Origin of the sequence: Rahnella sp. RFA10(1/100) (assembly GCF_004195115.1) — a bacterium.
Lineage (GTDB): Bacteria > Pseudomonadota > Gammaproteobacteria > Enterobacterales > Enterobacteriaceae > Rahnella > Rahnella perminowiae.
Genome location: NZ_SEWR01000001.1, coordinates 634,388 through 865,073 on the forward strand (window position 1 = coordinate 634,388; position 230,686 = coordinate 865,073).

General features: G+C 49.9%; 220 protein-coding genes, 2 tRNA genes, 1 other RNA gene, 3 pseudogenes and 1 other annotated feature (1 of these 227 only partly in view). Of the genes and pseudogenes, 90 read left to right on the plus strand and 136 right to left on the minus strand.

What is annotated here, in order from left to right; translation table 11 throughout:
* On the minus strand, positions 1-1,179 hold the 5' portion of the coding sequence (narH, locus tag ETV65_RS02695; protein WP_129951456.1) for a nitrate reductase subunit beta. It extends 357 nt beyond the left edge of the window; the window shows 1,179 of its 1,536 coding nt (coding positions 1-1,179); the start codon lies at positions 1,177-1,179; its stop codon lies beyond the left edge, outside the window.
* Entirely contained in the window at positions 1,176-4,940 is a 3,765-nt protein-coding gene (locus ETV65_RS02700; RefSeq protein WP_129951457.1) for a nitrate reductase subunit alpha, read from the minus strand. Before ETV65_RS02700 ends, narH begins: the two co-directional genes overlap by 4 nt.
* A 385-nt stretch (positions 4,941-5,325) precedes the next feature.
* On the opposite strand from ETV65_RS02700, the gene ETV65_RS02705 reads away from it, so the two are divergent.
* On the plus strand, positions 5,326-6,345 hold the full coding sequence (locus ETV65_RS02705) for a transporter (protein ID WP_129951458.1): 1,020 nt from the start codon (positions 5,326-5,328) through the stop codon (positions 6,343-6,345).
* 21 nt (positions 6,346-6,366) lie between these two features.
* On the opposite strand, the gene ETV65_RS02710 is transcribed toward ETV65_RS02705, so the two are convergent.
* Entirely contained in the window at positions 6,367-8,070 is a 1,704-nt protein-coding gene (locus ETV65_RS02710) for a chloride channel protein (RefSeq protein ID WP_129951459.1), read from the minus strand.
* 377 nt (positions 8,071-8,447) lie between these two features.
* Here ETV65_RS02710 and ETV65_RS02715 point away from each other — a divergent pair, with 377 nt between their 5' ends.
* Positions 8,448-8,732, plus strand: a complete 285-nt coding sequence (locus ETV65_RS02715) for a type II toxin-antitoxin system RelE/ParE family toxin (protein WP_129951460.1) — start codon at positions 8,448-8,450, stop codon at positions 8,730-8,732.
* Between the two features lie 83 nt (positions 8,733-8,815).
* Complete coding sequence (locus ETV65_RS02720) at positions 8,816-9,133, plus strand: HigA family addiction module antitoxin (RefSeq protein WP_129951461.1); 318 nt, start codon at positions 8,816-8,818, stop codon at positions 9,131-9,133.
* 107 nt (positions 9,134-9,240) lie between these two features.
* On the opposite strand, the gene ETV65_RS02725 is transcribed toward ETV65_RS02720, so the two are convergent.
* The 7 genes from ETV65_RS02725 to chaB all read right to left on the minus strand — a co-directional run bounded on the left by ETV65_RS02725 (position 9,241) and on the right by chaB (position 15,839).
* Positions 9,241-9,918, minus strand: a complete 678-nt coding sequence (locus tag ETV65_RS02725) for an ATP-binding cassette domain-containing protein (protein WP_129951462.1) — start codon at positions 9,916-9,918, stop codon at positions 9,241-9,243.
* Positions 9,911-10,795, minus strand: a complete 885-nt coding sequence (locus tag ETV65_RS02730) for an ABC transporter ATP-binding protein (RefSeq protein ID WP_129951463.1) — start codon at positions 10,793-10,795, stop codon at positions 9,911-9,913. Before ETV65_RS02730 ends, ETV65_RS02725 begins: the two co-directional genes overlap by 8 nt.
* Positions 10,785-11,663 carry an ABC transporter permease gene (locus tag ETV65_RS02735; RefSeq protein ID WP_129951464.1) on the minus strand — a complete coding sequence of 293 codons (879 nt, stop codon included), beginning with the start codon at positions 11,661-11,663 and terminating at the stop codon, positions 10,785-10,787. Before ETV65_RS02735 ends, ETV65_RS02730 begins: the two co-directional genes overlap by 11 nt.
* Positions 11,664-11,668: 5 nt before the next feature.
* Entirely contained in the window at positions 11,669-12,721 is a 1,053-nt protein-coding gene (locus ETV65_RS02740) for an ABC transporter permease (RefSeq protein ID WP_129951465.1), read from the minus strand.
* Positions 12,721-14,292, minus strand: coding sequence for an ABC transporter substrate-binding protein (locus tag ETV65_RS02745; RefSeq protein ID WP_129951466.1), 1,572 nt, complete (start codon positions 14,290-14,292; stop codon positions 12,721-12,723). Before ETV65_RS02745 ends, ETV65_RS02740 begins: the two co-directional genes overlap by 1 nt.
* Before the next feature lie 285 nt (positions 14,293-14,577).
* Positions 14,578-15,267: a gamma-glutamylcyclotransferase gene (locus ETV65_RS02750; protein ID WP_129951467.1), complete on the minus strand. Its 690-nt coding sequence runs from the start codon at positions 15,265-15,267 to the stop codon at positions 14,578-14,580.
* A 338-nt stretch (positions 15,268-15,605) separates the two neighbouring features.
* Complete coding sequence (gene chaB / locus ETV65_RS02755) at positions 15,606-15,839, minus strand: putative cation transport regulator ChaB (RefSeq protein WP_129951468.1); 234 nt, start codon at positions 15,837-15,839, stop codon at positions 15,606-15,608.
* 471 nt (positions 15,840-16,310) lie between these two features.
* Here chaB and chaA point away from each other — a divergent pair, with 471 nt between their 5' ends.
* Entirely contained in the window at positions 16,311-17,411 is a 1,101-nt protein-coding gene (gene chaA / locus ETV65_RS02760; protein WP_129951469.1) for a sodium-potassium/proton antiporter ChaA, read from the plus strand.
* Positions 17,412-17,490: 79 nt separating this feature from the next.
* Here chaA and phoH read toward each other — a convergent pair whose 3' ends face one another.
* From phoH to putP, 8 genes and pseudogenes are all read right to left on the minus strand, one after another.
* A complete protein-coding gene (phoH, locus tag ETV65_RS02765; protein ID WP_120131086.1) occupies positions 17,491-18,279 on the minus strand; it encodes a phosphate starvation-inducible protein PhoH in 789 nt (262 codons plus the stop codon).
* Positions 18,280-18,342: 63 nt separating this feature from the next.
* Entirely contained in the window at positions 18,343-18,744 is a 402-nt protein-coding gene (locus ETV65_RS02770) for a hypothetical protein (RefSeq protein ID WP_129951470.1), read from the minus strand.
* 183 nt (positions 18,745-18,927) lie between these two features.
* Entirely contained in the window at positions 18,928-19,761 is an 834-nt protein-coding gene (locus tag ETV65_RS02775) for an N-acetylmuramoyl-L-alanine amidase (protein ID WP_346654673.1), read from the minus strand.
* Positions 19,750-20,076, minus strand: a pseudogene (locus ETV65_RS25355) (AMIN domain-containing protein); the annotation flags it as partial. The pseudogene ETV65_RS25355 and the gene ETV65_RS02775, both read right to left, overlap by 12 nt.
* A gap of 184 nt (positions 20,077-20,260) precedes the next feature.
* Positions 20,261-21,556: an iron uptake transporter deferrochelatase/peroxidase subunit gene (efeB, locus tag ETV65_RS02780; protein WP_129951472.1), complete on the minus strand. Its 1,296-nt coding sequence runs from the start codon at positions 21,554-21,556 to the stop codon at positions 20,261-20,263.
* A 59-nt stretch (positions 21,557-21,615) separates the two neighbouring features.
* Positions 21,616-22,743 carry an iron uptake system protein EfeO gene (gene efeO, locus ETV65_RS02785; RefSeq protein ID WP_129951473.1) on the minus strand — a complete coding sequence of 376 codons (1,128 nt, stop codon included), beginning with the start codon at positions 22,741-22,743 and terminating at the stop codon, positions 21,616-21,618.
* A 46-nt stretch (positions 22,744-22,789) separates the two neighbouring features.
* Positions 22,790-23,641, minus strand: a complete 852-nt coding sequence (gene efeU / locus ETV65_RS02790) for an iron uptake transporter permease EfeU (RefSeq protein WP_129951474.1) — start codon at positions 23,639-23,641, stop codon at positions 22,790-22,792.
* A gap of 248 nt (positions 23,642-23,889) precedes the next feature.
* Positions 23,890-25,374 (minus strand): sodium/proline symporter PutP, encoded by a 1,485-nt coding sequence (gene putP, locus ETV65_RS02795; RefSeq protein ID WP_129951475.1) that lies wholly within the window; start codon positions 25,372-25,374, stop codon positions 23,890-23,892.
* A gap of 512 nt (positions 25,375-25,886) precedes the next feature.
* On the opposite strand from putP, the gene putA reads away from it, so the two are divergent.
* Entirely contained in the window at positions 25,887-29,861 is a 3,975-nt protein-coding gene (putA, locus tag ETV65_RS02800) for a trifunctional transcriptional regulator/proline dehydrogenase/L-glutamate gamma-semialdehyde dehydrogenase (RefSeq protein WP_129951476.1), read from the plus strand.
* Between the two features lie 61 nt (positions 29,862-29,922).
* Entirely contained in the window at positions 29,923-30,207 is a 285-nt protein-coding gene (locus ETV65_RS02805; protein ID WP_129951477.1) for a hypothetical protein, read from the plus strand.
* A 290-nt stretch (positions 30,208-30,497) separates the two neighbouring features.
* On the opposite strand, the gene tcyN is transcribed toward ETV65_RS02805, so the two are convergent.
* From tcyN to ETV65_RS02845, 8 genes are all read right to left on the minus strand, one after another.
* Complete coding sequence (tcyN, locus tag ETV65_RS02810) at positions 30,498-31,250, minus strand: L-cystine ABC transporter ATP-binding protein TcyN (protein WP_129951478.1); 753 nt, start codon at positions 31,248-31,250, stop codon at positions 30,498-30,500.
* Positions 31,247-31,915: a cystine ABC transporter permease gene (gene tcyL / locus ETV65_RS02815; protein WP_129951479.1), complete on the minus strand. Its 669-nt coding sequence runs from the start codon at positions 31,913-31,915 to the stop codon at positions 31,247-31,249. The genes tcyN and tcyL overlap by 4 nt, the downstream gene beginning before the upstream one ends.
* Before the next feature lie 165 nt (positions 31,916-32,080).
* Positions 32,081-32,881 (minus strand): cystine ABC transporter substrate-binding protein, encoded by an 801-nt coding sequence (gene tcyJ, locus ETV65_RS02820; protein ID WP_129951480.1) that lies wholly within the window; start codon positions 32,879-32,881, stop codon positions 32,081-32,083.
* A gap of 135 nt (positions 32,882-33,016) precedes the next feature.
* Entirely contained in the window at positions 33,017-34,027 is a 1,011-nt protein-coding gene (locus ETV65_RS02825) for a D-cysteine desulfhydrase (RefSeq protein ID WP_129951481.1), read from the minus strand.
* Between the two features lie 187 nt (positions 34,028-34,214).
* Positions 34,215-34,721: a flagella biosynthesis regulatory protein FliZ gene (gene fliZ, locus ETV65_RS02830; protein ID WP_129951482.1), complete on the minus strand. Its 507-nt coding sequence runs from the start codon at positions 34,719-34,721 to the stop codon at positions 34,215-34,217.
* Positions 34,722-34,775: 54 nt separating this feature from the next.
* A complete protein-coding gene (locus ETV65_RS02835; protein WP_129951483.1) occupies positions 34,776-35,498 on the minus strand; it encodes an RNA polymerase sigma factor FliA in 723 nt (240 codons plus the stop codon).
* Between the two features lie 273 nt (positions 35,499-35,771).
* Positions 35,772-36,977, minus strand: coding sequence for a flagellin lysine-N-methylase (fliB, locus tag ETV65_RS02840; protein WP_129951484.1), 1,206 nt, complete (start codon positions 36,975-36,977; stop codon positions 35,772-35,774).
* A gap of 117 nt (positions 36,978-37,094) precedes the next feature.
* Positions 37,095-38,396: a FliC/FljB family flagellin gene (locus ETV65_RS02845; protein WP_129951485.1), complete on the minus strand. Its 1,302-nt coding sequence runs from the start codon at positions 38,394-38,396 to the stop codon at positions 37,095-37,097.
* A 375-nt stretch (positions 38,397-38,771) separates the two neighbouring features.
* Here ETV65_RS02845 and fliD point away from each other — a divergent pair, with 375 nt between their 5' ends.
* The 5 genes from fliD to ETV65_RS02870 all read left to right on the plus strand — a co-directional run bounded on the left by fliD (position 38,772) and on the right by ETV65_RS02870 (position 42,353).
* Entirely contained in the window at positions 38,772-40,211 is a 1,440-nt protein-coding gene (gene fliD, locus ETV65_RS02850) for a flagellar filament capping protein FliD (protein WP_129951486.1), read from the plus strand.
* 2 nt (positions 40,212-40,213) lie between these two features.
* Positions 40,214-40,651, plus strand: a complete 438-nt coding sequence (fliS, locus tag ETV65_RS02855) for a flagellar export chaperone FliS (RefSeq protein WP_129951487.1) — start codon at positions 40,214-40,216, stop codon at positions 40,649-40,651.
* A complete protein-coding gene (fliT, locus tag ETV65_RS02860; protein ID WP_129951488.1) occupies positions 40,626-40,988 on the plus strand; it encodes a flagella biosynthesis regulatory protein FliT in 363 nt (120 codons plus the stop codon). The genes fliS and fliT overlap by 26 nt, the downstream gene beginning before the upstream one ends.
* A 215-nt stretch (positions 40,989-41,203) precedes the next feature.
* A complete protein-coding gene (locus ETV65_RS02865) occupies positions 41,204-42,058 on the plus strand; it encodes an AraC family transcriptional regulator (protein ID WP_129951489.1) in 855 nt (284 codons plus the stop codon).
* A 118-nt stretch (positions 42,059-42,176) separates the two neighbouring features.
* Positions 42,177-42,353 carry a GhoT/OrtT family toxin gene (locus tag ETV65_RS02870; RefSeq protein ID WP_013575783.1) on the plus strand — a complete coding sequence of 59 codons (177 nt, stop codon included), beginning with the start codon at positions 42,177-42,179 and terminating at the stop codon, positions 42,351-42,353.
* 76 nt (positions 42,354-42,429) lie between these two features.
* On the opposite strand, the gene ETV65_RS02875 is transcribed toward ETV65_RS02870, so the two are convergent.
* Both ETV65_RS02875 and ETV65_RS02880 read right to left on the minus strand, forming a co-directional pair.
* On the minus strand, positions 42,430-42,588 hold the full coding sequence (locus tag ETV65_RS02875) for a YqaE/Pmp3 family membrane protein (RefSeq protein ID WP_015690040.1): 159 nt from the start codon (positions 42,586-42,588) through the stop codon (positions 42,430-42,432).
* Positions 42,589-42,671: 83 nt separating this feature from the next.
* On the minus strand, positions 42,672-42,926 hold the full coding sequence (locus ETV65_RS02880) for a hypothetical protein (RefSeq protein ID WP_129951490.1): 255 nt from the start codon (positions 42,924-42,926) through the stop codon (positions 42,672-42,674).
* Positions 42,927-42,964: 38 nt separating this feature from the next.
* Here ETV65_RS02880 and ETV65_RS02885 point away from each other — a divergent pair, with 38 nt between their 5' ends.
* On the plus strand, positions 42,965-43,486 hold the full coding sequence (locus tag ETV65_RS02885) for a DUF4186 domain-containing protein (protein WP_129951491.1): 522 nt from the start codon (positions 42,965-42,967) through the stop codon (positions 43,484-43,486).
* Between the two features lie 238 nt (positions 43,487-43,724).
* Complete coding sequence (locus tag ETV65_RS02890; RefSeq protein WP_013575787.1) at positions 43,725-44,000, plus strand: hypothetical protein; 276 nt, start codon at positions 43,725-43,727, stop codon at positions 43,998-44,000.
* Between the two features lie 67 nt (positions 44,001-44,067).
* Here ETV65_RS02890 and ETV65_RS02895 read toward each other — a convergent pair whose 3' ends face one another.
* Entirely contained in the window at positions 44,068-44,337 is a 270-nt protein-coding gene (locus ETV65_RS02895) for a hypothetical protein (protein WP_129951492.1), read from the minus strand.
* Positions 44,338-44,495: 158 nt separating this feature from the next.
* Between ETV65_RS02895 and ETV65_RS02900 the strand changes: the two genes are divergently transcribed.
* A complete protein-coding gene (locus tag ETV65_RS02900) occupies positions 44,496-44,696 on the plus strand; it encodes a hypothetical protein (protein WP_129951493.1) in 201 nt (66 codons plus the stop codon).
* A 67-nt stretch (positions 44,697-44,763) separates the two neighbouring features.
* On the opposite strand, the gene ETV65_RS24850 is transcribed toward ETV65_RS02900, so the two are convergent.
* Positions 44,764-44,937, minus strand: a complete 174-nt coding sequence (locus ETV65_RS24850) for a hypothetical protein (RefSeq protein ID WP_165383685.1) — start codon at positions 44,935-44,937, stop codon at positions 44,764-44,766.
* A 330-nt stretch (positions 44,938-45,267) separates the two neighbouring features.
* On the opposite strand from ETV65_RS24850, the gene ETV65_RS02905 reads away from it, so the two are divergent.
* Positions 45,268-45,732, plus strand: coding sequence for a GNAT family N-acetyltransferase (locus ETV65_RS02905; RefSeq protein ID WP_129951494.1), 465 nt, complete (start codon positions 45,268-45,270; stop codon positions 45,730-45,732).
* 81 nt (positions 45,733-45,813) lie between these two features.
* Here the strand turns inward: ETV65_RS02905 and ETV65_RS02910 are convergent, their stop codons facing one another.
* The 3 genes from ETV65_RS02910 to fliE form a co-directional block, all read right to left on the minus strand.
* Positions 45,814-46,053 (minus strand): hypothetical protein, encoded by a 240-nt coding sequence (locus tag ETV65_RS02910; RefSeq protein WP_129951495.1) that lies wholly within the window; start codon positions 46,051-46,053, stop codon positions 45,814-45,816.
* A gap of 149 nt (positions 46,054-46,202) precedes the next feature.
* Complete coding sequence (locus ETV65_RS02915) at positions 46,203-47,108, minus strand: bestrophin family ion channel (protein ID WP_129951496.1); 906 nt, start codon at positions 47,106-47,108, stop codon at positions 46,203-46,205.
* Between the two features lie 122 nt (positions 47,109-47,230).
* Entirely contained in the window at positions 47,231-47,545 is a 315-nt protein-coding gene (fliE, locus tag ETV65_RS02920) for a flagellar hook-basal body complex protein FliE (RefSeq protein WP_013575795.1), read from the minus strand.
* 282 nt (positions 47,546-47,827) lie between these two features.
* On the opposite strand from fliE, the gene fliF reads away from it, so the two are divergent.
* The 13 genes from fliF to fliR all read left to right on the plus strand — a co-directional run bounded on the left by fliF (position 47,828) and on the right by fliR (position 59,098).
* Positions 47,828-49,537, plus strand: coding sequence for a flagellar basal-body MS-ring/collar protein FliF (gene fliF / locus ETV65_RS02925; protein ID WP_129951497.1), 1,710 nt, complete (start codon positions 47,828-47,830; stop codon positions 49,535-49,537).
* On the plus strand, positions 49,534-50,526 hold the full coding sequence (gene fliG / locus ETV65_RS02930; protein WP_101076815.1) for a flagellar motor switch protein FliG: 993 nt from the start codon (positions 49,534-49,536) through the stop codon (positions 50,524-50,526). Before fliF ends, fliG begins: the two co-directional genes overlap by 4 nt.
* Complete coding sequence (gene fliH, locus ETV65_RS02935; RefSeq protein WP_129951498.1) at positions 50,519-51,304, plus strand: flagellar assembly protein FliH; 786 nt, start codon at positions 50,519-50,521, stop codon at positions 51,302-51,304. The genes fliG and fliH overlap by 8 nt, the downstream gene beginning before the upstream one ends.
* Entirely contained in the window at positions 51,304-52,668 is a 1,365-nt protein-coding gene (fliI, locus tag ETV65_RS02940) for a flagellar protein export ATPase FliI (RefSeq protein ID WP_047610946.1), read from the plus strand. The genes fliH and fliI overlap by 1 nt, the downstream gene beginning before the upstream one ends.
* A gap of 22 nt (positions 52,669-52,690) precedes the next feature.
* Complete coding sequence (gene fliJ, locus ETV65_RS02945; RefSeq protein ID WP_129951499.1) at positions 52,691-53,137, plus strand: flagellar export protein FliJ; 447 nt, start codon at positions 52,691-52,693, stop codon at positions 53,135-53,137.
* Complete coding sequence (locus ETV65_RS02950) at positions 53,134-54,516, plus strand: flagellar hook-length control protein FliK (protein ID WP_129951500.1); 1,383 nt, start codon at positions 53,134-53,136, stop codon at positions 54,514-54,516. The genes fliJ and ETV65_RS02950 overlap by 4 nt, the downstream gene beginning before the upstream one ends.
* A 208-nt stretch (positions 54,517-54,724) precedes the next feature.
* Positions 54,725-55,225 (plus strand): flagellar basal body-associated protein FliL, encoded by a 501-nt coding sequence (gene fliL, locus ETV65_RS02955; RefSeq protein WP_129951501.1) that lies wholly within the window; start codon positions 54,725-54,727, stop codon positions 55,223-55,225.
* A gap of 7 nt (positions 55,226-55,232) precedes the next feature.
* Positions 55,233-56,249: a flagellar motor switch protein FliM gene (gene fliM, locus ETV65_RS02960; RefSeq protein ID WP_129951502.1), complete on the plus strand. Its 1,017-nt coding sequence runs from the start codon at positions 55,233-55,235 to the stop codon at positions 56,247-56,249.
* Positions 56,242-56,658: a flagellar motor switch protein FliN gene (fliN, locus tag ETV65_RS02965; RefSeq protein WP_013575804.1), complete on the plus strand. Its 417-nt coding sequence runs from the start codon at positions 56,242-56,244 to the stop codon at positions 56,656-56,658. Before fliM ends, fliN begins: the two co-directional genes overlap by 8 nt.
* Positions 56,658-57,095 carry a flagellar biosynthetic protein FliO gene (fliO, locus tag ETV65_RS02970; RefSeq protein ID WP_129951503.1) on the plus strand — a complete coding sequence of 146 codons (438 nt, stop codon included), beginning with the start codon at positions 56,658-56,660 and terminating at the stop codon, positions 57,093-57,095. The genes fliN and fliO overlap by 1 nt, the downstream gene beginning before the upstream one ends.
* On the plus strand, positions 57,092-57,874 hold the full coding sequence (gene fliP / locus ETV65_RS02975; protein WP_129951504.1) for a flagellar type III secretion system pore protein FliP: 783 nt from the start codon (positions 57,092-57,094) through the stop codon (positions 57,872-57,874). The genes fliO and fliP overlap by 4 nt, the downstream gene beginning before the upstream one ends.
* Positions 57,875-58,039: 165 nt before the next feature.
* Positions 58,040-58,309, plus strand: a complete 270-nt coding sequence (gene fliQ / locus ETV65_RS02980) for a flagellar biosynthesis protein FliQ (protein ID WP_015697566.1) — start codon at positions 58,040-58,042, stop codon at positions 58,307-58,309.
* A 3-nt stretch (positions 58,310-58,312) separates the two neighbouring features.
* Positions 58,313-59,098, plus strand: coding sequence for a flagellar biosynthetic protein FliR (gene fliR / locus ETV65_RS02985; RefSeq protein WP_129951505.1), 786 nt, complete (start codon positions 58,313-58,315; stop codon positions 59,096-59,098).
* Between the two features lie 4 nt (positions 59,099-59,102).
* Here the strand turns inward: fliR and rlmC are convergent, their stop codons facing one another.
* The 9 genes from rlmC to nfsA form a co-directional block, all read right to left on the minus strand.
* Positions 59,103-60,233 carry a 23S rRNA (uracil(747)-C(5))-methyltransferase RlmC gene (rlmC, locus tag ETV65_RS02990; protein ID WP_129951506.1) on the minus strand — a complete coding sequence of 377 codons (1,131 nt, stop codon included), beginning with the start codon at positions 60,231-60,233 and terminating at the stop codon, positions 59,103-59,105.
* A gap of 80 nt (positions 60,234-60,313) precedes the next feature.
* Entirely contained in the window at positions 60,314-60,760 is a 447-nt protein-coding gene (locus ETV65_RS02995) for a YbjO family protein (RefSeq protein WP_129951507.1), read from the minus strand.
* A 112-nt stretch (positions 60,761-60,872) separates the two neighbouring features.
* Entirely contained in the window at positions 60,873-61,718 is an 846-nt protein-coding gene (gene potI / locus ETV65_RS03000) for a putrescine ABC transporter permease PotI (RefSeq protein ID WP_129951508.1), read from the minus strand.
* Positions 61,715-62,668 (minus strand): putrescine ABC transporter permease PotH, encoded by a 954-nt coding sequence (potH, locus tag ETV65_RS03005; RefSeq protein ID WP_129951509.1) that lies wholly within the window; start codon positions 62,666-62,668, stop codon positions 61,715-61,717. Before potH ends, potI begins: the two co-directional genes overlap by 4 nt.
* Before the next feature lie 11 nt (positions 62,669-62,679).
* Positions 62,680-63,813 (minus strand): putrescine ABC transporter ATP-binding subunit PotG, encoded by a 1,134-nt coding sequence (gene potG / locus ETV65_RS03010; protein ID WP_129951510.1) that lies wholly within the window; start codon positions 63,811-63,813, stop codon positions 62,680-62,682.
* Between the two features lie 266 nt (positions 63,814-64,079).
* Positions 64,080-65,189, minus strand: a complete 1,110-nt coding sequence (gene potF / locus ETV65_RS03015; protein WP_129951511.1) for a spermidine/putrescine ABC transporter substrate-binding protein PotF — start codon at positions 65,187-65,189, stop codon at positions 64,080-64,082.
* A gap of 429 nt (positions 65,190-65,618) precedes the next feature.
* Entirely contained in the window at positions 65,619-66,101 is a 483-nt protein-coding gene (locus ETV65_RS03020; protein WP_129951512.1) for a YbjN domain-containing protein, read from the minus strand.
* A gap of 147 nt (positions 66,102-66,248) precedes the next feature.
* Positions 66,249-67,151, minus strand: a complete 903-nt coding sequence (gene rimK / locus ETV65_RS03025) for a 30S ribosomal protein S6--L-glutamate ligase (RefSeq protein ID WP_129951513.1) — start codon at positions 67,149-67,151, stop codon at positions 66,249-66,251.
* Between the two features lie 18 nt (positions 67,152-67,169).
* Positions 67,170-67,892 carry an oxygen-insensitive NADPH nitroreductase gene (nfsA, locus tag ETV65_RS03030; RefSeq protein ID WP_129951514.1) on the minus strand — a complete coding sequence of 241 codons (723 nt, stop codon included), beginning with the start codon at positions 67,890-67,892 and terminating at the stop codon, positions 67,170-67,172.
* Between the two features lie 285 nt (positions 67,893-68,177).
* Here nfsA and ETV65_RS03035 point away from each other — a divergent pair, with 285 nt between their 5' ends.
* Complete coding sequence (locus ETV65_RS03035) at positions 68,178-68,444, plus strand: GrxA family glutaredoxin (protein ID WP_013575818.1); 267 nt, start codon at positions 68,178-68,180, stop codon at positions 68,442-68,444.
* Between the two features lie 68 nt (positions 68,445-68,512).
* Here the strand turns inward: ETV65_RS03035 and ybjM are convergent, their stop codons facing one another.
* Complete coding sequence (gene ybjM / locus ETV65_RS03040; RefSeq protein ID WP_240782802.1) at positions 68,513-68,932, minus strand: inner membrane protein YbjM; 420 nt, start codon at positions 68,930-68,932, stop codon at positions 68,513-68,515.
* Between the two features lie 277 nt (positions 68,933-69,209).
* Between ybjM and ETV65_RS03045 the strand changes: the two genes are divergently transcribed.
* On the plus strand, positions 69,210-70,892 hold the full coding sequence (locus ETV65_RS03045) for an aspartate:alanine antiporter (RefSeq protein ID WP_129951515.1): 1,683 nt from the start codon (positions 69,210-69,212) through the stop codon (positions 70,890-70,892).
* Positions 70,893-71,107: 215 nt separating this feature from the next.
* Here ETV65_RS03045 and ETV65_RS03050 read toward each other — a convergent pair whose 3' ends face one another.
* The 3 genes from ETV65_RS03050 to ETV65_RS03060 all read right to left on the minus strand — a co-directional run bounded on the left by ETV65_RS03050 (position 71,108) and on the right by ETV65_RS03060 (position 72,469).
* Entirely contained in the window at positions 71,108-71,473 is a 366-nt protein-coding gene (locus tag ETV65_RS03050; protein WP_129952121.1) for a bleomycin resistance protein, read from the minus strand.
* A 200-nt stretch (positions 71,474-71,673) separates the two neighbouring features.
* Positions 71,674-71,961 (minus strand): hypothetical protein, encoded by a 288-nt coding sequence (locus ETV65_RS03055; protein ID WP_129951516.1) that lies wholly within the window; start codon positions 71,959-71,961, stop codon positions 71,674-71,676.
* A complete protein-coding gene (locus tag ETV65_RS03060; protein ID WP_129951517.1) occupies positions 71,954-72,469 on the minus strand; it encodes a GNAT family N-acetyltransferase in 516 nt (171 codons plus the stop codon). Before ETV65_RS03060 ends, ETV65_RS03055 begins: the two co-directional genes overlap by 8 nt.
* Before the next feature lie 270 nt (positions 72,470-72,739).
* On the opposite strand from ETV65_RS03060, the gene ybjG reads away from it, so the two are divergent.
* Positions 72,740-73,345: an undecaprenyl-diphosphate phosphatase gene (gene ybjG, locus ETV65_RS03065; protein WP_129951518.1), complete on the plus strand. Its 606-nt coding sequence runs from the start codon at positions 72,740-72,742 to the stop codon at positions 73,343-73,345.
* Between the two features lie 69 nt (positions 73,346-73,414).
* Here ybjG and ETV65_RS03070 read toward each other — a convergent pair whose 3' ends face one another.
* On the minus strand, positions 73,415-74,626 hold the full coding sequence (locus ETV65_RS03070) for a serine hydrolase (protein ID WP_129951519.1): 1,212 nt from the start codon (positions 74,624-74,626) through the stop codon (positions 73,415-73,417).
* A 307-nt stretch (positions 74,627-74,933) separates the two neighbouring features.
* Here ETV65_RS03070 and ETV65_RS03075 point away from each other — a divergent pair, with 307 nt between their 5' ends.
* The gene (locus ETV65_RS03075) at positions 74,934-75,275 is read left to right on the plus strand and encodes a GlpM family protein (RefSeq protein WP_129951520.1); all 342 of its coding nucleotides are present in this window, start codon (positions 74,934-74,936) and stop codon (positions 75,273-75,275) included.
* Between the two features lie 140 nt (positions 75,276-75,415).
* Here the strand turns inward: ETV65_RS03075 and ETV65_RS03080 are convergent, their stop codons facing one another.
* Positions 75,416-76,339: a LysR family transcriptional regulator gene (locus tag ETV65_RS03080; RefSeq protein ID WP_129951521.1), complete on the minus strand. Its 924-nt coding sequence runs from the start codon at positions 76,337-76,339 to the stop codon at positions 75,416-75,418.
* Positions 76,340-76,495: 156 nt separating this feature from the next.
* Between ETV65_RS03080 and ETV65_RS03085 the strand changes: the two genes are divergently transcribed.
* Both ETV65_RS03085 and ETV65_RS03090 read left to right on the plus strand, forming a co-directional pair.
* Entirely contained in the window at positions 76,496-77,917 is a 1,422-nt protein-coding gene (locus ETV65_RS03085) for a M20 family metallopeptidase (RefSeq protein ID WP_129951522.1), read from the plus strand.
* Positions 77,914-79,197 (plus strand): MFS transporter, encoded by a 1,284-nt coding sequence (locus ETV65_RS03090; protein WP_129951523.1) that lies wholly within the window; start codon positions 77,914-77,916, stop codon positions 79,195-79,197. The genes ETV65_RS03085 and ETV65_RS03090 overlap by 4 nt, the downstream gene beginning before the upstream one ends.
* A gap of 56 nt (positions 79,198-79,253) precedes the next feature.
* Here the strand turns inward: ETV65_RS03090 and ETV65_RS03095 are convergent, their stop codons facing one another.
* Positions 79,254-80,420 (minus strand): PQQ-dependent sugar dehydrogenase, encoded by a 1,167-nt coding sequence (locus ETV65_RS03095; RefSeq protein ID WP_129951524.1) that lies wholly within the window; start codon positions 80,418-80,420, stop codon positions 79,254-79,256.
* A 315-nt stretch (positions 80,421-80,735) separates the two neighbouring features.
* On the opposite strand from ETV65_RS03095, the gene ETV65_RS03100 reads away from it, so the two are divergent.
* The 3 genes from ETV65_RS03100 (at position 80,736) to yicI (ending at position 85,892) form a co-directional block, all read left to right on the plus strand.
* Complete coding sequence (locus tag ETV65_RS03100; protein ID WP_129951525.1) at positions 80,736-81,809, plus strand: sugar ABC transporter substrate-binding protein; 1,074 nt, start codon at positions 80,736-80,738, stop codon at positions 81,807-81,809.
* 214 nt (positions 81,810-82,023) lie between these two features.
* Positions 82,024-83,391 carry a glycoside-pentoside-hexuronide family transporter gene (locus ETV65_RS03105; protein WP_129951526.1) on the plus strand — a complete coding sequence of 456 codons (1,368 nt, stop codon included), beginning with the start codon at positions 82,024-82,026 and terminating at the stop codon, positions 83,389-83,391.
* A gap of 176 nt (positions 83,392-83,567) precedes the next feature.
* Positions 83,568-85,892, plus strand: coding sequence for an alpha-xylosidase (gene yicI, locus ETV65_RS03110; protein ID WP_129951527.1), 2,325 nt, complete (start codon positions 83,568-83,570; stop codon positions 85,890-85,892).
* A gap of 59 nt (positions 85,893-85,951) precedes the next feature.
* Here the strand turns inward: yicI and xylR are convergent, their stop codons facing one another.
* The 4 genes from xylR to xylF all read right to left on the minus strand — a co-directional run bounded on the left by xylR (position 85,952) and on the right by xylF (position 91,112).
* Entirely contained in the window at positions 85,952-87,139 is a 1,188-nt protein-coding gene (xylR, locus tag ETV65_RS03115; RefSeq protein WP_129951528.1) for a D-xylose utilization transcriptional activator XylR, read from the minus strand.
* A 181-nt stretch (positions 87,140-87,320) separates the two neighbouring features.
* Positions 87,321-88,520, minus strand: coding sequence for a xylose ABC transporter permease XylH (xylH, locus tag ETV65_RS03120; protein WP_129951529.1), 1,200 nt, complete (start codon positions 88,518-88,520; stop codon positions 87,321-87,323).
* Positions 88,513-90,054 (minus strand): xylose ABC transporter ATP-binding protein, encoded by a 1,542-nt coding sequence (locus ETV65_RS03125; RefSeq protein ID WP_129951530.1) that lies wholly within the window; start codon positions 90,052-90,054, stop codon positions 88,513-88,515. Before ETV65_RS03125 ends, xylH begins: the two co-directional genes overlap by 8 nt.
* A 65-nt stretch (positions 90,055-90,119) precedes the next feature.
* A complete protein-coding gene (xylF, locus tag ETV65_RS03130; RefSeq protein ID WP_129952122.1) occupies positions 90,120-91,112 on the minus strand; it encodes a D-xylose ABC transporter substrate-binding protein in 993 nt (330 codons plus the stop codon).
* Between the two features lie 382 nt (positions 91,113-91,494).
* Between xylF and xylA the strand changes: the two genes are divergently transcribed.
* Positions 91,495-92,814 carry a xylose isomerase gene (gene xylA / locus ETV65_RS03135; RefSeq protein WP_129951531.1) on the plus strand — a complete coding sequence of 440 codons (1,320 nt, stop codon included), beginning with the start codon at positions 91,495-91,497 and terminating at the stop codon, positions 92,812-92,814.
* Positions 92,815-92,905: 91 nt separating this feature from the next.
* A complete protein-coding gene (xylB, locus tag ETV65_RS03140; protein ID WP_129951532.1) occupies positions 92,906-94,357 on the plus strand; it encodes a xylulokinase in 1,452 nt (483 codons plus the stop codon).
* Between the two features lie 576 nt (positions 94,358-94,933).
* Here the strand turns inward: xylB and lsrG are convergent.
* The 6 genes from lsrG to lsrA are packed head-to-tail and all read right to left on the minus strand — an operon-like array spanning position 94,934 to position 100,822.
* Positions 94,934-95,224, minus strand: a complete 291-nt coding sequence (lsrG, locus tag ETV65_RS03145; RefSeq protein WP_129951533.1) for a (4S)-4-hydroxy-5-phosphonooxypentane-2,3-dione isomerase — start codon at positions 95,222-95,224, stop codon at positions 94,934-94,936.
* 3 nt (positions 95,225-95,227) lie between these two features.
* On the minus strand, positions 95,228-96,103 hold the full coding sequence (lsrF, locus tag ETV65_RS03150) for a 3-hydroxy-5-phosphonooxypentane-2,4-dione thiolase (protein WP_129951534.1): 876 nt from the start codon (positions 96,101-96,103) through the stop codon (positions 95,228-95,230).
* A 19-nt stretch (positions 96,104-96,122) separates the two neighbouring features.
* Positions 96,123-97,139, minus strand: a complete 1,017-nt coding sequence (gene lsrB / locus ETV65_RS03155; protein WP_129951535.1) for an autoinducer 2 ABC transporter substrate-binding protein LsrB — start codon at positions 97,137-97,139, stop codon at positions 96,123-96,125.
* A gap of 13 nt (positions 97,140-97,152) precedes the next feature.
* Positions 97,153-98,190, minus strand: a complete 1,038-nt coding sequence (gene lsrD / locus ETV65_RS03160; protein WP_129951536.1) for an autoinducer 2 ABC transporter permease LsrD — start codon at positions 98,188-98,190, stop codon at positions 97,153-97,155.
* Complete coding sequence (gene lsrC, locus ETV65_RS03165; RefSeq protein ID WP_129951537.1) at positions 98,190-99,266, minus strand: autoinducer 2 ABC transporter permease LsrC; 1,077 nt, start codon at positions 99,264-99,266, stop codon at positions 98,190-98,192. Before lsrC ends, lsrD begins: the two co-directional genes overlap by 1 nt.
* Positions 99,260-100,822 (minus strand): autoinducer 2 ABC transporter ATP-binding protein LsrA, encoded by a 1,563-nt coding sequence (lsrA, locus tag ETV65_RS03170; RefSeq protein WP_129951538.1) that lies wholly within the window; start codon positions 100,820-100,822, stop codon positions 99,260-99,262. Before lsrA ends, lsrC begins: the two co-directional genes overlap by 7 nt.
* Before the next feature lie 231 nt (positions 100,823-101,053).
* Here lsrA and lsrR point away from each other — a divergent pair, with 231 nt between their 5' ends.
* The gene (gene lsrR / locus ETV65_RS03175) at positions 101,054-102,028 is read left to right on the plus strand and encodes a transcriptional regulator LsrR (RefSeq protein ID WP_129951539.1); all 975 of its coding nucleotides are present in this window, start codon (positions 101,054-101,056) and stop codon (positions 102,026-102,028) included.
* Between the two features lie 70 nt (positions 102,029-102,098).
* Complete coding sequence (gene lsrK / locus ETV65_RS03180) at positions 102,099-103,691, plus strand: autoinducer-2 kinase (protein WP_129951540.1); 1,593 nt, start codon at positions 102,099-102,101, stop codon at positions 103,689-103,691.
* 57 nt (positions 103,692-103,748) lie between these two features.
* Here lsrK and kdgT read toward each other — a convergent pair whose 3' ends face one another.
* Both kdgT and fsa read right to left on the minus strand, forming a co-directional pair.
* Positions 103,749-104,747, minus strand: a complete 999-nt coding sequence (gene kdgT / locus ETV65_RS03185; RefSeq protein WP_129951541.1) for a 2-keto-3-deoxygluconate transporter — start codon at positions 104,745-104,747, stop codon at positions 103,749-103,751.
* Positions 104,748-105,005: 258 nt separating this feature from the next.
* Positions 105,006-105,671, minus strand: coding sequence for a fructose-6-phosphate aldolase (gene fsa, locus ETV65_RS03190; RefSeq protein ID WP_129951542.1), 666 nt, complete (start codon positions 105,669-105,671; stop codon positions 105,006-105,008).
* 145 nt (positions 105,672-105,816) lie between these two features.
* Here fsa and ETV65_RS03195 point away from each other — a divergent pair, with 145 nt between their 5' ends.
* The 3 genes from ETV65_RS03195 to ETV65_RS03205 are packed head-to-tail and all read left to right on the plus strand — an operon-like array spanning position 105,817 to position 109,958.
* Positions 105,817-106,716, plus strand: a complete 900-nt coding sequence (locus ETV65_RS03195; RefSeq protein ID WP_129951543.1) for a glycyl-radical enzyme activating protein — start codon at positions 105,817-105,819, stop codon at positions 106,714-106,716.
* Positions 106,717-106,721: 5 nt separating this feature from the next.
* A complete protein-coding gene (locus tag ETV65_RS03200) occupies positions 106,722-109,154 on the plus strand; it encodes a formate C-acetyltransferase/glycerol dehydratase family glycyl radical enzyme (protein ID WP_129951544.1) in 2,433 nt (810 codons plus the stop codon).
* A gap of 60 nt (positions 109,155-109,214) precedes the next feature.
* Positions 109,215-109,958 (plus strand): DNA-binding transcriptional regulator YciT, encoded by a 744-nt coding sequence (locus ETV65_RS03205; protein ID WP_129951545.1) that lies wholly within the window; start codon positions 109,215-109,217, stop codon positions 109,956-109,958.
* A gap of 18 nt (positions 109,959-109,976) precedes the next feature.
* Here ETV65_RS03205 and araD read toward each other — a convergent pair whose 3' ends face one another.
* Positions 109,977-110,672 carry an L-ribulose-5-phosphate 4-epimerase gene (gene araD / locus ETV65_RS03210; protein WP_129951546.1) on the minus strand — a complete coding sequence of 232 codons (696 nt, stop codon included), beginning with the start codon at positions 110,670-110,672 and terminating at the stop codon, positions 109,977-109,979.
* Between the two features lie 272 nt (positions 110,673-110,944).
* Here araD and osmB point away from each other — a divergent pair, with 272 nt between their 5' ends.
* Positions 110,945-111,163, plus strand: a complete 219-nt coding sequence (gene osmB / locus ETV65_RS03215; RefSeq protein WP_015697121.1) for an osmotically-inducible lipoprotein OsmB — start codon at positions 110,945-110,947, stop codon at positions 111,161-111,163.
* A gap of 228 nt (positions 111,164-111,391) precedes the next feature.
* On the opposite strand, the gene yciH is transcribed toward osmB, so the two are convergent.
* Together yciH and pyrF are read right to left on the minus strand one after the other, a co-directional pair.
* Positions 111,392-111,721 carry a stress response translation initiation inhibitor YciH gene (yciH, locus tag ETV65_RS03220; protein ID WP_129951547.1) on the minus strand — a complete coding sequence of 110 codons (330 nt, stop codon included), beginning with the start codon at positions 111,719-111,721 and terminating at the stop codon, positions 111,392-111,394.
* Positions 111,722-111,739: 18 nt separating this feature from the next.
* Entirely contained in the window at positions 111,740-112,468 is a 729-nt protein-coding gene (pyrF, locus tag ETV65_RS03225; protein WP_129951548.1) for an orotidine-5'-phosphate decarboxylase, read from the minus strand.
* A gap of 191 nt (positions 112,469-112,659) precedes the next feature.
* Here pyrF and ETV65_RS03230 point away from each other — a divergent pair, with 191 nt between their 5' ends.
* Positions 112,660-112,947 carry a hypothetical protein gene (locus tag ETV65_RS03230; protein WP_015697118.1) on the plus strand — a complete coding sequence of 96 codons (288 nt, stop codon included), beginning with the start codon at positions 112,660-112,662 and terminating at the stop codon, positions 112,945-112,947.
* 131 nt (positions 112,948-113,078) lie between these two features.
* On the opposite strand, the gene lapB is transcribed toward ETV65_RS03230, so the two are convergent.
* The 3 genes from lapB to pgpB form a co-directional block, all read right to left on the minus strand.
* Positions 113,079-114,248, minus strand: a complete 1,170-nt coding sequence (gene lapB / locus ETV65_RS03235) for a lipopolysaccharide assembly protein LapB (RefSeq protein ID WP_129951549.1) — start codon at positions 114,246-114,248, stop codon at positions 113,079-113,081.
* A 6-nt stretch (positions 114,249-114,254) separates the two neighbouring features.
* Positions 114,255-114,566 (minus strand): LapA family protein, encoded by a 312-nt coding sequence (locus ETV65_RS03240; RefSeq protein WP_129951550.1) that lies wholly within the window; start codon positions 114,564-114,566, stop codon positions 114,255-114,257.
* Positions 114,567-114,833: 267 nt separating this feature from the next.
* Complete coding sequence (pgpB, locus tag ETV65_RS03245) at positions 114,834-115,589, minus strand: phosphatidylglycerophosphatase B (protein WP_129951551.1); 756 nt, start codon at positions 115,587-115,589, stop codon at positions 114,834-114,836.
* A 288-nt stretch (positions 115,590-115,877) separates the two neighbouring features.
* Here pgpB and ribA point away from each other — a divergent pair, with 288 nt between their 5' ends.
* Positions 115,878-116,468 (plus strand): GTP cyclohydrolase II, encoded by a 591-nt coding sequence (gene ribA / locus ETV65_RS03250; protein WP_129951552.1) that lies wholly within the window; start codon positions 115,878-115,880, stop codon positions 116,466-116,468.
* Positions 116,469-116,544: 76 nt separating this feature from the next.
* Here ribA and acnA read toward each other — a convergent pair whose 3' ends face one another.
* The 3 genes from acnA to topA all read right to left on the minus strand — a co-directional run bounded on the left by acnA (position 116,545) and on the right by topA (position 123,450).
* Positions 116,545-119,217, minus strand: a complete 2,673-nt coding sequence (acnA, locus tag ETV65_RS03255; protein ID WP_129951553.1) for an aconitate hydratase AcnA — start codon at positions 119,215-119,217, stop codon at positions 116,545-116,547.
* A 187-nt stretch (positions 119,218-119,404) separates the two neighbouring features.
* A complete protein-coding gene (gene cysB, locus ETV65_RS03260; RefSeq protein ID WP_129951554.1) occupies positions 119,405-120,379 on the minus strand; it encodes an HTH-type transcriptional regulator CysB in 975 nt (324 codons plus the stop codon).
* 473 nt (positions 120,380-120,852) lie between these two features.
* Positions 120,853-123,450 (minus strand): type I DNA topoisomerase, encoded by a 2,598-nt coding sequence (gene topA, locus ETV65_RS03265; RefSeq protein WP_129951555.1) that lies wholly within the window; start codon positions 123,448-123,450, stop codon positions 120,853-120,855.
* A 462-nt stretch (positions 123,451-123,912) separates the two neighbouring features.
* Between topA and ETV65_RS03270 the strand changes: the two genes are divergently transcribed.
* Positions 123,913-124,164 carry a YciN family protein gene (locus ETV65_RS03270; RefSeq protein ID WP_129951556.1) on the plus strand — a complete coding sequence of 84 codons (252 nt, stop codon included), beginning with the start codon at positions 123,913-123,915 and terminating at the stop codon, positions 124,162-124,164.
* 112 nt (positions 124,165-124,276) lie between these two features.
* On the opposite strand, the gene sohB is transcribed toward ETV65_RS03270, so the two are convergent.
* A complete protein-coding gene (gene sohB, locus ETV65_RS03275) occupies positions 124,277-125,320 on the minus strand; it encodes a protease SohB (protein WP_129951557.1) in 1,044 nt (347 codons plus the stop codon).
* A 359-nt stretch (positions 125,321-125,679) separates the two neighbouring features.
* On the opposite strand from sohB, the gene ETV65_RS03280 reads away from it, so the two are divergent.
* Together ETV65_RS03280 and cobO are read left to right on the plus strand one after the other, a co-directional pair.
* The gene (locus ETV65_RS03280; RefSeq protein WP_129951558.1) at positions 125,680-126,441 is read left to right on the plus strand and encodes a YciK family oxidoreductase; all 762 of its coding nucleotides are present in this window, start codon (positions 125,680-125,682) and stop codon (positions 126,439-126,441) included.
* 14 nt (positions 126,442-126,455) lie between these two features.
* Positions 126,456-127,046, plus strand: coding sequence for a cob(I)yrinic acid a,c-diamide adenosyltransferase (gene cobO, locus ETV65_RS03285; RefSeq protein ID WP_129951559.1), 591 nt, complete (start codon positions 126,456-126,458; stop codon positions 127,044-127,046).
* A 16-nt stretch (positions 127,047-127,062) separates the two neighbouring features.
* Here the strand turns inward: cobO and cobT are convergent, their stop codons facing one another.
* The 7 genes from cobT to ETV65_RS03320 all read right to left on the minus strand — a co-directional run bounded on the left by cobT (position 127,063) and on the right by ETV65_RS03320 (position 133,286).
* Positions 127,063-128,106, minus strand: coding sequence for a nicotinate-nucleotide--dimethylbenzimidazole phosphoribosyltransferase (gene cobT, locus ETV65_RS03290; RefSeq protein WP_129951560.1), 1,044 nt, complete (start codon positions 128,104-128,106; stop codon positions 127,063-127,065).
* A 26-nt stretch (positions 128,107-128,132) separates the two neighbouring features.
* On the minus strand, positions 128,133-128,729 hold the full coding sequence (gene cobC, locus ETV65_RS03295) for an alpha-ribazole phosphatase (protein WP_129951561.1): 597 nt from the start codon (positions 128,727-128,729) through the stop codon (positions 128,133-128,135).
* A 16-nt stretch (positions 128,730-128,745) separates the two neighbouring features.
* Positions 128,746-129,498, minus strand: coding sequence for an adenosylcobinamide-GDP ribazoletransferase (gene cobS / locus ETV65_RS03300; protein ID WP_129951562.1), 753 nt, complete (start codon positions 129,496-129,498; stop codon positions 128,746-128,748).
* A gap of 25 nt (positions 129,499-129,523) precedes the next feature.
* Positions 129,524-130,078: a bifunctional adenosylcobinamide kinase/adenosylcobinamide-phosphate guanylyltransferase gene (gene cobU / locus ETV65_RS03305; RefSeq protein ID WP_129951563.1), complete on the minus strand. Its 555-nt coding sequence runs from the start codon at positions 130,076-130,078 to the stop codon at positions 129,524-129,526.
* A gap of 135 nt (positions 130,079-130,213) precedes the next feature.
* On the minus strand, positions 130,214-131,134 hold the full coding sequence (rluB, locus tag ETV65_RS03310) for a 23S rRNA pseudouridine(2605) synthase RluB (RefSeq protein WP_233432907.1): 921 nt from the start codon (positions 131,132-131,134) through the stop codon (positions 130,214-130,216).
* A gap of 573 nt (positions 131,135-131,707) precedes the next feature.
* A complete protein-coding gene (locus tag ETV65_RS03315; RefSeq protein ID WP_129951565.1) occupies positions 131,708-132,328 on the minus strand; it encodes an L-threonylcarbamoyladenylate synthase in 621 nt (206 codons plus the stop codon).
* 34 nt (positions 132,329-132,362) lie between these two features.
* Positions 132,363-133,286 (minus strand): PHP domain-containing protein, encoded by a 924-nt coding sequence (locus tag ETV65_RS03320; protein ID WP_129952123.1) that lies wholly within the window; start codon positions 133,284-133,286, stop codon positions 132,363-132,365.
* A gap of 328 nt (positions 133,287-133,614) precedes the next feature.
* Positions 133,615-133,717 (plus strand) — a sequence feature (Trp leader region).
* Positions 133,718-133,773: 56 nt separating this feature from the next.
* Here ETV65_RS03320 and ETV65_RS03325 point away from each other — a divergent pair.
* The 6 genes and pseudogenes from ETV65_RS03325 to ETV65_RS24855 all read left to right on the plus strand — a co-directional run bounded on the left by ETV65_RS03325 (position 133,774) and on the right by ETV65_RS24855 (position 140,720).
* Positions 133,774-135,336 (plus strand): anthranilate synthase component 1, encoded by a 1,563-nt coding sequence (locus ETV65_RS03325; RefSeq protein ID WP_129951566.1) that lies wholly within the window; start codon positions 133,774-133,776, stop codon positions 135,334-135,336.
* A 1-nt stretch (position 135,337) separates the two neighbouring features.
* A pseudogene (gene trpD, locus ETV65_RS25095) lies at positions 135,338-136,941 on the plus strand (bifunctional anthranilate synthase glutamate amidotransferase component TrpG/anthranilate phosphoribosyltransferase TrpD).
* Positions 136,942-136,944: 3 nt separating this feature from the next.
* Positions 136,945-138,309 (plus strand): bifunctional indole-3-glycerol-phosphate synthase TrpC/phosphoribosylanthranilate isomerase TrpF, encoded by a 1,365-nt coding sequence (trpCF, locus tag ETV65_RS03340; RefSeq protein ID WP_129951569.1) that lies wholly within the window; start codon positions 136,945-136,947, stop codon positions 138,307-138,309.
* 44 nt (positions 138,310-138,353) lie between these two features.
* The gene (gene trpB / locus ETV65_RS03345) at positions 138,354-139,544 is read left to right on the plus strand and encodes a tryptophan synthase subunit beta (RefSeq protein ID WP_129951570.1); all 1,191 of its coding nucleotides are present in this window, start codon (positions 138,354-138,356) and stop codon (positions 139,542-139,544) included.
* Positions 139,544-140,353 (plus strand): tryptophan synthase subunit alpha, encoded by an 810-nt coding sequence (gene trpA, locus ETV65_RS03350; RefSeq protein WP_129951571.1) that lies wholly within the window; start codon positions 139,544-139,546, stop codon positions 140,351-140,353. The genes trpB and trpA overlap by 1 nt, the downstream gene beginning before the upstream one ends.
* Before the next feature lie 214 nt (positions 140,354-140,567).
* The gene (locus ETV65_RS24855) at positions 140,568-140,720 is read left to right on the plus strand and encodes a hypothetical protein (protein ID WP_165383678.1); all 153 of its coding nucleotides are present in this window, start codon (positions 140,568-140,570) and stop codon (positions 140,718-140,720) included.
* Between the two features lie 354 nt (positions 140,721-141,074).
* Here the strand turns inward: ETV65_RS24855 and ETV65_RS25100 are convergent, their stop codons facing one another.
* The 6 genes from ETV65_RS25100 to ETV65_RS25105 all read right to left on the minus strand — a co-directional run bounded on the left by ETV65_RS25100 (position 141,075) and on the right by ETV65_RS25105 (position 143,924).
* Positions 141,075-141,434, minus strand: a complete 360-nt coding sequence (locus ETV65_RS25100) for a hypothetical protein (RefSeq protein ID WP_240782803.1) — start codon at positions 141,432-141,434, stop codon at positions 141,075-141,077.
* Between the two features lie 42 nt (positions 141,435-141,476).
* Positions 141,477-142,253, minus strand: a complete 777-nt coding sequence (locus ETV65_RS03360) for a hypothetical protein (protein WP_129951572.1) — start codon at positions 142,251-142,253, stop codon at positions 141,477-141,479.
* A 45-nt stretch (positions 142,254-142,298) separates the two neighbouring features.
* Positions 142,299-142,595 carry a hypothetical protein gene (locus ETV65_RS03365; RefSeq protein ID WP_129951573.1) on the minus strand — a complete coding sequence of 99 codons (297 nt, stop codon included), beginning with the start codon at positions 142,593-142,595 and terminating at the stop codon, positions 142,299-142,301.
* A complete protein-coding gene (locus tag ETV65_RS03370) occupies positions 142,592-142,909 on the minus strand; it encodes a hypothetical protein (RefSeq protein WP_129951574.1) in 318 nt (105 codons plus the stop codon). Before ETV65_RS03370 ends, ETV65_RS03365 begins: the two co-directional genes overlap by 4 nt.
* 1 nt (position 142,910) lies before the next feature.
* Complete coding sequence (locus ETV65_RS24860; protein WP_165383686.1) at positions 142,911-143,483, minus strand: hypothetical protein; 573 nt, start codon at positions 143,481-143,483, stop codon at positions 142,911-142,913.
* A gap of 246 nt (positions 143,484-143,729) precedes the next feature.
* Positions 143,730-143,924, minus strand: a complete 195-nt coding sequence (locus ETV65_RS25105) for a hypothetical protein (RefSeq protein ID WP_240782804.1) — start codon at positions 143,922-143,924, stop codon at positions 143,730-143,732.
* 38 nt (positions 143,925-143,962) lie between these two features.
* On the opposite strand from ETV65_RS25105, the gene ETV65_RS03385 reads away from it, so the two are divergent.
* Positions 143,963-144,409, plus strand: a complete 447-nt coding sequence (locus tag ETV65_RS03385) for a glycoside hydrolase family protein (protein WP_129951575.1) — start codon at positions 143,963-143,965, stop codon at positions 144,407-144,409.
* 24 nt (positions 144,410-144,433) lie between these two features.
* Here the strand turns inward: ETV65_RS03385 and ETV65_RS03390 are convergent, their stop codons facing one another.
* The 19 genes from ETV65_RS03390 to ETV65_RS03480 form a co-directional block, all read right to left on the minus strand.
* Positions 144,434-144,700 (minus strand): hypothetical protein, encoded by a 267-nt coding sequence (locus tag ETV65_RS03390; RefSeq protein WP_129951576.1) that lies wholly within the window; start codon positions 144,698-144,700, stop codon positions 144,434-144,436.
* A gap of 47 nt (positions 144,701-144,747) precedes the next feature.
* Complete coding sequence (locus ETV65_RS03395) at positions 144,748-145,395, minus strand: hypothetical protein (protein WP_240782805.1); 648 nt, start codon at positions 145,393-145,395, stop codon at positions 144,748-144,750.
* A gap of 9 nt (positions 145,396-145,404) precedes the next feature.
* A complete protein-coding gene (locus ETV65_RS03400) occupies positions 145,405-145,704 on the minus strand; it encodes a hypothetical protein (protein WP_129951578.1) in 300 nt (99 codons plus the stop codon).
* Between the two features lie 50 nt (positions 145,705-145,754).
* Complete coding sequence (locus ETV65_RS03405; RefSeq protein WP_129951579.1) at positions 145,755-148,955, minus strand: phage tail protein; 3,201 nt, start codon at positions 148,953-148,955, stop codon at positions 145,755-145,757.
* A gap of 1 nt (position 148,956) precedes the next feature.
* Positions 148,957-149,343 (minus strand): ornithine carbamoyltransferase, encoded by a 387-nt coding sequence (locus ETV65_RS03410; RefSeq protein ID WP_129951580.1) that lies wholly within the window; start codon positions 149,341-149,343, stop codon positions 148,957-148,959.
* A 1-nt stretch (position 149,344) separates the two neighbouring features.
* Positions 149,345-149,968, minus strand: coding sequence for a DUF2163 domain-containing protein (locus ETV65_RS03415; protein WP_129951581.1), 624 nt, complete (start codon positions 149,966-149,968; stop codon positions 149,345-149,347).
* Entirely contained in the window at positions 149,968-150,525 is a 558-nt protein-coding gene (locus ETV65_RS03420) for a hypothetical protein (protein ID WP_129951582.1), read from the minus strand. The genes ETV65_RS03415 and ETV65_RS03420 overlap by 1 nt, the downstream gene beginning before the upstream one ends.
* 61 nt (positions 150,526-150,586) lie before the next feature.
* A complete protein-coding gene (locus ETV65_RS03425; protein ID WP_129951583.1) occupies positions 150,587-152,800 on the minus strand; it encodes a hypothetical protein in 2,214 nt (737 codons plus the stop codon).
* Positions 152,790-153,086, minus strand: a complete 297-nt coding sequence (locus ETV65_RS03430; RefSeq protein WP_240782806.1) for a hypothetical protein — start codon at positions 153,084-153,086, stop codon at positions 152,790-152,792. The genes ETV65_RS03425 and ETV65_RS03430 overlap by 11 nt, the downstream gene beginning before the upstream one ends.
* 95 nt (positions 153,087-153,181) lie before the next feature.
* Entirely contained in the window at positions 153,182-153,481 is a 300-nt protein-coding gene (locus tag ETV65_RS03435; protein ID WP_129951584.1) for a hypothetical protein, read from the minus strand.
* A gap of 69 nt (positions 153,482-153,550) precedes the next feature.
* On the minus strand, positions 153,551-154,009 hold the full coding sequence (locus ETV65_RS03440) for a phage tail tube protein (protein ID WP_129951585.1): 459 nt from the start codon (positions 154,007-154,009) through the stop codon (positions 153,551-153,553).
* A gap of 54 nt (positions 154,010-154,063) precedes the next feature.
* Complete coding sequence (locus ETV65_RS03445) at positions 154,064-157,681, minus strand: pyocin knob domain-containing S74 family peptidase (protein ID WP_129951586.1); 3,618 nt, start codon at positions 157,679-157,681, stop codon at positions 154,064-154,066.
* A gap of 11 nt (positions 157,682-157,692) precedes the next feature.
* Positions 157,693-158,085: a hypothetical protein gene (locus ETV65_RS03450; RefSeq protein ID WP_129951587.1), complete on the minus strand. Its 393-nt coding sequence runs from the start codon at positions 158,083-158,085 to the stop codon at positions 157,693-157,695.
* Position 158,086: 1 nt separating this feature from the next.
* A complete protein-coding gene (locus ETV65_RS03455) occupies positions 158,087-158,410 on the minus strand; it encodes a hypothetical protein (protein ID WP_129951588.1) in 324 nt (107 codons plus the stop codon).
* Between the two features lie 12 nt (positions 158,411-158,422).
* Complete coding sequence (locus tag ETV65_RS03460; protein ID WP_129951589.1) at positions 158,423-160,339, minus strand: phage major capsid protein; 1,917 nt, start codon at positions 160,337-160,339, stop codon at positions 158,423-158,425.
* Positions 160,281-161,813, minus strand: a complete 1,533-nt coding sequence (locus ETV65_RS03465) for a phage portal protein (RefSeq protein WP_129951590.1) — start codon at positions 161,811-161,813, stop codon at positions 160,281-160,283. Before ETV65_RS03465 ends, ETV65_RS03460 begins: the two co-directional genes overlap by 59 nt.
* Complete coding sequence (locus ETV65_RS03470) at positions 161,813-162,355, minus strand: hypothetical protein (RefSeq protein WP_129951591.1); 543 nt, start codon at positions 162,353-162,355, stop codon at positions 161,813-161,815. The genes ETV65_RS03465 and ETV65_RS03470 overlap by 1 nt, the downstream gene beginning before the upstream one ends.
* Positions 162,356-162,365: 10 nt before the next feature.
* Complete coding sequence (locus ETV65_RS03475; RefSeq protein WP_129951592.1) at positions 162,366-164,279, minus strand: terminase gpA endonuclease subunit; 1,914 nt, start codon at positions 164,277-164,279, stop codon at positions 162,366-162,368.
* A complete protein-coding gene (locus tag ETV65_RS03480) occupies positions 164,194-164,745 on the minus strand; it encodes a terminase small subunit (RefSeq protein ID WP_240782807.1) in 552 nt (183 codons plus the stop codon). The genes ETV65_RS03475 and ETV65_RS03480 overlap by 86 nt, the downstream gene beginning before the upstream one ends.
* An 82-nt stretch (positions 164,746-164,827) precedes the next feature.
* Between ETV65_RS03480 and ETV65_RS03485 the strand changes: the two genes are divergently transcribed.
* Positions 164,828-165,388, plus strand: coding sequence for a hypothetical protein (locus ETV65_RS03485; protein WP_129951593.1), 561 nt, complete (start codon positions 164,828-164,830; stop codon positions 165,386-165,388).
* Between the two features lie 770 nt (positions 165,389-166,158).
* On the opposite strand, the gene ETV65_RS03490 is transcribed toward ETV65_RS03485, so the two are convergent.
* Entirely contained in the window at positions 166,159-166,737 is a 579-nt protein-coding gene (locus ETV65_RS03490) for a hypothetical protein (RefSeq protein WP_129951594.1), read from the minus strand.
* A gap of 1,086 nt (positions 166,738-167,823) precedes the next feature.
* On the opposite strand from ETV65_RS03490, the gene ETV65_RS03495 reads away from it, so the two are divergent.
* The 5 genes from ETV65_RS03495 (at position 167,824) to ETV65_RS03515 (ending at position 171,404) form a co-directional block, all read left to right on the plus strand.
* Positions 167,824-168,231: a hypothetical protein gene (locus tag ETV65_RS03495; RefSeq protein WP_129951595.1), complete on the plus strand. Its 408-nt coding sequence runs from the start codon at positions 167,824-167,826 to the stop codon at positions 168,229-168,231.
* An 83-nt stretch (positions 168,232-168,314) separates the two neighbouring features.
* On the plus strand, positions 168,315-169,088 hold the full coding sequence (locus ETV65_RS03500; protein WP_129951596.1) for a DUF2971 domain-containing protein: 774 nt from the start codon (positions 168,315-168,317) through the stop codon (positions 169,086-169,088).
* A 121-nt stretch (positions 169,089-169,209) separates the two neighbouring features.
* Positions 169,210-169,941, plus strand: a complete 732-nt coding sequence (locus ETV65_RS03505; RefSeq protein ID WP_129951597.1) for a hypothetical protein — start codon at positions 169,210-169,212, stop codon at positions 169,939-169,941.
* A gap of 130 nt (positions 169,942-170,071) precedes the next feature.
* Positions 170,072-170,593, plus strand: a complete 522-nt coding sequence (locus tag ETV65_RS03510) for a hypothetical protein (protein ID WP_129951598.1) — start codon at positions 170,072-170,074, stop codon at positions 170,591-170,593.
* Positions 170,594-170,720: 127 nt separating this feature from the next.
* A complete protein-coding gene (locus ETV65_RS03515; protein WP_129951599.1) occupies positions 170,721-171,404 on the plus strand; it encodes a hypothetical protein in 684 nt (227 codons plus the stop codon).
* A 300-nt stretch (positions 171,405-171,704) separates the two neighbouring features.
* Here the strand turns inward: ETV65_RS03515 and ETV65_RS03520 are convergent, their stop codons facing one another.
* The 6 genes from ETV65_RS03520 to ETV65_RS03540 all read right to left on the minus strand — a co-directional run bounded on the left by ETV65_RS03520 (position 171,705) and on the right by ETV65_RS03540 (position 176,537).
* Complete coding sequence (locus ETV65_RS03520; RefSeq protein WP_126125032.1) at positions 171,705-172,088, minus strand: hypothetical protein; 384 nt, start codon at positions 172,086-172,088, stop codon at positions 171,705-171,707.
* 84 nt (positions 172,089-172,172) lie between these two features.
* A complete protein-coding gene (locus ETV65_RS03525) occupies positions 172,173-172,562 on the minus strand; it encodes a hypothetical protein (RefSeq protein WP_126125033.1) in 390 nt (129 codons plus the stop codon).
* A 620-nt stretch (positions 172,563-173,182) separates the two neighbouring features.
* A complete protein-coding gene (locus tag ETV65_RS03530; RefSeq protein ID WP_129951600.1) occupies positions 173,183-173,641 on the minus strand; it encodes a hypothetical protein in 459 nt (152 codons plus the stop codon).
* Between the two features lie 60 nt (positions 173,642-173,701).
* Positions 173,702-174,268 carry an HNH endonuclease gene (locus ETV65_RS03535; protein WP_126125035.1) on the minus strand — a complete coding sequence of 189 codons (567 nt, stop codon included), beginning with the start codon at positions 174,266-174,268 and terminating at the stop codon, positions 173,702-173,704.
* Between the two features lie 48 nt (positions 174,269-174,316).
* Complete coding sequence (locus tag ETV65_RS24865) at positions 174,317-174,457, minus strand: hypothetical protein (protein ID WP_165383687.1); 141 nt, start codon at positions 174,455-174,457, stop codon at positions 174,317-174,319.
* A 466-nt stretch (positions 174,458-174,923) separates the two neighbouring features.
* Positions 174,924-176,537, minus strand: coding sequence for a recombinase zinc beta ribbon domain-containing protein (locus tag ETV65_RS03540; protein ID WP_129951601.1), 1,614 nt, complete (start codon positions 176,535-176,537; stop codon positions 174,924-174,926).
* Positions 176,538-176,557: 20 nt separating this feature from the next.
* On the opposite strand from ETV65_RS03540, the pseudogene ETV65_RS03545 reads away from it, so the two are divergent.
* Positions 176,558-176,773 (plus strand): annotated as a pseudogene (locus tag ETV65_RS03545) (BON domain-containing protein); the annotation flags it as partial.
* Between the two features lie 70 nt (positions 176,774-176,843).
* On the opposite strand, the gene ompW reads toward ETV65_RS03545, so the two are convergent.
* A complete protein-coding gene (gene ompW, locus ETV65_RS03550; protein ID WP_129951602.1) occupies positions 176,844-177,476 on the minus strand; it encodes an outer membrane protein OmpW in 633 nt (210 codons plus the stop codon).
* Positions 177,477-177,767: 291 nt separating this feature from the next.
* Between ompW and ETV65_RS03555 the strand changes: the two genes are divergently transcribed.
* The 4 genes from ETV65_RS03555 (at position 177,768) to yciA (ending at position 180,222) form a co-directional block, all read left to right on the plus strand.
* Complete coding sequence (locus ETV65_RS03555) at positions 177,768-178,169, plus strand: YkgJ family cysteine cluster protein (protein WP_129951603.1); 402 nt, start codon at positions 177,768-177,770, stop codon at positions 178,167-178,169.
* 89 nt (positions 178,170-178,258) lie between these two features.
* Positions 178,259-179,014, plus strand: coding sequence for a YciC family protein (locus tag ETV65_RS03560; RefSeq protein ID WP_129951604.1), 756 nt, complete (start codon positions 178,259-178,261; stop codon positions 179,012-179,014).
* A gap of 99 nt (positions 179,015-179,113) precedes the next feature.
* The gene (locus ETV65_RS03565; RefSeq protein WP_015697091.1) at positions 179,114-179,653 is read left to right on the plus strand and encodes a septation protein A; all 540 of its coding nucleotides are present in this window, start codon (positions 179,114-179,116) and stop codon (positions 179,651-179,653) included.
* Between the two features lie 128 nt (positions 179,654-179,781).
* Entirely contained in the window at positions 179,782-180,222 is a 441-nt protein-coding gene (gene yciA, locus ETV65_RS03570; RefSeq protein WP_095921650.1) for an acyl-CoA thioester hydrolase YciA, read from the plus strand.
* An 88-nt stretch (positions 180,223-180,310) separates the two neighbouring features.
* On the opposite strand, the gene ETV65_RS03575 is transcribed toward yciA, so the two are convergent.
* A complete protein-coding gene (locus tag ETV65_RS03575) occupies positions 180,311-181,042 on the minus strand; it encodes an energy transducer TonB (RefSeq protein ID WP_129951605.1) in 732 nt (243 codons plus the stop codon).
* A 213-nt stretch (positions 181,043-181,255) separates the two neighbouring features.
* On the opposite strand from ETV65_RS03575, the gene ETV65_RS03580 reads away from it, so the two are divergent.
* The 3 genes from ETV65_RS03580 to ETV65_RS25110 all read left to right on the plus strand — a co-directional run bounded on the left by ETV65_RS03580 (position 181,256) and on the right by ETV65_RS25110 (position 182,284).
* A complete protein-coding gene (locus ETV65_RS03580) occupies positions 181,256-181,552 on the plus strand; it encodes a YciI family protein (RefSeq protein WP_129951606.1) in 297 nt (98 codons plus the stop codon).
* A 163-nt stretch (positions 181,553-181,715) separates the two neighbouring features.
* A complete protein-coding gene (locus tag ETV65_RS03585) occupies positions 181,716-182,006 on the plus strand; it encodes a zf-TFIIB domain-containing protein (protein ID WP_129951607.1) in 291 nt (96 codons plus the stop codon).
* 116 nt (positions 182,007-182,122) lie between these two features.
* Positions 182,123-182,284, plus strand: coding sequence for a YnfU family zinc-binding protein (locus ETV65_RS25110; RefSeq protein ID WP_217138343.1), 162 nt, complete (start codon positions 182,123-182,125; stop codon positions 182,282-182,284).
* On the opposite strand, the gene ETV65_RS03590 is transcribed toward ETV65_RS25110, so the two are convergent.
* Positions 182,285-182,467 (minus strand): YciY family protein, encoded by a 183-nt coding sequence (locus tag ETV65_RS03590; RefSeq protein WP_129951608.1) that lies wholly within the window; start codon positions 182,465-182,467, stop codon positions 182,285-182,287. It lies immediately after the preceding gene.
* A 297-nt stretch (positions 182,468-182,764) separates the two neighbouring features.
* Between ETV65_RS03590 and cls the strand changes: the two genes are divergently transcribed.
* Both cls and ETV65_RS03600 read left to right on the plus strand, forming a co-directional pair.
* Positions 182,765-184,225: a cardiolipin synthase gene (gene cls, locus ETV65_RS03595; RefSeq protein WP_129951609.1), complete on the plus strand. Its 1,461-nt coding sequence runs from the start codon at positions 182,765-182,767 to the stop codon at positions 184,223-184,225.
* Positions 184,226-184,305: 80 nt separating this feature from the next.
* The gene (locus tag ETV65_RS03600) at positions 184,306-184,629 is read left to right on the plus strand and encodes an HI1450 family dsDNA-mimic protein (RefSeq protein ID WP_013575941.1); all 324 of its coding nucleotides are present in this window, start codon (positions 184,306-184,308) and stop codon (positions 184,627-184,629) included.
* 221 nt (positions 184,630-184,850) lie between these two features.
* Here ETV65_RS03600 and oppF read toward each other — a convergent pair whose 3' ends face one another.
* The 6 genes from oppF to ETV65_RS03630 all read right to left on the minus strand — a co-directional run bounded on the left by oppF (position 184,851) and on the right by ETV65_RS03630 (position 192,415).
* Positions 184,851-185,870 (minus strand): murein tripeptide/oligopeptide ABC transporter ATP binding protein OppF, encoded by a 1,020-nt coding sequence (oppF, locus tag ETV65_RS03605; protein WP_205951566.1) that lies wholly within the window; start codon positions 185,868-185,870, stop codon positions 184,851-184,853.
* A gap of 14 nt (positions 185,871-185,884) precedes the next feature.
* Complete coding sequence (locus tag ETV65_RS03610) at positions 185,885-186,910, minus strand: ABC transporter ATP-binding protein (RefSeq protein ID WP_235172940.1); 1,026 nt, start codon at positions 186,908-186,910, stop codon at positions 185,885-185,887.
* Positions 186,911-186,921: 11 nt separating this feature from the next.
* Complete coding sequence (gene oppC, locus ETV65_RS03615; protein ID WP_013575944.1) at positions 186,922-187,830, minus strand: oligopeptide ABC transporter permease OppC; 909 nt, start codon at positions 187,828-187,830, stop codon at positions 186,922-186,924.
* Positions 187,831-187,845: 15 nt separating this feature from the next.
* The gene (gene oppB / locus ETV65_RS03620) at positions 187,846-188,766 is read right to left on the minus strand and encodes an oligopeptide ABC transporter permease OppB (protein ID WP_013575945.1); all 921 of its coding nucleotides are present in this window, start codon (positions 188,764-188,766) and stop codon (positions 187,846-187,848) included.
* 187 nt (positions 188,767-188,953) lie between these two features.
* Complete coding sequence (gene oppA / locus ETV65_RS03625) at positions 188,954-190,594, minus strand: oligopeptide ABC transporter substrate-binding protein OppA (RefSeq protein ID WP_129951611.1); 1,641 nt, start codon at positions 190,592-190,594, stop codon at positions 188,954-188,956.
* A gap of 1,176 nt (positions 190,595-191,770) precedes the next feature.
* Positions 191,771-192,415 (minus strand): YchE family NAAT transporter, encoded by a 645-nt coding sequence (locus ETV65_RS03630; RefSeq protein WP_013575947.1) that lies wholly within the window; start codon positions 192,413-192,415, stop codon positions 191,771-191,773.
* Positions 192,416-192,948: 533 nt separating this feature from the next.
* On the opposite strand from ETV65_RS03630, the gene adhE reads away from it, so the two are divergent.
* A complete protein-coding gene (adhE, locus tag ETV65_RS03635; protein ID WP_129951612.1) occupies positions 192,949-195,618 on the plus strand; it encodes a bifunctional acetaldehyde-CoA/alcohol dehydrogenase in 2,670 nt (889 codons plus the stop codon).
* A gap of 112 nt (positions 195,619-195,730) precedes the next feature.
* Here adhE and ETV65_RS03640 read toward each other — a convergent pair whose 3' ends face one another.
* Entirely contained in the window at positions 195,731-196,339 is a 609-nt protein-coding gene (locus tag ETV65_RS03640; RefSeq protein ID WP_129951613.1) for a thymidine kinase, read from the minus strand.
* A 625-nt stretch (positions 196,340-196,964) separates the two neighbouring features.
* Between ETV65_RS03640 and hns the strand changes: the two genes are divergently transcribed.
* Entirely contained in the window at positions 196,965-197,372 is a 408-nt protein-coding gene (hns, locus tag ETV65_RS03645) for a histone-like nucleoid-structuring protein H-NS (protein ID WP_129951614.1), read from the plus strand.
* Positions 197,373-197,560: 188 nt separating this feature from the next.
* Here hns and ETV65_RS03650 read toward each other — a convergent pair whose 3' ends face one another.
* The 4 genes from ETV65_RS03650 to rssA all read right to left on the minus strand — a co-directional run bounded on the left by ETV65_RS03650 (position 197,561) and on the right by rssA (position 202,158).
* Positions 197,561-198,568: an NAD-dependent epimerase gene (locus tag ETV65_RS03650; protein WP_129951615.1), complete on the minus strand. Its 1,008-nt coding sequence runs from the start codon at positions 198,566-198,568 to the stop codon at positions 197,561-197,563.
* Positions 198,569-198,577: 9 nt separating this feature from the next.
* The gene (locus ETV65_RS03655) at positions 198,578-199,921 is read right to left on the minus strand and encodes a UDP-glucose/GDP-mannose dehydrogenase family protein (RefSeq protein ID WP_129951616.1); all 1,344 of its coding nucleotides are present in this window, start codon (positions 199,919-199,921) and stop codon (positions 198,578-198,580) included.
* Between the two features lie 215 nt (positions 199,922-200,136).
* Positions 200,137-201,150: a two-component system response regulator RssB gene (rssB, locus tag ETV65_RS03660; protein WP_129951617.1), complete on the minus strand. Its 1,014-nt coding sequence runs from the start codon at positions 201,148-201,150 to the stop codon at positions 200,137-200,139.
* Positions 201,151-201,246: 96 nt separating this feature from the next.
* Positions 201,247-202,158 (minus strand): patatin-like phospholipase RssA, encoded by a 912-nt coding sequence (gene rssA, locus ETV65_RS03665; RefSeq protein ID WP_129951618.1) that lies wholly within the window; start codon positions 202,156-202,158, stop codon positions 201,247-201,249.
* Positions 202,159-202,306: 148 nt separating this feature from the next.
* Here rssA and ETV65_RS03670 point away from each other — a divergent pair, with 148 nt between their 5' ends.
* From ETV65_RS03670 to ETV65_RS03685, 4 genes are all read left to right on the plus strand, one after another.
* Positions 202,307-202,771: a YchJ family protein gene (locus tag ETV65_RS03670; RefSeq protein ID WP_129951619.1), complete on the plus strand. Its 465-nt coding sequence runs from the start codon at positions 202,307-202,309 to the stop codon at positions 202,769-202,771.
* Between the two features lie 43 nt (positions 202,772-202,814).
* Positions 202,815-203,663 carry a formyltetrahydrofolate deformylase gene (gene purU, locus ETV65_RS03675; RefSeq protein ID WP_013575956.1) on the plus strand — a complete coding sequence of 283 codons (849 nt, stop codon included), beginning with the start codon at positions 202,815-202,817 and terminating at the stop codon, positions 203,661-203,663.
* A 213-nt stretch (positions 203,664-203,876) separates the two neighbouring features.
* A tRNA-Tyr gene (locus ETV65_RS03680) sits at positions 203,877-203,961 on the plus strand.
* A gap of 43 nt (positions 203,962-204,004) precedes the next feature.
* Positions 204,005-204,134, plus strand: a non-coding RNA gene (locus ETV65_RS03685) — RtT sRNA.
* Between the two features lie 45 nt (positions 204,135-204,179).
* Here the strand turns inward: ETV65_RS03685 and ETV65_RS03690 are convergent.
* From ETV65_RS03690 to ETV65_RS03700, 3 genes are read right to left on the minus strand one after another with little or no spacing between them, the layout of a single operon-like run.
* Complete coding sequence (locus ETV65_RS03690; protein ID WP_129951620.1) at positions 204,180-206,012, minus strand: ABC transporter ATP-binding protein; 1,833 nt, start codon at positions 206,010-206,012, stop codon at positions 204,180-204,182.
* Between the two features lies 1 nt (position 206,013).
* Complete coding sequence (locus tag ETV65_RS03695; RefSeq protein ID WP_129951621.1) at positions 206,014-207,447, minus strand: M81 family metallopeptidase; 1,434 nt, start codon at positions 207,445-207,447, stop codon at positions 206,014-206,016.
* 12 nt (positions 207,448-207,459) lie between these two features.
* A complete protein-coding gene (locus ETV65_RS03700; protein WP_129951622.1) occupies positions 207,460-208,599 on the minus strand; it encodes an ROK family transcriptional regulator in 1,140 nt (379 codons plus the stop codon).
* 235 nt (positions 208,600-208,834) lie between these two features.
* Between ETV65_RS03700 and ETV65_RS03705 the strand changes: the two genes are divergently transcribed.
* From ETV65_RS03705 to dapF, 5 genes are all read left to right on the plus strand, one after another.
* Positions 208,835-210,379 (plus strand): ABC transporter substrate-binding protein, encoded by a 1,545-nt coding sequence (locus ETV65_RS03705; RefSeq protein WP_129951623.1) that lies wholly within the window; start codon positions 208,835-208,837, stop codon positions 210,377-210,379.
* Between the two features lie 27 nt (positions 210,380-210,406).
* Positions 210,407-211,327, plus strand: coding sequence for an ABC transporter permease (locus ETV65_RS03710; protein WP_129951624.1), 921 nt, complete (start codon positions 210,407-210,409; stop codon positions 211,325-211,327).
* Positions 211,327-212,193, plus strand: a complete 867-nt coding sequence (locus tag ETV65_RS03715; protein ID WP_129951625.1) for an ABC transporter permease — start codon at positions 211,327-211,329, stop codon at positions 212,191-212,193. The genes ETV65_RS03710 and ETV65_RS03715 overlap by 1 nt, the downstream gene beginning before the upstream one ends.
* On the plus strand, positions 212,190-213,116 hold the full coding sequence (locus tag ETV65_RS03720; RefSeq protein ID WP_129951626.1) for an ROK family protein: 927 nt from the start codon (positions 212,190-212,192) through the stop codon (positions 213,114-213,116). The genes ETV65_RS03715 and ETV65_RS03720 overlap by 4 nt, the downstream gene beginning before the upstream one ends.
* Positions 213,117-213,763: 647 nt before the next feature.
* Complete coding sequence (dapF, locus tag ETV65_RS03725) at positions 213,764-214,603, plus strand: diaminopimelate epimerase (protein ID WP_129951627.1); 840 nt, start codon at positions 213,764-213,766, stop codon at positions 214,601-214,603.
* Positions 214,604-214,630: 27 nt separating this feature from the next.
* On the opposite strand, the gene ETV65_RS03730 is transcribed toward dapF, so the two are convergent.
* From ETV65_RS03730 to ETV65_RS03760, 7 genes are read right to left on the minus strand one after another with little or no spacing between them, the layout of a single operon-like run.
* Complete coding sequence (locus tag ETV65_RS03730; RefSeq protein ID WP_129951628.1) at positions 214,631-215,584, minus strand: ABC transporter ATP-binding protein; 954 nt, start codon at positions 215,582-215,584, stop codon at positions 214,631-214,633.
* A complete protein-coding gene (locus ETV65_RS03735; RefSeq protein WP_129951629.1) occupies positions 215,584-216,612 on the minus strand; it encodes an ABC transporter ATP-binding protein in 1,029 nt (342 codons plus the stop codon). The genes ETV65_RS03730 and ETV65_RS03735 overlap by 1 nt, the downstream gene beginning before the upstream one ends.
* 1 nt (position 216,613) lies before the next feature.
* Positions 216,614-217,525 (minus strand): D,D-dipeptide ABC transporter permease, encoded by a 912-nt coding sequence (ddpC, locus tag ETV65_RS03740; RefSeq protein WP_129951630.1) that lies wholly within the window; start codon positions 217,523-217,525, stop codon positions 216,614-216,616.
* A 4-nt stretch (positions 217,526-217,529) separates the two neighbouring features.
* Complete coding sequence (locus ETV65_RS03745) at positions 217,530-218,546, minus strand: ABC transporter permease (protein WP_129951631.1); 1,017 nt, start codon at positions 218,544-218,546, stop codon at positions 217,530-217,532.
* 59 nt (positions 218,547-218,605) lie between these two features.
* Complete coding sequence (locus ETV65_RS03750) at positions 218,606-220,186, minus strand: ABC transporter substrate-binding protein (protein ID WP_129951632.1); 1,581 nt, start codon at positions 220,184-220,186, stop codon at positions 218,606-218,608.
* A 47-nt stretch (positions 220,187-220,233) separates the two neighbouring features.
* On the minus strand, positions 220,234-220,821 hold the full coding sequence (ddpX, locus tag ETV65_RS03755) for a D-alanyl-D-alanine dipeptidase (protein ID WP_129951633.1): 588 nt from the start codon (positions 220,819-220,821) through the stop codon (positions 220,234-220,236).
* 36 nt (positions 220,822-220,857) lie between these two features.
* Positions 220,858-221,730, minus strand: coding sequence for a MurR/RpiR family transcriptional regulator (locus ETV65_RS03760; RefSeq protein WP_129951634.1), 873 nt, complete (start codon positions 221,728-221,730; stop codon positions 220,858-220,860).
* Positions 221,731-222,125: 395 nt separating this feature from the next.
* Between ETV65_RS03760 and ETV65_RS03765 the strand changes: the two genes are divergently transcribed.
* Positions 222,126-222,201 (plus strand) — tRNA-Asn (locus ETV65_RS03765).
* Positions 222,202-222,362: 161 nt separating this feature from the next.
* Positions 222,363-223,631, plus strand: coding sequence for an integrase arm-type DNA-binding domain-containing protein (locus ETV65_RS03770; RefSeq protein WP_129639816.1), 1,269 nt, complete (start codon positions 222,363-222,365; stop codon positions 223,629-223,631).
* A 246-nt stretch (positions 223,632-223,877) separates the two neighbouring features.
* Here ETV65_RS03770 and ETV65_RS03775 read toward each other — a convergent pair whose 3' ends face one another.
* Positions 223,878-224,672 (minus strand): helix-turn-helix transcriptional regulator, encoded by a 795-nt coding sequence (locus ETV65_RS03775; RefSeq protein WP_129639815.1) that lies wholly within the window; start codon positions 224,670-224,672, stop codon positions 223,878-223,880.
* Positions 224,673-224,759: 87 nt separating this feature from the next.
* Here ETV65_RS03775 and ETV65_RS03780 point away from each other — a divergent pair, with 87 nt between their 5' ends.
* Positions 224,760-225,950 carry an MFS transporter gene (locus ETV65_RS03780; RefSeq protein WP_129639814.1) on the plus strand — a complete coding sequence of 397 codons (1,191 nt, stop codon included), beginning with the start codon at positions 224,760-224,762 and terminating at the stop codon, positions 225,948-225,950.
* Positions 225,951-226,044: 94 nt separating this feature from the next.
* Here ETV65_RS03780 and ETV65_RS03785 read toward each other — a convergent pair whose 3' ends face one another.
* Positions 226,045-226,962 (minus strand): LysR family transcriptional regulator, encoded by a 918-nt coding sequence (locus ETV65_RS03785; protein WP_042569315.1) that lies wholly within the window; start codon positions 226,960-226,962, stop codon positions 226,045-226,047.
* Positions 226,963-227,092: 130 nt separating this feature from the next.
* Here ETV65_RS03785 and ETV65_RS03790 point away from each other — a divergent pair, with 130 nt between their 5' ends.
* The 3 genes from ETV65_RS03790 to ETV65_RS03800 are packed head-to-tail and all read left to right on the plus strand — an operon-like array spanning position 227,093 to position 229,896.
* Positions 227,093-228,490, plus strand: coding sequence for an amidohydrolase family protein (locus ETV65_RS03790; RefSeq protein ID WP_129639813.1), 1,398 nt, complete (start codon positions 227,093-227,095; stop codon positions 228,488-228,490).
* 14 nt (positions 228,491-228,504) lie between these two features.
* Positions 228,505-228,978 (plus strand): DMT family transporter, encoded by a 474-nt coding sequence (locus ETV65_RS03795; protein ID WP_004958554.1) that lies wholly within the window; start codon positions 228,505-228,507, stop codon positions 228,976-228,978.
* A gap of 57 nt (positions 228,979-229,035) precedes the next feature.
* Positions 229,036-229,896 carry an SMP-30/gluconolactonase/LRE family protein gene (locus ETV65_RS03800; RefSeq protein WP_129639812.1) on the plus strand — a complete coding sequence of 287 codons (861 nt, stop codon included), beginning with the start codon at positions 229,036-229,038 and terminating at the stop codon, positions 229,894-229,896.
* Positions 229,897-230,686 lie beyond the last annotated feature (790 nt).

A 230,686-nucleotide genomic window follows, 5' to 3' on the forward strand; every position in this document is an offset into this window, starting at 1 on the left:
CAGCAGGTTCGCCAGGTATTCCACCGGAATACGCAGGCTTTCGACATCCGGCAGCACACCGCTGTGCGGTAATGCACCGGCATCAGCAGCAGACTGGATCGGCGACAGTGGCGGCACGTACCAGACCATCGGCAGCGTGCGGTATTCAGGGTGCAGCGGCAGCGCCAGCTTCCATTCCATCGCCATTTTATAGACCGGCGACTGACGTGCGGCATCCATCACGGACAGCGGAATGCCGTCTTTTTCGGCCTGTTCAATCACATCAGGATCGTTCGGATCGAGGAAAATGCTCATCTGGCTTTCGTACAGGTCTTTCTCGTTTTCCACCGATGCGGCTTCACCGATACGGTCAGCGTCATACAACACTACGCCGAGATAACGGATACGACCGACACAGGTTTCGGAACACACCGTTGGCTGACCGGCTTCGATACGCGGATAACAGAAAATACATTTTTCTGACTTGCCGCTTTTCCAGTTGAAGTAGATTTTTTTGTACGGGCAGCCGGTCAGGCACATGCGCCAGCCACGGCATTTGTCCTGGTCGATCAGCACGATGCCGTCTTCGCCACGCTTGTAGATCGCACCGCTCGGACAGGTCGCCACACACGCCGGATTCAGGCAGTGTTCACACAAACGCGGCAGGTACGCCATAAAGGTATTTTCGAACTCGCCGTACATCTCTTTCTGCATATTGGCGAAGTTCTGATCGGCAGAACGTTTGCTGAACTCGGTCCCCAGATCGTCTTCCCAGTTCGGGCCGCCGGTAATTTTCTTCATGCGTTTGCCGGTTAACAACGAACGCGGACGGGCCACCGGCTGATGTTTGCCGTCTTTCGCGGTGTGCAGATGCTGATAATCAAAATCAAACGGCTCGTAATAATCATCGATTTCCGGCATATGCGGGTTGGCGAAGATTTTATGCAGCAGGTTGGCTTTATTACCCATGCGCGGCTGCAGTTTGCCATTGATTTTGCGGATCCAGCCGCCCTTCCATTTCTGCTGGTTTTCCCAGTCGTGCGGATAACCGAGCCCCGGTTTGGTTTCCACGTTGTTAAACCACGCGTATTCCATCCCTTCGCGGCTGGTCCAGACGTTTTTACAGGTCACGGAACAGGTGTGGCAGCCAATGCATTTGTCGAGATTCAGCACCATGCCGACTTGTGAACGAATTTTCATTGGGCTTTCTCCTGTTGCACGGCGTCCTGCACGTCGTCATTACCTTCGTCATCCAGCCAGTCGATGCGGTTCATTTTGCGCACAATCACGAATTCATCGCGGTTGGAGCCGACCGTGCCGTAATAGTTGAAACCGTACGCCAGTTGCGCGTAACCACCGATCATATGCGTCGGTTTCGGGCAAACACGGGTGACAGAGTTATGAATACCGCCACGCTGCTGGCTGATTTCTGAACCCGGAATATTCACAATGCGCTCCTGTGCGTGATACATCATGGTCATGCCTGCCGGTACGCGCTGGCTGACCACCGCACGGGCGCTCAGCGAGCCGTTGGCGTTGAAGGCCTCGATCCAGTCGTTATCTTCAATGCCTAACTGTTTCGCATCGTCTTCACTCAGCCAGACAATCGGGCCACCGCGACCTAAAGTCAGCATCAGCAGGTTGTCGCTGTAGGTAGAATGAATGCCCCATTTCTGGTGCGGCGTCAGGAAGTTCAGCGCCATTTCCGGGTTGCCGTTCGGTTTCGCGTTCAGCAACGGCTGCGCTGCGCGGGTGTCGATTGGCGGACGGTAAACCAGCAGGCTTTCACCGAAGGCGCGCATCCACGCATGATCCTGATAAATCTGCTGGCGGCCGGACAACGTGCGCCACGGAATAAGCTCGTGCACGTTGGTGTAACAGGCGTTGTAAGAAACATGTTCATCTTCCAGACCGGACCAGGTCGGGCTGGAGATAATTTTGCGCGGTTGCGCCTGAATATCGCGGAAGCGGATTTTCTCGTCTTCTTTATTCAGCGCCAGATGTGTGTGGTCGCGGCCGGTATTCTGGCTCAGCGCTGCCCAGGCTTTGACCGCCACCTGACCGTTGGTTTCCGGTGCCAGCGTCAGGATGACTTCCGCTGCATCAATCGCAGTGTTAATCACCGGCTGGCCTTTCGCCACGCCATCCGGTTTGGTGTAGTTCAGTTTTTTCAGCAAACCGACTTCGCTGTCAGTATTCCAGCTGATGCCTTTGCCGCCGTTACCGAGTTTTTCCAGCAACGGGCCGACCGAGGTAAAGCGCTCATAGGTGTTCGGATAATCACGTTCAACGACCATCAGATGCGGTGCAGTGCGCCCGGGGATCAGATCACATTCCCCTTTTTTCCAGTCTTCCACGCCAAACGGCTGTGCCAGTTCAGCGGCGGAATCGTGCTGAACCGGCAACGTCACCATGTCGGTTTCCACCCCAAGATGGCCGACGCATACCCGGGAAAACTCTTTGGCAATACCTTTATAGATTTCCCAGTCGCTTTTGGAATCCCAGGCCGGGTCAACAGCAGCAGACAGCGGATGAATAAACGGATGCATATCCGATGTATTCATGTCGTCTTTTTCATACCAGGTGGCGGTCGGCAGCACGATGTCAGAATAGAGACACGTGCTGGACATGCGGAAATCCAGTGTCACCACCAGATCCAGTTTGCCTTCGCCGCCCTGCGCCTGCCATTCGACTTCTTCCGGCATGACGCCGCCCTGAAGGCCGAGATCCTCTCCCTGAATACCGTGTTCGGTGCCCAGCAGATATTTCAGCATGTACTCGTGGCCTTTACCGGAAGACCCCAGCAGGTTAGAGCGCCAGACGAACAGGTTACGCGGGAAGTTCTGCGGATTATCCGGTTGTTCGGCAGCAAAACGCACGCTGCCGTCTTTCAGGGCTGCCACGGTGAAATCGGCCGGTGATAAACCTGCGGCTTTCGCCTGCCCGGCAATGTGCAGCGGGTTAACGTTGAGCTGCGGCGCAGACGGCAGCCAGCCCATACGCTCGGCGCGCACGTTGAAGTCAATCATACTGCCGGTAAATTTGGATTTATCCGCCAGCGGAGATAACAGCTCCTGTGGCGTGACGGTTTCGTAACGCCACTGATTTGAATGGTTGTAGAAGAATGAGGTGCTGTTCATCTGGCGCGGCGGACGCTGCCAGTCAAGGCCAAACGCCAGCGGTTGCCAGCCGGTTTGCGGACGCAGTTTTTCCTGCCCGACGTAGTGGGCCCAGCCGCCCCCGCTCTGCCCCACGCAACCGCAGAAGATCAGCATGTTGATCAGACCGCGGTAGTTCATATCAAGGTGATACCAGTGGTTCATCCCGGCACCGACGATGATCATCGAACGGCCATGGGTTTTGTTGGCGTTATCGGCAAATTCATGGGCGATACGCACGATGTTTTGCTGTGAAACCCCGGTGATTTTCTCGGCCCAGGCTGGCGTATAGGCTTTGATTTCATCATAGCCTTGTGCGCAGTTTTCATCGTTCAGGCCGCGTTCGATACCGTAGTTCGCCAGCGTCAGGTCGTAAACACTTGCCACCAGGCCGGTACTGCCATCCGCCAGTTGCAGGCGTTTGACCGGCAGTTTGTGCATCAGAATTTCATCCAGTGCCACACTGTTGAAATGTTCACTGACCGCGCCACCGAAGTACGGATAGCCCACATTCACAACGTCATCATGATCGCCGAGCAGGCTCAGCTTCAGGCTGACATCTTTGCCGTCTTTCCCTTCACGGGATTCCAGATTCCACTGGCCTTTTTCGCCCCAGCGGTAACCGATCGAACCTAACGGTGATACCAGTTCTCCGGTGTGTTCATCGAGGGCGATGGTTTTCCATTGCGGGTTATTTTCCTGACCAAGATTGCCCACCAGATCAGAGGCACGCAGCATACGGCCTGCGGCATATGATCCGTCTTCGCGCGGTTCCAGCATCACCAGCATCGGCATATCGGTATAGCGGCGCACGTAGTCGGTGAAGTACTGACTTGGATTATTGATGTGGAAGGATTTGAGGATCACATGACCCATGGCCAGCGCCAGTGCGCTATCGGTGCCTTGTTTCGGCGCCAGCCACTGGTCACAAATCTTGGCGATTTCCGCATAGTCTGGCGTGATAGCCACCGTTTTAGTGCCTTTATAGCGCACTTCGGTGAAGAAGTGCGCGTCCGGCGTACGGGTCTGCGGAACGTTGGAACCCCAGGCAATAATATACGAAGCGTTGTACCAGTCAGCCGATTCCGGCACGTCAGTCTGCTCGCCCCAGGTTTGCGGAGACGCCGGGGGCAAATCGCAATACCAGTCGTAGAAGCTCAGGCAAACACCGCCGATCAGCGACAGATAACGTGCGCCGGAAGCGTAAGACACCATCGACATCGCCGGAATGGGCGAAAAACCGATAATGCGATCCGGGCCGAAAGTTTTGGCGGTATACACGTTGGACGCGGCAATCAGTTCATTCACTTCCTGCCAGCTTGAACGGACAAATCCCCCACGACCGCGTGCCGCTTTATATTCTTTGGCTTTTTCCGGCTGACTGACAATCGAGCCCCAGGCATCGACCGGATCGCTGTAATTCAGTCTGGCTTCACGCCATAACTGGATCAGTTTCTTGCGCATCAGCGGATATTTCAGACGGTTTGCACTGTAGAGATACCAGGAATAGCTGGCACCGCGCGGGCAACCACGCGGCTCGTGGTTCGGCAGATCCGGACGGGTGCGCGGGTAGTCGGTCTGCTGGGTTTCCCAGGTCACCAGACCGTTTTTGACGTAAATCTTCCAGCTGCATGAACCGGTGCAGTTCACACCGTGCGTGGAACGGACCACGTTGTCATGCTGCCAGCGGCTGCGGTAACCGTCTTCCCAGTCGCGATTGGTATTCAGCGTCTGGCCGTGGCCGTCAGCAAAGGGTTCAGCTAGCTGTTTGAAATAGCGAAACCGGTCAAGAAACTTGCTCATCCGGGACTCTCCTGTGCAAAGGCTTCATTGCGCTTTGTCATTATGTGAATGGCGGGGAATACAACTTCATTGCTCGTTATGCCCTCAGGGTATGCAGCCCACACGCGCGCCCAATTGATTGCGATCAACGCCTTCGCGTCACGCATTCATTTATATAACGACAAATACCCCCAAAGAGGTATGAAGTTAAGTTGATATAATTGATTGATTTACTGTAATTAATTACACAAAGACAACAAAAAGGAGGGCATTAAGTCATCCGCAGGAAAATTGGAGGTAAGGCCGTTTGAATGTGACAGTATTGTGAAATCACGCGGGAGGTTATTGTATTTACGCCGATGTCTGGCGTAATAGAACAACCTGTTTTCACCACCAGAAACCTTTAATGCAGACAGAAAAACCCGCCGTACTCAATTTCAACGATGAAGTTACCGGGATGATATACGGTTTCGTTTTTCGTCCGGACCGCCCAGCCGAGCGCGTTTCCTCACAACAGGTTCAGGAAGCCTGGCAGCAGATTTGCCACGACAGAGGATTCGTCTGGATCCACGTCAATCTCAATCACGCTATGTCAGAAAAATGGCTGAAAAAGCATTTTGGCATCGGCGAGGTATTTTTCGAGGAAATCCGCGAAGGATCGCGCAGTACGCGCATTGAACGGCTTGATGACACGCTGCTGGCGGTGCTCAACGATGTGATTTTCCGTCCGGATGAAACCAGTGATGAAGCCTCGACGCTGTGGCTCAGTTGCCATCAGCAGCTGGTGATCACGGCGCGCCACAAACCGGTGAGGCTGATCGAACAGTTATTCAAACGACTGGAACATCTGGCCATCACCACGCCAACCGCGCTGCTGGTGCATCTTTTAGAGGAACAGGAAGATTTACTGGAACAGATTGTACGGCGAGCTAATCAGTACGTGGATACCATCGAAGAGCGGTTGCTGAGCCATCACGTGAAAAAGAACCGCGCCGATTTGGGGCGTCTGCGCCGTATGCTGCTGCGGTTTCAGCGTTTACTCGCACCGGAACCGACCGCCCTGTTTCGCCTGCTGAACCGTCCTCCCGCCTGGATAGCCCCTGCCGTGGTCCAGGATTTACGGCAGTTTGCCGAGGAATTTTCGGTGGTACTGAATGACCTTATCGCCCTGACCGAACGCATCAGGTTATTGCAGGAAGAAATCACCTCACGGCAGATGGAGCAAAGTAACCGCACGCTGTATGTGCTGACGGTAATCACCGTGCTGGCGCTGCCGATCAATATTGTCGCAGGTTTCTTTGGCATGAACGTCGGTGGCATTCCGCTCGCCAGCAATCACCACGGTTTTATTTTACTGGTGGTGATTGTCGGCGTGTTTACCCTGCTGGCGGGCTGGTATGCGTTAAGGCATCGCGACGACGGCTGATGACGGCTCTCCGCACAACAACTACAGGAAATCTTTGGCTTTATTCAGCAACGCAGCTTTAGTGATCACACCCAGCAAACGGCGTGATTGCGGATTTTCCAGCACCGGTAAACGTTCAAGTGGCGAATGACTGAACATCGCCCACGCCTGCTCGTAACTGGCCTGCTGAAAAATCGTCGTGAATTCCTGTTCGATAAACGGATCAATCGGACTGTCAGCTTTCACGCTGCCATCAATAAGCCCTGCCGCCACCACATTGGTCGGCACCACGCCCAGAAAACGTTCTTCCCTGTCTACCATGTATACATACCGTGTGCGCTGTTTTAACCCTTCGCTGACCACCTCTGACAGCGAAGCGTCGACGTACATTTTCGAACAAGGTGAAATCAGTGATGCCACCGTACTGTATTCAAACGCATTTTTCGCCGCAAACCGGGCATTATGCCGTGTCAGCACCGGGTACGTGCCGCCGACTTTCAGGCGAGACGCCACAACATAAGAAATCGCCGTCGCCAGCATCAGCGGGAACAGCAGCGAACTGTTGAGGGTCATTTCGAACGCCATCATGATCGACATCAGCGGTGCATGACTGGTGGCCGCCAGCAATGCGCTCATGCCGATCGCAGCATATAACCCGACCGGACCGGGATCGAATCCCAGCCATTGCAGGAAGGTACACACCAGCGCGCCGCCCGCCGCGCCAATCAGTAACGACGGCGTGAACAACCCGCCGACCGCACCGGAACCGATGGTGATCGCCGTGGCGACAATTTTCAGGATCAGCAGCACCCATAAAGAGGTCTGTAAATCCCCGTTGTTAAGGATTAAATCAATGACCTCAAAACCGTTACCGAGCACCAGCGGCGAAATCATCGCCACGAGGCCGACACCCAGCCCGCCAAGACCCAGACGCAGCGCCGGATGCGAAATGGGTTTCATCCACTGCCGCACTTTATCGATTGATGAGATGAATAACGGCCCGAGAATCCCCGTCGCCATGCCAATAATCAGCACGGTAAAAATCGCCCCTAAGGAGGGGCTGAATGAGGCGGAAGCATACAGATACAGCGGCGCATAACCGGTCAGCGACCGGACAGTAAGCACCGCGACCGACGCCGAGATAAACAGCGGGATCAGGCGCTGTACGGCGGTCACACCAAAAGCGATTTCCGCCACAAACAACGCGCCGGCAAACGGAGCGTGATACACCGCTGCCAGCCCGCCCGCGGCAGCCATGGCGATAACATCTGACTGATGTACGCCTTTAAAACGTGAAAACCGCCCGAGCAGGCTGCCGCTTAACGCGGATAACTGGACCATTGCCCCTTCGCGACCAATTGAACCGCCGCTGGCAATACTGGCAAGCGACGACAGCCCGCGCAGCACGGTACTGACCACCGGAATGCCCGGCAGACGCTGATCGATGACATCCAGATAATCCGGCATTTTGCCGTGCCTGCTTTCGTGACGCAGCGCCCACAGCAGGATGAAACCCGCAATCACGCCCCCTCCTGTGGTGATCAGCGGCCAGAGAAATTGAGGATATTCATTGAAAGCTTTGGTGATATCGCTGCCATCACTGAACATCAGGCCGTTGATACCCGAAATCGCCCCGCGAAAAGCGATTGTCACCAGCGCGGCAATAATCCCGGCAGGAATGGCGATCAGCAGGTTAATCAGATCACCTTTTTGCAGGGCATCAGGGTTGAAAGCTTTCAGGCTCATAAGATCTCAGTGGTCGGAAAAGTGGCTGGCAGAATACCGAAGGAAATCATTATCATGCTCATAAGCCCGGCGCAACCCGCGGCGTGGCTTAAAATCGAAAATTGTTGCTCCCGCGCGTTCCACCGCAGGCAGAAAAATTTTGCGCGCCTTGCCGCATTCATGCCGTACCCCTCTGCCGGGTGACGCACATTCTGTGGAAAACGTCCCGCAAAATCCTCAACAACCGCTTTCGCTAAACGCATCAGGCATTAAAGTCACGTCCGTTCCCGGGAGAACAATCCCTATACAACGGCAAAAGACTCTGTTAATTTATGCACCGAAGCACAGTGCAAGAAGGCTTCGGTACCCCACCTTAAAAATCAGGATGGGTTCATCTCATGAACGATATGCTCAGGATAAGCAGTTTCCGCGATCAATGGCTGGAAGACTTTTTTCACTTCGCCACTCCCCATCGCAAAATACCCTGGACGCTGGCAACCGCTCTGGAAAGGAAGCTGGATATGATCAATGCCGCAATGGATTATCGGGATTTACTCTGGCCTCCGGGCAATCGCTACGAAGATCTGGCAGCTCCGTTAAAGGGATTTTCATCGATCAGGGTGAATGAACAGTACCGTCTGATTTTTTACTGGCGGGAAGGCAAAGCACATGGCCTGTATTGAGATCCCCACGGTTACAGGCGTTACCGATAATTATGAGCATATTCGTTTCGATGTTAATGAAGACATACCAAAAGGAACGTCGTATGGCTGTGACCACACGTAAACCCGCTACCGTTGGTGATATTTTACTTTACGAATTTCTTGAGCCCACTGGCCTGCGGATCAACGATCTTGCCGACATGCTGAATGTTCACCGCAATACCATCAGCGCACTGGTGAATAACAACCGCAAGCTGACCGTTGATATCGCCTTCCGGCTGGCAAAGACATTTGAGACTTCTGTCGAATTCTGGTTAAACCTGCAAACCCATGTCGATATCTGGGAAGTGCGCAATAACCCGCGCCTGATGGATGACATCAACAAGGTCGTCCATCTGAAAGATTTTCTGAAAAAATCATAAAAATTCCCCGGCAGACAAGCTTCGATGGTGCGCTCAAAATACTGCTGAACGGAGAATCCCCGGGACCTTTGCCCGGGGACTGTGAGAAGGGATTATAAGGCGCACGGTCAGCTCAACACGTAACCCTTCGCCATATGCACTGCCCGATCACACATATGGTCAATCACATCGGCATCGTGACTGACCAGAATCATGGTCAGATCACTGCTGGCTTTCAGGTCATTGAGCAGATTAAGAATTTCTGCCTGTACGGACATATCAAGGGCTGATGTCGGTTCATCGAGCAGCAGCAGTTTCGGTTTAAGCAACAGCGCCCGGACAATCGCCACGCGCTGACGCTGACCGCCGGAAAGCTGGTGCGGATAACGGTTCATCAGCGCCGGATCCAGCCCGACCTGGCGAAAACCTTCGGCAATTTTCTGTTCGATATCCTGTTCTTTAAGGATTTTCAGCGGCTCGGCCAGCGTTCGCAGCAGCTTGTGTTTGGGGTGCAGCGAAGCATACGGATCCTGAAAAACCATCTGTACATCGCGGCGCAGGCTACCGGTGAAAGGCTTGCCGGGTTTCACTTGATGGTCAAGCAGCGTCAGGCTGCCGCCCCAGTGTCCGTTCAGACCAGCCAGCACCCACAGCAATGATGATTTGCCGCAACCGGACGGCCCGACCAGTCCGAAGCATTCGCCTTTACGGATGGTCAGATTGACGTTATGCACCACCGTGCGGGTTTCGTAACCCTGACGATGCGACACGCTAAGCTGACGCAATTCAGCAATAATTTCACTCATGGCGCGGATCCTGTTTTAAAGAAGCCAGCAGCGCGCGATCCAGCACCGGCAGGCGTTCACCGTGCGTAAATTTGCTCGGACGGCATGACCAGAGCGTATGCGTATAAGGATGGGTGGCGTTCGCCAACTGATCGGCTGCCAGTTCATCAAGCAGCTCGCCTTTGTACATCACCAGCACCCGTTCGCAATAACGGGCGACCTGTTGCAGGTCGTGACTGATCAGGATCAGTCCCATGTTTCGCTGTTCAACTAATCGCTCAATCAGCCCCAGAACCTGTTCGCGCATCTCGAAATCCAGCGCGGAAGTGGGTTCGTCGGCTATCAGCCACTGGGGATCATTGATCAGTGCAATCGCCAGCATCACGCGCTGCCCCATCCCGCCGGAAAGCTGATGCGGATACTGCTGTTGCAAGAAAGCCGGATTCGGCAGACCGACAGCATTCAGCATCTCGGTGACTTTTTCCTGACGCTCCTTGCGGCCAAGGCGTGTATGCAGGCGCAGCGGTTCTTCTACCTGCTTGCCGATTTTTTGTGTCGGATTGAGCGCATGTTTCGGATCCTGCATCACCATCGACACGCGGTTTCCGCGAAGCGTGCTCCACTCACGTTCTCTGAGCGTGGTCAGATCGTTGTCACCCAGCGTCAGCTGTGATGCACGCAATTTGCACGGATGCGGCAGTAACCCCATCAGCGCGCGGGCGGTCAGGGATTTTCCGGAGCCGGACTCGCCGACCAGCGCCACGCGTTCCTGCCCGACGCTGAATGACAGGGATTTCACCAGTTCCAGCGGACGTTCGCCCGGCAAATAAATGGTCAAATCCTTCGCGACCAGCTGATCGCCGGATGACTTGTCCTTATGTAAAAAGTCAGTTGCCATGTCGTGGATCCATTTTGTCGCGCAGGCCGTCGCCCAGCAGGTTGAAAGCCAGGCTGGCAAATAAAATCGCCCCGCCCGGTGCTGCGGCGACCCACCATTGATCGAAAATCACCTTGCTGCCTTCAGCAACCATTGACCCCCATTCAGCGGTCGGTGGCTGAATACCCATACCGAGGAAGCCCAGACCGGCAGAAGCCAGAATGATGCCGCCGAGGCTGAGGGCCGCACGTACTACGGCGCTCGGCAGGCACAGCGGCAGAATGTGGCCGAACATCAGACGCAACCCGCCGATGCCCTGCATCCGCGCCGCTGCCAGATAATCACTGCGGCGAAGTGCCAGCGTCTCCGCCCTTGCCTGTCGTGCAAAGGGCGGCCAGCTGGTGAAAGCCAGTGCCAGAGCCCCGTTCATCAGGCCGGGGCCGAGAATCGCTACCAGCGCCAGTGCCATCACCAGACTTGGCAAGGACATCACGATATCGGTCAGTCGCATCACAATGCGCTCATACCAACCGCCAATGTATCCCGCGCTGATGCCGATCAGCAGCCCCACCGGAATGGTCAGTACCAGAATCAGTGACACCAGCAGCAGGGTCGGACGTGCACCATAGACCACACGGGAGAGTAAATCGCGGCCAAACCCGTCGGTGCCCAGCCAGTGGGTTTCCGAAGGCGGCAGCAGGCGTAATTCGATGTGCTGAATATTCGGGTCAAACGGTGCCAGCCACGGCGCGAGCAGCGCGGTAAGCACCAGAATAGCAACCAGCACCAGTCCGACAGAAAACGTGGTGATGCGCCGGGTCGGTTTCCAGACGGAGGTATCGGCTTCAGCCTCAACCTGCGTCGGTTGTTCAGGAATCATTTGAGTCATAGCAACTACCGGGTTCGCGGATCGAGCAGATAAGTAAGGGCGTCAGCCAGCGCATTGAGCAGCACGAAGCAGATGCCGATCAGCAGCGTAGCGCCAAGAATTGCCGGGGTATCCGCAGCAAACAACGCGGTGGTCAGATAACGCCCGACACCTGGCCAGGCGAATACCGTTTCGGTCAGTACCGCACCTTCGAGCAGGCTGGCGTAGGACAGCGTCAGCACCGTGATCAGTGTACCAAGCACGTTCGGGAAGACGTGGCAAAGCAGAACACGCATCCTGCCGGCCCCTTTTGACCGGGCCAGAATCACATACTCTTTGTTCATTTCGCCCAGCATCGACGCACGCAACAGGCGCGTAATACCCGCCATCGACAACATCGCCAGCACCGTCACCGGCAACCATAAATGGCGGATAGCGTTGTAAAACATTTCACGGTCGCCGGACAGCCAGGTATCAACCAGGACAAAACCGGTGCGTGGCGTCATGGTGTACATATACAGGTCGTCAAGCCGCCCCGGCCCGCCCGCCCAGTGCAGTACCGCGTAAAATAGTAAAAGGCCGAGCAGGCTAAGCCAGAAAATCGGCACGGAATACCCGAGCAACGACACCAGCCTTGCCGCATTATCCAGCCAGCTTCCCGGTTTCCATACCGCCAGCAACGCCAGCAAAATCCCGAAGGTGCCGCCGAGCAGGATGGCACAAGTCGCCAGCTCAACCGTTGCCGGGAATGTACGCATCAGATCGCTGGCCACCGGCTGCGCGGTAATACGGGAAATTCCCATATCGCCGTGCGCCAGGTGATCGAGATAACGGACAAATTGTACCGGTACGGACTGATCGAGACCTAAATCGCGACGCACCTGCGCATAGGTGGCTTCGCTGGCGTGATCGCCGGCCACCTGTAACGTCGGATCAATCGGGGCGAGATGGGAAAGCGTGAAAGTAAACGCCAGCAGTCCGAGCAGCGTCAGTGCCAGCGAAATCACGCCGGTCAGCAAACGGCCTGACCAGCGCCAACCCTGCCGGACGAATCCGGCGGGTGTTGAACTGTCTGCCATTACTTCGTGACCTTGCTGTAAAAGACCATGTCAGGGTTGATGCCCTGCACGTAACCTTTAATGTTGTCGCGTACGGCAATCAGGCTTTTGGCTTGCAGACCAATCACAAACGGCGAGTTTTTCTGGACTTCCAGCTGCAACTGACGGTAATCCGCCACGCGTTTGGCCTGATCCGGTTCCGCAATCGCAGCCAGCGTCAGTTTATTGAGTGCCGGAATGGACCAGTTAGCGCGCCATGCCAGTGTTTTGCTGCTTCCCTCTTCCGGGTTGAAAGCAAACGCTGAAGCGTTGGTGTTCGGGTCAAAGTAATCCGGTCCCCATGACGACATATACGCGTCGTAATTGTGTGATTTCACTTTGGTAGAAATCTGCGAGCTCAAACCCGGATCCAGTTTCACCGTTACGCCGCCCTGCGCAAAGCTGGCCTGCAGCGCCTGTGCGATGTCCAGATACGGCGGCTGATTGGCGGTCGAGAGTGTGAAACTGACGTTAGTCAGCCCGGCTTTCGCCAGAATCGCTTTGGCTTTTGCCGGGTCATAGGTGTATGGCGTGTCGTTCAGCGCGCCCAGATAGCCTTCCGGCAGGAAGGCCTGATGCACCTGGAACTGATCTTTCATCAGATCATGAGCAATGTGGTTGTAATCGAACAGGTAGCGGGCCGCTTCCCAGAATGCAGGATTACCCAGCGCCGGGGAGGCTTTGACATTGAACTGCATGAAGTACAGTGAGGCATACGGGATCGCCAGAGGCTTAACACCCTTTTTACCGGCGAGTGCAGCCATCTGGTCAGAACCGAGATTACGCGCCATATCGGCATCCCCCTGCTCGATCAGCAAGCGGCGCGCAGCAGGATCCGGTACGTTTTTGATCAGAATGGTTTTCAGCTTCGGCGCGCCTTCCGGTGAGGTCGGGTTCGCAGATAAAATCACGACTTCATGCGGTATGTAGTTACGGATCTGGTAAGGGCCGGAACCGGCAGAATGATTGCTCAGCCACTGGTGACCAAGGTCGTCAGCGGTGGCGTTAGCTTTCACCAGTTTACTGTCCACGATAGAAGATACCGGCGCAGACAGCAGGCTCAGCACGAATGACGGGCTGACATCGGCAGTCCAGCTGACTTTCACATGCTGGTCATCAATCTTAGTCAGGAAGGTATCGACGTTTTTATCGGTCCAGCCCAGTTGCGTCAGGATAAATGAAGGCTCCAGATTCAGCTTCACCACGCGTGACAACGAGAATATGACGTCATCGGCAGTCAGCGGATTGCCACTGGCAAAGGTGACTTTCGGTGACAGCGTGAAGGTCAGGCTGCGGTTATCTTTGCCTGCTTCCCAGGAGGCCGCCAGCGTCGGTTTTAAATCGATCGGATTGTTCGGGTCAGACTGGACCAGGCGCTGATAAATATTATTAAAAGCCTGAACCGTGGTCAGTTCAAATCCCTGCGCCGGGTCAAAACTGGAGGTGTCATCAATGGATTGTGCGATAACCAGCGTATCCGGCGGCGTAGCAGCCTGCACGGAGAAAGTAGCCGCAATAGCCGTAAACAGAACGGACGGTAATAAAGCTTTCATCAAGACAGACTCTCCAAGGTAGCGAAATTGCTAAGATTTTGTTGAGTGTAAAGTTTCTTCTATCTGGCAGAAAGTCTGATAAAGACTATCGTTATGCGAATTTTGCATAACGTTATCTGATTGGTTATTAATGAGGCAAGACGGGGCTTTGCGGCGGATTGTTACTGTACAAAGCCCGTGGTGGAGATATTTTATGAACAGCGAAAAGACAGGCGCTTAAAACGGGAGAGATGAATGAAATGGCTGCACGGCAACCCCGCACAGCCGGCAATACCAGACCCGACGTTAACTCAGTCCCGGGACATCCAGCCCCGGAGAAACAGACAACAGCATCCGCACCTGTTTGACCAGCTCGCTCATACAATCGTCACGCATGCCGTAGTTGTTCAGCTCTTTTTCCAGTGCAAACAGGTATTGCGCATTGGTGCCGAGCGGGCCGCTGGCCTGCGCAATCAGTGGGGCGATAACCTGATAATCGGTATCGGCTTCATATTGCGGGTGCGAGGGATCCATAATAAACACCAGCGCGGTCACCTTGCGGCCATCGTCGAGATCCAGTTCGCACCAGGTCGGACGGTAACAGCCGGTGAGCATTTCACGTTTCCACAGCAGTTCGAGTTCATCGAGAAGGGTGTCTTCAGGCAGACGGAACGCCAGGCCAGTGGTTTTGCCGCCATCCCGCAGCGCCAGCATACGGCCGGGTTGCGCAAGGGTGCCACGCCCGGCGGTCAGACGCAGACAGAAGGCACGATGATAACCGTGCAAGGTGGCAGGCCGCGCCTCTTCTGAGTCAAAAACCGGGTTCCACATCAGTGAACCGTAACCAAAAATCCAGACCGGGCTGTTGTCGGGGCGACGCGCCAGCGTGCAGCACAAAGAGGCAGCGCGCTGTTCAGGGGTCAGTAGCATCGATTCATCAATGCTGCCAAATGCTGTTTTGCAATCTGCGTTACGCAGGAAATCTCGAGTTAACATTCATTCCCCCAGGTACGACTTACTTTTGAACATGACATGCTGTTAACGCTGTGTTCTCCGCTGTGGTGGGTTTCATCTGTTGATGTTATCGGACAGTTTTTGCCTGAGCTTCAGGCTGCGGGGCAATTTTATTAAGAAGTTTCGTATACCCCCACAGGATGAAACCTTATTCGTTTCTTTCGTTGCAATCAAGGTTGAGAGTGATCACAAAAGGAAAATAAAGTGATTATTTTATGAACATTGTATGAATGTTGATATTTCGGGCGGGAATAAAACAAAAACGGGGGGGCGGGCAGGTCTTCAGGCAGGTGCGGGAACGCCCTCACCTGCCATAAACATCAGGATTTCTTAGGGTGCCACTTATCATCGTCTCCTTTTTTATATCCATGTTTCACTGCGGCCCAGGCAACTTTATGCGCCGTTTCCTCCCGGGAGTCATCGCCCTGCCGGTCTTTGGGTTTTTTATATTCATCCCATGCGCTGTTAAACGCTTCCTTATAGATATCCTGTGCGTGGGCAGGCAGCACGTTGCGCACGGATTCAGGCAACGCTGCTCGGTTCTGATAAGGCATAGTCGTCTCCTTTTTCATGACGTGCATGGCACTGATAATTTTTGTGTGCGGTGTGTACGCACAATGTTAAGTCTAGCTGCTACCCTCAAAGGACTCCGCCAGATTATTCTCGTTATCGTGCTGCTGGCGGCACCTCGGCGCCAGTAATTTATAGGGGTACTCCAAGTATTTACATAAATTGACGCATAAACGCTATATTTTCGTTATATCATATTAATTGGTTGTTTTAAAAAGACTTAATATTTTAACAATCACAATTAATTTAATTTTTATCATCATTTAATCCACATCCCGGCCTGATAAATGAAGTCTATTGCATGCTTTATGTCTTAAGCCTGATTTTATCCTGTTAATAGGTTAATTTATCTACTATACTTAATGGGTTATACCTTAATGCTGCCAGGCATTTTGCTGACAACTGACAGACAGGCGGTTGTTATTACGTGAGCGTTTATAAGGAGAATAATCATCATGGTGTCTTCACAGGAACATCCAAAAATCAAAACCCGCCATCAGGAATACTCCCTGGTTTTTCCCATCGCTGCACTTCTCGTTCTCGTCCTCTGGGGCAACAGCAGTAACTTCGCCTCGGTTGTCGGCATTAATCTCATCGCGCTGGTCGGTATCCTCGCCAGTGCGTTCAGCGTCGTACGCCATGCCGATGTTCTGGCGCACCGTCTTGGCGAACCGTACGGGTCGCTGATCCTCAGCCTTTCCGTCGTGATCCTCGAAGTCAGCCTGATTTCGGCCCTGATGGCGACCGGCGATGCCGCCCCCGCGCTGATGCGTGACACGTTATTCTCGATCATTATGATTGTTACCGCCGGTCTGGTGGGCGTGGCCCTGTTATTAGGCGGGCGTAAGTTTGCGACACAGTATGTCAATCTCGGCGGTATCAAACAGTACCTGATGGCGATATTCCCGCTGGCGGTGATTGTGCTGGTGCTGCCTGCCGCCTTGCCGGCGGGCAATTTCTCGACGCCACAGGCGTTGTTTGTGGCAGTGATTTCAGCCGCCATGTACGGCGTATTTCTGCTTATTCAGACCAAAACCCATCAGAGCCTGTTTATCTACGAGCATGAAGATGAAGGTGAAGAAGAGGGTCATGGCAAGCCATCGTCAAAAAGCAATCTGACACACACCCTGTGGTTGATCGTCCATCTGGTGCTGGTTATTGCGGTGACTAAGTTCAATGCTAATCCGCTGGAAAGCCTGCTGACAGAACTGAATGCCCCTGCGCAGTTCACGGGTTTCCTGGTCGCGTTACTGATCCTCTCTCCGGAAGGTCTGGGCGCACTGAAAGCCGTGCTGAAAAATCAGGTGCAGCGCGCCATGAATTTGTTCTTCGGCTCCGTGCTGGCGACAATTTCACTGACCGTTCCGGCAGTGACCGTCATTGCCACGCTGACAGGCCAGGATTTGATTTTCAGTCTTGACCCGGCAAACATTGTGGTGATGCTGGCAGTGCTGATTCTGTGCCAGATTTCCTTCTCCACCGGCCGTACCAATGTATTAAACGGTACCGCGCATCTTGCGTTGTTTTGTGCCTATATGATGCTGATAATGCTTTAACCCCTCTCCTGCGAAGGCGGAGGCACAAAAAGAAAGGCCGCTCAGATAAGCGGCCTTTTTCATGGGAACGATGGGAGAATTAAGAGTAAGCGTGCAAGGTGCGTTTACACAGCTCCGAACGCACACAGTCCTCTTTACCAAACTGAATGATGCCGATCATCTCGTCTTCTTCGAAGCGGGACATTGCATCGCTGAGCCCCGATACTACGCCACGTGGTAAATCGCACTGGGTAATATCACCGTTAACAATCACCGTCACATTTTCGCCGAGACGGGTCAGGAACATTTTCATCTGGCTGGCTGTGACATTCTGCGCTTCGTCCAGAATAACCACCGCGTTTTCGAAAGTACGCCCGCGCATATAAGCGAATGGCGCAATTTCCACCTTGCCTATTTCCGGTCGCAAACAATATTGCAGGAATGATGAACCCAGACGACGTAGCAGAATGTCGTAGACCGGACGGAAATAGGGTGCAAACTTCTCAGAAATATCACCGGGCAGGAAACCGAGATCCTCATCGGCTTGCAATACCGGACGTGTCACAATAATTCTGTCGATTTCTTTGTGAATTAATGCCTCTGCCGCTTTCGCAGCGCTGATAAATGTTTTGCCGCAACCGGCTTCACCGGTGGCAAAAATTAACTGCTTATTCTCTATGGCTGATAAGTAATGACCTTGAGCTTCAGTACGCGCTTCGATGACGGACGTATCGCGGGAGTCGCGAGCCATGCCGATCGATTCCAAACCGCCCATCTGTACCAATGACGTCACAGACTCTTCCTCGCGCTGGCGGTGACTGCGTGAATCATTACGAATAACACGTTTTGCTTCACGACGAGCTTTGATCACTGCTTTCTGTCTTCCCATAGTGGCACCTTACAGTTTGATTCACTTAACGCTAAGGCATAATGCCCGCACGGTTATGTTTCACTAACAAATGAGGTTTTGGTCTCCTTTTAGACCAAGTGGAGCCAATGAATAACGTGAAGAGGAAAAGAACCTGAAGGAATTAACGGAAACTCTTTGGGTTGTTTTCTGTTCACGAGGAGGCATTGTCAATAATGACAAACCGCTGACCCATACAATAAAACGTCCAGAATAAAAGCCAGTGATATTCACATCATTTTCACCAACAAATAGGCGGTCAGTTAAACAACAGGGTTGGGGTTGGGTGGATGATATTTTTTGTAAAAAGCGGTAGGAAAAACCTGAAAGTAAATCCTGAAATAATAGAGAGTCGGAAGCCTTGCCCCCGTTTGCATTTAAGCAACAACGGGTGAATGAGAGAAGTGTGTTATTTTCGATCAACAGCCCAAACATGGACTTTACCATTCGCGCTCCCCGCAGTGTTATTAACGGCACCTGCCGTACACCTCGTGAAAACTACCGCTTATAAATGTCATTATAATGACAACTGAAACATTTGCGTTACCAAAATGTAAAAAAGTTTGTGGCTGACGTCAATAGGATCATGAGGATCTTTTTCAGATCCTCTTTAATCGTGCTGAATTTCTCTCAGCTCAGCAGATTATTTTTCTTTTCATTGATGAAGTAACTGTTAATCCCTTCGGCCAGCGCATGGGCCATTTTCTCCTGAAACACCGGCTCACCCAGTAATTTTTCTTCCTGTTTATTGGTGATGAAGGATGTCTCCACCAGCACGGAAGGAATACGCGGGGATTTCAGTACCGCAAAACCTGCCTGTTCCGGATGCGGGCTGTGCATGTGATGGACTTTACTGATATTTGCTGCCAGATGTCTGCCAAAATCCAGGCTGCGGTGAATGGTTTCGTGCTGGTCGAGATCAAACAGTGTTTCTTTAAGATACTGATCGTCCGTTTTAAAATCGTCGTCGTACAACACATCGACGCTGTTTTCGCTTTGCGATAAATAGCGCGCCATCGCACTGCCTGCGCCGTGTTCAGACAGCGCGAAAACCGATGCTCCGGAGACCAGATCGTTGGTGAAACCGTCGGCATGTATCGAAATAAACAGATCCGCCGCATGCTGATGCGCCAGGCTGACGCGGTGATAAAGCGGAATAAATACATCATCCTGCCGGGTCAGCACGGCGTGAATACCGTGCTGCTGGCTGAGCAAAGTTTGCAGGCGTTTGGCGATATGCAGCACGACATGTTTTTCATAAGTGCCTTCATTACCGATTGCCCCCGGATCCTTGCCGCCATGACCCGGATCGATCATGACCAGCAGCGGTTTCTCCGCCTGCGGCGAAGGGGACACGACCGGCCCAATTGCGGCAGCATGGCTTTCTGCCGATATCGTCACCGTCAGGACACCATTTTCCGTGTTACGCGTAATCTTCGGTTTACCGTTCACCTGCAACACGATGCGCGCCACCTCAGGGCTGAAATGAGCAATGCGCCCTTCTGTGACCCAGGAAAACTTCTGCCGCACCACGGTCAGTGCATGCTCAAGTTCCGGCGGAAATGATGTCAACGGCATATCAATCACGACCCGCTCCGGCGCACTGAGCATAAACACGCGACAGCGTTTATCTGCCGCAGGGAGTGCCAGGTGAATCTGACTGGCATCTGAAGTCATGGTGATCCGCACCGCTTTTTGGGCGGCGTACAAACGCGGCGCGGTCAGCGAAAGTCCGATGCCAAAAATCAGTAATTTTCTGCGGGTATGGTTGATGGTCATAACAGTCTCAGAACAGGCAACGTAATAAATCAGTTTTGCGATTTATCATCATGACATTACTGAGATTTTTTTGGATGAGGCGGAGTATTAACAGGCAATGAAATGCGTAACCAGGCGTAAAAATGATGTCTGGTTTGGGTTCCTCTGGGATCGGCTCCCTCCCCGGCGAAGGGAAGGAGTTAAATTACGCTTCGATTAACGATTGTCCGAGATAGTGACTTTCGTCTTTATTGCCCGGTAACGTGAAGAAGAAGCCACCGCCGTTAGGGCGGATATATTCTTCCAGCGCTTCACCGTTCAGACGTTTCTGCACGGTCAGGAAACCTTTTTCCAGGTCATGCTGATAACAGACAAAAACCAGTCCCATTTCCAGTTGCCCGGAATTAGTCACACCCAGGGAATAGCTGTAACCACGGCGCAACATCAGGCTGTCTCCGGTGGCTTTAGTGCGCGGATTCGCCAGACGGATATGCGCATCGAGGCGGATCGTCTTGCCATCAGGGTCTTTTTCGTAATCCGGCACGTCGTGCTCTTTTTCCATCCCCAGCGGTGCGCCGGTGGCTTTGTCGCGCCCGAAAATAGACTGCTGCTCCTGCAGCGGCGTGCGGTCCCAGGATTCCACCTTGAACGGGATCAGACGTGTCACCTGATAACTGCCGCCCACCGTCCAGGCCGGTTCGCCCTGCCCGCCGGTCACCCAGATAACTTTATCCATCAAAGGTTTATCTTTGGCATCCGGGTTCGCCGTACCATCCTTAAAGCCCAGAAGATTGATCGGCGTTTCTTTGCCCTGACTGCGCGCCGCATGGGACGAAATAAAGCCGTCACGACGCCAGCGTACGCTGAGTAAATCAGGCGTATATTTGATGATGTCCCGCAGCGCATGCACCACGGTATCGCTGTTGTTGGCGCAAATTTGCAAGGACAGGTCACCGTGGCAGAGTTTGGCATCCAGAGAATCATTCGGGAAACGTGTCATGCGTTGTAATTTCAAAGGCTTATGTGGTGCCAGCCCGAAGCGCTCATCAAACAGAGAATCCCCGACAGAAAGCGTCATGGTCAGATTGTCCGGGTAGATTTCTGCGCCCATCACCCCTGAATCCATGGGCGGAAATTTCGGATCCATTGAAGGCGCAGTGCCGCCTGTGGTCAGGAAGGCAAAACGTGAATCGAGGAGACGGAAAAGACGCTCCAGATCAGCTTTGTTAGTGGCCAGCACGTCAAAGGAAACCAGCATCATCGATGCCTGTTGCGGCGTTAAAATACCCGCCTGATGCTCGCCATAATAGGGTTGCCTGCCCCAGCGCTCGTCAGGGGAAACAGTCCCTGGTGTATATTCGTTCTTTGCTCCGGGTGTTTTCTCAGCCTGCGCTGTGGCTGCGCCGCCCAGGGCAAATGCCCCGCCTAACAATCCCACGCCCTTGAGTAAACTGCGGCGGGAAGAAGAAACTTCGTTCTGATTATCGTTTTTGTTGCTCATTGCTATGCCTCAGGAATTTAAAAGCGCCTCCTCCTGCGCAGGGGGAGGCGCTAAAGATATCAATCTAAACCAAGTACACCGCGCAGTTTGGACAAGTCTTCTGCCAGCGTGGTGATAGGACCTTTCATTGCGTTACGGTCCGCATCAGACAGTTTTTCGTAATTCTCGTAACCGTCTTTGGTTTTATATTTGTCCAGCAGCGCATCAACGGTTTTGAAGTTGGCGTCGATTTTATCCAGCAACGGTTTGTCGGCTTTGACCAGCAACGGACGCAGCAGATTGACAATTTTCTGTGCGCCATCAAGGTTGGCCCGGAAATCCCACAGATCAGTGCGGCTGTAACGATCTTCTTCGCCGCTTATTTTGCTGGCGGCCACTTCTTCAATCAGGCCCGCTGCGCCGCCGACCACTTTACTTGGCGGGAAGGTCAGCTCTGCGATACGTTTTTGCAAATCAACGGTATCGGCATACAGCTTGTCGGCAAACGGTTCGGTGCCCTGGGTGGTTTTGTCCGCGAAAAGGATTTTCTCCAGACGGTGGAAACCGGTGAAGTTAGGATCTTCGGCTTTTTTCTCGAAATCATCTTCACGGGCATCGATGCTGCCGTCCAGATCAGAGAACAGTTCGGCAATCGGTTCGATGCGCTCGTAGTAAACGCGGGTAGAAGCGTACAGGGATTGCGCTTTCGCCAGATCGCCCTTCTTCACCGCGTCCGTAAAGGCTTTGGTATGTGCCACCAGTTCAGCCACCTGCTGAGTCACATACACTTTGTATTCCGCAATCGGGCCGACCAGCGCCATGGCGTCAGGCTTGCCGGAAGCGGCCGTACCTTCAGCGGTAACCGTCAGTTTACCTTTCGGATTGCTCAGCAGGCCGCAGGTCATGTCGTATTCGCCCGGCTCAAGGTTAGCCGTCATTTTCTGCGTGAAACCCGGCGCCACGTTTTCACGTTCTTCCACCACCATCACGCCTTTGAGGATTTCCCATTCCAGGTTTTTCTGACTGTTGTTATGGATAACAAACTGAGTTTTACCGGCCGGCACGGTCAGCGTCATCGGTTCACATTGTTTGTCATTAACAGCAATTTTGACCTGACGAACATCAGCAGCCAGCGCGTTGGCGCTCAGCGCAAAGGCCGGCAGGGACAACAGGGCGATCTGTAAAGCTTTACGGCGAAAATGTGGCATGTGTAACTCCGTGGCAAGGGCAAAATGAGGAATGAAGTTGATAAAATTAACGTTGTGTTTTTTGCCCGGCAGAAACCGGCGCAGCCACAGGCGATTTACTCTGTGGAATAAAGAACAGGAACAGCGCGGGGATCAGATACAGGAAATACACCGCAACTTCGCTGACCGTCGGCGCTTCCTGATACCCGAACATCCCTTCCAGCAAGGTGCCAAATAAAGAGTGTGTGGATAAAGTCCCGCTCAGATCAAAGGCAATGTCCTGCATACGGTTCCACAACCCCGCTTCGTGGAACGCGCGGATAGCGCCCGCAGCCAGTCCGGCGGCGACAAACAGGATGAACAGGCTGGTCCATTTGAAAAACTTCGCCAGATGCAGTTTCACGCCGCCGTAATAAATCAGGAAACCCAGCACGATGGCCGCGCCGAGGCCAAGCACTGCACCGATCGGGGCTTCAATACCCACGTCTTGCTGGAAGGCTGCCAGCAGGAAAAACACCGATTCCAGCCCTTCACGCGCAACCGCAAAAAACACCATCGCAACCAGTGCCCAGCCCTGACCGCGACCGGAATTCAGCGCATGATCAATCGCCCCTTCCAGATGCACTTTGATAGACCTTGACACTTTGCGCATCCAGAACACCATGTATGTCAGAATGCACACCGCGACGACGGCGACGATACCTTCAAACAGCTCCTGTTGTTTTTGCGGAAACTCACCGGTCGTGGCATTGATGAAAAGACCGAGCGCCAGGCACAGCGCAGCGGCGATGAAAACGCCAATCCAGACCACACCGAGCCACTGCCCGCGTTGCGTCCGTTTGAGGTAGCTGGCAATCAGGCTGACGATCAGCGCAGCTTCCAGCCCTTCGCGAAACATAATGAGAAACGGAACGAACATGACGAGCTCCCGGCCCCTGAATTCTGACGAACCACAGAATGTATGAGGCCTCTGTAAAGAAAAGTAAAAAGAAACGATAGTGATTATCATTCTTGCCAAAAGAAATACAAGAGGCAACCGATCCTTTTTTTGAAAGGGGATCGGTAAATACACATGAAAAAATCAGACGGAAGGCTTATGCGGCGGATAATGCTGAAAACCGGGGCCTGAATGACCCCGGTCTGAGTGACACAACAGGAGATTATCGGTTAAACAGTTTTATATTCCGCTTCCGCGGCGGTGAAACGCTGCTCAACAGCGGCGGAAGGCTTACGCCCCGTCAGGCTGACAATCCAGATAGCCAGTGACGCGAAAATGAAACCGGGAATGATTTCGTATAATTCAGCCCAGCCATATTGTTTCCAAAGGATCACCGTTATTGCACCGACCAACATCCCCGCCAGTGCACCGTTACGCGTCATACGTTTCCACATCACGGAAATCAGGATCACCGGCCCGAATGCGGCACCGAAACCGGCCCAGGCATAACTGACCAAACCGAGAACCCGGTTTTGCGGGTTGGCAGCCAGCGCAATAGCAATCAGCGCCACGATCAGCACCATTGCACGCCCCACCCACACAAGTTCGCGCTGACTCGCGCCTTTTCGCAGAAAAGCTTTGTAGAAATCTTCAGTAATGGCGCTTGAACACACCAGTAGCTGACAACTCAGGGTACTCATGACCGCTGCCAGAATAGCGGACAACAAGATCCCGGCAATCCATGGGTTGAACAGAATTTTCGCCAGCTCGATGAACACGCGCTCACCGTTTTGCGTCACGTTGCCCGCTTCAGCCGGATTATTGCTGAAGTACGCGATGCCGAAGAATCCTACAGCGATGGTACCTGCCAGACATAAAATCATCCATGTCATGCTGATACGGCGCGCTCTGCGGATAGTGAAGTGAGAATCGGCCGCCATGAAACGCGCCAGAATGTGCGGCTGACCGAAATAGCCCAGCCCCCAGCCCAGCAATGACAGTATCGCCACCAGATTCATGCCCTTAAACATATCAGTGTATTCAGGATTTTTGGCTTTGATGACCATCATCGAGGTATCAATGCCGCCAACGGCGAGGATGACGATAACCGGTGTCAGGATCAGTGCGAAAATCATCAGGCTGGCCTGCACGGTATCGGTCCAGCTGACGGCCAGAAAACCGCCGATAAAGGTATAAAGGATAGTCGCCGCCGCGCCGGCCCACAGCGCGGTCTGGTACGTCATGCCGAAGGTGCTTTCAAACAGACGTGCACCGGCCACGATGCCGGAGGCACAATAAATGGTGAAGAACACCAAAATCACAATCGCGGAAATAATGCGCAGCAGCTTGCTCGAATCTTCAAAACGATGCGTAAAGTAATCCGGCAACGTCAGCGCATTGTTATTGGCTTCGGTGTGTACACGTAGCCGCCCCGCCACCAGTTTCCAGTTCAGGTATGCGCCGATAGTCAGACCAATCGCGATCCAACTTTCCGAAATGCCGGAAATAAAAATCGCACCCGGCAGCCCCATTAACAACCAGCCACTCATGTCGGAAGCACCGGCGGACAGCGCCGTGACCACGCTGCCCAGACTGCGTCCGCCCAAAATATAATCATCAAAGTTTTTGGTTCGTAGATACGCGATGAGCCCAATCAAAATCATCCCGAAAATATAAACACAAAACGTCACCAGCATCGGTGTGTTCATTGTCATTCCATTCTCCACTTTCTTATTTTTTGCGATGTTGTCCGGCACCTGTCTGTCCCGGCAGCACTCCACCCGAAGTGCTGCCAAAAACCTGCCGGGGCGAGATGATGGCTGAAACCTCTAAAGGTTGCAGCAAGACTCTCCATATTTTTATATAGTCACTGACTCTGTATGGTTTTTATTCAAAATTACTGTCGAGCCGGATACTGGTTTAGCCTTATCCACTTTTCAATATTTTTAACATTTCAAATACACAAAATTCACCCTCCATCACAGTTATCCGCAATACGGGTTGTACTTTGCAGCACGGAAAGTTGCACCCGATATAACCCTTGATATTGACGCCATGACAAGACAGGCAAGATCCATGCCGTTATTTTCTTGTTAAAAATGCCAGGTGAATCACAACAGGCACACTTCATGCATTAACAAGGTTGCACAAGGTTGCAACATAGAAGATATTGCTCGACATAAAGATAACGAATTCACCTGAAATTTTTCATATGGAGTGTTTGCGCATGGGTATGACCACGATGGGCGTGAAGCTGGATGAAGGTACGCGTGACAGGCTAAAAGAAGCGGCTCACAAAATTGACCGCACGCCGCACTGGCTGATCAAACAAGCGATATTTTCCTATCTTGAACGGCTGGAAAACGGCGATACACTGCCGGAAATTCCGGCACTGAATGGCGCTGCACCTGAAGGTGCGGAAGATGCCGCTGTACAACCTGTTCAGGAAGCCCATCAGCCATTCCTTGATTTCGCTGAGCAAATTCTGCCACAGTCGGTCAGCCGCTCGGCTATCACCGCCGCCTATCGCCGCCCTGAGCCTGAAGCCGTATCCATGCTGCTTGAACAGGCGCGTCTGCCTGCCCCGCTCAATGATGCAGCGCTGAAACTCGCGGCTGATATCGCCACCAGACTCAGAAACCAAAAGAGTGCAAACGGCCGCGCCGGGATGGTGCAAAGCCTGTTGCAGGAGTTCTCTCTGTCTTCTCAGGAAGGCGTAGCGCTGATGTGTCTGGCGGAAGCATTGCTGCGTATCCCCGACAAACCGACACGCGATGCGTTAATCCGCGACAAAATCAGCAACGGTAACTGGCATTCACATCTGGGACGCAGCCCGTCGCTGTTCGTTAACGCCGCAACCTGGGGTTTGCTGTTCACCGGAAAACTGGTCGCGACACACAATGAAGCAAGTCTGTCAAAATCTCTGAACCGTATTATCGGTAAAAGCGGTGAACCCCTGATCCGCAAAGGCGTGGACATGGCGATGCGCCTGATGGGTGAACAGTTTGTAACCGGTGAAACCATCGCCGAAGCGCTGGCCAATGCCCGTAAACATGAAGAAAAAGGTTTCCGCTATTCCTACGACATGCTGGGAGAAGCCTCGCTGACCGGAAAAGATGCCCAGGCCTATTTACTGTCTTATCAGCAGGCGATCAATGCCATTGGCAAGGCATCCAATGGTCGCGGCATTTATGAAGGCCCCGGCATTTCCATCAAACTTTCCGCCCTGCACCCGCGTTACAGCCGGGCGCAATATGAACGTGTGATGGAAGAATTGTATCCGCGCCTGCTTTCGCTGACATTGCTGGCACGCAGTTACGACATCGGCATTAACATTGATGCCGAAGAAGCTGACCGTCTGGAAATCTCTCTCGATTTGCTGGAAAAACTGTGCTTTGAACCGGAACTGGCCGGCTGGAACGGTATCGGCTTCGTGATCCAGGCGTATCAGAAACGTTGTCCGATGGTCATTGATTACCTGACCAATCTGGCACAGCGCAGCCGCCGCCGTCTGATGATCCGCCTGGTGAAAGGCGCGTACTGGGACAGCGAAATTAAGCGCGCGCAAATGGACGGTCTGGAGGATTATCCGGTTTATACCCGCAAGGTTTACACCGATGTTTCCTATCTGGCCTGCGCCCGTAAACTGCTGGCCGTGCCAAACCTGATTTATCCGCAGTTCGCAACGCATAACGCCCACACCGTGGCGGCGATTTATCAACTGGCCGGAAATAACTATTATCCGGGACAGTACGAATTCCAGTGTCTGCACGGCATGGGTGAACCGCTGTACGAGCAGGTGGTGGGGAAAATTTCTGACGGCAAACTGAACCGCCCGTGCCGTATTTATGCCCCGGTCGGTACACATGAAACGCTGCTGGCGTATCTGGTGCGTCGTCTGCTGGAAAATGGTGCGAACACGTCCTTTGTTAACCGTATCGCTGATGCCACGTTACCGATCGGGGAACTGGTTGCCGATCCGGTTCTGGCAGTTGAAGCGCTGGCCGCCAGTGAAGGTCAGGTCGGACTACCGCACCCGCGTATCGCACTGCCGCGCAATCTTTACGGTGACAAACGCGTCAACTCTGCGGGTCTGGACATGTCCAGCGAACACCGCCTGGCATCCCTGTCCAGCGCCCTGCTGCAAAGCGCCAGCCATCCGGTAAAAGCACAACCGATAATTGATGCGCAGACGGATGATGGCGAATTCCTGCCGGTGATCAATCCCTCTGAAAATACCGATATCGTCGGGTATGTTCGGGAAGCGACGGAGGCGGAAATCAGCCGTGCGCTGGATGCCTCAACTGCTGCCGGTGCGATATGGTTTGCGACACCTCCCGAAGAACGTGCCGCCATCCTGCAACGCGGCGCAGAACTGATGGAAGCGCAGTTGCAAAACCTGCTTGGTGTGCTGGTGCGCGAGGCAGGAAAAACCTTTAATAACGCCATCGCTGAAGTGCGTGAGGCCGTAGATTTCCTGCATTATTACGCCGGGCAGATCCGCGAAGATTTCGCCAATGACACACACCGTCCGCTGGGGCCGGTGGTCTGTATCAGTCCGTGGAACTTCCCGCTGGCAATCTTTACCGGTCAGATTGCTGCCGCGCTGGCCGCAGGCAACAGCGTACTGGCAAAACCCGCTGAACAAACGCCGCTGGTCGCTGCGCTGGCCGTGGGCATTCTGCATGAAGCCGGTGTACCGGCTGGCGTATTGCAACTGCTGCCCGGTCAGGGGGAAACGGTCGGTTCGCAACTGGTGAATGACGAACGTGTCCGTGGTGTGCTGTTTACCGGTTCGACGGATGTCGCGGGTATCTTGCAACGCAACATTGCCGGTCGTCTGGATCCGCAGGGACGTCCGACACCCCTTATCGCCGAAACCGGCGGCCTGAACGCCATGATTGTTGATTCTTCCGCGCTGACCGAACAGGTGGTCATGGACGTGGTGGCCTCGGCCTTTGACAGTGCCGGCCAGCGTTGTTCAGCTCTGCGTGTGTTATGCATTCAGGAGGATGTCGCCGATCACACGCTGCAAATGCTGCGCGGTGCGATGGCGGAGTGCCGCATGGGCAATCCGGAGCGTCTGAGTACCGATATCGGGCCAGTGATCGACGCCGAAGCCAAAGCCGGTATCGAAAAACATATCGATGCGATGCGTGCCAAAGGCCGCACCGTGTATCAGGCCACGCAGGAATTTACCGCTGACCAGCAGGAGTGGAGCCGCGGCACCTTTGTGAAACCCACGCTGATCGAGCTGGAAAGCTTTGATGAGATGAAGAAAGAAATCTTCGGACCGGTGCTGCACGTGGTGCGCTATGCCCGTCAGGACCTGGATACGCTGATCGGTCAGATTAATGCTGCCGGTTACGGCCTGACGCTGGGCATTCATACCCGCATCGACGAAACCATTCATCGTGTTACCCAGCAGGCGCACGTCGGCAACATGTACGTGAACCGCAATATGGTCGGTGCCGTGGTGGGTGTGCAACCGTTCGGTGGCGAAGGTCTGTCCGGTACCGGTCCTAAAGCCGGAGGCCCGCTGTATCTGTATCGCCTGCTGAGCAGCCGTCCGCAAGACGCCGTACCGCAAACCCTGTTACGGCAGGATCGCGAACTGCCGCTCGATACCTCCGTCCGCGAGGCCTTGCTGGCACCTCACCGCGCGCTGCAACAATGGGCGACAGAACAGAAGCACCGCGAGCAGTTTGTCACGGTTTGCGAACGTTTCGCGCAAACCAGTCAGGGCGGCACCTTGCGTACCCTGCCGGGACCTACCGGCGAACGCAACACTTACGCGCTGTTACCGCGTGAGCGCGTTCTGGCGCTGGCTGATAATCAGGATGATGTCCTGATCCAACTTGCCGCCGTCACCGCGACAGGTTGCCGTATTCTCTGGCCGGAAGCGCCGTTGCAACGTGATTTGTTCAACAGCCTGCCAAAAGCAGTACAGGCGCGTATCGATTTCGCCAAAGACTGGCAGACCGACACGCAGGTGTTTGACGCGGTGATTTACCACGGTGATGCGGATCAGTTGCGCGAACTTTGCCAGACCATTGCCCAGCGTCCGGGAGCCATTATATCGGTACAGGGCTTTGCGCGCGGTGAGGACAATATTCTGCTGGAACGTCTGTTACATGAACGTTCACTGAGCGTGAATACGGCTGCCGCCGGGGGAAATGCGAGTCTGATGACGATCGGGTAAAGCAGGAGTTGCAGGAGAGCCGCTGCAAGTGGGCGGCTTTTAAAAAGCCTGAGGAAACTTTTTGGATTTCAGTTGCAGTGAGGAATGGATCGAGACAATTTCGGTTTCTCAAGAACGGTTATCACGCGGCCTTTCGCGCCGAAACCGGCCAGAGGGGAAAAAGCTTTTCCCCTCTGAACTCCCCTCGCTTTTTCAAACAAGTGATCCGCACGCAGGCTATGTTTCAGCAACCACTGTGACAGGCTGGAAATCTTGCCGCTATGCGGTGCCTTCTCTCGGTCCTGAAGCCTTTGGTCTTCAGGCCGCTCCGTTCAGCAAGATTTCTGAATCGCCCGCACGATCTTAAATTCAAAACCATTTGGCCTTTCATATTAAAATCAGTGAGGTTGCGAACTAAAAGCCGGAGGCCGGTTCCAAAATCACGCCGTAACGAGAGGTGAAAAACCGCGATTCTTTTTGCGCGGGTTGTAACCCGAGTGCAGGGCACCGCGCAGCGGCGGGATTTTGCGGCTATCACCTCGCTCGCTGAAACATAGCCTCCAGCGAAGCGCGCAGTTAAAGAGCCCGGGATTCTCAAGGGGTGCGGCGACAGGCGCCCCTTGAGGCCCGTGTGGGTGGCAACCCACGGTTTTGACCTCAGTGTGCCAGAAACTTCTCCAGAAACTGTTTCGTTCTCGCATGTTGCGGATTTGAGAACAGTTCCTTCGCGGGCCCCTGTTCCACTATTTTTCCCTGATCCATAAAAATAGCGCGGTCTGCTACGTCACGGGCAAAACTCATTTCGTGGGTCACTATCACCATAGTGCGACGCTCGAGAGCCAGTGCACGGATGGTGTTGAGAACTTCCCCCACCAGCTCCGGGTCAAGGGCGGAGGTAGGTTCATCAAACAAAATTACTTCAGGGCTCATTGCCAGTGCGCGGGCAATGGCAACGCGTTGCTGCTGACCACCGGAGAGGCGGCGCGGATAGGCATTTTCTTTGCCACTTAACCCGACTTTTTCCAGTAGCTGACGTGCCGTGGCGATGGCTTTTTCTTTCGGCTCGCCCTTCACTATCACCGGCCCTTCAATGATGTTTTCCAGCACTGAACGGTGCGGGAACAGATTGAAGTTCTGGAAAACAAACCCTACCTGCTTGCGCAGTTCACGGACGTTATTCTTCTGTTTACTGACAGGCTTACTGGCATCAATTTCGATATTACCGACTTTGATGGTGCCGCCGTCCGGCTCTTCCAGCAGGTTAATGCTGCGTAATAAGGTGGTTTTACCCGAGCCGCTGGGGCCAATGATCGCCACGACTTCCCCGGCATTCACCTGCAAATCAATACCGTGCAACACCGTTTGTCCGTGGAATTTTTTAGTCAGTTGCTTTACGTCAATAGTACTCATGAAGGCTCCTGATCCTGACGGTTAACGCGGTCTTCCAGACGGTTTTGCAGGAAGGATAAAACGGTCGCCAGCACCCAATAAATGACCGATGCCGCCAGATACATGGTGAACACTTCCAGTGTGCGTGAGGTAACCAGTTGTGCCTGCCGGAACAGTTCCGGCACCTGAATAGTCGCCGCCAGCGAGGTATCTTTCACCAGCCCGATGAAACTGTTGCCCAGAGGAGGCAGCGCGGTACGGGCGGCCTGCGGCAAAATCACGCGGCGCAGGGTTTGCCACGGATTCATGCCGATACTGGCTGCCGCTTCCCACTGCCCTTTTTCGATAGACGAAATCGCCGCACGCAGGGTTTCAGAGGTATACGCCGCCGTATTGAGAGAGAGGCCAATCATCGCCGCCGGGATAGGATCCAGCTCAATGCCAAACTGGGGCAGACCGTAGTAAATCATAAACAACTGGGCGATCAGCGGCGTGCCACGGAAAACGGAGACGTAAAAACGCGACAACCATGACAGTGGCCAGAAATGCGAAAGGCGCATCAGCGCCAGCACGAAGCCCAGAATAAGACCGAACACCATCCCGCCCAGACTGAGCTGAAGCGTAAACAGTGTCCCTTTCAATAAAAATGGTGCTGAATCCAGCACCAGTTGAATACTTTCTTGCATCTAAGACCTTTAGATTTTCTGGATCTTTGAGATATTCACCGATGCTCTAAATAAATGAACTTGCATCAAGGCAGCAAGTGCCCAAGTCCCGATGAGCTTACACAGGTAAGTGATTCGGGCGAGCAAGCGCAGCTAACGCCAAGGCAAGTTCAGTTATGACGAGCATTACTTCGTTACATCCGCGCCGAACCATTTCTGTGAGATCTTCGCGAGTGAGCCGTCTTTCTGCATTTCAGCAATCGCTTTGTTGATCGCGGCCAGCAGTTCCGGGTTGTCTTTGCGGATCGCCACGCCCGATTCCAGACGGGAGAAAGGCGCGCCTGCAACCGCTAAGGTATCACCGGTTTTCTTGACCAGATCCAGTGCTGCCAGACGGTCTACCAGAATAGCGTTGATGCGGCCTACGCGCAGATCCTGATATTTAGTCGGGTCATCATCATAAGTACGGATATCCACACCCTGCACGTTCTGACGTAACCATTGCTCATAGTTACTGCCCAGACCTACACCGACTTTTTTGCCTTTCAGATCTTCAGGCTTAGTGATGGTGCCTTCCTGTCCTTTTTTGGTCAGCGCCTGAATACCGGAAACAGTGTACGGCGTAGAGAAGTCATATTTTTTCTCACGCTCAGGAGAAATGGTCACCTGATTGATCACCACGTCGATACGTTTAGATTCCAGCGAAGCCAGCATGCCGTCCCATTTGGTCGGTTGCAGTTTCGCTTTCACGCCCATGTGCTGCGCCAGCGCATCCGCAAATTCGACTTCAAAACCGGTCAGTTTGCCGTCTTCACCCTGAAAACTGAACGGAGGATAAGTCCCTTCCAGCCCGACGATCAAAGTGCCACGATCTTTAACTTTCTTCAGTAACCCTTCGTCAGCCAATGCATTGCTGACCATGCCTGCGGTCAGCGTGACCGCAACAGCACCCAGAAGCAAACGACGACGCAGTGTAGAAAAACCCATATTCACCTCAGTTATAGTTAGTTATAGAACGCTATATCCCCTACTAATTTGCGCACAGTAGCACCCGCTGCGCCAGTTATCAGGAATATAATTCTATAATCTTAGCTCAAAAAAGCATAAGCGGATTGTAGAGTATTAAACCTGCGGATGATACGCAAACAGTGCCGGTGCGCCGCCGGTGTGAATGAACAGAATCGGGCCTTCTTCCGGGAATAATCCGCGCTCAATACCCTCAAGTAAACCGGCCATCGCTTTGCCGGTATACACCGGATCCAATAACATCGCTTCCTGCTCTGCCAGCAGTTTCACGGCGGCAGTCCCGCCTTCATTTGGCTCACCATAGCGCGGCGCAAAATAGTCGTCCCACAAGATAATTGACGGCGTTTTCTCACCCAGCTGCAATTGTGTTGTCACGTCCCGGGCAATGGCTTCGACTTTCGGACGTTGGGCATCGGCGCTACGTGACACTGTCACGCCAATCAACTGTGTATCCGGCATGAGATGTTGTAAAGCGACCGCCAGACCGGCGTGCGTACCGGCGCTGCCGGATGCCACCACCACGGCACTGAAATCCACAAAACTGGCTGAAGATTGCTCGGCGATTTCCAGCGCACATTTCACATAGCCGAGTGCGCCGAGAGCATTGGAGCCGCCAACCGGCACCACGTACGGACGAAAACCTTGTGCCTCCAGGCGTTCAGCTTGTTCGGCAAGTTGCGCCATCGGATCATGCAGTGCGTCGCACATCACCACTTCCACGTTAAAGAGATCCAGCAGCAGACGGTTGCCGTTGGTCAGATAATTCGCTTCGGTAGTGCCGATCGGGTTTTCCAGCAAGGCAACGCATTTCAGGCCCAGTTTAGCGGCTACGGCGGCGGTCTGGCGTACATGGTTTGACTGAATGGCACCGGCAGTGACCAGCGTATCGGCACCTTCTGCCAGCGCAGCCGCGGTCAGATATTCCAGTTTTCGCAGCTTATTGCCCCCCATCGCCAGCGGTGTAATGTCATCACGTTTGATGTAAATATCGCGGCCGACGTATTCAGAAAGACGATGCAGTTTTTCCAGTGGTGTGGCACTGCACAGTAAATCGAGACGATCGAAGGCTTCCAGCCGGGTTTTAAGCAAAGAAATTTTAGCAGGCACAGTGTTCCCCTGACGCACGGCACAGAGCGGTACGAAGTTGTTATCGTTAAAGTAGGTTAGATTCAGAGACGGGTTATTGAGTCAGTATATAAAGAATTTATAGAAACTGCGGACAGATTCAAGACAAAAAAACAGGCTCCCGGAGGAGCCTGTTTGTGCATTGCGCGTCAGTCTGTCTGAGATCCGATTACGCGGATTTCTGCCAGGCCAGATACTGGTCGTATTTGCGCAGGGCAATACGGTAGTTGTCATGACCCGCCACCGGTAAATCACTGATGATTCGCTGGTGGATACTGTCCCCTGAAAGTTTCTCCAGAGGATAGTTGTTTGCAGAGAGGATTTCATCCAGACGGCGGAGGCGGACAACATACTCGCGCACCGTGCTGTGATTCATCTCAGTCTGCTCAAACAGGTATTGCTTAAACGCCATAATGTCAAAATATGACGAATGGCTGTTACAGCTTATCTCACTGCAAAAACGACACAGCGCGGTCAGTTCCTGCGACAGGTTGTGCCACACGTCATCATCAATAGGCTGGTCCATCTTGGCGATGGCCTCTTTATTGATGATTTGCCCGCGAAACACCAGTGCCATCCTGTCGAGTTCTTTTGCACACTGTGAGCAATGAGTCTGACTGTGTTTAAAATCTTTAAGATAACGGCTTAAAGGCCTTGTTTTGATTCCCGCTGGCATAAATTTATTCCTGATAAGGGATATAAAATGTATAACCGGCCAGGAAAAAGCGGATCAGTGGTCGTTAGCCAGACGGGTTCGCAAACGCTTAATCGCCTGACTGTGGAGCTGGCTTACACGGGATTCCCCGACGTCCAGCACCGCCCCGATCTCTTTTAAATTCAACTCTTCCTGGTAGTAAAGCGTAAGTACCATCTTTTCCCGTTCTGGTAACGCATCGATAGCTTCCATCACCCGGTGGCGTAAATTGCCCTCCAACAGATGATGTAACGGGTTGGCCTCTTCGTGCCCTTCCATCAATGCCTCGGCAGTATCGCCGTGCTCTTCGCGCCATTCGTCATAAGAAAACAACTGGCTACTGTTCGTATCCATTAATATCTGCCGGTACTCCTCGATGGGAATATCCAGCACCTGCGCCACCTCTCCTTCACTCGGCGGTCGCCCTAATTTTTGTTCTGCGCTATGCATCGCCTGAGACACTTCGCGCGCATTACGTCTGACGCTGCGCGGCACCCAGTCGCGGCTACGCAACTCATCAAGCATGGCACCACGAATACGCTGAACGGCATACGTCGTAAATGCCGTCCCCTGCATCGCATCAAAACGCTCAACCGCATTTAACAGGCCGATCCCCCCCGCTTGCAGTAGATCATCAAGCTCTACGCTGGCGGGAAGCCGCACCTGCAAACGCAGGGCTTCATGGCGCACGAGCGGAACATAGCGCTGCCACAAAGAATTTTTGTCTATCACGCCGTCGGCGGTATACAGATCGCTCACTGTCGTAACCTGGCAAATTGAGGGTCAGTATGATTGTGCCAGTGATAACCGCTGTTCAATCGGCTGAATAAGGCCTGAAAAGCACGGTTATTTTGATTATGTCTCGCACATTCTGTTTGCAGACGTCTGCCGGTAACGCGTCAACGATCGATTAAAAAAAGATCACAACCTAAAGATTATCCTAAATTATACCAGTGAATGCGTAGCATTAATCCTTAAGAATGGTAAATTTTGGTTAAAAAAAACCCCGCCGGAGCGAGGTTTGTATGAAAACTAAACCAACAGGTTGAGCACGCTCAGATCATCGTTGCGTTTAAATCTGTCGATATCCTGCGAGAACTTGTCATCCACTTTCCGGTCATGCTGACGGACTGTCGAATAACTGTACATGACGTTGATCAGGTCATCGTCGGTCAGATGCCCTTTTTCGAGCGCGGCGGCGGAAAGCAGCGATTTCATGAAAAAATAATCAACCACGATCAAATAAATTTCTTTCAGCAAGGGTTGCTGCCGTTTCATGCCAAACTGGTCATGATAAAAACGATACTGGAAGAAATTACGCATAATGTAAGGTCGCTGGTTTAACCAGGGAAGCGCAATGTCATCCCAACCTTTTTTCAATTGTGATAAGCCCGAGCTAAGTTGTTCTTCCGTTTTATCAGAACCGAAAAAATGATTCAGACGAATCATGTAATCAAGCAGCATATCTTGCCCGCGCAACCCCTCGGTTTCTAACATGTGCTTTTGCAACCCGAGCAACAATTGCAGCTCCAGAGTTTGCAGCTCTTTCACATTTTGCATCGCCTGCGTGAGCGCACCGGATGCCATCTGCGCCACAATGCTTTCGTACGCGCCTTCCATTTGGCCAATTTTTTCTTCCAGACTGCCGGTGATTTTCTGATAAAAAATAATGAAGTAAATGATCGCGTAGAGGTTCTCCTCAACACGATATTGCGGCTGCATCATCAGATTTGCACAAAAAAGGTTAACCAACCGCGCCTCCATGTTTACGGCGGATGACGGGTTAAAGTTGCTTTTCAATACCGTCGTCGTTTCAAGGTTCATGGCTTGTTCGTTGAACAAAATGTGCCTGACTGACTCCGGACATGACAGGTTCAGACTTTTTAATTCTTCATTCTTATAGGCAGTCTGCGTTCGCGGATAGGAAGAGCAGGTATGGCTTAACGCGTTCGGTCCGGCAACTTTATGTATATAGCAGAGGCTATCCTCAGTGAAGAATGAACAGTTTCCTTCTTCGTTGAATTTGATCAATGCCCACTGTTGAACATTTTTCTTCGTCAGTAACATCTCTTCCCGGGTGATTTTGCGGATGTCAGGAATTTCGCTCTTTAGATATTTATTATAAGTCGCTTTATCGATCGTGATATTCCAGCGTTTGCAGCAATGATCGCGACATGCTGCCCCCACGCAACTGAAACGGGTCACATAGGAAGGTTCACTGACCAGAATTTCTCTCATGTTCGATTCCGAAAAATTAGAAAAGTAATACCCAGTTTAAACAGAAGTTCTACAAGCCCATTAAGTAAAAAGGCGGCCAAATGGCCGCCTTTTGTGAGCATAAAAGCTGAACAGCAATTATTGCAGCAGGGACAGTACTGACTGTGGAACCTGGTTAGCTTTAGACAATACTGAAGTACCAGCCTGTTGCAGGATCTGCGCACGGGACATAGCAGAAACTTCAGTCGCGTAGTCAGCATCCTGAATACGGCTCTGTGCAGAAGACAGGTTAGTCGTGGTGTTGTTCAGGTTAGTGATGGCAGAATCGAAACGGTTCTGAACCGCACCCAGTGAAGAACGGAAGGTATCAACTTTCGCGATAGCGGCGTCGATTGCAGCCAGCGGGTTGTTGCTTGATGCGCCTTTGAACTGAGTAGCAGTAGCGATATCAAAGGTAGCAGTGGCAACAGTTGTTGCAGTTGCGCCCGCGCTGTTTTTCAGAACGTCAGTACCGTTGGTACCCGCCTGGAAGTTTTTACCCTGGATAGTTACGAAACCAGCAGCATTACCGGTTGCATCAGTACCAACCTGCACCAGTGCGCCAGTTTTGCTTGCAGCAGTAACGCCGTTTGCAGAATCGCTGTAAGCAACGTCAGAGGTGTTCAGTGTTACTTTACCGTTAGTTTTGTCAACGGATGCTGCATAGTAGCTGCTGCCGAATTTAACAGCATAAGTATCAGTTGCAGCACCGGTGCTGTCCTGAATGTTAACCAGAGACAGGCTTGAAGCAGCAACAGTTGAACCGGTAGAAGTGGTCAGTGAAGTTGCAGCAGCAGACAGGTCAACAGCTGAAGGCGCTGCAGAAGTGTCACCAACCTGAGTGATAGCATCGCTGGTTTTCAGTGCGTTACCAGATACGGAGAAACCAGACAGACCCAGTGTAGAAGAGTCAATTTTCTGCAGGTCGATGGAGATACTCTGGCCATCGTTAGCGCCAACCTGGATTTTCATGGTCTGGTTAGAAGCCAGTACGTTCACGCCGTTGAACTGAGTCTGACCCGATACACGGTCGATTTCAGACAGACGGGAAGTGATTTCGTCCTGGATTGAGGTCAGGTCAGAAGATGAGTTGGTGCCGTTAGCAGCCTGAACAGACAGCTCACGAATACGTTGTAAGTTGTTGTTGATTTCGCTCAGTGAGCCTTCAGTGGTCTGCGCAACAGAGATACCGTCGTTGGCGTTACGTGAAGCCTGAGTCAGGCCGTTGATGTTAGAAGTGAAGCGGTTAGCAATGGCCTGACCAGCAGCATCATCTTTTGCGCTGTTGATACGCAGACCGGAAGACAGACGCTCGATAGCGGTACCGAGTGCAGACTGGGATTTGTTCAGGTTGTTCTGCGTCATCAGAGACAGCGTGTTGGTATTGATAACTTGAGCCATGAGTGTATTCCTTCAAATCTGGTTAAGGGTTCGGGCTTATTGCCCACGGCGTTCATCACCGTCCAAACTTGTATCGGCGGTACTCCGGTAACCTTTAGAATTATTTCTCAAAAAACCCTGATTTCTTAATTTGAGAATTACCCTTCCTTATACCTCCTATTCACGCCATTACTTTTTGTTGCGATCTATTAAACTTTTTCTCCGTCGTGCCGATAGGGCTTAAAGACTCTTTTATACCTCAGGTCATTGGAGTTGCAGTAAGCGGCGAAGGAGTGAACCCGTTCTCTGATATCAGTCAGGGAGACGGGTGAGCGAATGAAGCGAAAGCGACTGTCAATTCACAAACTCAGGGCAATCAAACTGTAAAGGATAATTATGGCCACTTCAGGCACTATCTCATCGTTAGGCATCGGTTCAGGTTTAAATCTTTCAGATCTGCTGGATAATCTGACGACTGCAGAAAAAACACGTTTGACACCAATTACCAAAGCACAGAGCAGCTACAGTGCTCAACTGACGGCCTATGGTACATTGCAAAGCGCTGTCCAGACCTTTGCTGATGCAGCCACAGCCCTGGCATCACCCGATGCTTATGGTGCGACAACGGCTACCTCAAGTAATACCTCCGCCTTCAACGTCACGACGACGACGGGCGCAGCGGCAGGTAAATATTCGGTTTCTGTTACTCAGCTGGCGGCTTCGCAGGCGTTGATTTCAGCCTCTCAGACCAGCAACACCGCTGCTCTGGGCACCACAACGACGGGGAACTCCCGCACCCTGACCATCAGTCAGGGCGATGGCAGCAAACCGCTGAGCATTAATCTGACCGATGACCAGACTTCACTGACCGGCGTTCGCGATGCGATCAATAAGGCCGGTGGTGGCGTCACAGCCAGCATCGTCAAAGTCTCTGACAGTAATTATAAATTGGTGCTCAGTTCCAATAACACCGGTACCGATTCTGAAATGACGGTGGCCGTAACCGGCGATGACCAGTTAAACAATATCATTGGTTACAATTCATCCACCGCGACCGGTGCGATGACGCAAAAAACAGCGGCAACCAACGCACAGCTGACATTTAACGGAATTGATCTCGAGCGTCAAAGTAACTCCATTAGTGACATCCAGGACGGTATCACCTTAAATCTGACGGATACCACCGCCAGTGCAGCAACACTGACCATTACTAAAAATACCAATACCGCAACGACCGCAATTAATACCTTTGTTACCGCATACAATGCGTTGCAGGATACTTTTGCCAGTCTGACAAAATTCACCGCAACCGCCACGAACTCTGACTCCTCAGACAGCAGCAACGGTGCGTTACTGGGTGACAGTACATTACGTACGATTCAGACCCAGCTGAAGTCAGCGCTCGGTGGTGCTAACGGCACAGGTTCTATCAGCACCCTGGCCAGTATCGGGATTACCACAGACCCCACCACCGGCAAACTGACTGTCGACAGCACTAAACTCAACACCGCGCTGACCACCAACACGGGGGCAGTTCAGGCAATGATGATCGGTGACGGTAAAACCACCGGTGTCATGACCAATATCAGCAAGCTGAATGGGACTTTCCTCAATACCACCACCGGTACTATTGCTAACGCAGAAACCTCAGTGAATAACACGCTGAAAAATCTGACCAAGCAGTACAATGCCGTCAATGACAGCATTACGGCGACAATTGACCGTTATAAAACCCAGTTCACTGCTCTTGATGTGGCGATGACTAAGCTGAACAGTACCAGTACCTATCTGACGCAGCAGTTTGCAACAACCAGCTCCAGTTCATTAGGACAGTAATTATGTATAACGCTAAAGGAACCCAGGCCTACGCACAGGTAGGCCTTGAAAGTGGCGTGATGAGCGCCACCCCGTACCAGCTTGTGACAATGTTATTTGACGGGGCGCGCAGCGCCCTGATCCGCGCCCGTATTTTTATTGAGCAAGGCAGCATTGCCGAAAAAGGCAAATCACTGTCTATGGCCATCAATATTATCGACAGCGGACTGAAAGCCGGATTAAGTCGCGAAAAAGGCGATCCTGAATTAGTGGATAACCTCGACGCACTTTATTCCTATATGGTCCGCCGTTTATTGCATGCAAATTTACACAACGATCAAGAGGCCATCGCTGAGGTGCTGACCCTGCTTGAAAATATCGCCGATGCCTGGCGGCAAATCGGCCCAAACTACCACCCGTCGCAGGACCAATATAATGGATCAACATCAGTATCTGGTTAATGAATATCAACTGATCCTGTCTTTAAGCGAGCAGATGTTGCGGCTGGCGAGAGAAGAGAAGTGGGATGAGCTGGTTGAGCTCGAAGTCAGTTACGTGAAAGCAGTAGAAGCTACTACCAGATTGCCGATGTCAGAACAGACATCGATAATGATTCAGAATGATGTCCGCCGCTATTTGCGCATTATTCTGGATAATGAAACTACGATTAAAACATTATTACAGGCCCGGATGAATAAACTCACCGAGCTGATTGGCCAGTCTTCCCGACAACAACAAGTGAATACGACTTACGGAAAAATTGACCTCCGTTCGATTGCCTTTGGCGATCACCAATAATTATTAATTTTTGTTTATTTGCTTTTTTTTCCAATATTTCTTGTGCAAAAATAAGTTTTCAGAGGCAGAGAGTACCTGGCAACCAGGGCTGGTTCTCTCTGTCTTCTCCCAAAATTACACGCATCAACCGGTAGCCTGTTTGTATTCGCAAAGCGGGAATTTTTTATCAGGCAGCACACCACAGGTTGCCGTCGTCATTTTCGGGCATCATCATCATGGTTCGTAAAATAAAAGTGACTCCAGGGATAGGAACCATTTCTCTGCTTATTCAGCATAGTGAACTTTTTATTCATGATGTTTATATTGATAAGCCACAACTGGTTCTCATTCAGAACGGAAGCCTCTCCATTACGAACCAGAGCCAGCAAGTGACATTGCAGACGGGCGAAATGCTGGTGCTTAACAGCGGGCAAATGCTGAGCATGACTCACCATTTATCCGGAAATGGCCCTTTCAGCTGCGCAATCATGGCATGGGATCATCAATTACTCAGTGATGCGGGCCTTCATGCGACCGGCTTTAGCCCGCCACTTATTGCTGTTGATACCCTGCAAGTTATTCCGCACATCCCCGGCGCTTTCAAACAAAGTTTTACCGACACTCACTCAGCCATACTCTGGCATCACGGACTGCCCGCACCGATAACCCGTCACCGCATGCTCGAACAATTACTCTGGTTGTCGCAACTGGGTGTACGTTATTCCATGCAGCACAGTGAAAGCGTGACAGATAACGTACGTGAATTATTAGTCAATAATCTGCATAAGTCATTTACTGCCGCCGAAGTGGCAGAAAAGCTGATGATGAATGAAGTGATGCTGCGCAGACGTCTGGCGGGTGAAAATTGTGTACTGCGAAACCTGATGATCGATGTACGCATGACTCACGCGCTGCGTCTGCTGCAATGCACGGATCTGGCAATTTCACATATTGCCCATCAGGTAGGCTATGAAAGTGGCTCGCGTTTTGCCGAGCGTTTCCGCAAGCGTTTCGGGTTCGCGCCAACCGCGATCCGGGGTCATTTACGCCCCCTTTCGACTCCTGCACTTCTCACAACCGACGATATATAACAACTCGCGCCAAACCGACACAACCCAAAACTTTGAGTAACATCACACAATATTTGATTACCAGATGTTAACGGAATATCATACACGCCGTTATTTTCTTTATGTTCAGGGGCTGGTTGTGCACGTTTGGTGGGAAGTGATTAAAACGATTTACTGGGGCGGACTGGGCATTGCAGTATTATTCACTTTGCTGGTGAGCCGCGACACGATAAAAATAAGGCTGTTAACTTCCGGTATTATCGGGTTTACCTGGCCGATGAGCCTGCCGGTCGTCCTTCTCTTTTCTCTGTTCTGAACCCGTCTTCGCTACAGACACGTTAGTGTAAAGAACCCGGCCTGCAGACCGGGTTCTGATAACAGCATTGCAAGGGTTATTTGCGGGTCTGCACCCAAAATCCGTGGATCAAACCCGGCAGGTAACCACAAAGTGTCAGAATGATGTTCAGCAGAAATGCACCACCGAAACCGTTGCCAATCAGCACACCCAATGGCGGCACAAGAATTGTGATCAATACTCTCCAGAATCCCATCTTATTCTCCCTTTGTTTATCATTGCTTTGTTTATCATAAAGAATGGTAGCGCATGAAAAATGAAACGGGCATCAGATGAAACCTAATTGATCAGTGCCAGCATGATTTCCACCTCCTGCCGCGTTTTTTCCAGCATTTCGCTATCGCCGTTGCGACGTTCTGCATCCGACACCTGATGGATCTGGCGCATTTGCCATCTCACCTGATTCTTTTGTTCTGCCGTCATACTGCGGCACATCACGATAATAAAGTTTCGCAGCATCATTTGTTGCATGGCAGTTTCTTCAGCGTGCTTATTGACCGACATGACCAAATCTATAACATGTTTTTCTGCCATTGCAGATCCCGGTGGGGGTATAGTCAGGCCAAACTAACATGGTCTGGCAACCGCTGATGGCGACAGATGATGTGTTTAACGCCGCTATTTCTGCGCATAGAATTTACCCGGATCTCCCGATTATGTTTTCCATCGATCAAGTATTTAAGCGCCTGTCCGCTTCACCTTTTCGTCAGCGTTTCCATCTCGGCGTAAAAGAGTACCGGTATTGTCAGGATAAAGGGCCGGAAACGGTCAGCCGGCATGCGGCGGATTTTATGGCTAAGCGTCTTGCTCCGGCGGAGCCGGAACATGACGGTAAACAAACGCCGATGCGCGGTCACCCGGTGTTTATTGCCCAGCATGCGACGGCCACCTGCTGTCGCGGCTGTCTGGAAAAGTGGCATTCCATACCCGCTCATACTGACATGACAGTCGCGCAACAGGAGTATGCCGTAACGGTCATTATGCACTGGCTTCATCAGGAAATGCAGCGCCCTGCTCCGGTGGCTAAGGCGCAAAAGGCTGGCAAAAAAACGTCAGCTAACCCGGATAAGGCACAACAACTGAATTTGTTGTAAGAGGCGCATCACACTCGTTAAAAAATAAAAGGTGATAATCATCACATTTTTTCTGCATTTACAAACTTAACCGCAATCCTACTCTATAATTTTAAAGGAATAAGAATTGTGCGACGGGTTGCCTTCAGCACGCCCTTTGAAGTCTTTCTTTTGCAGTCTTTCGGATGAGCTTTTCCAGGTGAAATGAGTTTTATACTTGTTGTCAGGATAATTGCCCGTATTGGGAAAAGGAGAATGCATGTCTGAGTATCATTATTTACTGGTTGGCGGAAGCCGCAACGGACAACGGCATGTTGATAAACAACATCAGTTTTCGTTGTGCTTTTGGGAAGACGCAGCACAGAACGCAGAACGCGAGTTTTATGGTAAACGTAACGAACGCTACAAAGTTAATCCGGAAAAGGGTGCAGACGGAAACTGGTATCTCGTGGGCTATTGTGGCAACTGTTCGAAGATTAAAGCCGACGAATTAACCACCCAGGCGCTCACCAAGCACGTGAAACCCCTGATGTAATCTTGTTTTTGATAGCCATAAACCCCGCCTTTGACGCGGGGTTTTGTTTTCAGACTCCGGCTGCGTCTCAGGCCGCCACTCCCTGAATGTTTCGGGCAAAAAATGCAACATGCCCTCCTACCCTAAAATGTGCTTCATGATGCCCCAGGCGACCGAGAGGGGCAATACGCACTATCTCACCCTCAAATTCACCATCATGAATACTGGTGATCGCAACATCCAGCTGATAGCTGGCCGGATGTACGCCTACCGGAAACGTGAGCAATTTGATCCTGTCACCGACCTCAAACCGTGTAAGCAGTGGCAAAGGTGCCTGTTCGAACAGATCCTGATCCATATGTGACTCCTTGTTTTCCAGTGGGATTCATTAGAGGATAGAATATGTTGCCGCGTCCTGCAGGATAGCGGCGTGAAGCACTTCTCTCTTTCAACATTTATATCGCGCAAAAGCTGGCACAGATGAATGATGTAGCCCGCAAATGATAAGGATCCCCCGTGCAAAAATTGACGCCACAACAATGCATCATACTGACCGGATTTACCGGCATCCTGCATGGCGAATTTGAGTGGTTTCACCAGGATTTGGAGAAGCGGCTTGACCGGGAAGTTCAGACCTCAGAACTGGGATACCCGGAGTTTATGGCAGAGTGCCGCAGTTTGTACGAAGAAGATTTTAACCGCCTGATGCCGGAGTAAAAAAGAAAGGCCGGGCAAACAACGTTGCCCGGCCTCATGAGTGGATTGTCATTTAAGCTACTGATCACTAAGGTTTCACGATACCGCGAATAAAGTGTTCATTCACCCTGATCACATTACCCGTTTCCACGTTAATGACCTGGTATTGCACGGGTTTAACCTCATCCAGAACAGTGATAACTTCAAACAAACCTGGTGTAAAAGTAAGCGTGACATAAACGCCAACAGGATAGACAGCCATAATTTTATCCTTTCTATCAACCTCTTATAATATACGTCCTTTCCCCCGGCGAGATCATACGCACAGTATTAATCACAGCAGGTTATTTCATTTTATACATTAATCACTTTGGATGAATGTTGCATAAAAGAAATAGAGATCATGTATAAAATGAAGCAGAGACACTTAAAATCAGATAACTCTGACAGACGGCTCAGCAATATAATTAAATTTTACACTCTTCTTACATATCCAGGCTTTTCCCGCCACAGTTCTCCCTGCCAGAGCCTTGTTTTCGGGGTAATTTAAGTTAAGAATATGAATCCATTTTGTTATATCGAGAGCCCGCGTGTGAGTGCCCAGATTTTTGAAACCGATGCGGCACATCCGCATCTGACACGACTGATTGCTGAGCTTGATGCTTATCAATACCCGCTCTACCCGCCGGAATCATTTCAGGGAATTAACATCACTGAGCTTGATGACGGTGAAATCACGTGTTTTATGGCGAGAGTTGATGATGACTGGGCTGGTTGCGCCTGTCTGTTTATCACAAAACACGGTCTCGCAGAAATGAAGCGGGTGTATGTGAACCCGCTGTTTCGCGGTCAGGGTATTGCCTCATTACTGATTGCAGCAATCGAAAAGAAACTGAAAATGTTGGGGCACTATGAACTGTTCCTTGAAACGGGTGTGTTTCAGGAAAAAGCCATCACATTGTATGAAAAACTGGGGTATTGCCGGACAGAGGCGTTTGGTGACTATGCCCTGTGCCCGGATCCACTGAGTGTTTATATGATGAAACCGGTGAGATAACACGGGGGAAAACGGCAGCGATAATAATATATACCTCCATAACGCTGTCCGCTGACAGGGTTATGGAGGTGCAAAAAGCGTTTACATCAGAGCGTTGCTTTTTGTTGCTGCCTGATTGTTAGGCGGAATAACCCATTTTTTAAGTGTGATGATGAAAAAATTTTTACCCTTGGTGATTTTCGCACCACGGTCACCGCACTCCAGTGCAAGTTTGAAAAACTCATCACTGTTGATATTAAAAGCCAGCTCGACTTTTTTCACCATGCCGGAATTAAGCAGATCTTCAGCTTCGTGCAATGATTTGGCCTGAATAACTGACATAACAACCTCGTGATATCGGAACGGAAAAGATTGTGTTAGCCCCCGCAGCTTATTTCACTTTTGTTTCGATATTATGACAGTCTCGTGAATATTCAGATTATTGCCACTACAGCGCACAGAAATCACTCAATTCGTGTCGCCGGTCACATCTATGTCAGACGGAAGCGTAAATCCGGCACCGGCGTGTCCGGCAACTGCGACTGGTTGTTCATTTCAAGCAAGTTAATCTCAATGTTGGTACACATAGCATCCAGCGGCAGATGGTTATTGGCAAGACCAAAAGGCATTTCCAGTTCTTCCGCCAGTGTATCAAGTGACAGAAAACTATAGGAAATAAAGCCTGACACCAGCAATGTCATGTAGTGCAGATCCACCACCAGCGCAAACGGCAACAAACTACAGAACAGATATACCGTCCGGTGCAGCAACAGGCCATAAGCAAACGGGATCGGCATGCTGACAATACGTTCACATCCACCGACCACCTGGGAAAGCTGCAGGAGCGTGGAATCCATATGGGTGTAGACAATATCCGACAGATCACCGCTGCGGCGTTGCTCAGCCAGCCATTGTGACAAGCGCAGCTGAATCATATTCGTCGGCGCACGGCGCGATAGAATATCTTCCGCATCTTCCCCCATCAGTCGCCCGAGATCCGCATGAGGATCGCTGTGACGCAACTGATGTTTGAGGCTGTAACAGAAAGCCAACAATAACGTGGTCACGCGCTGCGCCTCTTGCGGGCACACCGCCATGACCTGACTTTGCAACGTCCGGCAGGCAATCAGCAGGCCGCCCCATAATTGCCGAGCCTCAATGTAGCGTGAATACGCGACACTGTTACGAAAGCCGAGGAAAATCGCGATAGAGACGCCGAGCAGACTGAAAGGCGCGAGCGTCAGTTTCACACCCAGGGTCTCGTACCAGGGAAGGATCAGAATAGCGGCAAGAGACATCAGTAAGTTGAGGCTCAGACGGAACAGAATGCTGGGCAGAACAGAGCCATGCCAGGCGAATAAACGCCAGAACCAGTGGCGGGGAGGACGGATTATCATTTTGTGCAGATGCTTTATGCAGGTGAAGCGATTTTTTTGGCGATTCTGGCAAATAATTCTGCACATGCAAAGGACAATTTTGTGACATCCGCAACATTTTTTCTGTAATCGGCCTTATTCAATTACACCGACATGTTCATCACGTCCTGATACGCCGCCACCAGCTTATTTCTCACCTGGACACCCAGCTGTAAAGAAATCGAGGATTTCTGCAGGTCGACCATCACGTCGTTCAGGCTGACGCCGGGAACGCCCATCTCCAGCTTTTCAGATTCCAGTTTTGCATTGTTCTGGGTCTCGCTGATCTTACCTAATGCCGCTTTTAATTCGCTGGCAAAACCGGCTTCTGATGCGGTATCCGTCTTTGGTGCGGCACCGGCCTGGATTGCCGTGGCCTGCATCTGCTGTAAAACACTCTCAATGCCTTGAATTGACATGTTTTCTCCGTTTATCGGGCTGTCGATGAACAAATGGCTTCTTTCATGGAATGACACCCTATCACATCAGTTTTTTCCTAAACGCGGTAATTGAACCTAAAAACCACGGCTTATCGGGCCATTAACTTTGCACTAAGCGGCAAATAATGGCTCACCTAGAAAATAGGCCTGCCTGTACGGAGGGCTGAAAAATGTCACGCTTTAACGATTGCGCACTTGGGAGTCTGTTTTGTTAAGAGACAACATGAACATCACCATTCAACAGCTAAATAGGGATCTTGTATGAGTTCCGCAATAGCCGGCGCAGAAACCCCTCCAAGCGGTTTTACTGCGTTGCTTAATCGCCTGCGCGCCAACCCAAAAGTTCCTATCGCCATCGCAGCTGCAGCTGCCGTGGCTATTGTTGTTGTCATGATGCTGTGGGCCAAACAGCCTACTTATAAGGTGCTCTTCAGCAATCTCGGTGATCAGGATGGCGGTGCCATCGTCACTCAGCTGACCCAAATGAATATTCCTTATCAGTTTTCTGACAACGGCGGTGCGTTGCTGATCCCGGCTGACAAGGTCTATGAAACGCGTCTGAAACTGGCTGCGGCCGGTTTACCTAAAGGCGGCGCGGTCGGTTTTGAATTAATGGATCAGGAAAAATTCGGCATCAGCCAGTTCAGCGAGCAGATCAACTATCAGCGCGCACTGGAAGGTGAACTCTCACGCACAATCGAAACGCTGGGCCCGGTCAGCAGCGCCCGTGTCCATTTGGCTATTCCTAAGCCATCGTTGTTTGTCCGCGAACAAAAAAATCCTTCAGCTTCTGTGACCCTGAATTTACAACCGGGTCGTGCGCTGGATGATGGTCAGATCAACGCCATCGTTTATATGGTATCGAGCAGTGTCTCCGGCTTACCGCCTGCGAACGTTACCGTGGTGGATCAGAGCGGCCATCTGCTGACACAGTCTGATAACAACGGTCGTGACCTGAACGCTTCTCAGCTGAAATACGCCAATGAAGTGGAAGGCCGTCTGCAACGTCGTATCGAATCCATTCTGCAACCTGTGGTCGGCAACGGTAACGTGCATGCGCAAATCACCGCGCAGATTGATTACGCCAGCCGTGAGCAGACAGATGAAAATTATCAGCCAAATGGTTCTCCGGATAAAGCGGCGGTGCGTTCACGCCAGTTAAGCACCAGCGATCAGATTGGCGGTACCTCTGTGGGCGGCGTGCCAGGCGCATTGAGCAACCAGCCAGCTCCGTCAGCCACAGCCCCGGTGACTAACCCACCGGCGGCGAACAATGCCAATGGTACGCAGAATCAGACCGGCAGCACGGCACAGAATGCAGCGGCAAGTGCCAATGCCAACGTGCCGTCTAACCGTCGTCGTGATGAAACGACCAACTATGAAGTCGACCGCACCATCACACATACCCAGCACAGTGCCGGCGCCGTTCAGCGTCTGTCTGCGGCGGTAGTGGTTAACTATCAGGTCGGGCCGGATGGCAAAGCGAAGCCGCTGACCGACGACCAGTTGAAGAAAATTGATGATCTGGTCCGCGAAGCGATGGGCTTCTCCCAGGAACGTGGCGATACGCTGAACGTGGTGAATACGCCGTTCAATCAGACAACCGATGATTCCGGTGATCTGCCGTTCTGGAAACAACAGGCGTTCTTTGATCAGTTACTCAATGCAGGTCGCTGGTTACTGGTGCTGATTGTGGCCTGGCTGCTGTGGCGCAAGATGGTTCGTCCGATGTTGCGCAAACAGCAGGCAGACAAAGAAGCCGCCGCTGCCGCGGCACTCGCAGCCTCTATGCCGCAGCCTGAAGGCAGCAAACCGGTCAAACTCAGCAATGACGAGCTGGAGAAACGTAAACGTTCACAACAGCGTGTCAGTGTCGAAGTACAGACCCAACGTGTTCAGGAGCTGGCCGATAAAGATCCACGTATCGTCGCCCTGGTTATCCGCCAATGGATGAGTACCGAACAACCATGACTATGACCGGAACCGAAAAAAGCGCCATTTTGATGATCACGCTGGGTGAAGACCGCGCGGTGGAGGTATTCAAACACCTCTCCCCTCGCGAAGTGCAGCAAATCAGCGGCGCGATGGCGAATATTCATCAGATTTCTAACAAACAGCTGGCAGAAGTGCTGAATGAGTTCGAAGACGAATCCGAGCAGTACGCCGCACTGAGTGTCAATACCAGCGAATACCTGCGTTCGGTGCTGACCAAAGCGCTGGGCGAAGAGCGCGCCTCGAGTCTGCTGGAAGACATTCTGGAGTCGCGCGAAACCACCAGCGGCATGGAAACACTGAACTTCATGGAACCGCTGATGGCGGCCGACCTTATCCGCGACGAACATCCGCAGATTATCGCCACCATCCTTGTGCACCTCAAACGTGGCCAGGCTGCCGATATTCTGGCGCTGTTCGACGAACGTCTGCGCAACGACGTGATGCTGCGTATCGCGACCTTCGGCGGCGTCCAGCCAGCGGCGCTGGCCGAACTGACGGAAGTACTGAACAACCTGCTTGATGGTCAGAACCTCAAACGTTCGAAGATGGGCGGTGTCCGTACTGCGGCAGAAATTATCAACCTGATGAAAACTCAGCAGGAAGAAGCGGTTATCGAAGCCGTTCGTGGTTACGACGGCGAGCTGGCGCAGAAAATTATCGACGAGATGTTCCTGTTCGAAAACCTCGTGGATGTGGACGACCGCAGTATTCAGCGCCTGTTGCAGGAAGTCGAAGGCGAATCGTTACTGGTGGCACTGAAAGGGGCGGAACAGCCATTGCGCGACAAATTCCTGCGCAACATGTCGCAACGTGCAGCAGATATCCTGCGCGACGACCTGGCAAACCGTGGACCGATGCGTATGTCTCTGGTCGAGAACGAACAAAAAGCGATTCTGCAGACGGTTCGCCGCCTGGCAGAGTCCGGCGAAATGATGGTTGGCGGCGGCGAGGATTCTTATGTCTGATTCTCCTCATACTGATTCTCCGGAATCTGAAAAGCCGGCAACGGAAACGAAAACTGCAGAAGAACGTCATGCAGAGCGTATCAACGCCCTGCCCTGGCAACGGTGGAAGCCGGGCGATCTCAGAATGCCGGTCTTTACCACGCCCGATGAGCCTTTACTGGCCGATGGCGAAGAAGAACAAGACGACGGACAACCCAAAGTTCAGGTAGACCAGAACGAATTGCTGAATCTTCAGCGTCGCGCTGAACAGCAGGGTTTCCAGCAGGGCCTTGATGCCGGACAGAAACAAGGTTACGCCGCGGGTTTCCAGCAAGGTCAGGAAGCCGGACTGCAACAGGCGTTACAGGAAGGTCAGCAACAGCAGGCGGTGCTGACTGAGCACTGGCAGCACATGGTTTCTGACTTCCAGCAAACGCTGGATGCACTCGACAGTGTTATTGCTTCCCGTCTGATGCAGATGGCGCTGACTGCCGCCAAACAGATTATTGGTCAGGCACCCATATGTGACGGTTCTGCCCTGCTTAATCAGATTCAGCAATTGATCCAGCAGGAACCGATGTTCAAGGGCAAACCGCAACTGCGCGTTAACCCGGCAGACTTCGAACGTGTGGAATTACAACTTGGTGCCAGCCTGAGTATGAACGGCTGGCGACTGCTGGCCGACAGCCAGATCCACAGCGGGGGGTGTAAAGTCAGTGCCGAAGATGGCGACATGGACGCTTCGCTGGCCACCCGCTGGCATGAGCTGTGCCGTCTCGCTGCGCCGGGAGATCTCTGATGACCGCCCGCCTGAGCCGTTTGCTGAAAACGCTGGATGACGCGGAAAAACGTATGGCCCGCACGCCGTCAGTCCGTCGCTATGGTCGTCTGACCCGGGCAACAGGTCTGGTGCTGGAAGCCACCGGATTGCAATTGCCTCTGGGTGCAACCTGTCTGATTGAACGCCATGACGGGCCGGTCGTGCAGGAAGTGGAAAGTGAAGTGGTCGGTTTCAACGGTCAGAGCCTGTTCCTGATGCCGCTGGAAGAAGTGGAAGGCATTTTACCGGGTGCGCGCGTGTATGCCCGTATTGCCGCCGATGGTCAGACCGCAGGCAAACAACTGCCGCTCGGCCCGCAGTTGCTCGGCCGCGTGCTGGATGGCAGCGCCAAACCGCTCGATAGTTTACCGCCGCCGGACACCGGCTATCGCGCCGCTCTTATCACGCCACCGTTCAACCCGCTGCAACGTACGCCGATAACGGATGTACTGGATGTCGGCGTTCGTGCCATTAACGCCCTGCTGACCGTCGGTCGCGGCCAGCGTATGGGGCTTTTCGCCGGTTCCGGTGTGGGTAAATCGGTCCTGCTCGGCATGATGGCGCGTTACACCAAAGCAGACGTCATTGTGGTCGGGCTGATTGGTGAGCGTGGCCGTGAAGTTAAAGATTTTATCGAGAATATTTTGGGCGATGAAGGACGCGCCCGTTCCGTGGTTATCGCGGCACCGGCTGACGTGTCTCCCCTTTTGCGTATGCAGGGTGCCGCTTACGCCACGCGTATCGCTGAAGATTTCCGTGACCGCGGCCAGCACGTATTGCTGATCATGGATTCCCTGACCCGCTATGCCATGGCGCAGCGTGAAATCGCCCTGGCGATAGGTGAGCCCCCGGCTACCAAAGGCTATCCGCCTTCCGTATTTGCAAAACTGCCTGCGCTGGTTGAACGCGCGGGTAACGGTATCAGCGGCGGCGGCTCGATTACCGCGTTCTATACCGTGCTGACCGAGGGGGATGACCAGCAGGATCCGATTGCCGATTCCGCCCGCGCCATTCTTGACGGCCATGTGGTGTTGTCGCGCCGTTTAGCGGAATCCGGCCATTATCCGGCCATTGATATTGAAGCGTCGATCAGCCGTGCGATGACCTCACTTATCGATGACGCGCAGTACGGGCGCGTACGTAATTTCAAACAATTGTTATCCAGTTATCAGCGTAACCGTGACCTGGTCAGCGTCGGCGCCTATGCCGCAGGCAGCGATCCGATGCTCGATCGCGCTATCAAGCTGTATCCGCAGATGGAGAACTTTCTGCAGCAGGACATCATGGAACGCAGCACATATGAAGACGCCTGTCTGGAACTGAACATGTTGCTCCCGGGCTAAACCTAGATAAGCAGAGGCATAAATGGAAAGCTCATCGCCGTTAATCACACTTTGCTCGCTGGCGCAAAAAGCGCTGGATCAGGCGACCAGTCATTTGGGCCAAATCCGGCAGTCGCATCATCAGGCAAAAGAACAGCTCACCATGCTGCTCAATTATCAGCGTGAATACCGGGAAAAACTCAACTCCACCATGACCGGCGGGATTGCCGCGAATACCTGGCAAAACTATCAGCAGTTTATCGGAACGCTGGAAGTCGCAATTGAGCAGCACCGTAAACAGTTACAACAATGGGATCAGCGGCTGAATGCGGCGGTTAACCAGTGGCAGGATAAGCAGCAACGGCTCAATGCATACCAGACGTTGCAAACCCGCGCCAGTGAGCAACAACGTTCTCTGGAAAACAAGATTGATCAAAAGCAGAACGATGAGTTCGCCCAGCGCAGCGCACACAGGAAGAAACAATCATGAATCTGAACATTTTGCCTGCAGCCGTTACCACGGCCAAGACTACCGCGAGCGCGGCGACAGGCAGTTCATCTGCCAGCACATCAGCGGCGACGGACATCAGTACAATTCCCGATACCGGCGCAACCAGCCCGGCTGATTTTGCCAGCCAGCTTGAAGCTCAGCTCGGCGAAAAAGTGGATCCTAAAATCACCAGCACGTTAGCCAAACTCGGCCAGCAAATTTCCGCCAAAGGGGCGATCGTCGATAAAACGACACTGACGCAGGCGGTGGCGTCGGGTGAAGAAGATGGCAGCCTGATGCTGGATGAAAGTGATCTGAGCAAAATGATTGCCGCCATTCAGATACTGCCGGCTGGCACTCTGAAAGGTGCGGGCACCGCGTCGGTCAAAGATGCTGCCCTGAGCGATAAAGATAAAGACAGCGCTGACACCAGCACTGATCTTTCGGTTCAGTCCCTGCTCGCTCAGCTGGCGGTTCAGCAACAACCTGCCCCGCAGGTCCAGACCGCAACCGCCGTAGCCACGCAAATTACCCGCAATGAGACGCCTGCAACTGATAAGCAAAATTCGCTGCTGGGTGGTCTGACCGCATCTTCCTTACTGACCGGTGAGGGCAAAACGGCCGCCGTAACGGATACCGATCCGAAAGCCGCAGCCTCCGGCACTACCACAGCGGGTTCCGCGCAGCATGCAGCCAGCAGTAAAGCAACCACCGGCAACACCCCTGATTTTAGCAGCGCCCTGGCGTCAATGAGTGCAGCAGCCGGCAATGCCGCGGCTTTACAGCAAAATGACAGCCGCCCTTCTGATAACAGCACACAGGCACTGAATCAGCTGAGCACTGCGGCTGTTGCCGTTTCTTCCGCCCCGGTGTCCACCACGCCGACCACCACCAGCGCCGTGACCGCGCCGTCCACGCCACTGCTTAACGCACAGCTCGGTACGCCGGAATGGCAGCAACAACTGGGTCAGCAAGTGATGATGTTCAACCGTCAGGGGCAACAGACCGCAGAACTTCGTCTGCATCCAGCGGATCTTGGCTCTATCCAGATCAGCATGAAGATTGAAAATAATCAGGCGCAGCTGCATTTTGTGTCGGGTCACAGCGGCGTGCGCTCGGCAATTGAATCCGCCATGCCGGAACTTAAAACGGCGCTGGCAGATAATGGTATCAGCCTGGGTCAGAGCAGCGTGGGCAGCGACAGTTCGCAGTGGCAACAGGCCCAGCAGCAAAGTCAGTCCGGTTCGCAGCAAGGTAACGCGGCCAGCTGGGCGGCGTTCAACTCCGGCAGCAACACTTCTGCCAGCGATGCTTTGCCGGTTCCGGCATCGATAGCGTCACGGGTCAGCGGCAATAACAGCGTGGACATTTTTGCGTAGGAATTTGCGTAAAAGTCCACAGAATTGTTTCAGATAATTACCGACGGTCAGTTCTCCCTTAATTCAAACGGCAGAGCTGACCTTATTTATCCCGCCTATTCTGACTATTGAACAACAGGATAAGCGGGATAATCATTCTTAGAATTGACTCAGCAGTAGGGTGCTCCTCACGCCAGACTGCTCATACTTACAGGAAATCGCCTCATCCATGTCTGACTCTGCTCTCTCGGCATCGCGTAAGAAAAAGCGGCCGTTAATGATGATTCTGCTGTTACTGATTGCCATCGGAGCCTGTGGTGCGGCCGGTTACGCCTGGTGGATGTTGCACAAGCAACAATCCGGAAATGGAACACAGACGGCTGAAGTGAAAAAGCAAGAACCCCCTGCGGCACCGATCTTCCTGGCACTGGATACCTTCACCGTTAACCTGCAAACAGCGGATAACGATCCTGACCGTGTGCTGTATATCGGCCTTACCCTGCGTCTGCCGGACGAAAGAAATCGGGCTACGCTTAATGAATACCTGCCTGAAGTTCGCAGCCGGTTGCTGCTGCTGCTCTCCCGTCAGAAGACGACGGATTTAGTCAGCGAAGCCGGTAAACAACAGCTGGTTCAGGACATCAAACAGGTTCTGGACGCACCACTGGTCAAAGGTCAGCCTCCACAGGCGATCAGCGACGTGCTTTTCACTGCTTTCATACTGCGATAAACAAATTATGGGCGACAGCATACTTTCACAGGCCGAGATCGACGCGCTGCTCAATGGTGACAGTGACAGTGCAGGCGACACCACGACCGCCACACAGACTGCCGCGTCTGATGACGGTGTAAAACCTTTTGACCCTACGACGCAGCGTCGCGTTGTTCGTGAGCGGTTGCAGGCTCTGGAAATCATTAACGAGCGCTTTGCCCGTCATTTCCGTATGGGTTTGTTCAACCTCTTACGCCGCAGCCCGGACATCACCGTAGGGGCGATCAAAATCCAGCCCTACCACGAGTTTGCCCGTAATTTACCGGTGCCGACCAACCTGAACCTTATCCATCTGAAACCTCTGCGCGGTACGGCGCTGTTTGTGTTCGCCCCGAGCCTGGTCTTTATTGCAGTGGATAACCTGTTCGGTGGCGATGGCCGTTTTCCGACCAAAGTGGAAGGGCGCGAGTTCACTCACACGGAACAGCGGGTGATTAAACGCATGCTCACCCTGGCACTGGATGCCTACGAAGATGCCTGGAGCGGCGTTTACAAGCTGAGCGTGGAATATGTGCGTGCCGAATTGCAGATCAAATTCACTAACATTACTTCGTCTCCCAATGACATCGTGGTGACCACGCCGTTCCATGTGGAAATCGGCGCGCTGAGCGGTGATTTCAATATCTGTATTCCGTTCAGCATGATTGAACCTTTACGTGAGCTTCTGACCAATCCGCCGGTCGAAAACTCACGCAATGAAGAAAGTCAGTGGCGTGAAAACCTGGTGAACCAGGTTCAGCAGTCTGAGCTGGAGCTGGTGGCGAATTTTGTTGAAATCCCGCTGCGCCTGTCTCAGATCCTGAAACTGCAACCGGGTGATGTCCTGCCGATTGAGAAGCCGGACCGCCTGATCGCCCACGTTGACGGCGTTCCTGTACTGACCAGCCAATATGGCACTTTAAACGAACAATACGCCCTGCGCGTTGAACATTTGATCAACCCAATTTTAAATTCTCTAGATGAGGAACAGCCCCATGAGTGACACCAATAAACCGTCTGACGCCGGATCGGATAACGTTGACGATTTATGGGCTGATGCGTTTAACGAACAACAGTCTGCGGGCGGCGCGAAAGCGTCAACTGACGGTGTTTTCGCCGCGCTGGGTGCCCAGGACGGAACCGGCAGTTTGCAAGATATCGACATGATCCTCGATATTCCGGTGAAACTGACCGTGGAATTAGGTCGAACAAAAATGACCATCAAAGAACTGCTGCGTCTTTCGCAGGGATCCGTCGTGTCGCTCGACGGTCTGGCCGGTGAGCCTCTGGATATCCTCATCAACGGTTATCTGATTGCTCAGGGTGAAGTGGTGGTGGTCGCCGATAAATATGGCGTACGTATTACCGACATCATCACGCCGTCAGAACGCATGCGCCGTCTGAGCCGCTGATGAGTCAGAATGCCGCGACGGATTCTCCGTACATTTCCGGCCCGGTAAACCACGCCACCACGCAGAGCTCCCCTCAGGCTCTGCCTGCCGGTTCCGTGCTGACGCAAGTCAGCACCGTGCTCGGCGGCATCCTGCTGCTGATCCTGTTTATTGGCTGGGTGGTTAAGCGCGCTGGTTTTGCGCCGCAGTCTAAAAATAACAAACTGCTGAAAGTGACCGCCAGTGTACAGGTCGGTCGCAGTGAAAAAGTGGTGATCGTGGAAGTCGATAATACCTGGCTGGTGCTGGGTGTGACGGCGCAAAACATCACCCCGCTGCACACACTGAGCGCGCCTCCGGCGGGACAGACGCCGGACTCAGGCACCCCCCATAACCCGCCAGCTGATTTCCGTCAGCTGATGCAGAAAATATTGAAACGTCCGGGAAAGCAGGCATGACCTTCTTGAAATCCGCCCTTACCGCTGCCCGTCAGCGCCCTGTTCGCCTGCTCACTCACCTGTGTCTGCCACTGTTACTGCTCGCCAGCCCGACGGCTTTTGCGCAATTACCGGGGATCATCAGCCAGCAGATGTCTAACGGGGCACAAAACTGGTCGCTGCCGATCCAGACGCTGGTGTTCATCACCACACTGACCCTGTTACCTGCGATGTTGCTGATGTGTACCAGTTTTACCCGCATCATTATCGTGCTGGGTTTACTGCGAAATGCGCTGGGTACGCCTTCCGCGCCGCCAAACCAGGTGCTGCTCGGCCTTGGCCTGTTTCTGACCTTCTTCGTGATGGCGCCGGTCTTCGACAAAATTTACAGCGATGCCTATCAGCCGTTCACCGAAAACAAAATCACCATGCAGGAAGCAATGGACAAAGGCGCTCAGCCACTGCGTCAGTTTATGCTGCGTCAGACCCGCGAAAGTGACCTTGCGCTGTATGCCCGGCTGGCTAACATCCCGCCACTGGCAGGGCCTGAAGCCGTGCCGATGCGTATTTTACTGCCAGCTTATGTGACCAGCGAACTGAAAACTGCTTTCCAGATTGGCTTCACCGTATTCATTCCCTTCATGATTATCGACCTGGTGGTCGCCAGCGTTCTGATGGCGCTGGGGATGATGATGGTGCCACCGGCCACCATCTCGCTGCCCTTCAAGCTGATGCTGTTCGTGCTGGTCGATGGCTGGCAATTATTACTCGGCTCTCTGGCGCAGAGTTTTTACAGTTAATTCAAAACGCTAAACTTAATGGGCGTTTTTTGCTCCTCCCCCTGCGAAGGGGGAGGCCGGTAGGGGGTTTTACAGGCAACTTCAAATTGTGAGCTGCTATTCATACCCCACCCCTCCCCTTCGCAGGGGAGGGAGTCGCCCGTCTTCTTTTGTGAGAATTGAGTCATGACTCCTGAATCGGTAATGGCATTGGGCAATGAAGCAATGAAGGTTGCATTAGCCGTTGCTGCGCCTTTGTTACTGGCCGCGCTGGTGACCGGACTGATTGTCAGCCTGTTGCAGGCGGCGACACAGATCAACGAACAAACGCTGTCTTTCATTCCTAAAATTCTGGCCGTTGTGGCGACTATCGTGATCGCCGGGCCGTGGATGCTGAACCTGCTGCTGGATTACATCCGTACGTTGTTTACCAACCTGCCTTACATCATCGGTTAATCTATGGTTTCCTTCGACAGCACCCAGTTAGCCGGATGGCTGAGCATGTATTTCTGGCCATTGCTGCGAATTCTGGCGCTGATCAGCACCGCGCCGATCACCAGTGAAAAAGCCGTACCGAAGCGGGTGAAACTCGGTCTGGGGATGATGATCACCTTCCTGATTGCGCCTTCCCTGCCGCCGGTGGACACGCCGATTTTCTCCACGCCTGCACTGTGGCTGGCGATGCAGCAGATTATGATTGGCACAGCGTTAGGGATAACCATGCAGCTTGCGTTTGCCGCTATCCGCATGGCCGGTGAAATTATGGGTTTGCAGATGGGGATTTCGTTTGCGACGTTTTATGACCCGAGCAACCGTCTTAATACCCCGTTGCTGGCGCAGTTTTTAAACCTGCTGGCGGTGTTGCTTTTCCTGAGTTTCAACGCGCACCTGTGGCTGATTTCTTTGCTGGCCGACAGTTTCCATACCCTGCCCGTCAGCCCTAACCCGGTCAATGCAGAAGGGTTTATGGCGGTCGCCAAAGCGGGCAGCATGGTGTTCAGCGGCGGGATGATGCTGGCCTTACCGATTGTGACGTTGTTGCTGACGCTTAATATGGCGCTCGGTTTGTTAAACCGTGTAACGCCGCAGCTTTCCGTGTTCGTCATCGGTTTCCCGCTGACACTCAGCATCGGCATTCTGGCCATCAGCCTGATGATGCCGATGCTTGCCCCGTTCAGCGAGCATCTGTTCAGTGAAATTCTGGATAAGATTGTACTGATCATGAATCAGCTGGCGACTGACTGAGGGCTTAACGCCGCACCAGCAGCGCCATCACTTCATAATGCGCGGTATGCGGGAACATGTCGAAAAGCTGAACGCGCACGATGCGATAATCCGGCAATAAGGTCAGATCCTGCGCCAGCGTTTTCGCGTTACAGCTTGAATAAAGCAGGGTTTCCGGCGCCATGTGGCTCAGATATTCGCACAACGCTTTGCCGATGCCACGACGTGGCGGGTTCACCAGCACCAGATCCGGCACCTCACCTTTGCCGGTCGCGAAACCGGTGGAATCGAGCGCCTGAAACTCGACGTTTTTCAGCCCCAGACGCGCCGCTGATTCTTTCGCGCAGGCAATCGCTTCCGCGCTGATTTCGATGCCGGTCAGTTTCATCTGCGGTGTTGCGCAGTGCAAACCAAAACCGCCCACACCACAGAATAAATCCCACATACTCCGGATATCCCCACGCGCCCTCACCCATTCCCGCGCCGTGGCATAAAGCTTTTCTGCCACCACAGGGTTGGTCTGGAAAAAGCTCTGCGGGCGGATAAACAACGGCACATGGTTAAAATTTTCTTCCAGCCGCTGCACATCAGTCAGCGCAATTTCGGTATCCCCTTCGAGGATCGCCATATGCACCGGCTGGATATTGGCGGAAATCACTTTCAGCTGCGGCAACTGCTGTTGCAGCCACGGCAGCGCTGCGCGCAGTTGCGCCAGTTTGCTGTCTGAGCGCAACACAAAGCGCAGCATTATGCCGCCGTCTTTCCGGCTCTCAGTCAGTAACAGAAATTTCAGTTCGCCGCGTTTGCGTGCGACGTTGTAAGGCGTCAGCCCGGCGCGGGCAATAAAGGTTTTGAGCAGGGGAAAGACAGCGGAAAAACTGGCCGGATACAGCGGGCAATCACACAAATCGACCGGTGTACCGTCGCGGTGCAACATGCCGAGCAAAGGACGTTCCACGCTGCCGCTGACCACCATTTTGGCTTTATTACGAAATGCACTTTCCGCACCCGTCACCGGTTCACACCATTCATCCACCGGCAGCGCTGACAACAAATCGCTGAGATCCTGCTGTTTGTCGGCTAACTGTTGTACATAAGGTTTGTCGAGCCACTGGCAGGAACGGCAGGTTCCGGCGGTATAAAGTGCGCAATGCATGAAAATTTCCGGTCGTCAGATGCTGTAAAAACTGGCGCGCAGTTTATCACTGCGCAGCCGGAAAGACTCACTACCCGAGGCTATTTTTGGCGTGAAAAGTATCTGCGGCTGCTGGCAGGCAGATATAACACCAGCAACACCACGATATCGGGGACTTTTTGCATCAGCAGCGCATAGAGAAATTCGCCCTGTGTTCCGACGTTAAAACGAAAGATACGCGGCCTGAACCCGTCAAATGACGCGAGCAGCATGTAACCTACCACGATAACCTGACAGCCGATAAAGGCCCAACGTCCCCAGCGGCGGCCGCGCATCATGGCATAGGCGGCACGACATTCGATCAATACAATCAGCAGACTGGCCAGCATAATGAAACAGTTCAGCCAGGACTCTGCACTGACTTCGATAAAGCTCATCAGCCCTGAAAAGCCCATGGCATCGAACAGTAAAATAAATTCGAGTAAGCGCGTCGCGACAATTGCCGACGCGCCTATCATCACGGGAACAGGGATAAATGCGAATTTCACTTCCTCATGATTTCCTTATTGTTTTGAATACTCATCCTATCCCCTAAATCATTCGTGCTGCATCAAGGTGGCAACAAAATGACAAATCGGCCAGGAAATGAGATGACGGGGATTAATTCTGCGCTGCGCGCTGTATTTCCCGCCGTCTTTGTTTTTCGGCCCGCGACATAAACCACCAGGCGATCATACCGATGATGCCGACCACCAGCAGGATGAGCGTCGCCAGTGCGTTGATTTCAGGGTTGACGCCCATACGTACGCTGGCAAATACCAGCATCGGTAACGTGGTCGCCCCCGGCCCGGCGACAAAACTGGCGATAACCAGATCGTCGAGAGACAGGGTAAATGCCAGCAACCAACCCGAAATCAGTGCCGGGAGGATCATAGGCAACGTAATAATAAAGAACACTTTCAGCGGTGCGGCGCCTAAATCCATCGCCGCCTCTTCGATGGAGTGGTCCAGTTCACGTAAACGCGCCGAGACCACGACCGCAACATAGGCACTACAAAACGTGACGTGTGCCAGCCAGATAGTGAACATGCCGCGCTCGGCCGGCCAGCCAAACGTGTGCCCCATCGCCACAAACAGCAACAGCAGCGCCAGACCGGTGATGACATCAGGCATGACCAGCGGCGCTGTCAGCATAAAAGCAAAACCGGTTGAACCGCGAAATCGCCTGAAACGTACCATGACCACAGCGGCCAGTGTACCGACCACCACGGCCATGGTGGCGGCAGCGGTCGCAATCGACAGGCTCATGCCGACGGCACTGATCATCGCCGAATCATGGAAAAGCTGAGTATACCAGCGGGTAGACCAGCCAGCCCAGACCGTGACCAGCTTCGAGCTGTTGAATGAGTAAATAACCAGCATCAGCATCGGGGCGTACAAAAACGTAAAGCCGAGCACCAGAATAAGAATTCGCCACGGCGAACGGACAACCGGTAACTGATTCATTCTTTCTCTCCCAGCTCTTTGTTTTGGTATTTCTGGAACCACAGGATAGGCATGATCAGCAGCAACAGCATAACCACCGCCACTGCGGAGGCCACCGGCCAGTCACGGTTATTGAAAAATTCCTGCCACAGAACACGGCCGATCATATTACTGTCCGGCCCGCCCAGCAGTTCCGGGATCACGTATTCCCCCACTGCCGGGATGAAGACCAGCATCGAACCGGCAATAATTCCGCCTTTGGTCAGCGGCATAATCACTTTGAAGAACGTCTTCATCGGACGCGCGCCGAGATCCTGCGCCGCCTCTACCAGCGAGTAATCCATACGGGTCAGCGCGGTGTAAATCGGCAACACCATAAAGGGCAGATATGAATACACAATACCGATATACACGGCCAGATTGGTATGCAAAATCACCAGCGGCTGGTCAATAACATGCAACCAGAGCAGCACGTTATTCAGCACACCGTTATCTTTGAGAATGCCAATCCAGGCATACACACGGATCAGGAACGACGTCCATGACGGCAGGATCACCAGCAACAACAGGATATTGCGCGTCGAGGTGCGGCTGTGCGCCACTGCCCACGCCAGCGGATAACCAATCAGCAGACACAACAGTGTAGAAACTGCCGCCACTTGCAATGATTGCAAATACGCATCGATGTACAGCGGATCCTGCGTCAGACCGATGTAATTGGCGATATTAAGAGCAATATCCAGCATGCCGTCTGACCAGGTCACCAGATCGGTATACGGGGGAATGGCACGCGCCATTTCAGCAAAACTGATTTTGAAGACAATCAGGAACGGCAATAAAAACAGCAGCAGGAACCACATCAGCGGCAGCAGGATCACCAGCTTGCGGCCATGACGCTGTTGCAGACGGCCGGTGAAAGCTTTAAATCCGCCCGGCGGTTTGCTGGCCGGAATTTCGGAGATTACAGACATTTTCATCCCCCTCAGACAGTCAGCACGACACAACTGTCGGCTTCCCAGCACAGGCGCACTTCGTCGCCCCAGGTTGGCATACCTTTGCGGAAACGGTGACCGTTCTGCAACTGCGCAGTGATCATCTGCCCGCTATGCAACCTGACGTGATAAATCGACAGGTCGCCCAGATAGGCAATGTTCACCACTTCGCCAACCGCAAAATTACAACCATCCTGCGGGACTTCTTCACACAGCATGATTTTTTCCGGGCGGAGCGCGACATACACCGGCACGCCGTCCACGACGGAAACATCCGGATCGACTTTCAGCGGATGCAACAGGCCGGGAGACGTCAGCAGCAGTGCATCGTCCAGACGCTCTTTCAGCACGCCTTCAAACACATTCACTGAGCCGATAAATTCGGCGCTGAACCTGCTGGTCGGGTGCTCATAAATTTCTTCCGGCTCGCCGATTTGCACAAATTTGCCACGGTTCATGATGGCGATCCGCCCCGCCATGGTCATCGCTTCTTCCTGATCGTGAGTCACCATCACGCAGGTCGCACCGACACGCTCAAGAATATCCACGACTTCCAGCTGCATACGGTCACGTAACTTTTTATCCAGGGCACCCATCGGCTCATCCAGCAGCAATAATTTTGGCCGTTTAGCCAGACTGCGAGCCAGCGCCACGCGCTGACGCTGGCCGCCGGAAAGCTGGTGCGGTTTACGTTTGGCGTATTCCTGCATATGCACCAGGGTCAGCATTTCCGCCACACGGCTTTTGATTTCCGCAGACGGCAGTTTGTCCTGCTTCAGGCCGAACGCAATGTTTTGTTCCACGGTCATGTGCGGGAACAGCGCGTAGGACTGAAACATCATATTGATCGGGCGCTGATAGGGCGGAACCTGGGAAAGATCGATGCCATCAAGCACGATTTGTCCCTGCGTGGGCGTCTCGAAACCCGCCAACATGCGTAACAATGTCGATTTCCCACAACCGGACGCGCCGAGCAGTGCGAAAATCTCGCCTTTGTATATGGTCAGACTGACATCATCGACGGCGGCCTGGCCTTCAAACGATTTGGTCAGATTGCGGATTTCCAGCAAAGGCGTAAAGCCTTTCTGGGACTTAGGCTGCGGGCGGGGGATAGCGTCGTTCACTCAGAGAAATCTCCGGTATCAGAATAAAGCAGTTCAAATAAGCATAACAGTCAGGGGGAAAAGTGCCTGATCTGTATGCCCAAAATACAGCCGGAAACAAACGTCAGCGGCCCCGCCATCAATAAGCGGAGCCGCGTTAGCGATACTCAAAATCATTCTGGTTGCATCAAGGCGGCAAGTGAGCAAGTCCCCGGGAGCTGACTCAAGTCAGTGACCGGGGCGCGTTCACGCAGCCAACACAGAGGCAGCCTGAAGGATGAAGAGTATTATTTGCCGGTTTTGACCTTGGTCCACGAACGGGTGATCACACGGTCAATCTTCGGATCCTGAACTTTCAGGGTGAAGAGTTTCGCCTGAACATCAGCCGGTGGGTAAATGCCCGGGTTATTACGCACATCTGCGTTCACCAGTGGCGTCGCGGCTTTGTTTCCGCTGGCGTAGTAAACGGTGTTACTGATTTGCGCGATAACTTTCGGTTCCATCAGGTAATTCAGGAACTGATAGGCTTCATCCAGATTTTTAGCATCCGCCGGGATAGCAAATACATCGAAGAAGGCCAGCGCCCCTTCTTTCGGAATGCTGTACGCCACGTTTACGCCATTTTTCGCTTCTTTGGCGCGGTTAGACGCCTGCATCACATCACCGGCCCAGCCGATTGCCACACAAATGTCGCCGTTGGCCAGATCGTTAATGTACTGAGAAGAATGGAAATAACGGATATTCGGACGCAGTTTCAGCAGCAGATCGTTCGCCGCACCGGTGTAATCGGATGCTTTGGTGCTGTTCGGATCCAGATGCAGATAATTCAGGACGGTTGCGTAGATTTCCGCCGGCGCATCGAGGAATGAAACGCCGCAGCTTTTTAGTTTTTCAAGGTTTTCAGGTTTGAGCACCAAATCCCAGCTGTCTACCGGGGCATCTTTACCCAGAACGGCTTTGACTTTATCGACGTTATAGCCGATACCGGTCGTCGCCCACAGATAAGGGATCGCGTATTTATTACCCGGATCATGCTGCGCCACCATTTTCAGCAGTTCAGGATCCATATTTTTGTAATTAGGCAGTTTGCTTTTATCCAGAGGCTGGAACACGCCGGCAGCCAGCTGACGTTCGAGGAAACTGGCCGATGGCACCACCAGATCGAAACCGGTACTGCCTGCCATGAGTTTGCCTTCCAGCACTTCGTTGGAATCAAACACGTCGTAAACCACTTTAATGCCGGTTTCCTTCTGGAAATCAGGCACGGTATTTGGCGCGATATAATCGGACCAGTTATAGATATGCAGCGTTTTTTCATCCGCAGACGCTGTGACGGACGCAGCCATAACCAGGCCGGCGACAACACCCGATAACCACTTTTTACGCAGGGTGAACATCCGTTACTACCTCCAAGACAGGGAATATAAAATTGAATTTGTATCATTGAGACTGATACAAAACCCTTCACACAACTGCCAGCCGACCCCCATGAAATATGCATAGGAATTCAACGTTGGCGCATACGCTGCCTGCGAATTAACCGTTTGGTTTTACGACGTAATCACGCTTGATGCAGAGTCAGAAGCATAGCGCCTGCAACCCCTGTGTACCAGCCTCCTGAGACAAAACCGGCGTTTATCGATTAATTATGCAGATTTAGTCTATACCGTCTGGCATTTTGCCTTTTAACAAAGTGAAATATCCGGCAACAACCACACAAATGCAGCATAACTTATGGCGAAAGCGGATAAAGGCAGCGGAGCCGCAATAAGCACGGCTCGCAGGAAAGGATCTTCAGAGGGGAAACAATGTCAGGAAAGAGAAAATTAATGCAACAAAGGCAGACTCACGGAAGTGACCGGCGTGCCTTCTTCTTCATCACCAAGGAACAGCAGATCATTGGCATGAGCTTCGAGAATAATCATCGACATCTGCTCTTCAGCCTGTTGCAGGAAGAAAGCAAACTGTTCTTCCGTCACACCCACCGCAATGGTCAGTGACTGGCAAACAATCAGTTTTGGCAGATTATCATCCTGAATATCCACGAATGCTTTAATGGTCAGTGAACTGGCATTAATCGAGCTCAGATCGGCAACCAACGGGATCAGCGCCGTCGGTTTGACTTCAGCCAGTGCAGAAAACAAAATCACATTATCTACGATATCGAGTTTGGCATCAAAAATGCCGTCAAAATTCTGCATATGCGGCAAATGGAGAGCCTGACAGGAATCACACTCGAAAAAAGAGATGCCCAACTGATCCAGCCAGCGCCGTAGCTGCGCTAAATCAGGGACGATGAGCGAATCCATAAAATGCCTCACGAGTTCAACACAACGAAAAAAACAACCCCTTCGTAACGTCAACGGCATTACGAAGGGGTCATAGCTTACGGAATATTGCCGGTTAGCGCTACGATCATTACCGGGTTGATGCTCATTAACGCGATGAAATAAGAATTACCCGCCGGATTTCAGACGAAATCCCGGTCGCGCCCTTTGCTCAATGTAGTCAATCATCATACCGGCGATATCCAGACCGGTGGTGGCTTCAATCCCTTCCAGCCCCGGCGAGGCATTCACTTCCATCACCAGCGGCCCGCGGTTTGAGCGTAAAATATCAACACCGGCCACGTCCAGCCCCAGAGTCTGCGCGGCTTTAACAGCAATATCTTTCTCCTGCGGCGTAATTTTGACATTGGTGGCCGTTCCGCCGCGATGCAGGTTCGAGCGAAAATCACCCGGCTTAGCCTGACGCTCAATCGCCCCTACTACTTTTTTGCCCACCACCAGACAACGAATATCGCGCCCTTCTGCTTCACGAATATATTCCTGAACCAGAATATGCGCGTTCAGACCGCGAAATGCATCGATGACACTTTCCGCCGCCTGCCGGGTTTCTGCCAGCACGACACCAATCCCCTGCGTACCTTCAACCAGCTTCACCACCAGCGGCGCACCACCGACCAGCGCAATCAAATCGGCAGTGTCATCCGGTGCATTGGCAAAACCGGTCGTTGGCAGATCAATCCCTTCGCGCGCCAGAATCTGCATGGAACGCAATTTATCGCGCGCCCGGGTGATCGCCACTGATTCATTAAGCGGAAAACTGCCCAGCATTTCAAACTGGCGCAGCACTGCCGTGCCATAAAAGGTGATCGCCGATCCAATTCTGGGGATAACAGCATGGTATTTATCCAGCTGATGCCCGCGATAATGCACGCTGGGCGCAGCGGGATTGATATTCATGTAGCAGGACAGCGGATCGATAATGTCGATTTCATGTCCGCGTGCTTGCGCCGCTTCCTTCAGGCGCTTACACGAATACAACGACCCGTCACGGGAAAGAATTGCAATTTTCATCCGACACTCCGTCGCCGTTTAGCGTGTTGCCCAACCTTGCCTGTGCAGTGCGTCCAGCATAAACGGACGCTGTTCCTTTTTGAGGGTACGAATAATCAAATCACTCCAGGTATCGCGTCGCGCATTGCTGTCGCGTTGCAGATAATACGCCGATAAAGCCTCGTCATATTGCGCCAGTTGCTCTTTATCTACCGGGTGATAGCTGTTTTCATGCACCAGCAAAGACTGCGGCATACGCGGCTTAACCTGATGATCCTGCGCGGGTGTTCCGATACAAAGACCAAACAAAGGCATTACAAATTTTGGCAGTTTCAGCAAATTCACGACATCTTCCACCTGGTTACGGATACCGCCGATAAACACGCCGCCAAGCCCCAGGGATTCAGCAGCGATCATGGCATTCTGCGCCATCAGCGCGGTATCTACACAGCCTAATAGTAACTGTTCAGCCAGGCCGAGTTCAGCCTCGGGATTGATCTGCAAATTACGATTGAAATCGGCGCAGAAAACCCAAAATTCAGCCGCGCTGGCGACGTATTTCTGCCCGCCGGTGTACTGCACCAGAACCTCACGCATCGCAGGATCGGTAACGCGGATAATGGAATAACATTGCAGAAAGCTTGAAGTCGAAGCAGCCTGCGCGGCGGCAATAATGGCTTCGCGTTGCTCGTCCGAGACCGGCTGATGAGTAAACGCACGGATGGAGCGGTGCGAGCGCAGAAGATCGATGGTCGGCGTCATTAAAAAATTCCTGAACGGGCGGTAAATGAAAAAGGTTTTATCAATCATTCATGCTGTGAGCACGGTTTGCAAGGCTTGCAGTATGAATTGATGCAACAATGTGTGGTGACCAGAAATCACTGCCGGTTCATTCAGATAGGTCAAAGGTATCGGACTGACAGGTAATTCCTGCTTTTTTTTATGATCTGCAACAGGCATAGTATCGACATCAAAAAGGTGATGTGGATAACAAAAAACAAACATTTCCTTTTCATTTATCTCGTTGGCATTAACAAAGGAGTCTCCATGTTTGCAGTAATTTTCGGACGTCCTGGCTGTCCTTATTGTGTACGCGCAAAGGAGTTGGCTGAAAAACTGACTGAAGAGCGTGATGATTTCAACTTCCGCTACATCGATATCCACGCGGAAGGCATCACTAAAGCCGACCTTGAAAAAACCGTGGGTAAACCGGTTGAAACCGTTCCGCAGATTTTCCTCGATCAGAAACACATCGGCGGCTGCACTGATTTCGAAGCCTATGCCAAAGAGCATCTGGCACTGTTCAGTAACTGAACTGAAAAATAAAGACATACACACAGCAAAAAGGCGCTCACTGAGCGCCTTTTTTATGGTTTCAGGTTTCAGTCATGCCTGAACTGCCGGTAAACAACCACCAGCAACTGAACCAGCATGGCGCCCAAAACGCACCAGAATATTGCGCTGGTGGCATACGCCAGTTCCTGAAACAGCGGACGAACGCGTGGATAAAAAGCCATACGCAATAAGAAACACACAGGGACAGAAGCCAGACCACCAATAAAAGACGAAAATATCGCCGAATCACGGGAAATCAGAGCGGTAATCACCCCCGGCAGCAGAAATAATAACAGACCATATTCTGGACCGGGCGCGACACTTATAACAATTACCCAACCATTTTTTAATAAAATAAATATAATTAAGAAAATTATGCAACAAATTACAGCCGCAAATACGTTTCGCCAAAGGGCCATTTTCTTCCTCCTTAAAGTTGGCGAGATTTCACAGGTTAACTGCAGCACCAATGTGTTCTTTATTACCTGTCAGAGCCTTCTGGCTCATTTCCCTGACGTGCCACGCACTCCCGCGAAACACAAAAAAAGCTTTCAGAATATTTATACGGGCTTTTCTCTGGCTGAACCGGCGTTCTATGACTAAAATGACGCCCGAAACCCACTTTTCCACGCCACTGACATCGGCGACAGAGGGTGTGAGTTTGAGTAGGAATATACCGTTTCTGAATTTATCCTTTACATTCTCCTATATCAAGAATTTGTTGGTAAACAATAAGTTATCCTTGTGAATATAAACGTCGCTAGTTTGTTAAACGGGAATTACATCCTGTTATTATTTGTAGTTTTAGCACTCGGTCTGTGCCTGGGGAAAATTCGTCTGGGTTCCGTTCAGCTCGGAAATTCTATTGGCGTATTAGTGGTTTCGCTGCTTTTGGGTCAGCAGCATTTCAGTATCAATACTGAAGCGCTCAACCTGGGCTTTATGCTGTTTATTTTTTGCGTAGGCGTCGAAGCAGGGCCAAACTTTTTTTCCATTTTCTTCCGTGATGGCAAAAATTATTTCATGCTGGCACTGGTGATGGTTGGCAGCGCCATGTTACTGGCCCTCGGACTCGGACGCGTATTCGGCTGGGACATCGGCCTCACCGCCGGTATGCTCGCCGGGTCGATGACGTCAACCCCGGTTCTGGTGGGTGCCGGAGATACACTGCGTAATACCATGGGCGGCAACAAACTGCTTGGTCCTGAACTGGATAACCTGAGCCTCGGCTACGCCCTGACCTATCTCATCGGTCTGGTCAGCCTGATTTTCGGCGCTCGTTATCTGCCAAAGCTGCAACATCAGGATCTGCCCACCAGCGCCCAGCAAATCGCGCGCGAGCGTGGCCTGGATACCGACAGTAAACGTAAAGTCTATCTGCCGGTGATCCGCGCCTATCGCGTCGGACAAGAACTGGTCGCCTGGGCAGATGGCAAAAACCTGCGCGAACTGGGGATCTATCGCCAGACGGGTTGTTACATCGAGCGTATCCGCCGTAACGGTATTCTGGCGACTCCGGATGGCGACGCGGTATTACAGGTGGGCGACGAGATCTCACTGGTCGGCTATCCGGACGCACATTCACGCCTCGATCCGAGTTTTCGTAACGGCAAGGAAGTTTTTGACCGCGACCTGCTCGATATGCGCATCGTGACCGAAGAAGTGGTGGTTAAGAATAACCACGCGGTCGGCAAGCGTCTGAGTCAGCTGAACCTCACCGATCAGGGCTGTTTCCTTAACCGCGTGATCCGCAGCCAGATTGAAATGCCTATTGACGACAGTATCGTGCTGAATAAAGGCGATGTGTTGCAGGTCAGCGGCGATGCAAAACGGGTGAAAAGCGTGGCTGAGCGTATCGGGTTTATCTCGGTACACAGTCAGCTCACCGATTTGCTGGCCTTCTGCGCCTTCTTTATTGTCGGCCTGATGATCGGTCTCATCACTTTCCAGTTCAAAAACTTCAGCTTCGGCATCGGTAACGCTGCCGGATTATTGTTCGCCGGGATCATGCTCGGCTTCCTGCGTGCTAATCACCCTACTTTCGGTTATATCCCGCAGGGCGCGCTGAACATGGTGAAAGAGTTTGGCCTGATGGTCTTTATGGCGGGTGTCGGCTTAAGCGCAGGCGCGGGTATCAATAACGGTCTTGGCGCGGTAGGCGGTCAGATGCTCATTTCCGGCCTGATTGTCAGCCTGGTGCCGGTGGTGATTTGCTTTATCTTCGGGGCATACGTTTTACGCATGAACCGCGCTTTGCTGTTCGGAGCCATTATGGGCGCACGTACCTGCGCCCCGGCAATGGAGATCATCAGCGACACGGCACGCAGTAACATTCCGGCACTCGGTTATGCAGGAACTTATGCCATTGCTAACGTATTACTGACGCTCGCCGGTACGTTGATCGTTATCATCTGGCCGGGGGCATGACGTAACCTGTTGAACAATAATGTGGCAAAAAAAAATCAATCCCTTTTTTAAATTTTTGCCACATCATACGAACTTTTAACGTTAGCCAGAGTCTTAATTAGTGCCACTGCTTTTCTTTGAAGTCCCCAAATTTGGAGAGCCCGTCAATCCCGCCTGTTTAGGTTCAAGATTGCCGGGTTTTTTCTTTTCTGCTTTACAAAACAAACCTTTACTGCTTATTTCTCGTTTTCAATCACCCGCACCAGCGTTCCGTCGATGTCGATCATCGCGCCCATTCTCAGCCCGGATGGCTGCATGGTTGGCAGGTGGATACGCGGATGAGCGGTGTCGTCCTGCCCTATTCCGGCAGCAATTAAAGCATCAAAAAAATCACCGGCATTATCGACACGCAGACAGCAACTGAACCAGCTGGTGAGCGGATCAACGTCCGTATGCAGGAAAAACTCCAGCGTAATCGTGCCGCGGGCCATGATCAGCCAGCCGTCATCAACATACGTCGTGGTGAATCCAAAACTGCTATAAAAACGCTGGGTTTTTTCGAAATCACGTGAAGGAAGATTGGGTGTGGCGTAATCCGTCATCCTGGCCTCAGTGGTGTGTTGAATGTCACGCCATGATGCCTGAGCAAAAAGGATGAGGAAAGAGAAGGTCTTAACTATGTCATTCCCTGCCAACAGGCAGGGAATCAGACACATGAGACGCGGAGCTCCGGAATTAAAGGGGCATGGCGTTTTTATCAGAACGGATACATCAGACCGGTAGCAACCTTGTCCTCGGGTTATTACATGATCCGCTCGAGATGTTGGCCTTTTCCCCCCAGACGTCCGTCGGTCTGATTCCATTCCTTCTCGTACGCCTGATAAGCAAATATAAAGGCCTGATGACCGTCTTCAAATAACTGATCGGGGCGTTTATGCCAGCCGGAATAAGCATCGTAGCGTAAAATCTCATAGCCGCCCGCAACCGGATGTAAAAGGTAGGTGTAGTGTTCACAAAATTCCGGTGCATAAGGAATATCTTCCCCCGCTTCCAGTGTGATAAACAAACCGCCGAGGCGTAATTTAATCATTGATATCCTTTTTCATGATCCACAACCTGGTGGTTTGGGTGGCGGTCACATAAGCCGTCTCAGCGACACAATGCATCCCCTGACGCTGATAAAAGCCGATAGCAGGCAGATTACTTTGCAATACGTCCAGCCAGAGAACGGGCTGATGATGATTTTTTGCCACGCGTTCAGCGAAAGCGAAAACGTCCGTCCCCAGGCCGCGCGAACGGTTCTCTGGCGTGAAATACAGTTTGCATAACTTCGCCCCCCGGCCTTCTGCACCATCCGGCGACACATTAAAATGCAGCTTAGCGAAACCGATGGCCTCCCCCTTATCCTGCGCAACCAGCCAGCAATAATCATGGCTTTTAAGGCTACGGGCTATCACCTCATCACCAAAATCTTCCGCCAGGAAAGCATCCAGCTCTTCATCGTTTTGCCATAAACCACCAAAATAATGGCGATACGTTTCCCGCCCCAGATGCTGCAACAGGCGTAAATCGCCCAATCTAGCTTCACGAATCTCCATTATGACACCTTTTGTGAAATCATTCGTTACATCTGCCTGTTGTCCCGCAACAGGGTAAGACAGCCGGCTTAAGGCTTCCTTAAGTTCTTCTCTTTACACTCTATTTCATCGTGAAACTATACCGTTATTCAATGAAAGCGGATATTCAGACGATGCACCCTTTACCTGCCGGACAGCACAAATTAACGTATTTGAAATTTTTTTGTGCTGTCAGCGCTTTGCCGGATTCTTTTGATGGCTATTTTGGCCTGTATAACTGAGGGTAGTATTATGGAGCAACTAAATCATTTGGTTTTTCTATGGATTAACGCGACACCGGCTTCACCGAAAGCGCTGATTCACCTTGCTACTTTTCTGGCCAATGACCTGATTATGATTGTCCCCCTGTTGATTATCGGCTTGTGGCTGTGGGGTCATCAGGAACGTATCGGTCAGCAGCGTGAGATGATCAGCAAGACAGCTATTGCGCTCCTTTTTGCGATGACAACGGCTAAAACGTTTTCTATGTTATTTCCGCATGCCCGTCCTTTTGTGGAAGGTGTTGGTTATAACTTCCTGCATCATTCACCGGACGACTCCTTCCCGAGTGATCACGGCACGGCCAGTTTCACCTTCGCACTGGCCTTTCTGTTCTGGCACCGACTCTGGTCAGGCGCGTTACTGATGGTAACCGCCTTATCGATCGCCTGGTCACGCATTTACCTTGGCGTGCACTGGCCGCTGGATATGGTGGGCGGGTTCCTGGTCGGTATGCTGGGTTGTCTGTTCGCGCAACTGGTGTGGAATTTGTTCGGCGAACCGATTAACGCGCTGATGTGTAAGGTTTACCGTTTCGGTTTTGCGTTCCCGATTAAAAAAGGATGGGTTCAGCACTGATCGGCTCCCCCGTTCAAAGCAAAAAAAAACGAGGCCACCTGCGCCTCGTTTTTTTATGTCGGCAGATGATTATTTACCGAAGATGCTGCCCCACAACCCACTGATTTTCATCATCACAAAGTCCCAGATACGGCCAATAAAACCGGTTTCTTTCACTTCCTGCAATGCCACCAGAGGACGCTGTTCGATAACCTTGCCGTCCAGACTGAAATCGACCGTACCGACCACCTGATTTTTCGCCAGCGGTGCCTCAAGCTGCGCATTAGTCAGATGGAAGCTGGCCTTGAGATTTTTCAGCTGGCCTTTCGGCATTGTCAGCGAGGCATTTTCAGCCACGCCGAGCGGCACCATTTTCTCATCGCCAAACCAGACGCGCTGACTGGTAAAGGCATCGCCCGCTTTAATCGGCGTGAGTGTTTCGTAGAAACGGAACCCCCAGGTCAGCAGGCTTTCGCTTTCGTTGAAACGGATCCGGTCACTTGGTGCGCCCATCACCACGGCAATTAAACGCATGCCGGTAGAATCGCTGGCAGACGAAACCAGATTGTAACCCGCACCTGATGTGTATCCGGTTTTGATGCCGTCAACGTTCAGGCTGGAACTCCACAACAGGCGGTTGCGGTTAATCTGCTTGATATGATTGAAGGTGAATTCTTTTTCTTTGTGCAGTGCATATTCATCCGGCGTATCGCGGATAAGCGCCTGCGACAACAGGGCCATGTCAGTGGCGGAGGTATATTGTCCGTCAGCATCCAGTCCGTGAACGGTTTTGAAATGCGTGTTTTGCAGCTTCAGTTGCTCAGCATAGCGATTCATCAGGTTGACGAATGAATCCTGGCTACCCGCCACAAAATCGGCCAGCGCAATACTGGCATCGTTACCTGACTGGATCACGATACCTTTGTTAAGCTCAGAAACCGGTACATGATCGCCCGGTTTGAGGAACATCAGGGAGGAGCCGCGCAGCACCGGGTTGCCGGTTGCCCAGGCATCATTACCGACGGAGACCAGATCATCAGATTTGATTTTGCCGGATTTGATCGCCTGTCCGACCACATAGCTGACCATGATTTTACTCAGGCTTGCCGGGTCAAGACGCGCATCGGGATTAGATTCCGTCAGGATCTTCCCGCTGTTGTAATCCATAAGCACCCAGGATTTGGCATTAATCTGAGGTGCGACCGGGGCGTTATCCGCCTGAGCGGCAGGAAGCGCCAGCAGCAAAACTCCACCGCCCAGCGCGTAAATGAAAGTCCGTTTGAATTGGGAAGAAATTGTCATAGGTATCAGCGCTTTTGTCCGGGTAATTGAAATTTATCTTATCTTTCAATCAGATTGTGCAACTCTGTCAGGTGTAGAACCTACTGCTTTCCGGGTCGGGAATAAACCTAAATAGTGTAAAGATCTTAAGAATAGTAGAAATTTCCGCTGCTTGCGCAAATCCAACTGGCGATAAAACCAGCAGTAAGCACTTGACCATTTCATTCAGATGGGACAGTTTATCTGTAAATAGCATACAAAATATCTATATCAATAAAGGGCTTATTCACCACGTTTCCCTCCGCGGCTGAACAGGTACAGGGCATCAATGACAGGTCTGTTGTTAAAAGCGCTGACTGGCGCACTGGTCGTGATTCTGATCGGCGTATTGTCTAAAACCCGCAACTATTACATTGCCGGTCTGGTTCCGCTGTTCCCCACTTTTGCCCTGTTCGCCCATTATATTGTCGGCACAGAACGCAACATTGAAGCGCTGCGCACCACCATTATTTTTGGACTGTGGGCGGTGATCCCTTACACAGCGTATCTGATTTCTTTGTATTTTTTCATCGGCTCAATGAAACTGCACTACGCCCTGTTCGGTGCTGTGGTCTGCTGGTCACTGGCAGCATGGTTACTGATAAGCCTGTGGACGCGCTTTCATGCCTGATGAAGACCGCGTGACAATATCAGTCATAAAACCCTCAGGATGTAAACTTGCATGAGGCTGTTTGCACTCCGCTGAATGACGTCTGGCACAACCTGAAGTGGTCATGCTGCACGCATTTGCAACAGATTGCATGCTGAGGGTTACAGCCGGAAATCACGGATAAAATCTTCGTTTTCACGCGTCAGTTCGTCCCGGATAAAATCAATGAACTGACGCAGTGAGGCCGGGCGTCGTTTACCGGCCGGTGACTGCAACTGCAACGTGCGCTGGCTGAGTTGCTCAATGTTGACCGGTTTAACGCGTAACCTGTCGCGGCGCGCTTTGTACATAATGGAAAAATGGCTGCATGCCGCAATCGCGCCCGGCGTCTGTACCATAAAATCGTACAGCGTGGAAAAACGGTTACAACTCACCGCAGGCTCAAGAAAAATGCCATTCATCCGGCAGGATAAATCAAACAACTGACGGATGGTGCTGCCCTGCTCGTTCATCGCCAGCGGGTACGGATGCAAATCCGTCAACTGCACCTCAGTTTCCGCCAGCGGATGATCCGGACGCATCACCATCCGCACCGGTGCGGGGAAAGACGCCAGAATATCCACACCGCGCTCCGCCGCCAGACTGAACTGCAACGCCAGATCCACTTCGCCGTTGTGGATCATCTCTGACACTTCTACCGCCGTGCCGACGTTGAGATAAAACATCACTCCCGGGTTGTTCAGCCGGAACTGTGAAAACAGTTGCGGCAACAAATCAAACGCCAGTCCGTCAGTGCAGGCCATACGGATCACCGTGCGGCGCACCGCGTTCAGCCCCTGAATTTCTGCAATGGCGTGCTCCATCTCCATCATGCTTTTGCGCACATGGTTTTCCAGAATCTGTCCGGCATCGTTGAGCACCATACCCCGGGCATGGCGCTCAAACAGCGGTGCGCCGATACGTTCTTCAAGGCGCTGGATCTGGCGACTGATGGCAGAGACGGCGACAAATAATTGCCTGCTCGCCGCACTCAGCGAACCGGTATTTGCCACCACCAGGAAATAGCGAATTTCCGTACTTTGCATAACCGTCTTGCCTCATAACTGTGCAAACCAGCATTACAATAAAAGCAACGCTAAGTTGCAATTATTATTATTGTGGCAACGCTTGCGCAGCGCTTAGAGTGAAACTGCTAAAAAAACCAACAATAAATCCTCAAAACATTTAAAAGCAGGTTATTCATGACAGCGGAAAATATCGTAGAACAGGCATTAGCCTGGTTTGATCAGGGTGAATATAAACGAACGTTGGCACGCAGGGTGGCTATTGCCACTGAAAGCCAGAGTCAGCTGCGTGATGCAGAACTGGCGCGTTATCTGGATGAAGAGATTAAACCGGCACTTTCAGCGATGGGTTTCAGCCTGCTCAGCATTGAAAATCCTCATGCCGTCAACCGACCTTTCCTGATTGCTACACGCATCGAAGACAGCAAATTGCCTACCGTACTGAGCTATGGTCACGGCGACGTGGTGTTCGGTGACGATGAGAACTGGCGCAGTGATCTGTCGCCGTGGGTGTTGAAAGAGGAAGGCGATCGCTGGTACGGACGCGGCAGCGCCGATAACAAAGGCCAGCACAGCGTCAACATTGCGGCACTTGAACAAATCTTTAAAGCACGCGGCGGGCGCCTCGGCTTTAACTGCAAACTGCTGTTTGAAATGGGTGAGGAAATCAGCTCTCCCGGGCTGGCAGAACTTTGCCGCGACTATTATGACGAACTCAGCGCCGATATTTTTCTGGCATCCGACGGCCCGCGCCTGAGCGCTGCACGTCCGACGTTGTTTCTGGGTTCGCGCGGTGCGGTAAATTTCCGTCTGGGTATCCATGCCCGCGACAACGCCTATCACTCCGGTAACTGGGGCGGTCTGCTGACCAATCCCGGCATCCAGCTTGCCAATGCGCTGGCCTCGCTGGTGAATCAACAGGGTCAGTTACAGGTGGCAGCGCTTAAACCTCCTGCTGTCAGTGATGCAGTGCGGGAAATTCTCAGTGATGTTGAGGTCGGGGGTGACAAAAACGATCCGCAAATCGACCCGGACTGGGGCGAAGCCGGGCTGACACCCACCGAGCGTTTATATGCCTGGAATACGCTGGAAGTACTGTCATTCCTGACCGGCAATCCGCAGCGCCCGATGAACGCCATCCCCGCCAGCGCTACGGCGGTCTGTCAGTTGCGTTTTGTGGTTGGCACTGACTGGAAAAACCTGACAAAACATGTCCGTGATCATCTCCATGCGCACGGTTTCCCGCAGGTAGAAGTGGAATTTATGCGTGGTTCGCCGGCCACCCGTTTTGACCCGACCGACCCGCTGGTGGGCTGGGCGCTGGATATCATGCAGCAAGCCACCGGCAAAAAACCGGCACTGCTACCGAACCTCGGCGGTTCACTGCCCAATGACGTCTTTGCCGATATTCTCGGCCTGCCGACGTTATGGGTGCCGCATTCCTATCCGGCCTGTGGTCAGCATGGCGTCAACGAACATATGCTGCTTTCCGTCGCCCGCGAAGGGCTGGCAATCATGACCCACCTGTTATGGGACTTCGGTGAGCACGGCACCGCCCTGCTCGCTCAGCACAGTGATCATGCCGGAGGTGCCCGATGAGCCAGTTAACGGCTTCACCCAACGCAACAGGCAATGCGGCAGATAAACCGGGCCTGATGAAAACCCTTTTTGCGACCTGTATCGGTAACGCGCTGGAATGGTTTGATATCGCGATTTACGGTTTTTTCGCCAGCTATATTGCTCATGCCTATTTCCCGACATCCGACCCGACCGTTTCCCTGTTACTGACATTCGGCAGCTTCGGCGTGTCATTCCTGATCCGCCCGCTCGGTGCCATTGTACTGGGCGCTTATGCGGACAGGCACGGGCGCAAAGCCTCGTTGCTGTTATCCATTAGCCTGATGATGGCCGGCGGCCTGATCATCGTGATCACGCCGTCTTACGGCACTATCGGCATGGCGGCTCCGCTGCTGATTCTGGTGGCCCGTCTGATCCAAGGTTTTTCAGCGGGTGGCGAATTCGGCAGCTCTACGGCTTTTCTGGTCGAACACTTCCCGGAACGCAAAGCATTTATCGCCAGCTGGCAATTCGCGACACAGGGTGCGAGTACACTGCTGGCATCAGCATTCGGACTGGGCTTATCGGCAGTGCTGAGTGAAACACAACTTCAGGACTGGGGATGGCGGATCCCGTTTATCTTCGGGCTGCTGATCGGGCCGGTGGGTTTGTATATCCGCCGCCATATCCGGGAATCGGACAGTTTCAGCAAGGCCAGGAAAACCGCCTCGCCGTTGAAAGAAATCGTGCGCGCGCAAAAAGGTCTGTTCTTTACCGCGATTGGTCTGATGGTGGTCTCTACTGCCATTAACTATATGCTCAACTATGTGCCGACGTACGCGACCAAAACGCTGCATTTACCCGCGTCGGCGGGGTTCAGCGCCACGCTGGCGGCCGGGATTATCCTGACAGTAGTGACACCGGTGATGGGATTGTGGGCGGAGAAAATTGGCCGTCTGCCGCTGATGTGGGGGTCGCTTATTTTGCTGTTGCTGACCGTGTATCCGGCGTTCTGGCTGATGCTGCAACATACCTCCGCGATGTCCTTGCTGTTGCTGATAAGCTGGCTGGCACTGCTGAAATCGGTGTATTTCTCCACCGTGCCGTCGATGATGGCTGACCTGTTCCCGATCACCACCCGCGCCAGCGGCATGGCGATCAGCTACAACGTCGCCGTAACCGTGTTCGGTGGATTTGCGCCCTTCATCTGTACATTGCTGATTTCCGCCACCGGCAGCAGTCTGGCACCGGGCTACTATCTGATGATGGTGGGTTTGCTCAGCGTCTGGGCATTGTTCAGAGCGCAAAAAACCCAGCACTGAGGGATCTGACAGGCTGAATCTGAGGCGGGCTAAAATGGCCCGCCTTTTTTATTGACTTAATCCTTCAACGGCTGAGTCTGCGGTGCCACTTTCAGTAATTTGCCGTCACGATCGTCAGTCAGTACATACACAAATCCGTCAGTACCCACCTGCACTTCACGAATACGTTCCTTGCGGTCACTGAGTAAACGCTCTTCATGTGTGACTTTCTCCCCGTCGAGTGTCAGGCGGATCAGCGACTCTGACGCCAGCGCGCCGACAAACAGCGAGTTTTTCCATTGCGGGAATTTCTGCGCATTATAAAACGCCATGCCACTTAATGCCGGTGAAACTTTCCAGTAATAAATCGGATCTTCCGCGCCTGCTAACGTGGTGCCTTTGGCCTCCGGGATCGGCTGTCCGGAATAGTTGATCCCGAATGTCGCCAGCGGCCAGCCGTAGTTTTTACCGGCTTTCGGCAGATTCACTTCATCGCCGCCGCGCGGACCGTGTTCGGTTTCCCACAACGCGCCGCTCCACGGATTAACCGCCAGCCCCTGCGGATTACGATTACCGTAGGTCCAGATTTCCGGTTTCGCACGTTTGTCGTGAACAAACGGGTTGTCCTGCGGCACCCCGCCTTCCGCTGTCAGACGTAAAATTTTGCCTTGCAACTGGTTGAGATGCTGCGCGTTAATGCGCTGGTTATTGTCACCGGTGGACAGAAAAATATTGCCCTTGTCATCAAATGCAATACGCCCGCCGAGATTAATGCCGCTTTGTAAGGCCGGTTGCTGAACAAATATGACCTTAAAATCTGCCAGGGTTTTATTGTCCGCCGACAATGTGCCATAACCCAGGGCGGCATGTGGTTCACCCTTTTCTCCCGGTTGCGCAAATGTCAGATACACCCGGCGGTTACTGTCAAAATCAGGTGATAAGCGCACGTCCCACAAACCGGCCTGTCCTGCGACCCAGACGGCCGGTACACCGTTCAACGGCGCAGACAATCCTGAGTCCGGCTTCCACAGCCGCAGTTGTCCGCTGCGTTCGGTAATCAATGCCCCCTGATTATCGGGTAAAAAAGCCAAAGACCAGGGGTGATCGAGCCCCCTGGCCAGTTCCGTTACCTGTGCGCCGGCCAGCGGCGGTGGAACGGGGGATTTCGGGGCGGCACAGACGTGGGTGGTTAACATCATCGCTGTAAAAGCAGGCAGTAATGTGTCGCGCAAAGAAAATGGCATAGCGCTTCTCCCGAAGTGATTTTTGCAGGTGAAGAGGAAAACATGAGAATCACAGACAAAATTCAGTTTAGGCCATGTCCCTGATTTTGCTCAGCGGTTGCGTACGGCTATAACCTACAGGAATAACAGCGCTGCTAAATATAATAACAACAAGGCATTCCCTCTTTTGTAACATACCGGTAAACTGCCCCCACAGAATAGACGTCCAGACAGACAGACTTCTGCACATCCTCAATCTGGAAAGCCGCATTGCCTTCCCGGATTTACGCCCAAAAACACCAGAAAAAACATCGCGTCCGACGGAGCTGTTCAATAATGAAAAAAATATCCGCCTCCCTGCTGGCATTAAGCCTGTTTTCCGCTCTGCCGGCGTTCGCTGCCGGTGAAACACCCGCGCCGGTTCCTGCGGTTATTGCTCAACACAACGGTCCTGTGCGCATTGCGGTTATCCGTAATCTGGGCTCCGACGATAACACCACGCAGTTTCTGGCCGGTGCCATTAAACAGGGACGCGCGCTTGGCTTTAAAGTGGATACTTTCCTCAGTAATGGCGATGACGCGAAATTTCAGGATTTCGTTAATCAGGCTATTAGCCAGAAATACGACGGTATTATCCTGTCACAGGGGCGCGGCCCGTATTCTGAGGCGCTGGTGAAACGCATCGCGGCAGCGGGTATTGCGGTGTCCGCATTTGATACCGAAGTGCCGGAAAACATTCCTGGCGTTACGGTCACCCGCCAGGACGATGCCTCGCTGGCGAAAGCATCTGTTGGTCAGCTGGTGAAAGATTTCAACGGTAAAGCCAATATCGTCAAATTGTGGGTGGCCGGTTTCCCGCCAATGGAACGCCGCCAGAAAACCTACGAAGCGATTTTGAAAGAGAATCCGGGCATTCATCAGCTGGAATCTATCGGCGCAGTCTCTTCTGATGTGCAGGGCGATACCGCAAACAAAGTCGGTGCAATTCTCGCCAAATATCCGAAAGGGCAAATTGACGCTATCTGGGGTGCATGGGATGCCTTTAGTCAGGGCGCATATAAGGCGCTGAAAGAAAATGGCCGTACCGAGATTAAACTTTACAGCATCGATGTGTCGAACCAGGATTTACAGCTGATGCGCGAAAAAGGCAGCCCGTGGCAGATGACGGCTGCGGTGGACACACAGCTGATTGGTGCGGTTAACCTGCGAATTGTGGCACTCAAAATTGCCGGCGAGAAAACCCCGGCAACCTATGAATTCCCGGCGCAGACAATTCCGCAATCTTTGCTGCTTAGCCAGCCGGACGGCATCAACGTGACCGGACTGAGCAAAATCATTCCTGGCTGGGGTAAATCTGCAGATTTCACCGCACCGTGGTTTGCGACGCTGGAAGCCAAATACAAAAAATAATCCCCTGGACCTCCCGGAAACGGGAGGTTTTTTCAGCATTTTACGGGTCTATATCAGGCGCTTCCCCTCACTTTTCCCGCTCAACATTCCCCCGTTTGCCTTGTGCGATCACAGAAATAAAGAAACATAAATTCAGAAACAAAAATCTCAATAGCCGCAGACCCCCGCCAACCGTTAAAAACGTACTCTCCCTTTTCATATGGACATTCACGCAATGAGTACAGAAATCCTTTCGGTCAAGGAAAAGATTGGATACGGATTAGGTGACGCCGCCAGTCATATCATTTTCGATAACGTCATGCTCTACATGATGTTTTTCTATACCGATATTTTCGGCATTCCGGCGGGTTACGTCGGTACAATGTTCCTGCTGGCCCGCGCACTGGACGCGATCTCGGACCCGTGCATGGGATTACTGGCAGACCGTACCCGCACGCGCTGGGGAAAATTCCGCCCTTATGTGCTCTTCGGCGCCATTCCTTTTGGCATCGTCTGCGTATTCACCTACACCACGCCGGAGCTAAGCATGACCGGCAAAATGATTTATGCCGCCATCACATATACCCTGCTGACGCTGATGTATACCGTGGTCAATATTCCTTATTGCGCTCTCGGCGGTGTGATTACCTCTGACCCGGCGCAGCGGATTTCGCTGCAATCGTACCGCTTTGTTCTCGCCACGGCAGGCGGCATGCTAAGTACCGTGCTGATGATGCCGCTGGTTAACTTTATCGGCGGTGAAAATAAAGCGCTCGGTTATCAGGGCGGGATTGCGGTACTGGCGATTGTCGCTGCCGTGATGCTGGCGATTTGTTTTGCCACGACCAAAGAACGTATTGACCCGGGCAAACCGACCGGCACCATGCGCGAAGACTTACGTGACATCTGGCACAACGACCAGTGGCGTATTGTCGGCCTGCTGACCATCCTCAATATCATGGCGGTCGCGGTTCGCGGCGGCGCCATGATGTATTACGTGACGTACATTCTCGGCAATCCGGTGCTGTTCGCCTGGTTCCTTGGCGTGTATTCCGTCGGCAACCTGATCGGCAGCGCACTGGCGAAGCCGCTTACCGACTGGAAATGTAAGGTCAGCGTTTTCTGGTGGACTAACGCCATTCTGGCGGTTCTGAGCATCGGCATGTTCTTCCTGCCTGTTCACGGCAGCGTTGTGATGTTTATCTTTATCTTTATTATCGGCGTCCTCCATCAGCTCGTGACCCCGATTCAATGGGTAATGATGTCTGACACTGTCGATTACGGTGAATGGAACGACGGAAAACGCCTCACGGGTATCAGCTTTGCAGGCACTCTGTTTGTGCTGAAACTCGGTCTGGCACTGGCTGGTGCCATGATCGGCTGGATGCTGGCAGGTGCCGGTTATCAGTCCGGTGCTGCCACTCAAAACAGTGCCACCATGACCAGCATTGTCGCACTGTTTACGGTGGTTCCGGCCGTCTGTTATCTGCTGAGCGCCATCATCTGTAAACGCTATTACATTCTTCGCACCCCGCTGCTGCGCCGCATCCTTGATGAGGTCGCACAGGGCATCCGCCGTAATCAGCAAGAATTTATGAAATAAATCTGCTTTTGAAGAACTGAAACTGTTTTAACTGAACATGCCCAAAATCATTCGTGCTGAATCAAGAGGGCAACTCAGTGAATCCCCGGGAGCATACATAAGTATGTGGCCGGGGTTCGCGAAGGCAGCCAACGCAGAGTCAGTATGAAGGATGAAGGGCTAGAGGAGAAAAATTAATGAAAATCAGTGATGGTAACTGGTTGATCCAGGAAGGATTGTCACTCACGCATCCGCTTCAGGTGTTTGAAGTACAACGCTCAGGAAATGAGATGGTGATTTACGCCGCGCCGAAAGATGCATCGGAACGCGCCAGCCAGCTCGACTCACCGCTGTTTACGCTGCGTTTCTTCTCACCGCAGACCGGCGTAATAGGTGTACGCATTACTCATTTTGATGGTGAAAGAGAGAAAGGCCCGCATTACGCGTTAATCCAAACCGACACACCAGAACTGCGTTTTGAAGATAACGATGAATTCGCCGCACTGCACAGCGGTGATCTCTGTGTTCGTGTGACCAAAGGCAATAACTGGACGCTGGATTTCCTGCGCAACGGCCGCCGGATCACCGGCAGTGTTGCGAAGTCTAACGGCTATGTGCAAGATGCGAAAACACAGAAAACCTACATGATGGAACGTCTGGATCTGGGCGTCGGCGAAACGGTTTACGGCCTGGGAGAGCGTTTCACCGCACTGGTTAAAAATGGTCAGACGGTTGAGACCTGGAACCGTGACGGCGGCACCAGCACAGAGCAATCCTACAAAAACATTCCGTTCTACCTGACGAACCGCGGCTATGGCGTGCTGGTGAATCATCCCGAATGTGTGTCTTTTGAAGTTGGCTCTGAAAAAGTCTCCAAGGTGCAGTTCAGCGTGGAAGGCGAGTATCTCGAATATTTTGTTATCGATGGCCCGACGCCGAAAAAAGTGCTCGACCGTTATACCCGCCTGACCGGCCGCCCTGCACTTCCACCAGCCTGGTCGTTTGGCCTGTGGCTGACGACTTCGTTTACCACCAATTATGATGAAGCAACCGTCAACAGCTTTATTGATGGCATGGCAGAACGTGAACTGCCACTGCATGTTTTCCATTTTGACTGCTTCTGGATGAAGGCTTTCCAGTGGTGTGATTTCGAATGGGATCCGCAAACTTTCCCGGATCCACAGGGTATGTTGCAGCGCCTGAAAGCGCGCGGTCTGAAAATCTGCGTGTGGATCAATCCGTACATCGGCCAAAAATCGCCGCTGTTCCATGAGGGCAAAGTAAAAGGCTATCTGCTCAAACGCCCTGACGGTCGTGTCTGGCAGTGGGATAAATGGCAGGCAGGCATGGGGATTGTCGATTTCACCAATCCACAGGCCTGCGAATGGTACGCCGGACACCTGAAACGTCTGGTGGATATGGGCGTAGATTGCTTCAAAACCGATTTCGGTGAACGTATTCCTACCGATGTTATCTGGCACGACGGCAGTGATCCGCAGAAGATGCATAACCATTATGCGTTTGTGTACAACAAACTGGTGTACGAAACATTGCAGGATAAGCTTGGTGCCGATGAAGCAGTCCTGTTTGCCCGCTCAGCCTCGGTGGGCGCACAACAATTCCCGGTTCACTGGGGTGGTGACTGTTATGCCACTTACGAGTCCATGGCTGAAAGCCTGCGCGGCGGATTATCCATCGGGTTGTCCGGCTTTGGTTTCTGGAGCCATGACATTGGCGGCTTCGAAAACACCGCACCGGCACATATCTACAAACGCTGGTGCGCATTCGGCCTGCTCTCCAGCCACAGCCGCCTGCATGGCAGTAAATCCTATCGTGTGCCGTGGGTATATGACGATGAAGCCTGCGACGTGGTACGCCAGTTCACGCAGCTTAAATGCCGCCTGATGCCGTATCTCTACCCGGCATCTGCACAGGCCGCCAGTCATGGAACGCCGGTGATGCGCGCCATGATGCTGGAGTTCCCTGAAGATCCGGCATGCGATTATCTCGATCGCCAATATATGCTCGGTGACGACCTGCTGGTGGCCCCCGTTTTCAGCGAAGAAGGCGACGTCGATTTCTATCTGCCACAAGGCCGCTGGACGCATCTTCTGAGCAACGACGTGGCTGAAGGCTCACGCTGGCATCGTCAGCAGCATGGCTTCGACAGTTTGCCGTTGTATGTCCGTCCGAATACCTTGCTGGCGCTTGGCAGCAATGATCAGAAGCCGGATTATGTTTACAACCAGCAGCCTCAATTCCATTTGTTCGAACTGGAAGAAGGCGCGGTCGCGGAAAGCGCGATCACGGATCTGAGCGGGAAAACCGTCTTCACTCTCAGCGCGGTGCGCAATGGCAACACCATCATTCTGACCAGTAAAGGCGACGCGCCAGGCTGGACGCTCTGTCTGCGTAATATTCAGCAGATAGCCGGTTTTAGTCAGGGCACATCAGCAATTCAGGCATCGGGCATCGTCCTGACACCCGAAGCGGGCTGTAAAGAGTTCGTGATTACGTTATAAAATTCATCAATAACCGGCCTCGCCGCCTTTCCGGGCTGCGGGGCTTTTTTATGCGGTGCCTAAACGTCCTGATAAACACTTTCGCCATGAATGCTACGGTATTCTTTAGGCGTCATTTCATAGCCTTTTTTAAATACTGAATAGAAATATTGCAGCGAAGGATAACCGCACATTTGCGAGATCTCATTGATAGAAATCGAGGTGGCGGCCAGCAGATTGCGGGCACGATCGAGTTTTTCTTCGTGGATCACTCCGTGAATCGTTTGCCCGGTTTCATCTTTAAAACGTTTCTCAAGGTTAGATCGCGACATGCCAATGGCATCCAGCACCTGCTCAACTTTAATCCCTTTGCAGGCGTGATAACGGATGTAATGCATAGCCTGAATGACGGCAGGGTCACGCAGTGATCGGAAATCCGTTGAACGACGCTCTACTACCTTCACCGGCGGCACCAGAATACGCTGTAACGGCAATTCGCGCTGATCCAACAACTGATGCAAAAGTTTCGCGGCGCGATAGCCCATCTGACGCGTGCCCTGTACTACGGATGACAACGCGACACGCGACAGGTAGCGCGTCAGTTCCTCATTATCGATACCAATGACGCAAAGCTTTTCTGGCACAGGAATATTCAGATGCTCGCATACCTGTAACAGATGCCGCGCCCGGGCGTCGGTGACAGCAATAATGCCGGTTTGCTGTGGCAGTGTCTGGATCCAATCCGCCAGCCGGTTCTGGGCGTGCTGCCAATTTTCCGGTGCGGTTTCCATGCCCTGATAGACTACGCCCTGATACTGCTCGGCAGACACCAGCTTTCTGAACGCATGCTCGCGTTCCTGCGCCCAGCGCTTTCCCCCTGCATCAGGCAGACCGTAAAATGCAAAACGGTTAATCCCCTTTTCTTTCAGGTGCATAAAGGCCGCTTCAACCAGTGCGTAGTTGTCGGTAGCGATATAATGTACCGGCGGATAATCTTCTTCCTGATGATAGGAACCGCCCACGCCGACAATCGGCACGTTGAGACCTTCGAGCAACGTTTCAATTTCACGGTCGTCAAAATCGGCGATCACGCCATCACCTAGCCAGTCTTTAATGTTGTCGATGCGACAGCGGAAATCTTCCTCAATAAAGATATCCCAGTCACTTTGTGAGGCCTGAAGGTATTCACCTACGCCTTCGACGACCTGACGGTCATAGACTTTATTGGCGTTAAATAACAACGTGATCCGATAACGTTTTTCAAACATACCTGTTTCTCACCGATGATCTAATAGACTAAAGCCTCATTCATTTGCACTAATGAATGAGGCTGATTGGGTTGGTCAATAGCACAACACAAGGGCTTACGTAGATTTGGCATAGCGAATTTGTGAGGCTCCTCAGGTTTTCCTGAATGACAGTCCGCCATCACGGTGATCTTCGCTGACTTTATGCGCGCCGTTTGGTCGCAGAATCCATCCAGACCGCCAGCAGTAAAATCGCGCCTTTGACGATGTATTGCCAGAACGTCGGCACATCCAGCATGCTCATGCCGTTATCCAGCGAGGCCATAATGAAAGCCCCCATAACGGCACCGGCCACGCTGCCAACACCGCCTGCAAGGCTGGTTCCGCCAATAACACAAGCCGCGATGGCATCCAGTTCCGCGATATTGCCCGCCGAAGGCGAACCAGCCCCCAACCGCGAACTGAGGATCAGACCGGCAATCGCTACCATCAGCCCGTTGATCGCAAACACCGCCAGTTTGCTGCGCTCCACGTTAACGCCGGATAACCGTGCCGCTTCTATGTTGCCGCCAATCGCATAAATACGGCGACCAAATGCAGTACGGGAGGCCATGAACATGCCGCCCAGCATCAGCGCCACCAGAATCAGCACGGGCGTCGGCACACCGCGATAATCATTGAGCAGGTAAATAGCCCCCAGCGCAATAATCGCAGTGAGAGCCTGACGGGTCACATCACTTTTTGCTGCTGTCAGCGGCAAACCCAGTGCCGCCCGCTGTTTGCGCCTGCGCCATTGCCAGCCAATGAACAGGGCCAGCGCAATGGCGCCAATACCAAAACCGAAAGAATCAGGCAGATAACTCTGACCAATTAATGACATGGCAGGGGTTGTCGGCGATACCGTGGTGCCGCTGGTGATACCAATCAAAATGCCGCGAAACGCCAGCATTCCGGCCAGGGTTACGATAAATGAGGGGACCTTGCGATACGCGACCCACCAGCCATTCCAGGCACCCAGTAACAATCCGAGCGCCAGTGTCACCACAATAGTGAGCGGCAACGGCCAGCTGAGCCAGACATCGAAAATTGCCGCCGCGCCACCGAGTAATCCCATCATGGAGCCGACTGACAGGTCGATTTCCGCCGAGATAATGACAAATACCATACCGACAGCCAGAATGCCGGTGATTGCCGTCTGGCGCAGCAGGTTAGACACGTTACGGGCACTGATATATGCGCCATCGGTGGTCACGCTGAAAAAGACAATAATCACCGCAATGGCCGCCAGCATGACGAATACCTGCAGGTTAATGCTTTTTAGTTTCTGTATCGAAAATAACACGTCAGCCTCATCGGGACGGGCTGACGCAGACGGGGTTCCCGGCTGTGGAAATTTAGACATAAGATTCACTCCTCAGTGCGGCTTCCATGACCTGTTCCTGACTTAAATTATTGTTATCCAGACAGGCTTTGACCTGCCCGAGATGCATCACTACTACCCGATCGCTGAGCCCCAGCACTTCGGGTAACTCTGATGAGATGACGATAATCGCCATTCCCTGCGCCGCGAGCTGGCCGATCAATTTGTAAATTTCATGTTTTGCCCCGACGTCGATCCCGCGCGTCGGTTCATCAAGAATGAGGATTTTAGGTTTGAGCAGCAGACACCTCGCCAGAATGGCTTTTTGCTGATTGCCACCACTGAGCCGCCCGATCGCCAGTTCGGGAGAAGATGTTTTGATTTTGAGTTGCTTCACTGACTCACTGATAGTGTGCTGTTCCTGGGCTTCGCGCAGAACACCGCCGCCGCTGAACTGACTTAACGCCGCCAGCGTAATGTTGCTGCCAACCGCCATCACCGGCACGATGCCGTCACGTTTACGGTCTTCAGGCACCATCGCCAGCCCGCGGCGCATCGCATCACGGCAATCGGTGATCTGCACTTTTGAACCTTGCAGCCAGATATCTCCCGACCAGCGTCCGGGATAAACACCGTACAAACATTCCATCATTTCTGTTCTTCCGGCGCCCACCAGCCCGGCGACACCCAGCACCTCGCCCTGCCGCAGGGTAAAACCGGCGTTATCCACCCGTTTGATATGCCGGTTAACCGGATGCCAGGCAGTGAGATTTTCCACCCGTAAAATTTCTTCACCGATCTGGCGTTCACGGGACGGAAAGAGCTCAGTCAGTTCGCGCCCCACCATCATGGCGATAATTTCTTTCTCCGATGTCCCTGCGGCATTGCAGGTGGCGATATGTCTCCCATCACGGATCACACACAGTTTGTCGGAAATGGCTTTGACTTCGTTGAGTTTGTGGGAAATGTAAATGCAGGCGATATCGTGATGACGCAGGTCACGAATGATATCGAGCAAAATCGCCGTTTCACTTTCGGTCAGAGACGCCGTCGGTTCGTCCAGCACCAGCAACCGGACCTGCTTGTTCAGCGCTTTGGCAATTTCAACCAGTTGCCGCTGCCCAAGGCCCAGTTCACCAACCCGTGTATGCGGGTCAATATTGAGTTTGACCTGCGCCAGCATGCGCTGGCAGCGCAAATACATTTTATCGGTATCGAGCATCCCGTAACTGCCCCACTCATTTCCCAGAAACATGTTTTCCAGTACGCTCAGTTGTTTTACCAGCGCGAGTTCCTGATGAATAATCGCAATTCCTTTTTGCTCGGTATCCCGGATACCCTTCGCTGTAAGCCGTTCTCCTGAAAAATAAATTTCACCTTCAAATGTGCCTTGCGGATAAATACCGCACAACACTTTCATTAATGTGGATTTACCTGACCCATTTTCACCGCACAGTGATAACACTTCTCCCGCAGATAACGTCAGGCTAATATTATCAACGGCTTTTACCACACCAAACCTCTTAGTGATATTGCGCATATCCAGCAACGGTAATTTTTCATATTGTTCTGGCATTTTCACCCCCGGCAGAAACAACACCTCCACAAGGAGGTGTTGTTTCCATAGAAAATATTGAAAAATTAAAGGTCTGACTTTTTGTGGAATCCATCAGCCACTACGGTGCTTTCAATATTACTTTTATCCACCTGAATCGGTGTCAATAAATAAGATGGCACCTCTTTTTTACCATTATTTAATGTGGCATTTGATTTCGGGGTTTCTCCTTTACCTAACTGCACTGCAATTTCTGCAGCATCATTGGCCAGTTTAGTAATTGGCTTGTAAACGGTCATGGTTTGAGTGCCGGCTTCGATTCGTTTAATTGCAGCAAGGTCGGCATCCTGCCCCGAAATAGCCACTTTCCCTGCCAGCCCTTGTGCTGACAGTGCCTGCACTGCGCCCCCGGCTGTTGCATCGTTAGATGCCACCACCGCATCAATTTTATTGTTGTTAGCGGTCAGGGCATTTTCCATAATTTTTAAGGCGTTTTCCGGCAACCACCCGTCAGCCCACTGATCGCCCACGATTTTAATCTTTCCGTCTTTGATGAGCGGATTCAGCACCTTCATCTGGCCAGCGCGGAACAGCTTGGCATTGTTATCCACCGGTGAGCCCCCCATCAGGAAATAATTTCCCTGCGGTACACGCTGAACCAGGCTTTGTGCCTGGAGTTCGCCGACTTTTTCATTGTCAAAAGAGATATAAAAATCAATATCCGCGTTGTTGATCATGCGGTCATACGCCAGCACTTTGATGCCTTCCTGCTTAGCTTCGGCAATCACGTTACTGAGCACTTCGCCGTTGTACGGAATGATGACCAGCACATCAACGCCGCGATTGATCATATTTTCAATCTGCGCCATTTGTGTTTCTTCATTGCCGTTGGCGGATTGCACAAAAACATCCGCTCCCAGCGTTTTGGCTTTAGCCACAAAAATATCACGGTCTTTTTGCCAGCGTTCTAAACGTAAGTCATCAATAGCCATGCCAATTTTAATTTCTTTCGCTAACCCTGACTGGCTAAAAAGCACTAATGCGGCACAGGCAGAAAGAATTACTTTATTCATTTTCATCATGTCAGACCTTTTATAAGAATAAGTAGAGGCAGATACAGAGAAGTATGTACAGCAATGACACAAGGATTGTTGTCGCTGGGTAATTAATCGGCAATTGCAGATTTTAATCACTGCATTACGATTTTTTGTTTATTTTAGGAACTATGATGGTGATCATGGTTTGATTGTAATACGCACAAGCCAGGTACTTTTATTATCGTGATGTCATGGAAAGCGGGTAAAAAATGACAAGAAAAAGGGTTATTTATGCGATCTGCCGCACACTTAATAATTCTATTAAATTGAGTGTGAAATAACGTAATTGTGAGATTAAACGTCAACTCCGAAGATAGAGCCTCAGCCTCCCAGTCCCGCTGGGCCCGTTTTCAAGGAGTTATCAATGCACGCATATTTCGACAAACTCGACGCAGTCCGCTACGAAGGTGCTAACAGCACTAACCCGTTGGCATTCCGTCATTACAACCCTGAAGAAGTGATCCTCGGCAAAACGATGGCTGAGCATCTGCGTTTCGCCGCCTGTTACTGGCATACATTCTGCTGGAACGGCAACGATATGTTCGGTGTGGGTGCCTTTGATCGCCCATGGCAGCAAGCGGGCGATGCGCTGGAACTGGCTAAACGCAAGGCGGATGTTGCATTTGAATTTTTCCAGAAACTGAACGTCCCTTATTATTGCTTCCATGACGTTGACGTCTCGCCGGAAGGCGCATCAATTAAAGAATACGTGAATAATTTTGCCATCATGACCGATGTACTGGCGCAAAAACAGGAAGCCAGCGGGGTAAAATTATTGTGGGGTACAGCTAACTGCTTCACCCATCCACGTTACGGCGCAGGCGCAGCAACCAATCCTAATCCAGAAATTTATACCTGGGCCGCCGCACAGGTTGTGCACGCTATGAACGCCACCAAACAACTGGGCGGCGAAAATTACGTGCTGTGGGGTGGCCGTGAAGGGTACGAAACCCTGCTCAACACTGATCTTCGTCAGGAACGCGAACAACTGGGTCGCTTCATGCAGATGGTGGTTGAGCATAAACATAAAATTGGTTTTCAGGGCACGCTGTTGATCGAACCCAAACCGCAGGAACCGACCAAACATCAGTACGATTATGATGTCGCTTCCGTGTATGGCTTCCTGAAACAGTTCGGTCTGGAAAAAGAGATTAAAGTGAATATCGAGGCCAATCATGCCACGCTGGCCGGTCACTCATTCCACCATGAAATTGCTAACGCAATTGCTCTCGGTATCTTCGGTTCCGTCGATGCTAACCGTGGCGACCCGCAATGTGGCTGGGATACCGATCAGTTCCCGAACAGCGTGGAAGAAAATGCACTGGTAATGTATGAAATCATCAAAGCAGGCGGTTTCACTACCGGTGGTCTGAATTTTGACTCGAAAGTTCGTCGCCAAAGCACCGATAAATATGACCTGTTCTACGGCCATATCGGCGGAATGGACACCATGGCGCTGGCGCTGAAAGTGGCAGCCCGTATGATTGAAAGCCGTGAGCTCGATAAGCACGTTGCCCAGCGTTACGCTGGCTGGAACACAGAATTAGGTCAGCAGATCCTGCAGGGCAAAATGTCACTGGAAACCCTGAGCAGCTATGCGCAACAAAATGCGCTGGCTCCTCAGCACCAGAGCGGTCAGCAGGAGCGTCTGGAAAATCTGGTTAACCGCTACCTGTTTGGTTAACCGGTTAAAATAAGTTGGCGCCCTGCCCGCTATAGGCGGAATTGCAGGGCGTTAAACGTTACAGGTTCGGATCAACAGATAAGGGAAAATTATGTATCTCGGATTAGATCTGGGCACCTCTGGCGTCAAAGCCATTTTGCTTAGCGAAGAAGGTGGGGTGGTCGCCAGCCACAGTGAGGCGTTAACCCTTTCCCGCCCGCATCCGTTGTGGTCTGAGCAAAATCCTGCCGACTGGTGGGATGTAACGGACCGCGCAGTATCTGCACTGTCACAACAACACTCTCTGCGGGGTGTAAAAGCGATTGGCCTGACCGGTCAGATGCATGGCGCTACTCTGCTGGACGCACAGCAAAAAGTCTTACGTCCGGCCATTTTATGGAACGACGGTCGCAGTTTCAGCCAGTGTCAGCAACTGGAGGCGGAAGTCCCTGCGTCCCGCCAGATCACCGGTAACCTGATGATGCCTGGTTTTACTGCCCCTAAGCTGCTCTGGTTGCGTAAAAACGAACCGGCTGTATTTGCTAAAATAAACAAGGTCTTGCTGCCAAAAGATTATCTGCGCTGGCTGATAACCGGCGTTTTCGCCAGCGATATGTCAGATGCCGCTGGCACGATGTGGCTGGATGTTGCCAGGCGCGACTGGAGCGACGCATTACTTACTGCAACCGGCCTGACCCGCGAACAGATGCCCGCTCTTTTCGAAGGCAACCAGATTACCGGGCATCTGCTGCCTGAAATCGCCTCACGCTGGAATATGGATTCCGTGCCCGTGATTGCCGGTGGTGGTGATAATGCGGCGGGTGCCGTCGGTGTCGGATTATACAAAACCGGACAAGCTATGCTTTCCCTCGGCACATCCGGTGTGTATTTCGCCGTCAGCGACGGTTTCCTGAGTAATCCGCAACAGGCAGTACACAGTTTCTGTCATGCGCTGCCGGATACCTGGCATTTGATGTCCGTCATACTTAGCGCCGCCTCATGTCTGGATTGGGCCGCAAACCTGACTGGCTCCGCATCCGTTGGCGAACTGATCAATCTGGCTGAAAAGGCTCCGGTCGCAAATGCACCCGTATGGTTTTTGCCGTATCTCTCCGGCGAGCGGACTCCGCATAATAACCCGAATGCCAAAGGTGTTTTGTTCGGTCTGACACATCAGCATGGCCCTGCGGATATCGCCCGTGCCGTTCTCGAAGGTGTCGGTTTCGCACTGGCTGACGGCATGGATGTGCTGCATGCAACCGGCCTGATACCGCACAGCGTCACCCTCATTGGCGGCGGTGCCCGCAGCCCGTACTGGCGTCAGATGCTGGCAGACATCAGCGGCAAAACGCTGGAATACCGCACGGGTGGCGACGTCGGCCCGGCACTTGGCGCAGCGCGTTTAGCGCAAATCGCCATGAATCCGGGAAAACCGCCGGAGCAGTTCCTGCCGGAACTGCCACTTGAGCAAGTGCATCAGCCGGATGCTGATAAGCACACTGCGTATGCGGAACGGAGGAAAGTGTTCAGGGAGTTGTATGTGAGACTTGAGGGATTGATGTAATGGCGGATTGGCCATCAGGGCAATGTCAATGAAGGCCTGATCGGGAAGATTTCGGTTTCTCAAGTGCAGCGGTCACCTGAAGCACAGTGCCGAAACCGACCAGAGGGGAAAAGCTTTTCCCCTCTGAACTCCCCTCGCTTTTTCAAACACGTGATCCGCGCGCCGGCTATGTTTCAGGTATCGCAGCGACAGGCTGGAAATCTTGCCGCTGCGCGGTGCCTTCTCTCGGTCCTGGAGCCTCTGGTCTCCAGGCCGCTCCGTTCAGCAAGATTCCTGAATCGCCCGCACGATCTTTAAATCAACGGCAGACTGTTTTTCATCTTTTAAAAGGTTGATTGGCGTGCTCAAAAATGGCACCGAATGAATGGTTCGAGACCTATGGCTCGAAGCCTGAAATTCGGGAATCGCGCAGCGATGACATTTTGCGCCACACACTGATGCACCAGAATATGTCCTTCATACCAGCGATAGCGCGCAATGAAAAAAGCGCGGAGTCCAGAGGCCCGCGCGTTACCGGGTCTCTGGTCGGTGTGGGCCGACGCCCACGGTTTTGCAGTTGCAGTTAAAAATGACAGTTCAAGGGTAAATCCCCTTGAAGGTTGTCTTCTTCCTCGGCTCCGACATAATCCCCTCCAGCGCTTCAATACATTTCAGATAATGCGCTGTTTTTTTGTGCGCCAGTACAGCCTCGTTATCCTGATAGGCCTCATAGATAAAGAATCGTGTCGGTACCGACTCATCCTGCAGCACATCAAACCTGAGATTTCCCGGTTCCTTCACCGCGCCCAAATGATTAGCGTGAAATACCGCCAGGAACTCATCCACCTTTTCCGGGTGAATGTTAATTTCGACCAGTGTCACTTCCATGATTCACCCCTTTTCGCTCAGGAACAGTTCGTAGGCATGGGCCACGCTGGCGTTTTCATGTACCACCGCCTTCACCGCTTTTAGCATCGCGACCGGCGATTCAGACTGGAAGATGTTGCGCCCCATATCCACTCCGGAAGCGCCCTGATCAATAGCCTGATAACACATCTCCAGCGCCTCACGTTCCGGCAGTTTTTTACCGCCTGCAATCACGATGGGTACCGGACATCCCGCTGCCACACGCTCAAAACCTTCATCGACGTAATAGGTTTTGATAATGTTCGCGCCCATTTCAGCAGCTATTCGGGTTGCCAGCGAGAAGTAACGCTGGTCACGCGCCATATCTTTACCCACACCGGTCACCGCCATGGTCGGCATGCCATAACGCATCCCCTGATCAACCAGCTGGATGATGTTTTTAATCGACTGATGTTCATATTCACTGCCGATATATACCTGTGCCGCCATTGCTGCGACATTCAGGCGCAGCGCATCTTCTATCGCTACCGCCACCGCTTCATTTGAGAGTTCAGTCAGGATAGAGTTACCGCCGGAAGCCCGCATCACTACGGGTTTGTTCACCGCAGCAGGCACCACGCTGCGCAGCACGCCACGGGTACACATCAGTACGTCAGTGTGCGCAAACAAAGGCGCAATATTAATGTCGATACGTTCAAGACCCGTCGTCGGCCCCTGAAAATAGCCATGATCAAATGCCAGCATAACCGTCCGGCCTGAATGAGGATTGAAAATCCGCGCCAGCCGCGATTGCATTCCCCAGTCAAGCTGACCGCTGCCTTTAAGGAAGAATGCATGATTGTCCTGCGGCGTGCCGATGCCGAAATTTTTACCGTCTCTGATATCGTCCAGATCTGCCATTTCATTTTCTCCTTACTCGTCAGAAGTCATATTTGCCAATGTTGTCTTTGGTGAAGACCACGCGTTCGGGCAGTAAAACGATGCCGTTACCTTTGGCCTCATACTGGTAGCCCTGCACACTGTTCGGTACCACTTCCACCGCTCCGACGTCCGGCACATCCAGTTTGTCGCCCACGTTAAGCTCGCCTTTTTTCAGTAACTGATCAGCAACGTAAACCGAAATCTTGCCCTGACTGACCACATCCCACAGGCCAAACTGTTTCACCGTGCCGCGTTCAACATACGGCCGCATAACGTTTGGTGTGCTGAAGCCGACGATAGTCACGTTCGTCCGTTTAAGATTTTCCGCCGCCTGCGCGGCTGCCGGTAATGCGTTGGCATCAGGCGCAATGATTGCGTCGAGGTCCCCGTAGGATTTAAGGATACCTTCGGCGGTTTGTAGCGATTTGGTGGCGTCGTTATAGCCGTATTGTGTGGTGACGATTTCCCAACCCGGATGCTCTTTGGCGATTTTGGTTTTTGCCTCTTTCACCCACTGGTTCTGGTCGGTAACCGTCGGGCTGGAATAAAAAAACGCCACCTTGGCCTTTTCTTTTTTCACCTGACTGGAGGTCATATCCACCAGCATCGAGCCAAGTTGCTGCGGCGTGCCCTGATTGATGTAAATCGAGCGGCATTCCGGTTTGGTATCAGAATCCCAGGTCAGCACTTTCACGCCACGTTGCATGGCACGTTTGAGCGCCGGGCACAGACCATCGGGTGACACTGCAGCAACCACAATCGCGTTATATCCCTGATTGACGAAGTTGTTGATCATCTGCACCTGACCGGACACGCTCGGTTCCGTGGGCCCGTCATAGGTCACGTCTGCCCCCAACGCTTTACCGGCGGCCATTGCGCCGTTACCCCCACTGGTGAAATAACCGACGCCCACCAGTTTTGGAATAAACGCGATGCGTTCAGCCGCCTGCGCATTGAGGCAGGCCAGGCTTACAGCACTGGCAATTAATAAGGTTTTCAAACAATTGGATTTCATTATTCACCCCGGCTTATTGAGAAATAGATGGTTTCGACGTCAAGGAAGAAGAAGACGCAGACCCGCGCTGGCGATAACGCTGGAATACACTGCGGATAAGATCACGATTGAGACTGGCAGAACGGCCAATAACCACCAGGATCAGCAGTGCCCCCGAAAGTGCGCTTGATACCTGGCTCGATACGCCAACCATCTGCAACCCCTGCTGGAGATAGCCGATCAGCAGCGTCGCCAGCGCCGTGCCGAGAATAGAGCCTGAACCGCCGTAGATATTGGCGCCGCCGAGCACCACAGCGGTAATCGCCGGCATCAGCAAAGCATTACCGAGATCAGAACGGGCTGAGCCGAAGTATGAAGTCATCAGAATGGCGGCCACAGCAGATGCCAGCCCGGTCATGCCGTATAACGCGAAAACTGTGCGACTGACCGGCAGCGCGCCATAACGCGCCACACGCGAATTCTGACCGATAAGAAACACGTTGCGGCCGGTGCGACTGCGGTGCATCAATAGCCAGAATAAAAGTGTGGCGGCCAGGAAAATCAGCAGTGGCACCGGCACGCCGATGACCACCAGATTGGCGAAATTGGTAAAGGTATCCGGAAAATTACCGATGCCTTCAAAACCCGTTGCGCCCGCCAGTCCGGAAAGCAGCAAGGCGCTGCCGCCGAACAGATAAAGTGTGCCGAGCGTAATAACCAGCGGATTAACGCCGGTATAAAGGATCAGTGCTGCATTCAGTAAACCGCAGGCAGCGCCGAGCGCCAGCGTAAGGGGTATCGCCAGTACCAGCGGTACGTGTGCCTGAAATAATACGCCGAGCGCGATGGCGCACAGACCGATGGTTGAACCGAACGAAATGTCTATGCCGCCGCTGACAATCACCAGCGTCAGCGGCAACGCCACGATGCCGATGGTGATGAAATCGCTGGTGCTGAACAGCAGCGTACTGGCATCCAGCATGCGCGGATTGGCGACACCGAACAGTAAAATTTCCACGATCAACAGCGCCAGCAGCGCCGCTTCCCAGCCATATTGTTGCAGTTTGTTCATTACACCACCCCGCTCTTTTTGCCGGTACTTAACCGCCGCGTGAGATTTTTTTGCGGCTGTGATTTACGTTCAGAAGGTTTCTTTGGTGGCGGCTGAGTGGCAGAAAGAAAACGGGCGTATTTCTGGCGGCGCAGGTTTTTCTGCAAGGCCTGACGCAATCTGCCGTCGAACACCAGTACGGCCAGCAACACCAGACCGGCGATGAAATCGTTCCACCAGGCCGGAAAACGTAACAGCACCAGCACACTGTCGATTTGTGTGAGGAAATACGCCCCGAGTACGGCACCCAGTATTGAACCTGTACCACCGAGCAGGCTGATGCCGCCAAGGACACAGGCTGCGATAGCTTTCATCTCCAGCCCGCTGCCGGTCTGATTGGGCACGAAACCAATTTGCGAGGCGAATACGATCCCGGCAATGGCAGCCATCATGCCGTTAATGCCGAATGCAAGAATGCGTACACGGTTAACCGCCACGCCGAGCTGCCGTGCACCCTGTAAATTGTCACCAACAGCGTAGAAGCTGCGCCCGAATGTCGTGCGTCCGAGTATCCAGAACATCACCGCCAGCAATACAATGACCAGCCAGCCGAGCGAAGACACACTCAGGAAAACCGGTTCAGATAAAGATTTCAGCCCGGCGGGTAAGCCTTCAATCCATTTACCGCCGGTCATCAGCAGCATCAGACCGCGGTATAAGCCCAGCGTACCGAGAGTGGCAACGATTGCCGGAATACGCAGCCACGCGACCAGCACACCATTGAATAATCCGGCCAGTAAACCGGTGCCGAGAGTGAGCAGACAGGCCAGCGACAGGTTCATACCGCCGTTAAGCAGGACGCCCAGCGTTACGGCGCACAACCCCGTAACGGAGCCGACCGAAACGTCGATATTGCGGGTCAGCATGACGACGGTTGCCCCCATTGCCAGCAACATCAGGATCTGCGCACTGCCGAAAATCATGCCCAGCGTCTGGAAGCTGAATGACTGACTGTCCATCGTACCGAGCAAGGCAAACAGCGCAATAATCGCTATCAGCGCCGTCAGTTCACGGTTGTTTTGTATCCGCTTCAGCATGAGGTTCCTCCGGTAGCGGGAGTGTTGGCATGATTACCAAACGCAATGTGCATGATGTTGCTGACGTTGATGTCGCTGCCCTGCAACTCGCCGCTCATTTCGCCCTGATGCATGACGAATACCCGATCCGCCAGCCCTTCGATTTCATCCAGATCAGAAGAAATCAGGATCACTGCAACGTTCTGTTGCACCACGCTGCGCAACAGCTGGTAAATGTCAGCACGTGCTGACACATCCACGCCGCGCGTTGGTTCATCGACAATCAGCACCGCAGGTTGTGCTTCCAGGCATTTAGCAATAAGCAGTTTTTGCTGATTTCCGCCGGAAAGTGTGCGGGCGGTTTGTGCACCGTCGCGGTATTTAATACCCAGCGCACGGTGATAACGTTCCAGCACGGCGGCTTCACGTTTGATATTTAGCCACCAGCTCTGACGGTTGAAGGTCAGTGATGTGGTGTTCCAGCTTAATGGTGCATCGAGATAGAGGCCGGACGCCTGGCGGTCTTCCGGCAGATACACCAGCCCCTTTTTCAGCCGCTGTAATGTGTTCATTCCGCTGATGTCTTGTTGCATCAGTACAACCTGACCACTTTGCGCCCCGCGCAGGCCATACAGGGTTTCGGCCAGTTCCGTACGTCCTGCGCCCACCACACCTGCCAGCCCGACGATTTCTCCTGCGCGGGCGCTGAATGAAATATTGATAAACCCTTCGCCGGTCAGGTTTAGTACCTGTAAGACGGGCTCACTGCCGGCCCTATCACGCCGGGAGCCGGGTAAATCCAGCCACAGCTTTTGTTCTGCCGGCAGCGCGGTGTCCTGTGAATGCGGGGTAATGGCACAGATCAGCGCATCGTTATCCAGTTCGGCAAGCCTGCCGCTGAGCGCAATTTTGCCATCACGCATCACACTGACCCGGTCCGCAATGGCACGAATTTCAGGCAGTTTGTGCGAGATAAACACCACGCCGACACCCTGTCCGGTGAGATGCCGGACCTGGGTGAATAAACGGGCGGATTCTGCCGGTGTCAGCGAGGCGGTCGGTTCATCAAGGATCAACAGTCGCGCGTCACGCATCAGCCCGCGCAGAATTTCCACCAGTTGCTGATCGGCCACTTCAAGGGTTCCGGCCAGCGCACCCAGCGGTAAATTGCAGCCCAGCCCAGTGAGCGTCTGCTGCAATTTTTTTTCGCTTGCCTGATGTGCAGGCAGACGGAAAAGAATGTTTTCGCGCACGGTCAGACTGGGGAACAGCATCGGCTCTTGCGGAACCAGATAAATCCCTGCCTGATGTGCTTTCGCCGGTGACAGCGCCAGTAAAGGTTCGCCGCCAAGCAGTAACGTGCCGCAATCGGCCATTTCTACACCGGCAATAATTTTCATCAGTGTCGATTTACCTGCCCCGTTGCCGCCCAGCAGCGCGTGGACTTCTCCGTACAGCAGGCTGAAATCGATGTCTTTCAGCACCGCCACACCGGAGAAGCTTTTACTGACACCGCTGACCTGCAACAGCAGGTCCGTGGTTTGCAGGTCTGCTGATAACTGTTTGCTGCTCTGCATACACCGGCCTCTGGCTTGATACATTTATTGAACAAATGTATTTATGATTTAACATTGTTCATAAAACTAGACCGAGGCGACAGGGAAAACTTTTGTACTGATCACAGTTTGTTCAACTCATATACTCTGCGTTATGATTCAGGCGGTAATCATTTGAATTTTGCCAAACACATCACAGTTAACAACATTTCGTTAACGAACAATTGATCTACATTTTGATAAGTGTTCACTATGAATGATAAGACAACGCTTTCCGATTTGACTAACCATCCGGAATTCAGCATGGGTGAAGAGGAACTGCTGGCGCGCACCGCGTGGTTTTATTACCACGACGGCCTGACCCAGAATGAAATTGGTGAACGGCTTGGTTTGACGCGGCTGAAAGTGTCACGCCTGCTGGAAAAAGGCCGACAGTCAGGGGTGATCCGCGTACAAATTAACTCGCGTTTTGAGGGGTGTTTATCGCTGGAAAACACACTGCTCAAACGCTTTGGTTTACAGCAGATCCGTGTGCTGCCCCAGTTGGCCGACGGTGCGTTGAGTGCAAGGCTGGGGATTGGCGCAGCGCACATGCTGATGGCATTGCTCAGGCCGGGGCAATTGCTGGCGGTGGGTTTTGGTGAAACGGCGATGAGCACGCTGCAACATCTGAGCGGGTTCATCTCCTCGCAGCAAATCCGCATGGTGACGCTTTCCGGCGGCGTCGGGCCTTATATGACCGGAATTGGTCAGCTTGACGCGGCGTGCGGTGTGAGCATTATTCCTGCGCCGCTGCGCGCATCATCAGCCAGCGTGGCGGCCATTTTTCGTCAGGAACGTAATGTCCACGATGTCATGCTGGCTGCCTGCGCGGCAGATATTGCGGTCGTCGGCATTGGTTCGCTGAACCAGAAACAGGATGCGACCATTTTACGCTCCGGTTATATCAGCGAAGGTGAGCAGCTATTATTTGGCCGAAAAGGCGCGGTCGGCGACATTCTCGGTTTCTTCATGCAGCGCAACGGTGAGCTGGCAGAAAACATGGCGATCCACGATGAGCTGATTGCCGTCGCGCCGGACGAACTGGCCAGCATTCCGACGGTGTTAGGCGTCGCAGGTGGTGTCGAGAAAGCCGAAGCCATCGTTGCGGCGCTGAAAGGCAAACGAATTAACGCACTGGTAACTGAAGAGAGCACAGCAAGAGCCATGCTGGCGCTGCTCGACTGACCCGCAGGGAGTGAGGGGCGTGGCGGTCAGGTAAACGGTGCCCGATAAACTGGCACGAGAGAACATTCTGATGACCTCTACCCTAAACTCTGATCACGATCGCAGCTACCTGATGGCGCTGGATGCAGGCACCGGCAGCATCCGCGCGGTGATTTTCAATTCCGAAGGCCAACAGATTGCTGCCGGACAGGCTGAATGGATCCATCTGGCGGTGCCAGATGTACCCGGTTCGATGGAGTTTGATCTGCAAAAAAACTGGCAACTGGCCTGCCAGTGTATCCGTCAGGCGTTGCAGGAGGCGCATCTTCCTGCCTCTGCGATCCGTGCCGTGGCGGCCTGCTCCATGCGCGAAGGCATCGTACTGTACGACAAATCCGGTGAGCCCCTCTGGGCCTGTGCCAATGTGGATGCCCGCGCCAGCCGTGAAGTTTCCGAATTAAAAGAGATCCATGATTTCGAATTTGAACGCGAAGTCTATGAATGCTCCGGTCAGACTCTGGCGCTGAGCGCCATGCCGCGTCTGCTGTGGCTGGCACATCACCGCCCGGACATTTACCGTCAGGCCGCCACCATCACCATGATCAGCGACTGGCTGGCGTACATGCTCAGCGGCGAACTGGCGGTTGATCCGTCAAATGCCGGCACGACCGGGATGCTGGATTTAGCCACCCGCAACTGGCGGCCTGAGCTGCTGGATATGGCCGGTCTGCGCGCCGATATGCTTTCTCCGGTGGCTGAAACCGGTACGCGCCTTGGTTATGTCACCGCCCGCGCGGCCGACGCTTGTGGTCTGACAGCCGGAACGCCGGTCGGCATGGGCGGCGGAGACGCACAACTGGGCACACTGGGACTCGGGCTGGTGCACCCCGGCCAGACCGCCGTTCTCGGCGGCACGTTCTGGCAGCAAATCGTCAACCTGCCTCAGGCGGTCACCGATCCCGAAATGAATATCCGCGTTAATCCGCACGTCATTCCCGGCATGGCACAGGCGGAATCCATCAGTTTCTTCACCGGCCTGACCATGCGTTGGTTCCGCGACGCATTCTGTACCGAAGAGAAAACCATGGCGCACCGTCTTGGCGTAGACGCTTACAGCTTGCTGGAAGACATGGCCGCCCGCGTACCTGTCGGTGCCTGGGGCGTCACGCCAGTGTTCTCCGATGCCATGCATTTCAAAAACTGGTATCACGCGGCACCGTCATTCATCAATCTGTCTATCGATCCGGAAAAGTGCAATAAACCGGTACTCTTCCGTGCATTAGAAGAAAATGCCGCCATCGTCTCGGCCTGTAATCTGGATATGATCGCCCGGTTTTCCGGTGTACGTGCCCGTTCGCTGGTGTTTTCCGGCGGGGGTTCAAAAGGAAAATTATGGTGTCAGATTTTAAGTGATGTTACCGGTGTTCCGGTTCATGTGCCCGTGGTGAAAGAAGCCACCGCACTGGGTTGTGCAATTGCCGCAGGCGTTGCAGCAGGTCTCTACTCGTCCCTCGCTGAAACCGGCGAATCACTGGTGCGCTGGGAGCGAGAATATCAACCGGATGTCGCCAATCATGCAAAATATCTGGTGCAGAAAGCGAACTGGCAGGAAGTGTATGCGGATCAACTGGGACTGGTGGACAGGCAACTGACGACGTCGATGTGGAAAGCGCCAGGACTTTAAAGATAGTTTCGGAATGCTTCCTCCCCTGCGAAGGGGAGGAGTAATCCAAATCTGGCGTTATTTAACACTCGCCATCGGCGGATCCATCGCCACTTTGCCTTTCACGGCTTTGTTTTTCACTCTTCTCGACCACATCGCGGTCAGTATCGGCACGAGAACTGAAGTGACAATCACTGATGTGGCAACCAGCGCAGTGGCGGCCGGCGCAATCGGTTTAAACTGCGGCACCATTTCGGCAATCAGCACCGGTGTTGCCACGGCAGCACCGGCTGAACTGGAGGCCGCAATACCGGCTGTTCCGTCACCGCCTCCGATGAATTTATCGGCGAGGATCAGCGGAATACCCGTAATGACAATGACGGCTACGCCCAGTAATACGCCTAACAGACCGGTTTGCGCGATGACGGTCAGGTTGATGGTATTACCCAATGCGAAGGCGAAGAATGGGATCAGCGTTTGTACTGCTTTGCTGAAGAATTCACGCAGTTCAGGGTCGAGATTGCCTAAGCCGAAACCGACCAGAAATGGCAACACGGCGCCGACGAAGACGTGCGGTTCAAAAGAGGCGATACCGGCAGTGCCGAGGATCACCATGGTCATCAGCGGGCCGGATTCAAGAGACATCAGCACAAACGCGCCCGCCTCTTCTTTTGTGCCGTATTGTTGCATCACCGAGGCATACAGGCCACCGTTGGTCATATCCATTGATGCAACCAGCGCCAGCACCGAAAGCCCGGCGAAGAAGCCAAATTCCACACCGTTCTCCGGCATGAACCGTGATGCCACTGCCGCAACAATCCAGGCGACCGCTATCTTAGTGACAACCAGTGTGCCGGATTTACGCAATACCGTACCGGTTGCGCTGAGTTTGATGGAGGCACCCATGCAGAAAAACCACACCGCCAGAATCGGTACAGTACCGGTCATCAGTCCGTTGGTGAAGGAACCAAAATATTTACCGGAATCAGGCGCGAAGGTATGACACAACGCACCGATAAAGAGAGGGACCAACATCATCCCGCCAGGGATTTTTTCTATCGCTCGTTTAATGTGCATAATTTTCACCTGATTTAAAAAGTAACAGATTCCGAATGCCGCTACGTTATCCATTTATCAGGCTGATAAAAGTGATTCACTTCATAAATTGAAACGATGTTTCTATTTTTTAGATCGCTAGTTTTATAAATTTATTTCGTCAATATTTGATTTCGGAGGGAAATCACATTTTCGAACTATTTGTACAAAAATTCTTAACGCACAAAAACAAAAAAGCCCGCAGCAGTGGTCTGTGCGGGCCGGGTGTCACGCAAGATATCAGCTCAGCGAGGAAGTGCCGAAAGCCTGCTGCCAGTCAGCATCAAACTTTTCCACCGCAGCCTGCACCGCTGGCGTGCTGAATAGCTGTTCAGCCACATCAACCGGCAACGTGATGGACTGACAGCCCGCCAGCAGACACTCTATGGCCTGACGCGGCGTTTTGAAACTCGCGGCCAGTACTTTTGATTGCGGCGCGTGCAGGCTCAGTAAGGTCTGTAAATCTTTCACCATGGCAATGCCGTCACCCCCCTGGGCATCAAGCCTGTTCACGTAAGGCGCGACATATTCCGCCCCGGCCAGTGCCGAGAGTAACCCCTGACCTGCCCCGTACACCGCGGTACCCAACGTCGGAACGTTCATGCCCTTGAGCTTTTTGATAGCTGCCAGACCTTCACCGGTCACCGGCACCTTCACCACTAAGCCGGACACCCGTTGTGTCAGTAACAACGCTTCTGCCACCATTTGTTCGGCATCAGCAGCCATCACCTGCGCGAATAATTTACCGTTACCGCCCAGGGCATCACGCAGTGCAGGCAGCACTTCCCACAGCGATTTTCCTTCTTTTGCCACAATGCTCGGATTGGTGGTAACACCCTGTAATGGCAGGATGCGCGATAAGCGTTTTACAGCGATGACATTGGCAGTATCGAGATAGAGCTCCATAACTTCCTTCCTGAACGTGTGAGTGAATGCAAAGTTCAGTGAGTGTACGCCTGGAAGCAGACGGTTTGTTGATCATCGTCAAAATCACTTTCGAATGAAAGATAGTAAATTACGAAAGAAGCATTAAACGCCAAGGAGCGTCGACATGATTTTCAATGTACAGCGTTATTCCACACACGATGGGCCAGGGATCCGCACGGTGGTTTTTCTGAAAGGTTGTTCCCTGAAATGTACCTGGTGCCAGAATCCGGAAAGCCGCTCCGCCACGGCTGACGTGCTGTACGACGCGCGTTTGTGCAGTGCGGATTGTCAGCACTGCGCAAAGACTTTTCCCCATGCGGTCAGCGTGGTAAATGGCAGGATTACGGTTCGCAGGGCGCAATTCCAGGCAGAAGATCTCTGTCAGATTGAACAGGTTTGCCCTTCCGGCGCGCTGAGTGTGTGCGGAGATAACGCGAATATTGACGCCCTGATGCAGCAAATCCTGCGGGATAAGCCTTTTTATACCCGCACCGGCGGCGGTGTAACGCTTTCCGGCGGCGAACCGTTTATGCAGCCACACACTGCACTGAACCTGCTGCAACGTTGCCGTCATGAAGGCCTGCATACCGCCGTGGAAAGCTGTCTGCATGTGCCGTGGCACTACATTCAACCCTCGCTGGGCGCGCTGGATTTAATGCTGGCCGATCTCAAGCATGTTGCCGATGAACCTTTCCGGCGCCTGACCGGGGGTTCCGCCAAAAGGGTGAAAGATAATTTCCGTCGTCTGGCCGCCGCCGGGCAAAAGCTTATCGTCCGCGTACCGTTAATTCCTGAGTTTAATGCTGATCGCGCTTCCATCCGCCAGATTGTTGATTTTGCCGCCAATGAAACCGGCTGCGAAGCTATCCATTTTTTGCCGTACCACACGCTGGGCATCAATAAATATGCCCTGCTGGGACAACCCTATCTGGCCCCGCGCCAGCCGTTAAATGACCCTGACCTGCTGACGTTTGCCGAAGAATACGCCACAGAAAAAGGACTTTGTGCACAGTTAAGAGGATAAGAAAAATGACCCAACTGAATCTGAACACCCTTTCGGCCCGTATTCTTTCTCACAAAGAAGCGCTGATCCACATCGTGAAGCCACCGGTGTGTACCGAGCGCGCACAGCACTACACGCAGGTTTATCAACAGCATGCTGACAAACCGCTTGCCATTCGCCGGGCACTGGCACTGGCCGAACATTTGCGTCAACGTACTATCTGGATCAAACACGATGAGCTGATCGTCGGTAATCAGGCCAGCGAAGTGCGCGCTGCGCCGATTTTCCCGGAATACACGGTGGGCTGGATCGAAAGTGAAATTGATGCGCTTGCTGACCGGCCGGGTGCGGGTTTTGCAGTCAGTGAAGCCAATAAGAAAATCCTGCATGAAATCTGCCCGTGGTGGCGCGGCCAGACCGTACAGGACCGCTGCTACGGTATGTTCAATGATGAACAGAAAGCCCTGCTCGACAGTGGTATCGTGAAAGCTGAAGGCAATATGACCTCCGGCGATGCCCACCTGGCGGTGAATTTTCCGCTGTTGCTGCAGCTGGGTCTGGACGGGTTGCGCAGTAAGGTGGATGAGCGTCGCAGCCGCATTAAACTGACTGACTGGGAAGACCTGCATAAAGAACAACTGCTGAAAGCCATTGATATCACGCTGGCAGCTGTCAGCGATCACGTCGTGCGTTTCGCCCGGCTGGCGCGTGATATGGCTGCGACACAAACCCGCGAGCCGCGCCGCAACGAGTTGCTGACGATCGCGGCTAACTGCGACGTCATTGCCCACCAGCCACCGCAAAACTTCTGGCAGGCATTACAACTGTGCTATTTCATCCAGTTGATTTTACAAATCGAATCCAACGGCCACTCAGTGTCATTCGGTCGTATGGATCAGTATCTTTATCCGTTCTGGCGTCGTGATGTCGAACTGGAACAAACGCTGGCGCATGACCAGGGCATTGAGCTGCTGCAAAGCTGCTGGCTGAAATTGCTGGAAGTCAACAAGATCCGCTCCGGTACTCATTCCAAAGCCTCGGCGGGCAGTCCGCTGTACCAGAACGTCACCATCGGCGGACAGACTTTACATAATGATGTCGCCTGCGATGCTGTAAATCCGCTGTCATATGCCATTTTAGAATCCTGCGGACAATTGCGGTCCACTCAGCCCAATCTCAGCGTGCGCTATCACGCCGGAATGAGCAGTGATTTCCTTGATGCCTGCGTGCAGGTGATCCGCTGTGGTTTCGGCATGCCTGCCTTTAATAACGACGAAATTGTTATTCCTGAATTCATCAAACTGGGGGTCGAAAAACAGGATGCCTATGACTATGCTGCCATCGGCTGTATCGAAACGGCGGTCGGTGGCAAATGGGGCTATCGCTGTACCGGCATGAGTTTTATCAATTTTGCCCGCGTCATGCTTGCCGCACTGGAACAGGGGTACGATGCCAGGAGCCATACCCGTTTCCTGCCGCAGGAGCGTGGTTTGTCACAAGGGAATTTTGATAATTTCGAACAGGTGTTTGCACAATGGGACCAGCAGATCCGCTATTACACCCGCAAATCCATCGAAATTGAGTGTGTGGTAGATACCATTCTGGAAGAAAATGCGCAGGATATTCTGTGTTCGGCACTGGTCGATGACTGTATCGAACGCGGGAAGACCATCAAGCAAGGCGGCGCAAAATACGACTGGGTTTCCGGTTTGCAGGTCGGGATCGCCAATCTGGGTAACAGTCTGGTGGCGGTGAAAAAACTGGTATTCGATCAGGGTGTGATCGGCCAGCAGGAACTGGCTCACGCACTGGCATCGGATTATGCGGGGCTGGACGGTGAACGACTGCGTCAGCGGCTGATTAACGGTGCAGAGAAATATGGCAACGATCATGATGAGGTCGATAATCTGCTGGTGCGTGCGTATCAGTGCTACATCGATGAACTGTCGAATTATCACAATACCCGTTTCGGACGCGGCCCGGTCGGTGGCACGTATTATGCGGGTACATCGTCTATTTCTGCCAATGTGCCGTTTGGTGCCGCCACCACGGCCACACCGGACGGACGTAAGGCCTTCACACCGCTGGCGGAAGGGGCCAGCCCGGCATCCGGCACCGATCATCTCGGGCCGACGGCCGTATTTAATTCTCTGGGTAAATTGCCGACAGCAGCTATTCTCGGCGGCGTACTGCTCAATCAGAAACTGAATCCGGCATCACTTGAAAATGAAAGCGATCGCGAGACGTTAATGCTGATGTTGCGGACATTCTTTGAGGAACATCGTGGCTGGCATGTTCAGTACAACATTGTTTCCCGCGAGACATTGCTGAAAGCCCGTGAGGAACCGCAGAATTATCGCGACCTTGTGGTACGTGTTGCGGGGTACTCGGCATTCTTTACGGCCTTATCCCCTGAGGCGCAGGATGATATTATCGCCCGTACTGAACATTCACTGTAAAGTTCGCATCTGAATTTTACTTTCTCCGGGCGGCGCAGGTCGCCCTTATTTTGGGCGGTTATGAACGACAGACAGCAAGTTATTTTGCAATGGGTCAATGATAAGCAACGCATCAGCGTCAGTGAGTTGTCACAGATTTGTCAGGTGTCGGAAGTGACGATCCGTCACGATCTTACATTGCTGGAACAGCGACATTACCTGCGACGTGCCCACGGTTTCGCTGTCGCGATCCAGACAGATGACGTGGATACCCGCATGATGTCGAATTTCGCGCAGAAACAAAAACTGGCGAAATTTGCAGCGTCACTGATCCATGACGGTGAAACCGTATTTTTCGAAAGCGGCAGCAGCATCGCCCTGCTGGCCCAATATCTTACCGACAAAAAAAATCTGACGGTGATTACCGTCAGTAGTTATATCGCTTCTCTGCTGAAAAGTATGCCCTGTGACGTGGTTCTGCTTGGCGGGATGTATCAGAAAACCAGCCAGACCGTAGTCGGCCCGCTGACCAGACTGTGCCTGCAACAGATGAATTTCAGCAAAGCGTTCATGGGCATCGACGGCTTCACTGACACCACCGGTTTTACCGGCCGTGACATGTTACGTGCAGATGTGGTGAATGCAGTGGTGGCAAAAGGGGCGGAAAATATCGTTTTGACGGATTCATCGAAATTCGGTCAAATAAATCTCAACCCGCTCGGACCGGTCAGCGCCTTCAGCCAGGTCATCACTGACGACAAATTATTACCGGACTACCAGCAGCAACTTTCCGCCGCTGGAATTAAGGTCAGCCTGGTCGGCTGACCTTGGGTATAACGACGATCATTGACCATAGTAAGCGTTTTTGCCGTGTTTACGCAGGTAATGTTTATCCAGTAATTGCGGCTGCATATCGGGTAACTGCGGCGTTAACTGGCGGGAGAAGATGCCCATGTAGGCGACTTCCTCCAGCACTACAGCGTTATGCACGGCATTATCGGCATCTTTCCCCCAGGCAAACGGCCCGTGCGAATGCACCAGTACGGCCGGAATATCTGCCGGTGACAAATTTCTTTCTGCAAAAGTTTTGACGATCACTTCTCCGGTTTCCCATTCATAACGCCCGGCGATTTCCTCCTCGGTCATCAGCCGCGTGCAGGGGATATTACCGTAGAAGTAATCTGCATGGGTGGTGCCCCAGGCGGGGATGTCCAAACCGGCCTGCGCCCAGATGGTGGCGTGGCGCGAATGTGTATGGACAATACCCCCTGCTTCGGGGAAATTCAGATACAGCACCCGGTGGGTATCAGTATCCGAAGACGGCTTTTTACTGCCCTCGACGATTTTTCCTGTCTCCAGTTCTACCACCACCATGTCGTCCACACCCATGTGGTCATATTCCACGCCTGAGGGTTTAATCACGACCAGCCCAAGTTGGCGGTCAACGGCGCTGACATTTCCCCAGGTAAAGGTCACCAGATTATGGCGAGGCAGTGCCAGGTTAGCCTCTAATACCTGCTCTTTCAGTTGTCTTAGCATCGTGGTTTCCTCTTATTGCGATGCTTTATTGTCTGGGTGGCCGGTGGATGCAGGTATGGGGGAAATCGCTAAAGAGTACGTACAGTTCTGCTGCAAACGTAAAAGTGCCCGTTTGTTCTATAAACCGTTGAAGATCTGTCCAGCTCTTTAGTTTTTTGTGTGGTGAGGAAGAGCATCTTTAGTGAATTAAGATTATTCACCTAGTGAATAGATATCACTTTTATTATTTTTAACTCACGGATGCACAATTGCGTCTGGATAGGAGAAAAATTATGATGCTCGTAAATAAACGTGTTGCCAGTATTGCACTGGTTCTGACTCTGGCGATGTCTGTCAGCGCTTGTGGTAACTGGTCTAAGCGTGACCGTAACACCGCAATCGGTGCGGGTGCGGGTGCGCTGGGTGGTGCAGTGCTGACTGACGGCAGTACCTTAGGGACGTTAGGTGGTGCGGCAGTCGGTGGTATCGTCGGACACCAGGTCAGTAAATAAAACAACCGGGAGATGAATTCTATTTAACTGGCATCAAAAAACGTAAGCGTTAAGCAACGAATAAAGCTAAAAATAGGATTGGGTTGTTTTTCAGGTCAACTTTATTGTCATCACACAGATGACAAACAATGTGTTTTCGCGTTGTGATATCTCTAAAACCTAAAGCAAGATGCTGCACCTTTGCGGATGCAGCATCTTATTATGAACAGTCGATCATTTACCGGTCAATCAGCCACCCGCCAGTTTCACTTTCATTCCTTTCGCTTCCAGCAACTGTTTGAGCAGGTCACGTTTATCGCCCTGGATCTCAATCACGCCGTCTTTCACAGCACCGCCACAACCGCATTTCTTTTTCAGTTCACCCGCAAGTTTTTCAAGTGCAATATCATCAAGATCGATACCGGTAATGAGGCTCACCCCCTTCCCTTTGCGCCCGCTTGTCTGGCGCTGAATACGCACTATACCGTCACCTTTCGGACGTTCCGTCACGGGTTTAGGCTCTTCAATTCTGCCGCTGTCGGTTGAATAAACTAAACGGCTGTTACTGTCATTGCTCATCGTATTTCCTTCTCAGTCTCAGCTCAATGAGGCAAGAATTTCACCTAAGGCCTGCGCCGGATCGGCAGCCTGCGTGATTGGACGACCAATCACCATATAGTCCACGCCCGCCGCCAGTGCTTGCTGAGGGGTCATGATACGACGCTGATCATCCGCTTTGCTGCCAGCCGGACGGATACCTGGCGTTACCAGTTTGAACGTCTGCCCGAGTGCGGATTTAAAGCGCGTCGCTTCCTGCGCGGAACACACAACACCGTCAAGGCCGCAGTCGCGAGTCAGGCGCGCCAGACGTTCAGCATAATCAGCCGGAGAAAGTTCGATACCTAAATCCGCCAGATCGCTGTCTTCCATACTGGTCAGCACGGTAACGGCAATCAGTAACGGCGCTTCTTTACCAAAAGGTGCCAGCGCTTCTTTGGCCGCCGTCATCATGCGAGCCCCCCCGCTGGCATGCACGTTCACCATCCAGACCCCCAGTTCTGCCGCAGCAGCCACAGCGCGCGCGGTGGTATTAGGAATATCGTGGAATTTCAGATCCAGAAAGACGTCGAAACCACGGTTTTGCAGATCTTTGATCATCTGCGGACCAAAATGGGTAAACATCTCTTTGCCAATTTTCAGACGGCAATCACGTGGATCTATTTTGTCGGCGAAGGCCAGTGCCGAAGATTTATCTGCATAATCGAGAGCGACAACAATCGGCGATGTATTTAAGTCTTTGTTGTTGCTGTTATTTATGGACTTCATTTCGTCAGCCTCTTGTCAGTTTTTAAATCAGGAAGGAAAAATATCATTTTTGCCGCCCGCATTTTACATGGCAAGTCACTGAATTCACAGCTACACCTAATGTGACAGTTTTATTAAATTTTTGTGATGCACTAGACGACGCAACAAGGCTGGCATAGCTTGTTCATTTTACTCTAAGGAAAGGCTGAAAAATGAGTGAGATAACTACCCTGACCGTTAAAATCCCGGTTGAATTAAAAGAACTGATCAAAAACGCCGCTGCCGACGCGGAACATTCATTAAGTGCAGAAGTCGCGGCACGCCTGGAAGAGAGTTTTAACCCTGCTGCGCCGAAAGGTAAAAAAGCCGCAAAAGCCACTGAACACGAAATTGATAATCAGCATCTTGCAGAAGAGACGGAACCGGCACTGACCACCAAAGAAATCAAGAAATTACGCACCTTACTCAGTGCACGTAAAACAAGCAGCAAGAAAAAGTAAAAGTCATCCTGCTCCCCTTAATAATTCGCGTTACCCGGCACATGGACGAAACCCGAATCACTGCGTCATGTCAGTGATTCGGGTGGGAAAATGTCGCTGACACCTCAGCAATGCGAACAGGACAGAGGAAATTATTGGCCGTCCAGGCCCCGGATTGGCTTTATCGTCGCCCAGCCACGGCATGACGGGCAATGCCAGTACAGCGAATGCGCGGTAAAACCGCATTTATGGCAACGATAGCGTGGCTTGGTGCGGATCTGTTCACCCACCATATCCCGCAGCAATACCAGACTCTCTTTCGCACGCCCTTCTTCCGCATCTGCCAGATGGTAATCCATCAGATGATGGAACACCCGCATGGTCGGATGGCGTTGCAACTGGCGGTTGATATAGCTTTGCGCGGTCTCACGCCCTTCTTCCTCATGGATGATTTCAGCCAGCAACAGCTCTGCCGTAGCGCCGGTATTTTCGTCCACGCAACGTTTGAGAAACTCCGCCCATGCCAGCGTATCGTCAAGATTCTGGTAACACTCCTGCAGCATTGGCAACGCTTCGCTGACCAGCTCTTTATCCTGTTCCAGCACACGTTGTAAGGCTTCCGTCGCTTTGCGGTATTCACCCTGCGCCAGAAAGATTCGCCCCTGCATAATTGAAACACGTGCACAAAGTTTGTCTGCTGCTGCAGCTTTCTTCAGTAAGCCGGTCGCCTTATCGAAGTCTTCCGAAACCATCGCCTGCAATGCCAGCTCACACCAGAAATGCGCAATTTCTTTGCGCCGATTTTCTTTACCGAGCTTAACCAGACGTTCTGCCACGTCGATGGCGTTCTGCCAGTCGCTGGTGGCCTGATGAATAATCAACAGCTGTTCCAGCGCAAACAGCTGGAAATCCTGCTCTTTCACCAGCTGGTTGAACATGTCTTCCGCACGGTCATAGAAACCGGCAGCCATATAATCGCGTCCCAGTTGCTGTATGGCGAGCAGCCGCTGTTCGAAAGTCAGCGAAGCGCTTTCCATCAGTGACTGGTGAATACGGATCGCGCGATCAACTTCACCGCGGGAGCGGAACAGGTTACCCAGAGTCAGGTGCGCTTCGACCGTACTGCTGTCCTCTTTCAACATTTCGAGGAACAGGTCGACCGCTTTATCCTGCTGATTGGAAAGCAGGAAGTTAACGCCCGCGACGTATTCACGTGACAGGCGGTTAGCATTTTCCTGTTTGTCCTGCTGAGAACTTCTGCGCCCCATATACCAGCCATAAGCGGCCGCAACGGGCAACAACAGAAACAGCAGTTCTAACATAGAGGATTATTCCTTGCTGACATCGTAAGATGCTGTGGGCGGCGTAACGGCAGCCGCGGGTTCGATTTGTTGCTCAAGGCGTTTGATTTTACGCTGGGCACGACCCAGTGACAGACGTACGCGCAGATAGAACAAACCACAGATTATCCAGCCAAGAATAAAACCGGTCGCGAACAGTACGGCAAGCAGTGTGGAAACACGGTAGTCCCCCTGCGCCAGCAAATAATTGAAGGTCACAGTCTGATCGTTATGGGCACCCAGGGTGATAGAAATCACAACGATGACCAGCAAAAATAAAAAAATCAGCAGATATTTCACATTCATTCCTGTAATGCCGGATGTACCGGATGAATTATGCCAAAAACTCTCGTTCCGACCTAATAAGTTAGCATTTCCGCACAAAGCAGGGAAACATTGCGAAGGCTTTAAATGCAGTCTGTAGAGACTTTATTCGACATTTTTGTGGTGCCGTGAACACCACCGCAATCTGGACTATGAAAAATATATGGGGATGAAAACGATGAATTAAAGGGGGGCAGAACAAGCCCCCTGAGGTTTCGGACCGTATGGGATCAGAAGCCGTGACTATTCTCGCTCGCTGATTTCCCGCTTTTCTGCCGGTGGCGGTGTCAGCGGTCCGACATAACGCTCTGTCAGCCAGCAGGCCAGCATGACCAGAAGCCAGCTGATGCCTACAGATGCCATCAGGTCACGCGGCCAGTGCATGCCAAGCATCAGTCTGCTGCCCATCACCACTACCGCCCACACCATCAGCACGGTGACCGTTTTATAGTGTTTACGCTGCCATAAAAGCCCGATACCCAGTAAAGCCCAGGTCGCGGCAAACATCGTGTGGCCTGAAGGGAACGCGTACCCTGTGTCGTTCTGCCAGCTTTTGTTCAGCCAGTGCGGGATTTGCGCATTATCGCCCAGGATGTCTTTCACCTGTCGTGCACGTGCTTTATTTTTCAGGGCGTAAAACTCACCGATGTTCATTTGATGGTCCGCCCCCAGCCATGCGACATACGGCCGGGGCTCGCGGACTTCACCTTTGATAAAATCTTTAACATACTGACCGGCCAGCAATGATAAGACGATGATCACCACCAGCACGGCTGCCGGTTTAAGCCTGAATCTCAGGCACCACAGAACCCAGCCGCAGAGGATCACAGTAGTCAAAATTCCCCATGGCTCACTCACCGTTTCCGTGACCCAATAAAGCGGACGTAGCACGGCGGGGTCACCACCCGGTGTCCACATCCAGCCGCTTATCCACACCGCAGCGGGCATCAGTAATAAAAGAACAGCTCCCAGCGCGGTGCGTCTGGCGATATCAAACATAATCGTCCCTTCAGTCATGCGAAAAAGAGTTGGAGTGTAGCAACGTTATTATTGCTTAACATTCCTTTGACGTGAGTTGTTGAAGAAGCGGTTATAATTCATAAGTTATGAACTAATCGTTCAAATATTCCCGCTAAACTGTGACCCAAACTGTGGCAAAATGATGCCTGTCATGATGGAAAGGCACCGATTCCCTATCCAGAGGCCGCATCGGAAAGTAGGATGCGCATCAACAAGTAAAATATTTACTGTAAATAAAGACTATTTGTGGTTTTTTTGGAGCGTAAAATGCAGCTGAAACGGGTGGCAGAAGCCAATCTGCCAACACCTTGGGGCGATTTCCTGATGGTGGGTTTTGAAGAATTGGCCACCGGACACGACCATCTGGCGTTAGTTTTTGGCGATATCACTGGCGATACGCCGGTTCTCGCGCGCGTTCACTCCGAGTGTCTGACTGGTGATGCCTTATTCAGCCTGCGCTGTGACTGCGGCTTTCAGCTCGAAGCTGCACTGAATCATATCGCTGAAGAAGGCCGGGGCATCCTGATGTATCACCGTCAGGAAGGCCGTAACATCGGTTTGCTGAATAAAATCCGCGCATACGCTTTACAGGACAAAGGCTACGACACGGTCGAGGCTAATCATCAGCTCGGGTTCGCCGCAGATGAGCGTGACTTCACGCTGTGCGCCGACATGTTCAAGCTGCTGGGCGTGGATTCAGTGCGCCTGCTGACCAACAATCCGAAAAAAGTTGAAATTCTGACCGAAGCTGGCATTAACATCACCGAACGCGTTCCGCTGATCGTTGGTCGTAATCCGGAAAACGAACGTTACCTGTCGACTAAAGCCGCCAAAATGGGCCACCTGCTCGATAAATAAGGCTGTTATATAGTGCGATGAAAATATTAAGGGCACCTTAAGAAGGTGCCCTTTTTGATCGGCAGAAGAACAGATATTACAGCATCTTGCGGATCACATAATGCAAAATACCGCCGTTCTGGAAATACGTCAGCTCATTGCCGGTATCGATCCGACAACGTGCATCGATCGTTTCAGTATGGCCATCGGCGAAAGTGATATGTACCGCGACATCCTGCCCCGGCGTCAGGGTTTGCAATCCGCTGATGCTGATCTGCTCATCGCCGGTGAGTTTCAGCGTTTTGCGCGTCACACCCTGCGGGAACTCAAGCGGTAAAATCCCCATTCCGATCAGATTCGAACGGTGAATACGCTCGAATGATTCGGCGATAACCACACGAACGCCCAGCAGGCGCGGGCCTTTGGCCGCCCAGTCACGGCTTGAACCTGAACCGTACTCTTTACCGGCAATCACAGCGGTCGGCACATTTTCATGCTGATAGCGCATCGCCGCATCGTAAATCGCCAGCTGATCCTGCGACGGAATATGACGTGTATAACCGCCCTCCACACCCGGCACCATTTCATTTTTGATGCGGATATTGGCGAACGTTCCGCGCATCATCACTTCGTGGTTACCACGCCGTGAACCATAGGAGTTAAAGGCTTTCGGCTCGACCCCATGCTGGGTCAGGTACAGACCAGCCGGACTGTCAGCCTTGATATTCCCGGCAGGCGAAATGTGGTCGGTGGTCACTGAATCCGCCAGAATCGCCAGTATTCGCGCATCCTTGATATCTTCCAGTGCATCTGGCTCAGCCTTCATATCACTGAAGAACGGCGGATGGCGGATGTAGGTAGAATCTTCCTGCCAGGTGTAAGTTGGCGTACCTTCAACCTGGATCGACTGCCAGTTCGCATCGCCGTTAAACACCTCGGCGTACTCTTTATGAAACATGTCTGTCGTCACCTGTGCGACTGCATTGGCGATATCGTTGGCCGACGGCCAGATATCTCTCAGGTAAACAGGCTTGCCATCAGCCCCATCCCCCAGAGGATCCTGCGTCAGGTCGACATTCATATTACCGGCAAGCGCATACGCCACCACCAGCGGCGGCGAGGCAAGCCAGTTGGTTTTAATCAGCGGATGAATACGCCCTTCAAAGTTTCGGTTGCCGGAAAGCACGGCTCCGACGGTTAAATCACCCGCTTTGATCGCTGACTCAACGGGTTCCGGCAGCGGCCCGGAGTTACCAATACAGGTCGTACAGCCGTAGCCCACCAGATTAAAACCCAGTTTCTCCAGATGTGGCATCAGACCTGCCGCATTAAGATAATCGGTCACCACTTTGGAACCTGGTGCCAGCGATGTTTTTACCCACGGCTTGCTGGCCAGGCCTTTTTCAGCGGCATTCTTCGCCAGCAGACCGGCCGCCATCAGCACGCTCGGGTTTGAAGTATTGGTACAAGAGGTGATTGCCGCAATCACTACCGCACCGGTGGTCAGCGAATAATGCTGGCCTTCCAGCGTGAAACTTTCTTTATCGCTACGCCCCGGCTTACTGTTACCCAACTCCAGTTCAGTCGCCGCTTTGAATGCTTTCGGAACATTGGGCAGCGCGACACGATCCTGAGGACGTTTCGGCCCGGCCAGACTCGGCTCTACGTCGCCCATGTCCAGCGCCAGGGTACTGGTGAATACCGGCTCGTCACCGGGATGGCGCCATAAACCCTGAGCCTGAGAATAGGCTTTGACCAGTTCGATTTGTTCGTCACTGCGGCCACTGAGCTTCATGTAACTCAGTGTCACATCATCTACCGGGAAGAAGCCGCAGGTTGCACCGAATTCCGGCGACATATTGGCAATGGTCGCGCGATCAGCCAGAGGTAAGTCCGCCAGGCCATCACCGTAGAATTCGACAAATTTCCCCACCACGCCGTGTTTACGCAGCATCTGGGTGACCGTCAACACCAGGTCAGTCGCGGTAATGCCTTCACGTAATTTACCGGTCAGTTTGAAACCCACAACGTCCGGGATCAACATGGAAACCGGCTGCCCGAGCATCGCGGCTTCGGCTTCGATACCGCCACAACCCCAGCCCAGAATCCCCAGACCGTTAATCATCGTGGTATGGGAATCTGTCCCGACCAGGGTGTCAGGATAAGCGACCGTTTTACCCTCCTGTTCTTCATACCAGACAGTTTGTCCGAGATATTCAAGATTGACCTGATGACAAATCCCGGTACCCGGCGGCACAACGCGGAAACGGTTAAAGGCTTTTTGCCCCCAGCGCAGGAACTGGTAGCGCTCGTTGTTGCGCTCCATTTCGAGACGCACATTCTCACTGAATGCCTCATCATCACCGAATTCATCGACAGTTACCGAGTGGTCGATAACCAGATCAACAGGTGACAGAGGATTGACCTGATCGACATTCCCGCCAAGGCGTTTTACCGCCTGACGCATCGCGGCCAGATCGACGATAGCGGGTACACCCGTAAAATCCTGCATCAGCACCCGCGCCGGACGATAAGCAATTTCGCGGTCGGCATGACCGGTTTTTTGCCATTCGACCAGCCCCTGCAGATCATTTTCGGTGACAGTGTCACCATCGACGTGGCGCAGTAAATTTTCGAGTAATACCTTGAGGGATTTTGGCAGACGCTGAATATCACCCAGCGTTTTGGCCGCGAGTGGCAGGCTGTAGTAGTAGAATTCTTTCTCCCGGACAGCCAGCTTATCCAGACTGTTCTTGCGAATAGACGACATAGCTTCTCCTTTAGCGCTCAGCGTGGCCATGCGTAATAACCCGCTGGCTTATAAGTGCATACTTAAAGATAACACAATTTATCGTTAACATTTTTATAACAGCTCAAACTGATCATCAGGCAAAAAAAATCCCGCCGCATCGGGTAAGGATGCAACGGGATCAGAGAGGCGCTACGTTTGTGACGACTTATTTTGTCGGCAGCTTGATGTCCTTGAACATCTCTTCAATATCTTCGTTGGAGCGCAGGGAAATAGCCGTATCCACCACGTCACGCGTCAGATGTGGCGCAAAGCGCTGGATGAAATCATACATGTAGCTGCGCAGGAATGTACTGCGGCGGAAGCCGATTTTGGTGGTGCTGTAGGTGAAAATATCACTCGCATCCACGGTCACCAGATCCGGATCCTGGATCGGATCAACCGCCATGCTGGCAATGACACCCACGCCCAGTCCCAGACGAACATAAGTCTTAATCACGTCAGCATCTGTGGCGGTGAATACAATGCGTGGCGTCAGACCGGCGCGGTTAAATGCAGTATCGAGTTCTGAACGGCCGGTGAAGCCGAAGGTATAAGTCACAATCGGATAGGCTGCCAGTTCTTCAATGGTGACCTTCTCTTTACCCGCCAGCGGATGATCAGGCTGAACCACCACGGCACGGTTCCAGTGATAGCAAGGCAGCATGATCAGATCGTCATATAAATGGAGCGCTTCGGTAGCGATCGCGAAATCCGCATTGCCTTTCGAAACCGCTTCAGCAATCTGCGTCGGCGATCCCTGATGCATATGCAATGAAACACGGGGGTAACGCTCGATAAAACCTTTAATTACATTCGGTAAAGCATAACGTGCCTGCGTGTGTGTCGTCGCCACATACAACGAACCTTTGTCCGGATAGGTATGCTCACCGGCAACGGCTTTGATCGCATCCACTTTAGACAACACTTCACGGGCAATACGGATGATTTCCTGCCCTGCCGGTGTGACTTGCGTCAGATGTTTTCCACTGCGGGAAAAAATCTGGATCCCCAGTTCATCTTCCAGCATCCGCACCTGTTTGCTGATCCCGGGCTGCGACGTGTACAGGCCTTCTGCCGTCGAACTGACGTTCAGATTGTGATTAACAACCTCTACGATATAGCGCAGTTGCTGCAATTTCATATCTCATACCATCCTAGTTTTCGCACCCTGCCGTCATCCCTGTTCACCCGGGGGCTGAACAGACTGAAATAATTTTATAATGAATGCCGGTAGTCTGTTAACGAACGTTATTTATGCCCCAGATGCATTAACTTATTACCTGAATGCATAAGAATAAATTTTATATAACAATTATATCAATAATTAACGCGTTGTATAGCCAGAGAACATAATGACAATTGCGGGCAGCGCTGCCCTGATAAGAAAAACAGCAAATCAGGGTCGATGATAGATCTGAATGCAATAAAAAAACCAGCCCGGAGGACTGGTTTTTTACACCTGCTTAACAGAGTGAAATAAATCTGTTATCGCCTAAATAATTCGAGTTGCAGGAATGCGACAAACTCTGGCATCCCCGGGAGCATGGCTGACCCTGTGACTGGGCCGACTGAGTGCAGCCAACGCACCGGCAACTTGAAATATGAAGGCGATAATTATTTTTTGCCTTCAACCCATTTGCCGTCCACAAAGAAAGCGGTCCAGCCCGTGGCTTTGCCGTCTTTTTCTGAAGACACATACTGCTGCTTAGTTTTACGGCTGAAACGCACCATGGATTTATTCCCTTCCGGATCTGCCACCGGCGCATCGGCCAGATAGCTGAGTTTTTCCGGTAAGCGATCTTTGAAACGCTTCAGTTCTTCCACCAGCGGCGCACGGGTTTCGCGCGATTTAGGGAATGTGTTGGCAGCCAGGAATACCCCTGCCGCACCGTCACGCAGCACGAAATACGCGTCTGATTTCTCACACGGCAATTCCGGCAGCGGAACCGGATCTTCTTTCGGCGGCGCCACATCACCGTTTCGCAAAATCTTACGAGTGTTTTTGCACTCGTCGTTGGTACAGCCCATGTATTTACCGAAACGCCCCATTTTCAGGTGCATTTCAGAGCCACATTTCTCGCACTCAACGATCGGGCCGTCGTAACCCTTGATACGGAACTCGCCTTCTTCGATTTCATAACCATCACATTCCGGGTTGTTACCACAGACATGCAATTTACGCTGATTATCGATGAGATAGCTGTCCATCGCCGTACCGCATTTGGCACAACGGCGTTTGGCGCGTAGCGCATTAGCTTCGGCTTCATCACCTTCCAGAATGTTCAACACTTCGGCATCAGCAATCAGGTTGATGGTGGTTTTGCAGCGTTCTTTCGGCGGCAAGGCATAACCGGAACATCCCAGGAACACACCGGTGCTGGCGGTACGTATCCCCATCGGACGTCCGCAGGTCGGACATTCAATGCTGGTCAGCACCATCTGATTCGGACGCATACCGCCTTCTTCAGGGTCTTTCTCAGCCGTTTCCAGCTGCTTGCTGAATTCAGTGAAGAATTCATCCAGAACGGCTTTCCATTCCGCCTTGTTATTGGCGACCTGATCCAGCCCGTCTTCCATACGTGCGGTGAAATCGTAGTTCATCAGTTCACGGAAGTTATCTTCCAGACGATCGGTAACGATTTCGCCCATTTTTTCTGCATAGAAGCGACGGTTTTCAACGTGAACGTAGCCCCTGTCCTGAATGGTCGAAATGATCGACGCATAAGTAGACGGGCGGCCAATACCCCGTTTTTCCAGTTCTTTCACCAGTGACGCTTCGCTAAAACGCGCAGGCGGCTTGGTGAAATGCTGAGTCGGCAGCAGTTGTTGCAGTTCCAGATCCGTCCCCACTTCGATGGCGGGCAGGGTTCTGTCTTCGTCGCCTTTACGCAACGCCGGCATCACTTTGGTCCAGCCATCAAAACGCAGCGTACGGCCTTTGGCGCGCAAAGAATAATCCCCGGCTTTCACCGTCAGCGTAGTGGAATCGTACTGAGCCGGTGTCATCTGACAGGCCACAAACTGACGCCATATCAGCTGATACAAACGTTGCGCATCCGCTTCCATATCTTTCAATTGTTCAGACGTCACGGCTACGTCAGAAGGACGAATCGCTTCGTGCGCTTCCTGAGAATTCTCTTTGTTGCTGTATTGCAGCGGAGCTTTCGGCAGATATTTATTACCGAAATTTTCGCCGATATAGCCGCGCACCATTTCCACGGCATCCTGACTCAGGTTAGTGGAATCAGTACGCATATAGGTGATGTGACCGGCTTCGTAAAGACGCTGTGCCATCATCATGGTTTTCTTCACACCAAAGCTCAGACGCGTACTGGCCGCCTGTTGCAACGTGGAAGTAATGAAAGGCGCACCCGGCTTACTGCTGGTTGGTTTGTCTTCACGATCAACCACGGTATAGCGCGCTTTCTCAAGCAGCGAAACGGCCGCATGAGTTTGTTCTTTATTCACCGGTTTGAACGGTTTGTCGAGATGATGCGTCACTTCCATTTGCAGCGCGGTTTCTTTCTTCGCCAGCAAATCCGCATGCAACTCCCAGTATTCTTCCGGCACGAACGCTTTGATTTCTTTCTCACGCTCGACAACCAGACGCACCGCCACGGACTGAACGCGACCTGCGGATAAACCACGGGCAATTTTCTTCCACAACAGCGGAGATACCATGTAACCCACCACGCGGTCCATGAAACGACGCGCCTGCTGAGCGTTCACACGATCAATATTCAGTTCGCCCGGTTCTTTAAAGGCGTTCTGGATCGCGTTTTTGGTAATTTCATTAAATACGACGCGGCTGAAACGTTTGTCATCACCGCCAATCACTTCCCGCAAATGCCAGGCAATCGCCTCTCCTTCGCGGTCAAGGTCGGTTGCGAGATAGATGTGGTCAGCTTTTTCCGCTAACGCTTTTAACTCAGCAACAACTTTTTCTTTACCCGGAAGTATTTCGTATTGTGCTTCCCAACCGTGATACGGGTCGACGCCCATGCGATTAACCAGCGCGGTCTTCTCATCCTTTTTTACTTTTTTCTTTGTTTTTTCTTCGGTTGAGTCGGCGGTCTTTTTAGCAGCGGATCCACTGGTGGGTAAATCACGGATATGACCGACGCTGGACTTAACCACGTAGTCATTTCCTAAATATTTATTAATCGTTTTGGCTTTTGCCGGGGACTCAACTATTACGAGAGCTTTGCCCATAATTACCTTTACCTGAATGATTCTTCATCATCTGAAGAAGATTTTGCCTAGTTATGCCGCGGCACAATTACACGTCTTTTTTTATATTGCGGCAGTGAGTCAGAACGTCAACTGATTTCTTTAAAAGAAGGAACGCACTGACTTCCAGAGGTTCAAATCACTGATTCTGCGAGGGATTAACCAGACAGGGCTCAGCAGAACGCGCCCGTTTTTAAGTCAAATAACAACCAAGCGTAAACAAAACATTCCACCTGAAGCCACAAAATCCCACACTCTACCTGATAAAAATCGCCACGCAAACTAATTAACACGGAAAGGCCTTTTTCGCCAAATCGCATCCGCCTTTTATAGATTGCTCAAAATATAACCAGCCTGCTTAAGCGGATTACCCCCAGCAGATTTGCGGTTTTATCAACGTCAGGATTACAATAACGTCAGCAATTATAGTGGGGAGTAAATATCATGCACGAAAATACATCGGCAATTAGCCGCGAAGCTTTACTGATCGAAGCGAATAAGGTTATCCGTGAGCACGAAGATTACATCCACGGAATGCTGGCGACAGAGGTTGAGCAGAAAGGTAATGTGCTGGTTTTCCGCGGGGAGTTTTTCATGGATGAAGACGGCTTACCGACCAGAAAAACCACCGCAGTATTTAATATGTTTAAACATCTGGCCCATCTTTTTTCAGAAAAATACCATCTCGAAGATTGAGATAAAAGAATCGCTAATAAAGGTATAGGTAACCGATAAACGGCGAGACTCACTCTTTCGGATTAAAAAGGGACGGATGTCCCTTTTTCTTTTATATGTTCCGGGAAAAAAATTACAACAGAGGTTTCTGACTGCGTTGTAACCAGCGCAGGAACAGGCGATCCACGCTTTGTGCCGCGCTACCGGTGAAGCGGTCCATCATACGTTTACGGCGGCTGTAACGCACCGCAATCACTTCATGATTTTTCATTTCCGCAATCAGTAAATCATCACTGGTGCCAATAGCATCAATCAGACCGTTCTCACGCGCCTGGGTACCGAACCAATGTTCACCGGTGGCGACCGCATCAATATCCAGCGACGGCCGGTTCTGATGTACAAATTCTTTAAACAGCACGTGGGTTTCGTTCAGATCTTCACGGAATTTTTCCCGGCCTTCTTCGGTATTTTCACCCAATAAAGTCAGGGTACGTTTAAACTCGCCCGCAGTGTGCAACTCAATATCAATGTCATTTCGTTTCAGCAGACGGTTAAAGTTAGGGATCTGGGCAACGACGCCGATTGAACCTATGATGGCAAACGGCGCGGCGACAATCCTGTCCGCTACACAGGCCATCATATAACCGCCGCTGGCTGCAACTTTATCCACCGCAACCGTCAGACGAATACCGCTCTGACGCAGACGCACCAGCTGAGAAGCCGCCAGCCCGTAACCATGTACCACACCGCCCGGACTTTCCAGGCGTAGCAATACTTCATCTTCCGGCGTGGCCACGGCCAGCACGGCTGAAATTTCTTCCCGCAGCGATGTCACTTCGTGGGCATCCATACTGCCTTTGAAATCGAGTACATACAGGCAGGGTTTGCTTTTCGGACTCCCGGTTTTGGCCTGCAGTTTTTTCTGTTTTTCCTCCGCTTTGTTCTTTTTTTTCAGCTGTTTGCTATGAATTTTTAGCTCGGCAGGGTTCATGCGCGCATGGCGCATTTCACGTTGCATTTCGCGGTACTGTTCGCCTAAATCGATTAGCTGCAACTCACCTTTACCGTGAGACTTACGTTGACGAAGACCAACAAGTAAAACGACCAGTGCCCCGATGGCAATAACTACAGTCACAACTTTGGCCAAAAACAGCCCGTAAAGAGAAAGTAAATCCACACATACCGCCTTTTCAATGTGGTAATAAAACCGTGGTGAGAAAGTTGTTAATCATTCTAAACAATCGCCGTACTGACGTCTTGTTCGAAGATGACATCCTGACTCAGGCGTAAAACAGAGTGCGTCTGTGTTCCAATTTTGTTACAAAAGAGCTGCCCGTTTTTCGGTTAATCATTGAAACTGATGCCCATTTGAGGCATATAAGCGGTGATCACTCGCGAAAAACCTAAAATTCTCATCAAAATGGCGAATTCTGGTTGAGCGCAACAACTCCCGTTTTCGCCATTGTGATATGAAGAGCGCCTGATGTGATGACGGCCGTTTGCCGCCACATAACCGCCCCATTAAGAGGACTGACCGTGCATTATCATCCTAAATCCGATTTGCTCAATCATCGTATCATTCTGGTTACCGGCGCTGGCGACGGCATCGGCCGTGAAGCCGCACTGACGTATGCCCGTTTCGGCGCGCAGGTCATTTTGCTGGGCCGTACCGAAAGTAAACTCGCCAGTGTACAGCAGGAAATTGCGGCTCGTCATTTGCGGCCGGCTTTCATTTATGCACTGGATTTACTGACCGCCAGTCAGCAGGATTGCCAGCGCGTCGCAGAGCAAATCGCCGCATGGGTGCCGCATCTCGACGGCGTTTTGCATAACGCCGGTTTGCTGACTGATATCACGCCGATGGCTGAAATTAAATTGCAGGACTGGATGGACGTCATGCAGGTCAATGTTAACGCCACGTTTATGCTGACCCAGGCGTTACTGCCGCTGATGTTGAAATCTGCCAGCTCCTCGCTGGTGTTCACGACGTCCAGCGTCGGACGCGAAGGCCGCAGCGGCTGGGGCGCTTACGCCGTGTCAAAATTTGCCACCGAAGGCATGATGCAGGTGCTGGCCGAAGAGCATAAACACACCGGCCTGCGTGTCAATTGCATCAATCCTGGCGGCACACGAACCGGCATGCGCGCCTCCGCTTTTCCTGATGAGAACAAAGATAAACTCAAAACACCGGCCGATATCATGCCGCTGTATTTGTATCTGATGGGCGATGACAGCCGCCGTAAAACCGGTATCAGTTTTGATGCCCAGCCGGGGCGCAAAGCCGGTCCGGCAGAATAACCACGGAGCCTCTGATGACCGAAGATCGCCATAAACAGCGCCAGCAAAAGCTGAAAGAACAGGTTGATGCACGCATTGACGCCGCAAAAGAACAACGCGGGATCCTGATTGTGTTTACCGGTAACGGTAAGGGAAAAACCACGGCGGCCTTTGGTACGGTAACCCGCGCCGTCGGGCACGGTATGCGCGCAGCAGTGATCCAGTTTATTAAAGGGGAATGGCCTAACGGCGAGAAAAACCTGCTCGAACCTCACGGCGTGGAATTTCAGGTGATGGCGACCGGTTTTACCTGGGAAACGCAGAATAAAGAAACCGATACCGAAGCCTGTCAGGCCGTCTGGCAACACGGCAAACGGATGCTGGCCGATACATCATTAGATCTCGTGGTGCTTGATGAGCTGACGTATATGGTCAGTTTCGGTTATCTGGATTTGCAGGAAGTGATCGAGGCCCTGAACACGCGTCCGGCGCATCAGACGGTGATTATCACCGGGCGCGGCTGCCACCGTGATTTGCTGGAAATGGCTGATACGGTCAGCGAACTCCGTCCGGTGAAGCATGCCTTTGACGCCGGCATTATGGCGCAACAGGGCATCGACTGGTGATACCCTGTTTTCACTTTCAAAGCACTATCTGACACTCCGCCAGTGTCGCCATTTCGTTATGAACGGCACAGGCGGCATCAATCAGCGGTAACGCCAGCGCCGCGCCGCTGCCCTCGCCAAGTCGCAAGTTCAGATCAAAATACGGTTGCAACCCCAGTGCTTCCAGTGCCAGCGTCGCGCCCTGCTCGGCTGATATATGTGAAGGAATAAGGTAGGGTTTCAGCCCGGGGGCTATCTGGCATGCCGCCAGCGCTGAGGCGTAAGAAAGATAACCATCCAGTACCAGCGGAATACCAGACGCCGCGGCTCCGATCATGGCCCCTGCCATGGCGACCAGTTCAAAGCCCCCGACTTTCGCCATCACATCCAGCGCATCTGAAGGATCAGGCTGATTTACCGCAATGGCTTTTTCGACCACGCTGATTTTATGCGCCAGTCTGTCAGGTGGCAGATTTGCACCCAGCCCGACGGTTTGTGCTGGCGCAGCGCCGGTCAGTACAGCCACCATCGCAGCCGCAGCCGTGGTGTTTGCCATTCCGAGCTCACCCACAGCCAGCAGGGATAACCCGCTTTCGGCTTTCGCGATCACCCGTTCCGCACTCCAGATCAGTAAAGATTCCGCCTCTTCGCGCGTCATGGCCGGGCCGGTGGCAATATTGCCCGTTCCCTGCGCGACCTTATGATTGAGCGTTCCGGGAATATCCGCGCCAATGATACCGCAGTCAATCAGCGTTACCTGCGCACCGGCCACCCGTGCCAGCACCGAAACCCCGGCTTTCCCCTGCACAATATTGACCGCCTGGATCGCCGTTACCGCCTGTGGGGACGGCGTGACGCCTTCCTGCCATACACCATGATCGGCTGCCATCACCAACACTTCTTTGCTCGGGAAATGCAGGGGGTGGTTACCGCGAATTGTAGCCAGCTGAATCGCCAGTTGTTCCAGACGACCCAGGCTGCCCGGCGGTTTCACCAGACTGTCGAGTCGTGCCGCCGCCCTCTGAGCGGCCGGTGCATCGGGAACCGCTATCTGACGGAGAATGTTTGCCAGCGAAGCCATGGTGTCGTCCTTATGTGTTTGAAAAGTTAAATACCGCTGTCGTTAAAGCGCTGAATCACACAAGTGCCGGGGCTGAGATCAATTTCACACAAACAGCCTTGTTTAAACGGGAAACGCCACATATCCGCAGGTGCCAGCTTAAGCATCATCGCCAGCAACAGGCTGAGTGAACCCTGATGTGCCACTATCGCGAGCCTGCTTTCCTGCGGACGCAAATGCAACTGCTGCAAGGCCTGACGGATACGCGAGGTGAACGCCGTAAAGGATTCCCCCTGTGGCACCTCGGCCTTTTGCCAGTCCTGACACCAGGCCTGATAGCCTTCTGCCTGTGAGGCTTCGAGTTCATTGTGATGACGCATTTCCCACTCGCCAAACGCCATCTCCTGCAACAATGGCTGAGTCTCTATCGTCAGTTCGCGCCCGTGGGCAATGATACCGGCCATATCACGGCTGCGGCGCATATCGGTATGGATCAGGGCATCCAGCGGCGTAGCAGCCAGCTGACGCGCCACATGCTGCGCCTGTCGCTCCCCCTCCGCAGTCAGCACAATGTCGCTGCTGCCACAAAATACGCCGTTAACATTAGCCTGAGTTTGTCCGTGCCGTATCAGATACAGTTTCATTATTGAGTCCCTTTTCTCAGTGCCATAACAGGAAAAACAGGAAGAGCAGTTCGCTCAACTCGCACGCTGCGCCCAACGTATCGCCGGTCTGGCCACCGATACGCCGGGCGATAAAATACCGTAAGCCCAGCACACCTGTCAGTGTAATAAGCAGTGCCGGCAGTGTCGTGAATCCGCCGACAATCAGCGTCAGAAAGGCCATCAGCAACAAGGTGATATAAAAATGCCCCTCGCTGATTTTACCGATAAATAAATTGCCCATTCCCGACTCGCGGGCATAGGCCTGACGGTACATCATCACCGCCATCATGCCACGCCCGACCACCGGCGTGAGGATAAGACATGTCAGCACTGGCAGTCCGTCGGCGCTAAGCTGATAAATCAACGCCGTACGAAGCAGAACAGCCACAATCAGTGCCAGTGCGCCGTAGGTGCCAATGCGGCTGTCGCGCATAATTTCCAGGATCCGCTCCCGGCTGCGCACGGAGAATAAGCCGTCGCAACTGTCAGCCAGCCCGTCGAGATGTAAACCGCCGGTCAGCATGATATGTACGATGACAACGGCAATCGCCGCCGGTAGCGCCCCGACGTGCGGCAGCAGAAACAGCCACACCAGCGCGGTCAGTAACCCGATGACCAGCCCGACCAGCGGAAAGCACACAATACCGCGCGCATACTCTTTCAGTCCGATGCCGTCACACCAGCGTTCCCTGACCGGGATACGGGTGAGAAACTGCAACATTGCGAGAAACAGTCGCCATAAGGCCATAATAAATTCCCTTTCCTTCATCGTTTTATTCCGAGGTTTTCACCGGAACCGGGATGCCGGATACGATCAGGTATACATCGTCCGCCGCAGCCGCCAGTTGCTGATTCACCCGCCCGGCGATATCACGAAAACGTCGCGCCAGCAGGTTATCCGGCACAATGCCCATTCCGACTTCATTGGTGACGATAATCACTTCGGAGTCAGCCTGTTGCGCAACTTTCGTCAGTTGCGTGGTTTGCGCAAAAATATGCTGCTCTATCGCTTCAAAATCCATATCTTCCACCGATGTTTCACCGACAATATCAAACAAAAGATTGGTCATCAGCGTCGTGATGCACTCGATAATAATGGTCGGAAACTGTACCTGATGCTCGAGGATGATGTTTCCCAGATCCCGGTAACTTTCAAACGTATGCCAGTGAGCCGGGCGTTGTTGCTGGTGATAACGGATACGCTCCGCCATTTCCGCATCGGTTATGACCGACGTGGCGATATACAATACTTCGCCCCCGCGTTTCTCTGCCACCTGCTCGGCAAAACGGCTCTTGCCGCTGCGGGCACCTCCGGTAATCAACATCATAATCGGCTCCTTGCGTTGTATTCATAAACAGGGTGTGTAACAGAAGATGGCTACGCCCTGAATTTTGAGCAAAAAAAACCGCAGTCACAGACTGCGGTTTATGAGCATAGACACAAGTGCCTCGCTTGTCAGCGATTAACCCCGTTTTGCCGGACCGGTAGTTCGACGGGCCGGTGCAACCTGAGTGTGGCGCTTAACAGCACGACGGATCTGGTTGGCTTTTACACGGCGACGGTCACGCTCAACCGGCAACTTACTGACGGTTTCTTCGGTCATGTCGACCAGTGTACGCAGATAGTTAATATCCGGCAGATCCAGCTCTTTGTAGCCGCCGCGAGGCAGGCCTTTAGGCAGGTTCAGATCCCCATAACGTACGCGGATCAGACGGCTTACCTGTACGCCAACGGCTTCCCACAGACGACGAACTTCGCGGTTGCGCCCTTCTGTCAGGGTCACATTGTACCACTGGTTCAGACCTTCACCGCCCTGGAATTTGATCGAGCGGAATGCCGCAGGGCCGTCTTCCAGCTGCACACCACGGCTCAGTTGTTTGATTTTTTCATCATCAACCTGACCGAAAACGCGCACGGCATATTCGCGCTCAACTTCACGACTCGGGTGCATCAGGCGGTTAGCCAGTTCACCGTCGGTAGTGAATAACAGCAGACCCGAGGTGTTAACGTCCAGACGGCCTACTGCGATCCAGCGGGAACCGCGCATTTTTGGCAGACGGTCAAAAACGGTCGGGCGCCCTTCCGGATCACTGCGTGTACATAACTCGCCTTCCGGCTTGTAATACGCCAGCACGCGGCAAACGGTGTCCTGTGATTCCATCACTGACAGAACGTGGCCATCGAGACGAATTTTGGTGCCGCCGGTGACTTCCACGCGGTCGCCCAGCGTAGAAATTTTACCGTCGACGCTGACGCGGCCAGCCTGAATCATCGCTTCGACTTCACGACGTGAACCGTGGCCCGCACGAGCGAGGACTTTTTGCAGTTTTTCGCTTTGCCCTTCGGTGCTGTCCAGCGCGTTCTTCGGCTTCTGGTATTTCACTTCTTCTTCGTCACCGTTTTCATCAAACAGTGCTTCAGCTTTGGGTTTTGTCCCGCGCGGTTTCAGCGGCGCGCGAGGCTTTTCACCACGGGCATTTTCCGGACGGCCGGGCTTGCCTGTACGTGGTTTTTCAATACGGGAATTTTCGATACGTGAATCGCCGCGGCCTGCGTCAGAACGTGGTTTGTCTGAACGCGGCTTGTCGCTGCGTGGTTTATCAGTACGTGGCTTTTCGCCGCGTTTTTCAGCCCGTGACGGCTCCGGACGGCTTTTTGCTGCGCCGGAATTTCTGCCACTTTTTGGCTTGTCACCAGATGGACGTGACCCTTTGGCTTTGTCGCTGGTGTGTTTCTGGGAATTATACTTCTCGCTCATTGAGCAGCCTCATTTGTCGCCTTCACAGGCGTCGGGGGGAGCCGGCAGCACGACGTTGACCCTCGTCTGCCCGCCAAAATTCAGTTATTACGTATTATTACAATGACTTATAAAAAAGCCAGCCCGCCATTATACACAGTTATCCGCAATTTGTATCCTGCAATGGTTTGTACGGGCTGTTTATTTTTCCAACAATCGTTACCGGAAAGGCGCGGGATCACCCGCGCCTTCACGCACCACTTCCGGCGCCGCTTCGGTCAGATCAATCACTGTAGTAGGCTGCTGGCCGATAGAACCGCCATCGATCACCAGATCCACAACTTTACCCAAATGATCTCTGATATCTTCAGGATCAGATTCTGCAAAATCATTGCCCGGCAGCATCAGTGTGGTAGACATCAGCGGCTCGCCCAGCGCTTCCAGTAAGGCAATCGCAATCGGATTGGAGGGCACCCGCAGGCCAATCGTCTTACGTTTTTCGCTCATCAGGCGGCGCGGTACTTCTTTGGTGGCTTTCAGGATAAAAGTGTAATTACCCGGCGTGTTGTTTTTCATCAGCCGGAAAGCCGCGTTATCAACATGCGCGTAAGTCGATAGCTCAGACAAATCCCGGCATACCAGCGTGAAGTTATGGTTACTGTCTAACTGACGGATACGACAAATACGCTCCATGGCGTTTTTCTCTTCCAGACGGCAACCGAGCGCATAACCGGAATCTGTCGGATAGACGATAACCTGCCCTTTGCGCAGCAATTCTACGGCCTGATTAATCAGGCGGGGCTGCGGGTTTTCCGGATGGATATAAAAATATTGACTCATTGTTCCCTCTTAATTCTTCTTCTGCGGTCGTGCTTCAGACCGGTTCAATTTCAGGCTGTTCTCCCGGGGACGGCCAGTGTTGCCAGACCGGCTCTGCGCCTGCAGGAAGCCAAAGTTTTCGCCCCAGTTCAATCCACGAGCAAGGCTGATGGAAATCAGACCCCTGCGAGGCGAGCAACTGGTAATCACGGGCATAAGCCGCAAGTTGAGCACGCTCATTCGGTGCCTGCTGACATTGTGCGACTTCCATGGCATCACCGCCTTGTTCGGCAAAGAACGCCAGTAAGCGTTTCAGCCATTTTGTGGATAGGTCATAACGTCCCGGGTGGGCGACCACCGCCTGTCCGCCAGACTGATGAATCGCATCAATCGCTTGTTCTATTGTACACCACTGTGGCGGAACGTAGCCGGTCTTGCCCTTGGCGAGGTATTTTTTGAACACCTGCGCAATGTTGTCAGCCACGCCAGTTTCCACCAGATAGCGGGCAAAATGCGCACGGGTGACGGCGCCGCCATCGGCCAGACGTAATGCCCCCTCCCATGCCCCCTCGATGCGCGCTTTCGCCAGGCGTCGCCCCATTTCCCGGGCGCGCTGCTGGCGTAATTCCGCCTGTGCTTTCAGTAAATCCACCATCGCCTGATGGGCCGGGTCGATGCCCAGCCCGACAATATGAATCTCATGATTTTCCCACAGCGTAGAAATCTCGACACCGTTTACCAGTTGCAACGGCAGATGATTATCAGCTATCGCCTGCGCCGCGCGCGCCAGCCCTTCCGTGCTGTCGTGATCGGTGATCGCCAGTACGCCGACACGCATTTCTACAGCACGCGCCACCAGCGCTTGCGGTGTTAAATAGCCGTCAGAGGCGGTGGTATGGCTGTGGAGATCGTAAAGAGTAAAGGCGGAGCGGGTTGTCTGGTCGTCTGCTGAAGGCAAAGTGTTTGTTGGCAAAGTCATCGTCACGTGCGGATTTAACCTGTTTCTGAATGCAGTGCATATCATAACGCGTTAGGACTTTACACGTTAGGGATGATTTCACCCGGTCATTACGCACTGTTATGGTGCTTTAACACTTTTTGCACCCTACAGGCGCACTGATGTTGGGAATGGTGGAAAAAGAGGGTTGACTTTATACCGCTGAACTAGTTTACTAGTACGCAAGTTCACGGGGCAGTTCAGCAATGAACGGCGTGACAAACCGATTCAGAAAGCTTACGTTTTAAAGACGATAGCTTCTATAAACAAACAAGAGTGTCTGATGATGAAAACTCACATGATGGCGGTTCTCAGCTGGTGGCGTACTTCCCCTTGGCGGGCGGAGTAATCACGCATAGCTGTCATCAGACGCTGCAAGATTCCCGAAGCCCGCATAATGCGGGCTTTTTTGTGGCCGCCTATCAGAAATCCGTTTCACACAAACGTTGAAAAAATTTCAGGAAGCAAAATGACTATTCAGAAACCACGTTTAGAATTGCTGACCGCAGAAGGATGTTACCGCGGCGACCCGACGGCCATTTTTCACCAGTTGTGTGGTGCCCGTCCGGCGACCCTGCTGCTGGAGTCCTCCGAAGTGACCAGCAAAGAAAATCTTCAGAGCCTGCTGATTGTGGACAGCGCACTGCGTATCACTGCACTCGGTTCCCGGGTTTTAATTCAGGCACTGACGCCAAACGGCGCGTCATTACTCTCACTGATTGACGCCGCGTTACCGGCTGAAATTCGCAACGATGTGCGTCCGAACGGACGCGAACTGCGCTTCCCGTCCATTGACCAGATGCAGGACGAAGACGCCCGTCTGCGTTCACGCTCCGTGTTTGATGCATTGCGCAGTATCCTGACCTCGGTGGAAACACCCGCTGATGAGCGCGAAGCGATGTTCCTCGGCGGTCTGTTTGCTTACGATCTGGTCGCCGGTTTTGAAGATTTACCGGTATTAGAATCCGACCAGCGGTGCCCGGATTTTTGCTTCTACCTGGCAGAAACACTGCTGGTGCTGGACCACCAGAACCGTTCATGCCGCTTGCAGGCCAGCCTGTTTACGCCGTCACCGGAAGAGAAACAGCGTCTGCATACTCGCCTTGAACAACTGCAACACCAGTTACAATTACCCCCTCATGCCATTCCGCACCAGAGCGTGCCGGAGATGCAACTGAGCGTAAATCAGAGTGATGAAGAGTTTGGTGCTGTGGTGGAGAAGATGAAAGTGGCGATCCGCGCCGGTGAGATTTTCCAGGTAGTCCCTTCCCGTCGCTTCTCACTGCCGTGCCCTGCCCCACTGGCAGCGTATGAAACACTCAAAAACAACAACCCAAGCCCGTACATGTTCTTCATGCAGGACAACGATTTCACCTTGTTCGGTGCCTCTCCGGAAAGCGCACTGAAATACGATGCGACAAACCGTCAGATTGAAATTTATCCGATTGCCGGGACACGTCCGCGTGGCCGTCGTGCTGACGGTTCACTGGATTTGGATCTCGACAGCCGTATTGAACTGGAAATGCGTACTGACCATAAAGAACTGGCCGAACATCTGATGCTGGTGGATTTAGCACGTAATGATCTGGCGCGTATCTGTGAGCCGGGCAGCCGTTATGTCGCCGACCTGACCAAAGTTGACCGTTACTCTTTCGTGATGCACCTGGTGTCCCGCGTCGTCGGCACACTGCGTCATGACCTGGACGTCCTGCACGCCTATCAGGCAGTAATGAACATGGGCACGCTGACCGGCGCACCGAAAGTTCGCGCCATGCAGTTGATTTCAGCCTCCGAGCAAACCCGTCGCGGCAGTTACGGCGGCGCAGTCGGTTATTTCACCGCTCACGGTGATTTAGACACCTGCATCGTAATCCGCTCGGCCTATGTCGAAGACGGCATCGCCACCGTACAGGCTGGCGGCGGCGTGGTACTTGATTCCGTTCCGCAAGCCGAAGCCGACGAAACCCGTAATAAAGCCCGTGCTGTGCTGCGTGCCATCGCCACCGCCCATAATGCGAAAGAGGTATTTTAAGATGGCCGATATCTTACTCATCGATAACGTCGATTCCTTTACTTACAACCTTGTCGATCAGTTGCGTTCAAGCGGCCACAACGTGGTGATTTACCGCAATCAGATCCCGGCTGACGTCATTATCGAAAAACTCAGTCAGCTGGAAAAACCGGTGCTGGTGCTTTCGCCGGGACCGGGTACACCTTCCGAAGCCGGTTGCATGCCAGAGTTGCTCAAACGTCTGCGCGGTCAGTTGCCGATTATCGGTATCTGTCTCGGCCATCAGGCGATTGTGGAAACCTACGGTGGTTTCGTCGGGCAGGCCGGGGAAATCCTGCACGGTAAAGCCTCGGCAATTACGCATGACAATGAAGCGATGTTTGCCGGCATGCACAACCCGCTGCCGGTCGCGCGTTATCACTCGCTGGTGGGCAGCCAGATCCCCGACGGGCTGACCGTCAACGCCCGTTACGGCGATATGGTGATGGCAGTACGTCACGAAGAAGATCGGGTTTGTGGATTCCAGTTCCACCCGGAATCTATTTTAACTTCACAGGGCGCCCGTTTGCTTGAGCAGACACTGGCCTGGGCTTTGGCGTAAGGAGAACTGTCATGCAAACGCAAACTATTCCCGGCATTCTCGAAAACCTGTTTCGCGCTCAGACGATGACGCAGGAAGAAAGCCAGCAGCTATTTACCGCCATCGTGAAGGGCGAACTCGAACCGGCGCAACTGGCCGGGGCATTAATCAGCATGAAAGTGCGCGGCGAACAACCGGCTGAAATCGCCGGAGCCGCCAAAGCGTTACTGTCGCACGCCGAGCCGTTCCCGCGTCCTGATTATGCGTTCGCGGACATTGTCGGCACCGGTGGCGACGGCACCAACAGCATCAATATTTCCACCGCCAGCGCATTTGTCGCGGCGGCCTGCGGAGCCCGGGTCGCCAAACACGGCAACCGCAGTGTATCCAGCCGTTCGGGTTCTTCCGATTTACTGGCCGCGTTTGGCATCCGTCTGGATATGCCTGCGCAAGAATCACGGGCCGCGCTGGATGATCTGGGCGTGTGTTTCCTGTTTGCGCCGCAATACCACACCGGTTTCCGTCATGCGATGCCGGTACGTAAATCACTCAAAACCCGCACCCTGTTTAACGTGCTGGGTCCGCTGATTAACCCGGCGCGTCCGCCGCTGGCACTGATTGGCGTATACAGCCCTGAACTGGTGCTGCCGATTGCAGAAACATTGCGGGCGCTGGGTTATGAACGTGCGGCAGTGGTTCACGGTGGTGGGATGGATGAAGTGGCGATCCACGCAGCAACGCAGGTTGCGGAGCTGAAAGACGGTCAGATAACCACTTACGAACTGACACCACAGGACTTCGGTCTGGATAATTATCCGATTGAATCCCTGCTGGGCGGTGAGCCGGAAGAAAACCGTGACATTCTGGCACGCTTATTACAAGGTAAAGGAGATCCGGCCCATGAAGCTGCGGTAGCCGTCAATGTGGCGATGTTACTGCGTCTGTTCGGTCAGGAAGATTTAAAGCAAAACGCACAACAGGCTTTGGCCGTCATGCGCAGCGGTGAACCCTACCAGCGCGTGGTGGCACTGGCAGCAAGAGGATAAGTGATGCAGCAGGAAACGGTGCTCCACAAAATTGTTCGCGATAAAGAAATTTGGGTCGCGGCACGCAAAGAACAGCAACCACTGGCCAGCTTTCAGAATGAAATAACACAGAGCCAGCGCAGTTTCTACCATGCCCTGCAAGGGGCAAGAACGGCCTTCATTCTGGAATGTAAACAAGCTTCTCCGTCGAAAGGTAAGATCCGCGAGAATTTCGATCCGGTAGAAATCGCCAGCGTGTATAAAGACTACGCTTCCGCCATCTCCGTTTTAACGGACGAGAAATACTTCCAGGGCAGTTTTGATTTCCTGCCGCTGGTGAGTAAAACCGTCACACAGCCGGTGCTGTGCAAAGATTTTATTATCGACCCGTATCAGATCCATCTGGCCCGTTTCTATCAGGCCGATGCCATTTTGCTGATGCTCTCCGTGCTCGATGATGCTCAGTACGTTCAGCTGGCGGCCGTGGCACACAGCCTGAACATGGGTATTTTGACGGAAGCCAGTAATGAAGAAGAACTGGATCGCGCTGTTAAACTGAAAGCCAAAGTCGTCGGTATCAATAACCGTGACCTGCGCGATTTATCCATCGACCTTAACCGCACCCGTGAGCTGGCACCGCGCGTACCGCATGGTGTCACGGTCATCAGTGAATCAGGTATTAATACCTACGGACAAATCCGTGAACTCAGCCGCTTCGCCAATGGCTTCCTGATCGGCAGCGCCCTGATGTCAGAACAAGACCTGAGCAGCGCCGTGCGTCGCGTGCTGCTGGGTGAAAACAAGGTCTGTGGCCTGACCCGCCCTCAGGATGCCAAAGCCGCGCACCAGGCTGGCGCTATTTATGGCGGATTGATTTTTGTACAAGCGTCACCGCGCTTCGTAACCCAAACGCTGGCGAAAGAAGTACAGAACGGTGCGCCGCTTAAATATGTCGGCGTATTCCGTGATGAGCCAGTCAGTAAGGTGGCAGAAACCGCGCAGACCCTGAGTCTGACCGCCGTGCAACTTCATGGAGATGAAAGCCAGGCGTATATCGACGCACTGCGCACAGCATTGCCGCAAACGGTTCAGATCTGGAAGGCGCTGAGTGTCAAAGACACCGTTCCGGCACGCAACCTGAATCACGTTGACCGCTACGTGCTGGACAACGGTAAAGGTGGCACCGGTTATCGTTTCGACTGGAGCACGCTGGCCGGGCAGGATTTGAGCAATGTGCTGCTGGCTGGCGGACTAAGCGCTGATAATTGCGTCCAGGCCGCGCAGCTCGGTTGCGCAGGGCTGGATTTCAACTCCGGTGTTGAAAGCGAACCTGGCATCAAAGATGCTGAAAAAATTACCGCCGTATTCCAGACATTGCGGGCGTATTAAGCCGCACGCAATGACGCAAAAATTGACAGACAGGACGCAATAACATGACTTTACTTAATCCCTACTTCGGCGAATTTGGCGGCCAGTACGTCCCGCAAATTCTGATGCCTGCGCTGGCTCAGCTGGAAGAAGCTTTTGTCAGTGCGCAGCGCGACCCTGAGTTTCAGGCTGAATTCATTGATTTACTGAAAAACTACGCAGGCCGTCCGACGGCGCTGACCCTGTGTAAGAACCTGACAGCAGGAACCAAAACCAAGCTTTATCTTAAGCGTGAAGATTTGCTGCATGGCGGCGCACATAAAACTAACCAGGTGTTGGGTCAGGCATTGCTGGCCAAACGCATGGGCAAAACGGAAATCATCGCCGAAACCGGTGCAGGTCAGCATGGCGTGGCATCGGCACTGGCCTGTGCACTGCTCGGCCTGAAATGCCGCATTTATATGGGCGCAAAAGACATTGAGCGTCAGTCGCCAAACGTATTCCGTATGCGTCTGATGGGGGCTGAAGTCATCCCGGTGCACAGCGGTTCTTCCACGTTGAAAGATGCCTGTAATGAGGCGCTGCGTGACTGGTCCGGCAGCTATGAGAAATCGCACTACATGCTCGGGACGGCAGCAGGTCCCCATCCGTATCCGACCATCGTACGTGAATTCCAGCGCATGATCGGCGAAGAAACCAAGTCACAAATGCAGGAACGAGAAGGCTGTCTGCCGGATGCCGTCATTGCCTGCGTCGGCGGGGGGTCTAATGCGATCGGTATGTTTGCCGATTTTATCGACGATACCAGTGTGAAGCTGATTGGCGTCGAACCCGGCGGTCTGGGCATTGAAACCGGCCAACATGGTGCCCCGCTGAAACATGGCCACGTGGGCATTTACTTCGGCATGAAAGCGCCAATGATGCAAACTTCAGAAGGCCAGATTGAAGAGTCTTACTCTATTTCTGCCGGTCTGGATTTTCCGTCTGTTGGTCCGCAACACGCCTTCCTCAACAGCATTGGCCGTGCAGAATATGTCTCAATCACCGATGATGAGGCGCTGGACGCGTTTAAAGAATTGTCCCGCCATGAAGGGATTATTCCGGCCCTGGAATCCTCTCATGCGCTGGCTTACGCGCTGAAACTGATCAAGGAAACGCCAGAAAAAGAACAGATTCTGGTGGTTAACCTGTCCGGACGCGGCGACAAAGACATTTTCACCGTACACGACATCCTGACTGCCCGGGGAGAAATTTAATGGAACGTTATCAGCAATTATTCAAGCGTCTGGAAAGCAAAAAAGAAGGGGCGTTTGTTCCTTTCGTCACGCTGGGCGATCCGGGCGTTGAGCTGTCACTGTCAATTATCGATACGCTGATTGAAGCCGGTGCCGACGCACTGGAACTGGGTGTCCCGTTCTCCGATCCTCTGGCTGATGGCCCGACCATTCAGAATGCAAACCTGCGCGCGTTTGCTGCGGGTGTGACGCCGACACAATGCTTCAATATGCTGGCACGCATCCGTGAAAAACATCCGGATATCCCGATTGGGCTGCTCATGTATGCCAATCTTGTGTTCCACAACGGCATTGAAACCTTCTATCAGCGTTGCGCTGAAGTGGGTGTTGATTCGGTGTTGGTTGCCGATGTGCCATTTGAAGAGTCTGCGCCATTCCGTGCTGCCGCGTTGCGCCACGGCATCGCCCCTATCTTTATCTGCCCGCCAAATGCTTCTGATGATTTGCTGCGTGAAATTTCGTCCCATGGCCGCGGATATACTTATCTGCTGTCACGCGCAGGTGTGACGGGGACGGAAAAACGTGCACTGACGCCGTTGAATCACTTAGTGGATAAGCTTCGTGAATACCATGCAGCGCCGCCTTTACAGGGTTTCGGTATCTCCGAACCTGCGCAGGTGAAAGAAACGCTGGCTGCGGGAGCTGCCGGGGCTATTTCCGGTTCAGCGACGGTACGCATTATCGAAAACAATCAGCATCAGCCTTCCGAAATGTTGGCTCAGCTTTCCCGTTTCGTCAGTGAAATGAAAGCGGCCACACGTCCTCAGTAAATATTCTCTGACAGAACCTCAGCCACAGAGTGACTAAGGTTCTGTTTCTTTTAATTTCTTACTATTTTTAACCCCGCTTAATTTGTATTACTCCTTTTAATAATCCACACTAAAATTACTCTGTACATCAATGATATTTTGCACGATGTGAATATCGCTGATTCCGTAAGAGTTTGTTTCTTTTGGTTTTATAACAAATCATGGAGAGTTATTTATGAAGCTATTCAAAACATTGTCCGCGTTCTGCATGGCAGCGGTTGTGGTCATGGCTGTTGCCGCTTGTGCGCCGACTAAAAAATCAGAAGGAACAGGGGGTTATATCGATGACACCGTCGTGACGACAAATGTTAATGATACATCAATTTAATTTTCAGTACTCTACCGTCACTGCCTCACAAATCACCTTCGTACCATTCCATTCATCCTTGTAGATACTTGTATCAATCCCGCAGCCCGCTTCAAACGTCCATCCAGTCTGTTCTGTGAACTTCTTGTACTTCCCTGATTCACGCCTGTCGTAGTACTGAGCACCAGAGTAAACAAACCCTGCTGAACCTTGCGGTACTATCCAGACCCCATAAGCCGAAAACGTAGAAGCATGTTCAATTACCTTGTATTCAAATTCACTGCCCTTATAACGGCCTGTAAAGGCTTCTGACGTGTTGATGTTTCCGAATGGGGGATTGCCATAGGCGACACGATAAAAACGATCTGGTGAGTACTAAAGAGCATCACCACATATCCATTCAGCCTCTGGAAGGACACGTTTCCCAATCATCACGTATTCAGGATTCAACTCTACACAAGTGATATGTGTGGGTTGATTTCGCAGAAACTGGTAGTAGCTTAACCGCCCTATCCCCGCACAAAGTTCTATACAGTCATCAGTACAGCCAGCATCTAATATGAAGTCCCAAGCCAGCATTTCAGGCGTGAAGAAAGCACCGGTAGCACCAATCCCATCACCCTTGTAGTTATTGAATATGAATTCTTTATCATCTTGTGTTAGTTGCTTATCTGAATGTACTAAATCCATCACCTTTATGTGATTTGCAGATTCCTTTTTTGTAATTCTTGCCATAAAAAAATACCCGTATAAATTAATGTACGGGTATTTACTTTATTATTTGAAATTGAATATCTCTTGTAAATCACTAACACCTTCACGCAACTCTTTAACTTTCTCTGTTATGTTAGACATTAATCTCTTACATTCTATAGTTAGTTCTACTATATCACTAAACATTTCTTCTCTTTCAGCACCACGCTGTTCAGGAAAATGAATATTAATATCTTCATCAGGATCGATGTTATTCAAATTGAATCTATAATAAGGTAATAATTGAGAACCGATTAAAACATAAAGTCGGTTCATTTTTTCTTTCAAATCAGTATAATCTTTCACAACATTAGTTATAGCATTATCTTTATTTTTGAAGGTACACCCTACAATCCTTGCCTTAAATATATCATTGCCGACTAATTCAAGTGAAGTATCCATTGATTCAATTAATTCCCGCATACTGAGATAAGTTGATGCTAAATGTTTAATGCAGAAATCTTCTTGATGATTATCAGTGCTATGTATAAAAAATTGAGTTCTATTATCAATTATAAAAAGCAATTGTTGCTGCTTTTGTAAAGAAGATAACAGAACCATATCTTTATGTAGAATATCTATAGCGAAATTACTCGCATTTTTATAACGCTCTTGTACTAAATAATTTTTAGCATACCAAAATGCAAAAATTGCGACTAAAAAAGATAGCACTGTAGATATAGAGGAAATCCAATCTGTTATTTTTATTCCGTCATAAATTGTGGGATAAAAGTCATTCATACATACTAAAAATATTATAAGTAATAATATAAAACAACTTGAAGTGATATATATCCGCATATGAATTCCTACAAAAGAAAATTAAATAGTAAATCCCATTTTTTCTCAACTACCACCAATCAAGATTATAAGTACTTTCCAAACTTGATCAAGCGGTATAGCTGGTAGTAACACTCCACATAGTGCTAACAGCGGTATCACTACATAGTTGTAAAAGACAATGAATGTTAGTACCCAACCAAGCCCCTGACGCCATGTAAAACCTTTACGAGTTTCTTCAAGCGTGATCTCATTCTGTTCATGGCTGTTCTTTGCATCTAAATCTGCCTTACTCTGCTCCTTCTTCTGGAAGAAACCAAAACCTGTTTTAATCAATTCAATGATTGCTGTAATTCCTATCATTCTATAATTCCCATTGCATATACCCAGAAATGTTTACCCTTAACGAATAGCTTTTTAGTGTCGATAACGTACACATCAAACTGTAAACCACTATCGAGTAGTTCCCATTTAAGTACTTCACCTACTTTTAAATCCTGCGACTTTTCAAAACACGCATTCATAAAACTATCAATATGATAATCAGTTTCTTTGATTATTTTTTTAAACTTTTTGGCAAGAAAGATTACATTAATAGGCATACTATTTCCATCTGGAATAAGTCCATTGATTCTAATATCACTTGTGAGTTCACCATAATGTTTTTCAAAATCCATATTAATTCCTTTTAATAATAAACGATCCTTGAATTCCCGATATCATAAGGCGTACACCATCATTAGCTTCTTGGTAGAAGTCATAGATGATCTTACGGCGTTTAGATTCACGTAATCCAATTACACGTTTTGTTTTTGTCTTTGTATCTTTTTTAGTAGTATCAATTAATCTTTGCTTACCGTTTTTACCCTTAACTATTTTATAGCGACCACTCGCAAGATTCTTTTTCAACCCTGCAATGTTGCCTTGTGCAGATAGTCGTGCTGCACTTGTCGGTACTATTTTATCAATAGCTTTTTCTTTTACGAAAACATCGTATAAGTACTTGACCTGTAGATCCTTAACAAGTATTGATGTAGTAACACCTGTACCTGATTTTTTATAAAGGAATAGTATTGACCGTTGTGTAAAGGTAACTGCACCCCGATCTACCGATTTATTCATATCTGCTTGCATCTTCTGTGCTAATGCTCTTGAACGATTAATTATTTCTTTTTGGAAGTCCTGCTTTAGCTTCACTCCCTGTGATTTTATATATTGTTGAGCACCGCTAACATCTATTCTACTTGCCATATATTTACCTTAATTTAACCATGATAGTATTTCCTGAAGTATTCCCCTTAGTCTGGTCTTAGATTCACCGGTAGGTAGTCTACACTTCTGCATTACTGCTAAATTAATAATATTAGGCTTTAGCCCTTCTGTTACGATAATTGCAGTTTCTATATATGAAGTTTCTGCCATTGAAGCGAATCCCCATAAGATGGTTTTCTTGTACTCCATACCCTCTTCAATCATTCTATTAACTACTTTGCTGCTTTAGGTGTACCCTCTCCATCCGTTTTCTTTTGAAGTAGATTTGATCTTATTAGCTGTTTTAACCCGCTGGTAAATTTGTTTCATTCCATAATACACCATACCCGTTTCAGGGAATTCAATCATATAAACAAAACCAGCATAGCTTCCATCTAATAGTACATCTTCACTCCAATCTTCTGAATAACTCCATTCCATATAAATACTTCCATAATAATTAACTTATAGGAATATTTATGGAATTAGCAGACAGATTAAAACAATATGAAGGTACTAAACAGTATCAACAAAGTCGGGGTATGTTTAGGAATGATAAGTTCTATCAGTACTATGATAGTCTTGGTAAACCTACCATTGGGTACGGACACCTTTTAACTAATAGTGAAGTATATCCATATGGGATTAGTGAAGATAAGGCTAACGCATTACTTAACCAAGACATTAAAATTGCACGTATGCAGTACTACAAATTAGAATTAGACCTTCCTCAAGACTGGCAAGATTTTATGATTATCATGATCTTTCAGTTAGGGTATGCCGGTGTACTTAAGTTTAAGAAGATGATTGCAGCACTGAAAGCCAAAGACTACAAAGAAGCAATTAAACAAGCTAAAGATTCACTATGGTATAAGCAAACTCCAAACCGTCTAAATCAGATGATTGAAGTACTAACCAACAAATAAAATAAGGGGCATTATGCCCCTTACTCATTTTACTTTTTCAAGAATTGTTAGAATTCTCTCGATTTTCAAATCCAATTGATGGATCTGCGTTCCGAGTGATTTTAATGTTTCCTTCATTTCATCCTGTTCTTCTTCTAATCTACTTAAAGTACTTTCTTGTACTAATATTTTAGATTCCAGTGTAGAGACACGATCTGTTAGTTCTTTGTTGTCACCGCCCTTATCACGGAATATTGCCCATATTAGGGCACCCCCCGCAAAAATTGCAGAAATCATTGCCCACACATCCATTTTTAAAACCTCATATTTCTTATTATTATTTTGTACTGCTTTATTATTTAGTAACCGGTGAAACTTGCAAGTGCTATATTTAATCCATTATTACCCATAGCAGTACTATATGGTTTTTGTTTACTATTAACATATTGCAAAGTAAATGAAGTACTATTATTCCTGCGAATTAACAAACCAGAATAACCAGTTGCAGTACCATCATCTGATATATTGCCCGGACACTGACTAATGCAAACCCACGGATTAGCAAAGGATGTATTTAGTGTTAGGGCACTACTTAAATCATATCCTGCCGGTACTGAAAAGAATCCCTGAATACGGGGCATACTGCCAGCACTTGCAGCACTCCAGATTAATTGACCACCAGCATCATAAACATCAAGATAACCAGATGAGATACCGTTAGTGTTACTCGATATCATAAAGCGACCACTATTCGCCTCATAGAGACTTGCACCGGCAAAGCAGTACCTACCATCATTCTGTATTTGGAACCAACGTAAACCCTGATCAGGGAAGAAGTTATCTTGAAGAAAACCCAATGTAGAGCCGTTACCGAATGCACTGTTGATTAGATAGAAACCCGTGTCTGATAAGTTACCCATTGCCTTTAGTTGGCTGGTTACTACTGATTTATTATTAGAGTCGATAGTAAGAGCACCGGCAGAATTGTATACCTGAAAACCTGACATAATGCCCCCTTAGAGTGTGTTGTATGAATAAACGTCAAATACTAAACTTTGTGCATAAGCACCGCCTGTAGGTAGGTACTGAACCGAAAATGAATCATTATTTGGTATGCAGTAAAATTCATTGTAGTACTGGTTAGATCTTAGTATTGCTAACCATCCTGTAGTACGCATACCCCCGAATCCTACATTCCATGAGTTTGTACCGGAGGTAATATTCAAACCTACCGAACCCATATACCTCATATTGTAGTCACCAATATCTACTACCATTGTCCCGCCAGCATCCCAGCATTGTAATCCTTGTGCCATTATTAAATCCTTTTAAAAACGGGGTAGAAGTACTACCCCATAGATATTTATTACCATAGTCCCATACGGACACGTAGAGTACCGTTATTGTCATATATTAATATTTGGTTATTGTTGATTGTCATACGTCCGTTATTCTGTCCATTGATATAGAAAGAACCATCTTTGTTTATCTGCCATCCTGAAGTATTAGGATTGTAGTTATTACTCTGAATAGTATTACCAATCTTAGCGTTAGTAATTTCACCATCAATTATTTTTGCAGCGTTAATACTTGCATTTGCAATCTTAGAGTTAGTCACAGAAAGATCAGCTATATATGCTGAACCTATACTACCAGTTTGAATAATCGCATTGTTTAAGTATGTAGTACCATTAACAATTGCAAATGGTGCAACACTACCCGCTGTAGCTCCTGTACTTGGTGATACTAATAGTTTATCGGCAACAAAGTAGATAGCACTGTTAGTACTTGCACCCTGTGATGCTACCAAGCGAATACCGGCTACAGTACCGTTGGCATTAACTGATAATGAATAACTTGCATCTACTGTACTCTTATCAGCTTTAGCAGTACTTAATGTATTAACTGATGCAGTATTGCTATCAACTGTAGATTTCAACTGTATAATCTGTGTAGTAGTTGCTGACGCATTATCTACTACTGTCTGATTAAGAGTTGTAATCTTAGCCGTATTATCATTTATATTGTTCTGCAATACTGATACTTGTGTATTAGTATAATCTGTACTTTCATTAACTGCCTGAGATAAAATATCATCTAATTTATTACTTAGATCAATTACCTCTTCAATACCTGCGGCATCTTCTGCTGTGAATTGATACTTAGAATTAATCTGTACTGTTACTTCTGGTGAATACTGAATTCCATCAGTACCGAATACGTCAAAAAGACCCATCTTAACCTGATATGTTCCATCTACAATATTTGGAATACTATCAAATTCAGGTTTATTACTTGTGAATGTCTGTACTGTCTGACCACTGGTAATTTGAATAATTGCACCTTCATAATCTGGTTCTGTTGATGCTGTCCAGCTTGCGAACAAGTTACCAAAACCACCAGTAAATTTAGTACTAGTAACAAGCTTACATTGTAGGTTTTGTACGGTAATCTGTACTTCCTGCCCATATGTACCAGTAGTAAATCCCTGTGCGTAAATCCCAATAGTCGGTTTACGAATCTTGCGAGTATTCATTACTAAGGTGTAATTGAATTCAGGACTCTGTGTGTAGAATGTATCTACTAATGTAGTACCGTCATATATTTTAACAACGTAATATTTAAAATAGCTGCTAAATGCACGACCGTTAACAATCAAGTTTTTCTGATCATCCCATCTTAGATAGAAGTTTGATTGATTGGTGATGTACTGTGTATCAGTTTGGTTAACTAAAACAAGTCCAGTAATTGAAGGTAATGCGAAATTATAACTTGGTACTAATCCTGTTAACGTCAATCGAGTACTGACTAATCCAATATTAGAATATGCCTCAACACCAAAATCATATTGTGCGGTATCTGATAATCCAAACAATTCATAATCAGTTTTCTGTGGTGAAGTCTGTCCGGCATATGTCCAGACACTGGCTGAACTAAGCTTGTAGTACACGTAATAACCGCGTAGATAAGGATCCACTGATGCAGTCCAAGACAGATCAACAATAGAACCTGATGTAATGTTACCCTTACGTGAAACCTGAAGATTACTTGGTGGAATTACCTGTAATTGTGGGAAGTTGATTACCCCACTCGGCGACCATATGCCCGGATCTACCCCATCATACATAGCATCAGGTGCTTCTACTGCGGTGATGGTTACATAACCTATGTCTTCCTGTGTGGTAGATACTTCCTTGGAAAGTACTTTGAACTTACCACTGATAGCCATCTCAGTATTTGACACTGTAATTGTATCCCATACCTTTAGATCCCAACCTTCACTTGTAGTAAAGCTGATAGTGCGTAAGGCGTACTTAGCCTTAAGAACGTCCACGTTTGCCATCTTCGCAATTACATCTTGATCGTATGACCACGTGTAATCACGGCTTAGTGCTATCACCTGCCCATCGGTGCGTACTGCTTCATCAGTTGTAATATCACTTGGTATGCGTACCACGTCGGTAGCGTACATTGATGAAGGGTTAGTATACTTGCAGTCTACAACGTTGAAATAATCGGTACTGCCTGATGTTGAAATCTGTACTGAACCCATCATATTACTTTCAGAGAATGATTGTACGGAAATGGTTTTACGGTCAGTAGTCATACAGATTTGCCCTGCGTGAACATACATAATACCGCCGAATGATTGACAAATATTTTCAATATTATCTTTGAAAGTACTTGAATAACTAATAGCACCGTTTGCGTAGTACTGCATTGCATCACAATATGCTGCTGTTTCCATAAACGTATCAAGGTTAATCAATGATGGATCAATTGCCATTCCGTATACTGCATTAGTCAAATAGTCATAAATTATTGATGGTGGATTACTTGAAGCAATACTTGTACCACTGACTAAATCTAAAATAACCTGCCCTTTCATTTCACAAGTTAATGCGAATTGGTCATTCACCAGAATGTTATTAGATAGACTATCTTGTGTTTTCTTGATAACAGCACTGATACTGACAATGCCCTTACCAAGAAATGCATTAGTCCATTTTGTACCGGCGTATTGTGAAGCTAATGTTTTAGTACTTGTATAATCACCACCAAAACGAACTTCTAATTGAAGATACGGACGGTACTTAGTTGAAATACTTGCCGCTGGTACAACACCATCTGATGTAATCGGTAGTGCTAATACTGGTTCATTATCAATGTAGATTTGATTGATGAATTTAGATGTACCGGTATAGGCTACTGCCTGTTCACTGAATAAGTACTGTGATGAACTATCTGGCACGTTGTACCAGCTCACGATAGAACCCGTTAGAACGAATGATCCACCGTCTATACCGTTCTTATGTGGGTACTGACCGCCATAGATAACTGGTAGGCCAGTAGTGGGTGATGTACTGCGTGATAGTGAGTCTGATACATCTCCATATGCAGACGCCCCGATCTGACTCATCATTGATGTCGCTACTAATGAAGCCGCTCCTGCTGCCGCACCCCAACCTATAGCCGCTAATGCTGTACCACCTGAAAAGTATACTGCTGCTGCTACGATTACTGCGGTGATTACGGCACCAAAGAAACCGCCTAAACTTTTACCCATATTACTGTTTCCTTACTCTATAGTATTTTCCTTTAGTTGGTTTATGTTGAAGTTCAAAACCGGTGTGATCTTGATTTACACCGAGTACACGACCTGATGCTACTAATGCCATAATTAGTGGATTGTCTGGATCTAACCAGATATCTCCATCAATTGTGTGTTGTACTTCATCACAATAGGCTTCAACTATTTCGCCTGTATGATTCCAACCTTCTTTATTAAGTCCTGCTATACCCTCTTTAACAGTCGTATATTCACGTTCAGCTAAAGTAGTTGTACCGTTAATGAGATCTATCATTCTTAGTACTATTAGGTTGCAATCGTTAGTACCGAATTCATACGGATTATCAATTGCATCTTGTATGATTTTTATGATTTTATTTTGCATATTATTTGTACTTCCAATCCTGATTTTGGTTTACCTGTCCTAATAATGAGAAATACGCATCACCTGAATATATTGATTGATAAACTGAGTTAGCGGCTATTAGTGCAGGTTGTCTATCGAGTTTCTTATATACACTATTAACATAGATAGTCATTTCATTAGTAGGTGCATTGGGATCTGCTACGGCCTGCACGTAGTCAATAAACCCACTAAACATAAGCATTGAATATAATACGGTACTGTCATATGGGTTAAGAATCACAAGTTTGATATTCATCTTTGCGTTCTTTAGAAAACCACCTAATGCCAATGCACGTACTGATGTATTCACATTACTTACTTTAAAATTTACTGCGTCATTACTGATACCCTTTGTCTCTGCATATGATGGTAGTGAACCACTAATAATATCTGGAAAGCTTATGTACTGATTACCATCAAGGGAAATATCAATTAGTGAATCAGTCCAATGAAATCCATTTGTACCATTTGGTAGTACATCAAAGCAGGTAACGTTAACGCCAAGACTCATTACATCCATTACAGTTAAACGAGTTTTCGTTACACCACGAACTAAAGCATAGTACTTTAATAGTTGTGGATTAGTTAATACTGAATCATCCATTATACAATGTTCTCCGTTGCCTTAAGATTAAGTGTCATTAAGTTACCTACAGGCATTGTATAATCATTATCTGGATCTAATACTGCTTCTACTATTAGATTGTCATAACGGATAATTTCACTGGTCTGTACTGTATTTTGTAGTACAGGAAAAATAGTTAGGGATGTTGCAGTACGATCAATAATCTTATATAGCTTATTATGGTTACTGAATTGAATCATTTCACCTATTGCCATTTGATTACTATTAGTAGTGATTACACGTGTACCTTTTGCCGCTGGTGCCGTTGCAGTTAATGCACCCGCTTGTTGTCCGTGATATACACCAGCTACACCGAGTGTAACGGTAAATGGTTTACCCTGTGAGTACTGAGCAAGGAATGCATTCACTTCACTAAGACTTGTAGGATTGAAATTTAGTGTTAGACCGATTTGATAGTACTGAATACCGGTACTACGTATAATACGTTGACCTGTCCAAGATTGATTACTATACATAGGTTCAACTGATTTTAATTGAAAGTTTGTAACCTTCACATTATTTGAAAAACTTGCCATAAAATACCTCTTTAGTTTTTATATGGTATTTATAAAAATAAAGGGGCATAAAGCCCCCTTTTTATGTATTACGTTTTTGACTTGATCTAACGGCCTGAGTAACACTATTAGCGTGTTTCTTTAGCATCTCATTGAATTTAGCATCATCACCAGCTACATCACCTTGTACTAACAATGGTGCGTTAACAGTAATATCACCTGCGTTTGATTGTCCTGAACTTTGCTTATCAAGAAATTTAGTTAATTTCGTATTAGCTTCTGGTTGTACTACACGTTCACCAGCTTTAAGTACAAAAGACTTATTATCAAGGCTTGATGGTAATTCATCTACCCCGCCGTGGAATTGCCCATTACTTTTTGAAGCACCTTTAGCAGTACTGATAATGTTCATACCTAATGATAGTACTTGAGCATATGCAGCAAGTGACGCAGGGAATGGTGTTGCTAATGCCTGTGCAAGTGCTGACTGAATACTCAGTACCGTTTGTGCCATACTGATACCTTTACTGATGGCAAAAGCGGCTTGTGCGGCTCCTGATGACTCACCAAACGCAGCAACCATACCATCACTTAGGGATGTTGCGGCTTTACTGAATACGGTTAATTGATTCTGTGCATTCTGGTTAGCAATATCAATTGCCTGTGCATTGTACTTCGCAGTAATTTCAGCTTTGCGTTTTTCGTAATCTTCGTGACCTTTAAGCAATAGATCATTCTGTGCAAGTTCTGCGTTCATTGCATCAGTATTATCTTTCTGTTTCTGATCAGTATTATCAAATGCAAATGGATTATCACCATTAATACGTTGATTCTGCTGTTGAGCAAGAAAGCCGGTTTGCTGTGAATTCAGATTACCATTCTGTAATAGATTATTAGTATCCTTTAAACCCTGATTAGGATCCTGATAACCAATCATCCCATTAACCATGTCAGTACGTTTAGCTGCACTTGATAGTTGTTGTTGAGATAATAGGCTTGTTATCTTATCTTGAGATAGACCAAGTGTTTTAGCTGACTTCTGAATACTTAGTACTAATTCATGTTGCTGTCTATCGAACTCTGCAAGCTGACGGGCATTACTATCAATAGTCATATCACTAATAGCTTTATTCAAAGATGCCTGTGCGGTGATACGATCTGCGGCTTGTTTCTTTGCTGCGGCTGTTGCTTTATCTGCTGCTGATTTCGCGGCTGCTTCAGCTTTCTTTTGTGCTGCTGCGGCTTCTTGTGCTTGTTTCTCTTTATTAACCCATCCATCTTTAGGAGTAGTATTTTTAGTACCGGTATTGTTATTAACAAAGTTCAATAGGTCTGAAGCGTTTTTATCTAATGTCGCAGTAGCATTAATTGAATAACCTACTTCGCCAACACCATCAAGTTTACGTAAACCTTTAGCTATAGCAGTATCACCACCATAATAGAATTCACGCATCATATCCATGAAACTGTTGTTAGTCCATTTATCACCATTCATTACAGCAAGAATCTTATTAAGTTCTTCTACTGTTGGTGTTAATGCGTTAGCTTTCCAAAGTTGGAATGAAGTACTTAATGTGGTTACGGTCTTATCAAATTCTTGGTACTTCTTGGCGTTCTCTTCGGTTAACTGAGCATGAGTACTATATATTGCATTCATTAGGTCTGTAGCGTTACTGTACTGCTGCATTACATCGACAAGTTTAGAACCATCAGATCCCATTGTTTCTAACATATTGGTAATTTCTGCGGTACTTTTACCTGCTGCTTTCATATCATAAAACGCAGTAGCTAATGCCTTAATACCACCATCAGCTTGATTAAGATATTTGTTAAAATCCTTTAGATTTAAACCGTATGCTTTCATATCTTCTGCTGGGCCGGATCCATCGCGGAATGCATCTCCGAGATGATCGAGCACGTCACGGTTAATATCACCGTATTTTTCTGTATCTAATCCTAAACCTTGAAATACGGTTTGTAATTGTTGTAATTCAGTTACTGTTAATCCTGATGATCTTGAAATCTCATTAAGTGATTTTACATAGTCATTGGACGCCATAACCATAGCTACAACACCACCAGTAACTAACCCAATACCACCAGCAAGGCCAGTTAATCCAACACCCAAACCACCTAATTTTGATGTTAGACTACTGAAACCATCACCCAATCCACCAAGTAATTCACCCGATGAATCAGAAAACTTTTCAATACTTTCTGATGCTGATTTAAGTGATCTGTTTAGACCACTTTCATCACCATCAATATCTACTCTAATTCTATTATTATTTGCCATTCTTTTTATTTCCTAATGCCTGTGCTTTTATAGCTTCACCAATTGTATGAATACTATTAGCTGTGTTTTCTATTTTCTTCCTTTCGAAATTCTCCGCACGTTCTTTAGTAGTAACATCAGGTTCAAGTACACCAAGGAAATCGAAATCAGCCGCTTTGAAAGATCTACGTGCCTCAGTAGTAAGATTTGGATTGTTCATTGTTTGGTTATACATCGCATTACAATGATAAAGCATATCAATGTGAGTACCGGATGGTTCTATATAAGAATCGTAGATCATAAGCATATTAAGTACTTCTTCATCTAATCCAAAGTACTCATCCGGTGATAAACCTCGCCTATTAACCATTTTACAAAAGTATCGTAAATGGTTATCACCTCTTACTTTTTTTCAACTTCATCAATTGGATCTGACTCAGTGAACAAATCACTAATAGCAGTATAAATTTTATTGATTAGTGTTGAGTCCATAACATTGATGTTAATACGCCCCTCAATATCTTCAAGAGAGAAAATAGGATCACCATTTTCATCTTTAACACAATGAAGTACTGTTTTTGGCATAGTATCGCAACTATTAATATCATTCAAAGTAGGACGATGAATGTAGATTGTTTCATCTTCAATCTCAAATGGTACAAGTTTTGGTTTTAATTTTTTCTTTAGATTTTCTAAATTCATTTTGTTCTCCAATAAAAAAGGGAAAGTAGATTGTCTACCTTCCCTTTATTTATTAGATTGTGTTTATGATTACGGTACTAATGGTAATAGACCTGAAGCAATTGCTGCACCATCTACTGCTAAGGTGAAAGTCTTAGTTACTACTTCGTCTTTATCGCCACCAATAGTAGTAGTAGAAACGAAACAGCTATACACGACATAGAAGCCAGTAGTATGTGTAGCGTCTTCATAATAGCTTAGGCGAATCTGACAACGTGTCTGATCATCTGCAAGTTGTTCCAATTTCTGATGTACTTCATTATCCGCAAGATAGTTAACTGCAAGGCTAATATCTGGAATGGATTTAGTACCCAATAGTTTACGATCATAAGCAGAATTAAAGGTTTTAACATTAATTACGGTACTTTCGAAACCGCTTGTAGTGAATGTATTAACTTCGGGTACTACTTCAAAATCAGTTGCAAGTACAGTACCGGCAGTACCAACTTCAACTTTAAGGTTAGCACCACTCATAATATCATATGACATATTTTTATATCCTTATATAAGTTATACGGGGATAGTCCTTACCCCCGATTGTATTTATTTATTATTCTTTATTTGTTCGATCTGAGCTTGAAGATCTAAGATCATTACATGGAGTTCTTTTATTGCTTCGGTATGATAGGCGGCTGATACACCAGCGACATTTAATGACTTGAAATCTTCAATTTTTGTACCATCAGAAAATTTACGCTCCCCTGAATTTATAACTGCTACGGGGCAATCTTTTTCAATGTCCTGTGCAATTAAACCAACCTCTGGCAAACCATCTTTCTTATCGTAAGTAACACCACGCCAACTTAAGACTGCATCAAGAGCATTAGGTACTAATTTAATATTGGTTTTATGACGCTCGTCCGAACCCGATATCCATGTACCATCACAAACGCCGTTACCGTTGTCATAGAAACCGAATGCGTGAAAAGAGCCATTCCATGTAACAATCCTACTTATCACGTTTGAGCCGTTATTGATTAAATCGAGTTGCATGTACTGTGTGCTATTAAAATAGATATTTGCAAAGTTATTGATTTGCCCACTTACCCCGGATGCAAGCTTTATAAAGCCAACTCCCGTGGTGGAGCTATTAACTGTACCTGTCATAGTGCCACCAGGTATTGGAAGTGCTCCAATGTTAGCAGGTGTAATAGCAAGTGCATTCCGTGCTGCTGATGCAGTAGTAGCACCTGTACCGCCATTAGCAATTGTCACTACCCCAGATACGTTAGTAGCGACTCCCGTAGTATTTCCCGTACCGCCACTGGTTAACGGCAATGCTGCTGTTAGTGCCAGTGAAGGTGCTGTAACTGCTGTAGAAAATGCTGCTGAACTTGCATCAATAGTTAACCATGCACCTGTATTGCTCTGTGTGTTGTTCACTACAAAGTTATTACCGGACGCTGTACCAAAGAATATCTGCCCTGCTGTAGTCTGTGCTCCGTAGAAGCTGTTAACCGCTCCGTTAGTACGGTTAGCATTGAAGCTTAAAGTACCACTACCAATACGTTCTACTGTGCCACTAACACTAACATTCCCAGAGAATGTACCAGTAGTAGCTGTTAATTGGTTAGTTACCAAGGCACCACGCATAGTAGCAATGCCTGTATCACCAGCAAAAGTAATAGTACTTGTTAATACACCTGCGGCATTACGGGCGTAAACCATATTGGAACCGCCACCAGTAGTATCATAATACATACTCATACCACTAAGTGTACGACCCCACGGATCGCCGCCAGAGGTTGTTAAACGTGCCGAGATATCACCGATTGAAATTTGTGATGTTGGTAAAGTACCATCAACCTGATCTAAACGGTTATATCCAGTATATGGACTAAAAGCATCTGAACGGCTTAACAGTTGTCGATATGTAATATTATTTTCACGACTCGTTACTGCTCCAGTAGTAGTTAATCCAGTAGAACCAGTTAATGTACCGCCAGTAATAGGCAATGCCATAGTACCGATATTACTACTTGATGCTACCTGTACCCAATCTGACCAAGTAGTACCAACAAGGCGTCTTGTCCAAGTGATATTAGCCGTAGTGAAAGTTAGCGATTGATATACTAATGTACCAGCACCCGTATTAATTACTGTTACAAGGGCACTCGCTGAATTACCTGTTCCTGTTGGTGAATTTACAAATGAACCATAATAGTTACCAGAAACAGTTACACTATTGAGATCAATACCCGTTGTTAAGTTTTGTGTACTGGTAGTGATAGATTCCCACGTTGTCCAAGTAGTAGTACCTGATACCGTAGTACCAGTCCGTATAAAATGACGATTTTGGTAGTTTGTTGAAGTTGCATTACAATGATAAATCTGAGTAATACTTACACCGCCAACACGAACTAATACTTCCATAGTGCCAGTAATCACTACTGGAATATTTGGTGCAACTGAAGTACAGGAATAGACACCTGCTGTAACGATAGTATTAACATCGGCATCACTAAAGGTTGTATAGATTGGTAACGCACCAACATCTGTAGCACTTGGTTTATTCAATGTTGTATAACTTTCTGCCCAAGGTGTCCAAGTAGTACCATTATATGTACGCTGGAAAGTACGGTTTGCCTGCGTACCAGTGGTAGCAGTTACATAAACTTGTAGATAGTTGCCTGATGCTGAGTGTGAATAATGGAAACACCATCCGCCAACGGTAATACCATCTGGTTTATTCAAAGTACTTGCATTACATGAATATGTGTTTGCTACTGTTAGAGCATTAAGATCTGCTGTATATTCCTTAGTTGCCTGATAGCCTGCTGGTTTCCAATCACCCCACGGTTTAGTAGTTGCATTCCATGATGCTGTAAGAGTACGGATCCATACGTAACCAGTAGTGGATGTGTACTTTTGCATACCACCATAATCACCACCACGAATTACTTCTAAAATACCACCTGATGCTTCTGGTAGATTGGCTGAAGCGTATCCCGCCGTTGCTGAAAACTGCCAGTAACCCACATAGGCATCTGTAATACCATAATCATTAATGTCTACTGCGGTTGTTACTGCCCCGTTATATGGAACTACTTTCAAGTTAATAGCGGCCTGTGCTGCTGTTGTAGCACCTGTACCGCCATTGGCGATAGGTAGAATACCGGTAACACCATGTGAGTTATTAGCAGTACCGTCAAATGCTACGGCTGTGGTACTGGCAAGATTAGTAACAAATGTACGTGAGGTTGTTAGTTTTGCTACAGTCCCATTTACGTTACCTGTACCACCTGAAGTAATAGGTAGTGCGGTAGTAAGCGAAAGACTACCTGCGTTAACTCCACCTGCGTTAGTAGTACCCGTTAATGTAGTTGCACCTGAAACGGTTAAAATACTGGCATTAATTGTACCTGCGGTTGTAGTACCGGTGAAGGTTTTGTTACCCGCAATGGATTGATTGCCAGTAAGTGCTACATAGGCTGCATCTGATTGTGTCACGGTATAGATACGTGTCCATGCTGTACTTGCGTTCTTAGCATAGATACCCAAGGCACCAGATTTAGTTACTGCGAATTCACATACCTGACCGTTGTCCGTCCAGCCAATGCCCATCATATCAGTGGATGAAGGATTTCCAGATTGTGCCGCTGGAATTTTAATAAAACTGTTACCAGTTGGGATATCAGGACTGTACTGATCAATATCAATACCATCAGACCCTACCCCAAAATCCCCTTCATATAAGGGTAGTCTTGCATTTGCTACCATACTTCTTGCGATCACCTGTGAATGTGTAAAGTTATAATTTTTTTGTACTACTGAATCTTTATCACCACTGAGTGAACTCGCAGATATATAGCCATTTACTATTGCATATGATATTTGTCTTGCTTCTTCATCAAAGTAATACACAAGTACTAATTGGAATTCAGTTTGATTTAATACTGCTTCATCTAAAAATTGATGTGATGGATCTGTTGCAATGTAATTAACTACAATGTTTAAATCTTCCATTGATTGATCAGATAGAAGCGTTGATACATAATCACTTGTATATGTATCGAATTTTGTTGTTTCCGAGTTTAACGAAAGTATAGGGAATGCAGCTAATTCATCGATCAATACATTATCAATTCCTTGTGGGCTGGTATTCCCTATGTCCGTGTTATAGTATAATTTGAAGTTATTACCTAAAATAATATCAGACATTTATGATTTCCTTATCTTGTTTTCTCCGCTACTTTGATATTTATAGTAAAAGATAAACTTACCGAACCAGTTGTAGGATCAGTGACAATATCACTCTGTTCATATGAGTAGGAAATAATAATTAAGCCAGCATCTTTAAATGCCTGTGCTTTTTCTGAATCGAAAGCACCGATAATTTGATCATAAGATACGCTTGGTGCAGTATTGCCCGATTCAGGTTTAGGACTTACTAAGTACTGAATAGCAAATGACCCTGTTTGTCTCTGATTACCGAAAGTAATACTTTCAAGTGAATAATCAAAAGCTATTTCACTGTATACATCGGCATCACGTGACACCTTAAGATTCTTAGATGCAGTTACTAATTGCTTCATTGTTTTACGTACTTGCTGTACTAATTGCATATTAGTAATCCTCTGCGAATGAAGATCCTTGTACTGTCCTGTAGTACACATCAACCATTCCCGAAAGATCATCAACGATGTTATATACTGTGTATTGTACTGAATCTATAATTAATATTGTGTTTAAGGCTACCCCTGCGACTGTTAGATCACTTTTTTTCATAGTTACATATGTTTCTGTACTTTCGATAAATCCACCAGCCGCTTCAATAGAAACGGGAAGTACTTCTACAATTCCTATAAAAGTACTTCCCGTAGAAGTTGTAATAGATTGACCGAAAGCATTTAGAAACACAGCACATTGTGTGTTAATAAATGCTCTCATTAGTTCTAATCCTTAAGCTGCAAGTTTCATTACGTAGAATGCTTCTTCATGAGCTACTGCCCAATCAATATAAGCAAAGGTACGTAGCATAATACCTTGTGAAGCACGTAGTGTAGTATCATCACGATCTACAGTTAGGCCACCCCAAGATGCAAGAATTACATTAGCAAAGTCACCAAAGATTACTTGTCCTGCTGCTACTTGTGTGGATTCAATAACACGTACTGAATCACATAGGAAAGCACCAAAGCGGAAACCTTCGATCATATACTTAGCTGCGGTATTCTCACCTACTAATGTACTACGCAATACTGCGGCGGTAGTTGGATGAACAATAGCTACTACTGAATCAATACGAATATTAGCTGCTGCAAGTTTAGCTAAGGCATCTTGAAAATCTTTCTGTGTAGGTGCTGCGGTCAAAGTACCGTTAGGTGCTGCTGCAACGACTTCATCAAGAATTAGTTTTTCAAGACGTAGACCTGCACCACGAACCATAGAATCCTGAACATAACGTTCTGCGGTATCTGCTGATTTGATAAGGGTACGAGTTAGCGGTACTGAACCAGAGAAAGTTTGTGGCTTCATCACAATACGTTCAAAGTTAGCATCTACTGAAGGACTATCAGCACCTTCCGCGATAATATCGAACATCTGGGTATAATCAGAAGATAGTTTAGGTAGTACTAAATTACCTTCACCTTCCAAACCAGAATAAGTTTGAATAGGTAGTTGTGCGAATACTGAATTAGCACGTAGAACATCAATATATGAATCAACATATACTTCTTTAACCAATGCACCACCACCAACAGTAGTAGATGTACGTAGTTGGTTTACTGGTACTTCAAGACGAGCACCTTCGAATGGTTTACCTTCGGCAGCCTGACGAATTAGACCATTGATTACTGATTTTTCCATTTTGTTATCCTTAACGTTAGGAGTTTTGTTATTTGTATTTAGTGAACGTTTGAAATCAGTAATTGAAATTCCATTTTCAATTGCATCTGATACATCCACATTTAGTACTAAACCGATTGAAGTAAGTTCTCGTTTACGTTCTTCTTCACCTGCATCTACTTCTGGTTCTTCCATTTCTGGATCAGATTCAGATTCAAGTTCACGTACATCTTCTACTTCACTTGGTTCATTACTATTTAATAGATCAGGCTCTACACCTTGTTGTAGTTTCTTTAATAGGTCTGGGCGTTTAGAAACTAATTCTTCTAATTCACCATCACTAAGTTCAATATTAGCCACACCACCATTTGAATCATTATCTACTTCTAATGTTTCTTTAATGTCGTATGCTTCATTATCTAAGCGGGTTTCTTCCATTCCCTCTTGTTCTTCCATGAGTCTTTCCTCTTCAATAGTATTCTCTGTACTATTTAGTGATTCATCCTCATGTGCTTCTGATAACTCTTCTGCGAAATTATCATCACCTAATGAACGTCCTATACCTACAGTTTCATCTGCTGGTACTGTCACAAGTGATATTTCATAGATTTCAAAGTTAGTAACAAAGATATTATTACCATCCATACGGTAATCATAAATGTTATAACCAATACTAACGTGTGAAAGAATACCTTCTTCAATCATTGACCACATTGCACTACCAAGGCCAACATTACTTATTTTGAGAGTTGCACGACCTACACGGTCAGAATCCATATGTGCTTCAACTACTGCACCAATTAGCTTATCTCTATCGTGATTAAAGAGTACTGCACCTTTATTATTCAAACGGGAAAGTTCAACATTCTCTTCACCACATAATAGAATTTCATAATATAGTTGCCCGTCAATCTCACGACTCACGGGAAGTTCACTACAAAATGCTACTTCGATAGTTCGAGAATCTGTATCAATCGCCCGTACTGGAATCGTTAGATCCCGTTTCTGGTTCTTTAGATTCAAATCCATTTGATTCTATTTCCTTATTTTGTTCTTGTTCCTTTTCTATTTCTTCCATCGTTACCCGTGGATCACCGCCCATTTCACTAATGATTTGTGTTTTAGATTTAAGTCCTGCATCCAATAGCATAATTTCAGCCTGTATATCCTTAGTAGGATCTAAGCTAATTGGTTTTACTGGAATGAAACGGCAGCAACTAAGATCATCGAAATCCGAAAAAGAAAGATTAAGACTACTGTTATTTATCATTTCATTCTTCAACCACTCAAGGTATATAGGCTTTAGCACTTTACTGATAAGTACATTAGTTCTTGTTCTGAAGGTTGTAGCCTGTAGGCGTTCTGCTAACTTAGCTGCTGAGAATGAAGCATCGGCAGTACTACCCATTAGGGATTGTTTAGTTACGTTTAAACCCATACTGATCTGATTCATTAGTTCATCAGTAAATTCACCAATACGATCTACACCTGCCTGTGGGTTAACAGTTTTAATATCTTGATTTTTACCAAGTTCAAATACTGCACCTGCTTCGAGATATTCGGTATAGGTGGCAATAGAATCATCTTCACCAGCAATTAGATCTACTTGGTCTGTATCATTATTATTATTAGTGATGTACGCAGTAGTTGATGCAGAAATACGTTTAGCTACTAATGCAGCCTCAGTAAAGTTTTTAATGTCTTCCATAGTTTTAGCAGTACTAATCATATCTGGAATACCACGTTCCTGACCCATTTGATCAGCAATGAAGTAATGATAGATTTCATTTGCCGGTACTACTTCAAATGCTGTTGCATCGTATGTATAGGTAATAGGATTGTAGATACAAAAGTTATAATTCACCGGACGATGGTTTTTATCAAACTCAATACCATTTGAAATGTAGTTACCATTATCTAACCATTGGTTATTAAGTTGAGTTAATCGGGCACCATCAAGTATTTCTAATTTCAAAGTACCGTTAATCTTATGCATACGAATGAAACATTCACCATCCTGTACACGGATCTTTTCAATAGTCTGTTGGAATATGTCGAAAGTCATTGAACCATCGAGACTAAAACGATCTGCATCATATGCCCAACGATCAAAACGTTTTTCAAGTAGTTGGCTTAGATTATGTAGTTCATCTTGATTCATATAATCAGCTACTGGACTTGGCTTAACGTAAACCCCTTCTGCACCGATAACACCATCAACTGAAAGATTCATATACTTTCGGCCTAATGGATTCTTTAGTACTGCCTCACGTGAAGCATTACGCCAGTCACTCAAGAACCAGCGGATCAAGTTGTTTAAGTTCTGTGAACCTGTGCCAGACGTGAAACCAAAATTAATCACCTGAGTACTCATACCACGCACGGCCTGTAGGTCACGCTTTAGAGTTTGTTGTGGTGTATCGAATAGTTTTGATTTAGGTTTAGATTTTCGTTTTTTCTTAATTGGTTCTGCTGGTTCTTGTTGTTTTTTATTCCAAAACATTATCGTGTACCCCATCTGTTAGGATAATTAGGATCACGAAAAACTGTTATACTCTTGAAAGGGCGACCATTGCCGTTAGCCGGTAAGTCATTCATCATTGCCCATAAAGCATTTGCACGTTTTATATAGCGTATACGCATGTTCTCAAGATTAGTTAGTGTTTCGCTAATCAAAGTTTTATTATTAATTGTTGTACTATAGACACCACCACCCATTACACGGTTTTCAATAACAGCATCAATTTCATTAATTAATGTGATTAGTTTTGAGTACTCACTTGTGTACTTAGTTGGATCTATTACTTCGCTTACAAAGTTAGTAACAGTTGCTCCCGAAATAGATACACAAAATAATTTATCTGAACCGCTTTCAATCTCAATCGTTAGAGTCATTACCTGTTCAATAGAATTAGTATTATTCAAAGTAATACTTTTACCGGTAGACAGATAATTAACTACTAAACTACTATTAGTTGGAATTGTTACGGATAAATCATATGGGTTTGTAGGTATATAGATCTTTTCTGGTAAAAGATTTGCCATTATTATTTCCTTATTTACCGAACCAGTTATTTCCCTTCCTTGGTTGTCGCGTTGATATTGCTTTCTTCGTAGGTTGTTGTACTGGTAAAGGTTTAGTTTCTTCTTTATTTATTAAAGTTGGTTGCACTTCCTCACGTGTTTCAGCTTTATGCATACGTAGTTTTCTATATGGTTGTGATGTACCTAATTTACTTACTGAGTATTCACGTGCAATTAAGCCATATACTAAACAGTCCAATGCTTCATTTCGTTTCTGCCCCTGCTTTAGTCTCCACTGCAATTTACCACCACGTGGTTTTAGTTCTTCGGCTGTTAGCTGTTCAAAGTAATCGTGTGGTAGTGAACTACTGAAATGTAAACGAGTAGGTGCTAATTCAGGGGTATCACTAAGCATATGGTTTAGTAATTGCCTGATAGTTGATTTCATTTCGTGTACGTTGAGTATTTGAAGTTTGTAACCTGCTTCTGTGGACTTCTTGAACAATGGGGATGTAGTACTACTGGAACCTTTGATCGAATGATACTTTGCCCAACGGACTGTAAAGCGTTTTACTGTATCTGTTGCGTTACCATTACTGCTATCGACAAATACCGCAAGCGTAGGTAGTACACGCCCTGTTACTGTCTTGAACGACTGTCTACAGTACTTATCAAGTTCATTCCATGCCGGTGCTTCAATCTTGGTACAATCGTGTGAGTAAAAGAATTCATGACCAAGTACCCATACATCCTTTTCACTAAATGCTATTACAGTAGCTTCCAATCGATCTAACTGCTGGTCTGCACTGATAGTAATACCAAGTGCCTCTTCAGGTATGTTGTGAATATTGAATGTATCATCACGTGTGTTTTCCAATGCAATAACATCTACTTCCTTTTGGTACTCATCTTCAAAGACTTCACCCAATTCATTGTTATAAAAAGTTTGAAGATTGAAACTATATAAAGCGTCTGCGTACTTGCCTACCATTTCTTCGATAGTATTAAGTGGTGAGTACATACGGCTGATTTGATAACCTACTACACCCTTTTCACCATTTGGATTAGTAGCAATCCATCGACCTGCGTTAACCATCTGGTGGCGTGTATGTTCATCAATATGTTCATTACAGTGTGGACACAATAATTTAGCAGTACTTGAATCAGGGATAGCACGGCCTTTATCAATTTGTTTAAACTGGAACTTAACTTGTTCCCATTCAAATTTGTATTCATGCCCGCACTTGTGAGTTACATACCAATATCTTTGATCACTAAGATTGAATTCAGCATTGATTAAATCATTCTTGAATAGTGGAGTACTGGCAAGTACAACTAATCCATCATCACCGAAAGTACTTGTACGTGCTTCTGCTAATTTAATGGGATTACCCTGAGCACCAATTTCCACCCCTGAAATTTCATCACATAGGATAGTAGCTAATGTTAATCCGCGTAGATTGTTTGGAGTATTAAGGTTAAGCCAGAATATGTTAGTACCATTCTTTAGTTCTGTTTGTTTAGCTGAGTTGGTAGCATTCTTATCTGCTTTATCTGTTATAAGTTTCTTTAGTTCTGAACTGGCTTCTACTACAGATTCGAATTTAGCAGTTTTAAACTTTTTAATATCATCGGCTGAACTACTGGCAAATGCAAAGTTCTTAGGATCGTTAGCCATAGTGTTAATAGCTATTGCGGTCATAACTTGAGTTTTTAAAAGTTGACTACATGCTTGAATAACTACTTTCTTAGTACTACGTTCCTGTGCTATATCCATTGGTTCTTTCTGAAATTCAAATGGAATAAATGGTAGTCCTGCACTTGGCCCATCTTGAAGTACCATCACTTCCTGAACATAATCACTTATCTTCTGAATCTTCGGCGGCTGGATTGTCTTCTGAATCTTTAATAATAGACTCTTCAATTTCTGTTTGTTCGTCTTCATCTAATACTTCCGTGTCCTCTGGCAGTTGTTCAAAATCCATTTGACCCAACTCATATAATGTTTTATCTATTTCATCTTTAATCCTATCGCGTACATCTTTAGCATCAGTCATCGCAAATAATTCAAGATAGATTCTATTTGGAATAGAACGAATAGATGTTTTTATCTGGTGAAGATATGCTGTAAGTACTGTCTCAACATATTCAGTACTGATAACAGTTTCTTCTTTCTCTGCTAATTCAATTTCAGTTAATGCAGTTTCTGCTGTAATCTTTTCAAGTCGCTTTTGTTCGATCTGTTCTTTAATATCTGTATTACGTAATGGATTTAAAATATTCTCAACAATCCAACTTCGTGTTTTTAATTCATCTACACTCTCACCGATTGGCATCCCTTTTTCAATCCACTGTCTAACTGTACTTTCATCGTAACCATACTGCTTTGCTAATGCTCTATTACTTATCATATTTTTATACCTCTTCTATTAAAGTATTTATACAAATTGCCGATAATACATTAATAGAGATTTGAATGATTAAGGAATAGTTATGACATTGAAAGCCGATGCAGTTACCGTAAGAGTTATCATGGATCAATTCATCAAAAATGAAACGATTAAAGCTAAATTGCGTTATATATGTATGAATAAAATAAACGACTGGGAAAAATGGCTCCAATTTGAAATCCAGCATTACATGTCTAATATCAAAGGTATAAGGGTAAGTAGAGAAATAGTGGCATTTCCAGATAATAGAAAGTTGAAGAATCGTTATAACATGTTTATTGACGTGGCTTTTAGAAAGAAAAGAACCAAACATAATGCGTACATTTTTTTAGAATTGAAATGTACTAAGAATGTACAGAGCCTGATTAACGGTTTTGAAAGAGACATTAAAAAAATTAATGCTATAAAGTCCTGCATCATTGATCAAAGATCCTTTTGGTGCGTAGGTTTCCATTTAAACTGCACTGATCGTAGTATCGATAAAATTAAAAATTATGTTAATGAATGGGATCATGGTTATCATGAAGTTTTAAAGTTATGTGATTGTCCTGAAGATCTTGTTTGTTCTTGTGAGAATAATAAAATAGGATTTGCTGTAATCTGAAATGCGGTGCGGCCATGCATTATTTTTGCATATATATTTAATATAATGCGTGGCCGAAAACTCGCTTTGCTACTAAAATCGTAGGGGAACCTAAATAAAATCCTTATATTTCAATAACTTACCTGATTTTAATAATATTTTTATTATATTGCATTTGCAAGTTGGCATAGTGTACCAATGAGGTAGTACTGCCATTCCATTCACTTATATTGCATATTATGCATAGTACTACGATAATCATTCTCATCATGCTGACTGTATTTAGTCCTGACTCACTCGATGTGTATTGATTAGTTGAAGTGAATAGTAATCATTGATCGGTATACCTCCTACACTGTGCTGATATACCAGTTCACGTAGGGTACTATCCATATGTAATAACATATTGCGTTCATTCTTATTATATTGTTGTAGTGCGTCTATGCAGTACTGCCAGCGTCCTACCCTGAAAGAATGTTCATAAACCATACTTAGGTTCTTATGGTAGATAGCGATAGCATCAGAGTAGATGTATATGTTGAATGTATTGTGATTGATATGAACGTTGAGTAGCTTCTCATTACGTTCAGGATAGTAACCTGTGTAGTTACCTTCTGAATCTATAATGACTGTACCCTTTGAATAGTGTTTGAATATTTCCATATGAATACCCCTGTGTTGTCTATATGGGTATTTAGGAAATAAAAAGCCCACTGTGATTAGTGGGCTTGGTCTGGGGATTTATTGAAACTTAAACCACCCGAAGTTTGTTTTTTTTCAAGATTACTAAATCATTCTACTGTATATGATGCAATGAAATTAGCCTTTTCTTCCTTACCTTTAACAGCGAGAAGAGCACTATCTATACCGTTTTCTTTGAATAACGATGCCACTTCTACTTCAGTCATCCCTTCAAAGGATTTCTCAATGAAAGATTTACCATCAGGTTTGAATTTATAAACGTTCCCGCCAATGTTAATATCTACAAGTTTGATTTCACGTGGCTTACGTTTTGATTTACCGCTTGTTCTTTCTATTTCAACAACAACCTGCGAGGGAAGTATTCCCTTCTCGACTAATTCGTTAATTAGTTTCTGACGAACTTCTTCATCAAGAGCAGTGATATTTGCTAAGATCCCCACAGTTTTTGCTGTATCTAATTCTTTTTTATAGGTATTTGCGATTTTTTCAAGATTAGTTGCCATACGCTGTAGCTGTTTAACAAACTCTTCAGCATCATCTTTAAAGAGTTTATCGAATACATTTTTAGAATCTTCAAGTTTAAAGTTTAAGGCGGCAGTGCGTTCGATCAGTGATTTAAATTCTGTACTTTTGAGGTCGTGCACAACACCATTGCTTTCTATAGACATATTTTATTCCTATTGATTGACAGAGGGTTACTTGTGGCTAAATGGTAGTTAAAAAGAATTATATTAAGCGTTCACTTTTACAATACTGTTCCTAAAAATCATATAATCATACTTAAAAATCAATATCAAGATATCGATTTATTTGATTTTTTGAATTGATTGTTCAACATTATCAATTATCCTTTTTGTACATGTAACTCAGTCATAACTAATCGACATAGTTTGAGATAACTTTAGGGTTCATAGAACGGTTCGATGTCAGTTAGCCGTGTTGCTGCGATCCAACACCCTCCCGTAGATGGGCGATCTTCATAGGCATACTCTGGATGGCAGTCCGTTTCAAATTGTGGCCGATAGTACTCCCTTCCCCAAGCATCAGTATGATCGCGAAAAACTACCACCCGCCAATGGTTGTCTACTGTTGCCCTGTATGCGTTTCTCATGAAGTCATGTTGAGTTGAACATCCAGACAGTATAAGCATAGAGAGCACAAAAATTATGGTTTTCATATGGTTTCCCTTTTTCTATCTCTTATTATTGATCATTATTATCTATTGATAAAGTTAAAATGATCGATTTTACCGATCATTTTATAACAAACGCTCACTCCATGTGTCAGGGATGACGTCGTTGTAGCGAAAGAGTTACAGTGTTGATGAAGGAAAATGTGTGGCAGTGGAGGAACTGATTTTCATACAGGAGTAATTGTTGTAGAGTCTAAAAAAATTGATTATTAACAGAGTTAATTATGGATCTTTATACAAGAGCAATTATAGGTTCGTTAGCATTTTCATTAATTAGCATGATTATAGTTTTCCTTGTTGCATATACCGTTCTGTGTATCTTCCGCCATATACGATTAACTAAGAGAATTAATCTTATTTTTGCTTTTCTCATTAGCTGGATGATTATTGGCTTGTATTTGCCGATAAAAAGCTTAGCTTTCTATATGAACAATCGGTATGAACTGTACTTAGCTGAGTTAGTACTTGCAGTTTTGTTTATTTTAATATTTTCTTTCATTGGCAAAAGCAAAGTTATCTCTAAGGTAATATAGTACTTTCTACACTTACACGAGGAATTTACATGTTCGAATCCATATTTAAATTTTTTGAATGGTTTACCAAACTCCCAAAATCCACACAAGGGAAGATCATTGAAGCACTCATTTCATCGCTATCTTTTGCGTTCAGGCGTTTATTTTTTTCTAAAAAAACAGAAACTCTTAAAACTGCAACTGATTTAGCAGTAACTCCCCAGCAGTGGCAGAGTACAACTGAAATTGTCAATTCTTATGTCCCATCAATTTACCCTTCTAAAAAGAAACAAGAGTTTGCTAACTCACTGGTTAGTCTTATTAAAAGCAATAACTTTATTACTGAATTAAGTAACCGTATCGAAGGAATACAGGCTATTGATGAAGAAACTTACGTTGCCCTTTGTTCCATTGAAACTAAAAAACTAATAATCGAAATGATGGATAAAACAAAATGACTACCAGAAGTTATGGTAGAGGTGAATTGTATGATTAATAGTCGGTATTTTAATAACTAAATTCATTTTGTTGAAGGTAAGAAATGGTTATAAATGAAACTTTTTACAAATATATGAGTAGTGATACTGCACTTACCGTGCTAAATGATACAACTCTTAAATTTAGTAACACTTTAGATTTCAACGATCCATTCGATTATAATCCAGCGTTTTCTACAATCGGTTTATCGAAATTTATTAAAAGGGTTGGAGAAAATAAAGAAGTTAAAATCAATAGAAAAAAAGCAATGCAAAACTGCAAGATATTAACTACTGATGAATTTAGGCGTGAAGCCTCAAGCGAGTTTTCTGTAACTTGCTTTAGCAAGTCCCCACACATCGTACCAATGTGGGCACACTACGCAGATTGTCATAGCGGCTGCGTTTTGGGTTTTGCAAATGCTTCCGTTGAGGAATTAAACAATATGTTAGTTAGTTCTCAATGGCTATGGAGTCATGATTGTGATTTTTTGATTCCTTATGATGTTAAATATACTGACGCCAGACCAAATATTTTTAATTCAGAGGGATTAACTAATACTCGAGAAAATGGTTTTGATGCATGTGTAATAAAGGCTAAAGCATGGGAGTATGAACAAGAAGTAAGAGTTATAAAACTGAAACCAGCAGGGATATATCCTTTTCATTTATCTCAACTTCGCTCTATCAGATTTGGGTTAAACATAGATCCGTTGCAGCGAAAGAAAATAATAGGAATGGTTACTTCAATTACAAAATCGAATAGTATGAAAATCCGTTTATTCGATGTAAAGATGGATCATAAAAACTTTAAGTTTAATGATGTGAAATGTTCATAATTATGCATGGCGGGCTAATAATAAAGCCTGCCATTTCAACGCCCCGTATTCATGAGCAAGTATTAGCACCTTAGATTTTAGTGTATCATCAGTACAAAAGCATTGAAGGCTTTGGTTCATTATGTGTAAGTTTGAGTATGCACTGATAGCTATAGCAGCTGTGTTTACTACTGTAGTACTTATATTTTTTATCTACACCATCTATTACAACATAGGCACAAAAATGGAACTTGGATCACTATCAGACTGGATTAGTTCGTTAAGTACTTTCGGTACTTTAGTCGTTGCTCTTATGGCGTATAGGAAAGCTCCTGAATGGATGGCTCAAAAACATTACAATACTGTATCAAAGGTCATTGAAGAGGCCGTATATGAAGACTTAAGGAAACTTTCTTCTTTAAGTCTTCAGTACAAAAGCCACATAGTACATACATGCTTTACCTTAAAAAAAAGCCTAAATGCAAAAGATGATTTGCCATCCAATATAAAAGACACTTTAGATATAGTAGAGAATTTATTAATCGAATTCTTTAATTTATCCTATTCTATACAAAATAGATTAAAGTCGATTTCACGATATAACTATGTAATTACTCCATATGCTTTAAATGTTGCAGAGGAAATCAAAAACACTGCTGATAATTATAACGATCTACAAACTAAATTTGAGTTGTCAGCATCTGAAGTAACAATGTTGCTATGTGCTGATGAGCAAGCAATCAACTTGGCGAATAAAGAAATTTCAGAAATACAAATTAAATCAATTGAATTGAATATGAAGCTATCTAATTACATTAAATCAGTCTATGCTGAAAACAAGTCCATTGATGAATTTATAATGAGTAAAAAATAACATCATATTAATAAATTTTCACCAAAAACTGTCTTATGGGTTACAGTATCAAAACTTTCGCTATTAGCTTTTTTGATTGGGTATAGTGGCAACGGGGAACAATTTAATTTCTGTACTAAGATGGATGATTATGCGTAAAATAGAACTATTCCTAATTGGTACAGTAACGGTACTTCTCGCTATTGTACTACCTACATTTAGCAAGGGAAATATCATGGATTTTGGTAATGCTTCTGATATTGTTAGTGCACTTTGTAACGTAGCTATGGCTGGTGCTGCCGTATATGCTGCAAAGAATGCTAAAGAATGGATTTCTCAAGCACACTTTGATCATACAAAAGACTTTTTGAAAATAATGACAAAGGTTAATGATGAACTTCTTACATATGTAATGGCAAGAAGTGGGGGAGATTTAGAAATTGCATTGGCACTTCCTCATTTCAAACCAGCAGATGAACAGATAAAAATAATCGCACTAAACCTTCCTATTAATACAAGGAAAGAACTTGATCTTAAATATTTTGAATTCAAACAGAATACAATTAAATCATGGATAGAAGCAAGAGACTATTCTCAAGTACCTGATCATGAATACACCGTATATCCAGATTTTTACCACTATCTTTCCATACTCCCCCTCAGAAGACGATAAGTTTTTCAGTTGGTTCGCATATAAGCATAAAGTACTTTCACAGCTTCGATGTGCATGAATGCTTGAGTGTACTTGCTTACGTATCTAATGCTATAGTATTTTTATTTAACTCTGAATGAGATACCCAATGATCAGAAAAGAAACGATTATTATCAACATTGATGATAAAAAATTTTTTAATCAATTCTTTGGCAAACCAATTAATAGTTTCAGAGAAAACTCAAGAACACATGTAATGTTACAACTTGCATTAGATAAGGCTCATGACATTAGAAAATTTGAAATAGACCTTTATTGGAAACGTGCAACATATTTCTTCGCATTCTTTACTGTGATTACTGCAGCATTTGGTTTTTTATTCACATCGAGTGATTTTAATTTTTACGCTCCTGCCGCAGCACTTATAGGCTCATTATTTTCAGTTTGTTTTTATTTTGTTAACGTTGGTAGTAAGTACTGGCAATGCAACTGGGAGTACATTATCGATAAATTAGAAATCTATGTTACTGGTAATCTGTATAAAGTATATTTTTACGACACAAAAATACCCCAACGACCCTCTGTTTCTAATATTAACTCATTGGTAAGCTTAATCATCATTGCAAGTTGGTTTTTATGTTTTGTAGCCTCAATCATTCAAACGCATGGTAATAATATATTGTATATTGCTTTACATTTAACAGCTTATGCATTACTAAATGGACTAATAATATATTTTTGTTCTAACTCTGTTAAAGAAAAAATATCAAAGGATGATGATAGTACGCGGTACTTCAAATTTAGAACACATACTTATCAAGAATATAAATAAACCCCCTATGAGTATCTATAGAGTACTTTCATCGTATCGATCACTGTATCAGGATGTTCATTGATTAGTGACTCATTAAAGTACTCATACTTTTCAAGCGTTAAGTACTTTTCAGTTTGCTTACTGTGCTATCACGTAGATCTATTGTAAGTCCATTTATACCATCAGTCTCTATCCTGATAGTATCGGTTATATAGAGGTAGTAGTAAGTTCTATCATCGTAGGTTTGGTATTCTGTTCTTAATATTTTTCATGCTCCATAGCGGGCTAGAATATCTAACCCATCTATGTATCTGCTTTTTAATCCATTGACATGTCATTAGGAGCGATATATTCAGTTTTCATGACATTTCCTCGTTGATCAAAAAATAATATATTAGCCCCTCCCATTTTATCATTGTATGATTTCATCCCTAGCGACCAAATTTTGCAATTTTTTACGTTCAAACATTTGTCATTTGTAAAAGACACTGAAATATATGGTCTTCCTTGATTATCAATTTTCTCATCAAGCATGAAGTCTTTTGTATATCTTTCAAACTCGCCATTAGCTTTAGTATATACAGCCATCCCCAAGTCTTTACTAACAGTCAATTTATTACCTTCATTAGTCTTTAAATAAAATGCTGCATTTGCATTTAAACTAAACAATATCGAAATTGAAATAATTAATATTTTTTTCATATACACTACCCCACAAATCATTTGCCATTTCACAAAAAATGTATCATTTTACATCAATAAAACCATCTTCTATTCAGCATAGAATCAATCCTTAGTTATTTTGTTACTCTCGACAAATGCATGCCATGAGATTTTATGAGTTGTATTATCTATCAATGAGATCAATGCACCACCAGTCTTATCGGTATAAAAACTTACAAGCATGTTTTCATACGCACACTTTTCCCTTTGTACACATCTTTCATCCCTATAATCAAAATACGCAGATGGCCGCCCAGCATCATCTATATTATCCTTCTCTTGGTCTATTAGACGATACCTGAACGTTAAATCAGCTTTTTGATTAACTACAACTGCCGTTTGAAGTCCATCGCTGAAAGTTATACGCATCTGGTTGCCTATCTCGACATAGTATGCTGCGTTTACAAATGTACTGAGCATCATTAAAAAACAGAACAATATTAATTTTTTCATTCTAAAATCCTTGAAATTTACAAAGTAAAGATACCAAATCAGCTAGTTCCTTTCAAATGTTTGGGATTTTTCTTATGGCATCTCAACTTGAAATTACTATTAGTTTGATAATTATCACATTGTGTTTTACTGCTGCATTGAAGTATCAGTATGCTAAATAGGGACAAAATGGTTTTTTTGCGGCGTGACGGGCGATGGCGACTTCCGAATACTTACCCAATCACTTTGAAGTAGTTGCTATTGGGTAAGTACTTATTTGTTTTCACTTGTTCAGTAGTCGAAAGACAAAAAAAACGGGCGTTCTTTGACTTCCCGTAAGGGACTGGCAAAAACGCAAGTATGATCTTATTGTTGGTTTTACAGAGACTGACGACCGAAGGGAGTTAGGCTCTATGAGACTGAAAATATGTAAGTCTCGTATACTTAAAGTAATGGGTATGGGTTATATTATATTAGTTCTCGTTTTGAAATTAACCGCATGAGCCGTGCATAAAAAACCTATATCATGCAATAAAATTGCATAAAATGCCTGACTTATGCATATTTTATGCACTTTCTGGTTATCAAAATATTCAAAACGAGAACCAAACGACCCAGACAAGAACCAATTGTTCTCGTTTTTACAACATCATTTTTTTTATTTCTTCAATAATATCTTCCATTGCCATACCTTCATCCATCAAGTGTGCAATCTGATACTGTTGTTCTTCATTCATATAGTGCTTCCCTTCCTCGGCTTCCTTGAATAGCTTTATACCCTGCGTGTGAGCGTCTACAAGTGATGTAGCGACCTTCTTCACTACTGTAACGTACTTACGTATGGTTGCGTCCTGTGGTAGTTCTTCCCCCCTGTGTGTAGCGTAGTAGCGTTGTAGCCAGTACTTCACGCCGTCGAAATTTAGAGTAGCTGCGTTATACACGACATAGTACACCTTTGCCGCAGAGTAATTTTTATTACTACTCTTCATTGCTTCACTAATCGTATCGGTGATTAGTCTTTTTGCTTCGATCGTTAGATCTTTCTTATAGTTACTAAAGCCACCTTGAATGGCTTTAAATTCGTCATTACTTGCTTTCATAAAATAATTTCCTTTCTTAAAAACGGGTTGTGAAATCCTCATAACACTACCCATAGTTCCTTAGTTCTTCTTAGTGAAGTTAGTTGTATTCGATTTGGTAACTTCTCGTATTTTCTTTCTTAGCTCTGATGGTAAATCACAGAACCATTTAGTATAGCTTTTACCTAACATAATATTACAGTAAACCATTTTCTTAGAATCTCTACTGAGTTGAATGTTAGCCCAATCCCTGATACCCTTCAAAGTGTGTTTACCAGTGGCATATTCATTGATCAAAAGCATATATTCATCATTGGTTAGTAGTGGTGCTTTAGTACCTTTATGTACTCTATTATTATTGTTTTGTGATTGCGTAGCCCACATTAAGTTATCATAGTGGTTATCAGTCTTAATCCTATTGCGATGTTCAACCGTTAAATCTGGATGTGATTTAGCACCGTGAAAAGCAGTGCATACTACTTCGTGAACATTTCTTGATTTACCTTCCATAGAAAAGTACTTGTATCCTGTTTCTACATTCACTGGTGTACTAATGTATCTTTCATACTTCTTATTATAAATATCACCGAATTCAGAAACGTAATATTCTTCTGTGCCAGTCCATAACCACTTTTTATTATCTAACATATAAAATCCTTTTTTTTGTAATTTACTATCAATCCGTGATAGTAATTTTTAAATCATTGCCTTGTTAATTATTTCTTGTATTGCCGCACTTTTACTTTTCACCTCCCCATCATCTACTTTTTTCTGTAAGAATTTATCTTGTGCTTCGGTAAGTCTTACTCCTACCGATATAGTTTTTTTATCTTTCATTTTAGATCCTTTTGTTAAACAAATTCCCATAAATTTCGACCAAATAAAAACGCCATATCGCAGACGTTTTTCAAAAGGAGGATTTTGGAAATTATTTTTTCTATTATATCGTATAAACTGCATTTCGCCCCAAGATTATAGCAAAAAACCTTGACACATTTCATTTTTCTTCTATTTTATTTATCACCTTCAGAGAATACAATTAAGATATTAATTACTAATTCTGAAACTACTGAAAGTACTAACACCCCTAAGAAACATATAAACAAATACGGTAGTAAACCTTGGATCAGTATCATCCATCCAATAAGCAGTACTATTATTGTAACTACCCAACCTATCATTAAGAACCTCCTGTTCATCTATGATAGTATTTAGTAATTATCTTTAGAAATGGATTGTAATCATTTGTGGTACTAACAAGTATGCGATCACTACTTTCAAGTGATCGCATACTTCATCGAAACTACTTATCAATTTCTTTTTTGCGGCGGTATCTCATGTACTCATTTGGTAGCTTCTCGATAAATTCACCGTAAAGCTTCTTGCTGTCCTCCATACCATATAGCTCTATAACGTCCTCAGACTGGCTTAGAGCAGTGTACACTTCACCCGTAGTGTTATCACACATTAGTACGTGAATGTCGTCTATACGCTTGTACCTGATGAATATAAGGCAGAATCCACCTACTCGTTTAACCCCTATCTTCTGTACGATATCACTAAGGCTACGATGAATTAATCCACGGCTGGGATGCATATCATCAATAACTTCTTCAACATCACCAATCTGTACATCAGTAATTAGATTCTCTGCTGGTATTTGTTCGCGTAGTTCTAAAAGTTGCTCCCGTGCATCACCCAAAGAATCTAACATCTCTACCGGTACTAACTTACCTGCCTGTTTACGCTTCTTCATACTACTTTCAAGACTACTGATATGGTTCTTCAGTTCGAGTATCTGTGAATCTATATATGAATGATCCATTGTATCGTTGTTCAATAATGAACTTAGATCTAAACCTTTCACGTGTTGAAGTACTGCACGTTCTACAGTTAGGTAGTTGCCCTTCTTAGCGTCACAAGTTCTACGGCGTCTTGCAGTAGCACAATCAAAGTACTTTAAAGTAGATGTATGGCGGTTAACACTCATTACCCCGCCGCAATCGTGACAAACCATAAACCCTGAGAACAAGTTAGTAACTCGACCCTTATCAACTCTATGCTTAGTGATGTGTTTACCCATTGCACTAATCAATTGCTTAAGATGTGTGTACTTTTCTGCCGGTACGATTGCGGGATAGAAGTTTTCGTACTCTTCAATCTGACCATCTTTAACACGGGTATAGGTTCCCATTATGGTCTTACTTCTCATAATTTTTAGTAGTACTTGTGAACTCCAAATAGTTTTACCATATAGCTTACCGGCATTATTGAAACTCTTTACTATTTGTCCACTTGTTTGACCCGCAATGTACAGATCTACGGCCTCTACAATCAGACCTGCAATACTCCAATCAACTACATATTTTTTGTCTTCTATACGTAACCATTTGGGTAGTTTGCCTTTGAGTGCTTCACCAGTTTGTAGTGAATGAGCTAAGGCACTTTCAATACTCAGTAAGCGGCGTTCTGACTTCACCGCCGATTCATTGTTAGCACGCATCAGGTTCAAAGTACTGATGATTGCCCCAATGTGATCATCCTGTTTAAGTACCTGTCCACTACTGATATCGTGGATATGCACCCCTGTCATGATAGTAGTACCGATAAACTGACTGGACGCCCACGGATTCATACGGCTGATCCTGTCAACCGAGATTACGATCAATGCGTAGTTGTTACCGTCCTGATTTGCAACACGGGCATCTACGAAATCTTTAAGGGGCATACCATCAATCAGGTTTGCACCTTTATATGAGCTTATCCCTTCATCCCTGATAACCTGTAGGCGTGAAAGGTCTAAGTCTGGCTTACCCTTGATGTATGTTCGTCCCACTTCGAGCTGATCCGCCAGACCACCACCCTCTAACACTTGCCGCTGAGAACTTACACGGATGTAAAGTACAGGAATTCGCATCTAACTACCCTCTGATCACTCTTGATGTATCACTATACTTTATCACAACCAAAGTTAAATCTGCACTGCTGGCAGATAAGAGCATTAAATCCACTGAGATCAGCGTAGAGACCTTTAAAGGCCGTGTGCAGTTGAGTGGTTTTGTGACATCAACAGCGGATGCAAACCGTGCAGTTGAAGTCACTCGCGGCGTGGCCGGTGTGCGTTCTATTGAGAATGACATGCGGCTGAAATAGTCAGTGAGTCTCTAAACAGAAAATCGAAGAGGCGCCGAAGCGCCTCTTTTTTGTGCCGTCTTTTTAAAGATCAGAAACGATAGCCGACGCCAAACATAAAGACCCATGGGTCGATCCGGGTGTTGATGTTTTGCTGCTCGCCACCGGCTTTGAATTTAACTTCCGTATCAATATCCATCCACCAGACAGACATGTTAATCAACCAGTTATCGTCCAGGTTGTAATCGAGACCGGCTTGTGTGGCCACCCCCCAGGAATCTTTGACACTTAAATCTGAAAGCCCGGCATCACGACCCGTCTGGTTGAAATCCGTGTCATAAAAGGTGGTGTAGTTGATACCCACACCGAGGTACGGACGCAATTTATCCTGCCGGTCACCAAAGTAATACTGTGCCATCAATGACGGGGGTAACTGTTTCACTTCTGCAATCGTTCCGGTACTTTGCAGACCGACTTTGTGTTGGAACGGTGTCGCTGCCAGCAACTCCATGCCGAGATTGTCCGTAAACATGTAGCCAAGGGTTAACCCCATCTGCGTGTTGTTATTGATATTAAAAGAACCCAGGCCCAGTACATTGTCCGAACCTTCGGTCGGACGAACCGTGGCTGTCCCTACGCGAAAAATCACATCCCCTGCCTGATGTGCGCTTGAGACTGCCGGAAATGCCGCTGCTGCGACTAATGCCCAATATGCTGCTTTCATTGTCCATTCCCTTTGTGTGGATTATTTATCAACGGCGCGCATGATACCTACTCTTTGGTATGGTTTGATCAATGCGGGATCACATCTTTAAAACAAAAAGTAAGAAAATGCATCTTCCGCAAAGCGATCTAAATCTATAAAAACAAAGGAATTGATCTGAATCAAAAATGAGGAGATTTTGATGTTTTGTTAACACGTGATATTTCAGTTGCTAAAAAAAATAGCGCTGAGTAATTTGCTTACTTACTGTTGGTTTTGGTTGGGTGCCGTAAGGAGTCGGTAGCTTCCAGGATGGGCGAAATTAACAATCCTTGTATGACCTGTGGCGCATGCTGCGCTTATTTTCGCGTTTCATTTTACTGGGCTGAGTCTGAAGAGGCTGGCGGATGTGTTCCGCAGGCATTGACAGAACAGGTCACTCCTTTCCTGAGCTGCATGCAAGGCACAAACAGTAAAACGCCGCGCTGTGTTGCCCTGGAGGGAGAAGTGGGACACGCGGTTTCCTGTTCTGTTTACCTCAACCGGCCCACACCGTGTCGCGAATTCGATCAGTCAGGGTTGAATGGTGTCACCAATGCCGCCTGCGATCGTGCCCGGGCTCAATATGGTTTACCTCCTCTGAATGTCGATTTGCCGACCATTGATCTCACCCACCTCAGTTGCGTTCCGGCAGAGATTCATCGACAGGTCTGATAGGAAAACAGCGCAAAACTATCGGCGGGAGGCATTTAAAGGGTACAATCCCCGCCTTATTGATTTTTGCTTTTTGCCAAGGAGCGTCCATGTCTATCACGGCCAGTACATTGTACCGTGACAGTTATAATTTTTTGCGTAATCAGATGAGTAGCGTTTTGGCGCTTTCGGTTCTGGCCGCACTAATCACCGTCATATTAAGCTGGGTGTTAAGTCCCTCAGCTGAACAGATCGAGGCTATCGGGCAACTGATGAGCAACATCACCGGCATGAACGTCGGCGATATGATGGGATACATTGAACAGCAGGTAACTCCGGAGCAGCAAAGCGCGATTTTCCGTTACAGCCTGGCCGCTTTGCTGTCAACGCTTGCCGGAAACGTTATTCTGGTTGGCGGTGTCCTGACGTTGATCCAGCTGGTTTCCCAGGGCATTCGCGCCAGTATCACGCAAATTATGACCGCGTCGCTGCCTGTCTTGCCACGTCTGGCCATTTTGTTGTTTATTTACAGCATCATGTTCCGTATCGGCCTGGCGCTGCTGTTTGTTCCGGCCTTCCTGATTGCGATTGCATGGTCAATGGCACCGGTTATTTCCTGTAAAGAGAATGCGGGCGTGTTCAAAGCGATGCGTCTGAGCACCCGTCTGGCCTTCAGCCATGTCCGCCTGGTTGCCCCGGCCGTGATGCTGTGGATCGTTGCCCAGGTCGTACTGATGTTGTTTGTTGGCGTGCTGAGCGCGTTGAATCCAATGATTGGGGCAGTGATACTCGGCGCACTGAGTAATATTATCAGTGCCTTCATGCTGATTTATCTGTTCCGTCTTTACATGAAATTACATGCTTAACAGAGACATCACTTTTTCAGGGGCGCTCCGGCGCCCTTTTCTTTTGTCCGCGAAATGATTCCGGTATAGTCATACCATACGTAAAACATGGAATGAAGTATGAAGCAGCTCCTCGATTTTCTTCCCCTGATTGTTTTTTTTGTGGTTTATAAGCTTTACGACATTTTTGTCGCTTCTGGCGCATTAATTGCTGCCACTGCGTTAGCGTTAGTCATTACCTGGATCCTGTATCGCAAAATCGAGAAGATGACGTTAATCACCTTCGCGATGGTCGCTGTTTTCGGCACCCTGACACTGGTTTTCCATAATGATGAATTTATCAAATGGAAAGTGACGGTTATCTATGTTCTGTTCTCCGGCGCACTACTGATTAGCCAGCTGGTGCTGAAAAAGCCTTTAATCCAGCGCATGTTGGGCAAAGAACTGACTTTGCCGGATCACGTATGGAATAAACTGAACGTCAGCTGGGCCATCTTTTTCCTGCTGTGCGGGCTGGCTAATATTTACGTGGCATTCTGGTTACCGCAAAATATCTGGGTTAACTTCAAGGTCTTCGGCCTGACCGTGCTGACATTGGTCTTTACGCTGTTAAGCGGTGTTTACATTTACCGGCATATGCCGGACGATGAAAAAAAATAAGCATTCTTCTGCACGGGCCTTTCTTTGAAAGGCCTTACTTATTATTAAGCCCCACATGATTCGGGTGACTGAATGCAGCCAACACGTCTGCGGCCTGAAATATGGCGGGCTTTGTGTGAAGCCACTTTATGAACGAAAAACATAGCTTACCCAATGGTGAAATGGTGTTGCGTACGCTGGCTATGCCAGCAGACACCAATGCGAATGGTGATATCTTTGGCGGATGGCTGATGTCACAGATGGATATGGGCGGTGCGATTCAGGCGAAGGAAATTGCCAAGGGTCGCGTAGTGACCGTACGCGTTGACGGCATGACGTTTCTTAAACCGGTGGCTGTCGGTGATGTGGTGTGCTGTTATGCACGCTGCATCCGTACCGGTAACAGCTCGATCACCATCAATGTGGAAGTATGGGTGAAGAAGGTCTCTTCTGAGCCTATCGGTCAGCGTTACAGAGCCACTGAAGCGGTATTTACTTACGTCGCTGTGGATGACGAAGGAAAATCGCGCCAGTTGCCTGATGGTCGCAGCAATTTCAGTGTCGATTCCGAGGGTGTTTCTCAGGATTAAGACGGTTTTACACTACCGTTAAGTAAAAAGGTCGCCTCCCGGGGCGACCTTTTTTGCATATAAATCACAGGTAATGCCAGCTTGCGGCTTATTCGACAGCAGAACCGCCTTTAATTCTGAACACCAGGTTCACAACAAGATTACTGGCAGCCTTCGGTTCATAGCGCCATTTGCTCATCGCCTGTTTCACTTCGCGCTCAAACATATTGCGCGGCTCAGCGGAAAGAACACGTATGTTCTGCACGCGGCCATCACTGTCCACATCAAACTGCACGCGGACACGCCCTTCGATACGTAAAGCCAGTGCACGCGCCGGATAAGCCGGTTCGCCTCGTTGCAATGGCCGCGGGCCGGTATCGCTCTGCGCATTGGCAGATGCCGGTGGCTGGCTAACAGGTTTCGTGAACGGCTGGTTGCTGGTGACGGGCGCAGTTTTTACTGTTTGCGTCGGCTTTTCGACCGGCCGTTCAACAGGCTTCACCTTCGGTTTAACAACCGGCTTCTTCACCGGTTTTGGCTTCGGCTTAGGGGGTTGCGGAATGACAACAGCCTCAGGCGGCGGCGGTGGTTCTGGCACGACTTCAGGTTGCGGTTCCGGCGCCGGTGGTGTCGGTTCAGGTTGTGGCGGCGGCGGCGGCGGTGCAAAGTCGGCCGGATTGACCATCGTTACGCTCATCACCTTTTGATCCTGGTTGGGCAATTTGATGGACTTGCCCACCGTCATATACAACACACCGGCAATGACTGCGACATGTAAACTGACGGCAAGGACCACCGGTACTGTCACCTTGCGGATAAATCTAAACTTTTTTAGCGGCATAATGATTCATTTTCCCCGTGAAGCCGCAAGTTTAAATGTAAATAGCAATCATATTCAACACCGAGATGACAACTATTCTCAAATAACCTCTGGTTTGATCCTACGCAAAGCGCTTTCCCCGGACTTCAGGTTTAGCTATGTTAATTGTGCAAAATGGTCAGGCAGCATCTTGTTGCCTAAGATTGCTCAATAACCCCCCTTTAAAGGTGACTCATGCTTTACGTTATTTATTCTGAAGATGTTTCTGACTCGCTGGAAAAACGCGCTGCGGCACGCCCTGCTCATATCGAACGCCTGAAAAAATTACATGAACAAGGCCGCGTGCTGATTGCGGGCCCGACGCCGTCCATAGACAGCGAAGATCCAGGTGCGGCCGGAATGACCGGTTCCGTACTGATTGTCGAATTCGAGACGCTGGAAGATGCCAAAGTGTGGGCGGATGCCGACCCGTATGTTAAAGCGGGTGTATATAAAGCCGTGACCGTCAAACCATTCAAACGCGTATTTTGATGTTTTACGGGCAGTTTACCGGGCTGCCCGTGGTTCTCCGCGCCTTCCTGCCCTCCCTTTAATCAACTTTACTTTTGCTTACGTCAGTTGATTGTCTAAATATCCGGTTACTCAAACAGTTACCTGCGGCCTTTTCCTTTAACAACAGAGCGGAGAATCCGATATGCAATGTCCGGTATGTAAAGAAAGTCAGTTAGTGATGTCCGAACGTCAGGGCATTGAAATCGATTATTGTCCTGACTGTCGCGGTGTATGGCTGGATCGCGGTGAGCTGGATAAAATCATCGAGAAATCTGCTGCGTCACAGCCCACAGAACGGCCTGCAACGGCACGCTACGAAGAACGTGACCGTCGGGATGATCATCGGCCGCAAGGCAATTACGACAACCGCGGACATTACTCGTCTCAAAAGCCCTATAAAAAGAAGAGCTTCCTTTCAGAGCTTTTCGACTGATTTCTGTCATCCCACGCCATGACATCACACCTCATGGCGTGATTCCCCGCATGCCGTCACATTGCATTCATCGCTTCTGTGTTAGAATGTTTACCCCTGCCCATGAGGTAAGCATTATGTCATTCTTCGACGGACTGAAGTTTCTAACCAGCACGACCACGAAGGTCACCTGCCCGGAATGCGGTTATGTTTCGGAACAGATAAGCGCGAAGGTGCGCAAAAACTCCACTCTGGTCTGCAAAAAATGTGGTGCGCTTTTTCAGCCTAAATCCCGCTAATCAGGCATTCCATTCGTAGTTCACGGCATACAGCGCAAGACGCTGGTGCTGCTGATGATGGATTTGACGGATACGATAAATGTGGCGATAGCGCCTTGACTGCCCTTCCAGCCAGCGACTTCTCCTGCGTTGAGACTGGCGCAACATCCGCCACCGGCCGACTTCATTTTTACTGCGTTTCATTCACTTGTGTCCCGTAATGCCCGTGGCTGCTTCTTTAACGAAAGCGCTTCTTTTACAGAAAGTGTCTTAAGCGGAAAAACTGCGGAACATTATAGGCTGATGACGTTGTGATCCAAGTCTTGTTTTCCTCCTGCTTCCACGTTATCAGCTAACATTGATATCAGGACGATGACCCTTTTATTAACCGGAAACACATTACAGAGGTAGCTGATTGATTAGCAGGATAAAGTTAGTTAAAAGGTTTCTCCTTTCACGTACACTCATGCCGATGGCTTGCGAACAGGACTTTTCGCCTTTATGACAACATTTTATACGGTAATCAGTGGCCTTCTGGTTTTCGGTTACTGGTTACTGATTGCCGGCGTCACCTTACGCATTCTGATGAAGCGCCGCGCAGTTCCGTCAGCCATGGCATGGCTGTTGATCATCTACATCATTCCGCTGGTCGGTATTATTGCCTATCTCTCATTTGGGGAATTGCACTTAGGCAAACGCCGTGCTGAACGGGCAAAAGCCATGTGGCCTTCCACTGCCCGCTGGCTCAATGATCTCAAAGACTGTAAGCGTATTTTTGCCACTGAGAACAGTGAAATTGCCGCCTCACTTTTCCAGCTCTGCGAGCGCCGTCAGGGTATTGCCGGCGTAAAAGGCAATCAGTTGCAATTGCTGACCACCAGCGATGACGTGCTTCACGCAATGATGCGAGATATCGGGCTGGCGCGCAGCAACATCGAAATGGTGTTCTATATCTGGCAGCCGGGCGGTCTGGTTGATCAGGTCGCGGAATCTCTGATGGCGGCTTCACGCCGTGGTATTCATTGCCGTCTGATGCTGGATTCTGCGGGCAGCGTTGCCTTTTTCCGCAGCCCCTATCCGGCAATGATGCGCAACGCCGGTATCGAAGTCGTTGAAGCGTTACAGGTGAATCTTTTCCGTGTGTTCCTGCGTCGTATGGATCTGCGCCAGCACCGTAAAGTGGTACTTATCGACAACTATGTCGCCTATACCGGCAGCATGAATATGGTTGACCCGCGTTACTTTAAACAAGATGCTGGCGTTGGCCAGTGGGTTGATTTGATGGCCCGTATGGAAGGCCCTGTCGCGACCACGATGGGCATTGTATATTCGTGCGACTGGGAGATTGAAACCGGTAAACGTATTCTGCCGCCGGAACCGGATCTCAACCAGATGCCGTTCGAGCAGGAGAGCGGCCATACTATTCAGGTGATCGCTTCCGGTCCGGGCTTCCCGGAAGATATGATCCACCAGGCGCTGCTGACCGCCACCTATTCTGCACGCGAACAGCTGGTTATGACGACACCGTATCTCGTGCCAAGTGATGATTTGCTGCACGCAATTTGTACCGCAGCGCAGCGCGGGGTGGATGTCAGTATCATTCTGCCGATGAAGAACGACTCAATGATGGTGGACTGGGCAAGTAAGGCTTTTTTTGGCGAATTGCTGGAAGCCGGTGTCAAAATTTATCAGTTCGAAGACGGTCTGCTGCATACCAAAAGTATCCTGGTCGATGGTCAGCTCAGTCTGGTCGGTACCGTGAATCTGGATATGCGCAGCCTGTGGCTCAATTTTGAGATAACGCTGGTCATTGATGACGCCGGATTTGGTGATGATTTAGGCCATGTGCAGGAAGATTATATCGCCCGCTCACATTTGCTGGATGTGGAAGCCTGGCTTAAACGTCCTTTCTGGCACCGCATCGTCGAACGTTTGTTCTACTTTTTCAGTCCGCTGCTGTAAAAGCCGCGGCGGGCATGATGTAATATACGCAGTACCGGCTTGAACCAGCCTGAATACACTCATCTGTAAACGAGAATGATATGGACCTGAATAATCGCCTGACCGAAGACGAAACGCTTGAACAAGCCTACGACATCTTTCTGGAACTGGCCGGAGATAACCTTGATCCTGCAGATATTTTGATCTTCAATCTGCAATTTGAAGAACGTGGTGGCGCTGAATTATATGATCCGGCTGAAGACTGGGTTGAGCATGTGGATTTTGACTTAAATCCGGACTTCTTTGCTGAAGTAGTGATTGGTCTGGCTGATGCGGAAGACCAGCCTATCAATGATATCTTTGCCCGTGTTCTGCTGTGTCGCGAGAAAGACCATAAACTTTGCCACATTTTGTGGAAAGAGTAATCTTCTCCGTCGACCTTCAGACTGGTTCTGTGTGGCTGCTTTCATTTCCCCCTGAGGCTCACCCTGCGGGCCAGCGCTAGCGCTGTTAAAATCGTTTCCTGACCGATTTGTCATTCAGTTGCCGCCTTGACCTAATCTGAATGACTTAGCAGAAGAATACGAAGAAGAAAAAAAACCTGCCAGTGGCAGGTTTTTTTATGCTTTCCGTTCAGATCAAATCATCAGAGCGGATCCACTTTCAGGCAGGATACCGCATGGCGGAAGCTGCCTTCCAGCAACGGACGGGTGATTGCACATTCAGGTCCGGCAATCGGACAGCGGGTGCGGAACACACAGCCTGAGGGTGGATTGATGGGTGAAGGTAATTCCCCTTCAAGCAACTGAATCACTTTGTTGCGCTCTTTGTCCGGGTCCGGCACCGGCACTGCAGACATCAGTGCACGGGTATACGGGTGCTGAGGATTGTTATAGACCTCATCATAAGTGCCCAGTTCAACGGCGTGCCCGAGGTACATCACCAGAACACGGTCAGAGATGTGCTTCACCACGGCCAGATCATGTGCGATGAAAATCAGTGACAACCCCATTTCACGCTGCAACTGCTGAAGCAGGTTAACCACCTGCGCCTGAATAGACACATCCAGTGCCGAGACAGGTTCATCACAGATAATCAGTTTCGGCTCAAGAATCAGTGCACGCGCAATACCAATACGCTGACATTGCCCCCCGGAGAATTCATGGGGATAACGGTTAATCAGGTTAGGCAACAGCCCGACCTTTAACATCATTGCCTTCACTTTTTCCTTCACTTCAAGGCGAGGCATTTTCGGATTATACGTTTTCAGGGGTTCAGCGATGATTTCGCCGATGGTCATCCGCGGGTTCAGGGAAGCCAGCGGATCCTGGAAAATCATCTGGATATCGCTGCGCGTATGACGCCACTCGCTGTCCGACATATTCAGCAGATCTTTACCCAGCCAGGCAACACGGCCGTCAGTGGCTTTCACCAGACCAATCAGTGCACGGGCAAAGGTCGATTTACCGCAACCTGACTCCCCCACCACGCCCAGCGTTTCCCCTTCATAAAGGCGCAGGGTCACACCGTCAACGGCTTTCAGGGTCTTCGAAGGCTGCCAGAACCACTGTTTACCGTCTTTGATGTCGAAATGGACTTTAAGATCTGCCACTTCGAGCAGAACTTTTTTCTCAGGCGCATGCGTATTTATTGCCGCACTGTTCATGATTGTGTTGTCTGTCATACCAGTTCCTCCAGCGGCTTATAGCATGCACGCAAACGGCCATCGCCGAAACGCTCAAGCGGCGGTGCCGAAGAGCAGATATCCATCGCATGCGGACAGCGGGGCTGGAACGGACAGCCTTTAGGCAGACGCAGCAAGTTTGGCGGATTGCCCGGAATAGTCAGCATCGCGCCACCTTCGGCATCAAGGCGGGGAACCGCATTGAGCAGACCGATGGAATAAGGATGACAAGGTTCATAAAACACATCCCGTGCACGGCCATATTCCATGGTGCGCCCGGCATACATCACCAGTACTTTGTCACAGATACCGGCCACCACGCCAAGGTCATGGGTAATCATAATGATTGCTGTGTTGAACTCAGATTTCAGTTCATTCAGTAATGTCATGATTTGCGCCTGCACGGTCACGTCCAGCGCTGTGGTTGGCTCATCGGCAATCAGCAATTTAGGGCGGCACAGCAACGCCATTGCGATCATCACACGCTGGCGCATGCCACCGGAGAATTCATGCGGGAACATTTTCATACGTTTGCGGGCTTCGGGCATTTTCACCGCGTCCAGCATGCGTACGGATTCTTCAAACGCTTCACGCTTGCTCATTTTTTTATGCAGGATAAGGACTTCCATCAACTGTTCGCCCACACGCATGTACGGGTTGAGAGAGGTCATCGGATCCTGAAAAATCATTGAAATCTGTTCTGCGCGCAACTTATTAAGCTGTTGTTGCGGCAGATTGAGGATTTCGCGTCCGTTAAATTTCGCCGAACCGCCGATGCGGCCATTACTGGCCAGCAACCCCATCAGGGCAAAAGCGGTCTGTGATTTACCTGAACCGGACTCACCCACAATGCCCAGCGTCTCACCGGCACGCAGATCGAAATTCAGGTCATTGACCGCAGTCACATCACCGTCTGGTGTTTCGAAGGTGACGCGCAGATCCTGAACGTCAAGCAAGATTGGCGGGACTTTACCGTCAACCGCAGCGGGTGCCGCAAAAGTGGAATGTTCAATGGTGCTCATGGTGGCACTCCTTAACGATCTTTCGGGTCGAGGGCATCACGCAAGCCATCGCCGATAAAATTGAAACAAAACAGAGTTACCACCAGGAAGCCTGCCGGGAACAGCAGTAACCACGGTGAAACTTCCATCGAGTTGGCGCCATCACTTAACAATGCGCCCCAACTGCTCAGTGGCTCCTGCGTACCCAGTCCCAGGAAGCTCAGGAAGGATTCAAACAAAATCATGCTCGGCACCAGCAGCGATGCATAGACCACGACAACGCCCAGCACATTGGGAACAATGTGGCGCAGGACGATATTGCGCGTGCTCACACCACTCACCAGCGCCGCCTCGATGAACTCTTTACGCTTGAGACTGAGTGTTTGTCCACGCACGATACGCGCCATATCCAGCCAGGATACCATCCCGATTGCCACGAATATCAGCAGGATGTTTTGCCCGAAGAAGGTCACCAACAGGATAACGAAGAACATAAACGGGAAGGAGTTGAGAATTTCCAGCAAACGCATCATTGCGGAGTCTATTTTACCGCCCAGATAACCGGACAATGATCCGTAAAGCGTGCCGAGAATCACGGCCACTAACGCTGCCGCCACACCGACCATCAGGGAAATACGTCCGCCGATCGCCACACGCACCAGCAAATCACGTCCTGAAGAGTCAGTCCCGAAATAATGGTGAGAAGCAAAGTCAGGCGCGGCTGACATCATATTCCAGTCGGTATCATCATAGGAAAACTGGGATAACATCGGCGCAAATGCCACGAATAAGGCAATAAATGCCAGCACGATCAGACTGGTGACCGCCGCACGGTTGTGCATAAAACGGCGTCGTGCATCCTGCCACAGACTGCGGCCTTCAACTTCAAGTTTTTCGCTGAAGTTTTCCACGACGTCGCTATTTTTCTTACTTAACATCATTGACGTACTCCGGCATTAATAACGGATTTTCGGGTCGATGACGGCGTAAAGCACGTCGACGATCGCATTGAACAGAATGGTCAGTGCGCCCACTAAAATGGTCAGGCTCAGGACCAGTGAATAGTCACGGTTTAATGCCCCGTTAACAAACAGCTGGCCAATGCCTGGCAATCCGAAAATGCTCTCGATGACCATCGAACCGGTTATGATCCCAACGAAGGCCGGTCCCATGTATGACAATACCGGCAGCAGCGCGGGTTTCAGCGCATGGCGCAAAATGATGCGACGCAGTGGCAACCCTTTCGCACGTGCGGTACGGATGAAGTTGGAATGCAGGATTTCGATCATTGAGCCACGGGTAATACGCGCAATACTGGCAATATAAGCCAGTGACAACGCCACCATCGGCAAGATCATATATTTGGCACCACCACCATTCCAGCCGCCGCCAGGCAACCATTTAAGCGTGATGGCAAATATCAGTACCAGTAACGGCGCAACCACGAAACTGGGTATAACTACCCCGGTCATCGCCACACCCATTACCGTGTAATCCCATTTGGTGTTCTGGTTCAGTGCTGCGATAACGCCCGCACTCACTCCAAACACAATCGCCATGATAAATGCCGCCAGACCGAGTTTCGCAGAAACCGGGAAAGAGGCCGCAACCAGATCATTAACAGTGTAATCCTTATATTTGAACGACGGGCCAAAATCGCCTTTCGCCAGTTGTTCTAAATAATGGAAATATTGCTTATACATTGGGTCATTGAGGTGATATTTCGCCTCAATGTTCGCCATCACTTCTGGCGGAAGATTACGCTCACCCGTAAAAGGGCTGCCGGGTGCGAGACGCATCATAAAAAATGAAATGGTGATCAGAATGAATAGCGTCGGAATCGCTTCCAGACAGCGGCGTAAAATAAACTTTAACATTGCCCGTACCTGTTTCTAAGCCTGTCACTACAGCTTGATAGTTTTGGCTTGCTCACGGCGGCTATCGGGTGATGGCCGCCGTGGTGGCTCTTTGTTTCAGCACCGAAAACCGGCACTAAAAACATTACCTTCATCAATAAATAAGGCGCAAGGCAGCTCGGGGTTGCCTTGCCCTGACACTGATTAATTAGTGTTTGATGATGTATAAGTCTTTAACGTAGACGTTATCCTGCGGATCTTTACCGGTGTAACCGCCAACGTATGGTTTCACCAGACGCGCGTTCACGTAGTAATAAACAGGAACAATGGCAGAGTCTTTATCCAGCTGGGTTTCCGCTTTCTGATACAGCGCTGCACGTTCTTCGTCAGTTTTCACGGTCAGAGTGTCCGCGATGTCTTTATCAAAGGCAGGGCTCTTATAGTGAGCGGTATTGTTGCTGCTGTCAGACAACATGGTATTCAGGAAGGAAGAAGGTTCGTTGTAATCAGAACACCAGCCGGCACGTGCGATATCAAAGTTGCCCTGATGACGGCTGTCCAGGAAGGTTTTCCATTCCTGGTTAACGAGTTTCACGTCAACACCCAGATTTTTCTTCCAGATAGCGGCAGCGGCGATAGCCAGTTTTTTGTGCAGATCAGAGGTGTTATACAGCAATTCAAAGGTCAGCGGCTTAGCCGGGGTATAACCTGCTTCAGCCAGCAATTTTTTAGCCTGCTCGTTACGCTGCACCTGAGTCTCTTTGAACCAGGCCGGAGGCGTCAGTTTTGCACCATCAGTGTAAGGAGGAGTATAGCCATAAGCCGGCAGATCGCCCTGCGCCTTCACTTTATTCACGATGATGTCGCGATCCAGACCCAGTTTCAGGGCTTCACGGACGCGTGAATCAGTAAATGGTGCTTTCTGATTATTGATTTCGTAGTAATAAGTACACAGATACGGGTCAACGTGGACTTCGGTAGGAATTTCTTTTTTCAATTTCTGGAACAGTTCAATCGGCATGTTGTTATAAGTCATGTCGATTTCGCCGCTGCGGTAGCGGTTAACATCAGTAACTTCAGAAGAAATAGGCAGGTAAGTCACCTGATTGATCACTGTCCTGGCGTTATCCCAATAGGTCGGGCTGCGCTCAAGCACAATACGTTCGTTAACGGTCCAGGTTTTCAGTTTATACGCGCCGTTGCTCACATAGTTTTCAGGTTGGGTCCATTTGTCGCCAAATTTCTCAACTGTTTTTTTGTTTACCGGCTTCATTGCGGTGTGAGACAGCATTTTAACGAAATACGGAACCGGTTCGGTCAGCGTCACTTGCAGGGTATGATCATCGAGCGCTTTTACACCCAGAGTATCCGGGCTTTTCTTACCGGTGATGATGTCATCGATGTTTTCGATATGACCATATTGCAGATAGCTTTCGTAAGGAGAGGCGGTTTTAGGGTCAGCCAGACGCTGCCAGCTGTACACGAAATCTTCAGCTGTTACAGGATCGCCATTTGACCATTTTGCTTCCGGACGCAGGTGGAAGGTCCAGACTTTAAAATCTTTATTTTCCCAGCTGGTTGCTACACCAGGAATAACGCTGCCGTCTTTGCTGTCGGTATTCACCAGCCCCTCAAGCAAGTCACGGATAACGTTCGATTCTGGTACGCCTTCGACTTTATGCGGGTCGAGAGACTGCACTTCTGAGCCATTGTTACGAACCAGTTCTTGTTTGGCTGCCAGGGTTACACCTGCAGGTACATTAGCTGCAAATGCATTATTTACTGACACCGCGCCGACCGCAGCCATAATGCAGGCAGCCAGCAGATTTTTTTTTGTGATGTTGGTCATTTTTATTCAACTCCAGTTTTTATTATGAACTTGCACGCTCGGGTGCAAGATAAACCCTTGCTGGGCCAACGGATTTCAAAAGCAGGAACGAATTGCTCAAGAAAGGTCCCCATGTAGTGGCCATCCGCAGATGGCTGTCCCCTATTACTGCATGTATTACTCGATAACGCTGGAAACGTCAGGCTGTTGTTCGCCGTTTGGTTTCCGGGATCCTTAAGGTTGATCCCACCCCATTTGATTTACCCCGTGTACAACAAAAAAAAGTTCTGCGTCACACCGGGTAATCACATACTGTTATTCCTAACCTTAACAATATTATTTTCTTATTCACCTGACTGACAGCGATAGAAAGTCCTTCACCGTTAAGCGTGAGAATTCAATTAATGAGAAGAAGATCTGAAGATTTGTTTCGCTGAAGCGGCAGGTTCAACAAAAGGCCGTGTAATCCTGCCCGCCGAATGTCCGGCTTTCTTTTGGCAAAAAGCGCCTGATGATAATTTTGTGTTCCGCATGGCGACACGACACTCTCCAAAAACAAATAAAATGGCTTCAATCTTTCTGTCTCTAGCAAGATTCGTTCTCACTCAGAGCATTCCGCTTAACAAAATTCCATTTTTGAAGGCGATTTGAAAATTATCAGAAGCCAGATACAGGCGCCAATAAATTTTGCAAATTTGTTACGCAATTCTCTTTTACAGGTTACAAGCACACTGAGGCAGTGGCCTGAAAACAGGCTAACATATAGTTCAACTTATTGTTTTTAAGAGTTTTTATAATAATTTTCGCTGCGAAATTTACGCTACGCGTTGCTTAAGAACTCGCCTGACACAATCCGTTAACATTAAGATGTTTTCAAGGATAAACGCCTGTTAACTGCGTTGTTAACACTAATAACATCTCGATACAGCATGCACAAGCCTTACAGAATGATGTGGGCAAATTAGCGTCAAAACGGGCAGTAAAGAAGGGTATTTAGCTAAAAAATCGCTAAGTTTATTAGAAGAAATGAAGACTTGGGGTGAAAAGAATAATGAGACGACGCTTTATGCCACATTAGGGTGCAATTGCGCTTAATGAAGTCATTAGCTGCACTATATTAATGCATTACATTATAAGTGCAGGTAATAATTATCACGGAAACTCATCGCAGTTTCCGTGATAACCGATGGTTAAGAATCAAAGCAGGCCGGGGAAAATGGCCTTAATCCCTGTCACAATGAATTCGATACCCAGCGACATCAGCAAAAGTCCCATGATACGTGTAATCACGTTAATGCCGGTTTGTCCCAGTAAACGCACCAGTAAAGGTGCCGCCCTGAACAGTAACCAGCAACAGAATGCAAAGAAAATGATAGCGAGCGTCAGCCCCAGCAGATTTGGCCAGCTGTGATAGCGTGAGCTCCATACAATAGTCGAACTGATGGCGCCGGGTCCTGCCATCAGAGGCAATGCAAGTGGAACAACCCCGACATTTTCACGTATTGCTGTTTCTGATTTTTCCTGCTTGTTCTGTTTATCTTCGCCCAGTTTCCCGCTGATCATCGACATGGCAATGGTGACGACCAGAATGCCCCCCGCGATCCGGAACGAGTCAATGGAGATACCAAAAAGATGTAAAATGGCATCGCCGAGGAAAAGTGCGGTCGACAATATAATGGCAACCGACAAATTCGCCGTCATATTGGTTTTATTACGTCCGGCTGCCGCCTGATAGCTGGTCATGCTGATAAAGACAGGTAAGATCCCCACAGGGTTGACCAGTGCAAACAGCCCGACGAAGAATTTGATATACCCTGAAAAATCTAATAACGATTGGCTCACGCAGAACTCCGCACAACTATGCCAGCAGATGAAGGTTTTGATGGGCGCTAATGTACTGGAATCCCCGTAAAGGCGCCACGCCGTTTGATGGTTTTTATCACCAGATTTTCAAATAAAAGCAGTGAATACCACTTTTGTTAAAAATCATCTTTTTAATTGATAACTTTAGATACAAAACTGTATTATCCAAGAGCAAATTTGATAATCATTCTCAGGATCAAGTTGCTGAAAGGTGTCAGCATCAGTATTTAATGATCTAGATCAAATGAATACTGCCTACAAATAGGTAATCTCTGTGCATAGTCACTCAACGTTACTTGAAACATATAAACATCGGGTGATGAATGTGGTTTAAACGTTATCTGCTTTATCCGGTGCTTCACAACTGAAAGCTCTTTGAGCAAATAAAGAGACAAAGACAACTTATTGAGAATCTTAGAGTTAATTAGTTTCTCACGGTGACTGATAGCAGGTCTATACTAGTCTTTGGCAGGTTATTTACTAAAAGAGTTTAACTTTATCAGGAGAGCATTATGGCTGTAACAAATGTCGCTGAACTAAACGCACTCGTAGCTCGAGTCAAGAAGGCACAGCGCGAATATGCCAACTTCAGTCAAGAGCAGGTAGATAAGATTTTCGCTGCCGCCGCTCTGGCTGCTGCCGATTCTCGAATTCTGCTGGCTAAACTGGCTGTTGAAGAATCCGGAATGGGTATTGTTGAAGACAAAGTGATCAAAAACCACTTCGCTTCTGAATACATTTACAATGCTTACAAAGATGAAAAAACCTGTGGCATCCTGGGCCAGGATGACACCTTCGGTACCATTACTATCGCTGAGCCAATTGGCCTGATTTGCGGTATCGTCCCGACTACCAACCCAACTTCTACTGCAATTTTCAAGGCACTTATCAGCCTGAAAACACGTAACGGTATTATCTTCTCCCCACACCCACGTGCCAAAAATGCAACCAACAAGGCTGCGGATATCGTTCTGCAAGCCGCCATTGCTGCCGGTGCGCCAAAAGATATCATTGGCTGGATTGATGAACCAAGCGTAGAGCTTTCCAACCAACTGATGCACCACCCGGACCTGAACCTGATTCTCGCCACCGGCGGTCCTGGTATGGTGAAAGCAGCTTACAGCTCCGGCAAACCAGCCATTGGTGTAGGCGCGGGTAATACTCCAGTTGTAGTCGATGAAACCGCAGATATCAAACGTGTGGTGGCTTCCGTTCTGATGTCTAAAACCTTTGATAACGGTGTCATCTGTGCTTCTGAACAGTCCATCATTGTCGTTGATTCAGCTTATAACGCAGTCCGTGAACGTTTTGCTTCTCACGGTGGCTACATGCTGCAAGGTAAAGAGCTGAAAGCCGTTTCAGATATCATTCTGAAAAATGGTGGCCTCAACGCCGCTATCGTCGGTCAGCCAGCGGTGAAAATTGCTGAAATGGCTGGTATCAAAGTCCCTGCAAATACAAAAGTGCTCATCGGTGAAGTCACCGTCGTTGACGAGTCCGAACCTTTTGCGCATGAAAAACTGTCCCCTACCCTTGCTATGTATCGCGCGAAGAATTTCGAAGACGCCGTCACTAAAGCAGAGAAACTGGTAGAAATGGGCGGTATCGGCCATACCTCTTGCCTGTATACCGATCAGGACAACCAACCAGAACGTGTGAATTATTTTGGCAACAAAATGAAAACCGCACGTATTCTGATCAACACCCCGGCTTCACAGGGTGGTATCGGTGACCTCTACAACTTCAAACTTGCTCCGTCTCTGACGCTGGGTTGCGGTTCCTGGGGTGGTAACTCCATCTCCGAAAACGTCGGTCCTAAACACTTGATCAACAAGAAAACTGTAGCGAAGCGAGCAGAAAACATGTTGTGGCATAAACTTCCGAAATCTATCTACTTCCGTCGTGGCTCACTGCCAATCGCACTGGAAGAAGTGGCGACCGATGGAGCAAAACGCGCCTTCATCGTAACTGACCGCTTCCTGTTCAATAATGGCTATGCTGACCAGATCACCAGCGTTCTGAAAGGCCATGGTATTGAAACTGAAGTGTTCTTCGAAGTTGAAGCTGACCCAACGCTGAGCATTGTACGTAAAGGCGCTGAGCAGATGAACTCCTTCAAACCAGACGTTATCATCGCGCTGGGCGGTGGTTCACCGATGGATGCCGCGAAGATTATGTGGGTTCTGTATGAGCACCCGGATACTCAGTTCGAAGATTTGGCACTGCGTTTCATGGATATCCGTAAACGTATCTACAAATTCCCGAAAATGGGCGTGAAAGCGAAAATGATCGCCGTCACTACCACTTCCGGTACCGGTTCAGAAGTGACGCCATTCGCTGTGGTGACTGACGATGCAACTGGCCAGAAATATCCACTGGCAGATTATGCACTGACACCTGACATGGCTATTGTAGACGCCAACCTTGTCATGAATATGCCGAAATCACTGTGTGCCTTTGGTGGTCTGGATGCAGTGACTCATGCACTGGAAGCGTATGTTTCTGTACTGGCGAACGAATATTCCGATGGCCAGGCTCTGCAGGCACTGAAACTGCTGAAAGAAAACCTGCCAGCCAGCTATAAAGAAGGCGCAAAAAATCCGGTTGCCCGTGAACGTGTTCACAATGCGGCAACTATTGCGGGTATCGCGTTTGCGAACGCCTTCCTTGGGGTTTGTCACTCAATGGCCCATAAACTGGGTTCAGAGTTCCACATTCCACATGGTCTGGCTAACGCCATGCTGATTTCAAACGTTATCCGTTATAACGCTAACGACAACCCAACTAAACAGACTGCTTTCAGTCAGTATGACCGCCCGCAAGCGCGTCGTCGCTACGCAGAAGTCGCTGACCATTTAGGTCTGGGCGCGCCGGGTGACCGTACTGCGCAAAAAATCCAGAAACTGCTGACCTGGTTGGATGAAATCAAAGCGGAGCTGGGTATCCCAACCTCTATCCGTGAAGCAGGCGTTCAGGAAGCAGACTTCCTGGCTAAAGTAGACAAACTGTCTGAAGATGCGTTTGATGACCAGTGTACCGGTGCTAACCCACGTTACCCGCTGATCGCCGAACTGAAGCAGATTCTGATGGATACTTACTACGGCCGTGAATTCAGTGAGGACGCAGCAGAAGAAGTTGCTGCTCCGGCACCAAAAGCTGAAAAGAAAACCAGCAAAAAATAACTTGCTGAGATGCTGATAGTAAAAAACCCGCTGAAAGGCGGGTTTTTTTATGGTCCGAATTTGCGATTTATCGTTCAACAATCACTCGCAGGCCTTAGTCAACGCCCGGGGCTCAGAGAGGCTTACTTTCGTCTATGACATCACACGCAGCCATCGCTTCTTTGTAATGCTTACGGCACACCGAAACATAGCGTTCATCACCACCAATAACGACCTGTGCGCCATCATGCAAGGCGTTACCGTTCTCATCCAGTCTGAGATTGCGGTTAGCCTTGCGGCCACAATGGCAAATGGTTTTAAGTTCAACCAGCTTATCTGCCCAGGCCAGCAAATATTCGCTGCCTTCGAAAAGTTCTCCACGAAAATCCGTTCTCAGACCATAACAAAGTACCGGCACATCCAGATCGTCTACAACGTCCGTAAGCTGCGATACCTGTGCTTTAGTGAGAAACTGGCACTCATCAATCAGAACGCAGCTTAAACGCTGTGTGCGGTTCTCCTGTGCCACCAGATTAAAGAGTTCGGTCTCCCTGTTGTAAAGCTCCGCAGGCGAAGACAAACCGATTCGTGAGCTGACTTTACCCAAACCATACCGGTTGTCGAGTTCTGCCGTTAGCACCAGCGTGCGCATTCCACGTTCTTGATAATTATATGAAGATTGCAGTAACGAGGTAGACTTACCGGCATTCATCGCCGAGTAATAGAAATAAAGCTGAGCCATAAAAGAGTGACCCCATAATGTAATGGATGGCATAAATTTTCGGCATGTATTGTATCACATGCCTGCCAGACTATAACAACGGCCGGATAGCGCTCATGGCCTGCCCCCGCAAGACATTCACTCCGGGTAAAATCACAGAAACTTACAATGAAAAATTATAACGGTATGAGATAATTATTCCCTGCGGTCAAGCCAGAATACCCGCAATAAAAGGGGAGTTAATATGTCTTCATTGGCGAGTAAGGATTTGTCTATACATTAAAGAAGTCGATGGAAATGCTACCCACAAAGAATCATTTTTCTGAGTTCGTACTTCGTCCGCCCGCTCTTTTTTCATATCCTTACATTACATGGCTTCACGGATGCTTTAATTTTATGAACAATAACTGCCTTAAAAAACTACTTACACAAACCGTCAACAATCCTCAACAGGGTATTGAAATTAGGGTTATCACCCCCAGATAAATAGCGCTAAGCAGCCTGGCTATATTTCGTAGTGACTAAACATTATTTGCTTTAAATGCGTAAATTAAGGTCAGGCAAACAAATTCGCTATTGCAGAATACAGAAGAGCATTCTATTATTATCCAAACGCCCCCCACCAATATAATTCGAGACTAGTATAATGAGCGAAGCATTAAAGATTCTGAACAACATCCGTACTCTGCGTGCACAAGCGAGAGAATGCACTCTGGAAACTCTGGAAGAGATGCTGGAAAAATTAGAAGTTGTTGTGAACGAGCGTCGTGAAGAAGATTCTCAGGCAGCTGCAGAGATTGAAGAGCGCACCCGTAAACTGCAACAATACCGCGAAATGCTGATTGCTGACGGTATCGATCCTAACGAATTGCTGCAAACGATGGCTGCGACTAAAGCGACCGGTAAAACAAAACGTGCAGCACGTCCGGCTAAATACAAATACGTTGATGAGAACGGCGAAAACAAAACCTGGACAGGCCAGGGTCGTACTCCAGCTGTAATCAAGAAAGCAATCGAAGAGCAAGGCAAGTCACTGGACGATTTCCTGCTGTAATTGCCAACATTAACGTCACTGTTAATGCTAAAAAGCCCATCGCTCTGATGGGCTTTTTGTTTTATTACGCTGTAACATTGATCCGGCAAATAAAAAACTGACACAGCCTGTTGCATAAACATCCATAAGATTTAACTGATTCCATTAAAAAAGGCCGCATTTGCGACCTTTGGGAAAACAATACAATATTAAATCTGATAAAAGTCGCGATACCAGTCCACAAAGCGCTGTACGCCCTGCTCTACAGGCGTTTCAGGCTTGAAGTCAATAGCCTTAGCCAGAGGCAACGTGTCTGCGCTGGTCTCGTGTACATCGCCTGGCTGCATTGGCAGCATATTCTTACCTGCAACTATTCCCAACGCCTTTTCCAGCGCACTGATATACGTCATCAGCTTCACCGGGTTACTGTTGCCTATATTATAAACGCAATAAGGCGCGGAACTGCTGGCTGGCGAGCCGCCTTCTACCGTCCAGTCTGGATCCGCTTGCGGAATAACGTCTTGTAAACGAACAATGGCTTCGGCGATATCATCGATATAAGTAAAGTCACGACGCATTTCGCCATGGTTATAAACATCTATGTTTTGCCCGCCAAGTATTGCTTTGGTGAACTTGAACAATGCCATGTCCGGGCGCCCCCACGGGCCATATACAGTAAAGAAACGTAACCCGGTGGTGGGAATTTTATAAAGATGTGAATAGGTATGAGCCATTAATTCATTGGCTTTTTTCGTAGCCGCATACAGCGAAACAGGATGATCGACAGAATCATCCGTTGAAAAAGGCTGTTTTTTGTTCAGACCGTACACTGAACTGGAAGAAGCATAAAGCAAATGCCCGGCGTTATTATGACGACATCCTTCCAGGACGTTAACAAATCCTATGAGGTTGGAATCGGCATAAGCCAGAGGGTTTTCGATAGAATATCGGACACCGGCCTGCGCAGCTAAATGGATAACACGTTCAAACCTCTGTTCCGCAAACAATGCGGCCATGCCCTCACGATCGGCTAAATCCAGCTTAATAAACTCAAAGCCATCTTTATTTTCCAGCTGAGCGAGACGGGCCAGTTTCAGATTGACGTCATAGTAGTCATTCAGATTATCAATGCCGATAACGCAATGACCTGCTGCCAGCAAACGTTGTGACACAAAGAAGCCAATAAAGCCCGCTGCGCCAGTGACCAGATATTTCATGCAAACTCCTTACAGAACCGGATTGATTGATGCACCACGACCTATGCCGTAGTAAGTAAATCCGCGTTTCTCCAAACGTTCAGGATCGAATAAATTACGACCATCAAAGATAACCGGCTCTTTTAACGCTTTTTTGATCACATCAAAATCCGGAGCACGGAAGTTCTGCCATTCCGTACAAATAATCAGCGCATCGGCATTATGCAATGCAGATTCTTTGGTTCCCATCAATTCCAGATCATCACGGTGACCGTAGATCCGCTGCGTTTCGTTCATGGCTTCCGGATCATAGGCTTTGATTTTCGCGCCCGCTGCCCAGAGTTGTTCCATTAATACGCGACTCGATGCTTCACGCATGTCATCGGTATTTGGCTTAAATGACAGCCCCCACAGTGCAAAGGTTTTCCCTTTAAGGTCATCGCCGAAGTGGCGCTGAATGAAAGCAGGCAATTTATATTTTTGCTGGTAATTGACTTGTTCCACAGCCTGCAACAATTTCGGCTGATAGCCAATGTGTTCAGCAGTGCGGATTAACGCCTGGACGTCCTTAGGGAAACAGGAACCACCGTAGCCGCAGCCAGGATAGATAAAGTGATAACCAATGCGTGAATCAGAACCGATGCCCTGACGGACTTTCTCGATATCCGCACCCAGCATTTCTGCCAGATTAGACATTTCATTCATGAAACTGATTTTGGTTGCCAGCATACAGTTGGCAGCATATTTAGTCAGTTCTGCACTGCGGATATCCATCAGGATCATGCGATCGTGATTACGATTAAAAGGTTCGTAAAGTTCACGGATCGGATCAATAGCGTCAGGATTATCCGTACCGATAACAATACGTTCAGGTCGCATACAGTCTGCGACTGCCGCCCCTTCTTTGAGGAATTCAGGGTTAGAGACAACATCGAAGCTGATGTCCACGCCGCGTTCTTTGAGTTTCTCTGTCATCACTGCACGGACTTTATCCGCAGTACCCACCGGAACGGTGGATTTATCGATAACCACTTTTGGTCCGGTCATATGCTCAGCAATCGTACGCGCAACGGCAGTCACATATTTCAGATCAGCGGAACCATCTTCATCAGGTGGGGTACCCACCGCGATGAATTGTACCGTTGCATGCGCTACACCTTCAGCCGCATTGGTGCTGAACAGCAAACGCCCTGCTTCATAGTTGCTCTGAACCAGCGGTGTCAGGCCCGGTTCAAAAATTGGGATCAGCCCGTTTTTCAGGTTTTCTACTTTCTTTGCATCTACATCGATACACAAAACTTCATGCCCAACTTCAGCAAGAACCGCCGCCTGAACAAGTCCGACGTAACCGATACCAAAAACTGTTACTTTCATCAGCGAATTCCTATTTGTTATTTTAAACAATGTAAAATAGACAGCCAAATTTTCCGGAACGGATTATAACAGTTTCAGGCACAAGTGCGCCTGGAAAGGCATATTTTGCATTGAGATACGTCTTAGAAGATTGAAATAATGTATGAAGGTAAAACATCGTGCGGGGAAAATGCTCAGGATTATTAATAAATTATTATCAATAGTAATAGATTTGCTCAATCAGCAGACAGCATTAATCTCAGACGCCCACCCGAACCCCAGACCTGACATTGCCAGGCATCACATTTCTGACTGATTTGATTGGAGTATGTGGCGCCGGTGGTGCCGAGCGGCACACCATTGCTAAGCTGGATCATATTGGTGCCGGTATTGACTGTGGCATGTAATCCCGCTGAAACCAGAATGAGATTCTTATACTCGGCATGATAATAGCCCAGCAATAATGGGAATTGTCCGTCGAGATTTGCCTGCTTGAATAAATGATTGACCTGTTTAAGCAGCGTCGACATTTGCGGTAACCGCTGATGCTGATCACTTAAGTGCTCACGTAATAAGCTGTTAAAAATAGCCCGCAGCAAGAGTGCAGCCAGTACCCCATTCTCGTTGGCCCGGGTCACATCCAGACAATAGAAACCGAGATCTTTGGAAGAAAGCGCGGCGATATCCAGCACCAGCCCCGGACTTTCTGCTGACGTCAGTTGCCGGTAATTGATGCGGCAATGCGCCAGCTTCTGCTGAACGGGTGGCTGTAATTCCTGCAACAAGCGCTGTGCTTCGTTGGGATTCCGGCACAGCGCTTCCCAGTCCTGAACCAGTGAGCTTTCCTCCATAGCCTGTGATGAAAAAAGCTTCGGGTATAAAGAAGAAAGTAACGCCTCGCGTAACCGGTTAAGATCGTTTATGGGTTTGAGGAGGACATCTTCCACACCGAGCCGCAGCATTGATGCAACATCTGTCATTTTATCAGTGGCGGAAATCACCAGAACAGGGATTTTACTCCCCTGTAATCGCAGGTTTTCGACGAACTCCATCCCTCCCATCTCAGGCATCGCTAAATCGCAGAGGATCAGGTCAGGCGGGTAATCTTCGACCAGAGACAAAGCCTCAAGGCCATTTTCGGCCTCCGTGAATGTCGCACCCAGGGAACTTACATAGCCGGCAAGTATAGATCGGAAAACGGCTTCGTCTTCAACGATGAGAATATGCTTGCTTGTAAGTGGCTTGTCCATCAGGGTCCCCCAGTATTTCTTATTCTAATAGTGGCTCATAAAGCCTGTTTTTGCTTGGCAGAATTGTCAGATTAGGCCAAACACATTTTAAGCCATTCAGAACTGTCTATTTTTAATCAGGGGCAGCAACTGATCTCTCTGTTTTTCAACGGCAAGACGCCCGGCCTCGATCGCTTCTTCCGCCCGATGAAAATCCAGCGTTGAGATTTGCGGACAATAAGGCTGGATCAGCACATCCGGCGGGTCGCCTGCCATGCGGTTACGCTTGAGCCGGTTTTCCAGCACCTGAATGGACGTCGACATTATTTCCATAGCCGAGGGGCTGACGTTAGGTTTTCGGGCATTTGGCCGGGTTAAACGCTGGCGTATTCTGTCACGCCAACTTACTTCTGTCTCAGTATCCAGTGCTTCGCCTGTCGGTTGTACCGTCAGCAAATCTTGCTGCATCAGATGCGCGTCGTGCTGAAGATCGACGGCGATAACGATATCCGCGCCAAGCGCGCGGGTCAGCGAAACCGGCACAGGATTCACTACCGCCCCGTCAACCAGCCAGTAACCGTTATGCCAGACCGGTGCCAGCAGCCCGGGCATACTGCATGAGGCGCGGATAGCCTCATGCAAATCCCCTTTTGTCAGCCACAGTTCGCGGCCGGTGCTCAGATTAGTGGCCACTGCGCCAAACTTCTTCGAGCACTTTTCAAACTCATCAATGCGGATTAACTGCCCCACGGCATTGAATACACGCTCTCCGCGCAATAATCCTCCGCGCTTCCAGGAAAAATCCATCAGCCGCAGCACGTCCCAGTAACTGAACGAACGAACCCAGTTTTCTATTGCCGGCAATCTGTCACTGACATAGGCTGCGCCGACCAGTGCACCGACCGAACAACCCGCCACGACATCGACGTCGATATCCATTTCTTTCAGGGCATTAATCACACCGATGTGCGCCCACCCTTTCGCGGCTCCTGAGCCGAGGGCAAGACCAATGGTGACTTTTCTGCTCATCTGATGACCTTATATTGCACATCGCGTTAGAATCAGCGGGCAAGCGCATTGTCACCCGGCGAGTTTGTTAGGTAACATATCAGTTTGGTGCATTCAATAGCGCAACCTGCGTTGTTAAATGTATTAGCCCTGAGATGCAGGAGTTTCCGTGTCAGAACTTTGCCCATGTTGCAGCAGCCTTTCCTTCGAAGAGTGCTGCCAGCCATACATCGCTGAGCGTAAAGTGGCGCCGACACCGTCTGCGCTGATGCGCTCGCGTTACACCGCCTATGCCCTGAAAAATGCGAGTTATCTGATCGCCACCTGGCACCCGGATTGTCAAGCAGAGCAATGGCGCAACAGTTTACAGGAAGGCTTCACCACTACCCACTGGCGCGGTTTGCAGGTCATCGGCCAGTCAGACGGGCGTCATGCAGATGAAGGTTTTGTTGAGTTTGCCGCGCGGTTTACCGAAACCGGCGATGAACATATTCATCTGATCCACGAGCGTTCGCGATTTCTTCGTTTGAACGAACGCTGGTACTATATCGACGGAATTAAACCGCAGACAGGCCGCAATGACGCCTGCCCGTGCGGATCGGGTAAAAAATATAAGAAGTGCTGCGGTAAATAATTCAACCGTATTATTTTAAGTCTTGGACAGGATCCACACCCTCATGCCGCAACAGAACGTACAAACCAAGGTATTACGCACCATTTGCCCTGACGCAAAAGGTCTGATCGCCAAAATCACCAACATTTGCTACAAGCACGAACTTAATATCGTGCAGAACAATGAATTCGTCGATCACCGCACCGGGCGCTTCTTTATGCGTACCGAGCTGGAAGGGATTTTCAATGACACCACATTGCTGGCTGATCTCGACAGTGCGCTGCCAGCGGGCTCCGTGCGTGAACTGAACAGCACCGGCCGCCGCCGTATCGTGATCCTGGTGACCAAAGAAGCCCATTGTCTGGGCGATCTGCTGATGAAAGCCGCTTACGGTGGTCTGGATGTCGAAATCGCCGCTGTGATCGGTAACCACGATACCCTGCAAACGCTGGTTGAGCGCTTCGATATTCCGTTCCATCTGGTCAGCCATGACGGCCTGACCCGCGAACAGCATGACAGCGCGATGATTGCGCAAATTGATCAGTATCAGCCGGATTATGTGGTGCTGGCTAAATACATGCGTGTGCTGACGCCGGGCTTTGTGCAACATTATCCGCATCAGGTGATCAACATACACCACTCATTCCTGCCGGCATTTATTGGTGCCCGCCCGTATCATCAGGCGTACGAGCGCGGCGTGAAACTGATTGGTGCCACCGCGCATTACGTGAATGATAACCTGGATGAGGGTCCGATCATCATGCAGGACGTGATTAACGTCGATCATACTTATACCGCAGAAGATATGATGCGTGCCGGGCGCGATGTGGAGAAAAATGTGCTTAGCCGCGCGTTATACCGCGTACTGGCGCAACGTGTCTTCGTTTACGGCAACCGCACTGTCATTCTGTAATCCGCCTTGTGACGGTGCTTTTCGTTCAGAGAAGCACCGTTAAGAACAAAAAACCCGCAAACAAACTTTATTATCGCTTTCAGCGCTTTACAGCCCCGAACCATTTGGTATTATGCGCCCCGTTCGCAGCTAACCGCTGCAGCGACAAAAATCATCCATGTAGCACATGATGGTTTTGGCCAGAAAGTATGTAGTAAATGCCACAAAAATTGTGGTGGGGTTCCCGAGCGGCCAAAGGGAGCAGACTGTAAATCTGCCGTCATCGACTTCGAAGGTTCGAATCCTTCCCCCACCACCATCTTCAAGATATTCCCGCTTCTTCCGAAAATTCCAAACTAAAATAAAAATACAAATCGGGAAGGATAGAGAACCTTCGACCCGAAGGTTTGAGCCGAGCGAAGCGAGACAGCGTTGCGCAGCAACGACCCGCAGGGCGAGGCCACAGGCCGAGTCATCCTTCCCCCACCACCATCTTCAAAAGTCCCCTTCGTTTCCCACCAGGCTGAGCATTACCCGTCAAACCTGAACAAAATGTCCTGCTGACACTTCCTGATATTGCCGTTGCGGCGGAATGTAGCCGTTATCACGCACCGGGCTTTTCAGCTCATCGACCTGCATTTGACGTTTCAGCATTCTGCGCGACGGATCAGGTACCGGCACTGACGCCATTAATTTTCGTGTATATGCATGCTGCGGATTATCAAATATCGCTGCGCGCGGGCCGATCTCTACAATCTCACCCAGATACATCACCGCCACGCGATGGCTCACCCGCTCGACCACTGCCATATCGTGCGAAATAAACAGGTAGGAAAGATGCATGCTTTCCTGCAAATCGAGCAACAAATTCACCACCTGCGCTTTCACCGACACATCCAGCGCGGATACCGATTCATCGGCGACAATCACTTTCGGATCGAGCGTCAGTGCGCGCGCAATACAAATTCGCTGGCGCTGACCACCGGAAAACTCATGTGGAAAACGACGCAACATATCCGGCGACAATCCGACTTTTTGCAGCAACGACGCGGCTTTCTCTTTTGCATCGCTGCGGTTATGCAGTTTATGTTGCAGCATAGGTTCGATCAGCGCGTCACCAATGCGCATACGCGGATTCAGGCTGGCAAACGGATCCTGAAATATCATCTGAATGCGCTGCCGCATCTGTAAAATATCGCACCGGCCCAGATTCATTACATCAAAACCGTCGAAATCAATTGCACCGCTGTGTGGTTTCAGCAGCCGTGTTACCGCACGTCCGGTCGTCGATTTTCCGCAACCGGATTCCCCGACCAGCGACAGCGTTTCACCCGGATATAAATCAAAGCTGATATTTTCTACCGCGTGAACCGCCCCAACCTGACGGCTAAATATGCCGCCATACACCGGAAAACGTGCACTGAGATTTTTCACCGAGAGCAATGGCGTCAGCCCCGAACCGACCGTTTCTGCCACTTCCGTTGGCTCGCGTGTTTCACCGGTTTGCAAATTAATTTGCGGGAAACGCAACGGCCAGGCACGCCCCTGCATCGACCCAAGTTTCGGTACGGCGGCCAGCAAAGCGCGGGTATAAGGATGCTGCGGGCGATGAAAAATCTCCTCCGTGACCCCGCTTTCCACCGCCTCACCGCGATACATCACCAGCGTGCGGTCTGCGATTTCAGCCACCACGCCCATATCATGCGTGATAAACAACACCGCCATCCCTTCTTCTTCCTGCAACGTTTTAATCAGATCCAGAATTTGCCCCTGAATCGTCACATCCAGCGCCGTCGTGGGTTCATCGGCGATCAGTAGCTTAGGTTTCAGCGCCAGTGCCATCGCAATCATCACGCGCTGACGCATACCGCCGGAAAACTGATGCGGATACTCGTCGAAACGCGCGTTGGCATTCGGGATCCTGACTTTCTCCAGCAAACGCAGGGTTTCCGCCCGCGCCTGAGCGGATGACATGCCCCGGTGCCGTTTGAGGCTTTCCGCGATTTGTCTGCCGATACTGAATGTCGGATTCAGCGACGTCATCGGCTCCTGAAAAATCATCGCCATGTCGTTGCCCCGGATATCGCGCATCTGCTTATCAGAAAGCGCCAGCAAACTGCGCTGATTCAGCCAGACTTCACCTTCAATTTTACTGCCCTGCGCTTTAAGCAAACGCATCACCGACAGCGATGTCACGCTTTTCCCCGAGCCGGATTCGCCGACGATCGCCAGCGTCTCGCCGGGATAGACATCAAACGACAAATCACGTACCACCGGCAACCAGTCGTCTTCGCCGCGAAATGAGGTAGTGAGATGTTTCACGCTCAGCACGGGCTGACGGTTTTCCGGTTGTCCGCGGGTCGGGTTCATTTCATTTGCTCCTGGAAGAAAGCTGCACCTGCGGCGCGTAGCTGAAGTTACGGTCAAACGGGAAGGTTTTACGCGGTTTGCGCAGGCGCGGCAGGCGTTCGACAAACTGATCGACCACGCCGTTAGACAGCGCCATCAGATTCGGGCTGGCAAGCGGGGCCAGTTCCGGCGACAGATAGCCGGATTTAACAACAACAATATCTGCGGTATACGGATCCAGTCCCAGCACGGTGAAATCGCTGATGTTGTGATAGGGGCGACGACGCGCCGAAACGACCACGTCAATCCCGCCGATACGAAGTACCGCCTGACGGTCAGCCGGAGTCAGTGCATCGAGCAGGAAGATAACGTCGAATTCGCCTTTCACCTGCGGGCTGGAATGATCGAGTGACGCGCCGAGTGTCAGCATCAGTGTTGATCCGACACCGGCATTGAATGCCGCGTCGGTGGCCGGGGCATCGGCAATACCGGCCACAATCGTATTCTGCGCATACTGTTTGATCAGCTCCTGCAACACATCGGCGCGATCGCCAACGCCACCGCCGGTCGGATTATCGCCGGAATCCGCCAGCACCACCGGCCGAGTTTCACTGGCAATGGCCTTTTTCACACAGGCTTCCACGGTGTCGGTTTCACAGCCAAACACAAAATCTTCACGGGCGTCCCAGTAAGCCTGTGCCAGTTGCGTGGCCTGCTGTTCCAGCACGGTGCGGTCGGTCCCGGTCATGATTACGGCGGCGGTCGCTCGCGGCTCATCCGCCCACACGTAACCGACCATCAGCGAACTGTCCCAGACGCCTTCCACTTCATCCATTTCCGGCAGGCGGGCGTATAAACTTTTCGCCGGTTCATCTTCCGTGCTGGTCCGCTCACCTGGCAACACTACCGGTACCGGCACCCACAGCAATGTTGGTTTCACGCCACTTTGCAGATGCTTCACCAGCATGGCGACAGAACGGCGCATGGTTTCTTCCACATCAATATGCGGCGCGGTGCGGTAGGTCGAAAACATATCAATGGCGTCAATAATGCGCTGTGAAACATTCCCGTGCAGATCGTAACTGACACTGATCGGGCAATCAGGCCCGACGGCTTTGCGCGCCGCAGCAATCCAGTCACCTTCAGCATCTTCTAATCCTTCAACATACATCGCGCCATGCATCGCCAGATACAAACCGTCAAACGGTTGTTGCGCTTCCAGCCCTGCCAGCATTTCCGCTTTGAATTTATCGTAAGTGGCACGGGCTACCGGTCCGCCGGCGATAGCACGGGCGTGAATGGTCGGTAAAAAGGTGGCCGGATAGTCCTGTAAAAAACGAAAGCGCGGTGACGCCAGCAACTGCGCATCCCGCACGACAGTGAAATCCCTTTCCTCGTTAAGCACCGGATTGTAAGTACTGCATTCAATGTGGATACCGCTGACAGCTATACGCATATTGCTCATTCCTCAGACAGGCTTCAGACCGACCAGAAAGCGGTGGGCAGCAATGCTTGCTGCCGCGCGCGCCCAGGTGTCGTCGTTTAGGGTAAAAGTGCGGACGGGCGTTTTACCGGCATTGCCCGGCAAGACGTTGGCTTCAACGGACTGATGCATAACCGTGCCAAACAGCCCGGAAAAATCGGCGTCCTGATGTGCAATCAGGATCAAATCCGGATCATTGATTTGAATCAGGTGCGATATCGCTAAGCCGAGCGCAGAACCCGCACGGTGCAAAATGCGGATCGCCGCACTCTGGCCCTGCATCGCCAGTTGTTCAAGCCCGCCGATGGTGGTGACCTCCAGCCCTTCGGCTTTAGCCATGTCGGCAATGGCATTGAGTGAGGCTAACGTATCAAGGCAACCCCGCTTGCCACAGCGACACGGCGAACCGTTCAGCTCCAGCGTGCAGTGCGCGATTTCCCCTGCTCCGCCGTGTAACCCCCGATGTAACTGCCCGGCGATGAAATGTGCGCTGCCAATCCCCGCGCCGTGACTGACCAGCGTAAAGCTGCTCAGATCCCGCGCCTGACCGAAGCTTTTTTCGCTCACCGCCAGCGCTTTGGCATCATTTTCAATCGCCACATCCATGCCGGTCGCCTGTGAAATCAGCTTCGCCAGCGGCACATCCCGCCAGCCCAGCAATGCCGACTGCACGCAGGTTGACTGATGTTCATCAATCAGTCCGGATAGTGTCACACCAAGCCCGACCAGCTTTTTCGCCGCTTCGGGATGTGGCCCGAGCAATACCGGTAATGCGCTGGCGATATTCGCCGCCAGTTGTTGAGGATCCGTACCGGCCGCGAACGACACACGTGACAGTATTTCGCCATGCAGATTAATCAGCGCCATCTGCGCCGGATTTTGCAGCAAAGATACCCCGGCAAACCACGCGCCGTCAGGATGGACGACCAGACGCACGGAAGGTCTCCCCTGCCCGCTGCCCGGCACCGTTTCCGCCTCATGCAGGAAACCGGCCTCAATCATCTCGCGTACCACGCCACCGATGGCCGCTTTACTCATCCCTGAGAACTGCGCCAGTTCGGTACGGCTTAAACCGCCTGCGGCATTCACTGCACCCAAAATCTGACGTTGCAAAGTTGTTAGCATATTCGTTTTGGCGCTCTCAGTTTTCGCTCATCTGCATTGACATTAAACGGTAGAAATGGATATATCAATGCTAATTAGTTCACAAATTAAACTAAATGTTTGGATATAAGTATTTCATATGAACTATTTGTTAAATCTGTTTGTTAAAACAAACTGTCATTAAAACCGGCGTTTTACCGAACCGGCAGAATAAATCAGAGCCATTTAATCCGCTTTTTCACGCAGAGGGCAGAACATGAAGATTACCCGTTACATCCGGCGTCCCGTGCAGTTATCGCTGCTGAGCAGCGCACTTCTCGCCGCGCTTTCGCTGCCGGTTTTTGCCGCCACGCTGAACGTGATGCAGAACGAAGCACCGCGTAGCATGGATCCGGGCAACCAGACCGCGACGTTTACCGGCACGGTACTCGACCCGATGTACGAAGGTCTGTTGCGCATGTCGCCACAACTCAAACCGGAAGCGGCTCTGGCAACGTCATGGAGCAGCGATGAAAGCGGTCTGGTGTGGACATTCAAACTGCGCAGCGGTGTCACATTCCACGACGGCACACCGTTTAACGCCGACGCCGTCGTCGCCAACTTTGCCCGTCATCTCGATACCAAACGCGGGCTGGCCGCCAGCGGACGTCTGCGTACCTTCCTTGACAGCGTGACCAAAACCGATGACTCCACGGTGGTGTTCAGACTTAAAAAACCCTATCCGGCTTTCCTCAATTTACTGACCACCGGCGCCTGTCTGATGGTCAGTCCGGCGGCAGATAAAACCGGCACGCTGGACAGCAAAGCAGTCGGCACCGGTCCGTACAAAATGGTGCAATACAAAACCGGCGAATTCGTGCTGGAAGAAAAATATCCGGGCTACTGGGGCGATAAAGCCGCCGGGCCGGACGACATCAAATGGACCTGGAGCGCAGAGCCTTCGGTGATGAACATGGCGTTGCAGGCCGGTGAAGCCGACGTCATCAACCCGGTGCCTCCGCAATTTGCCCGTGTACTGAAAAACAATCCGAAATTCAGTCTGCATGAAAGCCCGGGAGCGGCCGTGTTCTGGGTCGCGCTGAATACCGACCTCAAACCGCTGAGCGATGTCCGCGTGCGTCAGGCACTGAACTACGCCACGGACCGCGACGGACTGGTGCGCGCCATTATGTCCGGTTTTGCCCAACCGGCGAATTCCCCGCTGGCACCGGTGACCGCCGGTTATGACAAAACGCTGGATCCGTATCCGTTGGATCTGGCAAAAGCCAAAGCATTGCTCAAAGAAGCCGGTGTACCCGACGGTTTCACGATGTCGATTGCCGTACAAGGGCAGGACGCGCGTATCGGTCAGGTGCTGCAAAGCATGTGGGCAAAAATCGGCGTGAAACTTGATGTGCGGATTATGGAAAGCGGCGTGTGGACCAAAGCCGCGTTTGCCGATCAGGCGGGTAAAAAGGCCGATAACACCGGCGCGGTGCTGGCGTCATGGTCTTCCGGCGCGAACGGCGCAGATCTGCAACTTCGTCCGCTTTACTACAGCAAAAGCTTCGCACCGGGCGGCGCGAATCTGGGCTTCTTCAGTGATGCAAAACTGGACGACATGTTAGACAAAGCGGCTTCTACGCTGGATGAAAATACCCGTAACGCGATTTACGTCGACGCTCAGAAAGAAATTAATCAGCAGGCACCGCAGGTTCTGTTGTATTACCAGAATGATTTGTACGCTACCGGTACGCATATTTCAGGCGTCACAATGATACCCGGTGGTCAAATTGTGGTGAAAGATGCACAGAAAAAATAACCGCGGCATTTACAGTGGAAAAGCGCCATGAAAGCCTATCTTGCCAAAAAACTCATCGCTTTCCCGATCATTCTGATCGGGGTATCGATGCTGATTTTTGTGTCTATCCGCGCGCTGCCGGGCGATCCGGCGCGTCTGATGGCCGGGCCTGAAGCGACGCAGGAAGCGGTGGATGCCATGCGTGTGCGCCTCGGGCTGGATCAGCCGCTGGTGACGCAATATGTGCATTTTGCCGGGGAAGTGTTGCAAGGCAATCTCGGCGTCTCGTTGCAGTCGCAACAGCCGGTCACACAGGAAATCGCTGAGCGGATGCCGTATACGCTGATGCTGGCCGTGCTGGCGTATTTTCTGGCAGTGGCGGTGGGCGTTCCTGCGGGCATGATAGGTGCAGTTTACCGCAACCGCTGGCCTGATTTTGGCGTAATGTTACTGGCCATTGCCGGTGCCTCTGTCGCCAACTTCTGGCTGGGGCTGATGGCGATGAACACTTTCTCGGTCACGCTTGGCTGGCTGCCGTTGCTCGGTGCCACTTCATGGAAAAGCTATATTCTTCCCTCAGTCACGCTGGCCGTTTTACCGATGGCGGTCATGGCGCGTATGACGCGTTCGAGCATGCTGGATGTCTTGTCGGAGGATTATATCCGTACCGCGCGCGCCAAAGGGTTGTCCGCCACCACCGTGTATTGCAGCCATGCATTCCGCAATGCATTGATCCCGATTGTCACTATCGTGGCGCTCAATTTCGGCAGCCTGATTGGCGGGGCAGTTGTCACCGAATCCGTCTTTAACTGGCCGGGTATCGGCCGCCTGCTGGTGGATTCCGTACGCTACCGTGATTACCCGGTTATTCAGGGCGTGGCACTGGTCGCCGTCTGCGGCGTGGTGGTCATGAACCTGCTCGGTGAATTGCTGATCGCTTTCCTGAATCCAAAAATAAGGTTTGATTGATGTCTGCCGTTATCACGCAATTACCCCGTCGCAAACCGCGCACGCTGCGGTTTTTCCGCTGGTTATGGCGACATCCTGCCGTGGCCCTCGGCGGATTTATTGTCAGCCTGATCGTGCTGATGGGACTGTTCGCCCCCTTGATTGTCCGTCATGACCCGTACGCACAAGACCTGATTGATACCCTGCTTTCACCCAGTGCCGATCACTGGTTCGGTACCGATGATTACGGCCGCGATATCTTCGCGCGGGTGATTTATGGTGCGAGGATTTCGATTATCGAAGTGGTGCTGAGCGTCGGGCTGGCGATGATCATCGGCATTCCGCTTGGGATTATTGCCGGCATGGCGGGTCGTTATACTGACATGATTATTATGTGGTTTATGGACATGCTGTTTGCCTTCCCCGGCATCGTGCTGGCCATTCTGGTGGTCAGTATTCTCGGCGGCGGGCTGGTAAACCTGCTGATCGCGATTTCACTGTTTGCCATCCCGGTATACGCACGTCTCAGCCGTAACCTGACGCTCGGTTTAAAGCAGATGGAATACGTTGAAGCCGCGCAGGCGCTGGGTTTATCAAATTACCGCATCATCGTGCATTATATTTTGCGCAATGCCATCGGGCCGATTATCGTGCAATCGACGCTGACCGCAGGTACGGTTATTCTCGCTGCCGCCAGCCTGTCATTTCTGGGGCTTGGTGTGCAACCGCCGATGCCGGAATGGGGTACCATGATGAGCGATGGCCGGAACTTCCTCGGCATAAATATTTACCTTTCGCTGTTCCCGGGTCTGGCCATTATGCTGACCGTGCTTGGTTTTAACGTACTTGGCGACGGGCTGCGAGATTTACTGGACACACGCTCATGAGTTCTGCCGTTTTTTGCGCCGATATCGGCGGTTCGTTTATTAAATTTGGTGTTTCACGTTATTCAGGCAAAGTAGAAGAATGCGGCAAAGTGCCCACACCCGTCGCCTCATGGCAGGATTTCGCCGACGCGATACAACAACTGATCGACAGATATGGCGCTGATTTACCGGCATGCACGCCGCTGGCTATTTCCACCGCAGGATTAGTTTCGCCACAAACCGGCGAAATGCTCGCAACCAATATTCCGGCCTTTACCGGTCATTCACTGGCGAAAGATCTGAGCGCGGCGCTTGACCGTCCGGTCACTGCCGCCAACGATGCCGACTGTTTTGCCCTTGCCGAAGCCCATGCAGGAAACGCACAAAATCAACCCGTCGTGGCGGCGATTATTTTAGGTACCGGCGTCGGCGGGGGTCTGGTGATCAACGGCCAGCTGGTACGCGGCCACGGTGGCGTTACCGGCGAATGGGGCCACGGTGCGATTACCCGCACGGAGTTGACGATTGACGGCAAAAATTACCCCATTCCGCGCCTGAAATGTGGCTGCGGCCAGACCGGCTGCCTCGATATGCTCGGCGGTGCGCGCGGTATGGAACGCCTGCATCAGCATTTCCACCGTCAGGAAAATACCAGTCTGGACATTGTAACCGGCTGGCTGAAGGGGCATCCCGACTGTTCTCTGACCGTGAACGCCTGGCTGGAACTGGTTGCCGAACCGCTGGCCTTGCTGGTCAATATCCTCGGCCCTTCGCGGATCGTCGCGGGTGGCGGGCTGGCGTCTGCCACTGAACTTATCGCCGCGCTGGATGTAAAAGTACGTGGCGGTGTACTGCACAACTACGCCGAACCGCTGCTGATACCGGGTAAATTCCTGACCGACGGCGGCCTGGTGGGGGCATCGGTGCTGGGGAGGATGGAATGATGAGCCCTTCCGGCCTCTTTTAAATTCAAAATCAAAATCAAGGTCATGGGTTGCCACCCACACCGGCCTCAAGGGTGGCTTATCGCCACCACCCTTGAGAATCCCGGGCTCTTTTACTGCGCGCTTCGCTGGAGGCTATGTTTCAGCGAGCGTGGTGATTGCCGCAAAATCCCGCCGCTGCGCGGTGCCCTCCCGTCGGGTTACAACCCGCGCAAAAAGACGCGCGGCTTTACACCTCTCCCTCCGGCGTTATTTTGGAACCGGCCTCAACCTTATAGGACGTAACCTCACTGCTTGTGATTTTGTCTTTTAAAAAAGCCAAAGGCGATTCAGAAATCTTGCTGAACGGAGCGGCCTGAAGACCTATGGCTTCAGGACCGAGTGAAGGCATCGCGCAGCGACAAGATTTCCAGCCTGTCACAGTGATACCTGAAACATAGCCAACCCGTGGATCACGTGTTTGAAAAAGCGAGGGGAGTTCAGAGGGGAAAAGCCTTTCCCCTCTGGTCGGTTTCGGCGCGAAAGGCCGTGTGATAACCGCTATTGAGAAACCGAAACTTACATCGGACTCACCTTACACGCTATATTTGGTAATGTTTCCTATTAAAGCTGTTCACATCAATTTTAAATATGCAGGGAATATCATTATGATTTTTCACCGCTATCACGGACTGGGTAATGATTATCTGGTCTGCCATCACAGCGTCGCCGCCCTGCTCAGCCATCAGCAAATCCGGCGCATCTGCGACCGCCATTACGGGATAGGTTCTGACGGTTTGCTGATCGACAACGACGGTGCTGACATTCCCTTCCTGCGCATTATTAATCCCGACGGTTCTGAAGCCGAAAAAAGCGGTAACGGCCTGCGTATTTACGCCCGCTATCTGTTTGATATTGGTCGCACGGGGCATGAACCGTTTCTGGTGAATACCTCAGGCGGACAGGTGCGCTGCGAAGTCACCGAAGATGCGCATCAGGTGATTGTGGATATGGGGCAGGCAAAATTCTCGCCAGCCGCGTTACCCGCAACGGTTGAAGGCGATGAAGCTCTCGCGTTACCGCTGGTGGCTGGCGGGCACAATCTCAGCGCAACGCTGGTGTCGATGGGCAATCCGCACTGTGTGATCCGGGTGGAAAAGCTGGATCTGGATTTGGTCAGGCAGCTCGGTGCTGAAATTGAAACGCTGGCGATTTTTCCGAAACGTACCAACGTGCAGTTCGTGCAAGTCATTGATCGCAATACTATCCGCATCGGCATCTGGGAACGGGGCGCGGGGTATACGCTGGCTTCCGGCAGCAGCAGTTGTGCGGCGGCCAGCGCAATGCGCAAGCTCGGGCTGGTGGACGACACGGTTACCGTGCAGATGCCCGGCGGTGAACTCGCCATCCGTTTCAGCGGCGATTTTCAGGTCAACATGCGCGGGCCGGTGCAGAAAATCGCCACTGTGACTCTTGATAGTGACTGTTTCCGGGATATGCCGGGGTAGCGTTTTGACCAGCTGAACTTCCCGGTCTTACTGCCCGGGCATCACCCGGTGACACCTCGCCACCACGCCGTTTGGACCGCACACCAAATCCTGCGGCATCTGACAACCGTCTCCGGCCAGCGGGCAACGTTCGCGGAAATAACATCCCATTGGCAGGTTGCGGTTGCCCGGTAATTCCCCTTTTCTATCGACTATCCCTTCATCAAGCTGACGTCCGGCACGGGGAACCGAATCGAGCAACAAACGGGTGTAGGGATGTTGTGGCTCTGACAGGACGTTTTCCGCCGCCCCCAGTTCAACGATTTGCCCGAGATACATCACGGCGACACGGTCACTCATATGGCGGATAACGGAAACGTTATGAGAAATCAGTACATAGGTGAGATTACGCTGGCGTTGCAGTTCCACCAGCAAATTGAGGATTTGCGCCTGCACCGAAATATCCAGCGCCGAGGTCGGTTCATCCAGCACGATGATGTCCGGCTCTGAGGACAGCGCACGGGCAATGGAGATACGCTGACGCTGGCCGCCGGAAAACTCATGCGGCAGACGGTCGAGGTATTCCCTGCGGATACCCACCTGCTCCGCCAGCGTAGCGGCCAGTTCACGGCGTTCCCGGCTGCTGTTGTGTTTTTGCACAAACACCGGTTCGGTAATGATCCGCCAGACCGGCAGGCGCGGGTCCAGCGACGATTGCGGATCCTGAAACACCATTTGCATACCGGAGCCGAACCAGGAATTGTCATGGCGTGCGCGATGCACTTCACCGCTGCTGGGCTTTTGCAGCCCCATCAGCAACTGCGCCAGCGTGCTTTTCCCGCAACCGGATTCCCCGACAATACCTAAGGTTTCGCCGCGGATAATATTGAGATCCAGCCCGTTCAGCGCGTGCACATAACCGGTCGGTTTACCGCGCCAGTTATAGCTTGCGGGAAACCGTACACGCACGTCCTGCAGTTCAACCAGTGCCTCAGCAATCATCAGGAATGCTCCTCAATACGTTGGATGTAGATGTCACCGGCACGGCGTTGCGGATGCCAGCAGGCCACGGATTGCTGCGGGAAGTGCGGCAGTGAAGCCAGCGCCGGTGTCTCGATGCAATGCTCATCGGCATGATCGCAGCGCCCGCGAAACGCGCAGCCCTGCGGCAGTTTTGCCAGATTCGGCACGGTGCCGGGAATGGCTTTAAGCAGACTGCGTGGCTCACCGTTTTCAGGTGCGGCCTGCAATAAACCGATGGAATACGGGTGCGACGGCGTGTCGATCACATCCGCTGTCGTGCCGCTTTCGATCACATGCCCGGCGTACATCACATAAACCCGGTCACAAAGCTGTGACACGACGGCCATATCGTGCGTGATAAATAAGACCGCCGTGCCGCTGGCGCGGGCTTTGCGCTGGAGTAAACGCAATACCTGCCGCTGCACGGTGACATCCAGCGCAGTAGTCGGTTCGTCGGCGATAATCAGCTCCGGTTCGCAGGAAAAGGCCATGGCGATCAACACACGCTGGCGCATCCCTCCTGAAAGCTCAAACGGGTAGCGTGACATTATCTGCTCCGCATCGGCAATCTGCATATCCTGTAACAGGCCGACGGCTTTTTGCCATGCCTGTGTCTTGCTGATTTTCTGATGCAGACAGATGACTTCACACATCTGACGGCCGATTTTACGCGTCGGATTTAGCGCATTCATCGGCTCCTGAAAGATCATCGCCACCCGCGCGCCGCGTAAGGTACGCATCTGTTCTTCCGTGGCCTGAACCACATCAGTGCCGAGCATGCGTAACGTACCGCCGGTGACAGTAAAGCCGTCGGGCGGCAGCAAACGCATCGCCATCATTGCCGTGACGGATTTACCTGAGCCGGATTCACCCACCACGCCGACGATTTCTCCGGCACTGACCGACAGTGATACCTGATTCAGCGCTTTCACTTCACCGCCGTACACCGGAAAGACCAGTTGCAGATTGTCGATTTCCAGTACCGGCGTCCGGGATTGTTCAGTCATCTCAGCGCCCTCTGCTTTTCGGATCCAGCAGGTCGCGCAGACCGTCGCCGAACAGATTAAAACCGGTGGCCGTGATCAGAATAGCCACGCCGGGAAAAGCTGAATACCACCATTGATCGAGAATATAATTGCGGCCATTTGAAACCATCGCACCCCATTCTGCGGTCGGTTGCTGTGCCCCAAGGCCGATAAAACCTAATGTCGCTGCCATCAGAATTGAGGTGCCGATATCCAGCGAAGCCTGCACTATCAGCGGCGGCATCACATTGCGCAGCACGTGCCAGGTAATGAGATGCCAGCGCGACGCGCCGAACGTCCGCGTAGCTTGCATATAAGCCTGATGGCGCAGCATCAGCGTTTGCCCGCGTGCAAGCCGCACGTAAAACGGAATGCGCACGACGGCAATCGCCAGCATAGCGTTAAATAAACTCGGTCCGAGCGCGGCCGCCAGCGCCATGGTTAATACCAGCGACGGCACCGACAGCATAATATCCATGCAGCGCATAATCAGCGCATCCACCACACCGCCGACCACGCCGGAAAAACAGCCAAGCAGCGAGCCGGTCGTACCGGCAATGATGACCACCGCCAGCCCGGCGGCGACGGATTGCTGGCTGCCAGTCAGCACCCGACTGAACAGATCCCGCCCGACTTCATCGGTACCAAACCAGTGCAACGCGGAAGGTGCCTGCAATCTGTCGGTCAGGCTGATGGCATTCGGGTCGTACGGTACCAGCCACGGCGAAAAAATCATGATGAAAAGCACGACCAGCATGATCGCCAGCCCTAACATCGTCAGCGGGCTGCGGCTCAGTAAATGGAATGTGCGCCGCCAGCTGGCGAAACGCGGTTTGACATCCGGTGCCACAATATCGGCCCGACGATTATTGACGCCCGGTTCAATCACTGACATTGGCTCACCCCTCACGTCCGATGCGCGGATCGATCCACACATACAGCAAATCCACACACAAATTGACGATCACGTATGCGAACGACACCACTACCGCAAAGCCCATCACTGCCGGAAAGTCCAGCGCCTGAATCGAATTCACGACATACGCCCCCATGCCCGGCCAGGCAAAAACGGTTTCCGTCAGCACCGCACCGTAGAGTAAATCCCCCATCGCCAGCCCGAGCACGGTCACGGACGGGATCAGTGCATTCGGCAAGGCGTGGCTGAGGATCACCCGCCAGCGGGAAAGCCCGTTGGCACGCGCCGTACGGATGTAGTCTTCATTCAGTTGCTCCAGCATCGCCGAGCGGATCTGACGCGCCACAATCCCCATATGCACAAACGCCAGCGTCAGCGCAGGCATCGCCAGATGTTGCAGACTGTTCCAGAAAGCCTCCCGGTTGCCGGTCAGCAAAGAATCGAGCACATAAAAACCAGTGATATTGGCAGGCGGATCCATCCAGTCATCCAGCCTTCCACCGCCCGGCAGCAGGTTAAGATGGCCGTAGAACAGGATGATGACACCCAGCCCCAGCCAGAACGCAGGCGTGGAGATACCCAGCACCGAAAGCAAACGCACCAGATGATCGGGGAGTTTATTACGGTAAACTGCCGACAGCACACCCAGCGGAATACCGAGCACAATCGCCAGAAACAGCGCACTGACCGCCAGTTCTAACGTCGCCGGGAAGAAGGCTTTCAGGTCTTCCAGCACCGGACGACCGGTGCGGATTGAAGTGCCCAAATCGCCGTGCAGCAGGTCGCTGACGTAACGGAAAAACTGCACATACAGCGGCTGATTCAGCCCCAGTTGCTCACGGATATGTTCAACCATTTCATTGCTTGCGCGATCGCCCGCCAGCAACCGAGCCGGATCACCAGGGATCATATGCGAGATGATAAAAGTAATGACGCAAACCCCCGCCATCACCAGTATCAGCCCCCAGCAGCGCTGGCGGATCAGAGTCCAAAAAGTCATAGTTTTTCCCCGTAAAACCCTTTCAGGTCGTGAAAGGGTTTTCGTGAATGATATTGCGGTTACTGTTTATGCATTTGACCAACGTTGAACACTTGTTCGAGCATCGGGTTGAAAACAAAGCCCTTCACGTCTTTGTTCATCGCCACCTGGTAGTTTTTCTGGAACAAATACACATACGCCGCTTCGTCGATAACAATTTTCTGCGCCTGCTGGTAGTACTCGGTGCGCTGTTTCTGGTCGGTCACCGACACGGCTTTTTTCAGCAACGCATCAACCTGCGGATTGGAATAGAAGGAACGGTTACCCGGCAGGCCTTTCTTGTCGGACTCAAACCAGTAGTTCATAAACATGTACGGGTCGGCAAAATCCGGGCTCCAGTTACCGATTGAGATGTCGTAATCGCCCTGCCCGATACGGTCGCGCATGGTAGCGTTAGCCAGCTTTTCCAGTTTCACGTTAATCCCGGCCTGACCCAGGCTGGCCTGCACGGAAAGTGCGATAGCTTCCCAGTTCGGATCGTTATCGGAATACAGGAAGTCCAGCGTCTGCGACTTGTCTTTGACTTTCCCGAGGTCGGCTTTGGCCTGCGTCAGATCCAGACTGTATTGTTTTGCCGTCGGGTCGAAGCCCCACATACCGTCAGGGATGGGCCCGCGCATCTGTTTAGCGTTACCGCCAAGAATACCTTTCACCATGCCCTGATAATCCACGGCAGAGGAAATCGCGCGGCGTAAATCCACCTGACTGAACGGTGCTTTGCCGTTGTTGAGATACAGATACGTCACGCGCAACGACGGAAATTCCTCAACGGCGACGTTGTCTTCTTTCTTCAGCGCAGCCAACTGGTCCACCGGCAGGGAATCAGCGATATCCAGATCCCCACGTGAAAGTTGCAGACGGCGGGTAGCGCTTTCACCGATAATTTTCACGGTCACGCGTTTGAAGGCTGGCTTTGCGCCGCTGTAATACGGGTTCGGCACCAGCACCAGTTGCTGACCTTTCTGCCAGCGATCGAGCTTATAAGGGCCGGAACCGGCGGTATGACCGGCCAGCCATGCCTTGCCTTCATCAGCAGGATTGGCTTTAGCAATCGCCGGATTGACGATCCCCGCACCGTCATTCGCCAGCGTGTAGAGGAATGGCGCGAACGGCGTTTTGAGTGTGAACGTGACCGTCAGCGGATCCACCACCGAGACCGTCATGTCTTTCGGGAAGGCTTCCGACGGGCCCTGGCCGATTTTCATCAGACGATCGAATGACCATTTCACGGCATCGGCATTAACTTCAGTGCCGTCATCAAATTTGGCGCCCGGCTTGAGTTTGAAGGTCCAGACGAGTTGATCCGGTGAAGCCGTCCAGCTTGCCGCCAGATCCCCTTCGACCTGCGTCGAGCCTTTACCGCCTTCGGTTTTATACTGCACCAGACGCTGATACGCCGGATACGTGACCGTCCAGTCGTTGTTGTCGATAGTCACCGCCGGATCCAACGTTTGCGGATCGGCTGCTTTACCAATCACCAGCATGTCTTTCGGCACGGCGGCCTGCGTGGCAAAACTTAAGCCTGACAAGGCGAGAAAAATGGCACCGGCGACCTGTGTTTTCGTATTTTTGCGGAACGTTTTGATTGCTGTGTTGCTCATCGGGGAACTCCTGGCTCTGTCAAAAAGTGATAAGAGACGTGCAATGATTACGCGGCATTAACCGGCGGATAGCAGCCGAACCGCTCTTCCAACAACGGATACGTATTGGCATCCGGTAATTCAAAGTGCCACCACTCGCTGGCGATACCTTTAAAGCCACCCGCTGCCATCACGGCGTTGAGCAACAAGCGGTTACGCTGGATGTGTGGCGGTAAATCGGGATAAAACGGATGCGATACTTCCGTCATTTCATCGAAACCCGCGCCCATATCCACGACTTCCCCCTGCTCATCCAGCAAGGTGAGATCGACGGCCACCCCGCGGCTGTGATGCGAGCCGAGCCTGATATCCACCACATAATCCGGATTCGGAAACGCCGCCCATAAACAGGCCTGCGCCGCCTGCGGCCGGTAAGCGTCATAAATTTTCAGGGTAAAACCTGCCAGTTTCGCCACTTCATTGCAGCGAACTAAAGCCGAGGCGGCATCGGGGTGCAGCAGGCAACGCGATTCACAATAAATCGGCTGACCGGTCAGGTTATCTGCGGTGGCATACTTCAGGTCAATCACGGCATCGGGCAAAACTTCGGCCAGATCAGTCAGTGCGATGTCAGGTGTTTTATTATTGGTGGTCATGGTTAATGTCTTTCCGTTCCTGTCGTTGCAATGAATTTACGATTCAAATTGTCCGAGCTGTTTTTGCAAAATCCGGTTATTTGCCAGCCGTTGTTCAACATCGTTACCGCGCAGTTCGAGTACTGCCGAGCACAGCAAGTTGAACAGGCAACTGAGCGGTGCCATCGAGTCCCAGAACTGGCCGGTGTCGGTTTTCACCTGCAACAGATCTACCGGATAATCGCGCGCCCACGGGCAATAAATGTCAGTAATCAGTGCCACGTTCAGGCCGCGTTCACACGCAGCTTCGCAATAGGTTTGCGCCATCTTCGAATATGCACGGGTATCGGTGACCACCAGATAGGGCTGCGTGAATTCCGAATTCAGGGATTCAACATAGGTGCCGGAAAGCCCGTCGGCGAAATAAACTTTCGGACGTAAGTATTCGAGATAACTGGCGAAGTTATTGGCAATGCCGCGCACCGACTGAATACCGAGAATAAACACCGCCTCAGCCTCAGCCAGGCGACGGCTGATCTGCGCAAAACTGTCAGTTTGCGCCAGCTGATAGACGTGATTAATGGCGCCAAGCTCGAGCGTCAGCGACTGCTGCAACTTTTCCTGCTGCGGCTGTTTGCTGCGTTCGCGGTAAGCACCCAGACGATCGGTAACCACCCACGGCTGATAGGATGTGCCGCTTTGCAGACGCAGCATTTGCTTGAAATGATCGAGATTACGATAGCCCAGGCTGCGCAGATAGCGCCCGACAGAAATGCCGCTGGTCGCCGCGCTACGCGCAATGCTGTCCGCCGTTTCAAACGGGATCTGTGCAAGATTTGCCAGCAGGTAGCTGGCAATGCGTTTGCCCGTCGGCGTCTGTCCGGCAAACGAGGCTTCGATTTGTTCAATCACATCCTGCGCTGGCTGCATCAGTGCATCCTCTGTTGCTTCATTGTCAAAAAGCTAGACGTTGTTAGTAAAATAACAATGCACGGGATGTGCCAGTTTCGGGAAATGAATGAAATTTGTGCGGAAGATCTGAATTTATGATGATGTTATGGCAGGCAACTGGCAAAAAACTTGCTGAAGAACGGCCGGAACCAAACTTATCGATAACGCTTGCACAACAATCAGGCAACTTGTGAGTGCTTTTAGTGCAATACAGCCATGACAAGGCGAAAGCATGAGGAAAAACTGCAGAGGCTTTAACCACTTTGTCTTAATAGTCAACAGGTTGAACATTAAGAGAACAGTCAGACAACTTTTTTCGTTAACCCTTTGACATGCCACGGGGCAGTCGCTATTATTCGCCCCGTTCCAACGATTCCTCTGTAGTTCAGTCGGTAGAACGGCGGACTGTTAATCCGTATGTCACTGGTTCGAGTCCAGTCAGAGGAGCCAAATTTATGTTTTCATGCATCTTCACGAATCTTTATACGATTTAGATTCAACGAGTTAGTGTGAAAAATCTTCCCGATGCATTTTTAGTTTTCTCTCCGCATCGGGAGAATTTGGTGGTCAGATTTGGGGTCATGTTGGTTCGATGACGGAGTGACCCCCAAATGTCTCTTAACGACACAAAAATCCGCAGCTTAAAACCATCCGCTAAACCCTTCAAAATTTCCGATTCCCATGGTCTGTACCTGTTGGTTAATCCAGGCGGTTCACGTCTCTGGTATCTCAAATATCGTATCAGTAGAAAAGAATCTCGACTTGGCTTAGGCGCCTACCCCGACGTGTCTTTGGCTGATGCTCGTCAACAGCGTGATGGTATCCGTAAATTGCTGGCGCATAATATCAATCCAGCACAACAGCGCTCTGCTGAAAGAGCCACTTACTCGCCAGAAAAAACTTTCAAGTATGTGGCACTGGACTGGCATAAAAGCAACCGGACATGGTCAGAGAACCACGCCTCCCGTCTGCTTGCCAGCATGAACAATCATATATTCCCTGTGATTGGACACTTGCCGGTAGCTGAACTGAAACCTCGTCACTTTATCGACCTTCTGAAAGGCATTGAGCAAAAAGGTCTGCTGGAAGTCGCAGCACGTACCCGGCAGCATATGTGCAACATCATGCGTCATGCCGTACATCAGGAGTTGATAGAGCACAATCCGGCAGCAAATCTGGAGGGTATCATTGCCCCGCCCGTTAAACGTCACTACCCCGCCCTTCAGTTGGAGCGGCTACCGGAACTGTTAGCTCGCATTGAGGACTACCAGCAAGGACGAGAGTTAACCCGCCTGGCCGTATTACTCACCCTTCACCTATTCATCCGTTCCAGCGAACTGCGTTTCGCCCGTTGGTCTGAGATCGATTTCAAAAATAGAATCTGGACCATTCCTGCCACTCGCGAGTCCATCCCCGGCGTCCGCTACTCTGGCCGTGGTGCAAAAATGCGCACTCCACATATCGTTCCACTCTCCTGCCAGTCTATTGCTATTCTGAAACAGATACGGGAAATATCCGGACATCAGGTGTTGGTATTCCCCGGCGATCATAATCCGTATAAACCGATGTGCGAAAACACAGTCAATAAGGCGCTACGCCTGATGGGCTATGACACAAAAGATGAAATCTGCGGCCACGGATTTCGGGCAATGGCATGTAGTGCCCTAATGGAGTCTGGCCTATGGGCGCAGGATGCGGTTGAACGGCAGATGAGTCACAAGGAGCGTAACAGCGTTCGAGCGGCTTACATCCATAAAGCAGAATATCTTGATGCCCGTAAAGCGATGATGCAATGGTGGTCGGATTATCTGGATATGTGCCGGAGAGCGTATGCCCCACCTTATATTTGTGGGAAGGAAATCAGTTGCACAATGGGATAACCCCTCTGACAAAATAAACCACAAAAATAGCCGTATCAGTCTGTACTGGTACGGCATTTTTCTGGCTTCAGTTCATATAAATTGTTAAGCCGTTTATGAGCATCTTCAACCGAATTGACCTGCGTGAATCGAAAGTGTGAGTTCCGCTTATCATTTAGAACTATCTACGGAAACGGATTAGGTCAGTTATGAGCGAACAGCGGACGCTGGCATTCTTTATAAAAATTCGGTTTGTGTTGTTTTGCATTAGTTTAGAGACGAAAAATATTGCGTCGGTGATTTCCCCAGCGCTTTTCTGAACATCGTAATAAACGCGCTGACAGAATCATATCCCAGCGTTCCGGCTACGCGCTGCACGGATTGACCTTCAGCCAGATGGCTCAGGGCAATCATCAAATGCAGTTGCTGACGCCAGCGACCAAAGCTCATTCCTGTCGCCTCTTTTATCAGCCTGGCCAGCGATCGTTCGCTGGTGACCAGATGTGCAGCCCACTGCTTTAACGTTCGCCGATCATCAGGCTCATTAAAAAGTGCCTCAGCCATATTCCGGATTTTAGGATGATCGGATACGGGAAGATGGAGCGCTTCAACCGGCACATCCGGAATATGCTCCAGCAGCACCGCTGCGAGCCTGGCGGTTTTACTGTCAGGTGAATAAGCCTGTCCCTGCTCTGCCAGATACAGAACAAGCTCGCGGACCAGAGAAGTAATCGCCAGGGTACAGCAGATTTCCGGCATCGCTGCCGCGCCGGGTTCGATAAAAAGAAAGCAGGTATCTGCATTCTTCGTGACCCGGCAACTGTGGGATATTTCACCCGGAACCCAGACAGCATGTCCCGGTGGAACAAGCCACAGCGCATCCTCAACCTCACAGCTCACTGCACCGCGCAAAGAGATAATAAGTTGTCCCTTACGGTGAGCGTGCGGACTCTGACCTGCATACTCGCCTGACGATGATACATGCAGCGCGATAGCAGCCTGACTGAAAGCATCGGCATTAAACTCATCCGGTGAGGTCACCGGTTTTTTATTAACTGGCATGATTTAGTTATATGTTGTCAGGTTATCTATATTCTGTAACTCATGCGTCCTTTAAAGTCTCTCTTTTTACCAGAGAAAGCAAAATTTATGTCCCACACTACGAACAAGTGGTCTTCAATCATACTTGTGACCGGCATCCTTTTTATAGCTATCAACCTGCGTGTTCCTTTTACCGCTATCGCACCCGTTTTAGAGTCTATTCGCCATGATTTTGGGCTAAGTATTACTGCCGTTGGGTTGCTTAACTCGCTGCCTTTACTGGCCTTTGCCGCCTTTTCACCGCTGAGCGCATCCATCTCACACAAGTACGGTCTTGAACGCACCCTTTTTGGTGCCCTGGTCGTGATTTCAGCGGGCATCCTGCTTCGCTCCACAGGCAGTGTCTGGGCGCTTTATGGCGGGACCATATTGATAGGTATCGGGATTGCGCTCGGCAATGTCCTGTTGCCTGGCCTTATCAAACGCGACTTTTCTGGCAACGTGGCTTCCGTGACGGGGGCATATTCCATCACCATGGGCGCGGCTGGTGCTATTGGTTCAGCCGTTGTCATTCCTCTGACGCAGAGCTGGGGCTGGAACATCGCGTTAGCCATGCTGGTTATTGCACCGCTGCTTGCGTTGCTTTTATGGTTGCCCCAGTTAAAGATGAAGCATCAGTTGCCAGCAGCGGGTGAGAAAAAAACGGCGACCATCGCGGTCTGGCGCTCGCCTCTGGCATGGCAGGTCACCTTGTTTATGGGCCTGAATGCGATGCCGTTTTATGTTGCTGTCGGCTGGCTGCCCGCCATTCTAACGGACAGTGGACTCTCCTCAGCCCAGGCCGGTGAAGTACACGGCATTCTTCAGCTGACCACCGCCATTCCCGGCCTGATTCTGGCGGCCACGCTGCGTCGCCTCAACGATCAGAAAGCAGCCGCTGCCGGCGTCAGCCTGTTAACCGCTGCGTCCTTTATCGGCATCCTGTACCTGCCGAATCTGGGGATGCTGTGGGCTGCTCTTCTCGGCTTCGGCTCGGGTGCCAGTATGATGCTGGGCCTGACCTTCATCGGGCTACGTACCAAAAATGCCGGTGACGCTGCCGCGCTGTCAGGCATGGCGCAGAGCGTCGGTTATCTGATGGCGGCGATGGGTCCGCTGCTGCTGGGCAAAGTACAGGAGTTGTCCGGAGGCTGGACATTGCCATTACTGATGACCGCAGCAATCGCGGTCGCTGGTGCCTGCACCGGAATGGCGGCCGGACGAAATGCACACCTGGAACCGGCACAGCAGCCGGGCTGAATTTGCCGACACAGCAGGAGAGCGCTCTGTTCTCCTGCTGCGGATACTCTCCATTATCGTTCCCATAAATATCCCTGTTACTTAAGGCGACCTTTTACAGAGAAGACCGTTTTTGACCTGCGCCATCGTTAAAAAGCCCGGCGACCCAGTCAGCAAAAGCACGCACTGCGGGAGAGAGAAAACGCTGATGCGGATAGAGCATCGTCACCGGCACTGAAGGTGGCTGCCAGTCCGCCAGAACCTCGACCAGCTTGCCTTGCTGCAGATTCTCCGAAATCACATTCTCAGCAAGCTGCGCCAGCCCAAAACCCTCAAGACACAGTCTGATATAGAGTCCCGTTTCGTTAACGGCTGCGTCTCCTTCTACCGGAACTGAAAGCATCTCAGTGCCACGCGTAAAACGCAGTTCATTGGTCCGTCTTCCCGAACCGGAAAAGTAATGGATTGCCCGATGCTGTGACAACGCTTCCGGCGTCTCAGGGATACCGTACTCCCTGAGATAGTCCGGCGAGGCACAGGTCACCCAGCGAAACCGGCCAAGGGGACGGGCAACCAGCGTGGAGTCGGTTAATTCCCCGGTTCTGATGACGCAATCCACACCTTCCTGAACAAGATCAACCTGCCGGTCGCTGACGCCAATCATCAGATAAATATCCGGATAGAGCCGGTAAAAATCTTTCAGATTCGGCATGACGATAAAATGGGCGATCCCACCGGGCATATCTATCCGCAGTCGCCCCTGGGGCCGCCTGACGGAATCGGTCAGGCTGGATTCCGTGTGTTCAATCAGTGAAAGGATTTCCCGGCACTGCGCAAGATACTGCAGGCCTTCAGGAGTGAGTCTGACCCGCCTCGTCGTCCGGTTAAGCAGACGCACCTGCAGGTATTTCTCCAGATTTTTAATCGTGCTGGTGACGGTGGAAGCTGGCAGTGACAGTGTCTCTGCCGCGCGCACAAAGCTTCCGGCTTCAGCAACCCTTATAAAAACCTGCATAGCCTGAATCCGATCCATCGTACTGCTCCTGGGTAAAAGTGAGTCTGATTATTCGCGAATTATGAATTATGAAAACGCTTTAAGCATCTTTTTCAGGCTAATGACGTGGCGTATCGTTCCCCCATTAATCAGGAAAGAGGCAGGTTTAATGACCGACTACATCCGAAATATTGTTAACAATCAGAATGTCACTTCACAGGCTACGTTGATTCGTGGCGCGACGATACTGAGCATGGACGGGAACGTCGGTAACATTGAGCGCGGCGATATTCTCATCAACGGCTCAACGATTACCGCCGTCGGCCAGAACCTTGATGTGCCGGGTGCGCATGTCATTGATGCCACCAACATGATCGCCATGCCGGGAATGGTCGATTCTCATCGTCACGCATGGGAAGGACAGCTGCGCCGAATTAACCCAAACGCCACCTGCCTGGACGACTACAGCAACGCCACGCACTTCTCCTTCGCTAAATATTACCGTCCTGCCGATATCTATGTTGGCAACCTGCTGACGGCGCTGGGCGCTATTGACGCGGGCATCACCACGATGATCGATAACTCGCACAACAGCCGAACCGCAGCGCATTCCGATGCCGCCGTCGAGGCCCTGCTTGATACCGGCATTCGTGCCATTCATGCTTCCGGCGCACCGGTAGCTGGCGAATGGGATAAAGCGCACTGGCCGGGAAACTGGCAGCGTCTGCAGGATAAGTATTTCACCGACAACCCTGAAAGCCTGGTCTCTCTCGCCGTCATGGCCCAGCTGGAGCCGGAGTTGTGGGCCGAGGCTCGCAGGCTGGGACTGTCGATTGTCACTGAGTTCTTTGGCGCTGAGATGGGGTCTGAACTTGAGTTGCTGCATCAGCAGGGGCTGCTGGGTCCGGACAATATTTTCAATCACTGCACGGCGCTGCCCGACCGGGGATGGAAAATTCTGCGGGAGGCCGGTGTCAGGGTGAACGTCTGCCCGCGCTCAGATTCGCACTATGGCATCGAAAGCGGGATGTTCGCCATTGAGGCCGCGCAGCGTCATGGCATCAACCCTGGCCTGAGCGTAGACAATGAAACGTCGTACAGCACCGATATGTTTATGGAGATGCGCGTCGCCTTTTACCTGCAGCGCGTGATGGGCATGCATCAGCAGCAGTGCTGCGATTCTGAACATGCGCTGAAAACGCTTCCGGCGGCGCAACTCCTTAAAGCCGCGACTCTTGATGGCGCTGCCTGTGCAGGGCTGCAGGACAAAGTGGGCAGCCTGACGCCAGGCAAACAAGCCGACCTGGTGATGATTAGCGTCAGTGATCTCAATCTTTACCCGTCCGGCAATGCCTTTGGCACGGTGGTTCATGCCGCCGAGCGCAGCAACATCGACACCGTCATGATCGGCGGACGCATCGTTAAACAGAACGGTAAGGTGCTGGGCGTAGACAGCGCGCGACTACGTGCGGCGATTGATGAGTCGCGTGAGCACCTTTTTGCAGCCTCTGGCTACCAGCCTGACATTTTTGCTGACACCTTCCTGCCGCTGGTGCAGGCCGACTGACCAGGATGAAAAGCATGGGTATGATCTATTACGTAATCGCTTTTGCCGCAGGCCTGGGGATCACCCTGCAGACGACCCTGAACAGCCAGCTGGCAAAGGGACTGGGCGGCGACCCGGTCACTGCGGCGCTGTTTTCATTTACGGCGGGCGCGTTCAGTCTGGGGATTTACGCGCTGCTGCGGGGTGGGTTGATGACATCGCTGGCGGCGATCCCGTCGCAACCCCTCTGGAGTCTGGCGGGCGGAATGATAGGCGCATGTGCCCTGTTCAGCTATGTCGTGCTTGCGCCGAAAATCGGGTTTTCAGCTCTGCTCGGGCTGGCGATTGTCGGACAGTTACTTTCCTCGCAGATGATTGATCATTTTGGCTTGCTGGGCGCGGTGCGGCGTCCGGTTTCGTTACTCCGGCTGGGGGGCATGGTTGTCATGCTGATCGGACTTGCCGTCATGCTTTTCGGCGATCGGCTCTCTGCACGTTTTCTGCAGTAACTGCGTTATCCACTTTTACCATCGTGCAATACGACCTTTTATATCCGGAGGATTATCATGTTTTCAATTGCAGCTGAGGTCAGGAATACGCTCGGAGAGTGCCCGCTGTGGTGTGAAAGAACCCGCAGGCTCTACTGGACTGACATTGAAGCCAGTGAACTGCTCGCCATAGAAGAAGGCAATGATGCTGTGATGCGCTGGTCGCTGCCTGAACGCCTTGGTTCCTTTGCACTGACTGAACAAAGTCACATTCTGCTGATGGGATTCTCGTCAAGGCTGGCTTTCTACGATCTCAACAGCGGGTTAATTATCCCAGTGGTCGCTTCACCGGGAGACACCGGTACCCGCATAGGTGATGGACGATGTGACCGTGCCGGTAATTTTGTCTTCGGGACGATGGACGACGGTTATCCCGTTAAAGTCATCGGTAAGTTTCATCGACTCAACGCGGCAACGCTGACCGTTGAGACGTTTGCACTGCCCGATGTCGCTATACCGAACAGCATCTGTTTCAGCCCCGATGGTTTCACACTCTATTACTGTGACTCGATGCAGGGTCGGATAATGTGCTGTGATTACCCCTCGCTGCAGAACCAGCACATGTTCGCCGAAAGCGAAGGCAGCGGCGCGCCTGACGGCTCCTGCGTGGATGAGATGGGCTATCTATGGAATGCTGAATGGGGGGGGAACCGTGTTGTCCGTTACCGCCCGGATGGGACCACAGACGCTATTCTGACGTCACCTGGAATCCAGAGCACCTGTCCGACACTCGCCGGTGAGGGTTTTACCCGTCTCTATTGCACCACGGCTACAGTGGGACTCACTACGCTGTCTGAATATGACGGTGCATTGCTCAAAGCTAAATCTGATCTCAGTCCCGGATTACCTGAAAACCGCTTTGCGGCACACACAGTTTAATGGTTTTGATACTGATAGAAATTTGGCAGTTCAGGCTCAAAGAAAACGTCCGCTTCTGGCACGGAGCAGATAGTCAAACCTCTATGGACACAGTTTATCTTAGAACAGACTCTTCAATGTTCGCTCTAGCTACGCTTCCTTTTCAAAGAACACGATAGAAACGATCAACACATGCCAGGGATTGCTCAACCCAGATTTATGTTACCCGCAACAATTCGTGGTCTTAACAGAAAGGAAACTTAGTTTTAGCTTACTTATTAGCCAGTTACTTTCAAAGATGATCCCGATCAGTGAGGCCAAATTTCAGAAGCACGTCTAGTAAACGGGCTTCTTGCTTTTCATGCTCCGGTGCCTTAAGCGCTTATTCCGATGTTTCTCTGGCTGACGTCCGGCATCAACGTGATGCCATACTTAAGTTATTGGCCAGAACATACTACCCACCCCCCAGGAAAATTCTTTAAGCACCTTGCATTGAGCTGGCATAAAAGGCGCGTCAGGTTTTCCGTATTCGCTCTGGTACCCTCATTGTCCAATGCACTTATCCGCGACTTCGTTTTCTCGATCTCATGAGAGACTCTGGCGACATCTTCAGCTTTTGCGCATAGGACAATCACCACTCCGCTGGTATCGACCTCCACAATGTCCCCAGGTTCGGCATGCATGCTACTGATGGAGACAGACTGGTTTACTGACCTGTACCCCGTCCCTACCGGATCACATAAAGCGGCCTCTGGTAAACATCGAATACATATATCATGAGCTGTATCGTGCTGACGTCCGAGTTCGGCAT

Bases quoted from the DNA above. Each gene is read 5' to 3' on its own strand.
- ETV65_RS02700 (WP_129951457.1), bottom strand. From the start codon at position 4,940: ATGAGCAAGTTTCTTGACCGGTTTCGCTATTTCAAACAGCTAGCTGAA.
- ETV65_RS02705 (WP_129951458.1), top strand. From the start codon at position 5,326: ATGCAGACAGAAAAACCCGCCGTACTCAATTTCAACGATGAAGTTACC.
- ETV65_RS02710 (WP_129951459.1), bottom strand. From the start codon at position 8,070: ATGAGCCTGAAAGCTTTCAACCCTGATGCCCTGCAAAAAGGTGATCTG.
- ETV65_RS02715 (WP_129951460.1), top strand. From the start codon at position 8,448: ATGAACGATATGCTCAGGATAAGCAGTTTCCGCGATCAATGGCTGGAA.
- ETV65_RS02720 (WP_129951461.1), top strand. From the start codon at position 8,816: ATGGCTGTGACCACACGTAAACCCGCTACCGTTGGTGATATTTTACTT.
- ETV65_RS02725 (WP_129951462.1), bottom strand. From the start codon at position 9,918: ATGAGTGAAATTATTGCTGAATTGCGTCAGCTTAGCGTGTCGCATCGT.
- ETV65_RS02730 (WP_129951463.1), bottom strand. From the start codon at position 10,795: ATGGCAACTGACTTTTTACATAAGGACAAGTCATCCGGCGATCAGCTG.
- ETV65_RS02735 (WP_129951464.1), bottom strand. From the start codon at position 11,663: ATGACTCAAATGATTCCTGAACAACCGACGCAGGTTGAGGCTGAAGCC.
- ETV65_RS02740 (WP_129951465.1), bottom strand. From the start codon at position 12,721: ATGGCAGACAGTTCAACACCCGCCGGATTCGTCCGGCAGGGTTGGCGC.
- ETV65_RS02745 (WP_129951466.1), bottom strand. From the start codon at position 14,292: ATGAAAGCTTTATTACCGTCCGTTCTGTTTACGGCTATTGCGGCTACT.
- ETV65_RS02750 (WP_129951467.1), bottom strand. From the start codon at position 15,267: ATGTTAACTCGAGATTTCCTGCGTAACGCAGATTGCAAAACAGCATTT.
- chaB (WP_129951468.1), bottom strand. From the start codon at position 15,839: ATGCCTTATCAGAACCGAGCAGCGTTGCCTGAATCCGTGCGCAACGTG.
- chaA (WP_129951469.1), top strand. From the start codon at position 16,311: ATGGTGTCTTCACAGGAACATCCAAAAATCAAAACCCGCCATCAGGAA.
- phoH (WP_120131086.1), bottom strand. From the start codon at position 18,279: ATGGGAAGACAGAAAGCAGTGATCAAAGCTCGTCGTGAAGCAAAACGT.
- ETV65_RS02770 (WP_129951470.1), bottom strand. From the start codon at position 18,744: ATGGTAAAGTCCATGTTTGGGCTGTTGATCGAAAATAACACACTTCTC.
- efeB (WP_129951472.1), bottom strand. From the start codon at position 21,556: ATGAGCAACAAAAACGATAATCAGAACGAAGTTTCTTCTTCCCGCCGC.
- efeO (WP_129951473.1), bottom strand. From the start codon at position 22,743: ATGCCACATTTTCGCCGTAAAGCTTTACAGATCGCCCTGTTGTCCCTG.
- efeU (WP_129951474.1), bottom strand. From the start codon at position 23,641: ATGTTCGTTCCGTTTCTCATTATGTTTCGCGAAGGGCTGGAAGCTGCG.
- putP (WP_129951475.1), bottom strand. From the start codon at position 25,374: ATGACAATGAACACACCGATGCTGGTGACGTTTTGTGTTTATATTTTC.
- putA (WP_129951476.1), top strand. From the start codon at position 25,887: ATGGGTATGACCACGATGGGCGTGAAGCTGGATGAAGGTACGCGTGAC.
- tcyN (WP_129951478.1), bottom strand. From the start codon at position 31,250: ATGAGTACTATTGACGTAAAGCAACTGACTAAAAAATTCCACGGACAA.
- tcyL (WP_129951479.1), bottom strand. From the start codon at position 31,915: ATGCAAGAAAGTATTCAACTGGTGCTGGATTCAGCACCATTTTTATTG.
- tcyJ (WP_129951480.1), bottom strand. From the start codon at position 32,881: ATGGGTTTTTCTACACTGCGTCGTCGTTTGCTTCTGGGTGCTGTTGCG.
- fliZ (WP_129951482.1), bottom strand. From the start codon at position 34,721: ATGCCAGCGGGAATCAAAACAAGGCCTTTAAGCCGTTATCTTAAAGAT.
- fliB (WP_129951484.1), bottom strand. From the start codon at position 36,977: ATGAGAGAAATTCTGGTCAGTGAACCTTCCTATGTGACCCGTTTCAGT.
- ETV65_RS02845 (WP_129951485.1), bottom strand. From the start codon at position 38,396: ATGGCTCAAGTTATCAATACCAACACGCTGTCTCTGATGACGCAGAAC.
- fliD (WP_129951486.1), top strand. From the start codon at position 38,772: ATGGCCACTTCAGGCACTATCTCATCGTTAGGCATCGGTTCAGGTTTA.
- fliS (WP_129951487.1), top strand. From the start codon at position 40,214: ATGTATAACGCTAAAGGAACCCAGGCCTACGCACAGGTAGGCCTTGAA.
- fliT (WP_129951488.1), top strand. From the start codon at position 40,626: ATGGATCAACATCAGTATCTGGTTAATGAATATCAACTGATCCTGTCT.
- ETV65_RS02865 (WP_129951489.1), top strand. From the start codon at position 41,204: ATGGTTCGTAAAATAAAAGTGACTCCAGGGATAGGAACCATTTCTCTG.
- ETV65_RS02875 (WP_015690040.1), bottom strand. From the start codon at position 42,588: ATGGGATTCTGGAGAGTATTGATCACAATTCTTGTGCCGCCATTGGGT.
- ETV65_RS02880 (WP_129951490.1), bottom strand. From the start codon at position 42,926: ATGGCAGAAAAACATGTTATAGATTTGGTCATGTCGGTCAATAAGCAC.
- ETV65_RS02885 (WP_129951491.1), top strand. From the start codon at position 42,965: ATGGTCTGGCAACCGCTGATGGCGACAGATGATGTGTTTAACGCCGCT.
- ETV65_RS02890 (WP_013575787.1), top strand. From the start codon at position 43,725: ATGTCTGAGTATCATTATTTACTGGTTGGCGGAAGCCGCAACGGACAA.
- ETV65_RS02895 (WP_129951492.1), bottom strand. From the start codon at position 44,337: ATGGATCAGGATCTGTTCGAACAGGCACCTTTGCCACTGCTTACACGG.
- ETV65_RS24850 (WP_165383685.1), bottom strand. From the start codon at position 44,937: ATGGCTGTCTATCCTGTTGGCGTTTATGTCACGCTTACTTTTACACCA.
- ETV65_RS02910 (WP_129951495.1), bottom strand. From the start codon at position 46,053: ATGTCAGTTATTCAGGCCAAATCATTGCACGAAGCTGAAGATCTGCTT.
- ETV65_RS02915 (WP_129951496.1), bottom strand. From the start codon at position 47,108: ATGATAATCCGTCCTCCCCGCCACTGGTTCTGGCGTTTATTCGCCTGG.
- fliE (WP_013575795.1), bottom strand. From the start codon at position 47,545: ATGTCAATTCAAGGCATTGAGAGTGTTTTACAGCAGATGCAGGCCACG.
- fliF (WP_129951497.1), top strand. From the start codon at position 47,828: ATGAGTTCCGCAATAGCCGGCGCAGAAACCCCTCCAAGCGGTTTTACT.
- fliG (WP_101076815.1), top strand. From the start codon at position 49,534: ATGACTATGACCGGAACCGAAAAAAGCGCCATTTTGATGATCACGCTG.
- fliH (WP_129951498.1), top strand. From the start codon at position 50,519: ATGTCTGATTCTCCTCATACTGATTCTCCGGAATCTGAAAAGCCGGCA.
- fliI (WP_047610946.1), top strand. From the start codon at position 51,304: ATGACCGCCCGCCTGAGCCGTTTGCTGAAAACGCTGGATGACGCGGAA.
- fliJ (WP_129951499.1), top strand. From the start codon at position 52,691: ATGGAAAGCTCATCGCCGTTAATCACACTTTGCTCGCTGGCGCAAAAA.
- ETV65_RS02950 (WP_129951500.1), top strand. From the start codon at position 53,134: ATGAATCTGAACATTTTGCCTGCAGCCGTTACCACGGCCAAGACTACC.
- fliL (WP_129951501.1), top strand. From the start codon at position 54,725: ATGTCTGACTCTGCTCTCTCGGCATCGCGTAAGAAAAAGCGGCCGTTA.
- fliM (WP_129951502.1), top strand. From the start codon at position 55,233: ATGGGCGACAGCATACTTTCACAGGCCGAGATCGACGCGCTGCTCAAT.
- fliN (WP_013575804.1), top strand. From the start codon at position 56,242: ATGAGTGACACCAATAAACCGTCTGACGCCGGATCGGATAACGTTGAC.
- fliO (WP_129951503.1), top strand. From the start codon at position 56,658: ATGAGTCAGAATGCCGCGACGGATTCTCCGTACATTTCCGGCCCGGTA.
- fliP (WP_129951504.1), top strand. From the start codon at position 57,092: ATGACCTTCTTGAAATCCGCCCTTACCGCTGCCCGTCAGCGCCCTGTT.
- fliQ (WP_015697566.1), top strand. From the start codon at position 58,040: ATGACTCCTGAATCGGTAATGGCATTGGGCAATGAAGCAATGAAGGTT.
- fliR (WP_129951505.1), top strand. From the start codon at position 58,313: ATGGTTTCCTTCGACAGCACCCAGTTAGCCGGATGGCTGAGCATGTAT.
- rlmC (WP_129951506.1), bottom strand. From the start codon at position 60,233: ATGCATTGCGCACTTTATACCGCCGGAACCTGCCGTTCCTGCCAGTGG.
- potI (WP_129951508.1), bottom strand. From the start codon at position 61,718: ATGAATCAGTTACCGGTTGTCCGTTCGCCGTGGCGAATTCTTATTCTG.
- potH (WP_129951509.1), bottom strand. From the start codon at position 62,668: ATGTCTGTAATCTCCGAAATTCCGGCCAGCAAACCGCCGGGCGGATTT.
- potF (WP_129951511.1), bottom strand. From the start codon at position 65,189: ATGTTCACCCTGCGTAAAAAGTGGTTATCGGGTGTTGTCGCCGGCCTG.
- ETV65_RS03020 (WP_129951512.1), bottom strand. From the start codon at position 66,101: ATGGATTCGCTCATCGTCCCTGATTTAGCGCAGCTACGGCGCTGGCTG.
- rimK (WP_129951513.1), bottom strand. From the start codon at position 67,151: ATGAAAATTGCAATTCTTTCCCGTGACGGGTCGTTGTATTCGTGTAAG.
- nfsA (WP_129951514.1), bottom strand. From the start codon at position 67,892: ATGACGCCGACCATCGATCTTCTGCGCTCGCACCGCTCCATCCGTGCG.
- ETV65_RS03035 (WP_013575818.1), top strand. From the start codon at position 68,178: ATGTTTGCAGTAATTTTCGGACGTCCTGGCTGTCCTTATTGTGTACGC.
- ETV65_RS03050 (WP_129952121.1), bottom strand. From the start codon at position 71,473: ATGACGGATTACGCCACACCCAATCTTCCTTCACGTGATTTCGAAAAA.
- ETV65_RS03055 (WP_129951516.1), bottom strand. From the start codon at position 71,961: ATGATTAAATTACGCCTCGGCGGTTTGTTTATCACACTGGAAGCGGGG.
- ETV65_RS03060 (WP_129951517.1), bottom strand. From the start codon at position 72,469: ATGGAGATTCGTGAAGCTAGATTGGGCGATTTACGCCTGTTGCAGCAT.
- ybjG (WP_129951518.1), top strand. From the start codon at position 72,740: ATGGAGCAACTAAATCATTTGGTTTTTCTATGGATTAACGCGACACCG.
- ETV65_RS03070 (WP_129951519.1), bottom strand. From the start codon at position 74,626: ATGACAATTTCTTCCCAATTCAAACGGACTTTCATTTACGCGCTGGGC.
- ETV65_RS03075 (WP_129951520.1), top strand. From the start codon at position 74,934: ATGACAGGTCTGTTGTTAAAAGCGCTGACTGGCGCACTGGTCGTGATT.
- ETV65_RS03080 (WP_129951521.1), bottom strand. From the start codon at position 76,339: ATGCAAAGTACGGAAATTCGCTATTTCCTGGTGGTGGCAAATACCGGT.
- ETV65_RS03085 (WP_129951522.1), top strand. From the start codon at position 76,496: ATGACAGCGGAAAATATCGTAGAACAGGCATTAGCCTGGTTTGATCAG.
- ETV65_RS03090 (WP_129951523.1), top strand. From the start codon at position 77,914: ATGAGCCAGTTAACGGCTTCACCCAACGCAACAGGCAATGCGGCAGAT.
- ETV65_RS03095 (WP_129951524.1), bottom strand. From the start codon at position 80,420: ATGCCATTTTCTTTGCGCGACACATTACTGCCTGCTTTTACAGCGATG.
- ETV65_RS03100 (WP_129951525.1), top strand. From the start codon at position 80,736: ATGAAAAAAATATCCGCCTCCCTGCTGGCATTAAGCCTGTTTTCCGCT.
- ETV65_RS03105 (WP_129951526.1), top strand. From the start codon at position 82,024: ATGAGTACAGAAATCCTTTCGGTCAAGGAAAAGATTGGATACGGATTA.
- yicI (WP_129951527.1), top strand. From the start codon at position 83,568: ATGAAAATCAGTGATGGTAACTGGTTGATCCAGGAAGGATTGTCACTC.
- xylR (WP_129951528.1), bottom strand. From the start codon at position 87,139: ATGTTTGAAAAACGTTATCGGATCACGTTGTTATTTAACGCCAATAAA.
- xylH (WP_129951529.1), bottom strand. From the start codon at position 88,520: ATGTCTAAATTTCCACAGCCGGGAACCCCGTCTGCGTCAGCCCGTCCC.
- ETV65_RS03125 (WP_129951530.1), bottom strand. From the start codon at position 90,054: ATGCCAGAACAATATGAAAAATTACCGTTGCTGGATATGCGCAATATC.
- xylF (WP_129952122.1), bottom strand. From the start codon at position 91,112: ATGAAAATGAATAAAGTAATTCTTTCTGCCTGTGCCGCATTAGTGCTT.
- xylA (WP_129951531.1), top strand. From the start codon at position 91,495: ATGCACGCATATTTCGACAAACTCGACGCAGTCCGCTACGAAGGTGCT.
- xylB (WP_129951532.1), top strand. From the start codon at position 92,906: ATGTATCTCGGATTAGATCTGGGCACCTCTGGCGTCAAAGCCATTTTG.
- lsrG (WP_129951533.1), bottom strand. From the start codon at position 95,224: ATGGAAGTGACACTGGTCGAAATTAACATTCACCCGGAAAAGGTGGAT.
- lsrF (WP_129951534.1), bottom strand. From the start codon at position 96,103: ATGGCAGATCTGGACGATATCAGAGACGGTAAAAATTTCGGCATCGGC.
- lsrB (WP_129951535.1), bottom strand. From the start codon at position 97,139: ATGAAATCCAATTGTTTGAAAACCTTATTAATTGCCAGTGCTGTAAGC.
- lsrD (WP_129951536.1), bottom strand. From the start codon at position 98,190: ATGAACAAACTGCAACAATATGGCTGGGAAGCGGCGCTGCTGGCGCTG.
- lsrC (WP_129951537.1), bottom strand. From the start codon at position 99,266: ATGCTGAAGCGGATACAAAACAACCGTGAACTGACGGCGCTGATAGCG.
- lsrA (WP_129951538.1), bottom strand. From the start codon at position 100,822: ATGCAGAGCAGCAAACAGTTATCAGCAGACCTGCAAACCACGGACCTG.
- lsrR (WP_129951539.1), top strand. From the start codon at position 101,054: ATGAATGATAAGACAACGCTTTCCGATTTGACTAACCATCCGGAATTC.
- lsrK (WP_129951540.1), top strand. From the start codon at position 102,099: ATGACCTCTACCCTAAACTCTGATCACGATCGCAGCTACCTGATGGCG.
- kdgT (WP_129951541.1), bottom strand. From the start codon at position 104,747: ATGCACATTAAACGAGCGATAGAAAAAATCCCTGGCGGGATGATGTTG.
- fsa (WP_129951542.1), bottom strand. From the start codon at position 105,671: ATGGAGCTCTATCTCGATACTGCCAATGTCATCGCTGTAAAACGCTTA.
- ETV65_RS03195 (WP_129951543.1), top strand. From the start codon at position 105,817: ATGATTTTCAATGTACAGCGTTATTCCACACACGATGGGCCAGGGATC.
- ETV65_RS03200 (WP_129951544.1), top strand. From the start codon at position 106,722: ATGACCCAACTGAATCTGAACACCCTTTCGGCCCGTATTCTTTCTCAC.
- ETV65_RS03205 (WP_129951545.1), top strand. From the start codon at position 109,215: ATGAACGACAGACAGCAAGTTATTTTGCAATGGGTCAATGATAAGCAA.
- araD (WP_129951546.1), bottom strand. From the start codon at position 110,672: ATGCTAAGACAACTGAAAGAGCAGGTATTAGAGGCTAACCTGGCACTG.
- osmB (WP_015697121.1), top strand. From the start codon at position 110,945: ATGATGCTCGTAAATAAACGTGTTGCCAGTATTGCACTGGTTCTGACT.
- yciH (WP_129951547.1), bottom strand. From the start codon at position 111,721: ATGAGCAATGACAGTAACAGCCGTTTAGTTTATTCAACCGACAGCGGC.
- pyrF (WP_129951548.1), bottom strand. From the start codon at position 112,468: ATGAAGTCCATAAATAACAGCAACAACAAAGACTTAAATACATCGCCG.
- ETV65_RS03230 (WP_015697118.1), top strand. From the start codon at position 112,660: ATGAGTGAGATAACTACCCTGACCGTTAAAATCCCGGTTGAATTAAAA.
- lapB (WP_129951549.1), bottom strand. From the start codon at position 114,248: ATGTTAGAACTGCTGTTTCTGTTGTTGCCCGTTGCGGCCGCTTATGGC.
- pgpB (WP_129951551.1), bottom strand. From the start codon at position 115,589: ATGTTTGATATCGCCAGACGCACCGCGCTGGGAGCTGTTCTTTTATTA.
- ribA (WP_129951552.1), top strand. From the start codon at position 115,878: ATGCAGCTGAAACGGGTGGCAGAAGCCAATCTGCCAACACCTTGGGGC.
- acnA (WP_129951553.1), bottom strand. From the start codon at position 119,217: ATGTCGTCTATTCGCAAGAACAGTCTGGATAAGCTGGCTGTCCGGGAG.
- cysB (WP_129951554.1), bottom strand. From the start codon at position 120,379: ATGAAATTGCAGCAACTGCGCTATATCGTAGAGGTTGTTAATCACAAT.
- topA (WP_129951555.1), bottom strand. From the start codon at position 123,450: ATGGGCAAAGCTCTCGTAATAGTTGAGTCCCCGGCAAAAGCCAAAACG.
- ETV65_RS03270 (WP_129951556.1), top strand. From the start codon at position 123,913: ATGCACGAAAATACATCGGCAATTAGCCGCGAAGCTTTACTGATCGAA.
- cobO (WP_129951559.1), top strand. From the start codon at position 126,456: ATGACCGAAGATCGCCATAAACAGCGCCAGCAAAAGCTGAAAGAACAG.
- cobT (WP_129951560.1), bottom strand. From the start codon at position 128,106: ATGGCTTCGCTGGCAAACATTCTCCGTCAGATAGCGGTTCCCGATGCA.
- cobC (WP_129951561.1), bottom strand. From the start codon at position 128,729: ATGAAACTGTATCTGATACGGCACGGACAAACTCAGGCTAATGTTAAC.
- cobS (WP_129951562.1), bottom strand. From the start codon at position 129,498: ATGGCCTTATGGCGACTGTTTCTCGCAATGTTGCAGTTTCTCACCCGT.
- cobU (WP_129951563.1), bottom strand. From the start codon at position 130,078: ATGATGTTGATTACCGGAGGTGCCCGCAGCGGCAAGAGCCGTTTTGCC.
- ETV65_RS03315 (WP_129951565.1), bottom strand. From the start codon at position 132,328: ATGAGTCAATATTTTTATATCCATCCGGAAAACCCGCAGCCCCGCCTG.
- ETV65_RS03320 (WP_129952123.1), bottom strand. From the start codon at position 133,286: ATGACTTTGCCAACAAACACTTTGCCTTCAGCAGACGACCAGACAACC.
- ETV65_RS03325 (WP_129951566.1), top strand. From the start codon at position 133,774: ATGACTATTCAGAAACCACGTTTAGAATTGCTGACCGCAGAAGGATGT.
- trpCF (WP_129951569.1), top strand. From the start codon at position 136,945: ATGCAGCAGGAAACGGTGCTCCACAAAATTGTTCGCGATAAAGAAATT.
- trpB (WP_129951570.1), top strand. From the start codon at position 138,354: ATGACTTTACTTAATCCCTACTTCGGCGAATTTGGCGGCCAGTACGTC.
- trpA (WP_129951571.1), top strand. From the start codon at position 139,544: ATGGAACGTTATCAGCAATTATTCAAGCGTCTGGAAAGCAAAAAAGAA.
- ETV65_RS24855 (WP_165383678.1), top strand. From the start codon at position 140,568: ATGAAGCTATTCAAAACATTGTCCGCGTTCTGCATGGCAGCGGTTGTG.
- ETV65_RS25100 (WP_240782803.1), bottom strand. From the start codon at position 141,434: ATGGCAAGAATTACAAAAAAGGAATCTGCAAATCACATAAAGGTGATG.
- ETV65_RS03360 (WP_129951572.1), bottom strand. From the start codon at position 142,253: ATGCGGATATATATCACTTCAAGTTGTTTTATATTATTACTTATAATA.
- ETV65_RS03365 (WP_129951573.1), bottom strand. From the start codon at position 142,595: ATGATAGGAATTACAGCAATCATTGAATTGATTAAAACAGGTTTTGGT.
- ETV65_RS03370 (WP_129951574.1), bottom strand. From the start codon at position 142,909: ATGGATTTTGAAAAACATTATGGTGAACTCACAAGTGATATTAGAATC.
- ETV65_RS24860 (WP_165383686.1), bottom strand. From the start codon at position 143,483: ATGGCAAGTAGAATAGATGTTAGCGGTGCTCAACAATATATAAAATCA.
- ETV65_RS25105 (WP_240782804.1), bottom strand. From the start codon at position 143,924: ATGGAATGGAGTTATTCAGAAGATTGGAGTGAAGATGTACTATTAGAT.
- ETV65_RS03385 (WP_129951575.1), top strand. From the start codon at position 143,963: ATGGAATTAGCAGACAGATTAAAACAATATGAAGGTACTAAACAGTAT.
- ETV65_RS03390 (WP_129951576.1), bottom strand. From the start codon at position 144,700: ATGGATGTGTGGGCAATGATTTCTGCAATTTTTGCGGGGGGTGCCCTA.
- ETV65_RS03395 (WP_240782805.1), bottom strand. From the start codon at position 145,395: ATGTCAGGTTTTCAGGTATACAATTCTGCCGGTGCTCTTACTATCGAC.
- ETV65_RS03400 (WP_129951578.1), bottom strand. From the start codon at position 145,704: ATGGCACAAGGATTACAATGCTGGGATGCTGGCGGGACAATGGTAGTA.
- ETV65_RS03405 (WP_129951579.1), bottom strand. From the start codon at position 148,955: ATGGGTAAAAGTTTAGGCGGTTTCTTTGGTGCCGTAATCACCGCAGTA.
- ETV65_RS03410 (WP_129951580.1), bottom strand. From the start codon at position 149,343: ATGCAAAATAAAATCATAAAAATCATACAAGATGCAATTGATAATCCG.
- ETV65_RS03415 (WP_129951581.1), bottom strand. From the start codon at position 149,968: ATGGATGATTCAGTATTAACTAATCCACAACTATTAAAGTACTATGCT.
- ETV65_RS03420 (WP_129951582.1), bottom strand. From the start codon at position 150,525: ATGGCAAGTTTTTCAAATAATGTGAAGGTTACAAACTTTCAATTAAAA.
- ETV65_RS03425 (WP_129951583.1), bottom strand. From the start codon at position 152,800: ATGGCAAATAATAATAGAATTAGAGTAGATATTGATGGTGATGAAAGT.
- ETV65_RS03430 (WP_240782806.1), bottom strand. From the start codon at position 153,086: ATGCTTATGATCTACGATTCTTATATAGAACCATCCGGTACTCACATT.
- ETV65_RS03435 (WP_129951584.1), bottom strand. From the start codon at position 153,481: ATGAATTTAGAAAATCTAAAGAAAAAATTAAAACCAAAACTTGTACCA.
- ETV65_RS03440 (WP_129951585.1), bottom strand. From the start codon at position 154,009: ATGTCATATGATATTATGAGTGGTGCTAACCTTAAAGTTGAAGTTGGT.
- ETV65_RS03445 (WP_129951586.1), bottom strand. From the start codon at position 157,681: ATGTCTGATATTATTTTAGGTAATAACTTCAAATTATACTATAACACG.
- ETV65_RS03450 (WP_129951587.1), bottom strand. From the start codon at position 158,085: ATGCAATTAGTACAGCAAGTACGTAAAACAATGAAGCAATTAGTAACT.
- ETV65_RS03455 (WP_129951588.1), bottom strand. From the start codon at position 158,410: ATGAGAGCATTTATTAACACACAATGTGCTGTGTTTCTAAATGCTTTC.
- ETV65_RS03460 (WP_129951589.1), bottom strand. From the start codon at position 160,339: ATGGATTTGAATCTAAAGAACCAGAAACGGGATCTAACGATTCCAGTA.
- ETV65_RS03465 (WP_129951590.1), bottom strand. From the start codon at position 161,813: ATGTTTTGGAATAAAAAACAACAAGAACCAGCAGAACCAATTAAGAAA.
- ETV65_RS03470 (WP_129951591.1), bottom strand. From the start codon at position 162,355: ATGGCAAATCTTTTACCAGAAAAGATCTATATACCTACAAACCCATAT.
- ETV65_RS03475 (WP_129951592.1), bottom strand. From the start codon at position 164,279: ATGAAGACGAACAAACAGAAATTGAAGAGTCTATTATTAAAGATTCAG.
- ETV65_RS03480 (WP_240782807.1), bottom strand. From the start codon at position 164,745: ATGATAAGTAATAGAGCATTAGCAAAGCAGTATGGTTACGATGAAAGT.
- ETV65_RS03485 (WP_129951593.1), top strand. From the start codon at position 164,828: ATGACATTGAAAGCCGATGCAGTTACCGTAAGAGTTATCATGGATCAA.
- ETV65_RS03490 (WP_129951594.1), bottom strand. From the start codon at position 166,737: ATGTCTATAGAAAGCAATGGTGTTGTGCACGACCTCAAAAGTACAGAA.
- ETV65_RS03495 (WP_129951595.1), top strand. From the start codon at position 167,824: ATGTTCGAATCCATATTTAAATTTTTTGAATGGTTTACCAAACTCCCA.
- ETV65_RS03500 (WP_129951596.1), top strand. From the start codon at position 168,315: ATGGTTATAAATGAAACTTTTTACAAATATATGAGTAGTGATACTGCA.
- ETV65_RS03505 (WP_129951597.1), top strand. From the start codon at position 169,210: ATGTGTAAGTTTGAGTATGCACTGATAGCTATAGCAGCTGTGTTTACT.
- ETV65_RS03510 (WP_129951598.1), top strand. From the start codon at position 170,072: ATGCGTAAAATAGAACTATTCCTAATTGGTACAGTAACGGTACTTCTC.
- ETV65_RS03515 (WP_129951599.1), top strand. From the start codon at position 170,721: ATGATCAGAAAAGAAACGATTATTATCAACATTGATGATAAAAAATTT.
- ETV65_RS03520 (WP_126125032.1), bottom strand. From the start codon at position 172,088: ATGAAAAAAATATTAATTATTTCAATTTCGATATTGTTTAGTTTAAAT.
- ETV65_RS03525 (WP_126125033.1), bottom strand. From the start codon at position 172,562: ATGAAAAAATTAATATTGTTCTGTTTTTTAATGATGCTCAGTACATTT.
- ETV65_RS03530 (WP_129951600.1), bottom strand. From the start codon at position 173,641: ATGAAAGCAAGTAATGACGAATTTAAAGCCATTCAAGGTGGCTTTAGT.
- ETV65_RS03535 (WP_126125035.1), bottom strand. From the start codon at position 174,268: ATGTTAGATAATAAAAAGTGGTTATGGACTGGCACAGAAGAATATTAC.
- ETV65_RS24865 (WP_165383687.1), bottom strand. From the start codon at position 174,457: ATGAAAGATAAAAAAACTATATCGGTAGGAGTAAGACTTACCGAAGCA.
- ETV65_RS03540 (WP_129951601.1), bottom strand. From the start codon at position 176,537: ATGCGAATTCCTGTACTTTACATCCGTGTAAGTTCTCAGCGGCAAGTG.
- ompW (WP_129951602.1), bottom strand. From the start codon at position 177,476: ATGAAAGCAGCATATTGGGCATTAGTCGCAGCAGCGGCATTTCCGGCA.
- ETV65_RS03555 (WP_129951603.1), top strand. From the start codon at position 177,768: ATGGGCGAAATTAACAATCCTTGTATGACCTGTGGCGCATGCTGCGCT.
- ETV65_RS03560 (WP_129951604.1), top strand. From the start codon at position 178,259: ATGTCTATCACGGCCAGTACATTGTACCGTGACAGTTATAATTTTTTG.
- ETV65_RS03565 (WP_015697091.1), top strand. From the start codon at position 179,114: ATGAAGCAGCTCCTCGATTTTCTTCCCCTGATTGTTTTTTTTGTGGTT.
- yciA (WP_095921650.1), top strand. From the start codon at position 179,782: ATGAACGAAAAACATAGCTTACCCAATGGTGAAATGGTGTTGCGTACG.
- ETV65_RS03575 (WP_129951605.1), bottom strand. From the start codon at position 181,042: ATGCCGCTAAAAAAGTTTAGATTTATCCGCAAGGTGACAGTACCGGTG.
- ETV65_RS03580 (WP_129951606.1), top strand. From the start codon at position 181,256: ATGCTTTACGTTATTTATTCTGAAGATGTTTCTGACTCGCTGGAAAAA.
- ETV65_RS03585 (WP_129951607.1), top strand. From the start codon at position 181,716: ATGCAATGTCCGGTATGTAAAGAAAGTCAGTTAGTGATGTCCGAACGT.
- ETV65_RS25110 (WP_217138343.1), top strand. From the start codon at position 182,123: ATGTCATTCTTCGACGGACTGAAGTTTCTAACCAGCACGACCACGAAG.
- ETV65_RS03590 (WP_129951608.1), bottom strand. From the start codon at position 182,467: ATGAAACGCAGTAAAAATGAAGTCGGCCGGTGGCGGATGTTGCGCCAG.
- cls (WP_129951609.1), top strand. From the start codon at position 182,765: ATGACAACATTTTATACGGTAATCAGTGGCCTTCTGGTTTTCGGTTAC.
- ETV65_RS03600 (WP_013575941.1), top strand. From the start codon at position 184,306: ATGGACCTGAATAATCGCCTGACCGAAGACGAAACGCTTGAACAAGCC.
- oppF (WP_205951566.1), bottom strand. From the start codon at position 185,870: ATGAACAGTGCGGCAATAAATACGCATGCGCCTGAGAAAAAAGTTCTG.
- ETV65_RS03610 (WP_235172940.1), bottom strand. From the start codon at position 186,910: ATGAGCACCATTGAACATTCCACTTTTGCGGCACCCGCTGCGGTTGAC.
- oppC (WP_013575944.1), bottom strand. From the start codon at position 187,830: ATGATGTTAAGTAAGAAAAATAGCGACGTCGTGGAAAACTTCAGCGAA.
- oppB (WP_013575945.1), bottom strand. From the start codon at position 188,766: ATGTTAAAGTTTATTTTACGCCGCTGTCTGGAAGCGATTCCGACGCTA.
- oppA (WP_129951611.1), bottom strand. From the start codon at position 190,594: ATGACCAACATCACAAAAAAAAATCTGCTGGCTGCCTGCATTATGGCT.
- adhE (WP_129951612.1), top strand. From the start codon at position 192,949: ATGGCTGTAACAAATGTCGCTGAACTAAACGCACTCGTAGCTCGAGTC.
- ETV65_RS03640 (WP_129951613.1), bottom strand. From the start codon at position 196,339: ATGGCTCAGCTTTATTTCTATTACTCGGCGATGAATGCCGGTAAGTCT.
- hns (WP_129951614.1), top strand. From the start codon at position 196,965: ATGAGCGAAGCATTAAAGATTCTGAACAACATCCGTACTCTGCGTGCA.
- ETV65_RS03650 (WP_129951615.1), bottom strand. From the start codon at position 198,568: ATGAAATATCTGGTCACTGGCGCAGCGGGCTTTATTGGCTTCTTTGTG.
- ETV65_RS03655 (WP_129951616.1), bottom strand. From the start codon at position 199,921: ATGAAAGTAACAGTTTTTGGTATCGGTTACGTCGGACTTGTTCAGGCG.
- rssB (WP_129951617.1), bottom strand. From the start codon at position 201,150: ATGGACAAGCCACTTACAAGCAAGCATATTCTCATCGTTGAAGACGAA.
- rssA (WP_129951618.1), bottom strand. From the start codon at position 202,158: ATGAGCAGAAAAGTCACCATTGGTCTTGCCCTCGGCTCAGGAGCCGCG.
- purU (WP_013575956.1), top strand. From the start codon at position 202,815: ATGCCGCAACAGAACGTACAAACCAAGGTATTACGCACCATTTGCCCT.
- ETV65_RS03690 (WP_129951620.1), bottom strand. From the start codon at position 206,012: ATGAACCCGACCCGCGGACAACCGGAAAACCGTCAGCCCGTGCTGAGC.
- ETV65_RS03695 (WP_129951621.1), bottom strand. From the start codon at position 207,447: ATGCGTATAGCTGTCAGCGGTATCCACATTGAATGCAGTACTTACAAT.
- ETV65_RS03700 (WP_129951622.1), bottom strand. From the start codon at position 208,599: ATGCTAACAACTTTGCAACGTCAGATTTTGGGTGCAGTGAATGCCGCA.
- ETV65_RS03705 (WP_129951623.1), top strand. From the start codon at position 208,835: ATGAAGATTACCCGTTACATCCGGCGTCCCGTGCAGTTATCGCTGCTG.
- ETV65_RS03710 (WP_129951624.1), top strand. From the start codon at position 210,407: ATGAAAGCCTATCTTGCCAAAAAACTCATCGCTTTCCCGATCATTCTG.
- ETV65_RS03715 (WP_129951625.1), top strand. From the start codon at position 211,327: ATGTCTGCCGTTATCACGCAATTACCCCGTCGCAAACCGCGCACGCTG.
- ETV65_RS03720 (WP_129951626.1), top strand. From the start codon at position 212,190: ATGAGTTCTGCCGTTTTTTGCGCCGATATCGGCGGTTCGTTTATTAAA.
- dapF (WP_129951627.1), top strand. From the start codon at position 213,764: ATGATTTTTCACCGCTATCACGGACTGGGTAATGATTATCTGGTCTGC.
- ETV65_RS03730 (WP_129951628.1), bottom strand. From the start codon at position 215,584: ATGATTGCTGAGGCACTGGTTGAACTGCAGGACGTGCGTGTACGGTTT.
- ETV65_RS03735 (WP_129951629.1), bottom strand. From the start codon at position 216,612: ATGACTGAACAATCCCGGACGCCGGTACTGGAAATCGACAATCTGCAA.
- ddpC (WP_129951630.1), bottom strand. From the start codon at position 217,525: ATGTCAGTGATTGAACCGGGCGTCAATAATCGTCGGGCCGATATTGTG.
- ETV65_RS03745 (WP_129951631.1), bottom strand. From the start codon at position 218,546: ATGACTTTTTGGACTCTGATCCGCCAGCGCTGCTGGGGGCTGATACTG.
- ETV65_RS03750 (WP_129951632.1), bottom strand. From the start codon at position 220,186: ATGAGCAACACAGCAATCAAAACGTTCCGCAAAAATACGAAAACACAG.
- ddpX (WP_129951633.1), bottom strand. From the start codon at position 220,821: ATGACCACCAATAATAAAACACCTGACATCGCACTGACTGATCTGGCC.
- ETV65_RS03760 (WP_129951634.1), bottom strand. From the start codon at position 221,730: ATGCAGCCAGCGCAGGATGTGATTGAACAAATCGAAGCCTCGTTTGCC.
- ETV65_RS03770 (WP_129639816.1), top strand. From the start codon at position 222,363: ATGTCTCTTAACGACACAAAAATCCGCAGCTTAAAACCATCCGCTAAA.
- ETV65_RS03775 (WP_129639815.1), bottom strand. From the start codon at position 224,672: ATGCCAGTTAATAAAAAACCGGTGACCTCACCGGATGAGTTTAATGCC.
- ETV65_RS03780 (WP_129639814.1), top strand. From the start codon at position 224,760: ATGTCCCACACTACGAACAAGTGGTCTTCAATCATACTTGTGACCGGC.
- ETV65_RS03785 (WP_042569315.1), bottom strand. From the start codon at position 226,962: ATGGATCGGATTCAGGCTATGCAGGTTTTTATAAGGGTTGCTGAAGCC.
- ETV65_RS03790 (WP_129639813.1), top strand. From the start codon at position 227,093: ATGACCGACTACATCCGAAATATTGTTAACAATCAGAATGTCACTTCA.
- ETV65_RS03795 (WP_004958554.1), top strand. From the start codon at position 228,505: ATGGGTATGATCTATTACGTAATCGCTTTTGCCGCAGGCCTGGGGATC.
- ETV65_RS03800 (WP_129639812.1), top strand. From the start codon at position 229,036: ATGTTTTCAATTGCAGCTGAGGTCAGGAATACGCTCGGAGAGTGCCCG.